This window comes from Phyllobacterium sp. 0TCS1.6A (genome assembly GCF_026420825.1).
In the GTDB taxonomy this organism is placed as follows: domain Bacteria; phylum Pseudomonadota; class Alphaproteobacteria; order Rhizobiales; family Rhizobiaceae; genus Phyllobacterium.
On the sequence record NZ_JAPMAB010000001.1, the window covers coordinates 113409 to 343471 of the forward strand.

A 230063-nucleotide genomic window follows, 5' to 3' on the forward strand; every position below is an offset into this window, starting at 1 on the left:
GGCGACAGGTTTTCGGTTTCCGGCGACTATGATCCGCGCATCAATGATAGCCATGGCACGGCAGCGGCTGGCGAGATGGTCGGGATTCGGGATGGCAAGGAGATGCACGGTATCGCGTTCGACGCCCATCTCTATTCAGTCAATACAGGCGGAACCGATTCTACTCTGACGGGGCCATCCGTAGATTACGAATATTTCAGGGAAGCCTATGCTGTAGCGTCGCGCAATGGTGCCCGCGCGGTCAATTCGAGCTGGGGGCAAACGCCTGATATAATACAGGATTACAGTAGCGTAGCCGAGCTGGTTGGCTCCTATTCCCATTTTCTGGGCAAGAAGACCTACGCTGATTCAGTCGCCGAGGCCTCCCAGCAATATGGAACAATTCAGGTTTGGGCGAATGGAAATGCCGGGCACAACAATCCCGGCACAGTAGTATCCTTGCCCTATTTTCGCCCGGAGATCGAAAAATACTGGGTCGGCGTCACTGGCGTCACAAAGACAGGTGAGTCGATATATGACCGCTGCGGCGTCGCCAAATATTGGTGCATTGGCGGACCCACCGCGGGCATTTACAGCACAACGGCAGGGCGGAACGGCGATGTTTATGATCGTGGGCACGGCACGCCCAATGACAAGATAGCGGCAACTTATTCCCCCAACTATGATGGCACCTCGGCAGCTGCACCGAACGTGACTGCTTCGCTTGCGCTCGTCATGCAGCGGTTTCCGTATTTGAATAATTCCCAGGCCCGGGATGTGATGTTCACAACAGCTGAGCATCTCACGGATGCCAGGCTGAAAAACGATAATGCCAATATACCCAATAAGGTCTTTGGCTGGGGCAGGCCGGACATGAAGAGCGCCATGCGCGGTCCGAAACAGTTTCTGGAGCGGGTCGTCGTGAACCTTTCAAAAGATGACGCCGTTCCGGGGCACGCCAATGGCACCGATGTCTGGTCCAACGATATTTCCGATACGGCACTTGTTCGGCGCAAACAGGAAGAGCAGGCCGAGGCGACTTCCTGGACAAACAGGAAGCCGGAATTGCAAGGCAAACTGCAAGCTGTTCCCGGTATTGTGAAACCATCAACGCCGCTCATTGCCGGCATTGATACAGGCAAAAATCTCCTTAAGGCGGCGATCGAATCTTTCCTGGAGCAAGGATATCGCTCGGCCAGAGCGCGCACTGCATTGTCCGCTCTGGACGCCGACCCGTTCGGGAAGATTCTGGCCGATCTCTATGCAAAAGAGAGACCGTATTGGCGCGGGCAATATAGTCAGTCGACTGATTTCGATGATTTCATTGCTGGCCGGAGCAGTGAAGTTATCGCTGGCCTAATTGCGAATGCTCCCCGCGACGCAATTATAGGCGCTAACCTGCTCGTTGAAGCTGAAATCAAGTTCAATGATAGCAGCCGTATACCGTATCTCACTGCCAAGCTTGCAGATGCTTCCTCCTATGATGCCGGCCTGACCAAGATCGGCTCCGGCCAGCTGACATTGGCGGGCCACAACACCTATTCCGGTGATACGATCGTCGATGGCGGCGAATTGGTGATCGACAGGAAGGGCTCCATCACCTCACGATCAATCGTCAATGCCACGGCACTGTTTACGGTTGAAGGTATTGCAGCCGACACGACAGTCAACAAGGGCGGGCGTTTGTACGTCGCCGTTGACGGCACAATTGGCGATGCGTCGATCGATGGTGGATGGGCAGCGATCAACGGCAGCAGCGGATCTACCATCGTCAGCGAAGCTGGCGTTGTTTCCGGAACCGGCATTGTCGGCAGTCTCCTGGCGAAGAGCGGCAGTAAGGTCTCGCCGGGCAATTCGGTCGGCACGCTCAATGTCGGCAAGGACGCAACCTTCGAAAAAGGCAGTGTTCTTGATGTCGAGATCGCGGCCGATCATGGCGCGGCAGACAGTCTTTCTGTCGGAGGCAAGGCAAGTTTGCTTGGCGGCGTCGTGGATGTGCGGCTTGAAGGCAAGGCGGCTTTGTTGAACAATGCCGAGATAGAACAGCTTTTCGACCGGCACTATGACATCCTCACGGCTAGCAAGGTCGAAGGCAGGTTCGATGCCGTCAATGGCGCCGGCAGTTTCAACTACATTGCGACGCAGCTCGATTACAGCGACACAAGCAAGGTGATGCTTGGGTTTGACAGGAAGGATGTGCCGTGGACCGTTGGTGTCGACACCGATAATCAACGCGCCGCATCGGGTGCCGTCCAAGGCTTGAAGCAGGGCAATGCGCTCTATAACACCGTGCTCTTTTCCACCATCGGCAACCTGCTCGATTTCGATGCGCTGTCGGGCGAGGTACATGCGACGGTCTTCGGTGTTCTGGCGGACGACAGCCACTTCATCTCCGATGCGGCGACTGCGCGGCTGCGCAATGCCTTTGACGGTGTGGCAGGCAAGGCGCAGGCCGTCAGCACGCCGCCCTTGGCCTATGGTCCCGGGAAGGCACAGCAGAGTGAAGTCTTTGCCGCTATCGAGCCGGCCGCTGCAACAACGGCATTTTGGGGTGAGGCCTATGGTTCATGGGCGCATGCGGATGGTGACGGCAATGCTGGCGGCTACAGTCGCAACCTGGGTGGGCTTGTCACCGGTATGGACGGTGTGATTGCCGATAGCTGGCGCTTCGGTCTGCTTGCCGGTTATGGCAACACCTCGATAAGCGGCGGCCGGGGCAAGGCATCGGTCGACAATTACCAGCTCGGAATCTATGGCGGCACAAAGCTGGATGCACTCGGTTTGCGGCTCGGCGTCAATCTCGGTCACCACGAGATCGAAACCAAGCGGTCCGTGCACTTCGGTTCGCTGTCAGGCGAGCATGAGGCTGCGTATGATGCGACCTCCGTGCAGGTCTTTGGCGAACTCGGCTATGAGATCGATACGGCCTATGCCGCACTCGAACCCTTTGCGGCAGCACGGCATGTACATGTCAAAACCGGCGGCTTTGACGAAGACGGCGCTGTGAGCAATCTGAACGGCGCAGGCTCCAGCACAGACCTGACCGTGACAACGCTTGGCTTGCGTGCTTCGCATCAGTTCAGCTTGAGCGCGGATATCTCGCTGACGGCGCGCGGCATGCTGGGTTGGAACCACGCTTTCGGCGATGTGACGCCGCAAGTCGGTCTTGCCTTCAGCGGCGGTCAGACTTTCTCGGTCGAGGGTACTCCCGTGGCAGGGGATGCCGCGATCATCGAAGCCGGGTTTGATGCGGGCATCGGCAGGAGAACGACCCTTGGTCTCAGCTATACCGGCCAATATTCCTCCGAGGCCCGCCATAATTCCATCAAGGCCGACCTCAGTGTCAGGTTTTGAGGGCGGCTCCGAACTTCCCGGCCGCGACATTTTGCATAGCTATTATGCAATTATGCGGGTAGCAAAAAAAATGGGCGATGCTATCTTATCGGTGTTGGGTTCTTTTCCTCCCAGATAATCCCAACGTCGAATGTACTGCACCTCCTCCCGCGGTACATTTACAATCAGGACCGCTGCACCTCCTCCCGCAGCGGTCCTTTTTTGTTTGGTCGCTCGTTGGGGGGATGCTCCCCAAAATCCTTATGTCTATGCAGGCCGGCCTCGACCACTCCCTTTATCGTTCTTTCGATGGAGCGACGCAGCCCCGTGTGCCCTGTAGAATCGACGACGGAACCTGGCGGCGGGTTGCCGCGTTGATGGTTAACAAAATATGGAGGCTGATATGAAGGAACATGGCTGGTCTACTATAATAGGCATCTTGGCAGGTCTATCGATCGGCGCCGGCATCGGCGAAACGGTCATGGGCAATATGACGCTCGGGCTGTTGATCGGCTCGGCGATGGGCGCCTTCATCGGCTCCAATACCCATATTCATCGCAATTACTGACTGTCGTGCGCCTGTCAGCTATGCAGCGCACGCAGCCGCGTCGTGTTCAACAGGCCCTGTTCCTCGAGGACAGGATAGGCCATGGACGCCAGCAGCGAATTGATCTGCTTCAGGTCGCGGATCGTATCCAGATGGATGGAGCTGGTTTCCAGGCTCCGGACGGTGCCGCTGCGCAGCCGTGAAAAGTGCCGCTGGCTGCTTTGCTTCTCCAGATCCCTCAGATGATCCTTTTCCAGCACCAGCTGGTGGGCCGTTTCGCGGTCCCTTGAGACGAGAACGTTGAACGCCATGCGGGCATTGACCAGCACCTTGGCGTGGAAATTGCTCAATTCGAGCCAGCCTTCCTCGGTGAATTCCAGCTTCCGGTCCAATTTCTTCTGCACCAGCGCCAGCATGTTCCTGACAATGATGTCGCCGACCTGTTCGAGCTTCACGCAGGCGCCGAGCAGTTCCTGGGCGCGCGCGACTTCGAACTCGCTCAGGTCCTTCGTCGTCAACTTGGCAAGATAGAGTTTTATCGCGGCATGCTTGCGATCGACCTTGTCGTCAAGCGCCGAAAGCTCGTCGATGCGGCTCTGTTCGGGCTGCTCGTAGAGCCCGATGATATCGCGCAGCATGATCTCTATCGTTTCGCAGACGCGCACGGTTTCGCGGGTGGCATTGGCAAGCGCCAGGCTCGGCGTGCCGAGGACGCTCTCGTCGAGCGCACTGAGTTCGGCATGGTCGAGCGGCGCGGCTGGCTGCGCCGGCGTGTTGAGCGCGACGACCGCCTTCGTTATCCGCAGCACGAGGCTCGAGAGCGGCACGCCGGCCAGGAGAATGATGATATTGAACAGGATATGCCCGTTGATGATCTGATCGGCCGCGGCGGAGCCCAGGAAGCCGATGGATGGCTGGAACGAGAGGAAGAGGATCAGGATGATGATCGATCCGGCCCCGCGCATGAGGAGGTTGCCCATCGGCACGATGCGGGCCTTCGGTGCGGCGGCGCGGGTCAGCAGCGGCGCGATGAAGGAGGAGCCGAGATTGACGCCGAAGATCATGACGATGCCGAGTTCCGGCGAGATCAGGCCGCGGCTGGCAAAGGTCACGAGCAGCAGCACCGCCGCTATGCTCGAATGGAAAAGCCAGGTCATGATGGCGGCAAGGAGGAAGGCCGTCACGGGATCGGTATCGAGATAGCCGACGATCTGCGGCAGGAGTTCGCTGTTGCGCAACGGTTCCGTCGCCTGGCCGGTCATTTCGAGCGAAAGGATCAGCAATCCGACCCCGACCAGTATCCTGCCGATCTGCCGCCAATTGCTGCGTTCGGTGGACATGAATATGGCCGTTCCGGCAACGAGGCAGAGCGGCACCAGCAGCGTGAGGTCGAAGCTGAGTATCTTGACGACAAGAGCCGAGCCGACTTCCGCGCCGCGCACGGCCATCAGTCCGGCGACGCCGCTGACGACGCCCGAACCGACGAAGGAACCGGCGAGCAGGCTGACCGCTGTCGAACTCTGCAACGCGATCGAGAGCATCAGCCCCCACAGCACAGCCAGGACCGGATTATGCAGCACGCCGCGCAGGCTCTGACGCATCCTTTCGCCATAGGCGCGCTCCACGCCGGTCCGCACCATGCGCGTCGCCCAAAGAAGAAGGGCAACCGCACCGGCCAGATGCAACAATACCGCAGAACCGCTCACTTTCGTCCGTTTCAACCTCTCGTGAATATCGCCGCCGTCAAATTGAACACGTGTTCACTTTCACGATAGCATATGCACAGGAAATGCGAGAATAATATGTTCCGGCTAAGAAAAATTCTGTCGTTTTTGATAAACCGTACCTGCAGTTACGCAAGCTGGCGCGCAGCAACTGTCTTTGCCGGCTTTAGCTGCGGACGCGCCGGATCCGTCCCGTTCGGGCCAGCATATGAACAGGGGACGAGTGAATTGACAGGCTTTCCCCCAAACTCCATTTGATGCAATATGTTCCCGGTTGAGCGCAGCCGGCCCCCGCGCTGCGACAACACCAATGAAATCAAGAATGCCAGGCCCATGCGATTTCCACCGTCCTTTCTCGATGAGATCAGGGAGCGCGTACCGATCTCCAGTCTGATCGGCACGCGGGTATCGTTCGATCGCAAGAAGACCAACGCCCAGAAGGGCGATTTCTGGGCCTGTTGCCCGTTTCATGGCGAAAAATCCCCCAGCTTCCACTGCGAGGACAGGAAGGGCCGCTATCACTGCTTCGGCTGCGGCGTGACCGGCGATCATTTCCGCTTCCTGACGGAGCTCGAAGGCCTCAGCTTTCCCGAGGCCGTCCAGCGGGTGGCGGACATGGCGGGGGTTCCGATGCCGGCGCGCGATGCCGAGGCGGAGCTGCGCGAAGCAAAGCGCTCGACGCTTTACGATGTCATGGAAATGGCGGCGAAGTTCTTCCAGGATCAGCTGCAGGCCGCGGGCGGAGCCAAGGCGCGGGCCTATCTGCGCGATCGGGGGTTGAGCGCCTCGACGCAGCAGGCGTTCCGCATCGGCTATGCCCCGGAGAGCCGCAATGCGCTGAAGGAGCATCTGGCGGGCAAGGGCGCGACGAAGGAGCAGATCGAAGCCTGCGGACTGGTGGTTCACGGCGATGACAAACCGGTTTCGTTCGACCGGTTCCGGGATCGGATCATGTTTCCGATCGAAGATCTGCGTGGCCGCATCATAGCCTTTGGCGGACGTGCCCTCGCGCCCAATGCCATCGCCAAATATCTGAATTCCAACGAGACCGAGCTCTTCCACAAGGGCAGGATCCTCTTCAATGCGCTGCGGGCACGAAAAGCCGCACAGCCGCAGGCCGGCCAATCCGCGAAGGCGATCATTGCCGTCGAAGGCTATATGGACGTCATAGCGCTGGCGCAGGCCGGGTTCGCGCAGGCCGTGGCGCCGCTCGGTACCGCGCTGACCGAAGACCAGCTTGATCTCCTATGGCGCATGTCGCCGGAGCCGGTGCTGTGTTTCGACGGCGACAAGGCTGGGATCAAGGCGGCGCATCGGGCGATCGATCTCGCTCTGCCGCTCCTGAAGCCGGGGTTTTCCCTGCGCTTTGCGGTCTTGCCGGAGGGGCAGGACCCGGACGATCTGGTGAAGCTGTCCGGCCCACAGGCATTCCAGGCGGTGCTCGATGAATCGCGGCCGCTGGCGGACATGCTCTGGTCGCGAGAGACCGCAAGCGGCGTCTTCGATACGCCGGAGCGCCGCGCGGAGCTGGAATCGAGGCTGAAGCAGATGATCGCCACCATCCGCGACGAGGATGTGCGGCGGCATTATGGGCAGGATGTCCGCGACCGGGTGAACCAGTTCTTCGCGCCGCGCACCCAGGACAGGGGACCGGCAGGGCGCGGCGGCCCGCAGGGATATGGCGCGCGCAACCGCGGCCAGGCGAATGGCGGCCGTCTTGCCGTATCCGACAGCCTGGCGCGTTCCGTGCTGGTACGTGCGAGTTCGACGATGCCGCCGCTGCGCGAAACGGCGATCCTGATGACATTGTTCAATCATCCGCGGTTGATAGAGGATGATTTCGAGACGATCGTCCGGCTTGAATTCACCCATCCCGACCTGAGGCGTTTCCACAATGCGCTGCTCGACGCGATGGCGGAGCATCACGTGGCGACAGGCGCCGAAATGCGGCGGATCATGACCGAGGGCAATCTCGGCGCGCTGATAGAGGCGCTGGAGGCGCTGGTGCGGCGCGCACGGATATGGACGGCCACGGCGCAAGCCGCCGAGGAGGACGCTCTCGAGGCGCTCAGGCAGGCCGTACACTTGCATCAACGCGCCAGCACACTACATAAGGAACTGAAAGTAGCCGAGAGCGCCCTGGCGAATGAAGCTACTGACGAAAACCTCAGCCGTTTGCTCGATATCCAGAATGACATCCGCAACGCCCAGGCGACTGAAGCACTGATCGATGGCTTCGGAATACCTTCGGGACGCTCGGCAAAGGGCTTTTGACCGAATTGATTCGCTTTTTTGACCCGAATCAGTTGAGTCGGGGTTGACGTGGGTGAATAATGACGGAATCAGATTGCGCGGAATTGTAGATATTGCATTGAGGTTCGTGGATTTGGTGAAAAACGGGGCAAATCCACAGAATGCAAGGCATGTGCGCCAGCGCTGTGACAGGGTTAATCCGCGGTTAACAGGATTTCGGCTAGTCGATCAATTACTACCTTGATGATGCAGGGGAACCGGTGCGCTGTCGCACTCGTTGTTTCGATGCATGAACAAAGCGACGATCGCTTGGAGATATAGAATATGGCAACGAAGGCAAAGGAAAATGAAGAAGTAGAAGTCGAGCGCGAAGGTGCGCCGGACGGTCCGCTTCTCGACCTTTCCGATGACGCTGTCAAGAAGATGATCAAGCTCGCGAAGAAGCGCGGCTACGTTACGATGGACGAGCTGAATGCCGTCTTGCCATCCGAAGAGGTCACTTCCGAACAGATCGAAGATACGATGGCGATGCTCAGCGACATGGGCATCAATGTCGTGGAAGATGACGAGCAGGACGCCGACGCGGAGGATACCGATAGCGCCGACGACGAAAACGATGCTCGTGAACTCGCCGACGCCACCGGCACCGCAGTGGCTCCGACGACGACGAAGAAGGAACCGACCGATCGTACGGACGATCCGGTCCGCATGTATCTGCGCGAGATGGGAACTGTCGAGCTCCTGTCGCGCGAGGGCGAAATTGCGATCGCCAAGCGCATAGAGGCAGGACGCGAGACGATGATCTCGGGCCTCTGCGAAAGCCCGCTGACCTTCCAGGCGATCATCATCTGGCGCGAGGATCTGAACGATTCGAAGATTCTCCTGCGCGAAATCATCGATCTCGAAACCACCTATGCCGGTCCCGAGGCCAAGCAGGCGCCCGTCATCGAGCGGGTCGAAGAAGAAAAGCCCGCTGCCAATGACCGGTCGCGGCGGTCGCGCGACGATGACGACATTACCAATGTCGGCGGCGAGACGCCGGTGGAGGAAGAAGACGACGAGGATGATGAGGCCAATCTTTCGCTTGCGGCCATGGAAGCAGAGCTTCGCCCGCAGGTCATGGAGACGCTCGACGTCATCGCCGACACCTATAAGAAGCTGCGTAAACTGCAGGACCAGCAGGTGGAAAACCGCCTCGCTGCTTCCGGTTCTCTGTCGCCAAGCCAGGAGCGCCGCTACAAGGAACTGAAGGATCAGCTGATCAAGGCGGTCAAGTCGCTTTCGCTCAATCAGAACCGCATCGAGGCTCTGGTCGCGCAGCTCTATGACATCAACAAGCGCCTGGTGCAGAACGAAGGGCGCCTGTTGCGCCTTGCCGAATCCTATGGCGTGCGCCGCGAGGATTTCCTCAAGGAATACCAGGGCAATGAGCTCGACCCGAACTGGCTGAAGGCCGTTTCCAATCTTTCTACCCGAGGCTGGAAAGAGTTCACGAAGAACGAGAAGGAAACGATCAAGGGCCTGCGGACCGAAATCCAGAACATGGCGCAGGAAACCGCCATTTCGATCTCGGAATTCCGTCGCATCGTCAATCAGGTGCAGAAGGGCGAGCGCGAAGCGGCCCTGGCGAAGAAGGAAATGGTGGAGGCCAATCTGCGCCTCGTCATCTCCATCGCCAAGAAATATACCAATCGCGGCCTGCAATTCCTCGATCTGATCCAGGAAGGCAATATCGGCCTGATGAAGGCGGTCGACAAGTTCGAGTATCGCCGTGGCTACAAGTTCTCGACCTATGCGACCTGGTGGATACGCCAGGCCATCACCCGGTCGATTGCCGATCAGGCGCGCACGATCCGTATTCCGGTTCACATGATCGAAACGATCAACAAGATCGTTCGCACGTCGCGCCAGATGCTGCACGAGATCGGCCGCGAGCCGACGCCGGAGGAACTGGCGGAAAAGCTCGCCATGCCGCTCGAAAAGGTGCGCAAGGTGCTCAAGATCGCCAAGGAGCCGATCTCGCTCGAAACCCCGGTGGGCGACGAGGAAGATTCGCATCTCGGCGATTTTATCGAGGACAAGAATGCGCTTCTGCCGATCGATGCGGCGATCCAGGCCAATCTTCGCGATACGACGACCCGCGTCCTTGCCTCGCTGACGCCGCGCGAAGAGCGCGTCCTGCGCATGCGCTTCGGCATCGGCATGAACACCGACCATACGCTGGAAGAAGTCGGGCAGCAGTTCTCGGTCACGCGCGAGCGTATCCGCCAGATCGAAGCCAAGGCCCTGCGCAAGCTCAAGCATCCAAGCCGGTCGCGCAAGCTTCGCTCGTTCCTCGACAGTTAGGCCTCGCAGTAGCGATCTTCATGAAAAAGGATGGGCAGTGCCCATCCTTTTTTGTCTGGTGCCGTGTCGATGGCGGACATGTATTCTGATGTTCAGAGCGACGGCTCGCCGGATTTCTTTCCCTTGTCCTTGACCATGAGCTTGTCGATATAGGCGAGGAAGAGGGCGGAGAAGACGAACGCCAGGTGGATGATGGTGAACCACGTCAACTGGCCCGTATTGTACTGGACGAGGTTCAGGAACACCTGCAGCAGATGGATCGAGGAGATGGCGACGATTGTCGATGCCACCTTGATCTTGAGCGAACCGGCGTCGATCGTGCCGAGCCAATGGACCTGATCCGCCTCGTCGAACTGGCTGACGAAGTTTTCATAGCCCGAGATGATCACCATCACCACAAGGCTGGCGACAAGCGCGGCGTCGATCAGGCTCAGCATCTTGAGGATCGTGTCGGTCTCGTTCATCACCATGATCTTCGTGACGAAATCGACGAGCTTCCCGGCAAAGGAAAAAGCATAGATCGCAAGCGCTATGGCAAGGCCGAGGTAAAACACGACGAGCAGCCAACGCGACGCGAGGATGATGGATTCGATCAGGATTTCAATGCGTTTCATGAATAATGGTCCGCTGGAACTTGGATTTGGGATGTTCCACACACATAACGCGGCTGGGCGGGAACTCAAGCGCGAACCGAAAAAACCCGGGCCGAAGCCCGGGTTTTCATCGCGATAACTCTAATTATTGCTCGCCATCGGCGCCACCAGCGGCGTGATACGGCGGATTGCAACACGCCGGTTCTGCTGTTCGGGCTCCTGCGTGCTGATCTTCAGGTACTGCTCGCCATAGCCCTGCGTCGTCATGTTCTCCGGCGGGATGTCGAAGACATTGGTCAGCGCCTGGGCCACGGCTTCGGCACGCTTGTCCGAAAGCACGAGATTGGCCTGGTCCGATCCCACCGCATCCGTATGACCTTCGATCAGGAAGGTCTCGGCCGGGTTTTTCTCGAGTGTCTGGGCAATTGCCTTGGCGACGCTTTCGAGCCGCCCGATCTGGTCTTCGCTGATCTCGGCGGAGCCGAACTGGAAGGTGATCGTGTCGAGATCGACGCGGCGCACCTTGTCCCTGATCCGTGCCGACCGGCGCACTTCATCGATGGAATAAAGCCGCTCGACCCGCTCCACCGGAGGCTGGGCGAAGAAGTCGTAGACTTCCTCCTCGGGCACGTCCTCGGCGTCGAGGATATATTCGCGCACCGGTATGGCCAGGCGCAGCGGCGGCAGGTCGTCACCGGGATCGCGCCAGTCCATTCGCTCGGCACGATCATATTCGGGCGCATAGCTCAGCACGACTTCGCGTCCGTCCGGCATCAGGCGCGAGCGCTGGATGACGTCGCCATAGCGATTGCGGATCGTGATGATCTCGACGCCATTGTCGCGAACGATCGTTTCGCGGGTGCGATCACGCGGCAGATCCTCGTAATAGACGTCGCGGGCCTTGCGCGTCATCCTCGGCCGGTCGGAGCTCTCGACGAAGACATTATTGTTGACCTCGACGATGGTGCGATTGTCGAACTGCTTGACGACCTGCGCATCGTCCGGGCGCTCCCAGCGGCGGGGCTCCTTGGTGCGCTTGCCCTCCTGGCTGCGGATGGACTCGATCTTGACCGGCGAAAGTTCCTGCTGCACCTCGGCATCGGATTTCGGCGGTGCTGCGGGCGCAGCTGCCGCCGGCTGTTCGGGCCGGGCCTCCTGCTGGGCAGCCGGTGCAGTGGCGGGTGCGCCGGCATCTGGCGTCGCGCCGGCATTGCCGGTCCCGGGCGTTGCGCCTGCATCGGGCCGAGCGGCCTTCTTCTCGCTGTCGAGGACAGGCGCGGCATTCTCGGGAAGCGGCGAGGCCTCCTTGCCCGGCTCTTGTCCCGTTGCACCCGGGGCGGGTTGCGCTGGCTGCGCAGCTTGGTCGGGTTGCGCAGGCTGGGCCGGTTGCGCTTCATTGGTGGGAGCGGCGGGCTGTTCGCCGGTTGGCGCCGGGGCGGTGCCCGTCGCGTCGGCGGGCTTTTCCTGTGCGGCCTTGTCCGCGGCTCGCTTTGCTTGCTCGGCGGCCTTGTCGGCATCCTTCTCGGCTGCCTTCTGGCCCCGATCCGCCTTCTTGCGCGCGTCTTCCTCGGCCGCCTTCTGCTGTTCGGCGGCTTTGTCGGTCTCGGTCTGTGCCTCGCGCTTGGCCTTTTCGGCCTCCTTGGCGGTCTGATCCTTGAGTTCTTCCGTCTGTTTCAGTTCTTCGGCGGCCTTCTGCTTGGCCTCGGCCTCGTTGGCCTTCTGCTGCTCGGCGGCCTTGTCGGCTTCCGCCTGGGCTTCGCGCTTGGCCCTTTCCGCCGCCTTGTTCGTCTCCTGCTGCTTGGCCTGCGCGTCTTCCGCCTCCTGGGCGGCCTTCTGCTTGGCTTCGCGCTCTACGGCCTTTTGCTGTTGCGCCGCTTTCTCCGCGTCTGCCTCGGCGGCGCGCCTGGCCTTCTCGGCCTGGCGATTTCCCTCAGCCTCGGCCTCCTGCGCGGCCTGGTCGGCCTGCTTTCTGGCGCTTTCCTCGGCCTGCCTCTGCTTCTTTTCAGCGGCGGCGGATTCCTCGGCGGCACGCTGCTGCGCTTCCTCGGCGCGCTGCTGCGTCTCGTCGGGCTGGTCAGCCTGCTGCCGCGATTTGCGCTTTCTTTCCTGCCCGCCACCATCTGCTTCAGGCGCGGCTTCTTCGGCGGGAGGCGCTGCCTCCTCCGCCTGAGCCATCAAGACCGGTGCCGGATCATTGCTGTTCGAAGAAATATATGGGCGGTTCAATGCAGGTTGGTCTGCCATTGCCGTGGGCGACGAAAAGAGGATCGCCGTCGAAGCAAAGAAAAGAGCTGTCCGTTTCATGTCCATCCCTGTCTCGCATTCTCGTAGTGGAATACGTCAAATGTTTTGATCGCAAGCCTGTTCCCAATTTATGGCAACCGATTGGCGATTACTGATCTGCGATGCGCCGTGGAATTGGCGCGGACCGTTGGAAAGGATGGCAAAGGGCGTCTGTACTCATTGTGAAGGCGCCGTTCATCCTGCATTCATGCGGCTGGCCGCTGGACTGGCCCCAGGAGGCCTGGCGGTCCGGACGGACTGGACTGGCCGGGCGTCCCGGTGTATTTCAGCGCATGCTGCAAGAACCCTTCTGGAAGAGAAAAACGCTCGACGAGCTGAACCGCTCGGAGTGGGAGAGCCTGTGCGATGGCTGCGGCCGCTGCTGCCTGCACAAGCTTGAAGACGAGGACACGCAGGAAATCTACTTCACCACCGTAGCCTGTACCCTGCTCGACGCCGGCACCTGCCAGTGTTCCGATTATCCGGACCGGAAGAAGAAGGTGCCCGACTGCGTGTTTCTCACGCCTGAAATCGTGCGCAGCGTCGATTGGCTGCCGGAAACCTGCGGCTACCGCCTCGTCGACGAGGGAAGGGACCTCTATTGGTGGCATCCTTTGGTCTCGGGGTCTTCCGAGACGGTGCACGAGGCGCAGATCTCCGTGCGCGGCAAGGTTACGGCTCATGATCATGATCTGCATTCCGACGAGGAATATTTCGATCACATGATGCAGGCGCCGGAAGAATGATGCGGCGCTGAGCGGAAAAACGCCCGCTGGACGAAAAATGCCCGCGCTGAATGAAAAATGCCCGCGCTGAATGAAAAATGAATGCGCCGTTTGGCAATCGTTCACCGGTGTCATGGAACAAAGAGCGGCATCCGGCCTTCTTCATCACTGCGGTGATGATCTGCCGGCAACGAACAGGAGAACGCTCAATGACCCAGATTTCATTCAAGGCAATGGTGGTAGCAACGGCGATCGGCATGGGTTCGCTCTTGGCAGGCGGCGCTTCCGCAGCGCCTTTGGCCGCCGCGCCGGCAGTCGCCGAAGCGGGACACGCTTCGCAGATACTCAATGTCGATCATCGTCGTGGCCACTTCCGGCCCGGTTTCGGACGGGCATGCACGGCTTCCCATGCCGCGACCAAGGCCCGACGCATGGGCCTGCGCAACCCTCGCGTGGTCGTGCGCCGCAATGTGATGCGGGTGACGGGCTGGATGCGCGGCCACAGGACCGCGATCGTTTTCGCGCGCTCGCCGGGTTGCCCGGTTATCCGCTAGAACAAAAAAAGGGCGCCCCGGGCGCCCTTTTTTCATCTGGCTTGACCTCAGTTCTTCAATTCGAACGTGACGTTGACCGTGACGTTGTAGCTGTTCTCGCCCGTCGCGACCGGCACCGAATCCGCCGATGCGCTGAATGCCTTGGCCTGGGCCATCGGCATGGGGCGCGGTTGGAACGATTGCTCGCTGATTTCGGTGACCTTGCCGAGTTCCACGCCGGCGGCTGCCGACAGCGTCTTGGCCTTGGCGATGGCGTTGGCCACGGCCTTCTTGCGCGCCTCTTCCAGAATCGCTTCCGGCTTGTCGTTGGTAAAGGACAGGTTTCCGCCCTGATTGACGCCCAGCGTTACCGACTGGTCCAGTATATTGCCGATCTTGGTCAGGTCGCGCACGCGGACAGTCAGCGAGTTGGAGACCGCATAGCCGACGATCTTCGGCGCCTCGGGCTGCTGGCCCTTGTCCTTGTTTTCCGGATAGACGTAGCGCGGCTCGATGTTGAAGCCGGATGTCTGCAGGTCGCGCTCGGCGATACCTGCCTTCTTCATCCCGTCCAGGACCTTGCCCATGGCCTCATTATTGGCGGTCAGCGCCTCGCGCGCCGTCGGCTTTTCTTCCATGACGACGAGGGAAACGATCGCGGTGTCAGGCGCCACGGAGGCCTGGCCTTCACCCGTCACGACGATGCGGGGGCGCGGCGTCTCGTCGGCGGAGGCTGCAAGCGGCGCGGCCATGATCGCCGTGGTTGCTACGGCCAGAGTCAATAGTTTCGATGTCATGGATAACTCCCGATGCTGTGGAAATGCTCACCTCGCAGTTCATTATGGGTGGATTAGGGCAGAAAGGTAAAATTTCCATGTCGCCGCCCTGCATCGAATCCCGCCGTTTCGCGTTTCAATTTCAAGAGCTGCGAAGGAGGCCGACGATGAACCAGAATACGCGGAAGAATAGTCCGGAACGTGTCGAAGTGGCGGATAAACCCTCCAGAACCCCCATCGAAACCCAGGATTGGGACGAGATCGGCGCCGGAGAGGTGCAGGCCGAGGAAGTCCAGGCGGACGACGAACTGGCCATTACCGGCGGTCGCCAGGTGCCGTCGGCGGATGCGGACGGCATCTCCGAGGATGATGACGACAATGCCTATCAGGAAAGCGATGCCGCCCTTCCTGATGACGAGGAAGAGGCAGAGATCACGGCCGATCCGGAACGTGAAGGCCACCGCTTCAACGATTAGGCCATCGCCAATACAGGTTCGGGGCCCCGAGGGTGGGCAAAAGGGCGCGTCTCGGGATGCGCCCTTTGCTTGTATGGCCGGCGCTTTCGCGTTCAAGCTGTGATGATGCACATAGGTGTTGACTAAGATACAAATGTTCAATATTCGATTAGCATCGGAAATGCGGCAATGGACGCATTCGGCATGGGCGGCGGCTCTGTTCTGAACTGCCGCCGCGACGATCATGCGGCGAGGGAGAGGTGCTGAAATGGCTTCCGCCAGAAGTTCGAATATCAAGCTCAAGGATGATGGCAGCAATCTTCCATTCGCGTTCCGGCACTACAGCCCGGAGCAGTTGAAGGAAGCGCTGCGCAAGATGTATCTCATCAGGCGTTTCGAAGAGGGCGCGGAAGAATCCTACACGCGCGGCCTCATCCATGGGACGATGCACCTGTCGATCGGCCAGGAAGCCAGCGCCGTCGGCATTTCGATGCCGCTTGCCGAGAGCGACATGATCACCTCGACCCATCGCGGCCATGGCCACTGCATTGCCAAGGGCGCGGATGTCTCCCGGATGTTCGCGGAATTTTTCGGCAAGGAGACCGGGTATTGCAAGGGGCGCGGCGGCTCCATGCATATCGCGGATGTCTCCAAGGGCAATCTCGGCGCCAATGGCATCGTCGGCGGCGGCATACCCATCGCCGTCGGCGCGGCGCTTTCGGCCAAGAAGCAAAAGAACGGCAAGGTCGTCATCTCCTATTTCGGCGATGGCGCCAACAATGAGGGCGCTTTCCACGAGGCGCTGAACATGGCTTCGATCTGGAAGCTGCCGGTCGTGTTCGTCTGCGAGAACAATGGCTATGGCATGTCCACCTCGACGGCGCGTTCCACCGCCGTCGCCAATGTCGCCGATCGGGCCAGCGCCTATCACATGCCCGGTGTCGTCGTCGACGGCAACAATCTTTCCGAAGTGGCGGAGGCTTCGCACGAGGCCATAGAGCGGGCGCGCCGGGGCGAGGGCCCGACGCTGATCGAGTGCAAGACCTATCGCCACCGGGGACATTCGAAGAGCGACCGCAACCGCTATCGCACGAAGGAAGAAATCGAGGATTGGGTCAATAATCGCGACCCGATCCAGCTTTTCGAGGCCCAGCTGAAGGAATTCGGCTTTCTCGACGCCGCCGAGGCCGAGAAAATTCGCGATGACGTGGAGGCGGAGATCGCCTCGGCCATCGAATTTGCCAAGAACAGCCCATCGCCGGATCTCAACAATCTGACGCGCGACGTCTATACGGATTAGAATTTCATGAACGAGTTGGTCCGCGAGCTTAGCTATTCACAGGCGATCCAGGAAGCCATGGCCATTGCCATGGAGAAGGACGACCGCGTTTTCCTCATGGGTGAGGATATCGGCGTCTATGGCGGCGCCTTTCAGGTCACAGGCGACCTCGTCCATCGATTTGGCGAAGACCGGGTGATGGACACGCCTATCTCGGAACTTGGCGGCGCCGGCGTCGCCGTCGGTGCTGCCCTGACCGGCATGCGGCCGATCTTCGAGTTCCAGTTTTCGGATTTCGCGGCCCTCGCAATGGAACAGATCGTCAACCAGGCTGCCAAGATACGCTACATGCTCGGCGGGGCGGTATCGGTTCCGCTCGTCATGCGCTTTCCAGCCGGTTCCGGCACCGGCGCCGCCGCGCAGCACAGCCAGAGCCTCGAAGCCTGGCTCGGCCATGTGCCGGGGCTGAAGGTCATCCAGCCATCGACGCCCCATGATGCCAAGGGCATGCTGCTGGCCGCGGTCGAGGACCCGGACCCGGTGATGATCTTCGAGCATAAATTGCTCTACAAGATGAAGGGCAATGTGCCGGAAGGCTATTATACTGTGCCGATCGGCAAGGCGGCCGTCGTTCGCGAGGGCAGGGACCTGACGATCGTCGCCTCGGCCATCATGGTGCACAAGGCGCTGGAGGCTGCCGAGCAATTGTCGAGGGAAGGCATCGACGTGGAGGTGGTGGACCTTCGGACCGTGCGGCCGATGGACAAGGAAACCATCATAGCCAGCGTCAAGAAGACGTCGAAGCTGATCTGCGTCTATGAAGGCGTGAAGACGCTTGGCGTCGGCGCCGAGGTCAGCGCCATGATCGCCGAGAGCGAGGCTTTCGATTATCTCGATGCTCCGATCATACGGCTTGGCGGGGCGGAGACGCCCATCCCCTATAATCCGGATCTGGAAAAGGCCACCGTGCCGCAGGTGCCCGGCATCGTGCAGGCCGCGCGCGATCTCGCCAAAGGGGTGCGCTAGGCCATGCCAGTCGAAGTCATCCTGCCCAAGGTCGATATGGATATGGAGAGCGGCCAGATATCGCGCTGGTTCGCCAAGGAGGGCGACAGCATCGCCAAGGGCCAGTTGCTGTTCGAGATCGAGACCGACAAGGCTGCGATGGAAGTGGATGCGCCTTCCTCGGGCATTCTGCGCGGCGTCACCGCGGCCGAGGGCGAAACCGTTCCCGTCGGCCAGGCCGTCGCCTGGATCTATGGCGAGGATGAAGCCTATTCGCCCGCTGCAAATCCGGTGGCTCCGGTGGCTCCGGTGGAGCCGGCTGAAAAGGCGCAACCGGCCGCGATACTGGACATACGGCCAAATCCCGAACCGCAGCCTGCTGCCGACGAGGGCGCAAAATCTGACGAGGACCGCATTCGCGCAACGCCGCTGGCACGGCGCATCGCCCGTGAAGCGGGTATCGATCTTGCCGGCGTGACGGGCAGCGGACCGAAGGGGCGCATCCAGAAGAAGGATGTCGAGCAGGGCGCGACCAGGGCACGGCCGGCGCCGATGGTCCAGCGCAAGCCGACAGAGCGGGACGGGGTCCCCGCGACACTCAATACGGTCTGGCTGCGCGAAGGCAAGGATGCCTCATTGCCGGCAATCGTTCTCGTCCATGGCTTCGGTGCCGATTTGAACAGCTGGCGCCCCATGCTGGCGGGCGGCAATCTCGACAATCCGGTTCTCGGTGTCGATCTGCCGGGCCATGGCGGCTCGCCGCGCACGATACCGGAGGATATCGAAGCCTTCGCCGAGCTGGTCGAAGCGGCGATCGATGCCCACACTCCCGGCCGCATCGTGCTCGCAGGGCACTCCTTTGGCGGCGCAATTGCGGCGCGCGTCGCGGACAGGGGCAATGTCGATGTCGGCGCGCTGGCGCTGATAGCGCCCGCCGGGCTCGGGCCGGAAATCAATGGCGCGTTCCTTTCGGGCTTCGTCCGGGCGCGCTCGGAGGCTAGTCTGGTGCCATGGATGCGGCAGCTCGTCCAGAACCAGGACCTGTTGAGCAAGCCGTTCATCAACGCCACGCTGGCGCAATCGCGTGACGAGGAACTGCGCGGCGCGCAGCAGGAGATCGTCGACCGCTTCTTCGCCGATGGCACCCAGACCTTCAGCATAAGGGATAGCCTCGCGCGGCTGGCCATCCCGGCCCGCGTCATTTTCGGGGCCGCGGACCGGGTCATTCCTTCCGTTCACACGGTGGGACTGCCGGGCGAAATCGCCGTGCATCTGTTCGGCGCGACCGGCCACATGCCGCAGATCGAGCAAAGGGAAAAGGTCCTGCGTATCCTCGGCGAACTCAGCCGAGCGATTTGACCGGCTTGGAGGCGAGCATTGCCCTTCGTATCGCGCTCCGGGCGGAGGCGAGGTTGGGCATCATCCAGTTGGGTTCGCTTCCAAGGAACTTGTCGAGGAACGCGATGGCGAAATCCGGCGTCTCGGATGCGTTTTCGCGGTAGGACCACCAGGTGCGCAGATCGTCGGCGCAGCGATCGATCGCCGGGCGCGAACCGAATTCCTGCTCCATGATCGCGGCAATCGCTCCAACGCAGTAATTCGTGTAGAGAAAACCTTCCGGCCAGAAGGCGACGATCTCGGCGGTACCCTTGGCCGGATCCTCCAGCGGCTTGCGCACGACCCGGGCAGGGGCCTCCGCAATGAGTTCCTTCAGGGCCATGCCGGCGGCGAAGATGATGAAATCCTTGCGGTCCAGCGCCGCATAGGGCTTTTCCTGCTCCACCCGCTCGACCCAATTGAGAAAGGCGCGCGTGAGCCGGGTTTCATCGATGGCGAAGTGATAGCCGAAATGCTCCGCGATCAGCACGGCATTCTTGCGAAACGCCATCCTGAACCACCGCAGCTGCCGCAGGCGGTGGCGGAGATCCGGCGTGCGGATCAGTTCGTCGCGAAAAAGAAAATCCATACCAACTTGCCTCGCAAACCGCTATTAGTCTTAGCCTTCCGCACATTTTGCGCAAGCCAGTAAGATAGCCCTAAATCATACATATTGACACTGGAGAAAACAAATGTTCTATATTTTTACGTCCGATCCAGCCATAGGTGGCGATCGGGCATGGGAGGCGATCGCATGGTGATGTGGCAGTGGGCATTGCTGGCTCTCGGTGTCTTGTGGGCCTTGCAATCCCTGGGCGTCTGGTACCAGATGCGCCATTACGGCGATGTGATGAAAGGCATCACTTCCAGGTACAAGGATGGCTATGTCGGAGCAGGAAATGTCCGCGGCCGCTTTGGAAAGGGAATGATCGTGCTCATCGTGGCGACGCCGGAGCTTGTCGTGGAACGATTTCTCGTCATGAGCGGGCGTTCCGTCTTCGCCAAGTTCCAGCGGCGCGAGGAACTGGAGAATATTCCGCTCGATCGTCTTCGGTCCGGCTCGCTGATCGAAAACGATCCGGCGCTGGCCAAGGCAGTGGAAGTGGCGATTGCCCAGATTGACCGGGCGAGGGCGGAGCCGAAGCAGCCCGGGCTTGCAGGCATAAAGACCGTACAGGCATGAAGACCGGGCAGGCATGAGGACCGGGCAAGCATGAGGACCGGGAGGCATGAGGACCGGGCAGGCATGAGGACGATGAACGCATAGGCGGCAACCAAGGGGACGGCCGCAAGGAGGAGGGAAAATGTCAATTCTAACGATGCTGGCGCAACATGCCGACGTTGCGTCCCACCATATATCGATCGCGGGATCGATGGTTTCGGACGCCGCGCTGCATGGCAGGCACGCAATCAGCCAGGCGGGCAACGACCTTGTCGTCCTGGCGCAATCGACCGGAGATATTTCGGTCGAGGAGTTCAAGGAGAGGCTGCAGAACGTCCAGCAGGAGGAGCAGCTGGGCTGGCTTACCAGCATAGGCAAACATTTCATCGGCATCTTCCAGCGGGGCGGCGAGGTCTTTGCCAGTTTCGTCACCGGCATCATCCCGACGCTGGTCGTGCTGATGACCGCATTCTACGCCCTGACGGAGCTCGTCGGCGAGGAGCGCGTGCACGGGATAGCGCGCGGCGCCGGGCGCATCGCACTGACGCGCTATACGGTCCTGCCCCTGCTATCCGTCTTCTTCCTCACCAATCCGATGGCCTATACTTTCGGCTCATTCCTCGAGGAGAAGCACAAGCCTGCATTCTACGACGCGGCAGTATCCTATGTGCATCCGCCGCTCGGCCTGTTTCCGCATATCAATCCGGGCGAGTATTTCGTCTGGGGCGGCGTTCTCGTCGCGCTGCTGGAACTGGAGAAGAAGGGGGCGGTTCCTGCCGGTTATCACATCAATGTCGCCATTTGGTACGCCATCGTGGGGCTCGTCGTCATTCTGCTCAAGGGCATCCTGACCGAACGCATCACCGCGATCATGGCGCGCCGTCAGGGCATCGAGCTCTAAACTCCGGGGGGAACCAGAATGGCCAAGACTTACAAGCCGGTAAAAATATCGAAGGGCTCCAACGGCTGGGGCGGTCCGCTGGTCATCCAGCTGACGCCGGAGCGCAACAAGGTCGTGTCCGTGACGGGCGGCGGCATTCATCCGGTCGCTCGCCGCATCGCCGAACTCAGCGGCGGCGAGGCCGTCGATGGCTTCAAGGCGCCGCCGGTCGAAGGCGAAATGGGAGTCGTGGTGGTCGATTGCGGCGGAACGGCCCGTTGCGGCGTCTATCCGCGCAAGCGCATTCCGACCGTCAACCTCACGCCGGTGGGGCAGGCCGGACCGCTGGCGCAGTTCATCACCGAGGACATCTATGTTTCCGGCGTCAAGGAAGCCAATATCCAGCTTGCGGACGGTTCCGAGCCGGCAGCGGCAGCCGGTGCAGCCGCAACGTCCGCGGCGCCGCCGACGCCCGCCGAACTTGCAGCGTCCATGCGCACGTCGGACGCATCGGATTCCGGCGAAGGCGGCATCATCGGCCTGATCAGTTCCATCGGCCGCATCATGGGCCGCGTGGTCGGCATCTTCTTCAATGCCGGGCGCCGCACGATCGATCAGGTTATCCGCAACGTCCTGCCGTTCATGGCATTCGTGACCATGCTCATCGGCTTCATCCTCTATACGGGGATCGGCGATGTGCTGGCACAGCCGATGGGGCCTCTGGCGAACAATATCGTCGGCCTGCTGATCCTGTCGGTCATCTGCGGCCTGCCGTTCCTCTCGCCCATTCTCGGGCCGGGAGCGGTTATCGCGCAGGTTATCGGCGTTGCCATCATAGGCCCGCAAATTGCCAATGGGACGATTTCCCCGGCCATGGCCCTGCCGGCGCTGTTTGCCTATAACACGCAGGTAGGCTGCGACTTCGTCCCCGTCGGTCTCGCACTTGGTGAAGCCAAGCCGAAGACCATCGAGATCGGTGTTCCGGCGGTTCTGATCAGTCGCCAGATCATGGGCCCGGTATCCGTGCTGATTGCATGGATCGTCAGCCTGATCGTATTCTAAGTCAAACAGAAAAGAGGTTCGCCAATGTCAGTCCATCTCAAAACACGGATAACCGCCGTTGGGCCTGAAGTGGCGGACCTTGCCGAAGGCGGCGTGGTCATTCTCTTTGCCGATGGCGCGCCGCCGGAACTGGCGGAAGTATCCGTGCTGCACAGCCTGGACGGCGAGCTTTCCAGCGAGACGCCTTCGGTGGGCACCCCGATCCGGATCGGCGATATTTCCGCGCAGATCACCGGAATGGGCGACCATGCCTGGCAGAAGGTCAAGGATATCGGTCATGTGGTGATCACATTCAACGGATCGGCAACGGTTGAACGCCCCGGCGAGATCTGCGCCTCGCAGGTGGCCGCGTCGGAACTCGTAGCCGCCCTCAAAGTCGGAACGATCATCACCATCGGGTGATCGTCGCCGGTTGATACCAGAGAGAGAAACAAATGGAACGCTCGACAAACGTGCGAGTGCATGACGGATTGCATGCACGGCCCGCCACCCGGTTCGTGAACCTGGCCAAGAGCTTCGAGTCGGATATCGAGCTGATAAAAGCGGACAAGACAGTCAACGCCAAGAGTTCGGTGAAACTGATGCTGCTTGGCGTCAAGGAGAATGACGAAATCACCGTTCGCGCCACCGGTGCGGATGCGATCGAGGCAATCGAGGCGCTGATCGGCTATCTGGAGAACCCGAATTCCGGCTTGTCCCCGGATGATGGCGGCGCGCCATCCGCCCAGCCGGACGCTGCGCCGGCGCAATCCGGTTCGGCGCCCGCAGCGGCCAGGGCGGCACTGCCGGCAGGCAGCCATCGCGGCGTCGCGGCGAGCGAAGGCGTGGCGATGGGGCCATGTTTCGGCTTCTTCCCGCCGGAGATCGCGCGGGAGAACCGAATTCTGCCCGCAGATGCCATATCCGCGGAGCTTGAGCGTCTGAACCTGGCATTTTCGACGGTACAGGACCGCATGCGGCAAGCGCTTGAAGCCACGGACCTCGCCGAAAGCGATCGCGGCATCGTCGCGGCGCTGAAGGACATCGCCAATGATGACGAACTGACGGCTGCCGCCGCGAAGATCGTGCGCGATGGCGTCGACGCCGTGTCGGCGGTGATCGGCGCGACCAGCACCATCGCCTCAGACTTCGCCAGGCTCGACGATCCCTATCTCAATGCGCGCGCCGATGATGTCCACGCGGTCGGCAGGCAGATATGCCTGGCGCTGCTCGGCGAGAATGACGTCAACCTCGACGATATTGCCGAAGGCTCCATTCTCGTCGCCGACGACATCGGCGCCTGGGATCTGGCGCGCGCGCCGCTGAAGCGCATTGCCGGCATCGTCTGCGGCCATGGCGGCGCCACCTCCCATGTGGCCATCATCGCCCGCGCCCATGGCATCCCGGCGGTTCTCGGCCTCGGCTCGGTCAAGGATCTCGAACATGCCGGCATGATCGCGCTCGACGGTTCGACGGGCGACGTCATCGCCGATCCGGACACAGGGACAGCGGAAAAGTTTCGGCAGAAGCTTGAGAGCGCGCGGGCGGAGAAGCTTTCGCTCGAGGTCTACAAGGACATCGTTCCCCGGCGCGCCGACGGGAAGATCATCGAGATCGCCGCCAATCTCGGCTCGCTCGAGGAGATCGAAGCGGCGCAGCAGGCCGGCGCGATGGGCGTTGGCCTGTTTCGCACCGAGCTCCTGTTCATGCGCCACATCCACCTGCCGTCCGAAGACCTGCAGGCCGAAACCTATGCGACGCTCGCCAAGGCCTTCGCACCCTATCCGGTCATCGTGCGCACGCTCGACATCGGCGGCGACAAGCCCATTTCCGGCATCGATTTTCCTGACGAGGAAAACCCGTTCCTCGGCTGGCGCGGCATCCGGATGTGTCTTGATCGCGTCGATATCTTCAAGCCGCAGCTGCGGGCATTGCTGCGCGCCGCCGTCCACGGCAACGTGAAAGTCATGCTGCCTATGGTCGCCGATATCGGCGAGCTCCGCGCGGCGCGGCAGCTCATCGAGGAATGCCGGACGGAGCTTGCGACCGAAGGCGTGGCGCATGGCTCCTTCGATCTCGGCGTGATGATCGAGACGCCCGCTGCCGTCCTAATCGCGCCGATGCTTGCGCGGGAATCCGCCTTCTTCTCCATCGGCACCAATGACCTGACCCAATATGTCATGGCGGCCGACCGGCTCAATCCGACCGTCGCCAAGCTCAATGACGTGACGCATCCGGCGGTGATGGCCGCCATCGAGATGACCGCCAGGGCTGCGGTCGAAGCGGGGATCATGGTGGGCATGTGCGGCGAAGCTGCCGGCCGGCCCGATCTCATCCCGGCCTTCATCGACATGGGGCTGACCGAGCTCTCCATGAGCCCGGCCTCGATCCAGCGGGCGAAGAAATGCGTTTCGGGCCTGCCGGCGATCAGGGCAGATGCGGGATGAGGCTGGCGAAAAGCGTGCCGAGCGCCAGCGCCGGGTCCTTGGCGCGATAGGCCTCCGACAACCGTTCCGGCCGTGCCCGCAAGGCGAGCAGCGCGCTTTCGACCGGCATCTCCACCACTGACTGCCGCCCGGCGAAAGTTGCGATGCCGACGCCGAGCGCGATAGAAACATTGCACAAAAGGCGCAGGTCGGCCTGCTGCCTGCCGAGGGCCGTCACGCCGGAATCCTCCTGCAATTGCAGCGCCAGATGACCGCAGGCCCTGCCGATGGCCGCAGCGTCGCCGCCGACCGCGCGTTGCATGAGGGCGGCATGCCTGCGCACCATGTTCGAATGGATGTCGCCGAAATGCTGCTCGTGCACCAGCGCATTCGGGACGCCGAGCGCACGCATCGTGGTCTTCGTCAGGTAATACATGTCGCGCTGGAAGCGTGCCCGTCCGGCAGCGGCGAATGGCGGGAAATAATCCTGGATCGATGCCGGGCTGACCGTGCCCGCATGGGCGGAAGGATCGCGCGAAACGAGCGAAATCGACACGTTTTCGGCGGCCGTAAAGGCCTTGTCCATGATGCGGGCCACGGTTCCGACCACCATTTCCGGCAGTTCGCCCACGGAATTCGCTTCCTCCTTCCGGCTGGCCCTGATGATATGGCGCATGTCGCGCAGGCGGTCCTTCAGCCCGACAACAACATCGCCTGGAATATCGCGTAACATGGGTTTGGCTCCGCGCACGAAAGTGGATAATGGTTTTTATCGCTTTTTCCGCGCTTGCTAAACAATATTCTGCTGGAGTGTACTAATTGACCTGCGCAAAGCGAGTCGTATGATCCGCGCGTGGGAAAAGGGGGGCGATTGACTGATCGACGCAAGCGGCAGAACGGAGCAGCAGGCGCTGGCAAGAAGGCCGCGCTGGATGTGGGCCAGCCAGACACAAAGATCAGCCGGATGCGCATGCGCGCCGCCTGGATGTATTATATCGAGCAGATGACGCAGAACGAGATCGCCGAGGTGCTCGGCGTCGGACGCGTGACCATCGTGCGCATGCTGGCGGAGGCGCGCGCGCGCAACGAGGTCAGGATCAGCATACAGGGCTATCTTTCCGATCTCGTCGCGCTGGAGCGGGAAGTCGAGCAGCAGTTCGATCTCGAGCGCGTCATCATCGCGCCGCTGTCGCAGGCCGACAATGATCCCATTCCGTCGATCAGCGCCGCGACCGGCGAATATCTCTCCGGCATCGTCGGCAATGGCATGCGCGTCGGTGTCGGCTGGGGGCGGACGCTGCTCAGCACGCTCGCCTATATGGAGCCGAAGGCGCTCGACGATTTCACCGTGATCTCGCTTCTCGGCGGCATCAGCCAGCCGCGCAGGTTCAACCCCGCCGAATTCGCGTGGCAGTTCGCCCAGCTTTTCCAGGGCGACGGCTATCTCATACCGGCTCCGGCGATGGTGGACAGCGTCGAGACGCGCACGGCGCTCATCGAGCGCTGCGGTCTCAAGAGCGTGTTCGAGATGGCCGAGGACCTCGACATGGTGCTCCTCAGCGTCGGTGCGATCGAGACGGCGACGAGCACGCCCTACCGCGTCGGCTTCCTCAACGAGGAGCACCAGTCCTCGCTTGCCGAGCGTGGCGCCGTCGGCGATCTCCTGTTCCATTTCTTCGACAGGAACGGCCGGCTGGTCGATCACCCGATCCACGATCTCGTCATGTCGGTGGGCATCGAAACCGTACAGCGCGTGCCGGTGCGCGTGCTCACTTCCGGTGGCAGGGAGAAGATCAATTCGCTCTATGGCGCGATGAAACTCATCCGGCCGACGGTGTTCATCACCGATGAGGAAAGCGCGCGGCGGCTCATCGCCATGGGCCAGGACGAGGCCGGGCGGATTTAGCCAAAAAACAGTCCTGATCGGCCGCTGGGGGATTGCAATCGCGGCATTTCCCGTTATTGATCCCGGTGCAAAATATGCGAAGCCTGCTTCGCAACAGGTGGGGCCTGTAGCTCAATTGGTTAGAGCCGGCGGCTCATAACCGCTTGGTTGGGGGTTCGAGTCCCTCCGGGCCCACCAAATTCTTGTAAATGATTGATAATATAGAGCTTTTGCCGTCTGTTTTCGCAGCGTGGACGTAATTCGTCGCCAAGACAACGTGGTTGGGAAAAATGTTGAGCGGCATCCAATTGCAAGCATTGCACAGTCTGCATGACATATTTTTTCAGGATCTACGCAAATAATTCCTGTTGGATTGGCAAGACAGGCAGGCAAGGCAAACATCAATGTTTGTATTGGTCAGTAAGATCGATCTGAATTCTTCGGAATGAAGGATTTTACATCAAGCTGTTGGTTTGCCAATTCTGGACGAGACTTTCATCCGTGGCTTTCAAAGCCAAATTCTGTGCCACCTGCACTTTCCATTGACGTCTTGTCCATCGCGGTGGCCGTGCCCCCGTCCTGCCACACATGTTAACGCTAATTCGTAATGGTTAAATATTTTGGATTACCTGAGCGGATTCTTGCGCTAGTCTGCCTTGCCAGAGCATCAATAGTGTATCGACTGGCGGGGGCTCGTTGCTTATGCGTAGGATCGGTTGGGTTATACTTGCTGCGGCGAGCATTTTGGTCGCCTGGCAGCTTCCGGCCCATGCCGAGCCTGCGGTTTGCAAGCAGCTGAGGCAACAGCTCTCCGGCAAGGCGGGCGGCTCCGGATCAAGGGAAATACAACAGGCTTCGCGGCAATTGGCGCAACTCCGGGGGCGCTCCAAGGCTCAAGGTTGCAGCGTTCTTTTCCCCAGGGATGCCGCCCAGTGCAGCCGCATCAAGCGCGAGATCGGTGCGCTGTCCGACAGGCTTTCCTTGTTGCGGCGCGGCGAGGGCGCCGGTTCGGCAGGGTCGCGCCGGCGGGTTCTGGCGGCGATGGACGCCAATGGCTGCGGCGGCAGCGCATCCCGCGGCCAGCGGACGGAACGGCAGCAGCGCTCGTTTCTCGACGTGCTGTTCGGGCGCCGCGAAAACCGCGAAGCGACCCCGGTCCGCCAGCCGCCGCGCGCCGCGGTGAACAGCGGGCCAGAGCAGGTGAGCACGACCAATGAAGGCACGGACCCGACCGTGAATGCGCTGGTGAAGAAGGGCTATCGCACGGTTTGCGTGCGCATGTGCGACGGCTATTATTTCCCCATCTCGTTTTCCAGCAAGCCGGGCGAATTCGGCAGGGACCAGAAGGTCTGCAGCGCCATGTGCCCGGGTGCGGAGGCCAGGCTCTACTTCCACACGGTGCCGGATGAAGAGTCGGATGTGATGATCTCGGTCGCCGACAACAAGCCCTATGCGGCGCTGCCCAATGCCTTCAACTACCGCACGGCCGGTGCGACTGCCGTGCCCGGATGCGGCTGCCGGCAGGCCCTGACCTATCGCCGCAGCCCGGCGGAGCCACTGTTGAAAGTCGAGGAAGAGCAGGGCGATGCGGCCGGTGAAGTGCCGGCCGAACCTGTGGCGGAGCTGACGGTTGCGCCGGGCCCATTGCCGCCGGACGAGCGCGAAGTCCGCATCGTCGGCCCGACGTTCCTGGCTGAAGGCGGATCGATCGACCTTCGAAAACCCACCCCGGATATTGCCGAGCCCGAGAGCCCGCGCGGCATCATCACGCCCGAGAATATCGTCAATGTGATCGTCACGGATATCAGGAGGCGGCTGCAATAGGGTTCAGCCGCTCGGAGCCTTACCCGGCTTCGCCCTCAGTCGCGCGATGCCAGGCAGGGGTCGAGCACCAGATGCGTCTCGTCAAGGATGCGCATGCCGCCGCGGATGAGAATATTGTCGCCGGGCTTCATGCCATTGTCCGAATAGGTGACGCACATGACGCGGATGCCGGGCTCGGAACAGATGGCGAGATACCACAGCGCATCGTCCGTATGCACGAGGGTCAGCGGCCCGGACACCCATAGATCGATGCGCTGCCCCTCCGGTACGTCGAGTCCGGCGACGATCTCGCGCAGATCCTCGCATCGCGCAGTCTCGGTGGGCATTTCTTCCGGCCCGGCGATGCCACGGCGATTGGCGATGCCGCGGAGATCGGCCTCCCGCGCCGTCGCCTCGCCGCTGCCGGCGCCGATGAAAACGAGACATGCCAGCAGCGCAGCGCCAAGCCGCGGTCTCGCGGCTGCCGCTCGGGGTCGTCCATATCGGCAGTCCGTCATCGATCGCGCTCTTCCAAAGGTGTTCAACTGGCGCCAAGGATGACGAGGTGGACCGGGCATCGCAAACGATGAATTCGAGGGTGAGGCATGAGAAGAATTTGGGCATGGCGACAGGTGGCCAGGAACGTGGCCCGAAACGTGGCCCGGAATCTGGCCCGAAACCTGGTTTGACCCGAAGGTGGCTTGGCACAATGCCATTTTCATCAAAAGGGGTGCACGCGCCAAGCCAGTTGGGACGACCCCAACGTGATACCAACCGGAATTGCAGTAAAATGTTCCTGCGCGAAGTAAATTACAGGCGTTTATTCCTAGCCGTGCGGCAAGCGGAAGACCAGAACGAAGTGGATATCGCGTGGCGGCCAGTACCGGCGCTACCATGATTATCGTATAAGCGCGAAGGGCTGGGGATGGGCTGGCCATCTATTGCAGCGGGGGGTGCCGATGATTGCCGATTATATCGACGAACTTATCATGTTCGCGGCCGGACTATGGATGACGGCGGTGGGCTTCGGCTATATGAGCCTGCCGGCGGGGCAGGCGCATCTGCTGAAGTTCATGAAGTGGGGCGGCCCGTTACTGCTGGCGATTGCCATTGTTCTTGCAATCGCGAAATAAACCCGTCGCCGTGTCAGATTTCGCCTGAAACCAGCCGGCGCTGGCGGTCGAGTTCCTCGCTATAGCGCTTCAACGTGTGGCTTTCGGTCAGGAGGCCGACGACCCGGCGGCTGATCAGGTCGTTGACGACGGCAAGCGCCTCGCTCTCGGACTTGTCGAAGATGCGGGCTGCCTGGCGGGCGTTCATCTCCGGCTGCAGGAAATCCGACTTGTATTTCAGCAAGGCGTCGATCGACATGTTTTCGTCGGCGGTCTCGGTCAGGCCCGCATGGGCCTCGGCGACGATCACCATGCCGACATATTTATTGTCCTCGCCGACGATGATGACGCGCTGGGTCGAGCCGAGCGGAAAGTCCTTGCGGAACTGCGCCAGCGAGCTGCCTTCGCTGGCGGTGCGCACATCCGTCCGCATCAGCTTGCCGACGGTGAGGTTGCGGATCCAGCCGACATCATGGGCGCTGCGGATGCTCTCGCCGCGCAGGTGGAAGCGCCAGGTGGCGAAGGAATAGCCGAATGTATTGCGCACCGTGATCGAGGCGGCGATCACTGCCGCGAGGACGAGGACGGTGATCGGAAAATCGCCGGTGATCTCCAGGGCGAGAAAGGTCATCGTCAGCGGGCCGCCGATGACGGACACCGCCAGCGCGCTCATGCCGACGACGGCATAGGTGACGGGGGTGAGCGTCGCATGGGCGAAAATATAGGGCGCCGAATAGGCGAAGAGCTTTCCGAGTAGCGCGCCCATGAACAGCGAGCCGAAGAAAAGGCCGCCGCGAAAGCCGGAACCGATGGAAATGGCCGATGCCAGCGCCTTCAGGAACAGGATCGCCACGATCGAGACGACAGGCGCGGCGCTGTCGAGATTGAGGTGCAGGGCGCCATGCCCGCCCGACATGACCTGCGGAGATATCAGGCCGAGCCCGCCCACCAGGACGCCGCCCAGCATCGGCCGCAGCCAGTGCGGCACGAAGCTGCGCCGGGCCAGGCCTTCGACGAAGGTCACGCATTGCATCAATGCTATGCCGGCGGCGGCGCAGAGCAGGCCGAGCAGCAGCGCCGGCACGTAATCGGCGGGGACGACGCTGCCGAAGCTGCCGACGTCGATCAGGAAACTGTCGCCGGCAAGGGCGCGGGCGACGAGATTGGCGATCAGCGCCGATGCGGTGACGGGCGCAAGGCTGAGGATCGAATAGGTGCCGATGATGAGCTCGAAGGCATAGAATGCGCCGGTGAGCGGGGCGTTGAAGGCGGCGGCGATGCCGCCAGCCGCGCCGCAACCGACCAGAATGCGCATGTCCGAGCGGCGCAGCTGCAATGACAGGCCGATCTTCGAGGCCATGCCCGAGGCAAGCTGGGTATAGCCGGCCTCGAGGCCGACGGAAGCGCCGAAACCGTTGGAAATCAGGTTCTGCCCGGCGACGATGAGGCTGTCGTTCAGCGAAAGCCTGCCGCCATGCAGCGCATTGGCCTCGATCGGGTCGACGATGGGCTTCTTGCGGTACCGCGCCAGGACGAGAAGCAGCAGCCCGAGTATGGCGCCGCCGACGATCGGCGCGACGAACAGTACCGTCCTGTCCACTGACGTACTGGCGGAAAGCCGTTCGCCGGCGTCGAGGCCGAACACATATTGGTGCAGCATCTGCGCGATGAAGCTCATGGCGCTGACGACGAGGCCGGAGACGAGGCCGATCACCGAAGCCGCGAGCAGCAGGCCGAATTCATTGCTGCGGGCGAAGGCGCGCAGGCGGCTTGGCGCCAGGAAGATCGAAAAGACGCCGAGCTGGCGCAGCAGGAGTTTGCGAGGCATGTGGGGCACGTCCTTGGGCTGGAACGAGCAATACAGGCTGGCCGCGCCGGCGTCAAAGCAGGGAGCGACGTCGCCGGTCGCAACTGGACCCGATGGCCGCGCGCGCCTCAGCGGACGGTCTGGTTTCCGTCGCTCTTGTGTTCATGGCAGAACCAGGTCTGCTGGCCGAACTTGTTGGCAAAGCCGAAGCTTCCCCACTTCCCGCAGCCCGGATGCATGCAATAATGCTCGAAAAGCCCGCTCTGCGGCTTCTCCATATGTTCCGGATATTCGGGTTTTGGCGGTGTTTCAGACATCGTCCGGGCTTTCGTGATGGAACTCGCGCCCGATGATCATCATCGGTATGGCGGCGATCCGAATCGTTTCTGCGGGCTCCATATGGGTGAATTTACACGCTCGATGGCCGCCGTTCCACAGCGCTGTAAAAGCGATTGCAGCAACGTTGTTGCGTGCTTCGTGCTTCGACAGGCTCAGCATGAGGGAGGTGGTGAGTGGCAGGGGGATAAATCTGCGAGGTTTCAGATATTGGCTCCCGACTTTTCTGCAATCAAATCAATCATCCTCATCCTGAGCCTGTCGAAGCACGCACTTCGTTTATGCAACACACGGCCCTCCGTGGGGGATAAGTGGAAACTTATCCCACCACTTTGAAACCGGGTTATTCTGTGCAGGTCCTTTCCAGTGGGGGAGCAGCTTCCGGTGCTGTTTCGATTGCTGGGGAAGGATGGCGTTGCCGGATGGTCGGAAGTGACAACCCCGACCGGCCGGCAAACTGCAGAAGGAAACGAGGGTGGCGCTTCGTTTTCCGGGTTGTTGCGTCTGACAAGCGCAGCAATGGCAGGCAAAGACGTCGCGGGCGGTCTTCGGACCTCGACCCTGATACCATACTGACGCGCTGAAGACCGCCCGTCTCCCCCCATTTCAATGACCAGACGCGATTTCGCGGGCGTGGTGCGGATTTTCCGTATTAAATCCACCCCCCATGCAAATCACCAGCCTCCCTCATGCTCAGCAAGAGGGAAGTGGATTGATTGCAGGGAGATGTCGGCGGGTGTTGTGCGCTTCTTTATTGACCATTGGCAAATTAGGGAGCAGTTGTGGTTGTACAAAGTTGATAGGAGCTAAAATTGAAGAATCTGATTTCGTTTTGTGCGGCAGGACTTCTTGCACTCTTCCTGGGGCTGACGTCCCTGAGTTCGTCTTTTGCGGCTCCCGTCGCAAACCCGAACGTGCCGGCGGCGACCAATGTCGTCCAGGTGCAGCATCGTGACAAGCGGCGCTACGAGCATCGCCGCGACCGGCGCGATCGCTGGGATCGTCATGACCGCAGGCATCGCTATGACAATCGCCGCGATCGTCGTGGCTATTGGCGGGGCCATCGCGGCCATCGCGAATATCGTCGCGGCTATCGCCGCCACCGTGATGGCTACTGGTATCCGCTCGCGATCTTCCGTCTCGGATAATCTTCCCGACGGGGGCAGAACCATGGAAAGGCGGTCCGCAAGGGCCGCCTTTTTCAGTCGAAGCGATCTTTGGCGACGCGATCGTCGGCGATGCGATGGAAAGCGAGTGCATCACCGAGCGCCGCGACTTCCGGGCCAAGCGGCCGGTCCTCGCCGAGCGCCGCGCTCACCGAGCGGACGAATTCATGGACGCGCCGCGTACCCTTGCCGCAATGGTGATCCGGCTGCAGATCCACCGCCTGCGCCGCCGCCAGCATCTCGCAGGCGATGAGCTGCCGCCACAGGACCAGCATTTCCGCACATTTTGAAACCGCCAAAGGCGTTTGCGTGGCGTGGTCCTCCACGCCTTCGGAAACGGCGAGGAAATCCAGCATCACCGGGTTTGCCTTGTGGCGGATGGCGCCTGTCAGGGCGGTGACGGTCTTCTGCAGGGGCACGAAACCGGCAGAGGCGCCACCGACCGGGGAGAGATATTTCGGCAGGCCGTTGCGCGCCCGACCCGTCAGCTGGATGAAGCGGGCAGCGCCGGCAAGCGCCGCCTGGGCGATGGCGAGCCCCAGCGTTTCGAAGGCCAGCGCCATGGCCGGCGTGTGGAAATTGCCGGTGGAAAGCACGCGTTCCTCCTCGACCAGCACCAGGGGATTGTCGCCGGCGGCGTTCAATTCGGTCTCGACGGCGGCAATGGCCGTTGCCAGCGCTGCGCTCAGGGCGCCATGGATGGACGGGATGCAGCGCAGGCTGAGCGGATCCTGCAGCGCCGGGCGGCGGCCATGGAGCGCCGAACCGTCGATCATGCCGCGCAGCAGTTCGGCTTCCTCGACCTGTCCGGCGGCGGGCCGGGCCTGCTGGATCGCCGGCGTCAAGATGGCGGGATTGCCGCCCATCGCCTCGAAGCTCAAGGCCGCCGCCGCGCGCTGGTGCGCCAGCAGCGCCCGCGCATCGGCGAGGACCAGCGCGCCATGCCCGGCCGACAAGGCGGAGGCGTTGATGAGCGACAGCCCGTCCTTCGGGCCGAGAACGATCGGCTCCAGCCCGGCCAGCTGCATCGCCTGCCGGGAAGGGTAGACCGTGCCGTTCCATTCGGCGCGGCCGTCGCCGATCAGGCAGGTGGCGAGGGCGGCCAATATCACGAGATCGCCCGCACCGATCGAGCCGATCGACGGCAGGAGCGGGTTCAGGCCGCTATTGAGGACCCGCAGCAGGTCGCCGAACAGATGGGGCGAGATGCCGGAGCCACCGGCGGCGAAGCATGGAAAGCCGTGCCGCGAGGACCGCGCGGGCGATATCCGGCGCCAGCGGTGCGCCCACGCCCATGTCGCGGCCGCGGACGAGCTGTTGCTGGAAGCCCGCGGCGCCATCGCTGACGCTGGTGCCGATATTGGCGCCGAGGCCGGTGTTCAGGCCGTAGATCGGCTGCCCGCCGGCCGCCGCCGCGTCGAGGATGGCGCGGGCCCGAACCAGACGCTCCGCCACCTCAGGGGCCGCCGCCACCGGCGCATGCTCCCTGGCCATGGCCGCGATATCGGCGATGGAGACGGGCGAGCCGCCAAGCACGATCCCGCTCATGCGAAACGCAGCCGCTGGCCGATCCCCAGCGTCTTCGCCTTTTCGAGCATGGCATGACCGAGGGCGATGTCGCTCAAGGACAGGCCCCGGTGCCAGAACAGGATGGTTTCGCCGGCCTGTTCGCGGCCGGGCTTGAGGCCGGCGACGATCTGGCCGAGTTCCGCATGCAAGGTGGCTTCGGAGAGCTTGCCCGCCTCGACATGGGCGCGCAGCGAGCCGAACTTGCCGCCCTTGCACTGGCCCCAGTCGTCGACGACCAGCTTGTCCATGATATCGGTCAGGGAGAGTTCCACCGCGCTCATCGTGCCATAGGGAACCACGAATGCGCCGGGCTTGATCCATTCGGTCATCAGCATGGGCTTCGGCTCGGGCAGGCGCGACGCCTCGACGACGATATCCGCGCCATCGACGCAGTCGCGCCAGTTGTCGGTCACGATCACCGCCTTGCCGAGGTCGTCCGACAGCTTCTTCGCGAAGGCCTCCCGGCTTTCCGGACGGCGGGAATGGACGCGGATCTCGTCGAAATCGAAGAGATGGTCGAGCAGCCGGACGTTCCAATAGGCCGTGCCGCGCGCGCCTATATGGCCGAGGATCTTCGAATCCTTGCGCGCCAGATGCTTCGCGCCGATGGCCGTGACGGCGCCGGTGCGCATGTCGGTTATCACCGTCGCGTCCAGTATGGCGCGCGGCACGCCGGTGCGCGGATCGAACAGGTTCAAGACGCCGAATTCCGACGGATAGCCATGTTTGTAATTGTCGACGAAATCACCGACGATCTTGACGCCGGCGAGATCCAGCGGTGCAACATAGCCGCGCAACACGTTGAAATGCCCGTGAAAACCCGGGTCCGGCTCCAGGTGGACGCGCGGCTCGATGACGGTCCTGCCTTGTCCCTGCGCGCCAAGCGATGTCTCGATGGCCGCGAGTATCTCGGCTTCGTTCAACGCCAATGCCTCGATGTCGAAGGCATTCAGATAGTCGATATAGATCGGATTCATGATTCTTCCCGCGGTGTGAAGGGCGCTTTCAGCCCCAGGTTTTCGCGCAGCGTCGCGCCCTCATATTCGTCGCGGAACAGGCCGCGGCGCCGCAATTCCGGAACCACAAGCCCGGTGAAATCGGTCAGGCCATCCGGGAAATGCGCTGCCATGACATTGAAACCGTCAGCCGCGCCGCCCCTGAACCGCGCTTCGAGTTCATCGGCGATCTGCGCCGGCGTCCCCACCAGCTGCCAATGGCCGCGCGCACCGGCGAAGTGGCGGGCCAATTGCCGGATGGAGAGGTTTTCCCGCCGGCCGAGATCGACGATCAATTGCTGGCGGCTCTGGATGCCGTCCGTCGGCGGCATTTCGGGCAGGGGCCCGTCGAGCGGATATCGCGACAGGTCCTTGATGCTGAGATAGCTCGCGAGAAGGCCGACGCCGACCTCGTCGGGGATGAGCTCCTGCAGCGCTTCATATTTGGCGCGGGCCTCGCTTTCGCTGGATGCAACGATCGGCGAAACCCCGGGCAGGATCTTGATATCGGCCGGCTGGCGGCCGAAGCGCGCCATGCGGCCCTTGAGGTCGGCATAATAATCCTGCGCTTCCTGCATGGTCTGCGCGGCGGTGAAAACGACGTCGGCCGTGCGGGCTGCGAGATTCTTGCCGGCATCGGATGCGCCGGCCTGGACCATGATGGGCCGGCCCTGCGCCGACCGCCGGCTTTCGAGAATGCCATCGACGCTGAAATGAACGCCCTGATGCGCGACCGGCATCAGCGCCGCCGCATCGGCGAAGGTGTCGCCGTCGAGCACATGGGCATGGTCGCCGACGCTGTCCCACAGGGCGAGCGCGGCGGCTGCGAACTCCTCGGCCCGTTCATAGCGTTGCGCATGCGGCCGCAGCCCGCTCGAAACGAAATTCGCGGCTTCGAGCTCGCTGGCGGAGGTGACGAGGTTCCAGCCGGCCCGGCCGCCGCTGAGGCCGTCGATCGCCGCGAACTGGCGCGCCAGCCCATAGGGGTCGTTATAGGTGGTGGATGCGGTGGCGACGAGGCCGATACGGGCCGTGTTCACGGCGAGCGCGGCGAGGAGGCTGAGCGGCTCGAACATCGTGGAGCGCGCCGCCTGGCTGGCAAGGTTGGGGTCCTTCTCGCGGATCGCGGCGGCGTCCTCGACGAAGATCATGTCGAATTTCGCCGCCTCGGCGATCCGCGCAAGGGCGATGAAATGGTCGATATCGGTTCCCGCATCGGCCACGGCCGCAGGGTGGCGCCATGCGGCGATGTGGTGTCCGCCGGCCATGAGGAATGCGCCGAGTTTCATCTGTTCGCCCATCATCGTGTTCCGCCTGGCAGTATTGCGGGCGCGGCAAGGCCGAGATGCCCGCGCAGCGTATCGGCCTCGTATCCATCCCGGAACAGCCCGCGTCGCCGCAGCGCCGGGACGAGCCCGTCCATGACAAGCTGCACGCCATCCGGCGCCAGCGGAGGATGGATGAGGAAGCCATCGAAATTTCCCTGCCAGCCGGCGATGCTGTCGGCGATGGTCTCCGGCGTTCCGACAAGTTCAGGCAGTTCCATCGGGAATTCGCGCCGAAGCACCTCCGCTTCGTCCATCGACGCGGCGATATGAGGGGCGATGCTGGCGAATATCCTCGGCTCCGGCCCGTTCCGGGACGATCGCAGGCGGTCGGCGATCACGACCATTTCATCCATGGTGGCAGCCTCGACAAGGATCAGTTCGGCCTTGCCGGCGACAGGCGATTGCGCCGCGCCGGTAATGGTGGCGGCGATCACGGGCGCGCCCTGCGGCGACGGATTGACGTTGAGCGGGCCGCGCACGGTGAAAGATTCGCCCTTGTGATCCAGCACGTGCATCTTGGCCGGATCGAAGAAGCGGCCGCCCTGCTTGTCGTAGAGGAAGGCGTCGGCATCCCAGCTTTGCCATAGCGCCTGCACCAGCTGCACATATTCGCCCGCCCGGTCCGAATTGTCGCCGGGGGCAAGGTTCCAGCCCGTGCGGCCATGGCTGACGAGATCGAGCGAGGCGAAGCGGCGCGCCAGATTATAGGGCTCGTGCTGCGTCGTGAGTGCGGTTCCGACCAGCCCGATCTTGCGGGTGACGGTCGCCAGCGCCGAGATCAGCAGCGTCGGTTCGAAGGGTGTCGCCTCGGGATGAAGCGCGCGCTGCGGGCGCTTGCCGGCGAGATCGGGCAGGAAGACGAAATCCAGCGCGGCCTGCTCGGCCAGCTTCACCTGCGCGGCGAGCGCTTGGAAGCCGAGCGCGCCCGTGCCCCTGTGCCGGCGCCAGGCCGAAGGATGATGCCCGAATGGCGAAAGTGACAATCCGATATACATTGCTGTTCCAAGTCTTGCCGTCAGACCGCGAAAATCGCCTCGCGCGTCAGTTTGCCCTGCACCCTGCCATCGCCATCGGTGACGCCGAGCACGTCGCTATTGGCCGCCACCATCAGCGCCAGCGCATCGCGCAGGTTGCTGTCGATCCCGACCGTCGCGGCATCGGCGCCGGGCTGGCCTTCGCTCATGGCCTCGCCCACCTTGAACAGCGAAAGCCGCTTGATGGCGCGGTCGATGCCGACGAAATTCTCGACGAACGGCGTTGCCGGGCGCGAGAGGATGGTGTCGGGCGTATCATACTGAACGATCTTGCCTTCCTTCATGATGGCGATGCGATCGCCGAGCCGGATCGCCTCGTCGAGATCGTGGGTCACGAATACCACGGTCTTGCGCACCCGCTGCAATATCTGCTTGAACTCGTCCTGCAGCCGGGTCCGGGCGATGGGGTCGATGGCGCCGAAGGGCTCATCCATCAGCAGCACCGGCGGATCGGCGGCGAGGGCGCGCGCCACGCCTATTCTCTGGCGCTGCCCGCCGGACAATTGGCGCGGATAGCGCTTGAGCATTTCCCGCGCATCGAGGCCGACCAGCGCCAGCAATTCCTCGGTTCGCCGCTTGATCCGGGCATCGTCCCAGCCGAGGAGCTTCGGAACGGCGGCGATGTTCTGCGCGATCGTCATGTGCGGAAACAGGCCGACCTGCTGGATAACATAGCCGATATGGCGGCGCAGGCCGACAGGATCGACCCGCGTAACATCCTCGCCATTGACGATTATCTTGCCTTCGGTCGGCTCGATCAGCCGGTTGATCATGCGCATCGTCGTGGTCTTGCCGCAGCCGGACGGGCCGATCAGCGCGGTCGTGCTGCCTTCCGGCACGATGAGCGAGAGATCGTCGACAGCCGCCAGCCCGCTCTCGGCATAGCGCTTGGTAACATGTTCCATCGTGATCATGCGGTGGCTCTTTCTGAGAAAAATATCCGCTCGGCGAGGCCAAGGATGAATTCGGTGGCGAGCGCCAGCAGCGCAATCGGCACGGCACCGACGAGAAGGCGCGACATGTCCATCATGCTGATGCCGACGGCAATGAAATCGCCGAGCCCGCCGCCGCCGATGAAGGGCGCCAGCGTCGCGCCGGCCAGCACCTGCACAGCCGCCGTGCGGGCGCCGGCGAACATCGCGGGGGCAGCCAGCGGGATGCGGATCTTGCGCAGCACCTGGCCGCGGCTCATGCCCATGCCGACGGCGGCTTCCACCGCGTCGGGATCGACATCGCGCAGCCCGACAAAGGCGTTGAGCAGGATCGGCGGCAGGGCGAGGATGGTGAGCGCGACGATGGAGGGCCATAGGCCGATGCCCAGCAGCGGCATCATGATCGCAAGGATGGCGAGGCTCGGGACCGTGCGCAGCGCATTGACCGAATTGATGATGACGAGCGCGAAATTGCTGCGATTGACGATGAAGACGGCCAGCGGCAGGCCTATGGCAAGCGCGATCGCCAGCGATACGCCCGACATGACGAGATGCTGGCCCAGCGCCTGGTAGAACTCCGGCTGGTGCTCGACGATCCAGGTGAAAGCGGTGGCAAGCATGGTCAGCGCCCCCGCATCATGCGCTTTTCGGCCTGGCTCAGCAGCAGGTCGAAGAATGTCGCCATCAGCGCCGTCAATATGCCGCCGACGAGGATCTTCTCGGGATATTCCTGGTCGATGCCCATCAGGATGATGGTGCCGAGGCCGCCGCCATCGATGAAGGCCGCGACGGTGGCGATGCCGATCACGGTCACCAGCGCGATGCGGATGCCGGAAACGATGAGGGGCAGGGCAAGCGGCAGTTCGATGTGCAGCAGCCTTTGCCGGGCGCTATAGCCCATCCCGTCGGCGGCATCGAGCACCTCGGCAGGCACGCCGCGCAGGCCGGTCACGACGTTGCGCAACAGGATCAGCAGGCAATAGGACGACAGGCCGACGAGCGCCGGCTTCATGCCGAGGCCGAGCCAGGGAATGAGCAGGGCGAAGAGCGCGAGGCTCGGTATGACGAAGATGATGCCGGTGATCGTCAGCACGAAGGCATAGAGCTTCTGGTTGCGCGCGCACAGGATGCCGAGAATGAGCGCGATGACGAGCCCGATCGCCACCGAGGACACGGACAGCACGAGGTGCTGCCAGGTGGCGGCGAGGATTTCGGGGATGTTGTTGGGAGCCCAGTTCAAGCAAGTCTTCCTGCATTTCTTCATGTGGCGGCGGCGGAGATGCGTTCATCTCCGCCGCTGCAATTCTCTTCGGTCAGCCGCCGTCAGGCAGTCTGACAGAGGCCCGTCAGGCAGTCAGGCCCGCTCAGGCAGGCCCGCTCAGACGCCCTTTTCCTTCAGGAACTCCGCCGCGACGTCCTTGGGTTCCTTCTTGTCGCGCTCCACGGCCGCATTGAGATCGCGCATGATCTCGTTGGTCAGCAGCGGGCTCACCTTGTCGAGCACTTCGGCGATCTTCGGGTTCTTCGCCAGCGTATCCTGCCTCACCACCGGAACGAGGTAATAGGGCGGGAAAAGATGCTTGTCGTCATCGAGGACGACGAGCTTGCTGTCGGCGATCTGCCAGTCGGTGCTGAAGCCGTAGGAAACGTCGATATTGCCGCTCGTCAGCGCGCTGTAGCGGATGCCGAGCTTGGCGAAGATGCGGAAATCCTTGAACTCGATGCCATAGGTCTGCTTGAGGCCAGGCAGGCCGTCCTTGCGCTCGCCAAAGCCGCCTTCGGCGCCGAACGACAGTTCCTTCGAGGGGCCGCCGAGATCGGACAATGTCTTCAGATTGTATTTCTGCGCCGTCTCCGGCAGCGTGATTATGGCATAGCCATTGTTGATCGCCGTCGGCTGCAGCAGCGTCAGCTGCAGGTTCTTCTCGTAGTAATCCTTGACGTCCTTGTAGATCTTGTCGGCCGAGCCGGAAAGGTCACCCTTCACCACGGCCGCAAGCGCCGTGCCCGTATATTCGGGGTAGAGATCGATATCGCCGCTGGTGAGGGCGGAATGTGCAATCAGGGTTGCACCCAGGTTGAGGCGGCGCTCGACGGTGATGCCCGCCTTCTCCAGCGCCTGGGCGTAGATTTCCGCAACGACGAACTGTTCGGTGAAGTTCTTGCTGCCGATTTTGACCGTCTGGGCAAGGCCTGCCGTTGCCGCTGTCGCCGCCGCGAGAACGGCAATGCCGACGGTGGCGATGGTTTTCAAGATCATGATTTGTCCCGCAAGCTTATGTGAAACAGAAGTTCTATCTCACTGGTTTCATTGTCCATTTCGCATGCTAGCAACCTTGGTGGCTTCGTCTTGGAACGTTTTGCCAATATATCCACCGGAAGTAGAAATTATTTATCGGTCGATTGCAACCGCAGATCCGCCGCGCCGATCCAACGATTGCGTGAGGCCGCGATCAGGCTACCCCTCAGGGCAACGCACCCTTCTATATTCTGCCGTTATGCGTTACGTAGTATGAACGATAGGGCAACCGGTGGCACCATGGCTAGAATTGTTACGCATCCCGGCGAAATGCTGAAACATGAGTTCATGATCCCGATGAACCTCAGTGCGCGTAAGCTTGCCGAGGCGATGGACGTGCCCGCCAACCGGATTACGCAACTGATACTCGGTGAACGAGGCATGACCGGCGACACGGCTGCAAGGCTCGAAAGGGTGCTCGGGGTCAGCGCTGAATTCTGGATGAACTTGCAGGCTGCTCACGACCTGTCGAAGGCAAAGGCCACGCATGATTACTCAAGTATCAGGCCGCTTGAGGATGCCTGATTGTTCCTGACCTAAACCAGGCGGCTGAAAGCTCGCAGCTAGAGCACGTCATAGACGCGGATGATCCAGACGATCTCATAGATGAGGCCGATGACGAGAAACACCGCCTGGTAGGTCTTGCTGGCGACGAATATGGCGATGATGGCGCAGAGCGCATAGATGGCCTGCTTTATCCAGTATTCATCGCCGAGCGCCTGGATGTAGGCCGGGCCCTTCATCATCGTATCCAGCGGATCGATGATGAAGGTAACGGCGAGGATGGCGTAGAACCACTGGCGCCGGTCCTGGAAATACTGGGCATGCGTGCCATATTCCCTGATGTTTTCGGGAAAGAGCAGCGTCGAAAGAAAGACGAAGAGCATGGCGTAGCCGATCAGGAACACATATTTCTGGAACGTCCAGACCTGGATTCCGGACAGCGCAAATTCGAACCACCAGAAATGTATGATGGAGACCAGCAGGTAGACGACCCAGCCGATATGCAGCAGATCGACCTTGTAGATGTGGGGATGCTGCACGAATTGGGTGAGGCCGCTGACGAGGCGCGTCAGGCTCAGTCCCAGCACGATGCCGACAATGACGCGCAGATGCACGAAAAGGTCATGGGCAAAGGCCGGATTGACCAGATTTGTCTCCATTTTCTCACCTCAATCCGCTCTGCGCCATCGAATCAATATTTCGCCATTTTGCGCCGGCCGGGAGCGTGGGAAAACCCCTCAGGCCACGGCTTCGAGACGGAAAACCGCCGATCGCACCGTCTCGGCGTTCAAAAGGCCGAAATCGGTGACGTCATATTCCGCCAGTTTGCGCAGCCGGTGCAAGGGCAGGAACGCCCGCCCCGGATCGCCGATGAGCACATCGAGCCCGGCGTCGAGGCAACGGTCGAGATAGGCCAGCACCCGTTTCGCGACGTCCGGATCGTAGAACAGGTCGCCCGCCATGATGATGTCGGCCACCGGGGGCGCCGCATCCGTGACGTCGCCGGGCGTGACCGAAATCGAGACATTGTTGGCAGCCGCGTTCAAGCCGATGGCGGCGACGCCGCGCGGATCGATTTCGGAAGCCTGGCTTTGCCGCGCTCCGGCCTTTGCCGCCGCGATGGCGACGAGGCCGGAACCGGAACCGAGGTCGAAGACCGATTTGTCGCGCACGCTGTCCGGCTGTTCGAGAACGTATCGCGCCAGTGCTGCGCCGCCGGCCCAGACATAGGCCCAGTAGGGCGGCTGGCTTTCTTCATCAAGTGAATCAAGAAGCCTGCCCAATCCGCTGGCCGGGCTTGCCCTGTGCAGGGCGAGCGGAGGAAGCGAGGCCAGCTCGGCCAGAGGCAGCCTGTCGCGGATAAAGGCGTGGAAATCCGTCATCGTCAGCTCAGCCTGGGTTGGAGTGCGCGTCAGCAGAAATGTCTACGACTAAGGACTGAGATACACGAGGGAAAAAATTGTTTAAACTGCATGAAGAATAACAAGAAAGACGGGCAACGGCATGGCACCAAACGAGGGGGAATCCATAGCGGTTCTGGAACATATGATCGGCGAGCTGGCAGCGTTGCGCGAACTGATGCGCGAGGCCGGCTGGGACGACATGCTGCAGACCATATCGGCCGCGCTGGGCAAGGCCGAACAGCGAAAGTCGGTGCTGGAGCGCAGCCGGTAGGATTTATTCCGTCTGATCGTTTATTCCGTCTGATCCAATGCGTGCGGCGAAGGCTGGGTCTGGTTGTCCTGGTTGCCGGCGCTGCGGGTATAGAAAAAGGCAGCCGCGCCGGCTATCACCAGCACGACGATGATGGCGATGATGGTCTCTCGTCCCTGCATGTCGATCTCCCTGTTCAGGTCAAGAACATGGCGCGCGGCATATTTGTTCCGTCCGGACGCACCCGAAAGGGCATGTGCGAGGGTTAAAACGCGTGCGCGACGACTTGGGGCGCTTGCGCGCAGGGCTTGAAGCGCTTGCGCGCGGTGAACAGGACGCGCGGGCTTGCGGAGCCACGCATGAGGTTTGATGCGCGTGTGCAGAGCATGAAACGCATGCGCGCGGTGAACAGGACGTGCGGGGCTTGCGGAGCCGTGCGCGAGTACTACGCAGCCATGCACAACGGGGCTACGCGGCTGTGCGCACGGCCACAGAGCCGCGCAGGAGGCTTGAAGCGCTTGCGCGCGGGGCTTGAAGCGCATGCACGCGGCGAACAAGTAGCGCGCGGGCTTGCGGAGTGCACGGCTTGCGCGCGCAGCTTGATGCCCACGCCCGGACTACGCAGTCGTGCACGGGGCGGCGGCCCGGTTCGATCCCGACTGCCTGTTCGATCCCGACTGTCTGACGTCCTCAGACGGCGAAGACCACGGCTGCTACCGCAACCGCGCCGAAGAGGATCATCGAGCAGGTCATCCAATTGGAAATATCGCCGTTCTGTTTGGTGTGTCGCATCATTGACGCCTCCTGAGCGTGACTGGTGAACCAGTGCGTTCTCATTACGTAAATGCTCTGACTTGCCGCCAGCTGTGCTTTTTGAGATCGGGATTTTTCATCCGGCGCCGCGCGCACAAGTACCCGCATTCACCGTTTGGACGAGATTATAGCGATTTCGGTCTATGGCTTCAATTTATGCCGGGGCCGCGCCCATCACATTTTACTGTAGAGTGAAACGAAGCGAGCCCGGGGGTGAAATCAGGCGGCAGCCGTCTCGATGAGCCTTGGAAAGACGACGCGAACGAGCGCGCCGCGTCCGCCGTGGAAGTCCTGCGGCGCGTCGTGCATTTCGAGCTGGCCGCCATGGTCCTCGATGATTTTCTTGACGATGGCGAGGCCGAGACCGGTGCCTTTCTCGCGCGTGGTGACATAGGGTTCCAGCAGCTTGTGGCGATCCTGCTGCGGCAGTCCCTTGCCATTGTCGAGGACCTCGACGACGATCGAGGTGCCGACGCCCTTGGCCCGGACGAGGACGTGGCCCTGGTCGATGGCGCCGGATTCCAGTGCTGCCTCGATCGATTCAGAGGCATTCTTGATGATGTTGCCGAAGGCCTGTCCGAGCAGGCGGCCATCGACATTGCCCATCAGCGGCTCATCGGCGAATTCATGTTCGATCTTGATCGCGCCCTTGCTGATCTCGATCAGGAAGGAAGCGTCGCGCAGGATGTCCACTATGTTGGCGGCGGTCAGCTCGGGCTTCGGCATGCGGGCGAATGCCGAGAATTCGTCGACCATGCGGCCGATATCGCCCACCTGCCTTATGATCGTATCCGTGCACTGCTCGAACACCGCGCGGTCCTCGACGATGACCTTTCCGTAGCGGCGGCGGATGCGTTCGGCCGAGAGCTGGATCGGCGTCAGCGGGTTCTTGATCTCATGGGCGATACGGCGGGCGACATCGGCCCAGGCGGACGAGCGGTGCGCCGCCACCAGATCGGTTATGTCGTCGACGGTGACGACGTAGGAGGTGTGCCTGGTCTCCGCCTCTTCGCGGGTGATCTGCACGTTGAACGAGCGCACCACGCCATTATGGGTGATGCCGATCTGCTTGCGGGTCGAGTGGCGGTCGTTTTCGGCGGCGAGAGCGAAAACCTCGCCGATCTCGGGCATGACGTCGATGAGCGTCCTGCCCGTCGCTTCCTCGGTGGTAACGCCGAACATCGCCTCGGCCGGCCGGTTCAGCCCGGCGATGTTCCCATCGGCGTTCACGCTGATGACGCCGGCAGTGACGCCGGAGAGCACGGCCTCGGTAAATCTGCGCCGCTCGTCGATCTCGTCCTTGGCCGAGATGAGGGCGCTGTGCTGTGTCTTCAGCTGTTCGACCATCTTGTTGAACGTCTGCGACAGCGCGCCGATATCGCCGTCGGAGCCCTTTACCGGCACCGATACGTCGAAATTGCCGGTCGCGACATCCTCGGCCGCTCCGATCAGCAGGCGGATCGGCTGGACCACGCGGTTGGCGACGGCGATGCCCGTCCACACCGCCGTCAGCAGCAGCAGCAGCGTCAGCTCGACATAGAGCAGGGCGTAGGTGATCTGCGTGTTGGTGCGGTTGCTGGCCAGCGCCTGATATTCCAGGTTGTTGTCGGTCATGACCCGCATATTGCCGAGCGCCGAAGGATCGACGGCGCGGATCGTATAGAGATAGAGACCCGGCAGGCTCTGCGTCTTCATCACGGCGCCGACGAGATTGGTCGCGCCCGGCGGGATGAGCACCGGCTTGCCGCCCGCCGCGCCGGCCAGCGCCTCCAGCGGCACCGGCGGCAGGGTCAGGTCGTTGAAGAGGCGGGCAGTCACGACGGCCTCGCCATCGGAGCGGACGAGCGAGGCGCCGAGCAGATTGTTCCTGTCGGCATCATAGGTCAGCCAGTCGGAAAAGGCGCTGCGGTCGAGACTGTAGAGCATGCGGCGCTCGTCGAGCTCGATGACCATCGACAATGTGGTAACGAGCAGGCTCTGGGCATTGTCCTCCGTATAGGACTGCGCCGCCTTGATCGACATGTCGATGATCTGGTTGTTTTCCGGATTGATCCAGGAATTCAGGCGGTTGTCGAGGACGATCAGCGAAAAGCACGCGACGATGATCGAAGGGATCGACGCGATGAGCGCGAAGATTATCGTGATGCTCGTGTGCAGGTCGCGGTGCTTCTCCTTGCTCTTGAAGAGGATCAGCTTGCGCAGCGTCGCATAGGAAAGATAGATGAGGATCAGGATCGATACGGCATTGGCCGCGATGATGATCTGCGTCGTCTGCTTCGTCGGCGATATCCCGGTGACGCCCATCATGATGACGAAGGAGATGATCGTCGAAGCCAGCACCAGCAGCGTCATGCCCAGCGCGCCCCGGGGCAGTACCTGCGGTTTTTCTATGTTCTTGGTCGCGGACATCCGACAGCCTTGTTGGCCGCACATGATGGTGCGGTTGTCATCCTAGCGGGAATATCGCCCGCCGCCTGCCTTGTAAAGCATCGCGGCGCCATGCGAGGCTGGCGGCAGGTTGCGGCGGCGGCGTTTTCCCGCTCGGAAACAGCGGCGCCCGCCGGTTCCGCTTGACAAGTTTGATGCGCATATGAAACTTTTGCACAGGTTTGCAAAAATGGACCTGCGGCAGGGAGGCGCCGCCAATCAGGGAGGAGAATCATGCGTACGATAGTGGCATTTGGCGCTGCGCTGGCGGTCGGAATCCAATTGATGCCGACGGAGGTACGGGCGGCGGGCAATCTCAATCTCATCTGCTCGGCGGATGTCGTCATCTGCGAATTGATGAAGACCAACTTCGAGAAGGAAAAGGGCATAAAGGTGAACATGGTCCGCCTTTCTTCCGGCGAGACCTATGCGAAGGTCAGGGCGGAGGCGCGCAATCCGAAAACGGACATCTGGTGGGCCGGGACCGGCGATCCGCATCTTCAGGCCGCCGCCGAGGGATTGACGCAGGAATACAAGTCGCCGCTCCTCGACCAGTTGCAGGATTGGGCGAAGAAGCAGGCCGAGAGTTCGGGCTACAAGACGGTCGGCGTCTATGCCGGCGCGCTCGGCTGGGGCTATAATACGGATATCGTCAAGCAGAAGGGGCTCAAGGAGGCCAAATGCTGGTCGGACCTTACCGATCCGTCCTTCAAGGGCGAGATCCAGATGGCCAACCCGAATTCCTCCGGCACCGCCTATACCGCGCTCGCTTCGCTGGTGCAGATCATGGGCGAGGACAAGGCGTTCGACTATCTGAAGCAGCTCAACGGCAATATCTCGCAATATACCAAGTCGGGCTCGGCTCCGGTCAAGGCGGCGGCGCGCGGTGAAACGGCGCTCGGCATCGTCTTCATGCATGATGCGGTGTCGCAGATCGCCGAAGGCTTCCCGGTCAAGGCCGTGGCGCCCTGCGAGGGCACCGGCTACGAGATCGGCTCGATGTCGATCATCAAGGGCGCGCGCAATCTCGACGAAGCCAGGCAATGGTACGACTGGGCGCTTTCCGCCGAGGCCCAATCGCACATGAAGGAGGCGAAATCCTTCCAGCTGCCATCCAACAAATCCGCGACCGTGCCGCCGGAAGCACCGAAGTTCGAGGATATCAAGCTGATCGATTACGACTTCAAGACCTTTGGCGATCCGGCCAAGCGCAAGCAATTGCTGGAGCGCTGGGACCGGGAGATCGGCGCGAGCGCCAATTAGCGCCTGCACCCTGGACCGTGCCCGGCGATGACCGCCGGGCATGTGGCAATTCGAGCCGATCGGCGGATTGAATGGAACGAAGCGACCGAAGATTGAACATAGCGCTCGGCATCGGGCTTGCCGGGCTCGTGGCCTTGCCATGGTACCGCATCGAAAGCGGCTTCTTCGGCCTTGACTGGCTCGGCGGTTTTCCCGGCGGCGCGGGCGAGGCCCCGGCCATCGTCCAGATCCTTGCCCACCATCGCTGGACCCTCGCGGTCATTGCCGCGATCTTCGCCATCGGCGCCTGTGCAAGGTTTCTGGCGGTTTCCCCGGCGCGCTCGCGGCTGCTTGTCGGCGCGGGCGTCGCCGGCGTGTTGTTCCTCGTCCTGCAGGGGCTCGCGGTCGGTTTCACCGGCTGGAGCTGGACCATCAGCGAAACGCTGTTCGGCCCGCTTGCCGACGGCCAGCCATCCATGGGGGCGGGCGCGGCGCTGACGGCCATCAGTTTCACGCTGATGCTGTCCTTCGGCCTCGCCGAGCGCGGCGTGTTGCGCGGCGACGCCTTCGTCATCGCCTCGATCGCGCTGCTGGTCTTCCTCGTCTCGATCTTCGTGTTCTACCCGGTCGGAAGCATGCTTGTCGGCGCGTTCCAGACTTTCGACGGCTCGTTCGATCCTTCCGGCTTCACCCGCAATATCCAGGATCCGTCGATCTGGAGCCTCGACTGCCTTGCCGGCGGCAATCGCTGCGGCGTGGCCTGGCGCACGCTTTTCCTCGCGGTGGTCACCGCGTCAGGCTCGACATTCCTCGGCCTCTGCTTCGCGCTGATCGCCACGCGGACGCGCTTTCCGTTCAAGAAGGCGCTGCGGCTCCTGACCATCCTGCCGATCATCACGCCGCCTTTCGTCATCGGCCTTGCCCTCATTCTCCTCTTCGGACGGGCGGGGGTGGTGACACAGGAGCTTTCCAGCCTGTTCGGCATCGAGCCCGGTCGCTGGCTCTACGGCCTGACGGGCATCTGGATCGCCCAGGTGCTGTCCTTCACCCCGATCTCGTTCCTCGTCCTCATCGGCGTGGTCGAAGGCGTCAGCCCATCGATGGAGGAGGCGTCGCAGACATTGCGGGCCGATCGCTGGCGCACCTTCTGGCGGGTATCGCTGCCGCTGATGGAGCCCGGCCTTGCCAATGCGTTTCTCATCGGCTTCATCGAAAGCATGGCCGACTTCGGCAATCCGCTGGTGCTGGGCGGCAGCCATGGCGTGCTTTCGACCGAGATATTCTTCGCGGTGGTCGGCTCGCAGACCGATCCTTCGCGGGCGGCGGTCCTCGCCATCATCCTGCTCGTCTTTACCCTTTCGGCCTTCCTGGCCCAGCGGTTCTGGCTCGCCGGAAAGAGCTTTGCGACGGTGACGGGCAAGGGCGATTCCGGCGCCCACATCGCGCTGCCGCGCGCCCTGTCCATTGCGATCCATGCGATCGTGCTGCCATGGATCGGCTTCACGCTGGTCATCTATGGCATGATATTCTTCGGCGGGTTCGTCAAAACCTGGGGCCTCGACAACAGCCTGACATTCGAACACTACCGGCGCGCATTCTCCTTCTCCTTCGCCGACGGGGCCATTGCCTGGACCGGCGTCGCCTGGAATTCCTTCTGGACGACGATGGAAATCGCCCTCATCAGCGCACCGCTTACGGCGATAGTCGGGCTGCTGACCGCCTATCTCATCGTCCGCCAGCGTTTTGTCGGGCGCAATGTCTTCGAATTCGCGCTGATGATGAGCTTTGCCATCCCGGGAACCGTCATCGGCATCAGCTATGTGATGGCATTCAATCTGCCGCCGCTGGAAATGACCGGCACGGCGCTCATCCTCATCGCATGTTTCGTCTTCCGCAACATGCCGGTGGGCGTCAGGGGAGGCGTGGCGGCCATGAGCCAGCTCGACAAGAGCCTGGACGAGGCGTCGCTGACGCTGCGGGCGACGAGCTTCCGCACGATCCGCAAGGTGATCCTGCCGCTGCTGCGCCCGGCCATCGTCGCCGCGCTGGTCTATTCCTTCGTGCGGGCGATCACGTCGATCAGCGCCGTGATCTTCCTCGTCAGCGCGGAGTACAACATGGCGACCGCCTATATTGTCGGCCTCGTCGAAAACGGGCAATACGGCGTCGCGGTCGCCTATTCCTCCACCCTGATCATCGTGATGATCATCATCATCGGCGGTTTCCAGTTGCTGGTCGGCGAAAGACGGCTGCGGCGGGAGAACCGCATAGCGCAGCAGTTCGCACCGGCCGTCGCGTCGGCAGAAAAGGCAAGGGAATGACGGCAAATCTTCAAGGTTCGGTGGTTTTCTCCAATGTGCGCAAAGAGTTCGGCAGCTTCACCGCGATACATGATCTGACGCTGTCGATCGAGCCCGGGACATTGGTGACGCTGCTCGGTCCATCGGGCTGCGGCAAGACGACGACGCTGCGCATGCTCGCCGGGCTGGAGCATCCGACATCAGGCCGGATCTCGATCGGCGGCAGGGATGTCACCATGCTTCCCGCCAATGAGCGCGACGTTTCGATGGTGTTCCAGTCCTATGCGCTGTTTCCGCATATGAGCGTGCTGGAGAATGTCGCCTATGGCCTCGATTCATCCAATATGGGCAAGAAACAGGCGCGGGAGCGCGCCGAGGAAGGGCTGAACCAGGTCGGTCTCGCCGGCTTCGGCTCACGCCTGCCGGCAGAGCTTTCCGGCGGCCAGCAGCAGCGGGTGGCGGTGGCGCGCGCGCTGGTGCTGGAGCCACAGGTCCTGCTTCTGGACGAGCCGCTGTCCAATCTCGATGCACGCCTGCGCCGCCGCGTGCGCACCGAGATCCGCGAGCTCCAGCAGCGGCTCGGCTTCACCGCCGTCTATGTCACCCATGACCAGGAGGAAGCGCTTGCGGTTTCCGACCGGATCGTCGTCATGCAGGAAGGGCGCATTGCCCAGCAGGGATCGCCGCGCGAACTCTACGACATGCCAGCTTCGTCCTTCATCGCGGATTTCATCGGCGAGGCCAATGTGATGGCGTGCGAAGTCGTGCGGAGCGAGGCAGGCCGCGCCATCATCCGCGTCGGCGGGCTCGAACATTCCGTGCCGGGCAGGGGCGTGGCGCCCGGGCCGGCGCAGATCGCGGTCCGCCCGAACGCGATCACGCTTGATCCGTCGCTGAACGGCGCGCTGCGCGGAACGATCAAATATGCCGCCTATCTTGGCGACCATGTGGAATATGAGGTCGAGACGGAAGCGGGCACGCTGTTCGTCGTCGATCCCGCCGCCGACAGCAACCTCGCGCCCACGACGGAAGTCAGTATCGGCTTCCTCGATCGCGGCATCGCACTCATCACAAACTGAAGTTCATCGAAGGAACACCCATGACATCGCATGCCGCCCAGTTACAGGATCGTTTTGCTCTGGCGCAGGAAATGGCCAGGGAGGCAGGTGCGGCCGCGCTTTCCTATTTCGAGGCGAGGGAACAACTCGTCGTCGAGATGAAGGCCGATCCGCAGGATGTGGTGTCGATCGCCGATCGCGAGGTGGAGGAACTCATCCGCAAGCGCATAGCGGCTGCGTTTCCCGACGATGCGGTCCTTGGCGAGGAATATGGCGCCAGTGCCGGGACGTCCGAATTCACCTGGGTGGTCGACCCCATCGACGGCACCAGCCCCTTCGTCAATGGAATGCCAAGCTGGTGCATATCGATCGCCGCGCTGCGTGGCGACGAGATCGTCATAGGCGTCATCCATGCACCCTGCAATGACGAGCTTTACGCCGCCGCCGACGGCATGGGCGCAACGCTCAACGGCAAAGCGCTCAAGCTCGACGATAGCCGCACGATCCGCAATGCGGTTACCGGCATCGGCGCGAACCATCACGTCACCCCGGCGGCGGTGGCGGCGATCGTCGAGAAACTGCTCGGCGCCGGCGGCAATTTCATCCGCAACGGCTCCGGCGCGCTGATGCTGGCCTATGTGGCGGCGGGGCGTCTCGTCGGCTATTACGAGCCTTATATGCACGCCTGGGACTGCATGGCCGGCTATTGCCTGGTGAAGGAGGCCGGCGGTTGGCATCATCCTTTCCCCGTCGCCGCCGGACTGACCAAGGGAGCGCCGGTGCTCGCCGCCGCCCATGGTGCGGTGGGCGACCTGCGCGCCATCGCCGGGCTTTGACGGCGACCGCCCTGCAATCAAACCCCCGCCCCGTCCGAAGCCCCGTCGCCCGGCATGAGGGGGATGTGAGCGCATTTATTTCCATGACCGAAAAAATATCGTTTGCGACCGTCCAGCGTCCGTCTCGATCATTGACTTATCACGGCAAATAACATCGACTAAAGTACGGTGTGTGGGTCACCGAGATCTGAAAAAACTGGGTCATGATGAAGTTCGTGCGAGATTTGGTCTGGGCGCCGACGATAGGATTGTCCTGGTTGTGGGGGCTGGGCTTCTTTTATTCGTTCCATGTGACGTTGACCTATGGCTGGCTGGGCTTCTTCGGCTTCGCCATCGCCAATGTCGCCGGGCTGTGGCTGTTCGGCTATATTCTCGGCAGGAGCGCGCGTTCGCCCGACCAGATCATGAAAACGATCGAGGGGCCCTATGCGGGCGTCTTCCTGCTGTTCCAGATGGCGGCGCTCATCGTCACGATCTTCGGCTTCGTCGCCTATCTGTGGCAACCGATCGTCGGCGAGGGCGCCGGGCTTGGCGTCGCGCTTCTCCTGCTCTTCGCCTGCGCGGTCGGCCACGCCCTGTCGCTCGGCCAGCTCAAGCTGCTCCACATCGCCTATACGATCATCGGGGTCGCGGCGGCCATCGTCCTGCTTGCCGGCCTGAGTGCAACCTCGGACTACCCGGGCGTGCCGCTGCAGAGCTTCGATGCGCGCTTCTACGGGCTGATCATGCCGACGCTGATCGGCTTCCTGCTCGGGCCATGGCTCGATATCCAGCACTGGCAGAGGGCGGCGCAGATCAAGCGGGAAGGCGGCAATGTCGGCGTCGCCTACGGCGCCGGCGCGCTGATCTTCTTCGGCTTCCTCCTGCTCAACGCGCTGACGGCCTCGGCGATCGGGCCCATCGGCAGCGTGCTTTCGATCGACGGCCTGCCAAGCGCCCAGGGCGCCGTATCGGCGGCGGCCGTCCTTGCGGCCGAGAATGGCCAATCCCGGCTGGTGGTCGCCTTCGTCATCTGGACGGTCATCGCGCTCGCCTCGACGGTAGACAGTTTCTATTGCGCCACCGCCTGGTTCCTCAAGGGCAAGAACATGCGCAGCAACAGCCCGTTGCTGGCGCTCATCCCCGACAACATCGCTTCCTCGCCGCTCTGGCTGCTTATCGGCGCCACCTGGGTGGCCTTTGTCGCGGTGCCGGCGAATTTCTCGCTGATGTATTTCATGATGCCCTTCGCGACGCTGTTCGTCAGCGCGTCGGCCAACCTCGTTTGCGAATCCCTCGGGGCCAAGCCGAAATTCGATCCGGTGCTGAGCTTCATGATCGGCTGCGGCTCGTCGCTGATTTTCGTGCTCGGCTATGTGCAGCCGGTGCCGGGCTTCCTGTTCATTTCGCCATTCATCGGCCTTATCGGCGCGCTGCCGGTGATCATCGAGCTGATCGGCCCGAAACCCAGGGCGGTCCCGGTGGAAATCGTCGATCAGCCGGTGCGGATGATGACGCCGTCGCCGATCGCCGCCGCCGACGGCCTGGAGGAAATCTCGCCCTCGCACGGTTTCGACGGCGAGTGGTTCGTGATGCAGCTCATCCCGACCTATGACGATACGAATTCGGTCGGCAATGTCTATTTCGCCAATTATGTGCGCTGGGTCGGCAAGGCGCGCGAACTGTTCTTCAATGTGTGCATGCCGGATTTCGACCTGGCCACCACGCGTTTCTACATTCTCACGCGCTCCTTCACCCATGATTATCGCCGGGAATCGAAGGAATTCGAGCAGGTCAGCGTGCGCATCAAGATTGCCCGCCATAACCGCAAATTCGTCACGCTCGCCCATGAGATCCACAGCGCCTCGCAGGGGCTTCTCGGCCATGGCGAGCAGTCGCTGATGTTCGTCGACAGGGACAGCTATGCGCCGCTCGATATTCCGGGCGAGGTGATCAAGGGCTTCCTTGCCTATTGGCCCAAGGATTCGCGGCTGTCGCCAAGCTACCGCCCGCAGAACCTGGAACAGGCGAAGCGCCAGATCTGATCAGCTGGCGACCTGGTAGCGCTCCCGGTCGAAGGACAGAAGATCGAAGGTCTTCTCCATCGGTTCGGCGGGGCTGAAAAGGAAGCCCTGCACCTGGTCGCAGCCCTCCTTCTGGAGGCAGGCCAGCTGCTCGCGCGTCTCGACGCCCTCGGCGGTGATGGTCATGCCCATGCTCGCGCCGAGACCCATGACGGCGCGGATGATCGCCAGGCTGCCGCGATTGTGCGGCAGGTCGCGGACGAAGGACTGATCGATCTTGATCTTGTCGAACGGCATCTTGCGCAGATAGCTCAAGCTCGAATAGCCGGTGCCGAAATCGTCGAGCGCGATGCTGACGCCCATGGCGCGGAACTGCCGCAGCAGCGATATTGCGGCGACATTGGCCTCGAGGAACACCGATTCGGTGATTTCCAGTTCGAGCCGGCTCGGCTTCAGATCGTTCTTGTTCAGGGCGTCGCGGACGATCGACGCGAGATCCGAATGGCGGAACTGGATGGCGGAGATGTTGATCGCCACATGGACATCCTGCGGCCAGGAGGCGGCGATGCGGCAGGCTTCCTGGATGATCCATTCGCCGAGAGGCATGATATTGCCGGTTTCCTCGGCAATCGGGATGAAGATCGTCGGCGAGATGAAGCCATGCACCGGATGCTTCCAGCGCAGCAGGGTCTCGAAACTCACGGTCTTGAGCGTCTGCGCCGATACGATGGGCTGGAAATGCAGGATGAATTCGTTACGGGCGAGGGCGCCGCGCAGGTCCATTGCCAGCGCGCGCTTGGCCTCGATGCGCGCATCCATCTCCACCTCGTAGAAGCGGAAGCTGTTCCGCCCCTCGTTCTTCGTGCGGTAGAGCGCAAGATCGGCGCAGCGCATGATGTCGTTGACACTGTCGGTCGGAGCGATCGCTATGCCGATGCTGAGCTGGATATTGATCTGGATACCGTCGATCCAGAACGGCTGCGAGATGTTCTGGACCAGTTGCTGGGCGAGTTCGGTTGCCGCGGCGTGATCGGCGCCGCGGGCGAGAATGGCGAATTCGTCGCCGGACAGGCGGGCGACGGTGTAGCTGGCGGGCGAGGAGTTGCGCAGCCGTTCGGCCGCCTGCCGCAGCAGCTGGTCGCCAATGCCATGGCCGAAACTGTCGTTCACGGTCTTGAATTCGTCGAGGTCGATGCAGAATACGGCGAAGGAGGAGAGGCCGGCGTCGAGGTCCCTGGTCGCCTGCTGCAGCTGGTCGCTGAACAATGTGCGGTTGGGCAGGTCGGTCAGCACGTCATAGCGCGCGAGATAGGAAAGCTGGTCCTCGGACTGCTTGGCGGCGGTGACATCGGAGCCGACGCCGCGATAGCCGATGAACATGCTGGCATTGTCGAAGATCGGCTTGCCGGTCAGCGACCACCAGCGCGTCTCGCCCTTGATGTTGATGGGCAGGATATGATTGCGGAACGTCAGGCGATTTTCGATCGCCTGCCACATGGAACCGACCTTGACGGCCGCTTCCGGATGCGCCTGGTCGATCTTGAAGAGCTGTGCGAAAGGCATGCCCTGCAATTCGCGCGTGGTCTTGGCGGCGATCTGCGCCAGGCGGGGCGAGGTGTGCTGCAGCCGCAGATCCGCATCGGTTTCCCAGATCCAGTCGCTGGCATTCTCCTCGAAATCATAAAGAAGCAGGCTGATGACCTCCTTCTGCTGCTCGACCTTGATCTGGTCGAGCGTGCGCATGACGATGAGATTGCTCATGTGCACGATGGTGAAGAGGATGAAGAGCGCGTAGAAGGCCAGAAGGACGGCGATGAAAAGAAAAAAGTCCTCGCCCGTCGCCGCCAGCGCGAAGAACGAGCCGGTGATGATGGTGCCGGAATAGGCGATCGCCGCCAGCGGCACCACGGCGATACCGATGCCGGTAGCCATCAGGCCGGCGGCGGTACAGGCGATGAGCAGCCGGTGGTAGGCGTCGGCATCGAGAAACAGCATCAGCGGTATGCTGGCGAGACAAATGCCGTAGAGCGCCGACATGATGATCAGGTAGCGGATGGCGTCGAAGCCGAGTTCCTTGACCTTGGGCAGTTCGTACCATTGCCAGCAGGCGAAAAGCGAAACCGCCGTCAACAGGGCCGCAGTGATGGCGACGCCGCCGAGATAGAGCTTCGGGCCGAAATCCCAGAATACGTAAGTGACCACGAACACGACGCACATGGCGACCAGAACCGTGAACGGCGCAAGCCGCAGCGCGACATCCATCTGCTCGGCGTAGACGCGACGCTTCACAGTGGGGTTTATGGTTCCCCGCATTCCGAACAGGGATCGGATGGCGTCAACGCTGATGAATTTGGACAATCGCACGCGCGGGCCTCAGGCAGTGTGTGTACTTGTATTCATGCTAGAGTGATTTTGTTCGGCATTGGTTAAAATACTTATCATTTTTCCTGATAGTTACCAATGTCCTTGCCCCCGAAGGGGAGGCACTTCAACGATATCGGACGAGCTCGCATGAATTGGTGCGGCAGATATCTTCAACAGATAAAAATATAATTATCTCATCAACTTCCGGGTAACCATTATCAATATGAATCCGGAAGTATTGGGGGCCGGAAGCGTGTCATCGGCCGCCAGTACAACTCTACTTGTACATTGTCAGCGCGTCACCTCTGTCTCGGGTGCTTTCAGCACGATCGAGAGCAGGCCGGGGAACACATTCTCCAGGTCCTGCCGGCGCAGTTCGTTCATGTGCGACGTGCCCGAATTGCGGGTCTTGATGATGCCGGCTTCGCGCAGGATGCGGAAGTGATGCGACATGCTCGACTTCGGCCGGCCACCGTCCAGCGCGGCGCAGGTGGCTTCGCCTTCCCGGGCCAATTGCCGGACGATCGACAGGCGCATGGGATCGCTCAGCGCATAGAGGACGGATTCCAGCTGGATCTCGCTTGGGGCGGGGTGGCGAAACTGTCTCATGGCCTTGATTCTAGCACAAATGATCGTGTATTGCTATTGTTCGAAAATTATCGAACTATCAAATAAATGATTGACAATGCCAAGGAGACGAAACTGATGGCGGCACTTTTCGAGCCATTCACCCTGAAGAATGTGACGCTGCGGAACAGGATCGCGGCATCGCCCATGTGCCAATATTCCGCCGAAGACGGGCTGGTGAACAATTGGCATCTCGTGCATCTCGGCGGCCTTGCCCGTGGCGGCGCGGAATTGGTCGTGGTCGAGGCCACGGCGGTATCGCCCGAGGGGCGGATCACGCCCGCCTGCCTTGGCCTGTGGAAGGACGAGCAGATCCCGGGCCTGCGCTCGGCGGTGGAGCTGATCGAGGATGCGGGCGCGGTGGCGGGCATCCAGATCGGCCATGCCGGGCGCAAGGCCAGCGCCAACCGGCCCTGGGAAGGCGACGACCACATTGCCGAAGGCGATCCGCGCGGATGGGCGACGATAGCACCATCGGCGATTGCCCACGGCGGCGGTCTTTCCAAGGTGCCCGCGGCGATGACCAGGGCCGACATCGACCGGGTAAAGCAGGCATTCGTGGACAGCGCGCGCCGGGCCCTGGCTGCGGGTTTCAAATGGCTGGAACTGCATTTTGCCCATGGCTATCTCGCCCAGAGCTTCCTTTCCCGGCACGCCAACCAGCGCACCGACGAATATGGCGGCAGTGTCGAGAATCGCCGCCGTTTCCTGCTCGAGACGTTCCGTGCGGTTCGCGCCGTCTGGCCGCAGGAGCTGCCGCTGGCCATGCGGCTCGGCGTGATCGAATTCGACGGGCATGACGAGGAAACGCTGGCCGAGGCCGTAGAACTGGTGCGCATCCTCAAGCAGGAGGGGCTCGACTTCATCGATGTCAGCATGGGATTCTCGACCGATGCCGCGAATATCCCCTGGGGTCCCGCGTTCCTCGGTCCAGTCGCCGGGCGGGTGCGGCAGGAAGCGGGATTGCCGGCCTCCACCTCCTGGTATGTCAGCACGCCGCAAGAGGCTGAGAAGCTGGTGGCCGATGGCATGGTCGATCTCGTGATGCTGGCGCGGCCGCTGCTCAACGACCCGCACTGGCCCTACCGCGCGGCGCGGGAACTCGGCGTCGATCGCCCGTCATGGGTGCTGCCCGCGCCCTATGCGCATTGGCTGGATCGCTACCGCGCGGCATAGCGTCTGCAAAGATGCAGTTTTTGCAACCTGTTAGTACGGTTCTTTTAGAATAAGATTCCGGCATATGACCACAATATGAAACCGGCTGCTTGTTGGGCCGCAGGGCGCTCATCTATGTTGGTGGCAGGATTTCCCGCCACCAATCACCGAGCCTAAATGTTCAACACTTTTACCAAAGCCTATCGCAAATCGTCGATCGCCTATATAGACGGTCGAAAATTGGCAATAGGGCGGCCGGGTGCGTGCCGCAGATGAATATGATGGCGATAAAGACGAAGGCGCAGGCGGTTGCCCGGGACCCGCAGCGGGATGCCGCGCCCATGGTGGAATTCCGCCAGGTTTCGAAGCGGTTTTCAGCCGGCAGGACGAGTGCGGAAGTGGTGGCGCTGGACGGGATCGATCTCACCGTTCCCCGCGGCTCGGTAACGGGCATCATCGGCCGCTCCGGCGCCGGCAAGTCGACGCTGATCCGGCTGGTCAACGGCCTCGAGAAGCCGAGCAGCGGGCAGGTCCATGTGGACGGAACCGACATTTCGGCCATGGACGAGAAGAGCCTGCGCTCCGTCCGCCGCGAGATCGGCATGATCTTCCAGCATTTCAACCTGCTCTCGTCGCGTACCGCATTCGACAATATAGCGCTGCCGCTCGAGATTGCCGGGCTCGACCGTCGTGCGATCGAAAGCCGCGTCTCGCCGCTGCTCGAACTCGTCGGGCTCTCGGACAAGCGCGACCGCTATCCGTCCGAACTTTCCGGCGGCCAGAAGCAGCGGGTCGGCATTGCGCGGGCGCTCGCCACCGAGCCGAAGCTGCTGCTGTCCGACGAGGCGACCTCGGCGCTCGACCCCGAGACCACGCGGTCGATCCTGGCGCTGCTGCACCAGATCAACAGGGAACTCGGGCTTACCGTCCTCCTCATCACCCACGAGATGGAAGTCATCAAGACGATCGCGCACCATGTCGCCGTCATCGATGGCGGGCGCATCGTCGAGCAGGGCTCGACATTCGACGTGTTCACGGCGCATGAACATCCGACGACACGCGCGCTTCTGAGCGGGCTTTCGGGGATGCATCTACCGGAGTTCCTGACCAGCCGCATGAGCGAAGAGGCGGCGCCGGGCGCGCGCGCCATCATCCGCGTCATCTTCAAGGGCGAGAATGCGACCGAGCCGATGCTGGCGCGCCTCGGCAGCGAGCTTGGCATAGAAGTCAACATCATGGCCGGCGCCGTGGACGAGATCGCGGGGCGCCCGTTCGGCCTGCTCGTCGTGTCGCTGCTGGCCGACGCAGAAAAACTGCGGGAAGCGCGCGCCTTCCTGCTGGAGCATGGTCTCGCATCGGAGGTGCTCGGTTATGTCCGCTGACATCATCTATCTCATCATCAGGGCGACCGGCCAGACGCTGTACATGGTCGCGGTCGCCGGCCTCGTCGGCTCGCTGTTCGGCATTCCGCTCGGCGTCTTCCTCGCGACCAGCGAGAAGGGCGAGCTGTTTCCGGCGCCGCGCACCAACAGGGTGCTCGGCCTCATCGTCAACGCCACGCGCTCGACGCCCTTCATCATCCTCGTCGTCGCGATAATCCCGTTCACGCGGCTGATCGCCGGAACGTCCATCGGCACCAATGCCGCCATCGTTCCACTGACGCTCGCCACCGTTCCCTTCATCGCGCGCCTTGTCGAGACGTCCATTCGCGAGGTCGATTCCGGCCTTTCGGAGGCGGCGCGGGCGATGGGCGCGAGCCCCATGCAGATCGTCTTCAAGGTGCTGCTGGCCGAGGCCCGCCCGGGTATCGCCGCGGCGCTGACACTGACGATCGTCAGCCTCATCGGCTATTCGGCCATGGTCGGCGCGGTCGGCGGCGGCGGGCTCGGCGATCTCGGCATCCGCTACGGCTACCAGCGCTTCATGCCGGATGTGATGGCTGTCGTCGTCGTCGTCCTCATCGTGCTCGTTCAGCTTGTCCAGAGCGCCGGCGACCGTCTCGCCCGGCAGTTCGACAAGCGAAACCGTCCCAGATAATCAAGAAACACAACAGGAGTATGAGATGTTGAAGACAATTCTCGGTGTGGCCGCACTGGCAGCGGTCCTGGGCGCGACCGGCGCACTGGCCGAAACGATCAAGATCGGCGCGACGCCGGGCGAACATGCCCAGATCCTGGAGAAGGTGAAGGAAGTGGCCAAGCCGAAGGGCCTGGACATCGAAATCCTCGAATTCTCCGACTATGTGGTTCCGAACCAGGCGCTGAACGATGGCGAGCTCGACGCCAACTCGTTCCAGCACAAGCCCTATCTCGACAACCAGATCGCCGACCGCAAGTTCGATATCGTCGATGTCGCCTATACGGTGAACTTCCCGATGGGCGTCTACTCGAAGAAGGTGAAGAGCTTCGACGAACTGGCCGATGGCGCGACGATTTCCATCCCCAACGATCCGACCAATGGCGGACGGGCGCTGCTCATCCTCGCCGATAAGGGCGCGATCAAGCTGAAGGAAGGCGCGGGCCTCAAGGTAACGGTCAATGACGTCACCGAGAACCCGAAGAACTTCAAGTTCGTGGAACTGGACGCCGCGCAGCTGCCCCGTTCGATCGACGATGTCGATGCAGCCGCGATCAACACCAACTATGCGCTCGAAGCCGGTCTCGACCCGATGAACGGCACCATCCTCAAGGAAGGCGAGAAGGCTCCCTACATCAATCTGATCGCCGTTCGCACCGCCGACAAGGACAAGCCCTGGGTGAAGACGCTGATCGAGGCCTATCACTCCGATCCGGTGAAGCAGTTCATCCTCGACAAGTACAAGGGTGCCGCGGTACCGAGCTGGTAAGCATCACGAAAAAGGCCGGGTTCGTCCCGGCCTTTTTTATGCCTGTCCAGAAATGGTTCTTCCGGCTCAATCGTTCAGGCGCTTGCCGTCCTTGCCGAAAAGATGGAGCTTTTCCCGGGGTATGATTACCCGCAGGCTGTCGCCGGTCTGCGACGCCGAACGGCCCGCCACGCGCACGACCACCCTTTCGCCGCCGACAATTCCATAGACATAGCTTTCCGCGCCGACAGGCTCGACGCCGAGAATGCCCAGCTCCAGCACGAGCCCGCCGGCATGCGACTTCTCGTCGGCGGCAACCTCGAGATCTTCGGGCCGGAACCCGATCACCGCGCCCTCGCCGGGCACGGCAAGCCCGGTCGCGCCGATCTTGGTTCCATCATTGAGAATGAGGCCGTTGCCGTCGCTGGTCACATGAACGAGGTTCATGGGCGGCGCGCCGATGAAACTTGCGACGAAGGTGCTCGCGGGCTTCTCGTAGATGTCGAGCGGCGCCCCGATCTGCTCGACGGCACCGGCATTCATCACCACCAGGATATCGGCGAGCGTCATGGCTTCGAGCTGGTCATGCGTAACATAGACGCTGGTCACCCCGAGCTGGCGCTGGAGGTTCTTGATCTCCACCCGCATCTGGCCGCGCAGCTTGGCGTCGAGGTTCGACAGGGGCTCGTCGAAGAGGAACACTTTCGGGTTGCGGACGATGGCGCGGCCCATGGCGACGCGCTGGCGCTGGCCGCCGGAAAGTTCGCGCGGGCGGCGATCGAGGAGATGCGTCAGCTCCAGCGTCTGGGCGGCCTCGCGCACCCGCTTGTCGATCTGGTCCTTCGGCATGCCGCGATTGCGCAGGCCATAGGCCATGTTGTCATAGACCTTCATATGCGGATAGAGCGCATAATTCTGGAACACCATGGCGATATCGCGCTCGGCGGGTCCAAGGTCGTTGACCGTCCTGTCGTCGATCCGGACGGTGCCGCCGGTGATCGATTCCAGCCCGGCGATCATGCGCAGCAAGGTTGATTTACCGCAGCCGGAGGGGCCGACCAGCACGCAGAGCGCGCCATCCTCGATGGCGATGTTCACGCCCTTGACCGCTTCTACCGAGCTGCCATAGACCTTGCGGACATCGGTCAATTCTACGCTTGCCATAAATCACTTCTCCGTTTCGACCAAGCCGCGCACGAACCAGCGTTGCATCAGGACGACAACGAGAATGGGCGGGACAATGGCAAGAATGCTGGTGACCATCACCAGATGCCATTCGGTATCGGCATCGGCGAAGGAGATCATTTTCCGCAGGCCGATCACGATCGTGGCCATGTCGTTGCGGTTCGTCATGAGCAGCGGCCAGAGATATTGCGTCCAGCCATAGATGAAGAGGATGACGAAGAGCGCGGCGATGTTGGTCTTCGACAAGGGAAGCAGGATGTCCTTGAAGAAGCGCCAGGGCCCGGCGCCATCGACGCGCGCCGCTTCCACCAGTTCGCCGGGGATCGTCATGAAGAATTGCCGGAACAGTAGGGTCGCCGTGGCCGAAGCCATGAGCGGGAGGATCAGCCCGGTATAGGTATCGATGAGGCCGAGATCGACCATGATCTTGTAGGTCGGCAGGATGCGCACCTCGACGGGGAGCATCAATGTGATGAAAATCAGCCAGAAGAACACCATGCGCCCGGGGAAGCGGAAGAACACGATCGCATAGGCCGAGAGGATGGAAATGACGATCTTGCCGATCGCTATGCCAAGCGCCATCACCAGCGTATTGAACAGCAGCCGGTCGACGCCGACGCCGCCGATGCGCCCGACGCCGCCGAACAGCGCCGCCTTGTAGTTCTCCCAGAAATGGGCGCCGGGCAGGAGCGACAGCGGCGGACGCATCACCTCCTGCAGGGTCTGCGTCGAAGCGACGAAGGTGTAGTAGATCGGAAAGGCGACGATCACTATGCCCAGGATCAGGATGAAATGGGCGATGAAGCGGCCTATGGGATTGTTCTCGATCATGTCCGCATCCTAGCCGTAATGGACTTTCCGCTCGACATAGCGGAACTGAATGGCCGTCAGGGCAATGACGATGACCATGAGGATCACCGATTGCGCCGCCGAGTCGCCGAGAATGAGATTGACGAAACCGTCATTGTAGACCTTGTAGACCAGTGTTTCCGTCGCCTTGCCGGGGCCGCCTCCGGTGACGGCATGGATGATGCCGAACGTGTCGAAGAAGGCGTAGACGGTATTGACGACGAGCAGGAAGAAGGTCGTCGGCGCCAGCAGCGGAAAGATGATCGTCCAGAACCGCTTGTTTTCGCCCGCGCCATCGATGGCGGCGGCTTCGATGAGCGATTTCGGGATGCTTTGGAGGCCGGCGACGAAGAACAGGAAATTGTAGCTGATCTGCTTCCACGCCGCCGCGGCGACGACCAGCACCATGGCCTGGCCGCTGTCCAGCAGCGGATCCCAATTATAGCCGGTAGAGCGGATCAGATAGGCGAGGGTGCCCATCGAGGGGTTGAACAGGAAGAGCCACAGCATGCCGGCGATTGCCGGCGCCACCGCGTAGGGCCAGATGAGCAATGTGCGGTAGATGCCCTTGCCGCGCACGACCTTGTCGGCCATGACGGCGAGCAAAAGCGCGAGCGCCATCGCTATCAGCGCCGTAGCCACCGAAAAGACCACGGTCACCTGCAGGGAATTCAGGTAGTTCGGATCGTTGAGGACGCGCTTGAAATTGCCGAGGCCGACGAATTGCGTCGCCAGGCCGAACGGGTCCTCGCGCAGCACCGATTGCTGGATGGCCTGCGAGGCAGGCCAATAGAAGAAGATGATGGTGATCGCGAGCTGCGGGGCAAGGAGAAGATAGGGCAATAATTTATTCGGAAACGTCACGCGGGTGGACGATGCCATGAATAATCTCGCTTTATCAAAGAGGGATCCGTCCGCGCTGGAATTCCGCGGACGGATTGCGTTGTAACGATGCTTACTGGCCGATGGCCTGCTTTATGGCGGCATTGCCGCGCTCTACAGCATTGTCGAGCGCCTGCTGGGCGGTCTGCTTGCCGGCCAGCATGTTCTCGAACTCCTCGTTCTCGATATCGCGGACCTGCGGAAGATTGACGAGGCGAACGCCCTTGGAGTTCTCGGTCGGTGCCTTGCCCATCATCTGCTTGATCGGGATCTCGCGCGCCGGGTTCTTGTCGTAGAAGCCGGATTTCTTCGTCTCTTCATAGGCTGCGAGCGTAACCGGGAGGTAGCCCGAGACCTGATGCAGGCGCGCCTGGATTTCGGTCTTCGACAGGAAGGCGAAGAAGGCGGCGACGCCCTTGTACTGCTCGTCGGACTTTCCGGCGAAGACCCAGAGGCTCGCGCCGCCGGGCGTGGTGTTCTGCGGTGCGCCCTGGGCTTCCGGCTCATAGGGCAGCTGCCCGGTGCCGTAATTGATGCCCGACTTGACGACATCGCCCAGACCGCCGGAGGATTCGGTGAAGATGCCGCATTCACCGGAGGTGAAGAGCTGCTTGGCTTCCGAGGTGCGTCCGCCGTAACGGAAGGTGCCGTCCTTGGCGAGATCGGCCAGTTCCTGGAAATGCTTGACGAAGATCGGGGCGTTGATCTTCAGTTCGACGTCGGTTCCGGCAATGCCGTTCTCGTTGCTGCCGAAGGAGACGTTGTTCCAGGCGGCAAAATTCTCGGTATGGATCCATGTGAGCCAGGTCGAGGTATAGCCGCAATTGGCCGCGCCGCTGGTCTTGATCTTCTTCGCCGCTTCCCAGACTTCCGGCCAGGTCTTCGGCGGGTTGTTCTCGTCGAGACCTGCCTTCTTGAAGATGTCCTTGTTGTAATAAAGGATCGGCGAGGAGCTGTTGTAGGGGAAGGACAGCATGGTGCCGTCCGGCTTCGAATAATAGGCGACGATGCCCGGCAGATAGAGGCTCTTGTCGAACTTCGAATCGCCCATCGACAGGATGTCGGCGACCGGCTTGATGGCGCCCTCGGCGCCCATCATGACGCCCGTGCCCGCATCGAAGACCTGGATGATGTCGGGTGCCTGCTTGGCGCGGAAGGCCGCAATGCCGGCATTCAGCGTTTCGGGATAGGTGCCCTTGAATACGGGCGTTACCTTGTATTCGCTCTGGCTTTCGTTGAATTCCTTGGCCAGCGTGTTCACCACCTCGTTGTTGGCGCCGGACATGGCGTGCCACCAGGAGACTTCGGTGACGGCAAAGGATGAAGTGGACGAGGCGAGGATAAAGCCTAGTGCAAGGCTGATCTTGCGGCTGTCAATCTGCATTTGTTTCTCCCATTCGTGAGGCGTCATCTTCAGTGCGCTTGCGGTCAGTATCCTTATTATGTGACAGACAAACAACAGTTTTCTGTCCGCCGGCTTTTTTCGGACGGCCGGCCTGTGGAAAAATGCGCAGCTGTTCACTTATTGGGCTTCAGATCAGGGTGACGCCCGCCTTCAGCATGCGATCGGTCATGATCTTCATGGAGCCGGCAAGGTCGATGCCGCGGCAGGCATCCATCAGCACCTCGGCGGTGAAACCCTGGCTGACGGCGTCGAGCGCCGAATAGGCCACGCAGAAATCCGTGGCGAGGCCGACAAAGGTGACATGGGTAATGCCCCGTTCGCGCAGATAGCCCGCAAGCCCCGTCGGCGTCCGGCGATCGTTCTCGAAAAAGGCCGAATAGCTGTCGATGTGCGGGCGGAAACCCTTGCGGATGACAAGCTGCGCCTTGGTCCAGTGCAGATCCGGATGGAACTCGGCGCCGACCGAGCCCTGGACGCAGTGGTCGGGCCATAATGTCTGCTCGCCATAGGGCATGGCGATCGTGTCGAAGGGCGCTCTTCCGGGATGCGAGGACGCAAAGCTCGAATGCTGCGCCGGGTGCCAGTCCTGGGTGAGGATGACACGGTCGAAACGAAGGATGAGCTTGTTGACGATCGGCAGGATTTCATCGCCGGCGTCGACGGCGAGCGCGCCACCGGGGCAGAAATCATTCTGCACGTCGATGACGATCAGGGCGTCCTTGGTCATTGTCGGGTTCTCTCGGTGAGCGGCAAGACTACGGCCAAGCGGCGGCCCGCGTCAACGCGCGTAGTGCGTATCGCCGCCGACCCAGACATGGTTCACATCGAGATCGTCGCCGAGATGGACGATGTCGGCGGCATAGCCGGCGGCGATCCTGCCGCGATGATGATCGATGCGGATGCTCTGCGCCGGGTAGAGCGACGCCATGCGCAGCGCCTCTTCCAGCGGCAGGCCGAGCTCGCGGTGGACGAAGCGCACCGCCGATATCATGTCGAGATCGGCGCCGGCCAGCGTGCCGTCGGCCAGGGTCAGCCGTCCGCCGGCGCGGGTGATCGTGCGGCCATTGAGCGTGAGCGTGGTGATGTCGGTGCCGATGGTGGACATCGCATCGGTCACCAGGAATATGCGGCCGGGTCCCTGCTTGGCGCGCAGGGCGATCGACATCGCCGCCTTGTCGACATGGAAGCCGTCGGCGATCAATCCGGCCGAGAGCGCGCCGGACTGCAGGGCGGCGCCGACGAGGCCGGGGCTGCGGTGGCCGAGCTGGCTCATGGCGTTGAACAGATGCGTGACCATGCTGGCGCCGGCGTCGCATGCGGCCATCGCCACCTCGAAGCTGGCGCCGCTATGGCCGAGGCTGACGATGATGCCGGCATCGGCCATGGCGGTGATCTTTTCCGCCGGCACCGTTTCGGGCGCAAGCGTCGTCAGCAGCACGGGTATCTCCTGCGCCGCCTCTATGATGGCGACGAGATCGGCATCGTCCATCGGCCGGATCAGCTGCGGATCGTGCGTTCCCTTGTGGCTGACGGAGAGATGCGGGCCTTCGAGGTGGAGGCCGGCAAAGCCCGGCACCCGGTCGCGCGCCGCAGCCTTGGCGGCGGCAATGGCGGCGGCGGTGATTGCGGGCGTGTCGGTGATCAGCGTCGGCAGGAGCGCCGTGGTGCCGAAGGCGAAATGCGCGCTGCAGATGCGGGCGATGATTTCGGCGCTGGGGCCGTCATTCAGCAAGACGCCGCCGCCGCCATTCACCTGGACGTCGATGAAGCCGGGAACGAGCCTGCCGCCCGGGAGCGCGACGCGCCGCGTTTCGGCCGGAAGCGAGCCGGCGGCAACGATGCCGGCAATGGTGCTGCCATCGACGACGAGCGCGCAATCGGAGTGCCATTCATCGCCGTCGAATATCTCGGCCCCGACAAGGGCAAATTCCGTGCTCATAGAGTTTCGGTCACTTTTCGCAAATGGGGCGGCTGGTCGGGATTATGGCCCCGGCTGCGCGCGAATGCTTCGACGAAGGCATAGAAGGATACAAGGGCGGCGAGGGGATCGGTCAAGGGATGCGCGGTCGTCACGAAAGGCAGCGTCCTTGCCGACGCGGCCTTGTCCGAAGTGATGAACACGGCCGCGCCCTGTTCGGCCAGGCGGTCCGCAGCCTCGGCGATCGAGGCTTCGGCGGCATCGCGCGAGGCGAGGACGAGGATGGGGAAATCCTTGCCGACGATGGCCTTCGGCCCGTGCATCACCTCCGCGGCACTGTAGGATTCGGCGTGGACGCCGCTGGTTTCCTTGAATTTGAGCGCGATCTCGTTGGAAATCGCCAGCGATGGACCGCGACCAAGGACGAAAAGCGAGGCCTCGTCCTTCAAGGCGGCGGCAAAGGGCGACCAATCGCAGGCGAGCGCCTTGGCGAGGGCGGCCGGAAGCGCATCGATGGCGGCCAGCAGATCGTCGTTCTCCGTCCAGTGGGCGATCAGCGCGAGGCCGGCGATGGCGGAACTGACGAAGGATTTGGTCGCCGCGACGCTGCGCTCCGGCCCCGCCAATATGTCGATCGGATATTCGCTGGTGCGGGCAAGGTCGGAATCGATCGCATTGGTGATGGCGATGGTCAGGGCGCCGCTCTGCCGCGCCGCCCGCGTCATGCTGACGATGTCGGGGCTCTTGCCGGATTGCGAGATCGACAGGGTGGCGGCCTGGCCGAGCTTCAGGCTGACGCCATAGATCGAGGCGACCGAAGGGCCGAGCGATGCCACCGGCACGCCCGCCGTCAATTCGCTGGCATATTTGAGAAAGGCGGCGGCGTGGTCCGAGGAACCCCGGGCGATGGAGGCCATGAATGGCGCGTTCTTCCTGCGCAGTTCGGCTCCGACCGAGGCCAGCATGCCGCGCGACTGGTCGAGAAACCGGGTCGCGACATCCGGGATCGATAGAATTTCTTCGCGCATGAGGGTGGTCAAAGCACTGCTCCTGATATTTCGGACGAGCTGCCGAGTTTCAGTTCGGCAACGAATTCATAGGCGTCGGCACGGTAGATCGACCGCGTGAACTCGATCACCCTGCCGGATTCCAGATAGGATATGCGCTCGATGTTGAGACTGGCAGAACCCGCCGGCACCTGCAGCAGCTTCGCGTCGCTCTCCCGCAGGATTGCCGCGGAAATGCGCTGGATCGCGCGCGCCGGCCGATTGCCGCTCTCCGCCAGCACCGCATAGAGCGACAGCGTGACCAGTTCGGGATTTGGCAGCACCTGCACCGAAAGCGCGGCCCGCTCGATTGCCATGGGTGTGTCGTTGGCGACGCGCAGGCGGCTGATGCGGGCGACCTTTTCCCCCGAACTCAGCCCGAGCGTCACCATTTCTTCCGGCGAGGGCGCATAGACGCCGCGATCGAGCCATGTGGAGCGCACGATCATGCCCCGCCGCGCCATGTCCTCGGTGAAGGAGGTGAGGTGCGTCAGCGACTGCTCGACACGGGCCGAACGGGGCGCGACGAAGGTGCCGGAACCGTGGCGCTGGACCAGCAGCCCCTCCTGCACCAGTCCCTGCACGGCCTTGCGCACCGTGACGCGCGAAATATCCGCCATGGCCGCGAGTTCCCGCTCCGGCGGCAAGGCATCGCCGGGATTGAGCAAGCCGTCGCGGACGGCATTTTCGATCAGCCGCTGCAGTTTCACGTAGAGCGGCCCGCCCATGGTGGAGCCGTCATTCAGCGACGGCAGTATCGAGACCAGTCCGTCAGCCATGGATACGCTCCAATGCAAATTGCTTCACCGCCAGCTGCACGGCCCCCGTCAGGGCGTCGTTCAACGGCTTGTGCAGCCGCGCGCGATAGGCGGGCGAAAGCCGCGGTTCGTAGAGCGGTCCCAGCCCGCCAAGCAGCGCCAGGCGGTGCGCGCCCGGCTGCATGACCGTCGCGAGGCCTTCTTCGATCTGGCGAACCGCCGCATCGAGCAGCCCCGCCGCGACCGCATCGCCATTATCCGCGTGGTCGAAGATCATCGGCGCCAATGCGCCGAAATCGCTCGGCGTCGCCGCATGGGCGAATTGCACGATCGCGTGGGGATCGCCGCCAAACCGCGCCATGACCTTTGCCGTCAGGTCGGACGAGGGGTGGAACCCGTCATGGGCGAGCAGCGTCTCTTCAAGCAGCGCCCGGCCGAGCCGTGCCCCGCCGCCAAGATCGCCGACCTTGAAGCCCCAGCCGCCGGCAAAGCGCACTTCGCCGCCGGCCCGGGTAATGAAGGCCGAGCCTGTGCCAAGGATGACGACCGTGCCGTCATGATCGCCGATGGCGCCCTGAAGGGCGATGAAACCGTCGGAATGGACGCTGGCATTGCGGAAGGGCAGCACCGCGCGCAAGTCGGCGGCATTGCTGCCGACATTGGCCCCGGCAAGGCCGAGAACCGCGTCGAGCGAGGAGATTTCAGCGGCATCCAGTCCCGCATCCCGCAGCGCGAATGTCGTGGCCTCGATGATATTGGTGCGGGCGACGTTCATATCGGTCATGATATTGGCCGAGCCGCTGCGGCCCGTGCCGAGAATGCGGCCTTCCATATCCGCCACGGCCGCCCTGCAGCCAGTGCCTCCGCCATCAATTCCCAGGAGATAAGTCACGCGATTGCCCTCCATCACCTAGAATACCAATAAAGTACCAATAGCCAAGTGTTAATTTCGGTAAATGATCGTTTTTGCCAAATTAGCTGATTTTATTGGGTAAATTACAGCACGCCTGCGCCATGGTCAGAAAATTTTAAGATTTGCTGGACAAGTGGTATTTTTTTGGCATTAATTACACCAACGAGGAGAAATCAGTGGCGCTTACCCGCACAGAGCAACGCAACGACAAGGCCGTCGGGCTGGACGAGAAGTCGCCCGCCGAGGTTCTTGGCCTGCTGCTCGATGCCCAGATCGCTGCGGCCGAAGCGGTGCGCCCGGCGCTTCCTTCCATTGCCCGTGCGGCTCAACTGGCTGCCCGGACGCTCGCCGATGGCGGGCGTCTCGTCTATGCGGCCGCGGGCAGTTCCGGCCTGATGGCGCTGGCCGATGCACTCGAAATTCCAGGCACATACGGTATCGCGGCCGACAGGATCGTGCTTCTGCTGGCGGGCGGTCTCGCCAGCCTGGAGCGTCTCGCCGGCGGCTACGAGGACGATGTCGAGCAGGCCTCGCGCGATATTGCCGGCGCGAATATAGGCCCGAAGGATTGCCTCATCGCCATTTCCGCCAGCGGCACGACCCCCTATGCGCTCGGCGCGATGGGGCAGGCGCGGCAGCGCGGCGCGAGGATCATCGGCATCGCCAACAACAGCAATGTCCCTTTGCTCGACGCCGCCGATGTTGCGATCGTGCTCGAAACGCCGGCGGAGATCGTGGCGGGATCGACGCGGATGGGGGCGGGCACGGCGCAGAAACTGGCGCTGAACCTCATGTCCACGCTGATGGCCGTCGAGCTCGGCCATGTGCATGACGGCTATATGGTCAATCTCATTGCCGACAATATCAAATTGCGCGATCGCGCCGCGCGGATCGTCGCGGCGATCAGCGGCTGCGATCTCGATGCGGCGCGCCGCCATCTCGATTCCAGCGGCGGCTCGGTCAAGGCGGCGGTGCTTCTGGCGGCCGGCGCGGAAAATGGCAATGCGGCATTAGGAATTCTCGAAAGCAATCAACAGAGGCTTCGCCCGGCGCTTTCGGAACTGAAAGGGAGCATGGCTCTCGTCAACGGCACTGCTGAGGGTGCAACAGGAGACTAAAATGGGAAGCAAGACATTGAAGACATTGCTGATGGCCAGCAGCATTCTGGCAGGCGCCGGAATGGCGAATGCCCAGGAGACCACCCTGACCATCGAAAGCTGGCGCACGGACGACCTTGCGATCTGGCAGGAAAAGCTCATCCCGGCCTTCGAGGCCAAGAACCCCGGCATCAAGGTCAAGTTCGCGCCGACGCCGCCGACGGAATATGACGCCGCTCTCGGCGCGCGCTTCGATGCGGGCAGCGCCGGCGACATCATCACCTGCCGGCCGTTCGACAAGTCGCTGGAGCAGTTCAAGCGCGGCAATCTGACCAGCCTGAACGACCTTGCCGGCATGAAGAACTTCTCCGACGTCGCCAAGGCGGCCTGGACGACGGACGATGGCAAGGACACGTTCTGCGTGCCGATGGCCTCGGTCATCCATGGATTCATCTATAACCAGGAAGCCTTTGAAAAGCTGGGCATAAAGGTTCCGGCCACGGAAGAGGAATTCTTCGCCGCGCTGGAAAAGATCAAGGCCGACGGCACCTACATCCCGATGGCCATGGGAACGAAGGACCTGTGGGAAGCCGCCACCATGGGCTACCAGAATATCGGGCCTACCTACTGGAAGGGCGAAGAGGGCCGCGCCAAGCTGATCAAGGGCGAAGCCAAGCTCACCGATCCGGAATGGGTCGAGCCCTACAAGGTGCTTCTGAAGTGGAAGGACTATCTCGGCGACGGCTTCGAGGCGCAGACCTACCCGGACAGCCAGAACCTGTTCACGCTCGGCCGCGCGGCGATCTATCCCGCCGGTTCGTGGGAGATCGGCCTGTTCAACACGCAGGTGCAGTTCAAGATGGGCGCATTCCCGCCGCCGGTGAAGAAGGCGGGCGATGAATGCTACATCTCCGACCACAATGATATCGGCGCCGGCCTCAACGCCAAGAGCAAGCATCCCGAGGAAGCGAAGAAGTTCCTCGACTGGGTTGCCTCGCCCGAATTCGCCGAGATCTACGCCAATGCGCTGCCGGGCTTCTTCAGCCTGAACTCGACGCCGGTGAAGATGCAGGACCCGCTGGCCCAGGAATTCGTCTCCTGGCGCGAGAAGTGCAAGCCGACGATCCGGTCCACCTACCAGATCCTGTCGCGCGGCACGCCGAACCTCGAAAACGAAACCTGGGTCGAATCCGCCAATGTGATCAACGGCACCGATACGCCGGAGGCGGCTGCGAAGAAGCTGCAGGACGGACTCGACAGCTGGTACAAGCCCGCCAAGTAAGCCGATGGCGCGTGGCTCGCCACGCGCCGCCAATCGTGAGGGTGCGGCCTTGCCCACCCTCGTTTGCCAGATATCGGGCGCCTGACATCGGGCACCTGACATCGGGCAGATGCCGGGAAATCGCGGCCTGGAACAAAACTGGGATTTGGGGTTCATGAGCACTATCGAGCAATCATCGGCCATTGCCGGCGGCGACAGGCGTCCGCGGCGCTGGCACATATTGGTGTTCCTCGCGCCTGCGCTCCTCATCTACACGGCCGTGATGATCCTGCCGCTGATCGAGACGCTGCGGCTGTCGCTGTTCAATGTCAGGGACGGGCAGAGCGTTTTCGTCGGCTTGGGCAATTTCGGCGTTCTCTTCGGCGATCCGCGCTGGGCCGCGAGCTTCTGGAATGCGCTGAAGAACAATTTCGTGTTCTTCGCCATCCACATGCTGGTGCAGAACCCGATCGGCGTGGCGCTTGCGGCGCTGCTCTCGGTGCCGAAGCTGCGCTTCGCCGCCTTCTACCGCACGGCGCTTTTCCTGCCGACGCTGCTGTCATTCGTCATCGTCGGCTTCATCTGGAAGCTGATCCTGTCGCCGATCTGGGGCGTCTCGCCCTTCCTCCTCGACCTTATCGGCCTCAAATCGCTGTTCTCGCCATGGCTCGGCAAGCCCGGCAGCGCGCTGATCGCCGTCTCGCTGATCTCGGTCTGGCAATATGTCGGCATACCGATGATGCTCATCTACGCCGCCATGCTGAACATCCCCGACGAGGTGCTGGAAGCGGCGGAATGCGACGGAATCACCGGCTGGAGCCAGTTCTGGAAGATCAAGCTGCCGCTGATCCTTCCTTCCATCGGCATCATCTCGATCCTGACCTTCGTCGGCAATTTCAACGCCTTCGACCTCGTCTATACGGTGCAGGGCGCGCTTGCCGGTCCGGATGGTTCGACGGACATTCTCGGAACGCTGCTCTACCGCGTGTTCTTCGGTTTCCAGCTGCAGATCGGCGACAAGTCGATGGGCGCGACCATTGCGACGGTGATGTTCCTCATCATCCTGTCCGGCGTCTGCCTCTACCTGTTTGCAATCCAGCGGCGCATGCGCCGGTATCAGTTCTGAGGGCGAGGGGACCATCATGGCAAGACCGACCGCATCTCCGTTCCGCATGGGCCTCGTGCATCTCGCGCTCATCATCTATACGCTGATCGCGCTGTTCCCGGTGTTCCTCACGGTCATCAATTCGTTCAAGGACCGGTCGGCGATCTTCCGCGATCCCCTCGGCCTGCCGATGCCGAAATCCTTCAGCCTCGTCGGCTATGAGACGGTGCTCAAGCAGGGCGATTTCGCCCTCTATTTCCAGAACAGCTTCATCGTCACCGCGGTTTCGATCTTCTTCGTGCTGCTGTTCGGCGCCATGGCGGCCTTTGCGCTGTCCGAATACCGCTTTCGCGGCAATACGCTGATGGGGCTCTACCTCGCCCTCGGCATCATGATCCCCATCCGCCTCGGCACCGTGGCGATCCTGCAGGGCATGGTGGCGACCGGCCTCGTCAATACGCTGACCGCGCTCATCCTGGTCTATACGGCGCAGGGGCTGCCGCTCGCCGTCTTCATCCTCAACGAGTTCATGCGCACGGTCTCGGACGATCTGAAGAATGCCGGGCGCATCGACGGCCTGTCGGAATATTCGATCTTCTTCCGCCTGGTGCTGCCACTGGTGCGGCCCGCCATGGCGACGGTCGCGGTCTTCACCATGATCCCGATCTGGAACGATCTGTGGTTTCCGCTGATCCTCGCGCCGAGCGACGCCACCAAGACCATCACGCTGGGCTCGCAGGTGTTCATCGGCCAGTTCGTGACCAATTGGAACGCGGTTCTGGCGGCGCTGACGCTGGCGATCGTGCCGGTGCTGGTACTCTACATGCTTTTCTCGCGGCAGTTGATCCGCGGCATCACCGCAGGAGCAGTGAAATGACGGACAGGCCGATAAGGGTGCTCGTGGCCGGGCTCGGCAATATGGGGCGGAGCCATGCGCTGGCCTATCATGAGAATCCCGGCTTCGAGATCGTCGGGCTGGTCAACCGCTCGGTGGTCGAGCTGCCGCCGCAGCTTGCATCCTATACGATCCATCCGTCCTACGAACAGGCGCTGGCCGAGCTGAAGCCCGATCTCGTCTCGATCAATACCTATTCCGACAGCCATGCGGACTATGCAATTGCCGCCATGGAGGCCGGCGCGGACGTGTTCGTGGAGAAGCCGCTGGCGACCAGTGTCGCCGATGCGGAGCGCGTGGTGGCGGCGGCGGTGAAACATGGCCGCAAGCTGGTGATCGGCTATATCCTGCGCCATCACCCGTCATGGATGCGGCTGATCGAGGAGGCGCGCAAGCTCGGCGGTCCCTACGTCTTCCGGATGAACCTCAACCAGCAATCGAGCGGCCCGACATGGGAGACGCACAAATCGCTGATGAAGACCACCTCGCCGATCGTCGATTGCGGCGTGCATTATCTCGACGTGATGCTGCAGATCACCGATGCGAAGCCGGTGCAGGTGAGGGGGATGGGCGTGCGGCTCTCCGGCGAGATCGCCGACGACATGTATAATTACGGCCATCTGCAGGTGCTGTTCGACGATGATTCCGTCGGCTGGTACGAGGCGGGCTGGGGCCCGATGATCTCGGAAACCGCCTTCTTCGTGAAAGACGTCATCTCGCCGGCCGGCTGCGTCTCCATCGTCATGGACCAGAACGCCAAATCCGACGATATCGACTCGCATACGAAGACATCGACGATAAAGCTGCATTCGGCCGAGACCGGCCCGGATGGCCGCTTCGCGAGGGCCGACACGCTGCTCGACATGGCGGGCGAGCCCGGCCACCAGGAGCTTTGCGACCGTGAACAGGCCTTCGTGCTGAAGGCGATCCGCGAGGGCATGGATCTGGGCCGCCACATGCGCGATGCGGTGCGCTCGCTCAGCGTCTGCCTGGCGGCGGATGAGAGCGTGCGCACGGGCCGGCCGGTCGATCTGACGATTTGATTCAAGAGACAGGAACAAGACATTGGGTTCTTTGAAGATTCAAGACATTCGCAAGTCCTTCGGCCACGTGGACGTTCTCAAGGGGATCGATCTGGAGGTCGAGGATGGGGAGTTCGTGATCTTCGTCGGCCCTTCCGGTTGCGGCAAGTCCACCCTGCTGCGGGTCATTGCGGGTCTCGAGGATGCGACGTCCGGCGATATCCTCATCGATGGCAAGCGCGTCAACAACACGCCACCGGCCAAGCGCGGCATTGCCATGGTGTTCCAGACCTATGCGCTCTATCCGCATCTGACGGTGCGGGACAATATGGGCCTCGGGCTGAAACAGGCCGGAAAGCCCGCCGCCGAGATCAAGGAACGCACCGCCATCGCCTCGGCCATGCTTTCGCTCGACGATTATCTGGAGCGCCGCCCGTCCGAGCTTTCCGGCGGCCAGCGCCAGCGTGTCGCCATCGGGCGGGCCATCGTGCGCGAGCCCGAGCTGTTCCTCTTCGACGAACCGCTGTCCAATCTCGATGCGGCGCTGCGCGTCAATACGAGGCTTGAGATCGCCCGGCTGCATCGCCAGCTCAAGGCGACGATGATCTACGTTACCCATGACCAGGTCGAAGCCATGACGCTGGCCGACAAGATCGTCGTGCTCAACAAGGGCAGGATCGAGCAGGTCGGCACGCCGATGGAGCTCTACAACAATCCCCAGACGGTGTTCGTCGCCGGTTTCATCGGCTCGCCGCAGATGAACCTCATCGACGGCGGCAAGCTTGGCGATACGGCTAAGACGGTCGGCATCCGGCCCGAGCACATCCAGGTAAGCGCCAAGGAAGGCACCTGGAAAGGCTCGGTCATCCATGTCGAACATCTCGGCGCCGACACGATCCTCTATCTGCAGACGGAATTCGGCCCGCTGACGGTGCGCCTGTTCGGCGAGCACGATTACGAGGTGGACGGCGTGCTCTACGCCACGCCGGACAAGGGCCGGACCTATCGCTTCGACGCCGAAGGCAAGATCGTCCGCAGCTAGTGTGATGACATAATTGACATCAGCGATAAATGATGACATGGCACGGTGATCATTGCCACCGCGACGGCAGCGAGTTCCCTTATCATTTTACGTCTCCACAGGCCCTGTTGAGTGATTTCAAGGCAGACGTCGACAAACGGAGAAAGCAAAAATGAGACAAGCTCTTATCCAGGTGCGGCCGGACAGCCAGGCGGTATTCGACGACAATATCGCCAGAGCGACAAAGGCAATGGAAAGCGGAGTTTCCGCAGATCCGGTGGCGGTTTTCACATTCTCGTCACCTGCCCAGATGTTCACCGTCATATCGCCCAAAAGATGGGAATTGATTGAACATCTACAGGGTATCGGCCCTTCGACCGTGCGAGGGCTGGCGCGATCGCTGGGCCGCGATATCAGGCGGGTGCATGATGATATAACCGTTCTGGTCGAATGGGGCATCATTGAACGCAACGATGACGGTAAGATATGTGTCCCCTATGATCTCATTCATGCCGATTTTAATCTGAGGGCGGTAGCATAGGGCGAAGGGCTTTCCTTCCCTTGCATAAGCCAGGCACCATAGGAAAGTGGAGCTGGATGCCACCACCATCGCGGGCATGACATTGCGCCTTGTTTCGTCCATAGTCGCCGCGCGCGGGGAGTCGCCTGCGTGCTGCATGTGACATGAAGATCGAGGACTGGTGAAGATGGTTTGGACTGCTGACGCGAAGCGCTACGACACGATGAAATATAATCGCTGCGGACGCAGCGGCCTGAAGCTCCCGGCGATATCCCTCGGCCTCTGGCATAATTTCGGCAATGATACGCCACACGGCCTGAAGCAGTCGATCTGCCGGCAGGCCTTCGATCTCGGCATCACCCATTTCGACCTCGCCAATAATTACGGCCCGCCGCCCGGTTCCGCCGAGACCGCCTTCGGCGAGATACTGCGCACGGATTTCAAGCCCTACCGCGACGAATTGATCATTTCGTCCAAGGCCGGCTATGGCATGTGGCCCGGCCCCTATGGCGAGTGGGGCAGCCGCAAATACCTCATTGCCAGCTGCGACCAGAGCCTGAAGCGGCTCGGCCTCGACTATGTCGACATATTCTATTCGCACCGCTTCGATCCCGATACGCCGCTCGAAGAGACCATGATGGCGCTCGATCACATCGTGCGTTCGGGCCGGGCGCAATATGTCGGGATTTCCTCCTATAATGCGCGCCGCACGCGCGAGGCGGCCGCCATTCTCGAACAGCTCGGCACGCCGTGCCTCATTCACCAGCCGAGCTATTCGATGATCAATCGCTGGATCGAGGAAGACGGGCTGGTCGATGCGCTGGATGAACTCGGCATCGGTTCCATCGTGTTCTCGCCGCTGGCGCAGGGCATGCTGACCGACAAATATCTGAAGGGCGTGCCGGAGGAGAGCCGCGCGGCGCAGGGAAAATCGCTCAATCCGGAATTCCTGAGCGAGAAGAACATCGCCAATATCCGCGGCCTGAACGAGATTGCATTGAAGCGCGGCCAGACCCTGGCGCAGATGGCCCTGGCCTGGGTGCTGCGCGGCGGCCGCATCACCACGGCGCTCATCGGGGCCAGCAAGCCGCAGCAGGTCGTCGATTGCGTCAAGGCGCTCGACAATATCGAGTTCACCGATGCGGAACTGGCGGAGATCGACGTTTTCGCCAATGATGCCAACATCAATCTCTGGGCTGCCTCCGCCGAGCGCAAGGGGCCGGCACGCAAGCCGGTCAAGGTGGACTGACGGAGACGATCTACCAGATTCCGGGTCACCAGATGCAGGGTGATTGGCAGCGCGCGTGCAATGTGCGAAATCATTGCCGCGCAGATTTGCAGATTGGAAGTATTCGATGAAGATTGCGATGATTGGGACCGGATATGTCGGTCTGGTGTCGGGCGTTTGCTTTGCGGAATTCGGTTTTCAGGTCACTTGCGTCGACAAGAACCCGGCCATCATCGAGCGGCTGCGGGCCGGCGAGGTGACGATCTTCGAGCCCGGGCTCGACGAATTGCTGATGCGCAATGTCCGCGACGGCCGGCTGACCTTCACCACGGAACTCGCCGCCACCGTCGCCGATGCCGATGTGGTGTTCGTCGCCGTCGGCACGCCTTCACGCCGCGGCGATGGCGAGGCGGACCTGCAATATATCCACGCCGCCGCCGACGAGATCGCCGCGGCGATGAAGCCCGGAGCCGTCATCGTCATCAAGTCGACCGTCGTCGTCGGCACCAATGCGGCGGTGCGCGAGCGTATCGCGCAGGCACGTCCCGGCGTTCCGTTCTCGATGGTGTCGAACCCGGAATTCCTGCGCGAGGGATCGGCGGTGGAGGATTTCATGCGCCCCGACCGCGTCGTCGTCGGCGTGCATGACGAGACCGGCGCGGCTGCCATGCGCCGTGTCTACAAGCCGCTTTACCTGCGCGAGACGCCGATGATCGTGACCACGCTCGAAAATGCCGAGCTGATCAAATATGCGGCCAATGCCTTCCTCGCCATGAAGGTGACCTTCATCAACGAGGTCGCCGACCTCTGCGAAAAGGCGGGCGGCAACGTCCAGGACGTGGCGCGGGCGATCGGCATGGACAATCGCATCGGCTCGAAATTCCTGCATGCCGGGCCGGGCTTCGGCGGTTCGTGCTTTCCCAAGGATACGCGCGCCTATGCCGCGACCGGGCGCAAGCTGGAGGCGCCGCAGACGCTGATCGAGCAAGTGGTCGCCATCAATGAAAACCGCAAGCGTTCGCTGGCGCAACGCGTGGTGGAAGCGGCGGCAAGGACCGGCGCGAGAACGGTCGCCGTGCTCGGCATCGCCTTCAAGCCGAACACCGACGACATTCGCGAGTCGCCCTCGCTCGACATCATACCGGCGCTGCAGGCGGCGGGCCTGACGGTGCGGGCGCATGATCCGGAGGCGCGGCAGGCCGCCGAGGCGGTGCTCCCCGGCGTCGTATGGTGTTCTTCGTCCTACGAGGCGGTCCGGGGGGCGGGCATCACCGTCCTGATGACGGAATGGAATGCCTATCGCGCGCTGGATCTCGGGAAGGTCGCCGAACTGATGGACGGCAAGGTCTTCTTCGACATGCGCAATGTGTTCAATTCACAGGATCTCGAAGGTTCGGGACTGGAATATCACTCCGTCGGCCGGCCATTGATCCGTTAGACTGGAGCGCGACGCGAATCAGGTGTCCTGCGTCAGCGACTTCTTCTCGTTGGCGATGAGCCAGAGATTGCGGATATAGACGAAGAGGCCGAGGCCCTGGCCGGCAATGAAGACGGGGTCCTTGCGCACCACGGCATAGACGAACAGCAGCGTGCCGCCGATCAGCGAAAAGAACCAGAAGGCGACGGGCACGACGCTGCGCTTCGCCTTTTCGGAAGCCAGCCATTGCACGACGAAGCGCATGGTGAAACAGCCCTGGGCGAAAAAGCCGAGCACGATCCAGGCGTCGAACTGGGCGACGAAGACCGAGTGCAGCCAGTTTGAAAATGCGTCAGCCATGGCCGATCTCCGTAATCTTTGGAACCGTCTTTCGACGTCTTCTCAGCCACCATACCCCGTAGAGGTCGAGGATGCCGCGCAGGCCGCGGTCGAGGATACCGTAATTGGATTTGCCGTGCCGCCGCTCGCGGTCGACGACGTCGACATGAACCGTGCCGTAGCCCTCGCGCAGGACGAGGGCGGGCAGATAGCGGTGCCAGCCGTCGAAGAACGGCAATTCGCGAAACAGCTGCGCGTGGACCGCCTTGAGGCCGCAGCCGCTGTCGCGGGTATTGTCCTTGAGGATCGACTGGCGCAGCCCATTGGCAAAGCGCGACGATATCTGCTTCAGCTTGCTGTCCGTCCGCTTCAGCCGCTGGCCGGCGGCAATGCCGATGGCGGGGCCGGCGGCGATCAGTGCATCGGCGAGAACCGGGAGATAGGCCGGATCGTTCTGCCCGTCGCCATCCATGGTGACGATCACCTCGCCGCGCGCCGCGAAGACGCCGGAGCGCACCGCGGCGCTCTGCCCGGCGGACTTGTCATGGTGGATGTGGCGCAGCTGCGGCGCAGTCTTCATCCGCTCCTGGAGCGCGGTGCCGGTCGCATCGGTGGAGCCGTCATCCACGACGATGACTTCATAGTCGCGCCCCTTCATCGCCTCGTCGACTTCATCGAGCAGAAAGGCAAGATTGGCCGCTTCATTGCGGCAGGGGATGACAATGGTGATCGCGGGATTGCGCAAAGATGGAAGCTCTCGTCATTATTTCTGGCGCGCTCATACCATCGAATTGTGCGCTCTACCAACCAGTTTATTTGCCAAGGCGTATGTCCGTCAGCGTCCGCGCCGGGGTGATCGCCTCCGGATCGAGCCGTATTTCGATGATCGCCGGCTTGCCGCTGGCGAGCGAGCGCTGCCATGCGCCTTCGAACTCGCCGGTGGTCTCGACCGTCTCGCCATGGCCGCCGAATGCCCGGGCCAGCAGCGCGAAATCCGGGTTGGTCAGGTCCGTCGCCGAGACGCGGCCGGGATATTCCCGCTCCTGATGCATGCGGATCGTGCCGTAGATGGAATTGTTGACGACGATCGCGATGATCGGCAGCCGGTATTTCACCGCCGTGGCAAAATCCTGCCCGTTCATGAGAAAACAGCCATCGCCGGCGAAGCAGACCACGGTTCGCTGCGGATATAATTGCTTGGCGGCGACGGCAGCGGGCAGGCCATAGCCCATGGAGCCGGATGTCGGCGCGGCCTGGGTGCCGAAGCGGCGAAAGCGATGGAAGCGGTGCAGCCATGTGGCGTAATTGCCGGCGCCATTGGTCATGATGGCATCCTCCGGCAGCACCGTCTCCAGGTAGGACATGATCGGTCCCATGGCGACAGCGCCGGGGCCGGTCTGCGGCGGTGTCGACCAGGCAAGATAGGCCTCATGCGCCGCGGCGGCCGCATCTGCCCATGCGACATGGGATGGCGGCGCCAGATGTTCCACCGCCTCGGCAAAGGCGTCCGGGGCGCTGTTGATCGCCTGGTGGGGCCTGTAGACGCGGCCGAGCTCTTCCGCGTCGGGGTGGACATGGATGAGCGTCTGGCGCGGATAGGGGCTCTCGACCAGCGAATAGCCGGAGGAGGGCATTTCGCCGAGCCGCCCGCCGACGAGGAGAAGCACGTCCGCCTCCCGGATGCGCTTCGCCAAAGCCGGGTTGATGCCAATGCCGACATCGCCGGCATAATTCGGGTGGAGATGGTCGAACAGCATCTGGCGCCGGAAGGAGCAGCCCACCGGCAGGTGCCATTTTTCGGCGAAGCGGGTGATGGAGTGCACCGCCTTCTCGCTCCAGCGCGAGCCGCCAAGGATCATGAAGGGGCGCTCGGCGCCCTGCAATCGATCCGCCAGCTTCTCGATCGCCGCGGGCGAGGGCGCGGTCTCCACCGGCTCGTAGCCCTGCGCGGCGACGGCTTCCACGCGGTCGGTCAGCATGTCTTCCGGCAGCGCCAGCACGACCGGTCCCGGTCGGCCCGAGGTCGCGACCGCGAAGGCGCGCGTGACGAATTCCGGAATGCGCCGTGCATCGTCGATTTCCGCCACCCATTTCGCCGTATCGGCGAAGAAGCGGCGATATTCGATCTCCTGGAATGCCTCGCGCTCGCGGGCATCCCGCTGCACCTGGCCGATGAAGAGGATCAGCGGCGTCGAATCCTGCCGCGCGATATGGATGCCCGGCGAGGCATTGGTGGCGCCGGGGCCGCGGGTGACGAAGCAGATGCCCGGCTTTCCCGTCAGCTTGCCCCAGGCTTCGGCCATCATCGCCGCGCCGCCCTCGGCCCGGCACACCGTCACGCCGATCGGGGCGTCGTGCAGGGCGTCGAGCACGGCGAGATAGCTTTCGCCGGGCACGCAGAACAGCCGCTCGGCGCCGTTTGCAATCAGGGAATCAACGATCAGTTCACCGCCGGTCTTCATCCTTCGCCTTTCCGATTTCCTCGAGAATTTCCGAACTGTGCTCGCCGAGGCGCGGCGAGGGCCGATCATAGGTCAATGGCGTCTTCGACAGCACGATGGGGCTCCGCACCGAGGGAATGGCATTGCCATGGCCGTCGTCGAGATCGAGCCGCAGCCCCCTTGCCACGATCTGCGGATCGGCGAACATCTCGCCGATCTCGTTGATCGGCCCGGCGGGAACCGCATTGCGCGAACATTCGAGCAGGAGGTCGGCGCGGGTGCGCAGGGCGGTCTCGGCGGAGATGAGCCGCGTCAGCTCGGCGCGGTTTTCGAGGCGGGCGCGATTGGTGAGGAAGCGCGGGTCGCTCGCCCATTCATTGCGCCCGACGATCGCGCAGAAGCGGGCGAACTGGCCGTCATTGCCGACGGCGAGGATCATGTGGCCGTCGGCGGTCGGTATGACCTCGTAGGGCGAGATATTGGGATGGGCATTGCCCATGCGCGTCGGGCTGCGGCCGGTGGCCAGATAGTTCATGGCCTGGTTGGCGAGGACGGCGGATTGCACGTCGAACAGCGCCATGTCCACCAATTGTCCTTCGCCCGTCCTTGCCGCATGGGCAAGTGCCGCCTGGATGGCGATGACGGCATAAAGCCCGGTGAAAATATCGGCGACGGCGAGCCCGACCTTCTGCGGCTGGCCCGCCGGGTCGCCGGTCACCGACATCAGGCCGGACATGCCCTGGATGATGAAATCGTAGCCGGCCTGCGCGGCATAGGGGCCGGTCTGGCCGAAGCCGGTGATCGAACAATAGACGAGGCGCGGATTTTCCGCGCGCAGGCTTTCATAGTCGAGGCCGTATTTTGCCAGGCCGCCGACCTTGAAGTTCTCCAGCACCACGTCGGCGCCGCGGCACAGGGCCTTGACGGTATCGCGGCCCTCTTCGGTGGTGAAATCGGCGGTGATCGAGCGCTTGCCGCGGTTGCAGGCGTGGAAATAGGCGGCGGAAAGGTTCTCGCCCTCGCGGCTGTTGATGAATGGCGGGCCCCAGCCGCGCGTCTCGTCGCCGCCGGCGGGGTTCTCCACCTTGATGACATCGGCGCCGAGATCGGCGAGCACCTGTCCGGCCCATGGCCCGGCAAGGACCCGTGCAAGCTCGACGACGCGAATTCCCTTCAACGGGGCATTTGACAGCGGCGCTTCGGACATCATCTGCCGTCCCTGTCGAAACTCGCGAGCGCCCAGGCGGCGAAATCCCGCATGATCATGTCTCGATTGATGTCGTTCAGCCCCTCATGGCGCGTATCGGGATAGATGGTGGCATTCACATTGCCAAAGCCGAGATTTCGCATTCTTCGTTCAAGTTCCTCCACCGCCTTGCCGCCTTCCGTTGCCGGATCGGCCGCGCCTCCCACCAGATTGATCGGCATGCCGCGGGCGAGCCGTGACAGCAGCCTATCGTCGGCGCCGTCGAATACAAAGCTGAATATATCGCGCCACATGCCGACGCTCGGCGGCCAGCCGCAAAGCGGGTCGGCAATATAGGCATCGACTTCGGCGGGATCGCGCGACAACCAGTCGGCGTCGGTGCGTCCCTCGCCGGTGCGCCTGTTCCAGTCCCGGAAGGTCAGCTTCGGCAGGATCATGCTCGGCACGTCCGAGCCAAGCAGCATCCGTTCCGCCGCGAGAATGGCGATCGCCGCCCTGCCTGCCATGCCGGCGGAGAAACTGGCGTTCCAGATCGCCGCCGCATCGACGCGGCCGGGAAAGCGCATCGCATAGGCGAGGGCGATCAGCCCGCCCATCGAATGGCCGAAGATCAGCACCGGCAGGCCGGGATGGCGCTGGCGCATCTGCCGGTTGACGGCATCGACATCGCCCAGCACGAGTTCGGCCCCGTTTCGCGCGGCGAAGCGGCCGGCGCCCCCTGCGGCCAGGCCCGGCACGCGGCTGAAGCCATGGCCGCGATGGTCATGCGCATAGACGTGAAATCCGTGGCCCGCGAGATGGGCGGCGAAGCGGGCATAGCGCCGCGAATGTTCGCTCAGTCCGTGGTTGACGTGCACCAGCGCCCGGGGCTGGCCCGCCGCCGGCCAATGCCGCAGCGCGAGCATGGCTCCGGTCGGGCTCGCCAGGATTTCGGGCTCGTCGAAGTTCATTGCGAATCTGCGCGAATCTGCCATTTCAAGGCAGTTGACGGCCTGCCGTTTAATTAGTCAACGCGCAAAACTCGCATTAAAATGCCGGCAATTTTGCAATATTATGCCTAATTGATAGGCACACACTTGGCGTTGCAATTTTATTTTGCAAACCCCCTTGCAATGCTGTTTAACATGCCTCAAAACTTCCTTCCACGAGCTTTTTGGGCGGTCTGAACCTCGGTTCCAAAGCACTCGCGCAGCTCGAGCAGTTACATGGCCGTTCAGGGGAGAAGAGGACGCTTTCCGAATGCGGCACCAGAGGGGAAACCGGGTGACGGAAATATCCGCGCCCGGTTTCGCTCGTTGTGGCCCTCCCTTTTTGCAATCAATCCAATTCCCTCATCCTGAGCTTGTCGAAGGGTGCAGCAACATTTGTGCAATCCTTCGTTGGAGCGCTGCAAAAGCATCGTGCGTGCTTCGACAGGCTCAGCATGAGGGAGATGCTGGATACGGAAAATCCTCACCACGCCCGCAAAATCGCGTCTGGTCATTGAAATGGGGGGAGACGGGCGGTCTTCAGCGCGTCAGTAGGTATCAGGGTCGAGGTCCGAAGACCGCCCGCGACGTCTTTGCCTGCTGTTCCTGCGTTTGTCAGACGCAACAACCCGGAAAACGAAGCGCCACCTCCGTTTCCATCTGCAGTTTGCTGGATAGTCGGGGTTGTCACTTCCGACCATCCGGCAACGCCATCCTTTCCCAGCAATCGAAACAGCACCGGAAGCTGCTCCCCCACTGGAAAGGACCTGCACAGAATAACCCGGTTTCTGAGAGGTGGGATAAGTTTCCATTTATCCCACCAAGAGAGCCGTGTGTTGCATAAACGAAGTGCGTGCTTCGTGCTTCGACGGGCTCAGCATGAGGGAGGTGGGGCTCAGCATCAAGCGGATGGGCTCACCAGCCCGGCGTCAGGGAGAGTGATCCGATTGCAGGCAATGCCGGGACAAATCGGCCCGCGGTCCATTGCCACAACTGGCCCTTTCGCCTACATACGGCGCAAATTCATTACCCGAAAAAGCGGAGTGACGCGCGGTATGGCACGCCAATTCATCTATCACATGGCCGGCTTGAACAAGGCCTATGGCGCCAAGAAGGTGCTCGAGAACATTCATCTGTCGTTCTATCCGGATGCGAAGATCGGCATTCTCGGGCCGAACGGCGCCGGCAAGTCGACGATTCTCAAGATCATGGCCGGCATGGACAAGGAATTCACCGGCGAGGCCTGGCTGGCGGACGGCGCCACCGTCGGCTATCTGGCGCAGGAGCCGGTGCTGGACCCGGACAAGGACGTCATGGCCAATGTGATGGAAGGTGTCGCCGCCAAGAAGGCGATCATCGATCGCTACAATGAATTGATGATGAATTATTCCGACGAGACCGCAGACGAGGGCGCGCGGCTGCAGGACATCATCGACAGCCAGAACCTCTGGGATCTGGAATCGCAGGTCGAGATGGCCATGGAAGCGCTGCGCTGCCCGCCCGGCGATGCGGATGTGACCAAGCTTTCCGGCGGCGAGCGTCGCCGCGTCGCGCTGTGCAGGCTGCTCTTGTCGCAGCCGGACCTGCTGCTGCTCGACGAGCCGACCAACCATCTGGACGCGGAGACCACCGCATGGCTCGAGAAGCACCTGCGCGAATATCCGGGCGCGGTGCTGCTCATCACCCATGATCGCTACTTCCTCGACAATGTCACGGGCTGGATCCTCGAACTCGACCGCGGCCGCGGCATTCCCTATGAGGGCAATTATTCGGCCTATCTCGAAGCCAAGGCCAAGCGCATGCAGCAGGAGGGCCGCGAAGAGGCCTCGCGCCAGAAGGCGCTGGAGCGCGAGCGGGAGTGGATTGCCGCCAGCCCCAAGGCGCGGCAGGCGAAATCCAAGGCGCGCATCCGTGCCTATGACGAACTCGTCGATGCCGCCAACGACCAGCGGCCGGGCGATGCGCAGATCATCATTCCCGCCGGCGAGCGTCTCGGCCAGGTGGTGATCGAGGCGGAGAACCTGACGAAATCCTTTGGCGACCGGGTGCTGATCGAGAACCTGACCTTCAAGCTGCCTCCGGGCGGCATCGTCGGCGTCATCGGGCCGAACGGCGCCGGCAAGACCACGCTGTTCAAGATGATCACCGGGCAGGAAAAGCCCGATTCCGGCGCGATCCGCATCGGCGACACGGTGCATCTCGGCTATGTCGACCAGAGCCGCGACCACCTGAAGGGCGACAAGAACGTCTGGGAGGAAATCTCGGGCGGCAACGACATCATCAAGCTCGGCAAGCACGAGATGAACTCGCGCGCCTATGTCTCCGCCTTCAATTTCAAGGGTGGCGACCAGCAGCAGAAGGTCGGCAACCTGTCCGGCGGCCAGCGCAACCGCGTCCATCTGGCGAAGATGCTGCAATCGGGCGGCAATGTGCTGCTGCTCGACGAGCCGACCAACGATCTCGACACGGAAACATTGTCGGCGCTGGAAGATGCGCTGGAAAAATATGCCGGCTGCGCCGTCATCATCAGCCATGATCGCATGTTCCTCGACCGCCTGGCGACGCATATCCTCGCTTTCGAGGGCGACAGCCATGTGGAATGGTTCGAAGGCAATTTCGAGGAATATGAGAACGACAAGATCCGTCGCCTCGGGCCCGACAGCGTCAATCCGAAGCGCCCGACCTACAAGCGCCTGACACGTTAGGATCAGCGGCGCGGAGAACGGTGGGTGCAACATGACAGACCTGTTCCACAATGCGGATGAAATCGTTCCCGCGCGCAAGATCAGCGGGCGGGTCGAGGCCCTGTTCGAAGCGCGGGGCGGGGATTTCGTCACGACGCCGGCGGCGGCGCTGCATTTCACCTTCGACGGTATCGTCGGCGATTTTCACGCCGGGCCGACCCGCCGCTCGGGCGGGCGCGAGCCCTGGTATCCGCGCGGGACGGAAATGCGCAATGAGCGCCATGTCTCGATCCTCGGTGCCGACGAGATGAGCCAGATCGCCGCCGGCATGGGTCTGGCGGAGCTGAAGAGCGAGTGGATCGGCGGCAATATGCTGCTTTCGGGCGTGCCATCGCTTTCCATGCTGCCGCCGCGCAGCCTGATGTTCTTCGAAGGCGGCGTGACCTTGAAGGTCGATGGCCAGAATGCGCCATGCAAGGTGGCGGGCCGCTCCATCGCCGCGCATGCCGGCAGCGACGACGAACTGGCCACGGCGCTGGATTTCGTCCGCGTCTCCAAGCGCCTGCGCGGCATTGTCGCCTGGGTGGAGAAGCCCGGCACCATCCATGGCGGCGAAAAGGTCGATATCCGCCTGCCGGAACAATGGATCTACCGTGCGTAGCGGGACAAGCCGCCGATGAGCGAGGCAAGCGGCCCGGTACCGGCGGTCAGGTTTACCCCGGAAGAGCGCGACGCCGTCTACAAGGCCATCTTCAACCGCCGCGACGTGCGCGACCAGTTCCTGCCGCAGCCCATCGAGGAAGCCGTGCTGCTGCGGCTGCTGGAGGCGGCCCATCACGCGCCTTCGGTCGGTTTCATGCAGCCATGGAACTTCATCATCATCCGCAGCGACGAGACGAAGGCGGCCGTGCACGCGGCGTTCACGCGCGCCAATGAGGAGGCGAAGGCGCTGTTTCCGGACGAGCGGCAGGCGCTCTATGCCTCGCTGAAGCTCGAAGGCATCCGCAAGGCGCCGATCAACCTGTGCATCACCTGCGACCGGACCCGCGGCGGCGAGGTGGTGCTGGGGCGCACGCATAACAGGCAGATGGACCTCTACAGCACCGTCTGCGCGGTGCAGAACCTCTGGCTCGCCGCCCGCGCCGAGGGGATCGGCGTCGGCTGGGTGAGCATCTACAGCGATGCGGACATGCGCCGCATCCTCGCCATCCCCGACCATGTCGAGATCATCGCCTATCTCTGCATCGGCCATGTGGACGAGCTCTATAGCGGACCCGAACTCGAAAAGCGCGGCTGGCGCGAGCGCCTGCCTCTCGGCGATCTCATCTTCGAGGAAAGCTGGCAGGGTTGAGGCAGGGCGCTCATTTGTCGATTCACACTGTGCCCGCAAGCGTTTGTTTCGGCCGGTATTTTTATGAAGGGCGCTCTAGGAGGCGTCGTCCTCGTCGGGATCGAGCAGGCGCGTCGCCCGCCACTCCGTCAGCTTGCGGTTGATGGCGTCGAGCACGAAGAACCGCGCCGAATCGCGGTCATAGCCCTCGTCGCGCAAACTGTCGTAGTCCGTGTGCTGATGGCGTATATGCGCGACGGCGGCGAGCCATACGGCGATGCCGGGCGGCAGCGCCTTCATGTGCGGCGCATTGGCCGCGGCGCGGATAGGCTCCGAATCCGAATAGGGCACCGCAGGCAGCAGCAGTGTCAGGGACTTGTTCAAGGCCCGCTGCCGGTTCGTTCCTGCGCTCATGCGTCATCTCCATTGCATCTGCGCCACCATTTCAGTCGCGTCACATTTTGTCGTCAATAGCAAAAACAGCTTGCCAGCAATCCCTTTCTCACATAAACATATCTTTATGTCTTTTGAGGATGAGCCGATGAGCCGTGGAAATCTCGATCTCGACCTGATGGTGGATACGCTGAAGGCGGCGGCCGAGCCGAGCCGCCTGCGCATTCTTGCGCTGCTTTCGCGTGGCGACCTGACCGTTTCCGACCTGACATCGATACTTGGACAGTCGCAGCCGCGCGTGTCGCGCCATCTGAAGCTCCTGTTCGAGGCCAGCCTGATCAACCGTTACCAGGAAGGGTCCTGGGCCTATTTCCGCCTCGCCGAATCGCCGATCGTCGGCGACATCGCCCGTTCGCTGCTCGAAAGGCTGGATTGCACCGATGCGCTCATCGAGCGCGACCTGGAGCGCCTTTCGGCGGTCAAGCTGCAGCGGCGGGAGCGGGCGGCCGCCTATTTCAGCGCCAATGCCTCGAGCTGGGATGCGATCCGCTCGCTGCATGTGCCGGATGGCGCGGTGGAGGAGGCGCTGCTGCGCATCGTCGGCGACAAGCCGTTTCAATCCATGCTGGACATCGGAACCGGGACGGGCCGCCTGCTCGAACTCTTCGCCCCGCTCTATCTGCGCGGTGTCGGCGTCGATATCAATCGCGACATGCTGGCGATCGCCCGTTCCAATCTCGAAAAGGCGAGCATCGGCAATGCGCTGGTGCGCCAGGGCGATGTCTACTCCCTGCCGGTGGACCGCGAATCCTTCGATCTGGTGACGATCCACCAGGTCCTGCACTTCCTCGACAATCCTTCGGAAGCCATTCGCGAGGCGGCGCGGGCGCTGCGGCCTGCCGGCCGGCTGCTGATCGTCGATTTCGCGCCGCACGAGCTCGAATTCCTGCGCGACAAGCATGCGCATCTGCGGCTGGGCTTCCATGACGACCAGATGCGCGACTGGCTGTCCGATGCCGGCCTGTCGCTGGAGAAGAGCACCGAGCTCGAATCCAGGGGCAAGGACAAGCTGACCGTCAAATTATGGCTGGCGCGCGACCCGCGCCTGTTGATCGCCGATCCCGTTTCAACCTCCCGCCTCACGGAGAGTGTCTAATGAGTTTCTTCCGCCAGTCCCGCCGCCCCGATATCGGCGACAATATCCAGGTTTCCTTCGAGTTCTTTCCGCCGAAGACCGAGGCCATGGAAGAACGGCTTTGGGAAACGGTGACGCGCCTCGCGCCGCTCAAGCCGGAATTCGTCTCCGTCACCTATGGCGCCGGCGGTTCCACCCGCGAGCGCACGGCGCGCACCATCAAGCGCATCCTGACCGAGACGGATGTGAACGCCGCGGCGCACCTGACCTGCGTGGATGCGACGCGCGAGGAAGTGGACGCGGTCGTGCGCGAATTCGCGGCCATCGGCGTCAAGCGCTTCGTCGCGCTGCGCGGCGATCCTGCCGGCGGCGTCGGCACGCGCTACAGGCCGACGCCCGGCGGCTATGAGAATGGCGCCGATCTCGTCGCGGGGCTCAAGGCCTTCGCCGATTTCGACATTTCCGTTTCGGCCTATCCGGAGAAACATCCGGAGAGCCCGGATTTCGCCACCGATATCGACATGCTGAAGCGCAAGGTCGACAATGGAGCCACGCGCGCCATCACCCAGTTCTTCTTCGAGAACGACCAGTATGAGCGCTATGTGGAAAAGGTTCGCCGGGCCGGCATCTACATTCCGATCCTGCCGGGCATATTGCCGATCCATAATTTCAAGCAGGTGACGAATTTCTGCTCCAAGGCCGGCACGCATATCCCTGCCTGGCTGGCGGAACGCTTCGACGGGCTGGAAAATGACGAGCAGACGCATGCGCTGGTCGCATCGGCCGTCGCTGCCGAACAGGTGCTCGATCTGGTCGAGCGCGGCGTGCAGGATTTCCACTTCTATACGATGAACCGCGCCGATCTCGCATTCGCCATCTGCCATCTGATCGGCATCCGCCCCGAAACCAGCCCGGTCGGCGCCGCATTGGCAGGGGCTGCCGCCTGAACGGAATTTTCAGGACGCTGAAGCCCTGAAATGGAAAACGGCCCGGTCTTGCCACCGGGCCGTTTCACTTTGTCTTCGCTTAACGGTCAGAGACCATCTCCATAGCGCTCTGGTTCATTTCACGGTATCAGTCCTACGACCATTGCACCAATAAATGCGAACGCTGCGCAGATCATAAGGACGTTCATCGATCGAGTTAGTCCCATCATATGTCTCCTGCGGTTAACCCCTATAACATAGCGCAAATTTGCCACAGAAAAAGCCCAAATATTACCGTTGTGTGACATGGCGTGAGAAATAATTTTCTACGAGGCATATAAGTTGATGATATTCAATGCATTTAGGTGGTGCGATTCCAGCGAAAAATCGCAGAAATATTCCTGAATCGAGGAATTTTTTGCGCTGCGGTATAAATCCGTGTGCGCTGCGAAACTGCCGTTTTCAGCCACATTTTTGCCGGAATGAGGATACTCGCCGGCGAGCTAACCCATGGGATTTATTGCAAAGTTCATGGTTCAACTCCGGCGCATGAGCGCTTCGATGCGTCCATCGATGACGAGCAGCCCGATCGCGATCAGCCCCATGCCGATGAAGTCCTGCAGGGCCAGGCGCTCGCCGAGGAAAATGGTTCCAAGCAGGATGGCGCTGACCGGCACGATCAGCGTGACCAAGGAGGCGTTGGTGGCGCCGCCGGACCGGACGATGGAGAAGAAGAGGATATAGGCAAAGGCGGTCGACAGCAGGCCGAGCGCGAGGATCGCCGACCAGACGCCGGGCGACACGCCGGAGAAATCCGCCACGCCATCATTCATGAGGACGAGCGGGATCATGATCAGCGTCGAGGCCGTCAGCTGGCCCGTGGCCGTGACTGTCGGGGGCACCGCCTTGAACCGCTTGGCGAGGATGCTGGCCAGCGCATAGGAAAGCGTCGCGCCGATGACGGCGAGCTGCGCCCAGAGCGGCGCGCCGAAGCTGGTGCCAATGCTCGGGCCCATCATGACGATGATGCCGGCAATGCCGAGCCCGATGCCCGCCAGCTTGCGCGGCGTGGCTTTCTCGTCCGCCGTCAGCACCGTCGCCAGAAGCACGGTCCAGATCGGCGTCGTCGCGTTGAAGATCGATGCGAGCCCGGCGCCGAGCGCGGTCTGTCCGATGAAGAGCAGCGAGAAGGGGATGGCATTGTTGAGGATGCCGAGCCCGGCAAAACCGAGCACATGGCTGCGATAATCGAGAAAGCGGATGCCGCGCGCCAGCAGGAAGACCTGCAGGGCAAGAGCGGCGACGGCGACGCGGATCAGCACCAGGGTGAACGGCGGCACGAACTGCACGGCGATGCGGGCAAAGAAGAACGAGCCGCCCCAGATCGCGCCGAGAAGCAGCAGTTGCAGCCAGACATAGCCGCTCATCGTCAGCGGATTCTTCGCTCGCGTGCCGGCTGTGGACATTGATTCTCTCCCAGCGAAACTGCGGCGATCCTACGAGCCTGGCCAGTGGCGCACCATCCGAATCTTGCACGAGGGGTGACTTTCGCCTGCCACGATCCCTTGCTAAGGATTGGCGATGGAACAGTCAGCGCCAATGCAACGATTCGCCACCGCCCGCGATGCCGCGCTCCAACTGCGGCCCGACGAGCCCGTCTATTGCTTCCGGCCCAATGTCCTTGTCGAGGAAGCGCATAATTTCATGGCGATGTTTCCGGGTGAAACCGCCTATGCGGTGAAGACCAATGGCGAGAACATCGTGCTGGAGACGCTGGCCCGCAACGGCGTCCATACGTTCGATGTTGCCTCGCCGGGCGAATTCGCCGCCGTGCGCCGCGTCGCGCCCGATGCGCAGATGCTCTACATGCACCCGATCAAGGCGCAATCCGACATAAGGCTGGCGCTGGAGACCTATGGCATCAGGGTTCTCGCGGCCGATCATGAGGATGAGATTGCCAAGATTACCCGCATCGTTCGCGCGCTCGACATCGATCCCGGCAGCATCACCCTCTACATCCGGTTGCAGACCAAGGGCCATGCAGCCTACGAATTGTCGAAGAAGTTCGGTGCCGCGCCCGCCCATGCGGTGGAACTGCTGCAGCGCGCCGACAGGATCGGCTACCGCGTCGGCATCTGCTTCCATGTCGGCAGCCAGATCGAGGATCCGGATACCTATGAACGTGCGCTTCGCGCTGCCGACTGGGTGCGCAACCGCGCCGGCGTCACGTTGGCTGGCCTCGATGTGGGCGGCGGCTTTCCGGCCGAATATCGGCCCGATCCGAAGCGCAAGGGCACCGAAATGCCGGGGCTCGGGCAACTCATGTCGCGGCTGCGCAACGATATCGATGAATATGGCTTCGGCGATCTGCCGCTCGTGGCCGAGCCGGGCAGGGTAATCGTTGCCAAGGCGTTCTCGCTGATCGTGCGGGTGCTGCTGCGCAAGGGCAAGCGCCTTTATATCAATGATGGCATCTGGGCGTCGCTGTCGGATTCCTGGACCGGCAAGATCACGCTGCCGGCGCGGTTCATTCCCGATCCGGCCAAGAAGATCCGCCACGGCAATGCCGACAATGTGGTGCCGTTCCGCGTCTGCGGCGCCACCTGCGATTCGGTCGACATCCTGTCGCGGCCGTTCTGGCTGCCGGAGACGGTCGACACCGGCGACTGGATCGAGATCGGCAATATCGGCGCTTACTCGCTCTCCCTGCGCACGCGCTTCAACGGCTTCTACCCCGACACTTTCGTCGAGGTGGAGACGACATTCGAAGCGGGCGAGACGCCGGAAGGGCTGGCCTCGCTGGAAACGATGTCGCCGGGCGAATAGCGGCCGGGATCAGAGCTTGCCGAGCAATTCGGGCGTCGGCCAGGAATCCGCCGGCAGGCCGAGGCGCAGCTGCTCGTCGCGCACCGCGTCGCGCGTCAATATGCCGAACACGCCATCGATCTTCGGACCCATATCATGGCCGCGGGCGGCGAGCTTGTTCTGCAACTCTTTCATCTGTTCCGGATCGAGGCCGGTTTCCGGCGTCGTCGGCGTCAGTGCCGGTGCGCCGGCGAGGCGAGTGGCGAAATAGGCGGCCGTCGTCGCATAGATGATGGATTTGTTCCATTCGACGAAGATGTCGAAATTCGGATAGGACAGGAAGGCCGGCCCCTTGCGGCCCATGGGCAGGAGCAGCGAGGCATTGCCATTGTCCGGGCCGAGCGGGCCGTCGCGGCCGGTCACGCCCCATTCCGCCCATTTCGAATGCGGAAGGCGGTTGCTGCGGATGGCGTTCTCCCAGGGCAGGTCCCTGGTCAGCTTCACCTCTTCCAGCCATGGCTCGCCGCGCTTCCAGCCGAGGTCGCGCAGCACGCGCGCCGCCGTCATGATGGCGTCTGGCGCGCTGTTCTTCAGGTCGACCTTGCCGTCGCCATCGCCATCGACGCCGCGCTCCAGATAGTCGGTCGGCAGCATCTGCATCTGGCCGATTTCGCCGGCCCATGCGCCGGTCGTCTTGGCATCGACGACGCCGCGGTCGAACAGCTTGAGAAGGGCGATCAGCTGCGGCCGGAAGAGTTCGGGCCTGCGGCAGTCGAAGGAGAGGGTGAGAAGGGCGTTCAGCGTGTCGAAATCGCCCTGCACGGCGCCAAAATCGGTCTCCAGCCCCCAGAAGGAGGAGATGACCGCGCCCGGCACGCCGTATTCCGCCTCGGCCTTGGCGAAAGCATCGGCATATTTCTTCAGATTGGCGGCGCCCTGCTTCAGGCGGTAATCCGAAACCATGCGCGACGAGAAGGTAAGGAAGGTCTGGTTGAAGACGCCCTGCGCCCGATCCCGCTGCAGGACCCGGTCGTCCATGGATGCCTTCAGCAATTCGCCAAGGCCCTTGTCGGTGACGCCCGCTGCCCGGGCTTCGGCGATAAGCCCGTTGAACCATGGCTCAAGATCGCCGCCGCAGGCGGGCTTCACCGCCGGCGCTGGCGCGACCTGGTCGAGGGCGTGGGCGCCGGTAACGGCAAAGAGGGTTGCGGCGAGGGCAAGCGAAAGTCGGTTCATCTGGAGGTTCTCTGTGAGGCGCGGGCGCGCGCTTGGACGCCTAATGCCCCATTATCGCATCGAGGTGAAGTCACAGAATTGCGATGCAAGTGCCGCTTGCCGCTTTATCGCACCTTGTTGCGCACCAGCCACTGTTTCCAGGCCTCATGGCCGCCGGCGAAGACGTTGATGTCGGCGTCGCCGCGGATGCCGGGAATGGCGCCGGTGCCGGTATATTGCCAGAACGTCCATGGATGCGGGCCGTATTTCTCGTCCGGATGGCCGGCGACCGAGCGCAGCCAGAAGGGATAGCTCGCCAATTGCCGCAGGTCGTTGTCGTCGAAGAAATCGACGGTCGTATAGATGATCGGCCGCTTGCCGTAATGGCGTTCCACCATGTCGAGGAAGGTCTGCATCTCGCGCCGGACGGTGGCTGCCTTTGGACGCAGCTTGCATGTGGGCGAGGCGGAGTTCCATTCCATGTCGAGGACCGGCGGCAGCGCGCCCGGGTCCTTCGGCACATGGCGGATGAACCAGCGCGCCTGATCCTCGGCGGAGCGGCAGAAATAATAGAAATGATAGGCGCCGCGGGCGATGCCGACATCGCGGGCTGCAGCCCAGTTCTCGGTGAAACGATCGTCGACCCGGTCGCCGCCCTCGGTGGCCTTGATGAAGATGAAGGAAATATTGCTCGCCCGCACTCTCTGCCAGTCGATCGTCGACTGGTATTTCGACACGTCGGTGCCGTGGACCGGGTAGTGCCAGGGCGTCTTGCCGGTCCATTCATGCGGGTCGCGGTCGCCGAAGCGCGGCGCCTTCACATTGCCCGAAGGTGCCGCGATGCGCGCCGTCGGCGAGGGTTTCGCGGCTTCCGAAAAATTATAGTCAACCGTGGTGCAGCCGCCGAGGACAAGTGTGATCAGTGCTGCTGCTATGCGTCTCATGAAAAATCGTCCGTGGCCAATCGAGGAATGCGTAGGGATTGTGCCATACAGATGCTTGATTATGTTTAATAGATCGTGAGCGCAGCTTCGACATCGGCAAGTTCTTTATTGCTTGTCCTGTTGTTGCAGGCGGCGCAACACCGCGATCCAGGCAAAGCCGCGATAGAGACGCTGCTCGCCGAGCGTGCAGCCGTGCTTCGATGCGACGGACCGGGCGACCTCGAAGAGATCGTTGCGCGGGCTGACATGGTACCAACCGAGCCAGGTATAGAGCGCTTGCCTGGCAATGGTCGGAAGGTCGCGCAGATCGCCGAAATCGACGATGTGCAGCGAGCCGGAAGGGCTGAGATGGCTCACCGCCTCCTCGACCACGTCGCGCCATTGCGGAATCATCGAAACCGCATAGGAGATGAAGATGCGGTCGAATTTCTCGACGTCGAACAATTCAGCGGGCGCGAACCGCGCCGCATCGGCATAGGCGAGGGTCGCTCGCTGTTCCAGCCCGGCCTGTGCGATCTTTCGCCGTGCGGTCGCCAGCATCTCGCTCGAGATGTCGACGCCGTAGAGCCGGGTCTGCGGATAGGCGCGGCCGGCAAGCACCAGATTGCGGCCGGTGCCGCAGCCGATCTCCAGGATCGTCGCGCCGGGAGGAGGCGCGAGCCCGGCGATCATCGGATCGCGGCCGAGAAGGTAATATTTGCGCGTGGCATCGTAGAAATGGCGCTGGTGCCGGTAGACCCGGTCCATCAGCCTGCCATGGTCCAATTGCGCGAACATCATCGATCCCGCAGCGTATAGAGGTGGAAACCGCCATAGATCGACGAGCGGTCCCTGGCATGAAGCGCGAGCGACCGCTCGGCGTGATAGTGCCAGCGCGCGAGGATGTCTTCCGGCACGCGGCCCGGCAGCAGCGAAGGTTCGGCCGCCGTGCGGAAAATGACGCGCGCGCCCTTGGCGGCCGTGCGGCTTATCTCGGTCCATAATTGCTCGAGCTGAAGGTCGCTCATCCAGTCCTGCGCATCGAGCAGGATGAAGCGGTCCACCGACGCATCGGGCTTTTCCGCCAGGAACTCGGTCAGCGATGCGTTGACGACGCTCATCCGTTCCGCCCGCTCGCGGACGATGCTGAAATTGTCGCGCGAAAGATAGGGCGGCAGCGGCCCGGTCTCGGCATCCGAACTGTAGCCACGGCCGAATGCCTGCCAGGCGAAGTAATTTTCCGACAATGGGAAGCCGCAGGCGAGCTTTTCGAGGCGCCCGCGCAGGACCTGCGCCATGTCGCCATTTCCGGCGGTCGCCAGTGCATCATATTGCTGCGGCGGAATGCCGAGCCCGAAAAGCGAGGATTTGCGCTTCGTCGCCCAGCGCACCATGCGCTTGTCGAAGAGGGGCGACAGCGCCGTGTCGAAATAGGCGCGCTGCTCCTCCATCGTGCGGGCCTTGAGCATATCGCGCGGGTCGATGCCGTAGAGCCGGGCAACCCGGTGCCCCATGCCGATGAAGAGGCCGAGCAGGCCATGGCGGTAGAGGTCGCGGGAAAAGATCGTGATGCGGCGCCGGCCGGACCACATGCGCTTCTCCCAGTAACTCCGGCTCGCCGTATCGAGCTCCGGCTGGATGAAACGTTCATAGGCTGCAAGATTGGCCCTGTCGTCGGCCTTGCCATAGAAGCGGTAGAAGGCATCGTAATTCGGCAGGTTCTTCACGGCTGCAAGCTTGAGCCGGTTGAAGGCGACATGCGCGGTGTTCAGATCGACAGCCTCCACGGCGGCCGGATCGGCAGTGAGATAGGACATGGCGTTGCAACCGCCGGATGCGATGGTCACGATCCTCGCGCCCGGAAAGATTTCCAGCGCCTCCATGTCCACCTCGGGGTCTTCCCATATCTGCGGGTAGACGAGGCCCTTGAAGACATGGGCGAAAAGCCGCTCGGAGATGCCGGCCCGGGAAAAGAGCCCGTTCTGCCGGACCGCGTCGTTCAGCTTGCTGCTTCCCGGAGCGGGGATATCTGTCATTGGTCGGGCGCGGGCCATGGTGTCGAATCTCCCAGATTGGAAATTCCTGCCCGCCTAGCATTGCGATGTAACAGGCCAGTGACGGCCCGGGATGAACTCGATTAGAAGTTGATTCAAATTTTAACGATACAGCCTTGAATTGCTTCAGTCGCCGTCCGGCACGGCGGGGTCGCCGGCCATGTCGGCGACGGCCGCATCTTGTGCTTTACCGGTGATCGTTCGGAACCTGATTCATCCGGGCGCATCAAGCCACTGATTTCGATGGTTATTCCGGTTCTGTCCTGACGACGACGGACATGCCGGGTGCAAGTGCGCGCGCCAGCTCCTGGCCTTCATCGATGGCGATGCGGACCGAGATGCGTTGCGCGACCTTGGTGAAATTGCCCGTGGCGTTATCCGGCTTGAGCACGCTGAATTCCGAGCCTGCCGCCGGTGCGAAGCGTTCCACGCGTCCCGTCAGGCGCTTGCGCTGCAACGCATCGACGCTGAAGGAGACACGCTGGCCGACTGCGATATTGCTGAGCTGCGTCTCCTTGAAATTGGCGATGACCCATACGTCTTCGGGCACGACGGCCATCAGCTGCGTTCCGGCCGCCACATATTGGCCGAGCTTCACGCCGACCTCGCCGAGCCGGCCGTCGCGCGGGGCGACGATCTTCGTATTTGCAAGGTCGATCTCGGCCAGCTTCACCGCCGCTTCCGCGCCAGCGACCGAAGCTTCCAGCGAGCCGCGGCTGACCTTGATCGTCTCGAGATCCTGGCGCGAGACTTCAAGGGCGGCCTTGGCCTGGGTCACGGAGGACTGCGCCTGTTCAAGTGCGGTCTCGCTTTGCTCGGCATCGCTTTTCGTCATAACGCCCTGGCGCGCCAGCGGTTCTATGCGCGCCCAGTTGGCCTGCGCACGGCGCAGTACCGCCGAAGCGCTGTCGAGTTCCGCCTGGCTGGAGCCGATCCTTGCTTCGGCCGCGCGCTGCTGCTGGGTGGAATTGGCAAGGGCGGCCTTCTGGCTGGCGAGCGTCGCCTTGGCCTGGTCGAGCTTCTGGGCAAAGATGCGGTCGTCGATGCGCGCCAGCAATTGACCAGCCTTGACGCTGGCATAGTCCTGGACCGGGACATCGACGATATAACCGCTTAGCTGCGGGCTGATCAGGGTGACATAGCCTTTGACATAGGCGTTCTCGGTGGTCTCCACATCCGAGGTGAAGGGCGGCAGGCGCCATGAATAGAGGACGAGGACGAGACCGGTAATGCCGATGAGTACGGCGATGATGCTGGCGGCGTGGCGTTTGAATCGAGACATTTGCGTTTTCCGTTATGCGTGCAGTGGCCTGGGCGAGCCACTGACGATGCGGCGCAACGTGACGTGGCCGACAAGCGTGATCAGGGCGCCAAGCGAGATGATGGCGATGAGGAGGAAGGCGTCGTTATAGGCGAGGATATTGGCTTCCCGCGTGACCTGCTGCGACAGGAGGGCGACGCCTTCCGCATTCAGCAATGCCTTGTCGGTGAGGACGCGGCCATAGGCGCCGGTCAGCTGGCCGATCCGCTGGACGACGAGCGGGTCGGACATGAGGATGCCTTCGGTGAGGATATTGGAGTGGAACTTCTCCCGGATCGTGATGAACGTGCCGAACACGGCCTGGCCGAACAGGCCGCCGAGGCTCTGGGTCGCCAGGAACACGATGATGAAACTCAGGAGATAGTTCGGCCCGCGCTTGAGCGCCGAGGTCAGCCCGACCGACATGGCCGGCGGCAGGAAAAGCGCCGTCGCCGCGGCGATGCAGGCCTGGCTGAAATACATCTGTTCCGGGCGCGTCAGGCTCGTCGACTGGCTGTCGAGCAGCGAGCCGATGATGAGAAAGCACAGCGCGACCGCATGGATGGCCGGCACGCGCTCCGGCGTCATGACGGCGGCGCAGCAAAGCGCCGCGACGATCATCGCGGCCATCATGACGAGATAGAGCGTCGCGATCTGGTCGTTCAGAAGGCCGAGGTTCTGGAAGAAATTGTTGGCGACACTCGATTGTTCGGACACGGCCAGCCGGAACAGGAAGATCGTCCCGGCGAAATGCACCACCTCGCGGCTGGCGATCCAGCGGATGTCGAGGAGGGGGCTTTCCCGGTTGAGTTCGATGACGACCGCGATCGTCACCGTGATCACCGCAATGGCGAGCAGCACGCCGAGCCAGGGCGCTTCGAGCCACCAGTAGAACCGGCCGGTGGCGAGAGCGACGGCTGTGCAGCCGAACCCGACCGCAATGAGCAGATAGCTCACTATGTCGAGCTTTTCGATCACCTTGGCGCGCGGAACCGGCGTGAGCGGCAAGAGGTAGATGACACCGAAGGCGATCAGCGCCAGCGATATCTCGAACATGTAGAGGCCGGGCCACTGGCCGATGTCGAGCAGGGTGGGCGAAAGCAGCCGCGCCAGAGGCGGGGCGAGCGATATGTTGGTCAATGCGAGGCAGATGCCGATCGTCATCTTGCGGGCCGGAGAGAAGGCCTGCAGCATGTACAGGAAGGCCAGGCCGGAGAGCGGCGATGCCGCTATTCCCGCGACGAAGCGAATTATGATTGCCGATTGCAGGTCGGTGACGACAAGGTGCAGCAGCGAAGCGAACACGAATATCGCAAGGCTCAGCTGGGCGAAATTACGCAGGCCATATTGATTGCGGATCTTGATGAGCGCGACCGACAGGCTGACATTGGGCGCCATATAGGCGGCGATAAGCCATGTCGTTTCCGTCGTCGTCGCGCCGAGATAGCCTTGTATCTGCGGTATGTTGGTGGCGATGAGGTTCATTCCGAGCCCCTGCGTCAGGGCGAGCAGGGTCGAAGCGCCGACATAGGCGGCGGCCCGCAGCGGATGTAGGGGTGGGGGCTCGGCAGCGGCGGGTCCAGCTGGGGCGGGCGCCGGCTGCCGTGCCGCCACGGGGTCATATCCAACGAATTCGGCCTGGGGCAGCGTCATCGTTATGTCCTTCCGGAAAGCCGGTCCATATTGCCGTTGACAATGGACAGAACGGCCGTTGCCCGCTCAAGTTCGCTTCCGTCGATGCCCGACAGCAATTCGGCGCGGAGTTTCATGGCGAGGTCGTCCACCTGCTTGACGAGTTCGTCGCCCGCCTCGGTGATATGGATTTCCTTGGCACGGCGGTCGCCCGATGCCGCGCGGCGTTCGATGAAGCCCTGGCTTTCCAGCCCGTCCAGCAGGCGAACCATGGTCGGCGTCTCGATTTCCAGTTCCTCTGCCAGTTCCTTCTGGTTCCTGACTTCCTCGCGGTCGAGCAGCATGAGGGCCCGGGCACGCGCATGCGTCAGGCCCAGTTCCTTCACCCGGGCATCGAAAAGCGTGCGCAGCTTGCGGCTCGCTTTCGCCAGATGATCGACGAACAGGAAATGCGCTTGACTGGTCATAAGAGTAGCCACGTAATGGGTAGGTTGCTAATTATATAGCCAATATAGTTGCAGCCCTGCCATCTGACAAGTTCCAATGGTGTAAAAGACGCAGTTTATTGGAAATCGAGGCGCAGCAATTCGTCGGTATAGGAGCGGCCGCCCTCGCGCAGCGCGTCTTTCTCGACCCCGAAAACGACGAAGCCGAGGGCAAGATAGAGGTTGCGGGCCGTCACGTTCTCGGCCATCACGGTGGCATGAAGCGTATCGACATGCTGGCGGGCATGTTCGATCACGGCGAGCGTCAATTTCCTGCCAAGCCCCTGGCCGCGCCATTGCCGGTCCACATGCACGCCCCAGAGCAGGCCCTTGTGCTTCTGCTTGAGCCGGGGATTGCGGGCAAAGCCGGCAATGCCGACGAGCTGCCCTTCGGCAAAAGCGCCGAACACCGCATTGGGCCGGGCGCCGAGCCTTTGCGCCACTTCACCGAGCGGCTCATCCTTTTCCTCGTCATAGCTCGAGCCGAAGGCCTCCGGCCGGTCGAGCAGGGCGCAGAGGCGGAACGCCTGGAACGCCGCCGCGTCCACGGGTTCGAGCATGCGGATGGTGATGGTTTCGCTCATGATCTCAATCCCCGCTGCCGTAGCCGCCCGGCGTCGGCGTGGTGACGATCACCGCTTCGCCCGCCTCGAGCACGGTCTGGTCGCAGGCTTTCAGACGTTCGACCGTGCCGTTCCGGCGGCGGACCTCGGTCTTGCCGGCCTCGCCGTTTCCACCGCCGTCCAGCCCCTCGGGCGGGCGGCCTCGATGCGACGAGAGTATGGCGCAGTCCATCCGTTCGAGGAAACGCAAAGTGCGGCTGGTGCCGTCGCCACCGGGAAACGTTCCGCGTCCGCCGGAGCCCTGGCGGATATGGAAATCTTCGAGCAGTACCGGGAAGCGCATTTCCAGGATTTCAGGATCGGTCAGCCGCGAATTCGTCATATGGGTATGGACGCCGGCCGTGCCGGCAAAACCGGCGCCATTATTGTGGCGGCCGGCAGGCGAGCCCGAGCAGATCGTCTCGTAATATTGGTAGCGGTCATTGCCGAAGGTCAGATTGTTCATCGTCCCCTGCGAATTGGCCATGGCGCCGAGTGCGCCGAAGAGTGCGTTGGTGACGTGTTGCGATGTCTCGACATTGCCGGCGACCACGGCGGCGGGATAGGCCGGCTTGAGCATCGAGCCATCGGGTATGATGATGTCGATCGGGCGCAGGCAGCCGGCATTCATCGGTATCGCTCCTTCCACCATGACGCGGAAGGCATAGAGCACCGCGGCGCGGGCGACGGGTTCGGGAGCATTGAAATTGTTCTTCATCACCGGCGAGGTGCCAGTGAAATCGACGATTGCGCGCCGCTCCTGCCTGTCGACGCTGATCTTGACGCGGATCGTCTGGCCCGTATCGGTGTCGTAGGAATATTGCGACTGTTCCGGCAGCCGGTCGAGAACCGCCCTGACGCTTTCGGCGGCATTGTCCTGGACGTGTCCCATATAGGCTTCGACCACGTCGAGGCCGAACAGGCCGATCATTTTCCTGAGTTCGGCAACGCCCTTCTCATTGGCGGCGATCTGGGCCTTCAGATCGGCGATGTTCTGGTGGACATTGCGCACCGGCCAGCGATGGTTGGTCAAAAGTTCCGTCAGTTCGGCCTCGCGGAAGCGGCCCTGCTCGACGAGGCGGAAATTGTCGATAAGCACGCCCTCTTCATCGACGGTGGTGGCAAGCGGTGTCATCGAGCCCGGCGCCGAGCCGCCGACATCGGCGTGATGGCCGCGCGAGGCGGAATAGAACAGGATGTTCTCCCCCGCATCGTCGAAGACCGGGGTGACGACCGTGATGTCCGGCAGGTGGGTGCCGCCATTATAAGGTGCATTGAGGGCGAAGACGTCGCCCGGGCGAATATTGCCGGCATTGAGCTTGATGATCGTCTCGACGGAACGGTCCATCGAGCCGAGATGCACGGGCATGTGCGGCGCATTGGCCACCAGCGCGCCATTGCGGTCGAACACGGCGCAGGAAAAATCCAGCCGCTCCTTTATATTGACGGAATAGGCGGTGTTCTGCAGCGTCACGCCCATCTGCTCGGCGATCGACATGAAAAGATTGTTGAAGACTTCGAGCATGATCGGATCGGCCTCCGTGCCGAGCGCCGCATGCCGCCGCTTCTTCTCGATCCTGCGCATCAATATGTGGTTGAGCGCCGTGATCTCCGCCTGCCAGCCCGGCTCGACGACGATGGTCTGGTGCGCCTCGATGATCAGCGCCGGACCCTTGATCCTGTGGCCGGGCCTCAGACCGTCGCGCAGGAATGCCGCGGCGTCATGATACTGGCCGCCCGAATAAAAACGGACCTCTGTTCCACTATTCGGAACACCATCTTCGGTTGCAGACTTTGTCTCTATGCGCGCGCGCTCGCGGTTGTCGCTGCCTTCGACCGAAACCGCCTCCACCACGATCGGCTTGTTGTCGTAGACGAACCCGAATTGCGCCTTGTGCGCCGCTTCGAAGCCGGCCAGCGCCTGCTCCAGCGAGAAATGGGAGAATTCCACGGCGATGGTGGTATCGGTTCCCTCATAGCGCAAATGCAGGACCGGGCGATGCGCAATATCGCCAGCCGGTACGCCCTGTGCGGTGATCTCGCCGATGACATCGCGGGTGAGCGTGTCGCTGAGCTGGCGGATTTCCGCGAGCGCCGCTTCGGCGAACGGCTTGACCAAGGCCTGCTGGCGCGTGGCGAAGATCGAGGAAAGGCCAATGCCATAGGCGGACAGCAGGCCCGAAAAGGGATGGATCAGCACTGCTTCCATGCCGAGCGCGTCCGCCACGAGGCAGGCATGCTGGCCGCCGGCGCCGCCAAAGCAATTGAGAAGATAGCGCGTCACGTCATAGCCGCGCTGGACCGATATCTTCTTGATGGCATTGGCCATGTTTTCGACGGCGATGGTCACGAAGCCTTCCGCGACTTCCTCCGCGCTCTTGCCGCCGGTCTCGACCGCGAGGGCGGCGAACTGGTCCGCCACTGCCGCCGCATCCAGCGCCTGGTCCTGATCGGGACCGAAGATGGCGGGAAAGAATTCCGGCCGCAGCTTCCCCAGCATCACATTCGCATCGGTGACGGCGAGCGGGCCGCCGCGGCGATAGCATGCGGGTCCGGGATTTGCTCCGGCGGAATCCGGTCCGGCCTGGAAGCGGCCCGCCCGGTAATGGAGTATCGAGCCACCGCCGGCGGCGACCGTATGGATGCGCATCATTGGCGCGCGGATGCGGACGCCGGCAACTTCGGTATCGAAGGCCCGTTCGTAATCGCCATCGAAATGGGCGACATCGGTCGACGTTCCGCCCATGTCGAAGCCGATCACCTTGTCGAAACCGGCCAGCCTTGCCGTCTCCACCATGCCGACCACACCACCGGCGGGGCCCGACAGAATGGCGTCCTTGCCCTGGAACAGGTTTGCGGCGGTGAGCCCGCCGGACGACATCATGAACGACAGTCGCGGCGTGTCGCCAGTATTATCATCGCCAATGCCGAGCTCGCCAATGCCGAGCTCTTTGGCGACGCGGTCGACATAGCGGCGCAGGATGGGCGACAGATAGGCATCGACGACCGTCGTATCGCCGCGCCCGACCAGCTTCACCAGCGGCGAGACCTCGTGGCTGACCGATATCTGGCCAAAGCCGATGCTGCGGGCAATGTCCGCGGCCAGTCGCTCATGCTGCGGATATTTCCACGCGTGCATGAAAACGATGGCGATGGCATCGAAGCCGTCGCGCCTGATCTGCGCAAGCTGGTCCTGAAGCGTTGCAGCGTCGGGCTCCAGCTCCACGGTCCCGTCCGCCCGGACACGTTCGCCGATCTCGACGACGCGTTCATAGAGCTGTTCCGGGAGGATGATCTCCTTGGCAAAGATGTGGGGCCGCGCCTGATAGGCGATCTTCAGAGCGTCGCGAAAACCCGCCGTGATGATGAGGGCAGTGCGATCGCCCTTGCGCTCGAGCAGCGCATTGGTCGCCACCGTCGTGCCCATCTTCACCTCGCCGATGCGCCGGGACGGAATGGGATCATCCGCGCCGACGCCCAGAAGCTGCCTTATCCCGTGCAGCGCTGCATCGGGGTAGGATTCGGGATTTTCGGACAGCAGCTTTCGCGCATGAAGACCATGTGTCGGATCCCGTCCGATAATGTCGGTAAACGTGCCGCCGCGATCGATCCAGAAGTCCCATTTTCCGTTCATGACATTGTCCATTCGCGAGAATCAGTTAGTTGTTACTTGAAAGAGGCGGGGCGTGCTCGACAATAAGCGGGGGCTTATGCCGAGGGCAATCCATCACAGGGGGCAACTCCGACTTTCCGCAATCTTTGCGAATCACGTCACTCATGACCCAAGTCCCGCATGTTGATCGAGCCGGGACACTTGCCTAGGAGAGGAAAAGATGAAGAACAAATTGACGGTTGCCGTAGCAGCCCTGTCGCTGTTGGCCTTGGCCGGTTGCGGCGAAAGCGAACAGAAATCCGAACAGGCACCTGCCACGACAACGGAAACGCCGGCGGCACCTGCCACCACGACGGAAGCGCCAGCGCCTGCGACCACGACGGAAGCACCGGCGCCTGCTGCACCAGCGGGGACAGAAAAGCCGATGACCGTTGAAGATGCGATGAAGACGCTCAAGGAACAGGCGGCGACGATGACCGCCGAGCAGAAGCAGGCCGCGATCCAGACCGCGCGCAAGGCCGCCGAAGATGCCGCCAAGGCTGCCGGCCAGACCGCCGAGCAGATCAGCGCTGCAGCCGACGCCGCCGAAAAGGCGATCAAGGAAGCGCTGGGCGTTCAGTAAAATTCAACCTGCCGGCACGGCCAGGCCTCGTTTGGCCGTGCCGGCAGACGCAACCGGTCTTCAAGATTGAACAATTTTGATGCGCCAATATCTCGCTCGCAATCGCGAAAGATATTGAATAAAACAGAACAATGTCGATTTGGCGCCGCATAAGCGATTTCATAACCACCACTGCCGCTGATGCTTTTTCCAGCATCATCGAGGCCGTGCGCACGGCGTTTGAAGGCGACCCCGAGACCCGGCGGCGCGTGGCTTTCTCCATCGCCATGATCGCCCTGTCCGCCAAGATGGCCAAGGCCGATGGCATCGTCTCGCAGGCCGAGATCAACGCGTTTCATCAGATATTCCACGTTCCGGCCCAGTATCGCCAGCAGGTCGAGCGGCTTTACAATCTCGCCAAGCAGGACGTGGCCGGATATGAGGCCTATGCCGCGCAGCTGGCATCGCTCTGCGGCTCGGGGCAACCCAACTGCCAGATGCTGGAAGACGTGCTCGACGGCCTCTTCTATATCGCCAAGGCCGATGGCGCGCTGCACGACCAGGAACTGATCTTCCTCGGCACGGTAGCGGAGATATTCCAGCTGGACGAGGCCAAGTTCGATAGCGTTCTTGCCCGCCATGTCGGCAGCGGCCGCGCCGATCCCTTCCTCGTCCTCGGGCTGCCGCGCAATGTCACTTTCGATGAAGCGCGCAAGCGGTACAGGTCGCTCGTGAGAGACAATCACCCGGACGTTCTCGTCGCACGCGGCGTGCCGGAAGAATTCATCGCCATCGCCAATCAGAGACTGGCAGCAATCAACGCCGCCTGGGAGCAGGTCGAAAAAGATCTCAAGGCGTATGAGCGCGTTTGAATCCGATCATTTTGGCGCGCACGTCCATGCTTCTCCCAATTTCGGCCCGCGCCGGGATGGCAAGCGCGTTACCGTCCTCGTCTTGCACTATACGGGCATGGAGACCGGGGAGGCGGCCGAAAGCTGGCTGGCCAATCCCGGCAGCGAAGTCTCGGCGCATTACCTCGTTCATGAGGACGGTCGCGTCGTGCAGATGGTGCCCGAGAGCGAGCGTGCCTGGCATGCCGGGCAGAGCTCGTGGAAGGGCGAGACCGATATCAATTCCTCTTCCATCGGCATCGAGATCGCCAATCCGGGGCCGTTTGCGGGGTTTCCCGATTATAACGAGGCGCAGATCGAGGCCGTGATCGACCTCTGCAAGGGCATCATTTCGCGCCACCGCATAGCGCCGGAACGCGTGCTGGCCCATTCCGATATCGCGCCCGCGCGGAAGATCGATCCGGGCGAGAAATTTCCGTGGTCGGTGCTTTACGATTCCGGCGTGGGGCACTGGGTTCCGCCGTCGCCGATCCGGGGCGGACGCTTCTTTTCACGCGGCGACAATGGCCAGCCGGTGGAGGCCTTGCAGTCGATGCTGGCCCTTTACGGCTATGATGTCCCCATCGACGGGACGTTCGGAAATGCGACGGAATTGGGAATTCTCGCGTTTCAACGCCACTTTCGGCCCGCCAAGGTTGATGGAGTCGCGGACATGTCAACCATCGAAACGCTGCATCGACTGCTTTCTGCACTTCCGTCCATAAGCGTTTAACTTATTGAGAAAAAAGCGTTTTATTGCGGTGCTTTTTGCACTGCAGCATATATATTTCAATGAGTTACATATTGTTATTTGGCGGATCAATATTCGGCTGCATTGGGCCTGCAAATCCTTGGCCAGTTGTTCCGGCACGAGCCTTCTGGGGGTTGGCCGCTGAACTTTCCCGGCCCGCTTGAGTTTGCGGGCCCCATATTAGACGGAAAATGATGACAAAAAAATTTGGTGTGATTTTCGCCCTTCTGGGGGCGGTGGCTTTGTTTGGTTCAAATCCGGCGTTCAGCGAGCCGGCCCAGCCCACGAACCTGAGGGATCTGTTCAAAGCGAAGCGTGCGGAGGCCGAAAAGGCCAAGGCGCAGAAAGCAAAAGCCGAGAAGGCAAAACCGGCCAAACCGGCCAAGGCAGCAAAGGCAAAGCGTGCGAAAGCGCAGGGGCAGAAGGTAGCTGCAAAAGCTGATCTGAAGAAGAAGGCCGAGCTGAAGAAGCCGGCGGTCAAGCGGCATGCCGGCAAGAAGGCATCCGGCAAGGCAGCGGCCAAGGCGCGGACGCGGATCAAGACGGTCGTTTCGCGCAATATCGATACGATGACGACGGGCAGCGTCGGTACGGCCGGTGGCGCGACGAAATATTCGTCGATCATCGCATCCTATGCGAGCTCCTATGGCGTTCCGGTCGATCTCGCCCATGCCGTGGTGCGTGTCGAAAGCAATTTCCGTCCGGAGACGACTGGTCTTGCCGGTGAGATCGGCCTGATGCAGATCAAGCTCTCGACGGCGAGGGGGCTCGGCTATACGGGCAGCCGGGCTGCGCTCTACAATCCGGATACGAATATCCGCTGGGGCATGAAATATCTTGCAGGGGCACACAAGCTCGGCAATGGCACCACCTGCGGCACGATCCTGCGCTACAATGCCGGCCATGGCGCGACGCGCATGAATCCGGTCTCCGCCAATTATTGTGCGAAGGTCAAATCGCAGCTCGCCTCGAACTAAAGGCGGCGATTTACGCAAAGGGCCGGATTTTCCGGCCTTTTTTGTTGCAATTTGCCGGAACAATGCGTTTATACGCAACGCCAGCTGGCCGGGCAGCCGCGCATGTCAAAAGCCGAAAGGCGGCATGTGAGGAAAGTCCGGGCTCCAGGGAAACACGGTGCCGGATAACGTCCGGCGGGGGCGACCCCAGGGAAAGTGCCACAGAAAGGAAACCGCCCCGCCTGCAAATCGGCTGCTCGCAAGGCAGAAGAGCCGATTTATTGGCGGGGTAAGGGTGAAAGGGTGGGGTAAGAGCCCACCGCGCAACTGGTAACAGGGGCGGCATGGTAAACCCCACCGGGAGCAAAACCGAATAGGGACGGCGTGCCGGGCGCAAGCCTGGCGATCAGTTTCCGGGTTAGTCGTCCGGGTGGGTTGCAGGAGGCGGATGGCAACATCCGTCCCAGATGAATGGCTGCCGCGCCGGGCTCGCGCCCGGCCATACAGAACCCGGCTTACAGGCCAGCTGGCATTTCTCTCCATAGCCGATATGGCGTGCTGTCTCCGCTGCGACAGGTCGCGGCGGCGGCTTTGCAGCATGCAACTACATCCAACGCAAAACCGAACCGATTCAACGGGCTCTAACCCTTCATTAAGCTTAATGAGCCATAAATTAAGAATCGCCGGAAGTGCGTCCGAATTCGGGCTCATTGCCAAGTTGTGTACCCTGATCCCATTGACGCCCATAGTGCCCCATGATAACGATTGGTTTCATCAGTAGCGTTCAGTCGACACGGTGTTTCCCGACATTGGCTCTTGCTTTGCAAGGCCGGCATCCCGCTCGCGGGGCCGGTTTGCCGACGGTCGCTGACTGGCAGTCGCGGCCCGCTGATGCGGCGGGCGTCGCGGTGAAAACGGGAGCCCCTGCGGGCAAGAGGGTGGCAGGCATTGGACCGGTTTCTCGGGCACATCACGAACAGGATCGACGCGAAGGGTCGCGTTTCCGTGCCGGCTCCGTTCCGCTCGATCATTCTGGCATCCGGACATACGGAACTCTACGCGCTGCGCTCGCTGCACCTTCCGGCACTGGAGACGGGCGGCCCCGAACTGCTGACGCGCTTCGACAAGAGCCTCGAGGGCGCCGATCCCTTCACGCAAGGGGCGGACGACATGTCGTTCTACCTTCATGCGGACGGGACCTTCCTGAAGCTGGACGCGGATGGGCGCATCACGATGACCGATTTCATCCGGGAACATACGGGCATTACGAGCGAAGTTACCTTTGCGGGTGCCAATACGCATTTTCAGATCTGGCAGCCCGAACAGTTCGAGGCGCACCGGGCAAGGGTGCGGCAGCGGCTGGCCGAGAGGCGCTTGAACATGGAACGCGAGGCATGAACGAAGCAGCCGACGACAGGCACATTCCGGTTCTCATCGACGAAGTCATCGCAGCGTTGCGTCCCGGCAAGGGCACGCGCATCATCGACGGCACATTTGGCGCCGGCGGCTACACGAAGCGCATCCTCGAAACGGGTGCGGAAGTCATCGCGATCGACAGGGACCCTTCGGCCATCGCGGCCGGACGGCAGCTGGAAAAGGATCATGCCGGGCGCCTGACGCTGGTGCAGGGGACATTCTCGACATTGGACCAGGTGGCCCTTCTCGGCGCGCCGGATGGCATCGTCCTCGATATCGGCGTGTCGTCGATGCAGCTCGACGAGGCCGAGCGCGGCTTCTCCTTCCAGAAGGATGGTCCCCTCGACATGCGCATGTCGAGCGCCGGCGCCAGCGCTGCCGATGTCGTCAACCGTTTCAAGACCGGCGATCTTGCCCGCATCTTCAATTTCCTTGGCGAGGAACGTCAGGCCGGCCGTATCGCGCGGATGATCGAGAAACGCCGCGCGAGCGAGCCTTTCGAGCGGACGCGCGACCTTGCCAATGCCATCGAGGCGCTGGTCGGTCGCAACCCCAAGGTGCCGATTCATCCCGCCACACGCGTGTTCCAGGCATTGCGGATCTTCGTCAATGACGAACTGGGTGAACTCGTCCGGGCGCTGCATGCTGCCGAGCGGGTGCTGAAGCCGGGCGGAAGGCTCGTCGTCGTAACCTTTCATTCGCTCGAAGACCGCATCGTCAAGCGGTTCTTCGCCGATCGGGCAGGGGCGGCGACCGGATCGCGTCATCTGCCGCAGGTGGAGCAGCGGCTGGCGAGCTTCACGCCCATCGGCAAGGGCATCGTGACACCGGGCGAGACGGAACTGGCGCGCAATCCACGATCGCGGTCGGCCAAGCTCCGGGCCGGCGAACGCACGGACAATCCGCCGCTTGCCGAAGATCACTCGATCTATGGCTTGCCGCAACTTCCGCAAATCCATGAAACCGCGAGGAACTGAACGTGCTGCGCACCTTTGACATCATCCTCATCGGCCTCATGATCACGGCAGCTTCCGTGACCTACAAGATCAAGCATGACGCCGAAAAGCAGATGACGCAGGTCAGCAAGCTCGAACGCATGATCGCCGACGAGCGCGACACCATCGATCTGCTGAAGGCCGACTGGAGTCTGCTGACCCAGCCCAACCGGCTGCAGAAGCTCGTCGAGACCTATCACGACCAGCTCCAGCTCCAGTTCGTCGAGGCCCAGCAGATCGTCGGGCTGAACGAACTGCCGCAGCCGAAGCCGGCAGTGGAGAATTTCAAGTCCATTGCAGACATCATAACCGAGGCCGATGCCGGGGCCCTCGGAACCGACGACACGCTGACCGGCAGCGTGGCCAAGCCGAAGGGAGCGACGCACTGATGGCTGGGGCGTGGATCAAGCGGAAGAAACCCGTCGTGCAGGATGCCGGAACGCCGGCCTTCGCGCTCGATGCGCGCAAGAAGAAGACCGGCAGCCGCGCTCGCAATCGCGTCGTCATGGCCATTGCCTGCTTCGTCGGCATTTACGGCGTCATCGGCGGCCGCCTCGTCTATTACGGCATGCAGGAGGATGCGACCGGCTATAACGGCCCGACAGGCAGCACCCTCGCGGCGCGGCCGGACATTCTCGACCGCAATGGCGAAGTGCTTGCGACGGATATCAAGACCAATTCGCTGTTCGCCGAGCCGCGCAAGATCATCGATCCGGACGAGGCCATCGAACTGCTCTCGACCGTCCTGCCGGACCTGAATTTCGAGCAGACCTATAATCGCCTGAAGAGCGGCAGCGGCTTTGCCTGGCTGAAGCGCGGACTGACGCCGCAGCAGAAGAGCCAGATCATGGCGCTCGGCATTCCGGGCATCGGCTTCAGGACCGAGAAGGCACGGTTCTATCCGGGCGGGCCGACCGCGTCGCATATTCTCGGTCTGGTGAATATCGACAATCAGGGCATTGCCGGCATGGAGAAATATATCGACGCGCAGGGGCTCTCCGACCTGCGCGACGTCGGGCTTGCCGACAGCCGTTCGCTCGAGCCGGTCCGCCTGTCGATCGATCTTCGCGTCCAGCACGTGGTTCGCGACGTGGTGGTGCAGGCGATGCAGAAATACAGCGCCATTGCCGCTGGCGCGGTCGTCCTGAACGTCAATACCGGCGAAGTTCTCGCCATGGCTTCGGCGCCGGATTTCGATCCCAACAATCCCGTCGATGTCGGTGACAAGGACCGCCTCAACCGCATGTCGGCGGGCGCCTATGAGATGGGATCGACGATCAAGAGCTTCACCACGGCGATGGCGCTCGATTCGGGCAAGGTCAATCTGCAGAGCACGTTCGACGCGCGCCGGCCCATCACCATCGGGCGCCAGACGATCCGGGATTTCCACGGCAAGGGTCGTGTCCTGACGCTGCCGGAAGTCTTTATCTACTCCTCCAATATCGGCTCGGCCAGGGAGGCCGACGTGGTCGGCATCGAGGGACATCGTGAATTCCTGCATCGCCTCGGCCTGCTCGACCGCATGCAGACCGAACTGCCGGAAGTGGCGCGGCCGATGGAGCCGAAAGTCTGGAAGAAGGTCCATTCCATCACGATCTCCTTCGGCCATGGAATGGCCACAACACCCCTGCAAACAGCGGTCGGGGCAGCTGCCCTGATGAATGGGGGCAAGCTCATCCCGCCGACATTCCTGCCGCGCACGCCGGAGCAGGCGGCGGAGGTGGGCAAGCGGGTGATCAGCGAGAAGACGAGTGAAGACATGCGCTACCTTTACCGCCTGAATGCCGAGCCCGGTTCCGGAGGTTCCGGTTCGCGCGCGACGGTCAAGGGCTACCGGGTCGGCGGCAAGACCGGAACGGCGGAAAAGGTGGTCAATGGCCGCTATTCGAAGGATGTGCGCTTCAATGCCTTCGTCGCAGCCTTTCCGATCGACAAGCCGGAATATGTGGTGCTGACGATCGTCGACGAACCGAAGCCGGAATCCGGCAAGGTCGGTGCCACGGCCGGTTTCAATGCCGCGCCGATGGTTCAGGAGATCATACGACGTTCCGCCTCGTTCCTCGGCGTCAAGCCAGACTTCGAGGAAGAACAACAATCCGCTCCATTGATGGTGAATTTTAATCAGTAGCGCCGCGAATCGAAGCAAAGCCATGCGTTTCTTCCGGCAAAGCATCAGGTAGAAGACAGGTCCGGTCCGGCCATGAAACTAGAACAACTGAACGGTATCCCCGCCCTGGCCAAGTCGGAACTTGGCAGAACGACCATTACCGGCCTGACATCGGATTCACGCCAGGTGGAACCGGGATATCTGTTTGCCGCGCTCAAGGGCTCGAAGGCCGACGGCACAGTCTACGCAGCGGATGCGGCGGCGCGCGGAGCCGCCGTCATCATCGCCTCGAAGGATGCCAAGCTCGGCGGCATCAAGGCTCCGATCGTCTATGTCGATGATCCGCGCCGCGCATTGGCGCTGGCGGCGGCAAGCTTCTACGGCCGCCAGCCCGACGTCATGGTCGCGATCACCGGCACCAGCGGCAAGACTTCGGTGGCCTCGTTCACGCGCCAGATCTGGGCGCATGCGGGTTTCGCCTCCGCAAGCATCGGTACGACGGGCGTCGTATCGCCCCGCCGCGAGGATTATGGCTCGTTGACTACGCCCGATCCCGTCGAACTGCACCGACTGCTCCGCGAACTCGCGGATGAGGGCGTCACCCATGCGGCGATGGAGGCCTCGTCCCATGGTCTCGACCAGCGCCGGCTCGACGGCGTGGTGCTTTCCGCCGGCGCATTCACCAATCTCGGCCGCGATCACATGGATTATCATGCGACGGTCGAAGAATATCACGCCGCAAAGCTGCGCCTTTTCACCGAATTGCTGCCGAAGGGCGGCCCGGCGGTCATCTTCGCCGACGATCCGTTTTCGAAGGCGACCATCGCGGCGGCGACGGCAGTGGGCTGCAAGGTTCTTACCGTTGGCCGCAAGGGCGAATTCATCTCGCTCAAGCGCGTCGAACACGAGCGCTTCCGGCAGCATGTGGAGGTTCATATCGCCGGTGACATCTACGAGATAACGCTGCCGCTCGCCGGTGATTTCCAGGTTGCCAACGGGCTGGTGGCCGCAGGGCTGGCAATAGCCACGGGCGTGCCCGCCGCCGCCGCCATGCGCGGCCTCGAAAGACTGAAAGGCGCTCCCGGCCGTCTCGATCTCGTCGGCGCCACCGAAGATGGTGCGCCCGCCTATGTCGATTATGCCCATAAGCCGGACGCGCTGGAAAATGTGCTGACCTCGGTGCGGCCCTTCACCACCGGACGCGTCATCATCGTCTTCGGCTGCGGTGGAGACCGCGACCGGGGCAAGCGGCCGATGATGGGCGAAATCGCCACCCGCCTTGCCGATGTCGTCATCGTCACCGACGACAATCCGCGCTCGGAGGTTCCTGCGGCCATCCGCGCCGAGATATTGGCCGCCGCTCCCGGCGCCGTGGAGATCGGCGATCGCCGCGAGGCGATTCGCGAGGCGGTGGGCATGATGCGGCTGGGCGACACCTTGATCGTCGCCGGCAAGGGACATGAGGAAGGGCAGACCGTCGGCGACGTGGTGCTGCCATTCTCCGACCATGTCGAAGTGGCGCAGGCGCTGAAGGACCGCGCCCTGGCGGGAAGCGGCTCATGAGTCTGCTCTGGACATCCGACGCCATGCTGGAGGCGATGAACGGGCGGCCGGTCGGCACCCTGCCCGAAGGCATTACCGGCATTTCCATCGACACGCGCACGCTGAAGGAGGGCGAGGCCTTCTTTGCCATCAAGGGCGATGCGCTCGACGGACATGATTACGCTACGGCGGCAGTGGCGGCGGGCGCCGCGCTGCTGGTCGTCGCCGAGGCGAAACTGCCGGCGCTCGGCAAGCTCAAGGCGCCATTGATCGTCGTCGACGACGTGCTGGCCGCGCTGACGCGGCTCGGCATTGCCTCGCGGGAACGGTCCCATGCCCAGATCATCGCGGTGACCGGTTCGGTCGGCAAGACGACCACCAAGGAAGCCCTTCGCCACGTGCTCGCCGATTGCGGCAAGGTGCACGCCTCCGTGGCCTCCTTCAACAATCATTGGGGCGTGCCACTGACGCTCGCAAGGATGCCGGGCGATACGGATTTCGGCGTGTTCGAGATCGGCATGAACCATCCCGACGAGATCAGGCCGCTTGTGAAGATGGTAAGGCCGCATGTCGCGTTGATCACGCTTATCGCTGCCGCCCATCTCGGCCAGTTCAAGAACCTGCAGGAGATCGCTGCAGCGAAGGCCGAGATATTCGAAGGGCTCGTGCCAGGCGGATACGCCTTGCTCAATCGTGATGATAAATACTTCAAATCGCTTGAGAAAATGGCATTCGCGGCCGGCGTCGAGCATATCAAGTCCTTCGGCGAAAGCCGGCTTGCCGACTACCGCCTGATGAAGTTGAAGCTGCATGACGAATGTTCCTGCATGACGGCGCGCCTGGACGGCGAGGAGGTCGTGGCGAAGGTCGGAGCGCCCGGCCGCCATATAGTGCAGAACGTGCTTGCGGTGCTCGGCGCCGCGCATCTGACGGGGGCGGACATGGCCAAGGCCGTGCTTGCCCTGGCGTCGCTGCGGGCCGAGGGCGGGCGCGGGGAGCGCCATGTGCTCGAAATCGGGCGGGGCACGTTCACGCTCATCGACGAGAGCTACAATGCCAACCCCGCCTCGATGCGCGCGGCTGTCGAACTCCTGGCCGCGGCGAAACCGGCCGGCAATGGCCGCCGCATCGCGGTGCTTGGCGACATGCTGGAACTCGGAAAGCACTCCGCCAGGCTGCATGCCGAGCTTTCAGCGGTGATCAGCGACAACAAGATCGACATGGTGTTTTTGGGCGGACCTGAAATGCAGGCCCTCAAAACGGCAATGCCGGTTGATATTCACGCCGAATACAGGCAGAGCGTCGAGGAATTGCAACCGCAACTGCTCAAGACGATCCGGGCTGGTGACGTGATCATGGTCAAGTCATCCAAGGGGACCGGGTTTTCCCGGATCGTCAAGACGCTCTTGCAGAAATACAACGCTGCCGCGCCGCTCGCTCCAGCCGAGTGAACCCGCGGGGAATGGGGAAAGGCATTAGTCGATGCTTTATTATCTTGCCGGCCTGGCGGAACATGTCCAGTTCCTGAACGTGTTCCGCTACATCACGTTCAGGACCGGCGGCGCGCTGATCACCTCGGCGCTGATCGTTTTTCTTTTCGGGCCGCGTATCATCGACTCCCTCCGCATCCGCCAGGGCCGCGGCCAGCCTATCCGTGCCGACGGGCCGCAGACGCATTTCAAGAAGGCCGGAACGCCGACAATGGGCGGCCTCATGATCATGACGGGCATTCTCCTGTCGTCGCTACTCTGGGCCAACTGGTCCAACATCTACGTCTGGGTAGTCCTGCTCGTCGCCGTCAGCTTCGGTGCGATCGGCTTCTATGATGATTACCTCAAGGTCAGCAAACAATCGTTCCGCGGCTTCTCGGCAAGGGCGCGCCTCGGCATCGAATTCCTGATCGCCGCCGTGGCCGGGCTTGCCATCATGTGGGCCGGGCAGGAGCCGTTCTCGTCATCATTGACCTTCCCCTTCGCCAAGCAACTGATCCTCAATCTCGGTATCTTCTTCATTCCCTTTGCCGCCTTCGTCATGGTGGGCGCGGGCAATGCCGTGAATTTCACCGATGGTCTCGATGGACTCGCCACCGTGCCCGTGATGATTGCCGCCGCGTCCTTCGGCGTCATCGCCTATCTGTCCGGCAATGCGATCTTCGCCGATTACCTGCAGATCCATTTCACGCCGGGCACCGGCGAACTCGCCGTCGTCCTCGGCTCGGTGATCGGGGCCGGCCTCGGCTTCCTCTGGTTCAATGCGCCGCCGGCGGCAATCTTCATGGGCGACACGGGTTCGCTGGCGCTTGGCGGCCTGATCGGCGCCGTGGCCGTGGCGACGAAGCATGAAATCGTTCTCGCCATCATCGGCGGCGTGTTCGTGATGGAGGCGATGTCGGTCATCATCCAGGTCGCGTCCTTCAAGCTCACCGGCAAGCGCGTATTCCTGATGGCGCCCATCCATCATCACTTCGAAAAGAAGGGCTGGACGGAAAGCCAGGTGGTCATCCGGTTCTGGATCATCGCCGTCATCCTGGCGCTGATCGGCCTTTCGACCCTGAAACTGCGGTGAGTTGCCGATGATCGCCGCCCACTCCATGAAAGGCAAGATCGTCGCGCTGTTCGGCCTTGGTGGTTCGGGCATTGCGACGGCGAGGGCTATTCTTGCCGGTGGAGCGGAGGTCGTCGCCTGGGACGACAATCCGGAGAGCGTCCTGCGCGCCAGGTCGGCCGGCGTCCCGACGCTGGACCTGCGGCAGGCCGACTGGAAGCAATTCTCCTCGTTCGTGCTGTCGCCGGGCGTGCCGCTGACGCATCCGCGCCCGCACTGGACCGTCGATCTTGCCCGTGCCGCCGGTGTCGAGATCATCGGCGATATCGAGCTTTTCGTGCGCGAGCGTAACCTCGCCGCCAAGGCCGATGCGTTCATCGCCATAACCGGCACCAATGGCAAATCCACCACGACCGCGCTGATCGCCCATATCATCAGGAACGCCGGCAGGGACATGCAACTCGGCGGCAATATCGGCACTGCGGTCATGACACTCGAGCCGCCGGCAGACGGCCGGCTCTATGTGGTCGAATGTTCGTCCTACCAGATCGATCTCGCGCCGTCGCTCAACCCCACGGCGGGTATCCTTCTCAATCTGACGCCGGATCATCTCGACCGGCACGGAACCATGCAGCATTATGCCGAGATCAAGGAGCGGCTGGTCGCCGGCAGCGACACCGCGATCATCGGCGTCGATGACAGCTATTGCGCGGCAATCGCCGACCGGCTGGAGCGGGCAGGCAAGCGGGTGGAGAGAATATCCAAGCGCATGCCGGTCCGGAACGGATTTTTCGCCGATGGCGCCGACCTGTTCGAGGCGCGGGACGGCAAGGCGCGGCTGATCGCGTCGCTCACCGGCATCGGCTCGCTGCGCGGCGAGCACAATGCGCAGAATGCACTCGCCGCCATTGCCGCCTGCCGCACGGCAGGTCTTTCCGAGGAAGAGATCAGCCAGGGCCTTGCCACTTTCCCGGGGCTTGCGCACCGCATGGAGCAGGTCGGGCGTATCGGCCCGACGCTCTTCGTCAACGATTCCAAGGCAACCAATGCCGAAGCCGCTGCGCCTGCGCTCTCGTCCTTTTCGCGCATCTACTGGATCGCCGGCGGATTGCCGAAGGAGGGCGGGATAAGCTCGCTATCCGGCTTCTTCCCGCGGATCGTCAAGGCCTATCTCGTCGGCGAGGCCGCACCGCAATTCGCTGCCGCATTGGGCGATGCGGTGCCGTTCGAGATTTCGGGCACCGTTGCATCGGCCGTCGTCCACGCCGCCGCCGACGCGGCAAGGGACGGTTCGCAGGAGCCCGTCGTCCTGCTGTCGCCCGCCTGCGCCAGCTTCGACCAGTTCCAGAATTTCGAGAAACGCGGCGAGGCATTCCGCGCTGCAGTCCTGGCGCTCGAGGGCGCATCACCGATTGGGGGTTCTGATGGTAAGTCGCATTGACCGTGGTCCCGTCGCCGAATGGTGGTGGACGATTGATCGCTTTCTTCTCGCCGCCTGCCTCAGCCTGATGGGGCTCGGCATATTGCTTTCCTTCGCTGCCAGCCCCGCCGTGGCGGAGCGCATCGGCCTCGAAAGCTTCTACTTCGTCAAGCACCAGTCGATGTTCATGGTGCCCGCCGTCGTCGTCATGTTCGCGGTGTCGTTCATGGCGCCGCGCACGATCCGCCGCTTCGCCATCATACTCCTCGCCGGTTCGCTCGTGGCGATGGTGGGAGCACTCTTCTTCGGCATCGAAGTCAAGGGCGCGCGGCGCTGGGTGTCGCTCGCCGGTATTTCCGTGCAGCCGTCCGAATTCATGAAGCCGGCCTTCGTCATCGTCTGTGCCTGGCTTTTCGCGGAAAACGAACGCCGCAAGGACATTCCGGGCAATTTCTTCTCCATGGTGCTGTTCTGCATCGTCGCGGCGCTGCTCGTCGCGCAGCCCGATCTCGGCCAGACGATCCTGACGGCCGGCACCTGGGGCGCGATGTTCTTCATGGCGGGCGTGCCCTGGATCTGGATCATCGGGCTTGGCGTCCTTGGCGCGGCGGGCTTCTTCAGCGCCTATACGGTATTTCCCCACGTCGCCGGCCGTATCGACCGCTTCCTGACGGGGGAAGGCGACACGTTCCAGGTGGACGCCGGCCGTGAGGCGATCATTCGCGGTGGCTGGCTCGGGCAGGGCCCGGGCGAAGGCACGATCAAGCGCATCATCCCCGACAGCCACACGGATTTCATCTTCTCCGTCACGGCCGAGGAATATGGCATTGCGCTCTGCCTGCTGCTGGTACTCATCTTCGCCTTCATCGTCATCCGCGGCCTGTCGATCGCGCTCAAGGAACGCGATGATTTCACACGCCTGGCCATTTCCGGCCTGGTCATTCTCTTCGGCTTCCAATCGATCATCAACATGTCGGTCAATCTGCACCTGATGCCCGCCAAGGGCATGACCCTGCCGTTCATTTCCTATGGCGGTTCGTCACTGATCTCGGTGGCTATCTCCACGGGCCTCCTGCTCGCGCTGACGCGCCGCCGTCCCGAGGCTCGCCGCTCCGCAACACTGGAAAGCAGCATGGCCTCCATGGCGCGCGCGGGTTAGCCAATGTCGAAGGGTGTTATCTTCCTGGCCGCCGGTGGTACTGGCGGCCACCTCTTTCCGGCCGAAGCCCTGGCGCACGAACTCATCGAGCGCGGATGGGATATCCAGCTGGCGACCGACGATCGCGCCGAGCGGTTCACATCGGGATTTCCGGCCAGCAAGATCCATGTCGTGCGCTCCGCCACCATAGCGGGGCGCAACCCTCTGGCGCTGGCGAGAACGTTCTGGACGCTCTGGCTGGGCAATCTCGATTCGCGCCGGCTGTTTCGTTCGGTGAAGCCGAAGCTCGTCGCCGGCTTTGGCGGCTACCCGACATTGCCGCCGCTCTATGCGGCGACCGCCATGCGCATACCGACCCTCGTCCACGAGCAGAACGCCGTCATGGGACGCGCCAACAAGGCGCTGGCGGCGCGCGTCGATGCTATTGCCGGAGGCTTCCTCGCGGATGCGCCGGGGCCCTATGCTGCAAAAACGGTGATCACCGGAAATCCGGTCCGGCCGGCCGTGCTCGCCGAAGTCGGCAGGCCCTACAAGGCGTCGCAGGCGCATCAGCCGTTTCACTTCCTCGTCTTCGGCGGCAGCCAGGGCGCGCAATATTTCTCGTCCGCAGTCCCGGAAGCCATCAAGCTTCTGGCGCCCGAAATACGGTCGCGGCTCGTCATCACCCAGCAGGCCCGCCCCGAGGATGAGGGGCAGGTGCGCGGCACCTACCAGGCGCTGGGCGTGAAGGCCGATGTCGCGGCGTTCTTCAAGGACATGCCGCAGCGGATCGCCGCCGCGCATTTCGTCCTGTCCCGTTCCGGAGCGTCCACCGTTTCCGAAATTGCCGCCATTGGACGCCCGGCGATCCTGGTGCCGTTCCCCCATGCGCTCGATCATGACCAGGCCGCCAATGCCGCGGCCCTGCAGGCAGCGGGCGGCGCGGATGTGATCAAGCAATCGGAGCTGTCGCCCGAGCGCATTGCAACCCTGCTTGCGCAGGCCATGGATGAGCCCACGCGCCTGGCGCGCATTGCGGAAAATGCGAGAAGCACGGGCAAGCCGCATGCTGCGAGGTTGCTCGCAGACCTCGCAGAGGCTATTGCAACCGGCCAAAGCGTCGAAAAGTTCAAGAAGGAAGGAGTGCGTCCATGAAGATGCCGCTCAATATAGGTCTCGTCCATTTCATCGGTATCGGTGGTATCGGGATGAGCGGCATTGCGGAAGTGCTCCACAATCTCGGCTACAGGGTGCAGGGCTCTGACCAGTCCGATGGCGCCAATGTCCAGCGTCTGCGCGACAAGGGCATCGAGGTCTTCGTCGGCCACGCGGCGGCCAATCTTGGCGATGCCGAAGTCGTGGTCGTCTCGACGGCCATCAAGAAGTCCAATCCCGAACTCGCGGCCGCGCGCGAAAAGCTGCTTCCGATCGTGCGCCGCGCCGAGATGCTGGCGGAGCTGATGCGCTTTCGCCAGGCTGTCGCCATCGGCGGTACCCATGGCAAGACCACGACCACGTCGATGGTCGCGACCCTGCTCGACGCCGGGCGGCTCGATCCGACCGTCATCAATGGCGGCATCATCAATGCCTATGGCACGAATGCGCGCATGGGCGGCGGTGACTGGATGGTGGTGGAGGCGGACGAGAGCGACGGCACGTTCCTCAAGCTGCCGGCCGATATCGCCGTCATCACCAATATCGACCCCGAACACCTCGACCATTACGGCACGTTCGACCGCGTCCGCGAGGCCTTCCGGCAATTCGTCGAGAACGTGCCGTTCTATGGTTTCGGCGTGATGTGCCTCGACCATCCGGAAGTGCAATCGCTCGTCTCGCGGATCGAAGACCGCCGGGTCATCACCTATGGCGAAAACCCGCAGGCGGATGTGCGCTTCGTCAATCTCGTGGTTGACGGTGCGACCTCGCGCTTCGACGTGCAAATCGCCCGGCGCAAGACGGGCGAGATCACGGAGATCACCGGCCTGACCCTGCCCATGCCGGGCCGGCACAATGTTTCGAATGCCACCGCGGCCATCGCCGTCGCGAGCGAACTCGGCATATCGGCGGAAGACATCAAGAAGGGGCTTTCTTCCTTCGGCGGCGTGAAGCGCCGCTTTACCCATACGGGCAGTTGGAACGGTGTCGAGATATTCGACGATTACGGCCACCATCCCGTCGAGATAAAGGCGGTGCTCAAGGCCGCGCGCGATTCAGCCAGGGGACGCGTCATCGCCATTGTGCAGCCGCATCGGTTCACGCGCCTCGCAAGCCTGTTCGACGAGTTCGCCGCCTGCTTCAACGATGCCGATACGGTCGTCGTCGCTCCCGTCTATACGGCGGGCGAAGAGCCGATCGACGGCGTGACGTCCGAGGCGCTGGTGGCGAAGATCAAGACCGCCGCGCACCGCGATGCGCGCTATGTTGCCGGACCGGAGCAGATCGCCCCGCTGATCGCCGGAATAGCCAAGCCCGACGACTATGTGGTCTTCCTCGGTGCAGGCAATATCACGCAATGGGCCTACGCCTTGCCAAAAGAGCTGGCGGCGCTCTAAATCGCTCCTAGCCGAGCGCCTGGAAGGATAGAATGTCTTCAAAGATCGATGGTGAAGCGCTGCTCAAGAAGCTGGGAGACCGCTTCGCGAATTTGCGCGGGCGCCTGACGCCCGATATGAGCATGGAAAAAGTGACCTGGTTCCGCGCCGGCGGTCCGGCCGAAGTGCTGTTCCAGCCGGCCGACGAAGAGGATCTGGCCGCGTTCCTGCAGGCGCTGCCCGAAGAATATCCCGTGCTGACAGTCGGGATCGGCTCCAATCTTCTCGTTCGGGATGGCGGCATTCCCGGCTTCGTCGTTCGCCTGTCCGCCAAGGGCTTCGGCGAGGTCGAGCGCGTCGGCGAAACGCAATTGCGGGCCGGCACGGCAACGCCGGACAAGCGCGTCGCGGCCATGGCATTTGAAGCGGGGATTGCGGGCTTCCACTTCTATCACGGCATTCCAGGCGGGATCGGCGGTGCGCTGCGCATGAATGCGGGCGCCAATGGCGTCGAGACGCGCGAGCGCGTCGTCGAGGTGCGGGCGCTCGACCGCAAGGGCGAGCTTCACATTCTTTCAAACGCCGATATGGGCTATGCCTATCGCCACTCGGGGGCGGCGCCGGACCTCATTTTCACGTCCGCACTGTTCGAGGGTACGCCCGGCGACAAGGCCGACATATTGGCGGCGATGAATGCCGTCCAGCATCACCGCGAAACGGTCCAGCCCATCCGCGAGAAAACCGGGGGCTCCACATTCAAGAATCCCGAAGGCTCCTCCGCATGGAAGGAGATCGACAAGGCCGGCGGCCGTGGCCTGATGATCGGTGGCGCGCAGATGTCGCCGATGCACTGCAACTTCATGATCAATACCGGCACTGCGACCGGCCATGATCTCGAAACGCTGGGCGAGACGATCCGGGCGAGGGTGCTGCAGAATTCCGGAATCCACCTGCATTGGGAGATCAAGCGCCTCGGCAATTTCCGTCAAGGCCAGGAAGTCCAGGAGTTCATGGGGCAGTTGCTCTAGCCCGCATCGACCGCATTCGCCGAGATGTCCCGTCTGTCGCGTCCATTGCGCCATTGCGCTGTCATTTACCAAACCGGAACGATCTTTCCGGCGCTCCTGACATAAAATATTGCACCTTTCATCATTGTTGAATCATTGGGGCTTGTCAGAGAATCAACTCTCTGATTCTTTAGGGACAAGCGTTAACTGATTTGAGTCGGCTGGTTTTCACCAGCCTTGGGTGTCTGCGGTCCTGCCGCCGGATGTGTGCCGACTCATGCCTGTTGTTCGCGGCGAATGGGGAAGTGAGGGGTTTATCTTTATGGTCAAGAAGCATGTTGCAGTGCTGATGGGTGGTTTTTCATCGGAGCGCCCGGTGAGCCTCTCATCCGGTAATGCCTGCGCCGATGCTCTCGAGGTCGAAGGTTTCTCCGTTACCCGGGTCGATGTCGACCGCAATATCGCCGAGCGCCTGCAGCAATTGCGGCCGGATGTCGTTTTCAACGCGCTTCATGGTCCGTTCGGCGAGGACGGAACGATCCAGGGCATCCTCGAATATCTTGAAATCCCCTATACCCATTCCGGCGTGCTGGCCTCGGCTCTCGCCATGAACAAGGAGCAGGCGAAGATCATCGCGAGGTCTGTAGGCATTCCGGTCGCCGATGCCGTGGTCATGAATCGCATGCAATTCACCTCGGAACATCCGATGAAGCCGCCTTACGTGGTCAAGCCGGTCAATGAGGGCTCGAGTTTCGGCGTCGTCATCGTCAAGGAAGACCAGTCGCATCCGCCGCAGATCATTACCTCCGCCGAGTGGAGATATGGCGATGTCGTCATGGTCGAGCGCTATATCCACGGACGCGAACTTACCTGCGCCGTGATGGGCGAGAAGGTCCTTGGCGTCTGCGAGATCATACCGGTCGGTCACCAGTTCTACGACTACGACTCGAAATATGTTGCCGGCGGATCAAATCATGTGATTCCAGCGAAAATTTCACCGAAAATTTACCAAAAAATAGAAACACTGGCGCTCAAGGCACATCAGGCAATCGGATGTAAAGGTGTCAGCCGGTCGGACTTCCGTTTTGACGATCGTTTCTCCGAAGAAGGCGAGCTCATCTGGCTGGAAGTCAATGCCCAGCCGGGCATGACGCCGACGTCTCTCGTGCCTGAGATAGCCGCGGCCGCTGGATATTCCTTCGGTCAATTGTTGAGTTGGATGGTGGAGGACGCATCGTGTTTGCGTTGAAAGGCAAAAATCCGCACCGCCGTGGTGCCTTGCCGATGTCTTCGGACAGGTCGGTGGGTTTTGGCCGCTTTCGCGTGGTGCTGCCCCGATTCCTGCGCAAGCCCGTGCGTGTGCTGACCCGTCTCGTCGATGGCGACCTGATCATACCGAACCATGTCGGCACCGTTGGTGCGGTTGCATTCCTCGCGCTCACCGGCGCCTATGGCGCGATCATCGGTGGCCATGCGCCGGAAGTGGTGAAGGTCACCACCTCCACATTCGGCTTTGCCATTGAGGACGTGAAGATCGTCGGCAATACCGAGACTTCCGAAATCGACGTGCTCGGCGCGCTGGGCCTCGATGGCGAAACCTCGCTGGTCGGCCTGAGCGCCAGGGACGCGCAGCAGGCGGTGGCACAGCTTCCCTGGGTTGAATCCGTCGATGTGTTCAAGGTCTATCCGAACACGATCCAGATCTCGATCAAGGAGCGCAAGGCGCTGGCCGTCTGGCAGAATGGCAGCGAGCTATCGGTGATCGATGCCGATGGCCGTGTGATCGTGCCCTATACCGGCGGCAGCAGTTCGGCTCTTCCCCTCATCATCGGCGATGGCGCTGACAAGCAGGCGAAGCTGCTCTTTGCGCAGATCGCCGCCTACCCCAAGATCGCGTCGCAGGTTCTCGCCTATGCGCGGCTCGGCAATCGCCGCTGGGACCTCATCCTTAAAAACCGCATCAAGCTGATGTTGCCGGAGCACGACATTAACGAGGCGCTCGCCCATGTCATGGAAATGGATGCGAAGTCCGGTCTTCTCGGCCGCGATATCGCATCGGTGGACATGCGGCTTGCCGACCGGGCGGTGATCCGGCTGACGCCGGAGGCGATGGTGCAACGAGTTGAGTATTTGAAGGCGCGCGAAAAGGCGTCCAAGCGTTCGGAGAAGCGTGTATGAGTATTCTCGGCGGAAAAAGCGTCTCTTCCGGAACGACGTCCGCAAAAAGGACGCGTTCCTTGACGGTTCTGGATATTGGTTCGAGCAAGGTCTGCTGCATCATTGCGCGCTTGCGCCCGCGGGAGGAGAGCTCGCTGCTTCCGGGCCGCACGCACCGCATCGAGGTGCTGGGCATCGGCCATCAGAAGTCCCGCGGCATCAAATCCGGCGTGATCGTCAATCTCGATGCGGCCGAGCAGGCAATCAGGCTGGCGGTCGATGCTGCCGAGCGGATGGCAGGGCTGACGGTCGATTCCATGATCGTCAATATCTCCGCCGGACGCCTCAAGAGCGAAAGCTTTTCGGCCAGCATCAATCTTGGTGGCCATGAGGTGGATCAGGCCGATATCCGCCGCGTCCTCTCTGCGGGCGCCAAGCAGGCGCTGGCGACGGAGCGTCATCTGGTTCATTCGCTGCCCATCGCCTACGGGCTCGACGGCGAGCGCGGCATCCGCGATCCGCTCGGCATGATCGGCGATTCCCTCGGTGTCGAGATGCATGTGCTCACGGCCGATGCCGCGCCGCTGCGCAATCTCGAACTCTGCGTCAATCGCTGCCACCTTTCGGTCGAGGCGATGATCGCGACGCCCTATGCGAGCGGCCTGTCGGCGCTGGTGGACGACGAGGCTGAAATGGGCGCTGCCTGCATCGATATGGGCGGCGGCACCACGACGATTTCGGTGTTTTCCGAGGGCAAGTTCATCCATGCGGATGCGATCGCCATCGGCGGCAATCATGTCACCATGGACGTGGCGCGCGGCCTGTCGGCCCATATGGACGATGCGGAGCGGCTCAAGGTCATGCATGGCTCGGCCCTGCCCAGTGCGGCGGACGACCGCGACCTGATCAGCGTATTGCCACTTGGCAATGATGCGCGGGACGTTCCGAACCAATATCCCCGCGCGGTGCTGACGCGCATCATTCGCGCGCGTGTCGAAGAGACGCTGGAGCTGGTGCGCGATCGTCTCAATCAATCGGGCTATGGCCAGATCGTCGGCAAGCGCGTGGTGCTGACCGGCGGTGCAAGCCAGTTGGCCGGCCTGCCCGAAGTGGCGCGCCGGATCCTTGCCCGCAATGTGCGTATAGGCCGTCCCCTTGGCGTCACCGGCTTGCCGGAAGCTGCCAAGGGACCGGCTTTTGCCGCCGCGGTGGGTCTTCTGATCTATCCGCAAGTGGCGGGCATCGAGGAGCGTTCTGTGAAGGCTGGTTCATCATCGCTGATGACAGGTACGGGTGGGCGTTTTCAGCGTATCGGCCAATGGCTGAAGGAAAGTTTTTGATCAATCGGGGAAACCCAAAAAGGGATTACCGCAGCGGCGACGCGGTATAGACAAAAAGGAACGGACATATGAGCATCAATCTGCAAAAGCCGGACATTACCGAGCTTAAGCCCCGCATCACCGTCTTCGGTGTTGGCGGCGGCGGTGGCAACGCGGTCAATAACATGATCAATGCCGGTTTGCGCGGTGTTGAATTCGTTGTTGCCAATACGGACGCCCAGGCGCTGACGCAATCGAAAGCCGAGCGGCTGGTACAGCTTGGCGCTTCGGTTACCGAAGGTCTCGGTGCGGGTTCGCAGCCCGAGGTCGGCCGCGCGGCCGCCGAGGAATGTATCGACGAGATCAATGATCACCTGCAGGGAACGCATATGTGCTTCGTCACCGCCGGCATGGGCGGTGGTACCGGCACCGGCGCTGCCCCGGTCGTTGCCCGCGCGGCGCGGGAAAAGGGCATCCTGACCGTCGGCGTGGTCACCAAGCCCTTCCATTTCGAAGGCCAGCGCCGCATGCGCACCGCCGACCTCGGCATCGAGGACCTGCAGAAGAATGTCGATACGCTCATCGTCATTCCGAACCAGAACCTGTTCCGCATCGCCAATGACAAGACGACGTTTGCCGATGCCTTCGCCATGGCCGACCAGGTGCTCTATTCCGGTGTTGCCTGCATCACCGACCTGATGGTCAAGGAAGGCCTCATCAATCTCGACTTCGCCGATGTTCGCTCCGTCATGCGCGAGATGGGCAAGGCGATGATGGGAACCGGCGAAGCCTCTGGCGATGGCCGGGCAATGGCTGCGGCCGAAGCCGCGATCGCCAATCCGCTCCTGGACGAGACATCGATGCGCGGCGCCAAGGGCCTGCTCATCTCGATCACGGGCGGCCGCGACATGACCCTCTTCGAGGTCGACGAAGCCGCAACGCGTATTCGCGAGGAAGTCGATCAGGATGCCAACATCATTCTCGGTGCGACGTTCGACGAGAGCCTCGAGGGCATCATCCGCGTATCGGTTGTAGCGACCGGCATCGACAAGCAGGTTGGCGACGCCGCGCCGGCGCCGATCGAATTCCGTCAGCCGCTGAAGCCGATGCCGAAGCCGGCCGCACAGCCCGCCGCCCGCATCGAGCCGGTGCGCCCGGCAGTGCAGCAGCCTGCCGCCCGCGCACCGGAAGCAGCCCCGGCTGCCGTCCATGCGACGGAGCACGAGGAGGTTCAGCGCGCGCCACAGGCCAGCGAACCGGAATTCCGCCCGCAGAGCCGTATTTTCCAGGCTCCCGCACCGGAAGTGTTCGACGCGCCCGTGGCCGCCGCACCGCAGCAGCCGGCGATGCAGCCCGCACCGCAGCCGATGCCTGAGGTCATGGCTGCGCCGGCACCGGTTCCGGCCGCACCGCGCATGCCGAACATTGCCGACTTCCCGCCGGTGGTTCAGGCCGAACTCAGCGCCCGCGACCATAATCGCGAGCAGGCGGCCTATGAGGCACAGGAGGACCGCGGTCCGATGGGGCTGTTGAAGCGCCTGACCGCCGGCCTTACCCGCCGCGAGGACGAGACTGCCCGCCTGGAGCCGGCCCAGCCGCGCGAACCGGCGATGCGTCCGGCCGAACCGCGCCGTCCGCTCTCGCAGGATGCTTCGATCTACGCACCGCGTCGCGGCCAGCTGGACGATCAGGGCCGTGTGCAGCCGCAGGCACGCCAGTCTTCGGACGAAGACCAGCTCGAGATCCCGGCCTTCCTGCGCCGCCAGGCCAACTAAACAGCGCCTCGACACCGAGGTCTTCAAATTCCGCCATCTCCGGATGGCGGAATTTTCTGTTTGCAATCATTGAAAATCGGGCAAATCTCGCTAGCTGTAGGTACATAGAGCGAAGAACGCGATATGGGTTCGATCCCCGGCACCCATGTGGCAGGCGAGGGGAAGCATGCCGGTCATGCGTCGTGTCATAGCAGTGCCAGAGGTTTCCATTGCGGATTTTCCAGACGACCATAGCGGGCGAAATCACCTTGAGCGGCGTTGGCGTTCACAGCGGCGCGCCGTCGCGCATCACTTTCCGTCCGGCGGACCCCGGCCACGGCATCGTCTTCCGCACCATCGATGGGGACGGCCGCCGCCATCCGGTGGAAGCCCTTGTCTCCCGTGTCGCTCCAAGCGATCTTTCCACGACGTTGACGGGGCAGAACGGTCAGACCATCAGCACCGTCGAACATGCCATGGCCGCCATTGCGGGATCTGCGATCGACAATCTCGAGATCGATATCGACGGGCCGGAAGTGCCGATCATGGATGGCACGTCGCTCGCCTTCATCGATGCTTTCGAACAGGCCGGCATCGTCCAGCAGGCGGCGAAGCGCAGATATATCCGCATTCTGCGCCCCGTCCGCATCGAGAGCGGCAATTCCTGGGCCGAGTTCGGGCCCCATGATTCCGGCTCGCGCTACGAGGTGGAGATCGATTTCGACACGCCGGTCATCGGACGACAGAAATATGCCGGCGACATGCAGCCGGCGGCATTCCGCGGCGATATATCGAATGCCCGCACATTCGGTTTCATGCGCGATGTCGAGCGCCTGTGGGCGGCTGGACTGGCACTCGGATCGTCCCTCGACAATTCGCTCGTCATCGGGGACGACAATACGATCATAAATCCCGGCGGCCTCCGCCATCCCGACGAGTTCGTCCGGCACAAGACGCTGGACGCAATCGGCGATCTCGCGCTGGCAGGGGCGCCTTTCATTGGCTGTTTCCGATCCTATCGCGGCGGGCACCGGTTGAACGCCGCCGCGCTGCGGGCGCTGTTCGAAGCGGACAATGCCTATGAGATGGTGGAACTCGAGGAGGCGCCGGGCGGCACTTCCCATGTGCCGGTCACGCCGCCGGTGCCAGCGCCGGGCGCCGCCTGACCCGCTCGCCGCGTGGAATGACGTTCGATACGGCCTCGCGCAGAATATCGGCGAGGCGCTCCGTCGCCGGCGTGCCATGCGCGTCGGCCCTGTGCAGGACAAGACCAAGCTCCGGAAGCTCGGGCAGGCCGGTTTCGGCCGGCGACAGCGGCACGAGCCCTGCCGGCAGGCCGATTGGCGTGCGTACTGCAAGGCCGAGCCCCGCCGCCGTTGCCGCCCACAGCCCGGCAAGGCTGGGGCTGACAAAGGCAAGCCGCCATGCCAGCCCGGCCTGGTCCAGCGCATCGATGGCTGCCGTTCGAAGGATACATGGCGCCTCGAGCGAGGCGAGGGGCAGCGGCTCTCCGCCTTGCTCCCGGCGGTGTTGGCCGCCGGCAGCGCCAACCCAGCACATGGGAACCGTGCCGATCTGCTGGTGATGCGGTGTTTCGGCTGTGCCGAGGCTCCATGCCAGCGCCAGGTCCAGGCGCCCCGATGCGACGCGCTCGAGAAGTTCGGAGTTCCTGCCGATACGCGCTTCGATGCGCACCTTCGGATGGGCGCGGGCGAACTGGCCGAGTATCTGCGGCAGGACGGTTTCGCCGAAATCCTCCTGCAGGCCAAGCCGTACCCAGCCTTCAAGATCGCTGCCGCGCACTGCCACCGCCGCTTCGTCATTGAGTTCGAGCAATCGCCTTGCATAGGCGAGCATGGTTTCGCCTGCCTCGGTAAGGGCGAGGCCACGTCCTGCCTTCTCGAAGATGGCGGTTCCGGCCTGCTGCTCCAGCTTCTTCAACTGGGCGCTGACGGCCGAAGTGGAGCGGCCGAGACGGTCCGCCGCCCTGGCGAAACTTCCAAGCTCGACCCCGGTCAGGAAGGTGCGCAGCACATCGAGATCAAAATTGACTTTCCGCATCTCAATCGTCCGGTTTTTCAGGATTATCTGTTCCTAAAAATCTGATTTTCAGGACGATATTGCGGCCTTATCCTTGCATCGTCAAGTGAAAGGAAGGAAGCCATCATGCCCTTTACCCGCATCTCCCTACTGGAAGGTAGGTCGCCCGATTATCTGAAAGCCATATCGGACAGTTTTCATCAGGCAATGGTCGACAGTTTCAATGTGCCGCCGACGGACAGGTTCCAGGCCTTCCATCAGCACCGCGCCAACGAACTGATCGTCGACCCGACCTATTTCAGCAAGGGCCGATCCGCCGACTGCGTGATCTTCACCATCACGATCGGCAAGCCGCGCGATACGGCGACGAAACAGGCCTTCTACCGGCGCGTCGTGGAACTGCTCGGCAAGTCGCCCGGCATCCGCCCGGAAGACATCATGATCGTCATCAGCACTTCGACGCGCGAAGATTGGTCGTTCAGCAATGGCGATATCCAGATGCTCGAGCCGGCCTGAGCATTGGAATCATGACGGAATATCGCCCTGATCCGATACAGGAACCGTAAAATCAGCCACTTGCAGCCTGCAAATCGACGGCGGCGCTGCTTCCGCCACAAATTTGGACGATTGCGCGGCAATAAGATTGCTGATTCCTGCCGCTTGTGGTTTATGAACGCCCAAACCCAAGGCAGGTACTGCCTAGAGCGTGTCGCGAAAACGTGGTAACGGGTTCGCGACAATCGCTCTTTTAATGACAAGCGGGGCCGGAGACAGCATGGCGTATAGCAGAATGTCGATGAATGCAGGGTTTGGGGGCAAGGCTCGCTTGGCTCTTCTTCTTTTTCCCATTGCAGGCGCCGTTGCCCTGTCGGGATGTGCTTCCAAGGATGAGGATCTCGACCTTGCGGCCTATGTCGACACGATCGAACCCGCCGATGTTCTCTACAATCAGGCGCTCGCCAATCTGAATGCCGGCCGGCTCGACGAGGCCGCCAAGAAGTTCGATGCCGTCGATCGCCAGCATCCCTATTCCGAATTCGCACGCAAATCGCTGGTGATGGGCGCTTTTGCCAACTACCGCGCAGGCAAGTATGACGAGGCCGTCGCGATGACGAAGCGCTATGTGTCGCTTTATCCGACGCAGCCGGAAGCGGCCTATGCCTATTACATCACCGGCCTGAGCTATTACCGGCAGATTCCGGACGTGACGCGCGAGCAGACGATGACGCGCCGGTCCATTGCCGCCTTCAACGAGGTGGTGGAGCGCTACCCCGATTCCGAATATGTCGAAGATTCCAAGGCGAAGATCCGCTTCGGCCGCGACCAGCTCGCCGGCAAGGAAATGCAGATCGGCCGCTATTATCTGGAGCGCAAGGAATATATCGCGGCGATCAAGCGGTTCCGCGGCGTCGTCGAGCAATATTCCAACACGCGGCATGTGGAAGAAGCACTCGCCCGCCTGACCGAAGCCTATTACGCGCTCGGCCTGACCAGCGAGGCGCAGACCGCAGCCGCAGTGCTCGGGCAGAACTACCCGGACAGCCAGTGGTACAAGGATAGCTACAAGTTGTTGCAGGGCGGCGGTCTCGAGCCCCGTGAGAATTCGGGCTCTTGGCTCTCCAAGGCTGCTTCTGCTATTACAGGCGGTAAAGACGGCGCCTGATTCACAACTTACCCGAGCGATCCATGCTTTCGCATTTGTCGATCCGCGACATTGTTCTGATTGAACGGCTCGACATCGAGTTTCATGAAGGCTTGTCGGTGCTGACCGGCGAAACCGGCGCGGGAAAATCCATTCTTCTCGACGCATTGTCGCTGGCGCTTGGCGCACGGGGCGATGCGTCTCTCGTTCGGCATGGCGCGGAGCAGGGGCAGGTGACGGCCTCCTTCAATGTCGCGCTGGGGCATCCGGCACGGCAATTGCTGCGTGACAATGATATCGACGATGATGGCGACATCATCCTCAGGCGCATGCAGAGCTCCGACGGCCGCAGCCGCGTTTTCATCAATGACCAGGCCGCAAGCGTCGGCCTCCTGCGTGAACTTGGCCGCAAGCTCGTCGAGATACATGGCCAGCATGACGACCGTGCGCTGGTCGATACCGGCATCCACAGGACCCTGCTTGACGCGTTCGGAGCGCTCGATGGAGCGGCCGCCCATGTGCGGGCGCTCCACAAGAGCTGGAAGGACACGGAGCAGGCGCTTGCTCGCCACCGCGCCCGGGTCGAGGCGGCGATGCGCGAGGCCGATTATCTTCGTGCATCGGTGGAAGAACTTTCGAAGCTCGATCCGGAGCCGCAGGAAGAGGAACTGCTGGCGAACAAGCGCTCCGACATGATGCGGTCCGAAAAGATCGCAAGCGACGTCAACGACGCCAATGACGTGCTTTCCGGCAATGCGTCTCCCGTTCCTTCGCTTGCCAGTCTCGTGCGGCGCCTGGAGCGCAAGGTGCCCGAAGCCCCGCACTTGCTGGAACCGGTGGTAAAATCCATCGACGAGGCGCTGAACGCGCTTGCCGAGGCGCAAAGCGGCATCGAGCAGGCGATCAGGGCGATCGATTTCGATCCGCGCGTGCTGGAGCAGACCGAGGAGCGGCTTTTTGCGCTGCGCGGCGCGGCGCGGAAATATTCCGTCACGGTGGACGATCTTCCGGCGCTGAGGGACCGCATGGATGCCGATCTGGCCGATCTCGATGCCGGCGCCGAACGGCTCGCGAAGCTCGAGGCGGACGCGGCTGCGGCGCGCGACAGCTATGACGAAGCCGCGCGGAAACTGTCGGAACAGCGGCGCGAGACGGCGGATCATTTGAAACAGGCAGTCATGGCCGAATTGCCCGCCTTGAAGCTGGAACGGGCGGAATTCATCGTCGAAATGACGACAGACGGCGACAACCGCATGCCGGAAGGCATCGATACGGTCGAATATTGGGTGCGCACCAATCCGGGCACGCGCGCCGGACCCATGATGAAAGTGGCCTCGGGCGGCGAGCTCTCGCGCTTTCTCCTGGCATTGAAGGTGGCGCTGGCGGACCGTGGTTCGGCGCCGACGCTGGTCTTCGACGAGATCGATACGGGCGTTGGCGGCGCCGTCGCCGATGCCATCGGGCAGAGATTGCGCCGCCTGGCGAGCACCGTGCAGGTCCTTTCGGTGACCCACGCGCCGCAGGTGGCCGCGCGGGCCCAGACGCATTTCCTTATCGCCAAGGCGGCAGCGGGGAATGACCGGGTGGCCACCTCGATCCGCGCCATGGCGATCGACGACCGCCAGGAAGAAATCGCCCGCATGCTGGCCGGGGCGAGCGTGACGGAAGAGGCGAGAGCGGCGGCCGTGCGCCTGTTGCGGGAAAATGCAGCCATTGTCAGTTGATCAGGGCGATGGTTCTCTGGCAAGAACGTGCGAGTTTCCCGCCGAAGCAGAATGGGCACAATCATGGCAGACATCCCGGTCGACAAATTAAGCGAAGCTGAAGCCGCTGAGGAGCTTGGCCGTCTCGCCGCCGAGATCGCCCAACATGATTACCGCTACAATACGGAAGATGCCCCGATCATCTCCGATGCGGAATATGACGCGCTGCGCCGGCGCAATCTGGCGATCGAGCAGCGATTTCCGCATCTGAAGCGCGAGGATTCGCCGTCGAACAAGGTTGGCGCCAGCGTTTCGGAGAAGTTCGGCAAGGTGACGCATACCGTGCCGATGCTGTCGCTGGACAATGCGTTTTCGGATAGCGACGTCGAAGATTTCGTCGGCCGCATCCGCAGGTTTCTCAAGCTCGCAGCCGACGCGCCGGTCGCCATCACTGCGGAACCGAAGATCGACGGCCTTTCGCTTTCCCTGCGCTACGAGCTCGGCCGGCTCGTCACCGCCGCGACCCGCGGCGACGGTACGACGGGCGAGAATGTGACGCTCAACGCACGGACAGTCGCCTCGATACCCAATGTTCTTGCCGGCGATCCGCCGGAAGTGCTGGAGGTGCGCGGCGAGGTCTATATGAGCCATGCGGATTTTGCCGCGCTCAATGAGCGCCAGGCGAAGGAGGGCAGGCAGGTATTCGCCAATCCGCGCAATGCCGCTGCTGGGTCGCTGCGCCAGCTCGATGCTTCGATCACGGCATCGCGCCCGCTGCAATTCTTCGCCTATGCCTGGGGCGAGGTGAGCGAGATGCCGGCCCAGACGCAGATGGGCATGGTGGAAGCGTTCCGCTCCTACGGTTTCCGGGTCAATCCGCTCATGCGGCGGTTTGACAGCGTCGAGGGGCTTGTCGAGCACTATCATGATATCGAGGAGCAGAGGGCGCTGCTCGGCTACGACATCGATGGCGTCGTCTACAAGGTGGACGATCTTGCCCTGCAGCAGCGGCTCGGTTTCGTCTCGCGCAGCCCGCGCTGGGCCATTGCGCATAAATTCCCGGCCGAGCGGGCGATGACCATCCTGCGCGGCATCGACATACAGGTGGGCCGGACCGGGGCGCTGACGCCCGTGGCGCGGCTTGAACCGGTCACCGTCGGCGGCGTCGTCGTCACCAATGTCACCCTGCACAATGAGGATTATATCAGGGGCATAGGGCAGAATGGCCAGCCTATCCGCGAGGGGCGCGACCTGCGCATCGGCGACACGGTGGTGGTGCAACGTGCCGGCGATGTCATCCCGCAGATCGTCGACATCGTCGCCGACAAGCCGCGCGGTGCTGCCGCCTATGTGTTTCCCGACACCTGCCCGGCATGCGGCTCCCATGCGGTGCGCGAGGAGGGCGAGGCGGTGCGGCGCTGCACGGGCGGTCTCATCTGCCCGGCGCAGGCTGTCGAGCGAATCCGGCATTTCGTTTCGCGCAATGCTTTCGATATCGAAGGGCTGGGCGAAAAACAGGTCGAATTCTTCTTCCGATCGGAAGATCCGGCGCTGCATATCGGCACGCCTGCCGATATTTTCACCCTTCGGCAAAGGCAGGCGAATTCGCTGGCCAAACTCGAGAACATTGACGGTTTCGGCGCCACATCCGTGCGCAAGCTCTATGACGCGATCGATGACAGGCGGCAGGTCCCGCTCGGCCGGTTCCTCTATGGCCTCGGCATCCGCCACATCGGTGAAGTCAATGCGAAGCGGCTGGCGAGGGCTTTCCGCTCATACGAGGCGCTTGCCGGGACCGCCAGGGCGGCGCAGCCGCCCAGCGACGAGGCACCGAAGGGGAACGATGCCTGGCGCGACCTCAACGAGATCGAAGGCATCGGCAGCATCGTTGCGGAGGCGCTCGTCGATTTCTATGCGGAGCAGCACAACGTGGAAGCGCTGGATGCCCTGTTGCGCGAGGTTACGCCGCTCGACGAGGAACTGAATACCGTCGGCAACTCTCCTGTCGCCGGCAAGACGATCGTGTTCACCGGTTCGCTCGAGCGCATGTCGCGCGACGAAGCAAAGGCGATGGCGGAGCGTTTCGGCGCCAAGACTGCGGGTTCCGTGTCCAAGAAGACCGATCTCGTCGTGGCGGGGCCGGGTGCCGGCTCGAAGCTGGCGCAGGCGCAGGCGCTCGGCATCGAAGTCATTGACGAGGATGCCTGGTTCACATTGGTGGGAGCATGACCGACAATCGCTTCAGAGGATTTGGCGAAAAGGCGCTGCCGTTCCTGAAGGCGCTGGATTTTCACCAGAATCGCGAGTGGTTTCTCGAAAACAAGGATATTTTCGAGGCGCATCTCCACGAGCCGCTAGGCGATCTGGTGGAAGATCTGATCCAGCGTTTCGAGAAGGCGGGCCTGCCGTTCAAGGGCGACCGGACCAAATCGCAGTTCCGGATAAAGCGCGACACCCGGTTTTCCAAGGACAAGGCACCCTATAACAGGCATTTGTCCGCACTTCTGTCTCCCGACGGCAGCAAATGGACCGAAACGGGCTGTTTCTACGTCTGTATCGGGCTCGCCGAATATCGCGGCTGCTTTGCCTCCGTCGCCTGGTGGCAGCAAAAGCCTGAACTCCTGCTGGGCATGCGCAAGGCCATCGTCGAGAAGCCCAAGGCCTACCGGTCGATGCTGGCCGCGCTCGGCAAGAATGGATTGCAGCTCGGCGATGGCGACAGCCTCAAGCGCACGCCGCGCGGCTTCGAATCCGTGACCGACGCCGACCTGATCGAAGCCGTCCGCCGCAGGAATTTCAACGTGCGCCATCCCATCGATCCCGAGCGGATAACCGCGCCGGAACTCGTTGACGACCTGTTCGATTTTGCCGAGCGCGCCCGGCCATTGATCGATTGGGGCAGGGCCATCCAGGGCACTCTCGTCAACGAGCCGTGACATTGCCGCAACAGCTGCCGGTGGCCGGCGGAATCACGGCGATTTGAGGGCGCGGTAATGTTGACTTTTACAGTTAAGTATTAGTACTGAACATTTGTTAGCGTGCTTGAACACGCTTCATTTCTGCTCAGCAAGCCACCACCTCGCGCCTCCGTGCCGCGGGTCAGCCAGCCAGGCAAACTTCTCTGTGGGGATTGATATGGCTTTGACTCGAAGAATGTTCGGGCCACTGATGTGTGGCAGTGCGGGCATGATATTGGCGGCGATGGGGGCATCGCCAGCGTTTGCGCAGAGCGCCGATACGGGCGCAAGCGTGCAATTGGCGCCGATCGTATTGAAGGGCAAGGGGAGCGCCGGCTCGGGTGAAGCCACGCCGCTGACCACCGTCACCGATCGCGAGACCATCCAGAAGCGCATGGTCGATGATTTCAAGGATCTCGGCCGCCGTGTGGATGCGGGCGTCAACGTCAATTCCTCCAGCAAGAGCATCAATCTGCGCGGGCTTGACCGCGATCGCGTGCTGACCACGCTCGATGGCATCCGCGTTCCGTGGCTGTCGGATCCGCGCAGCACCCAGGGTGGCCTCGATTCGTTCGATTTCGACGGTCTGGGCAGTGTCGAGATCACCAAGGGCACCGATTCCAGCCGCTATGGCTCGGGTGCGCTTGGCGGCGTCATCATGCTGCGCACGCTCGATCCATCCGATGTGATCGGCGAGGGGCGCAATTGGGGCGCGATCACCAAGGGCACCTATGACAGTTCCGACGAGAGCTGGCGTACCAATGCCGCCGTTGCCGCCCGTTCGGGTGGCACCGAAATCCTCGTTCAGGGGGGCTATCGCGAAGGGCACGAGGTCGACACTTTCGGCGAGATCGGCGGTTATGGCGCGACGCGCTCGGAAGCCAATCCGGGCGACTACGATCAACGCAATCTCCTGGTCAAGCTGTACCAGAATGTCGAGGGCGGCCACCGCTTCGGCCTGACCGGCGAGATCACCAGGCGCAATGAGGATGTCGATAATTTCAGCGGCACGACTTCCTCCTACGTGCGCAATTCACTTCGCTCCGGCGAAGATTCCGAGCGCAAGCGGATCTCCGGCAGCTATGATTATGTCGCTCCGGACGGTTCCGGCTGGGTGGACGAGGCGCATGCCGTTGCCTATTGGGTGCAGCAGACGCTCAACAATACGACGGACGGCATTCGCTTGCCCGACGCTCGCGCCCGCATCATCCCCGGCGATCCTTTTCGCTACGGCTATCCGTCTGGCGTCTATCAGCGCGACAATGAGCTGAAGCAGGATTCCTATGGCTTCACCGGCCATGTGAAAAAGTCGGTCGAAATCGGCGATATCAAGCACACGTTCCGCCTCGGCGCCGAGCTCTATCGCTATGATCTGACGCAATATTCGGCCGGCGTCGACAATTGTCCGGATGTCGACTGGTCGCGGCTGCCGCAGCCATTCGGCCCGCAGTCCTGCCGCATGCTGCATTCCAACAGTTCCGACATGCCCGATGTCAAGACGACCGGGTTCGGCATCTATCTCGAGGACGACATCGAGCTCTTCGGCGGTCGCCTGACCTTGACGCCCGGCGGGCGCTTCGACTGGTACGAACACAGCCCCGAATCCACTGCGGCCTATGTGGGCGGACCGAACTATAGTGGCTCGCTTCCGGACAGCAACAGCGATTCCCGCTTCACGCCGAAGCTGCGGGCAACGTGGCACGCAACGCCGGACCTCGATTTCTATGCGCAATGGGCGCAGGGCTACCGCATGCCATCGGCAATGGAGCTTTACCAGAATTACGGCGCTCCCGGCTCCTATGCCCGCCTTGGCAATGCCGATCTGAAGCCCGAGACCAGCAATGGTTTCGAAATCGGCACCAAGTATGATGACGGCACCTATGCACTCTCGGCGAGCGTGTTCAACAATTACTACCGGAATTTCATCTACGACGGCGTCGTGATCGCGCCGCCGGGCGGCGAATATCCGGTCGGCGGCATCACCGGCTATGCCAATCTGAACAAGGTCCATATCTACGGTGCCGAGATCAGCGGCCAGATCAACTTCGCCAATAATTGGTATAGCTGGGCTTCCGTCGCCTGGACCGTCGGCAAGGACACCGAGGCGGATGCCTATCTGAACTCCATCCCGCCGTTACGCGGCATCCTCGGCGTCGGCTATAATGGCGATGGCTGGGGGGCGGACGTGTCATTGACCATGGCCGCCAGGCGCGACAAGGTCAGCGGCAACGGGTTCGTGGCGCCGGGTTACGGCATTGTCGATGCGACGGCCTATTGGGAGCCGAAATTCGCCAAGGGCATGAAGCTGCAACTGGGCGTGTTCAACATCTTCGACAAGAAGTACTGGAACGCGACGGATGTTGCCGACAGTCGCGGTCAGCCGATCGACTATTACACCGAGGCAGGACGCAGCGTTCGCGTCTCCCTGACGCAGAAGTTCTGACGGTTCTCACCGCAAAATGGCCGCCTCGTCATGGCGCGGCGGCCATTCATTCACTCATTCCAGCCATTCGGTCACGATCTTGGGGCTGGCGTGAATATTGATCGTTTCCAGTGCATCCGGGCCGAGATTGACGAATTTATGCGGGGTGTTGGCGGGAGAAACGACGATCTGGCCCTCGCTCGCATCGATCACTTCGCCATCCACAGTGAAGCGGGCATTGCCCTTGCGGACGACATAGGTCTCCGTATAGGGATGCCGGTGCAGACGAGGTCCGGCGCCGACACGGTCCTGATGGTTGAAGATGATCGAAATCTCCGATCCAAACGCGCCGCCGTTCAATTCGCCCCGCCACAATTCCGGATGCTGGGCCCAGTCGCTGCGATTGATTATTGTAGCCATTCCGATCCTCCCATGGGCGTTGCGTCATCGAGTTTCTGACGTATTGATGATTCCATCAATAAAACTTGCGTGACACGGGCAGCAAGCCTGTCATAAGGGACCCGCATGGATCAGCAGACACATCAGCACCTGCAAGGGGGTGTCGTGAGCACGAGCGCGCAGTTCTGGGAAGGTTTCGCCAGGGGCGTGCCGATCATGATCGCTTCGGCGCCCTTCGGCCTGCTCTTTGGCGCGCTTGCGATCGATAATGGCTTCACGCTGTCGGAAACGGTGCTGATGAGCGCCGCGGTCTATGGAGGCGCCAGCCAGATGGTCGGGATCGAATTGTTCGGCCAGAATATTCCCGCCTGGCTGATCATATTCTCGATCTTCGCGGTCAATTTCCGCCATGTGCTCTATTCGGCCGCAGTAGGGCGACGTATCGGCCATTTCCGGCCACTGCAGAGCCTTTTGAGCTTTTTCGTGCTGACGGATCCGCAATTTGCCGAGACGGAGCGCCGCGCCGAGGCGGGCCGGCAGATCACGTTCGCCTGGTATATCGGCGTCGCGGCACCGATCTATGTCATGTGGGTGGTCGAAGCCTGGATCGGTGCGCTTTTCGGCAATCTCATCAGCGATCCGCATGCCCTGGGCATAGACATGCTGCTGCCGATCTATTTCCTCGGACTCGTCATGGGCTTTCGCAAGCGCAACCACTGGGCGCCGGTCGTTGCCGCCAGCGCCATCGTTTCCATAGCAGCCTATACGTTCATCGGTTCGCCCTGGCATGTCGGCATCGGCGCCCTGGCCGGCATATTGACCGCCGTCATACTGGCGAAGCCCGATGATCGGCCGGAGGTCGAATAATGTCGGACACGTTCTGGATCATCGTCGCCGGCGCCGTGCTGACATTCCTGACCCGGATCGGCGGCCATCTCGTCCTGTCGCGGTTCGAGCGCGTCCACCCGCGTGTCGAGGTGGCGCTGAACGCAGTTCCGGCGGCCGTGCTGACGACGCTGGTTGCCCCCGCCGCCGCTAATGCCGACTGGCGCGGCCTGCTGGCATTGGCCATCGCCGGCCTCGTTTCGCTGCGCTTCAATGCCCTGACGATGTTCGTTGCCGGCGCAGCGGTGATCATCGTGCTGCGCCAGATTTCCTGATCCCGTTCAGCCTTCGTGGCCGAAAGGCTCCGTGGCCTCGATCAGCCATTGGCGGTTTTCCTCGTCCGCATGCGGCATCAGCGCCTCGCGCACGCGGGCATGATAGGCGTCGAGCCAGACGAGTTCCTCGCGCACCAGCAGGGACGTGTCGATCAGGCGCTTGTCGATCGGGCAGAGCGTGATCGTCTCGAAACCCATCATCGGCAGGTCGCCGCCTTCCGGAACCTGCGGCTCGGTCACGATCAACAGGTTCTCGGTGCGAATGCCGTAGCCACCGGGCTTGTAGTAGCCCGGTTCGTTGGAAAGGATCATCCCCGGAAGCAGTTCCTGCATGCCGCGCCTGGAAATGCTTTGCGGCCCCTCATGCACCGAAAGGAAGGCGCCGACGCCATGGCCGGTGCCATGTCCATAGTCATATCCCTGTTTCCAGAGTGCGATGCGGGCCAGAACATCGATATCCATGCCTCGCGTCCCCTTCGGAAAGCGCGCCGTGGATATGGCGATCATTCCCTTGAGAACGAGGGTGAACTTGCGCTTCATGTCGTCCGTCGGCGTGCCGATCGGCAGGGTGCGGGTAATGTCCGTCGTCCCATCGCGATACTGGCCGCCGCTGTCGATCAGATAGAGTTCGCCATCACCCAATATCCGGTTGGACTGCGTATTGACGCGGTAATGGGCGAAGGCGGCATTCGGCCCGGCGCCCGAGATACTGTCGAAGGAAAGGTTTTCCAGCGGCATCTGGAAGCTCTCGGCATTCCTGGTGCGGATTTCCTCGAGCTTCGTCGCCGCTCCGATTTCGTCGATCGTTCCGGGAGCCTGCGCGTCGATCCATGAGAGGAAGGAAACCATGGCCACGCCGTCGCGCAGATGCGCCTTGCGCGCGCCTTCGAGTTCCGCGCCGTTCTTCGTGGCACGCGGAAGGCGGGCAGGGTCGCTGCCCTCGATGACCATTCCGCCGGCCCTTTCGATGATCAGGCGGAAGTTTTCAGCGGCAAGGGACGGATCGAGGAGGATCGTCCTGCCTCCAGCCGCATAATCGGCAATGTCGCCTTCGAGTGCCGATGGCGCCCGCAGGGCGGTCAATTGCGTCAGATAGGCTTCCGGTTCGATCGGGAGCTTGCGCTTGTCGATGAAGAGCACCGGCTCGCCCTCGGCCGGGATCAGGGCGAATGCCAGGGGAAGCGGCGTATTGCTTACATCATTGCCGCGAATATTGAACGTCCAGGCAATGGATGAAGGATCGGTGATGATCGCCGCGTCTGCCCTGGCTCCCGCTATGATGGCGGCCATGTCGCGCAGCTTCTGGCTGGCCAGCCTGCCGGCATATTTCTCCGGCTGGATGGATACCTGTTCCAGCGGCGGCGCGGGCTGGTCGTCCCACACGAGATCGACGAGATTGTCCTTCACCGGCACCAGCGTGCCGCCATTGGCTTCGAGCGACTCGCGCAATGCCCGGGCCTCGCTGATCGTATGCAGCCATGGGTCGAAACCGATCCTGAGCTTGGTCCCCGACTTGCGGAACCAGCTTGCCGGCGGTGTATCGACGAGGCTTTCAATGGTGAAAACCGTGGGATCCGTCTGTTCGGCGGCCTGCAGCGTGTAGCGGCCATCGACGAAGAGATAGGCCTGTTTCCTCATGATCAGCGCGACGCCGGCGGAGCCCGTGAACCCGGTCAGCCAGGCAAGCCGCATGGCGCGGGGCGGGACATATTCCCCCTGATGCTCATCGGCGCGCGGAACGAGAAAACCATCAAGGCCGAGCGCTTCCAGTTCCGCCCGCAACAGGGCAACACGCGGCGCGCCGGTAGCAGGATTGCTTACGACCTCAAACGACTGGAACATGATGGCGGGACCTCTTTGTTGGTGGCCGACCCTAGCTTCCCGCCCCGGCCGACGCAACGGATGAGTGTTGCCGGCAACAGGTTTTTGCCGCCGAAAGGCCGGAAAACCGTGGGGCGAGGGCCGGTTTATATGCAGCTTCGTCATGACTGCCATGCCGCAACGGCAATAGTGGCGCTGCGGCGTGCGGCGTATGATGCTCGCGGGAGGATCGACAGGCCGATATTCGTGGAGATGAAATATGGCGCTCGTGATCCGATACGTTAAGACCGCACTGCAGAACCTCATCGCCTATCGCATGGCTGAAATGGAGCGGCATGCCGTCATTTACGCCGATGGCCGCCGCAAGCAGCAGATCAGCTATTATATCTGACGCCTGACGAGCCCGAGGGCCGCTCAGGCCGCGCTCGCCTTCAGATGCAGCGTGACCCAGCCCTCGCGGTGCAATGTCCGGTGGTGATAGAGGCCTTGCGCCCTGTAGGCGGCGAGGACCTTGTCCCTTTGCGAATCGAGAATGCCGGAGAGTATGAGCGAGCCGCCCCAGGCAAGGTGCCGGCGCATCTGGGGTGCAAGCTGCATCAGGGGCCGGGCCAATATATTGGCGACGATAAGCTCGAAAGGCGCATTGGCGCGGAACGAGGGATGGTGGAAGCCCGTTGCGGTCACCGCCTTCACTCTAGATGCAACGCCATTATTGGCGATGTTTTCCTGCGCCACCACTATGGCGACCGGATCGATATCGGTGGCGAGAACCGGGATCGGCGTCAGCCTGGCTATGCCTATGGCAAGCACGGCGCTGCCGGTGCCGAGGTCCAGCGCGTTGCGGGGATGTTCGCGCCGCACGACATGGCCGATCATTTCGAGGCAGCCGGACGTGGTGCCATGATGGCCCGTGCCGAAGGCCTGGCCGGCGTCGATCTCGATCGCAAGATCGTTGACGCGGCGGCGGTGGCGATCATGCGAGCCATGCACGAAAAAGCGCCCGGCGCGGACGGGCCTGAGGCCTTCCAGCGAATGGGCGACCCAATCGATATCGGGTAATTGTTCGCGCTGCAGGCCATGCTGGCCCGGCGTGTCGCCCAATATTTCCCGCATGCGCTGTTCTATTTCGTCCGGGTCGAACGAATAGACCGAAACCTCGTATATTTCCCGTTCTTCATCGATTTCGGATGACGAAATCGGCAGGCCTTCATCGTCGAAAGCACTTTCGAGGAGCGAAAAGATGCGCTCCGCTTCCTGCTTTTCCGCAGTGATGTAAACACGGGTCTGGGTTGTCATGATATGTGTCTTCCGGCCGAATTCAGTTCGAGGCTAGCCGTAACAGGATTTTCGCCATAGGCAATGCTTGATGAATCGGCGCATGAATTGCATGGGGGTGACGATGAGCGAAAACGAGGATTTACGCTTTCTGGACGAGCAGCCGCGGATCCATTCGACAGCGCAGTTGAAGGGGGTGAAGCTTGGCAAATATGCCGAAATCGGCGAGCGCGTCATCCTCCGCGACGTGAAGATCGGCGATTTCTCCTATATCGAGCGTCAGAGCGAGGGCATTTACACGGATATCGGCAAGTTCTGCTCCATCGCCTCGCAAGTCCGCCTCAATGCCCTCGAACACCCCATGGAGAGGCTGACGACGCACAAGATCAGCTACAGGCCGAATGAATATTTCCGCTATCAGGGCGTGGACGGCGCCTTTCGCGACATGCGCAGCGGCAAGCGCGTGACCATCGGCCATGATGTGTGGGTGGGCCATGGCGCCGTCGTCATGCCGGGCGTCGAGATCGGCCATGGCGCTGTGATCGGTGCGAATGCCGTCGTCACCAGGGATGTTGCGGCCTATTCGATCGTCGCCGGCAGCCCGGCGAAGTTCATCCGCAACAGGTTTCCGCGGCCGGTGGTAGAACGCCTGTTGCGATTGTGCTGGTGGGACTGGCCGCGCGAGATGATCTTCGATGCGATCGGCGATATGCAATCGCTGGAAATAGAGGCGTTTCTCGACAAGTGGGAGCGCACAGGCTGATATTCAGCTTGCAATGCGTGCGCGCAGTATCCACTTGGTTCAAGCATGTCGACAATCGGAGGTTACGGATGAAAAACTGTCTTCTTGCCGCAATGGTTCTGCTCGGCGCGGCCTCGCTGCCGGCGCAGGCGGAAGAGGTGGGGAAGGTCGGGGTCGATTGGCTCGGCAATGATATCGTCATCGATGCGGTCAGCGATCCCAAGGTTCAGGGCGTGACCTGCCATCTGGCGTCCTTCTCGCGCGGCGTCATCGACCGGCTGCAGAAGGGCAATTGGTTCGAGGACCCCTCCAACGCGTCCATCGCCTGCCAGCAGACGGGGCCGATCACGGTCGGCGACATCGATCTCGATGAGAACGGTGAACGGGTGTTCTCGGAGCGCACCAGCCTGATCTGGAAGAAGCTCATCATCACCCGCATCTACGACAAGGCCAATGACACGCTGATCTACCTCGCCCATGCCAGCCAGATTCAGGACGGTTCGGCCAAGACGTCCATCTCGACGATTCCGCTTTTCTCCGGCAACGTCACATGGTCCAAGGGCAAGCCCCAATAGGCAATTAACGGTGCCGCTCCCGAAGCGGCATTTTTGCTATTGCCTTATAGGATTATTTTCTTATTATACGCATGAGTTTTGAGATAAGAGGATTTTAATCATGGCATATTCCGTTTCCGATCATTGCCTCCTTTCCAGGTCCAAACCCGTCCCTTTCATGTCTTCGCCGAATTCCGGCGGGAGGCTTCGACCCCGGTTTCTCGTTATCCACTATACCGCGAGCGGTCCGAGGAGCGACGTGGCGTCATATTTCAGGCAGGAGGCGGCGAAGGTGTCGGCACATCTGGTCATCCGCCGCGACGGCACGGTGACGCAATGCGTGCCCTTCGACAAGATCGCCTGGCATGCGGGCCGGAGCCAGTGGCGCGGCAAGAACGGCAGGCGGTATGACGGATTGAATCAGTTTTCTATCGGCCTGGAACTGGAAAACTGGGGCGCGCTGACGCGAACCCGACAGGGATGGACGTCATGGTCCGGGGCGGCGGTCGACAGTGGATCGGTGATCGAGGCACGCCATAAATTCGGAGCACAGGATTGCGGATGGGAAACATTCCCGTCGCTACAGATGGACACCGCCATTGCCGCGGCAAAGGCGATCTGCCTCGCCTATGGCATCGAAGAGATCGTCGGCCATGACGATATTGCGCCCGACCGGAAAATCGATCCCGGTCCGGCCTGGGATATGGAACTGTTCAAGGCAGGCGTGGGGATGGGGACTGAACTCAGACTGGCTTGACGAAGCTGTCCAGCACGCGCTTCTGCCCGGCCTTGTCGAAATCGATCGTCAGCTTGTTGCCTTCGATCGCGGAGACATTGCCATTGCCGAACTTGATGTGGAACACGCGGTCGCCGACATCGAAGGGGGAGGGCGCATCGCTTACCGACTTGGCAACGAGCTCTCCATCGATGGTCTTGGCCTTTACCGAGCCGCGGCCGGCGCCGTGGCCGGAATCGGTCTCGCCATAGCCGATGCGTTCGACGCGGGCACCGGAGCGCGAGCCCCAGTTGTTGCGGGTTGCATCGGAGCGATTCTGCTGCGCCCTTTGCCAGCCGGGCGTGGAATAGGTGTTTTCGAACGGGTCCGCCCGGTCGAAGCGGGATTGCCCGTAGCTGCCCCGTCCGCCATAGCCGCCATAGGTATCGCCGCTGGCAACCACTTCCACATGCGCTTCCGGCAATTCCTCAAGGAAGCGGGAAGGTATGGTCGATTGCCACAATCCATGAATGCGGCGGTTGGAGACAAACCAGATATGGAGGTTTTTCTTGGCGCGGGTCACGCCGACATAGGCGAGCCGACGTTCCTCTTCGAGACCTGAGCGCCCGCCTTCGTCCAGGGACCGCTGGTGCGGAAACAGGCCTTCTTCCCAGCCAGGGAGGAAGACGGTTTCGAATTCGAGCCCCTTGGCGGAATGCAGGGTCATGATGTTGACCGCATCGAGGTTCTCGTTCTGCTCGGCATCCATGACCAGCGCCACATGTTCGAGGAACGAGCGCAGCGACTCGTATTCTTCCATCGAACGGACGAGTTCCTTCAAATTCTCGAGCCGCCCCGGCGCTTCCGCCGATCGATCGGCCTGCCACATGGCGGTATAGCCGGATTCGTCCAGTATTCTTTCGGCCAGTTCCGTATGCGGCGTCGAATCGATCAGCGATTGCCAGCGGCGGAAATTCTCAACCACTTCGCGCAGCGCCGAGCGTGGCTTGGGCTTCAGTTCCTCGGTCTGGACAAGATCGGCGGCGGCGTCGAGCATGCTGATGTCGCGCGCGCGGGCATAATCGTGCACCTGCCGGATCGCAGCCTCGCCAAGCCCGCGCTTGGGCGTGTTGATGATGCGTTCGAGCGCCAGATCGTCCGATCCCTGGGCGACCACGCGCAGATAGGCGAGGGCGTCCCTTATCTCCAGGCGTTCATAGAATCGCGGGCCGCCGACCACGCGGTAATTCAGCCCGAGCGTGACGAACCGATCTTCGAATTCGCGCATCTGGAACGATGCCCGCACGAGGATGGCCATGTTGTTGAGCAAGTGACCCTTGCGCTGCGCCTGCTCGATCTCCTCGCCGACGGCGCGGGCTTCCTCCTCGGAATCCCAGGCGGCATGGACGAACACCTTGGCATCGTCGGGATCCGGCGCATCTGTGAAGAGCGTCTTGCCGAGGCGTCCCTCATTATGCGAAATCAGGAAGGACGCCGCGCCGAGAATATGGGCGGTCGAACGGTAGTTTCGTTCGAGCCTGATGACCACCGCGCCCGGAAAGTCCTTCTCGAACCGCAGGATATTGTCGACCTCGGCGCCGCGCCAGCCATAGATGGACTGGTCGTCGTCGCCGACGCAGCAGACATTCTTCGATCCCTGCGCAATCAGACGCAGCCACATATATTGCGCGGTATTGGTGTCCTGGTACTCATCGACGAGGATGTAGCGGAACTTGTTGTGATATTCCTTGAGAATATCGGGATAGGCACGGAACATGCGGATGGGGTGGCACAGAAGATCGCCGAAATCGCAGGCATTGAGCGTTTTCAGCCGGTTCTGGTAGGCAGCATACAATTCGCGGCCCTTGCCGTTGGCGAAGGCGCGTGCATCGCCTTCCGGTATTTCGGACGGTCCAAGACCCTTGTTCTTCCACCCGTCGATCATCAGGGCGAATTGCTTGGCGGGCCAGCGCTTGTCGTCGAGGCCCTCGGCCTGGATCAACTGCTTGATCAGCCGCACGACGTCGTCCGTGTCGAGAATGGTGAAATCGGAGCGCAGGCCGACCAGTTCCGCATGCCGGCGCAGCAGCTTCACGCCGATCGAGTGAAAGGTGCCGAGCCATGGCATGCCCTCGACTGCGCCGCCGACAAGAACGCCGATGCGCTCCTTCATCTCGCGCGCGGCCTTGTTGGTGAACGTCACCGCCAGGATCTGGCTTGGCCATGCCTTGCCGAGAGACAGGATATGGGCAATTCGCGACGTCAGCACCCGCGTCTTTCCCGTGCCCGCGCCAGCGAGGACCAGCACCGGACCTTCGGTTGTTTCCACCGCCAGGCGCTGCTCAGGGTTGAGCCCGTTCAGATAGGGCGGGGCGCCCCGCGCCTGCATTGCACGCGCGGCGATACCCGAAGGCCGGCTGGGCACATCAGGTTCATCAAAGAACGGCATATCGTCGGCTAATCCGGACATTTGGTCCCAATGTAGTGATTCGGGACCGAAAAACCAGATAAAAACGGATACAAAAAGAGAACGCGGCAGATTGAAGCTATAGGGTGTGCAAAACCCCCAGTTGAATCAAGGGAACCGTGTTGCGTCACGGCGATTATGGGCCTACTCCTTTCGATTAATGGGATATTCGTCCGGCAATTCAGCTGGATACTTCGCTGCCGTCGACCTTGGTTGAGCTTGAAAAAGGACTCTGCTCCATGGCTGTAAATCTCACCGCTCTCCTGCTCCTCATCATTGCTGCGGCCCTCGGCGCCGGCGGTGTCTGGCTCGCCGTCCTCGGCGGCAGCTGGTATTACGTCATTGCCGCGATCGCCTTTCTATTGACGGCCATACTGCTTTTCCGCAGGCGCTCGTCGGCGCTGCTGGTCTACGCCCTGCTGGTGATAGGAACGCTGGCCTGGGCGATATGGGAAATCGGGCTCGACTGGTGGCAACTGGCGCCGAGAGGCGGGGTCATCATGCTCATCGGCCTCTGGCTGCTGACGCCGTGGGTGAGGCGCGGGCTGGTGTCCACGGACGGAAGCGTCCGCTCGTCATGGGGCGGCGCGGTGCCGCTCCTGCTCAGCGTCGTCGCGGCGCTCGCCATCGCCGGCTATTCGATGACGCGGGACCCGCTTGCCATTGCCGGGAAGCTGAGCGAAGAAGTGGTGTCCGATTCTGCCGATCTCGGTGGAAATGTTCCGCCCGAGGACTGGCACCAATATGGCCGCACCCCCTATGGCCAGCGCTATTCGCCGCTCAACCAGATCACGGCCGAGAATGTCGGCCAGTTGAAGGTTGCCTGGACCTACCAGACCGGGGACGTGAAGCTGCCGGAGGATGTGGGCGAAACCACCTACCAGGTGACGCCGCTCAAGATTCGCGACACGCTTTTCATCTGCACGCCGCACAATTGGGCGATCGCGCTGGATGCGAAAACGGGCAAGCAGAAGTGGAAATTCGATCCCAATGCCGGGCTCAATCCCGACCGCCAGCATCAGACCTGCCGTGGCGTTTCCTATTATGCGGATCCGGCGATCCAGCCGGGACAGCCCTGCGCGGAGCGGGTCTACCTGCCGACATCCGATGCGCGCCTGATCGCGCTGGACGCAGCCAATGGCCAGATCTGCACCAGCTTCGCCGATGGCGGCACCCTGCATCTGGAACAGGGCATGCCCTACAATCCGGCCGGCTACTATTATTCGACGTCGCCGCCAGTGGTCGCGGCCGGGAAGATCATCGTCGGCGGCGCGGTCAACGACAATTATTCGACGCAGGAGCAGTCCGGCGTCATCCGCGCTTTCGACATCAATACGGGCGCCCTCGTCTGGAACTGGGACTCGGGCAATCCGGATGTGACGACGCCATTGCCGGAGGGGCAGAAATACACGCATAATTCGCCGAACAGCTGGTCCGTCTCCAGCGCCGACGAGAAGCTCGGCCTGCTCTATGTGCCGCTCGGCAACCAGACTCCGGACCAGCTGGGCGCCGGGCGCACCGAGCATGTGGAGAAATATTCGTCGTCCATCGTCGCCCTCGATCTCAATACGGGACAGGTCCGCTGGGTACGCCAGACGGTCCACCACGACCTCTGGGACATGGACGTTCCCTCGCAGCCGACGCTGGTCGACATCAACACGGCGAGCGGCACCGTGCCGGGGCTGGTCGGGCCCACCAAGCAGGGCGACATCTATGTGCTCGACCGGCGGACGGGCGAGCCGATCCTGCCCGTCAAGGAAGTGCCTGCGCCCACCGGCGCCATCGAGGGCGATTTCACCGCTCCGACACAGCCGGTATCGGACCTGACTTTCATGCCGCCGCCGCTGACCGGCAAGGACATGTGGGGCGTCTCCATGTTCGACCAGATGGTCTGCCGCATCCAGTTCCTGCAATTGCGCTATGAGGGCCGGTACACGCCGCCATCGCTGCAGGGCACGCTGGTCTATCCGGGCAATTTCGGCGTCTTCAACTGGGGCGGCATCGCGGTCGATCCGGTGCGCCAGGTCATGTTCGGCATGCCGACCTATCTGGCATTCACGTCGAAGCTCGTTCCCCGCGCCGACGTTCCGCCGCCGGGCCAGGGCACGAAAGGCAGCGAGCAGGGCCTGAACCGCAACGAGGGCGCTCCCTACGCAGTCATCATGGGGCCGTTCGTGTCGCCGCTCGGCCTTCCGTGCCAGGCGCCGCCATGGGGCTATGTTGCGGGCGCCGACCTCAGGACAGGCAAGATCGCCTGGAAACACCGCAATGGCACGGTGCGCGATTCCTCGCCTCTGCCCCTGCCGTTCAAGGTGGGCGTGCCCGGCATCGGCGGCCCCATCATCACGGCGGGCGGCGTCGCGTTCCTCGGGGCGGCCGTGGATAATTTCTTCCGCGCCTATGATGTGACCGACGGACGCCAGCTTTGGGAAGCACGCCTGCCGGCGGGCGGGCAATCCACGCCGATGACCTATTCGCTCGACGACAAGCAATATGTGGTCATCGTGGCGGGCGGCCATGGATCGGTGGGCACCAAGCCGGGCGATTACGTCATCGCCTATACCTTGCCGGACTGATCCACGACGCCAACGGTTCCTCGGCCTTGCGGGCGGCTGCAACAGCCAGCCGTCCGCGCCGCAACCAATCGCTTGCCGGATCGTTTTCGGGACACTACTTGTGGGCTGAAACACAGGATTTATCCCGAATGCGAATTTTGTTCCTGGCCTTTTTCCTGCTGGTGGCCGCAGTCAATCCTCTCATTGCCCAGGAAGCGCGCTTTCCCGAAGGAGCCAGCGTCGGCCTGGTGCCGCCGGCGGGACTGGTCCCTTCGGCTCGGTTCAGCGGTTTCGAGGATGCGGCAAAGGGCACCTCGGTCGTCGTCACCGAACTGCCGGTCGAGGCCTATGCGAGCATTGCGGCCAAGTTCAACAAGGAAGGGCTTGAGGCTACCGGCATCGCGATCACCAGCGGGCCGGAGGACTGGCCGGTAGAGGGGGCCGTCGTTTCCAGGATCGTTCGCGGCAGCCAGGTCGCTGCCGGAGTCCGCTACCGGAAATGGGTGGTGCTCATCGGAGCGGAGAAGCTGACCGCGATGGTGACCGTCCAGATACCGGAAGGCGTGCAGGGCGGACTGTCCGACGAGGATGTCGACAAGACGTTGCGCAGCATCCGATTGCGCGCGCCGGTCACCCTGAACGATCAGATCGCGACGCTGCCCTTCAAGGTCGCCGACCAGGCGGGTTTCCGTCCTGTCCGCGTCATTGCGGGAGCGACGCTGCTTCTCACCGAAGGTCCGAACGATGTCGCGGCCAATTCGCTGCAGCCGGTGATCATCATCGCGTCCAGTCTCAGCAGCGCACCTGCCGCCGCGACGCGAATGGAATTTGCGAAACAGGCTTTCCTTTCGCTCACCGGCATTAAGGACGTGCAATCCGACAATGAAACGAGTTCCCAGGCTGGCGAGGCCGAGTGGATCGAGATCGATGGCAAGGCGACCGATACGGTGAACGGCGACGCTCTCTACGTCGCGCAGGTCGCCCGTTTCGAAGCTGAACGCTATGTGCGGGCGATCCTGATCGTGAGGGAAAGCGAGAAGGACAAATATGCCTCCCGTTTCCGGACGCTAGCCAAGTCCATGACGATCAACTAAAATTGGCCATGGAGAAAAGTTACCGACTCACCAAGTCCGAAATTCGGCCATTGATCCGGAACTATGGCGGCTGCATCGCCACCGACACGATCACGATCGACGGCTACCCGGTACGGTTCATGTACCGCGAATATCCGGACAATGAGCAGGATAGCGGCTGGCGCTTTCTTTCCGGATTCGAGAGCGACGACTATATGGAAGACCCTGCCAATAGCGGGATATTCGACGTCAATACCATCGCCAACTACGATCCCAGCATCATACCCCTGCTGGATTCGCCCTTCGGCAGCGTCTTCGAGAAGACGGGCGAACAGGAGCGCTTCGTCGCGGTCACGGACTGGCATCCGGACGAAGATGAGGATGACGACGCCTGAGGCCGGCTCACACTGAGTTACAACTGGACAAGTTGTGTGCATTCCTCGAAAATGCGCCCCTGTAAAAACATATCTCGTTGAATTCGGAGACCGGAATGGCATTGGCAGACGCAGGTGCATTGCTGCGCAACGAAAACGGCATCGCGACCGTTGTTTCGATACTGAAAAAACGCTTTGGAGACAGTGCGCAAGGCGGCCAGGCAATTCGTCAGCAGCACGCCCATACGACCAGCTATGTGCCCAATCAGGCGCCAGACCTCGTGGTTTTCGCGCAATCGGCCGAGGATGTGCAGGAAGTCGTCCGGCTTTGTGGCGAATGGCAGGTTCCGGTCATCGCCTTCGGAACCGGCACCTCGCTCGAGGGGCAGGTCAATGCACCAGCCGGCGGCATCTGCATCGACATGTCCCGCATGAACCGGATTCTCAAGGTGCATGCCGAGGATCTGAACGTGGTCGTCGAGCCCGGCGTTACCCGCAAGGAACTCAATGAATATCTGCGCGATACGGGGCTCTTCTTCCCGATCGACCCCGGTGCCAATGCGAGCCTTGGCGGCATGGCGGCGACGCGCGCCTCCGGCACCAATGCGGTTCGCTACGGCACCATGCGCGAGAACGTGCTGGCGCTGAAGGCGGTCATGCCCGACGGGCGGCTGATCACCACGTCGAAACGCGTGAAGAAGACCTCGGCGGGCTATGATCTGACCCGCTTGCTCGTCGGCTCCGAGGGGACACTGGGCATCATTACCGAGCTCACCTTGAAGCTCTATGGCATTCCCCAGGCGATTTCCGGCGGGATATGCCCGTTCCCGAACCTTGAAAGCGCGTGCAACACCGTTATCGAGACCATCCAGATGGGTATTCCGGTAGCGCGCATCGAACTCGTCAACGAACTCGAAATGAAGGCGATGATCGCCTATTCGAAGCTGGACTACGCGCCGGCGCCCTATCTCTTCCTCGAATTCCATGGCAGCGAAACCAGCGTCGCCGAACAGGCGGAGATGTTCGGCGAGATCGCGGCTGCCAATGGCGGCGGCGAGTTCCGGTGGACGGCGAATGCCGAGGAGCGCGAGAAACTCTGGTCTGCGCGGCACAATTCCTATTTTGCCTGCATGACGCTTGCCCCGGGCAAGCAATCGCTGTCGACGGATGTCTGCGTGCCGATTTCGCGCCTTGCCGAATGTATCGTGGAGACGGAAAAGGACATCGAGAGCAGCGGCCTGATCGCGCCGATCGTCGGGCATGCGGGGGATGGAAACTTCCATGTCCTGGTGCTTTTCGACGAGAACAACCCGCGGGAGATCGAGAATGTCGAGGCCTTCGTCGAGCGGCTCAACCTGCGGGCCATCGCGATGGACGGCACCTGCACGGGCGAGCACGGCATCGGACAGGGCAAGATCAAGTTCCTGCGCGCCGAGCTTGGCGGGGCGGTGGATGTGATGGAAACGATCAAGCGGGCGATCGATCCGGGCAATATCATGAATCCGGGCAAGATCTTACGGCTTTAGGTTCAGAATTTGAATCGGCTTGCTGATGCAAATTGTTGCCACCTGCTCATGCGAGCATTGTGGCTGCATGATCAGGCTGGAATAATCGGAGTGAGACACTGGCGCGTCTGTTTGTATTCATCGGTGGGCTACTGGTAGTTCTGCTGACGGCGGCGTTGGTGGTGCCCTATTTCGTCGATTGGGCGGGCTATCGCTCTGCCTTCGAGCGCGAAGCGTCGGCGCTGCTGGGGCGGCCTGTCACGGTGGCCGGCACGGCCAATGCGCGGCTTTTGCCGTTCCCGTCGGTGACATTTTCGGATGTGCGGGTAGGGGAGCCGGGAAGCGAGCCGCTGATGACCATAGAGAAGTTCTCGATGGATGCGGAACTCGCGCCCTTCCTGCGCGGCGAAGTGCTGATCTTCGACATGCGGGTCGAAAAGCCCTCGGCGGTGGTGCGCATCGACGAAGAGGGTCGATTCGACTGGACGATCCGGCCGAGCAGCCCATTCGGCTCCGCGCAGGTCAAGCTGGAAAACATGCGCATCACCGACGGCGCCGTCATCATCCGCGACCAGTCGACATCGACCACGCGCACGATCAGCAATGTCGATGCGACACTGTCGGCTGCCGATCTTTCCGGGCCATGGAAGTTCGGCGGAACGCTGTTCTTCAACGGCCGAAAACTGTCCATGACCGCCTCGACCGGGCAGGCGAAGCCCGATGGAAGCATGCAGTTGCGCACGCGCGTGGTCCCCGACGACATTCCGGTTACGGTCGAGACCGACGGGCAATTGGTGCTGGAGAACCAGGGCCTGAAATATGGGGGGACGATCAATCTCCGTTCGGCGGATGCCGCGCCGACGCCCGCTGCCGCGCCGGCGCCCGCTGCCGTAACGAGCCGCACGCCGGCAGAGCCGCCGCTGCTCGCCAGCGTGCGCGTCAATGGCCGGTTCGAAGCCGATCATGCGAAGATCAGCATACCGGAATTCCAGATGGAGCAGGGGAAGGCGGATGATCCCTACCGGATCACCGGCAACGCCTTGTTCGACTATGGCCGGGATCCCCGTTTCGAAATCAAGGCCGACGGTCAACAGGTGACGTTCGGCAATGGCACGGAAGAGAACACGACGCCTCGCCCGCAAGTATTGAGCGAAAGGCTCAGTGTTTTCCGGCGTCTCATGGACCAGCTGCCCGTTCCGACCGTGCCCGGAAAGATCGATCTCAATCTGCCGGCCATCGTTGCGGGCGATACCACCATCCGGTCCGTCACGGTCGACGCTGCGCCCTCCGGCGGCAATTGGCTGATCAACCAGCTTCGGGCCGAACTGCCGGGAAGAACGCAGTTCGAGGCGAAGGGAACGCTGCAGGTCGGACAGAATTTCGGCTTTGACGGCGATCTTCTGATCGCGTCGCGGCAGCCTTCCGGCCTTGCGGCGTGGCTGACCGATTCGGTGGACGAGGCCATAAGGCGGCTTGCGGGGGCCGGTCTTTCCGGCAAGGTCAGCCTGCATGAGGACCTGCAAAAGGTCGACAATCTGGAAGTGGCGCTCGGCGGGGCCTCGCTCAAGGGTTCGCTCGTTCGCAGCGCCAAGGGCGCATCCATGCCGCTTACCCAGCTCAAGCTGGAGGGTGGCGCGCTTGATGCGGATGCACTGCGTGCGTTTTCATCATTGTTTGGCAGCGGCGACCGGCCGCAACTTCAGGGCCAGGATCTGGACGTCTCGCTCAAGATCGGACCGGTCGCGGCTGAAGGGCTCAAGGCGGAAAGTCTGGATACGGCGTTCAGGGTGCGTGAGGGCGCATTCGACATCGATCGCCTGACGATCAGCAATGTCGCCGGAGCGACGATCACGGCGACGGGCAGGGTGGAGCCTTTCAAGGCTGAGCCATCCGGTTCGATCGACGCCACGATACTTTCGGATGATCTTGCTCCGCTGCTATCGACGCTTGGCCAGCGGTTTCCATCCTTTCCATTCCTGCAGACGCTGAACCGGCATTCGGCCCGGTTTCCGGGGCTGTTCAGCGATACGCAACTCAGCCTGCTCGCCAATACGCTGAAAGGCGACAGCGGCAGGGAAGAGTTTTCCTTCAGCGCCGCCGGAAACTCCGGCGGAATGACGCTCAATTTCTCAGGCACGGCTGCAACGGCCGCCAATCAGCCGCGCACGCTCGAACTGACGATGAACGGACGGTCGGGCCAGGCTGAAAACCTGATGGCGCTGCTCGGCCTGCCGGCGCTTCCACTTGGACTTGCGGGAGAGCTCGAGGCCGATCTTGCGCTGAAAGGCGATGAGAAAAGCGGGCTGCAGACGCAGGTCTCGTTGAAAGGGCCGGGTGGCCGCGCGCTGGTCGATGGCAGTTTCAGGCAGACGGGAGACGCCATGAGCGGCGAGGGGCGCGCATCGGTCAAGGTCGACGACATCGATCCGTATCTCGCGACCACGGGCTACTCACTGCCGGGATTCGGCAATGGCACGCCTGTCGATCTTGCCAGCAGCTTCCAGCTCGCCAATGGCAAGCTGACGCTTCCGGATCTGAGCGGCCAGGTCAATGACGGAAAGGTGACGGCGCGGCTCTCCGCGTCGATAGACCAGGGCGTCCCCAATATCGAAGGCAGCGCCAAGCTGGCGACGCTGGATCTTGATTCCATGGCGCAATTCATCCTCGGCATCGGCACGACAGCCGGTGGCAGCGAAGAGGAATGGCCGCGCCAGGCATTTGCTGCCGGGGCGCTCTTTCCCGCCAATCTCAATGTTGCGCTGGCCATTGACGAGGCGGATGCGGGCGCATTGGGGCCGATCAGGAATTTCGCGGCGACCGCGTTCATCAAGGATGGATCGCTGCGTTTCGAAAATACCAATGGCGAATTGTTCGGCGGCAAGCTGACCGGGATGTTCGAACTGCGCAACACGAGCGGCACAGGGCTCGCGACGGCGCAGTTCACGCTCGATCAGGCGGCGCTCGATCATCTCTATCGACGCAATAACCCGCCGGTGAAGGGCCAGGCGCGGCTTTCGGCCTCGATAAATGCTACCGGCCAGACGCTTGCCGAGCTCATGGGCTCGGTTGCCGGGTCGGGCGCGGTGACAATCAACGATCTTACGATCAACGCGATCAATCCGGCCGCTTTGCAACCGATCCTTGCCGATATTGACGGCATCGAGGGGCCGGTGACGCCGGATGCGGTCGAAGCGACGATCAACAAGCATCTGCATGCAGGCGTACTCACGGTTCCCCAGACGGAGATAGCCTATACGATCGCCGGCGGCATCGCCCGGACCTCGAGCTTTCAGCTGAAGGGCGATGGCGCCAGCCTGACCGGCGATCTGCGGGTCAATCTCGACGACATGTCGGTGGCTTCGAAGGGCAAGATCAGTTTCGATCCCGGCAAGTCCGTCGTGGTGGGTGCCGATCCCGAAGTGGAATTTGCGCTGCTCGGGCCCTGGGGCGATGCGGCGGCAAACCTGAACCGCCAGCCGCTCGAGCAATTCCTGACGCAGCGGGCGCTTGAGCGCGAACAACAGCGGGTAGAGACGCTCCAGGCTTCGCTGATGGAGAAGCAGCGCCTGCGGCGGGAAGTGCAATTGTTCCAGTTCCGCGCCGACGAACGGGTGCGGCTGGCAGAGGAGGCTCGCCTGAAAGCCGAGCGCGAAGCGGCCGAGCGGAAGGAAGCGGAGCGGAAAGCGGCCGAAGAAGCCGCTCGCCGGGCGCAGCAGCAGTCAAATCCGGCGGCGCCAGCGCAAGGCGAGCGCTCCACCGGCGGGGCCATCGACCAGCGCTCGGTGGAGGAGTTCCTGAAGTCGCTCGAGCCGGCGCCCTGATCGATCAGCGACCCGCATAGGCGGCTTCGAGCTTGGCCAGGTCCAGCTTTCTCATATCCATCACGGCATCCATCACGCGCTCCACCTTCTCCTGATCGGCATCCCGCAGCATATCCATCAGCCCGGATGGGACGATCTGCCATGAAAGCCCGTATTTGTCCTTGAGCCAGCCGCAAGGGCCGACCTCACCGCCATCTGCGGTCAGTTTCTGCGTCAGTTCATCGACCTCCTGCTGGTCCTTGCAATCGATCGTCAACGAGATCGCCTCGGTGAAGCGGAATTCCGAACCGCCATTGAGGGCGATGAATTCCTGCCCCGCCATCCGGAACTTGGCTGTCAGGAGCGACAGTTCCGGTGCATTGGCGCCGCGCTTCCAATAGGTGCTGCTGATGATCTCGCCGTCCTTGAAGACGGAAAATAGAACGCCATGGCTTCGTCGGCGTTTCCGCTGAACCAGAGGCAGGGCGTAATCTTCTGATTGGCTGGCATGCTCGCTTCCTTTCGATATGAATGGCGATATCGATTGAAAGACGAAGCGTCGGGTGCCGCTCCTACACCGGTGCCGAACTATTTTTCGGCGCGCGGCCCGTTCATCACCCATTCGAGCGCGTGGATGCGCAGGGCCGAGGAGAGATTGGACGAAGGGCTGCGTTCCGCATCGACCTCGGCAATGATCTGCGCAAGTGTTGCCTGTCGCTGACGGGCAATGGCAATGATGATGTCGTAGAAGGGGTCTTCAAGGGAAAAGCTGGTGCGGTGGCCGTTGATCGTCACCGACCGCTTGCGGACGTCACTCACGCATCGTCCTTGCCGGCGTCCCTGCCGGCATCGGGCCGCTCGCGGCGGCTGTCGTCGAGAAACTTCTCGTCCTTTTGCGCCAAGGTCGCCCGCAGGCGCTTCTCCGCCTTGGTCTGGCCGAAGACGACGCGGTTTTCCGCTGCCGCCTGCTCCCTGGCCGCCTTCTCGCGGCGCTTCCTGGCCTGCCGGAGATTGACGATCTCAGCCATGCGCCAGCCTATTTTTTCTTGCGGAACGAGTCGAGCGAGACCACGGAAGCCGATGATTTCGATTCACTTTCTTCGCCCGGCTCCTGCTTTTCGGTAGCCTTTGCGGGCTTCTTGCCAGTTTTGGCGGCCGGCTTCGGCTTGGCGCTCGCGGAGGGCAGCTTTGTCCCCTCCGGCGTCTCTACCGGTCCAATGCTCGTGATACCCTGGTCATTGTCGCCCACGGTCTCCTGAATCTCGACGTCGAATTCGAGCTCGAAATTGACGGAGGGATCGTAGAAGCCGCGAATCGCCGAAAACGGCACGACCAGCCGTTCCGGTACGTCGCCGAAGGACAGACCGACCTCGAACTGCGTCTCCGTGACCTGCATGTCCCAGAACTGGTGCTGAAGCACGATCGTCATCTGCTCGGGATATTTCTCATGCAGGCGCGAGGAGATGCGCACGCCCGGCGCGCTGGTGAGGAACGTGACAAAGAAATGATGATTGCCCGGCAATCCCGCCTTGGCGACTTCGCCGAGCACCTTGCGGATCACGCCCCGCAGTGCTTCCTGGGCAAGTATATCGTATCGGATCAAATCTTGTGGCATGCGCTCTTATCCCATGGATTCACCCCCGCATGTCAAGCGGGCGGGCAACCGTATTTCGCTATTATGGCGCATGGCTAACGCAATTGCGACCGATTGTCAGCCACTGGTCCCATTTTTGCCGGACCGTTTGCTGCCGAAAACCGGAAAATGCTGCGACTTCAAGCCACTGGGCGGGTTTTCAGGCCGGCTCCCGCACGGCGGTTTCCTGGGGGGAGCGGACGGATGAATAGGCTTTGAGGAAGGTACGGGCGGCATTGCGCGCGGCCGTGGCGAGTTCCTCCTCCGTCGGCTTGCCGCCAAAGAGCGTCGCCATTTGCAGGTCGGCATTGACCAGAGCGAGGAATTGCCGGGCCGCCAGGTCGAAATCGTCGATCTCCAGCAGGCCCTGGCGCGTGAGCCGGGCGAATATCATGCCGAGCGCCGTCGCGATCTTGGCCGGTCCCTGTCTCCGCCACGCCTCGAAGAGATGCGGATAGTGCTCGCCCTCCGACAGGACAAGCTTGCGGAGAAACTTGCCATCCTGATTGCACAAACAATTTGCGCTCAACCTTACCGCGAAGTCCGCCAGTTCGTCCTCGAGCCGGTCGGGCTTGTCGGGGAAACTCGACAGGGTCGAGAACAGCATGGCATTGGCACGGTCCATCACATCTTCGACGACGGCCGTGAACAATATTTCCTTTTCGCGGTAGTGGTTGTATATAGTCTGCCGAGACACGCAGGCTTCCATGGCAATCTCGTCGATACTCGCTCCCGCGAAGCCCTTTCGGCAAAAAACGGCGGCGGCGGCATCCAGAATCGATAAACGTTTCGCACAGTGACCACGCTGCGTGTGGGTGATCGTTCTCGGTGGCGATACTGAATTATCTGTCATGAGAGCAGGATATGATGTCTTGACGTCTTAGACAATAGTGTCTAGTTTTACATCACTGTCCAAGTTAATGGACAGGCCTCTTTCGCTGTCGGCACCGTCCTCCCAAGCTTTCGCCGGCAGCCCAAACTTAAAATTCGGCAGTTCTGAACTTCGAGATTCGTGAAAGAGCATCGCTATGAGTCCGTCCTTTCTGCGCTATGCGATAATTCTCGGATTGCTGTCGGCGATCGGACCTTTCGCGATCGACATGTATCTCCCGGCATTGCCGTTCATTGGTCAGGACCTGATGGCGGACGAGGGAGCGGTGCAGATGAGCCTGCTCGCCTTCTTCCTGTCCTTCGCGCTGTTCCAGATCGTCTATGGACCGCTTTCGGATATGTGGGGGCGCAAGCTTCCGCTCTATCTCGGCATCGGATTGTTCACCGTGGCCAGCATCGGTTGCGCCCTTGCCACCAGTGTCGAGATGCTGATCGCCTTCCGGTTCCTGCAAGGCATTGGCGGTGCTGCGGGCATGGTCATTCCGCGCGCCGTCGTCCGCGACATGCACACCGGCGTGCAGGCTGCCCGCCTGATGTCGCTGCTGATGCTGGTTTTCAGCATCTCGCCGATTCTCGCGCCCCTGACCGGCAGCGGCGTCATTCATTTCTTCGGCTGGCGCGGCGTGTTCTGGGCGGTGATGATCGCAGCCCTGATCGGACTGGTCCTGCTTGCGACCCAGCTTGAGGAAACCCGCCCGAAACAGGCGCGGACCGAAAGCAGCCTCGGCAGCGCCCTGTCGGCATATGCACTCCTGCTGCGCGACCGGAACTTCCTCACGCTCACCTTTATCGGCGGGTTCGGAATTTCGAGCTTCCTCGTCTATCTCGCCAATTCCCCCTTCGTCCTCATCGACCATTACGGCCTGACCCCGACGCAATATAGTTTCGCCTTTTCCATCAATGCCGTCTCGTTCTTTGCCGTATCGCAAATGACCGGATGGCTCGGCAGCCGCTACGGCCTGCTGCGCGTGATGCGGATGGCGGTTGCCGGCTTTGGCCTGTCCATGGCCGCCATGGTGCTGGTGATGAGCACGGGCTTCCCGCAGCTATGGGTCATGGCGGCGTTCCTTTTCGTCGGTTACGGCTGCCTCGGCCTGGTCATTCCGACGACAGGCGTCCTGGCGCTCGAGGATCATGGCGAGATTGCCGGATCGGCCTCCGCCCTGATGGGAACGCTGCAATTCGTCGTTTCCATCGTGGCGATGGTCATTGCATCGCTGTTTTTTAACGGTACGCCGCTACCAATGATCATGGGCATAGCCCTGTGTGCGGTCATTGCGTTCGCGATCACCCATCTGGCGGTTGGCCGCCACGGCGAGGCAGCAGTGAGTGCGCCCGCTGAATAGAGAAATCTGATCCTCCAGTCAGATGAAGGCGGAAGGCCCGGAGCTTGCTCCGGGTCTTCTGTTTCAAGCGCCTTGTTTCAGGATGAAGTCCGCGCGCTCTTCCACCGGCAGCCGCGGCACCTCGACCAGATCATAGCCGCAATCGCGGTAGGCGCGCAGCATTGCCTCATAGGTGCGTTCCGCTTCGGCAAAATCCTGTTTGCGCTCCGTATCCTGGCCGAATATCTCCTTCCACGGCGGAAGAATGAACACGGTCCGGTGATACCGATAGAGTTCCGCCGCCCGTCTCACATGAGCGGGGACCGCGATTCCGACAAGGCCGAGATAGCCGATGACATCGGGAACGCCGCGGTCGAAGTAGATGCGCTGCGGACTTTCCGGCGCAGTGGCATGCGAGCGCAACTCCCATGCGAGCATCAGTTCGGCAAACAGCAGCGGATCGTTCCAGGGCAGGGCGGGGCCGCCTATGGCCTGGTGGTACTGGATGATGGCGCGGCCGGCTTCGCTGCTTGTCGCATGGCCCTTGTGCGCAAGCTCGCCGAGCAATGTCGTTTTGCCCGATCCCGGGCCGCCGGTGAGAATGGTGAAACGTTGATGATTCTGCACGGATGTCTCCTCATGGAAGGCCGAGCCACAGCCTTGCGGCACGGCCCGAATGTCGGCGCAGCGCCGACAGACCGATCGATGAAAATCTGGAGATGGGAAAAGCAAAGGGGAAAAGTGAAGGCTTCTGTTGCCAGGTGCCTCCGAACCCCGCCTAGAAGTGCGAACCACTAGGACTTGATTTGAAGCTATCGCACCGCATTAAGCGGCGAGACGTGCTTCCGCATAGTTGTCGTTTGCAACTACTGAGTTAGCCCGATAACGGTGGTACAATGCCGGGCAAAAGTTCGATCTTTACACCCTTGTCGATCCTATTTCGCCCCCGCCAAAACGCAGCTCCGAGTGCTGGATTTTGGTGGAGGCGCCGGGTACCGCCCCCGGGTCCAATGGGCTTATTGCATCGTCCGTTTATCGCCATAGCCGACCGAAGCCGGCACGACCTATATAGGGACTATCGCGCTGAATTAAAAGAGTGCATTGACTTGGACATGCGGCTGAGGAATGTTTCACTCTGTATCAGCGGTGTCGAACGGAGCTTGTGAGCTTTGGACGGCGTCCGCATTGTCAGGGAGGCGGCAACCTCTAGTTGCGCCTAACAATCAGGGGATTATTCCATGAGTGACTATCTTACCGATGTTCGCCGCTATGATGCCGCGGCCGATGAAGCAACGGTCGAAAAAATCGTCAAGCATCTCGGTATCGCGCTGCGCAACCGTGATTCGTCGCTTGTATCCTGTTCGGATCCTGACGAGCTTAAGCGCGTGCGTACAAACTGGGTGGAAAAGAAGCTCGGATTGACCGATGAGGCCAAGGCGGATGCAGCAATCCAGTCCGTATGCGAAACGCTGAAGGATGATCGCAGCAAGAGCCGCGTGACGTTCTATTACCTGACGGCGAAGGCGCTCGGCGCGCTTGGCAGCATCTAAGGCCGATTCGGTAATGGTGCTTTGCGGGCCCCGGTCTCAACCGGGGCTTTCGTTTGTCCGGGTTTGATCGGTGAGGATCTGCCGTTCCGCGATGGTGCAGACGATTTCTGTGGCCTAGACTGTGCTGGAGATTCGTTTGACTTGTGCCCAGCGCGCCCGGCGGTCTAACACCGCCTTGTCAGTGCGTCAGCGCCAACTCCAGTGAGAGCCGAACCATGTATCATGCCGAATCGCAATATCTGGATCTCATGTCCTTCATCCTCGAAAAGGGGGACAAGCGCATGGACCGCACGGGCGTCGGCACGCTTTCCACATTCGGCGCGCTGATGCGGTTCGACCTTTCGGATGGCAGCGCACCGATCCTCACCACCAAGAAGGTTTACTGGAAGCTGGCGGTGAAGGAGATGCTCTGGTTCCTCACGGGCGGCACCAATATCCAGGCTCTGCTGAAGGAGAATGTCCGCATCTGGAGCGACTGGCCGCTGGCCGCCTATCGAAAGGCCACCAATAGCGACATTTCCCAGGCGGAATTCGAGAAGCGCATTGTCGAAGACGACCAGTTCGCCGCTGAATGGGGCGAGCTCGGGCCGGTCTACGGCAAGCAATGGCGGCGCTGGCGCGGTGCCGACGGCAAGGATTACGACCAGATCGCAACCCTGATCGAGACGCTTCGCAACAATCCGTCCAGCCGAAGGATGTTGTTCCACGCCTGGAACGTGCCTGAACTTTCGGATATGGCGCTGCCGCCCTGCCACATGGTCTACCAGTTCCACGTTTCGCATGGCGATCGCCTCAATCTCCTGATGTTCCAGCGCAGCTGCGACCTTCTGCTGGGCGCGCCGTTCAACCTCGCCGGCGCCGCTGCCCTGCAGCACATGATAGCGCAGCAGGCGGGGCTGAACCTTGGCGAGCTGGTCTGGGTGGGCGGCGACGTTCACCTTTATCTCAATCATATCGATCAGGCGCGCGAGCAGCTGTCGCGCACGCCGCGGCCATTTCCGAAGATGCGCCTCAAGCGCCAGGCAGCGTCGATCGACGATTACAGGATCGATGATTTTGAAGTCGTCGACTACGATCCGCACCCCGCCATCGCCGCCGAGGTTGCAGTCTAGGCGCGGTCAGGCTTCGACATCCACCTCTATCCAGACCGGAGCGTGGTCGCTGGTCTTGGGCCAGCCGCGCACGTGCCGATCGACATTTCCCGCCCGCAGGGATCTGGCGAGCGTCGGATTGAGCAGGAAGTGGTCCAGCCGCAGCCCGGCATTGCGTCCCCACGCGTTGCGGAAATAGTCCCAGAAGGTAAATATCTGCTCCTGCGGATGCAGCGTGCGTATGGCGTCGGTCCAGCCGCTGTCGACAAGCGCCTTGAACAGGGATCGCACTTCCGGCCGGAACAGGGCGTCGCCTTCCCAGCGTTCGGGCTTGTAGACGTCGAGCGCCGTGGGCATGACATTATAATCGCCGACCAGCGCGACGGGAGCCTCTATGGAAGAGAGCTCGCCGGCATGGGCAAGCAACCGGTTGAACCAGGCCAGCTTGTAATCGAATTTCGGACCCGGAGCCGGATTGCCGTTCGGCAGATAGATATTGCCGATCAGCACACCGCCGACCGCAGCTTCGATATAGCGGCTTTGCACGTCTTCCGGATCGCCGGGCAGGCCGCGCCGCGTTTCGACCGGCTCGGCGTCACGGGCGAGAATTGCAACGCCGTTCCAGCTCTTCTGGCCATGCCAGATTGCGCCATACCCAGCATTTTCAATGGCTTGCAAGGGAAAGTTGTCTTGCTGTGCCTTGAGTTCCTGCAGGCACACGACGTCGGGCGCTGCTTCCTCAAGCCATTTCAGCAGGACAGGGAGGCGTCCATTGATGCCATTGATGTTGAAAGTGGCAATTTTCATCATGCGCCGCCCGGCTTCGTCATCGGCGCGAGGCGGCGCATGTTTCGCATTCCGCTAGCGCCGGATCATTCGGCCTGCCGCGATGAGGATACAGGCGCCGATAAAACCGGCGACGAGATAGCCGAGCCAGCCCGAGAGCGCCACGCCGACGAAGGACAAGAGGGCATTGGCTATGATCGCGCCGACTATGCCGAGGATGATGTTCATGATGATGCCCATATTGCTCTTCATGAACATTTCCGCGAGCCATCCCGCGATGCCGCCGATGATGATTGCCGCGAACCAGCCGACTTGTGCATCTTCCATTTGAATTCTCCTGCGCTGAAAAGATTGAGCGCGAGCGCGCCCCGCTGTCTGAACGCAGAACTGCCGTTCTGGTTCATTCGCCAGTATTGGGCAAGGCCCCGTTTTTCGCAAGGACGGAACCAATACCGTCCCGGAGCCTTTCTGTTCCAGCGCGGTTTTAGCCTGGAGGATAGGATGGACACCGGAAATCTGCAGATGCAGGGCCTTTGCCTCGCCCTGGCATCGCTCAATGAACTTCTCGTCGAAAAAGGTCTCGTGAGCCAGTCGGAAGTGGATCTGGCCCTCGCCAGGGCGGAGGCGGGCGCGACCGGCGACGATCGCTTCGCCGAGCTTCTCGCGCCGCAGCAGCGTGATGCGGTGTGCTTCCCCATACGATTTCTGCGCCTCGCCAATGAAGGCGGCGCCGACCTGGAATTGTCGTTCAGCGGATTGGCGAAGCGCGTCGGCATGACCAAGGCGCAGTATAATGACCAGCGATAGTTGAACGGCGACGGAACATATCCGGCCTGCGTGCAGTTTAGGTCCGTAATGTTCAGCGACGAGGTTTGCCATGAAAATCGTGAAGGTGGAGGTCATACGGGGCGGCTTGCCCGCCTATGTGGACACGGTCGAGTTCCTCGGAGAGGATGGCACGCGCATCCAGGTGAAACTGAAGCGCGCCGACGAAGCCGAGCCAAACCATGACGAACTCGTGCGCCGGGCCGTGGGCCTCATCCGTGAAGTGTCGGATGAATCGCTCAGCCAGGTCACCCAGCTTTCCCGCCGCACCGCCGGCCGTTCGGAAGATGCCGAAACGCTGGAGGAGCAGTTGCAGGAAGGACTGGAAGACACGTTCCCCGGGAGCGATCCCGTATCGGTGGCATCGACTGCAATTCCTGGCCAGCCCAAGGAATGAATTTCGGGCGGCGGCGGAGAAGTCGCTCGATCGCCCTGCGATGGCGGCCTGATCCTATAAGTACGGACGGCTGGATGACGCGCCTTGGGGCGCGTTATTTTTTTGTCCTTCCGCGCTTGTTGGCAGGTTTCATATTGCCTACAACTCCGCCTCCGAGATCAATCGAACCAGGCAGGCAGAAATGATCAGTTTCGTAGTTGCGATCGCGCAGAACGGCGTTATTGGACGAGAGAACGATCTGCCCTGGCGCCTCTCCACGGACCTGAAGCGCTTCAAGGCCACGACGATGGGCAAGCCCATCATCATGGGGCGGAAAACGTGGGAATCGCTGGGGCGGCCCTTGCCGGGACGAACCAATATCGTCGTGACGCGCGATACCGGCTTCGCGGTCGAGGGCGTTATCGCGGTGCGGTCGATCGACGAGGCGTTGCTGGTCGCCGGCAGCCATGCCGCGGCAGACAGGGTCGACGAGATCTGCATCATCGGCGGCGGGGAAATCTTCAGGCAGGCCCTGAACAGGGCCGATCGGCTGCATGTGACCTGGGTTCTCGCCGATATTGAAGGCGACGTGCATTTCCCGCCCATCGATCCGGCCGTCTGGGAAGAAAAATCGAGCGAGGAGTTCCCCTCGGGCGAGAAGGACAGCCATCCTACGCGCCACGTGGTCTATGACCGGCGTCGGTAAGGGATCGCGCACCGTCGACATTGATATGATAATATCGTGATAGAGCCTGATAATCGTTTGTTTTTTCAGTAAAACCTTTCGAAATGCCAAGGCGCGCGTTGAAAGCGCGTCCTGCGATCCCTATAAACGGGTGATCGGACCAGCGAGGGGAGGCCACGGGGTGGCGCTTTTCGTTCAAATTAAGAGGTAGGAATGCCCTGGAGTAATCAGAACGGTGGCGGCGGCCCATGGGGTGGCGGCGGAAACAATAATGGTGGAGGCGGTGGCCCGTGGGGCCAGAAACCCCAGGGCGGCGGCGGAGGCAAGACGCCTCCCGATCTCGAAGATATTTTCAGGCGCGGCCAGGACCGTCTGCGCCAGGCCATTCCCGGCGGCACCGGCGGAAGCCCGGCAATATGGATCGTCGGCGTCCTCGCGCTCGTCGCCTTCTGGATATTCCAGTCCGTCTATACCGTGCAGCCGGACGAGCGCGCGGTGGAGCTTCGCTTCGGCAAGCCGAAGCCTGATATCGCCGAGCCCGGATTGCATTTCCATCTTTGGCCCATCGAGACCTATGAAAAGGTCGAAATCGTCGAGAAGCAGAAGAATATCGGCGGCCAGGGAACAAGGGGCGCGAAAGAGGGCCTGATGCTGTCGGGCGACCAGAACATCGTCGACGTGCAGTTCTCGGTGCTTTATCGCATTTCCGATCCCGTTTCCTATCTATTCCACGTGGAAAATCCGGAAAACCTCGTCCAGCAGGTATCCGAAAGCGCCATGCGCGAGATCGTCGGACGCAGCCCGGCACAGGATATTTTCCGCGACAACCGTGCCGGCATAGCCAATGACGTGCGGGCGATCATCCAGCGCACGCTGGACGAGTATCGCTCAGGCGTCGCGATCAACGCAGTTTCCATCGAGGATGCCGCGCCGCCGCGCGAAGTGGCGGATGCCTTCGACGAAGTCCAGCGTGCCGAGCAGGACGAAGACAGGTTTGTCGAAGAATCGAACCAGTATTCGAACCAGAAGCTGGGTGAAGCTCGCGGGCAGGGCGCGCAGATTCGCGAAGATGCTGCCGCCTACAAGAACCGTATCGTCCAGGAGGCGGCTGGTGAGGCCCAGCGCTTCACCTCGGTCTACGATGAATATGTCAAGGCACCGGACGTCACGCGCCAGCGCCTTTACCTTGAGACCATGGAGCGTGTGCTGAAGGATTCCACCAAGGTGATCGTCGATCAGAACGGGCAGGGTGTCGTTCCCTATCTGCCATTGCCCGAGCTGAGCAGGCAACAGAACTCCGCAAAGGGAGCACAGTGATGAACCAGAACCGTCTCCCTTTCATTGCAGGCATCGTCGTTCTCCTCGGCCTGCTCGTCTACGCCTCCGTTTTCGTGGTCAAGGCCGGCCAGCAGGCCATCGTCCTGCGTTTCGGTGAAATCGTCGATGTGAAAACCGACCCCGGCATCTATTTCAAACTGCCGTTCAGCTTCCTTGAAGCGGACAATGTCCAGTGGATCGAGGATCGCCTGCTCAGCTTCGAGCTCGACAATATCCGTGTCCAGGTTTCGGGCGGCAAGTTCTACGAGGTCGATGCCTTCCTCGTCTATCGCATCACCGATCCGCGCAAGTTCCGCCAGACCGTCTCCGGCGACATCACCCTTGCCGAGGCGCGGCTGCGCACACGCCTGGACGCATCGTTGCGCGGTGTATACGGCTTGCGCGGCTTCGAGGCGGCATTGTCGGACGAGCGCGCCGGCATGATGCGCGAAGTACGCGAACAACTGCGTCCGGATTCGGAATCGCTCGGCCTTCAGATCACCGACGTTCGTATCCGGCGCACCGATCTGACGCAGGAAGTGTCGCAGCAGACCTTCGAGCGCATGAAGGCGGAGCGCCTGGCGGAAGCCGAGCGCCTCCGGGCGCGCGGACGTGAAGCGGCCCAGCGCATCAAGGCAATCGCCGACCGCCAGGTCGTCGAGATCGTGGCCGAGGCGCGCAAGGAATCCGAGATCATCCGCGGTCAGGGTGAAGGCGAGCGCAACCGCATCTTCGCCGAAGTCTTCTCGAAGGACCCCGACTTCTTCACGTTCTACCGTTCCATGTCGGCCTATAGCGCCGCCCTGGAGAACTCCGGTACGACGATGGTATTGTCGCCGAACTCGGAATTCTTCCGCTACTTCCAGGGCGCGGCCGGGGCCGTTCCGCCGGCTGCCGGTGCCGCACCGGCGCGTCCCGCCGCTCCTGCTCCTGCTCAGTAAGGGGCGGGAGACATGACGGATTTTCTGGACGCCGTAGGGCTGTTCCTCGTTTTCGAGGGACTGCTCTACGGATGCTTCCCCATCATGGCGAAGCGGGTGGCGAGAGATGTCAGCGAGCAACCCGACACGTTCCTGCGGATGGCGGGCGTGGCCTCGATCGCGATCGGCGTCGCGGTCGTCTGGTTTGCCAGGGGCTAGCCCGCCGACAGGTCCCGTTCGGTCGCGGGCCGATCAAATCACCGTGGGGAGATAGCCACGCGGCCATATTTTCGACTATTCTTGCCGGTCTGTTGTGACCGGTCATCCCTATCTGAAAAGGCCCGAGGCATGGTTTCCGATAAAGTCGTCCGCTCTCTCTCTGCTTCCGTGGCGCTTCTCGTGCTGGTGACTGCCGCGGGCAGTCCCTTCACCGTGACGCAGGCGATGGCCCAGAACGAGGCCCCGGCAGTTCCGAACAGCGCGCAGCCGCGCGCCCAGGGGCCGGCCTCGGTCGCTGACCTCGCCGATGGGCTACTCGGCGCCGTGGTCAATATATCGACATCGCAGCGGGTCAAGGGTCCCGACGGCGAATCCGGGCCCATTCCGATGCCGAAAGTGCCCGACGGATCGCCATTCCAGGAGTTTTTCGACGAATATTTCGGCAAGCAGCGGCCCGGCCAGAACAATCCTTCGCGCGAGGTGCAGTCGCTGGGCTCCGGTTTCGTGATCGACGCGGCGCAGGGGATCATCGTCACCAATAATCACGTCATCGCCGATGCAGACGAGATCGAAGTGAATTTCAGCGATGGCATGAAGCTCCCGGCCGAGCTCGTCGGCAAGGACACCAAGACCGATCTTGCGGTTCTGAAGGTCGATCCATCCAAGCGGAAGCTGGTCGCGGTCCAGTTCGGCGATTCGTCGAAGACCCGCATCGGCGACTGGGTCATGGCGATCGGCAATCCGTTCGGCTTCGGCGGCACGGTGACGGTGGGCATCGTTTCCGCGCGCAACCGCGACATCAATTCCGGGCCCTACGACAATTTCATCCAGACGGATGCCGCGATCAATCGCGGCAATTCCGGCGGGCCCCTGTTCGACATGTACGGCCAGGTCATCGGCATCAATACGGCGATCATCTCCCCGACCGGCGGGTCCATCGGCATCGGCTTCGCCATCCCGGCGGAACTCGCTTCCGGCGTCATCGCGCAATTGCGTGAATTCGGAGAGACCCGCCGAGGCTGGCTCGGCGTTCGCATTCAACCCGTCACCGACGATATTGCCGAAAGCCTCGGCATGACCTCGAGCAAGGGCGCGCTCGTTGCCGGTGTCATCGAAGGCGGCCCGATTGCAGGCGGCGAGATACAGGCCGGCGATATCATCATCCGTTTCGACGGCAAGGAAGTGGGCACCGTGAAGGACCTGCCGCGCGTCGTCGCCGAGAGCCCCGTCGGCAAGGAAGTGGACGTCGTCATCGTCCGCAAGGGCAAGGAGCAGACGGTGAAGGTCAAGCTCGGCCGGCTGGAGGACAGCGAGCAACAGGCGGCCAAGCAGGATCAGACCGACGAGGGCGAGGACAGCACGCTTCAGGGCGTCGATGTACTCGGCATGACGCTCGGAGCGCTGGACGACGAGACGCGCAAGAAGTTCGGCATCGCCAAGGAAGTCCAGGGCGTGGTGATCACCGAAGTGCAGAACGATTCGGTCGCGGGCAACAAGCGCGTCCAGGCCGGCGATGTCATCGTCGACATTGCACAGGAAGCGGTTTCGACGCCGGAAGACGTGGCGGCGCGCATCGAGAAACTCAGGGATGAGGGCCGCAAGAACGCCTTGCTCATGCTCGCGTCCAAGAGCGGAGAACTGCGCTTCGTCACCCTGCAGATCGATTGATCTTCAGCAGCGTCCGGGTGCGTCAGACGACGAAATCGGTCTTTCTATAGCCTTGCAGGTAGAGAAGGGCGGTCAGATCGCCATGGTCGATGCGGATTTTCGCCTGCGCGGCGACGATCGGCTTCGCATGCAGGGCGACGCCTGTGCCAGCAAGCTGGATCATGCCGAGATCGTTGGCGCCGTCGCCGACTGCCAGCGCATCGTGGGTGGAGAGGCTGAAACGCTCGCAGATGGAGCGCAGGGCGGCCACTTTCGCATCGCGCCCGAGGATCGGTTCGGCGACCTCGCCGCTCAGCGTCTCGCCATTGTCGACAAGGACATTGGCGCTGTTCTCGTGAAAGCCGATCATTTCGCCGATCCGCCGCGTGAAGACGGTAAAGCCGCCCGAGACGAGCGCGGTATAGGCGCCGTGCTTCTTCATGGTGCGCACCAGTTCCGGCGCGCCCGGCATCAATGTGATGCGGCTGGCGATAACCTTGTCGATGACCGAATAGGGCAGCCCCTTCAGCAGCGCGACGCGTTCCCGCAAGGCCGGTTCGAAATCGATCTCCCCGTTCATCGCGCGGGCGGTGATCGCCGCGACCCGGTCGAAGACGCCGGCCTCCTGCGCAAGCTCGTCGATACATTCCTGCTGGATCACGGTCGAATCCATGTCCGCGATCAGCACCTTCTTGCGCCGCGCATCCTGTTCCTGCACGACGATATCCACCGGCTCGCCATCGATGGCGTTCGCAAGCTCGGCGCGCACCGCGGCAAGATCCGCGCCCTCCCTGATGGTCAGATCGCAGGCCACGCCGTCCGCCAGCCAGTAAAGACCGGTTGCATTGATGGCGGCAGAAGCTTTAATCCCGAGGGAAGTCGTAAGGACGGGCCTTGCGGGATTGGCTATGAGAGTGGCCATGAATGGCATGAGCGATTTCCAGTCGGGTGATGGTGTGGGTAGACAACGAGTAGTGCTGATAGCCGGACCGACCGCAAGCGGCAAGTCGGCACTTGCGCTGGAGATCGCGAAGGAGCGGCAGGCGGTCATCGTCAATGCCGATTCGATGCAGGTCTATGACGTTCTCGACGTCCTCACCGCGCGGCCGGATGCCAGCGAACAGGCGGTCGTCCCGCATTATCTCTATGGCCATGTCGACCCGTCGGTCGCCTATTCCACCGGCCTTTGGCTGGACGATGTGAAGAGGCTGCTGCAGCAACCGCCGCTCCGCGAGCGTCCGCTGGTGTTCGTCGGCGGTACCGGCCTCTATTTCCGCGCCCTTCTCGGCGGCCTTTCGGACATGCCGGAGATTCCCGCCGATATACGCGCCTATTGGCGACAGCAGCAGGTCGAACAGGGGGCCGAGGCGCTGCATGCGGTGCTCGCCGCCAGGGACCCGCTGGCCGCCGCAACGTTGCGCCCCACCGACAGTCAGCGCGTCGTGCGGGCGCTTGAAGTATTCGAGGCATCGAATCGCTCCATCCTCGAGTGGCAGGAGCAGAAGGGCGAAGCGCTGATCGAGGGCGAGTTCGCGGAGAAGATGGTCATCGAGCCCGACCGGCAATGGCTGAACGACCGCATAGCGCAGCGCTTCGCCAGGATGATCGATCTCGGGGCCCTCGACGAGGTTCGCGCGCTGTTGTCGATGCGGCTCGCGGGCGACCTCCCGGCCATGCGGGCGATCGGCGTCCGTGAACTTGCGGAAGTGCTGGCGGGGACAATGGAAATCGATCGGGCGATCGAACGCGCGATCATCGCGACACGGCAATATGCCAAGCGCCAGATGACGTGGTTTCGCAACCAGCTCGATAGTAGCTGGCAGCGCATTGCGCGCCCCTGACCGGATCGATTCAATCGATCCTTTTGCAAATGAGGTCATTTTTGCCGTTGACGGACGGAAAAGGCTTAATTATCGTTCGCCACCATGAAAACTATTCTTATCGTCGTGGGATCGCGCATGGGCAGGGTGTTGTAAACACCCGGCGAAAGCTCCCATGCGCGAAACACAGGCTCCTTCGGGGGCCTTTTTTATTTCCATCATCTCAGCTAAACGAAAGCACCTTCTGAAAGGCCGCGCGCCACAGAATAGACGGGAAGAGACCAATGACCGCAGATAGACAGGACAACAGCCAGCCATCGCAACGACGCGAAATGACCGGGGCCGAAATGGTGGTCCAGGCGCTGATCGACCAGGGCGTAACAGATATTTTCGGCTATCCCGGCGGTGCTGTGCTTCCGATCTATGACGAACTCTTCCAGCAGGACAAGATCCAGCACGTGCTGGTGCGGCACGAACAGGGCGCCGGACACGCCGCCGAAGGCTATGCCCGCTCCACGGGCAAGGTCGGCGTCATGCTCGTCACCTCCGGTCCCGGCGCCACCAATGCCGTGACGCCATTGCAGGACGCATTGATGGATTCCATTCCGCTCGTCTGCATCAGCGGCCAGGTGCCGACGACGCTGATCGGCTCCGACGCCTTCCAGGAATGCGATACGATCGGCATCACCCGGCCCTGCACCAAGCACAACTGGCTCGTCAAGGACGTGAACGATCTCGCCCGCGTCCTGCATGAAGCGTTCCATATCGCCCGTACCGGGCGCCCGGGACCGGTCCTCGTCGATATTCCGAAGGATGTCCAGTTCGCGACCGGCACCTATACGCCGCCCGAGACCAGCCCGCGCACCAGCTACCGGCCGAAAATGCAGGGCGACCTCGAAGCGATCAAGCAGGCCGTGGCGCTGATGCTCTCGGCCAAGCGTCCGGTCATCTATTCCGGCGGCGGTGTCGTCAATTCCGGCAACGAGGCCAGCAAGTTGCTGCGCGAACTCGTCCAGCTGACCAATTTCCCGATCACCTCCACCTTGATGGGGCTCGGCGCCTATCCGGCTTCCGGCAAGAACTGGCTCGGCATGCTGGGAATGCACGGCACCTACGAGGCCAACATGACCATGCATGATTGCGACGTCATGGTGAATATCGGCGCCCGTTTCGATGACCGTATCACCGGGCGGCTGAGCGGCTTCTCGCCGAACTCGAAGAAGATCCACATCGATATCGACCCGTCCTCGATCAACAAGGCGGTTCGCGTCGATATCCCGGTCATCGGTGATGTCGCTCTCGTGCTGGAGGACATGATCCGCCTGTTGCGTGCCTCGTCGCAGAAGCGCGACGAAAAGGCGATCGATGCCTGGTGGACGCAGATCGACAAATGGCGGGGCCGGCGTTCGCTGTCCTATACGCGCAACAAGGACGTCATCATGCCGCAATATGCGCTTGAGCGGCTCTATGCGCTGACCAGGGACCGCGACACCTATATCACCACCGAAGTCGGGCAGCACCAGATGTGGGCGGCGCAGTTCTACGGGTTCGAGAAACCGAACCGCTGGATGACGTCGGGCGGCCTTGGAACGATGGGCTATGGCCTGCCGGCGGCGCTCGGCGTGCAGATCGCCCATCCGGAATCGCTGGTCATCGACATTGCCGGCGACGCTTCCGTCCAGATGACGATGCAGGAGATGAGCGCAGCCGTTCAGTATGAAGCGCCGATCAAGATCTTCATCCTGAACAATCAATATATGGGCATGGTGAGGCAGTGGCAGCAATTGCTGCACGGCAACCGCCTGTCGCACTCCTACACCGAGGCGCTGCCGGATTTCGTCAAGCTGGCGGAAGCCTATGGCGGGCACGGCATCCGTTGCGAAAAGCCGGACCAGCTCGACGACGCCATCCAGGAAATGATCGACGTGAAGAAGCCGGTGCTCTTCGACTGCCGCGTCGCCAATCTCGCCAATTGCTTCCCGATGATTCCCTCGGGCAAGGCACATAACGAGATGTTGCTGCCGGACGAGGCGACCGATGAAGCGGTTGCCAATGCAATCGATGCCAAGGGCAGACAGCTCGTTTAAGCCGGAGAGAAATCATGAACGCACAGAACCTAGCCTCCGGCTCCGCCTATTTCATCGCCAAGGAAACGGAACTACCCGTCACCACCGTCCTGTCGGTGCTGGTGGACAATGAACCCGGCGTGCTCGCACGCGTGATCGGCCTCTTTTCCGGGCGAGGCTACAATATCGAGAGCCTGACGGTTTCGGAGACGGAGCACGAGCAGCATCTGTCGCGGATCACGATCGTGACGCGCGGCACGCCGCATATACTCGACCAGATCCGCCACCAGCTGGAACGCATCGTTCCGGTCCACCGCGTGGTGGACCTGTCGATGCGGGCGGACGAACTCGGGCATGAACGGCCGATCCAGCGCGAGCTGGCGCTGGTCAAGGTCGCGGGGCGGGGAGAGCATCGCAACGAAGCCTTGCGGCTGGCCGACGCATTCCATGCCAAGGTCGCCGACGCGACGACGGAGCACTTCATTTTCGAGATTACCGGCAAGAGCTCCAAGATCGACCAGTTCATCGCGATCATGAAACCGCTGGGACTGGTGGAAATCTGCCGGACCGGCGTCGCGGCGATGAATCGCGGCCCTGTCGGCATGTAAAGACAGATGCAATCTTGTCAGGGATTTCGATTGCATCCCTGACAAGTCGCCTGTTGAACGGCCATGGCGCCGGTTCTAGGCTATCGTCCAACCCTGAGCGTTACCAACGCGGTTCAAGATGTCTCTCGATATATTCATCACCCTGGTCGTCTACGCCTTCGTGGCGTCGATAACGCCGGGTCCCAACAATTTCATGCTGCTCACATCCGGCGCCAATTTCGGCTTCCGCAGAACGATCCCGCATATGCTCGGCATCGGCTCGGGCTTCTGCTTCCTCCTGCTCGGGGTCGGCTTCGGCCTTGGAGCCCTGCTGGAAACGGTGCCGCTGCTCTATACGGTGCTGAAATTCGCCGGCGGCGCCTATCTCGTCTATCTCGCCTGGCGGATTGCGACGTCCAGGTCTATGGACAATGTCGACGGGCGTTCGCAGCCGATCTCCTTCCTCGAGGCGGCGGCGTTCCAGTGGGTCAATCCCAAGGCATGGGTGATGGCAGTGACGGCGATGGCGACCTATACGTCGCCGCAATCCTATATCGCCACGGTTCTCATCGTCTGCCTCGTCTTCACGATCGTCAATGTGCCTTCCGTATCGAGCTGGGCAGCCTTCGGGCAGGTCATGCGCGGCTGGCTGGCCGATCCGGTGCGCCTCAGATGGTTCAACATCACCATGGGCGTTGCCCTCGTCGCTAGTCTCTGGCCGATGCTGAGGTAAGGCTTGCGACTTTGCCGAGAGCCTCATAGGATTTGGCCATGGCCCATCATCATGATCATGACCACGACAACGAACTCGACCCGATGACGGCGCGCGTGCGCGCGCTGGAGACGATCCTGACGGAGAAGGGGCTCGTCGATCCCGCCGCCATCGATGCTATTGTCGACACCTACGAACACAAGGTCGGCCCGCGCAATGGTGCCCGCGTGGTCGCCAGGGCCTGGAGCGACCGGCAATATGCCGACTGGCTGAAGCAGGATGCGACGGCTGCGATCGCTTCCCTCGGCTTCACCGGACGGCAGGGCGAGCATATGCAGGCGGTGTTCAACACGCCCGAGACGCATAATCTCGTCGTCTGCACCCTGTGCTCCTGCTATCCGTGGTCGGTGCTGGGCCTGCCGCCCGTCTGGTACAAGTCGCCGCCCTATCGTTCGCGGGCGGTGATCGATCCGCGCGGCGTGCTGGCGGAGTTCAATGTCGTGCTGCCGCAATCCACCCGTATCCGCGTCTGGGATTCGACAGCGGAACTGCGCTATCTCGTCATACCGATGCGTCCCGCCAATACGGGGGGATTGAGCGAGGAGGCGCTGGCCGATCTCGTGACGCGTGATTCCATGATCGGGGCGGGGCTGGCGCTGGCTCCGGGCGCAGCATGAACGGAGCACAGGACCTTGGCGGTGAAATGGGCTTCGGGCCCGTGGCACCGGAGAAGGACGAGCCGCTGTTCCATGCGGAATGGGAGAAGCGCGCGCTCGGGCTGACATTGGCCGCCGGGGCCATGGGACACTGGAATATCGATGAAAGCCGCCACGCGCGCGAAAGCCTGCATCCGGGGGATTATTACGCCTCCAGCTATTATGAAATCTGGATCAAGGCGCTGGAGATCCTGCTGAAACGCCATGGTTTCGTCTCCGATGAAGAATTGCGGTCCGGACGGGCGCTCTCCGCCGGTGCGCAGGCAAAGTCGAAGCTCCTGGCCGAAAATGTCCCGGCGGCTCTTGCCCGGGGCGGGCCGTGCGACCGGCCTGTCGATGGCCAGCCCCGTTTCAAGCCGGGCGACAGGGTCCGCACCATCAATTTCAATCCGCCTACCCACACACGCCTGCCGCGTTATGCGAGCGGCAGGGAAGGCGTGATCGAATCCGTGCATGCCGGCTATGTCTATCCGGACAGCAATGCCCATGGCCATGGCGAGAATCCGCAATTCGTCTACACGGTGGCGTTCGCAGGCAGCGAGCTATGGGGACGCTCGGCGGATGCGAATTCGGTGGTCAGCATCGACGCGTGGGAGAGCTATCTTGAGCCTGCCTGACTTCGATCCCCGGGGGCAAGGGGCGATCGACCCGCCCACGTTCCAGGAGCCGTGGCAGGCGCAGGCCTTCGCGATGGTCGTCGCGCTGCACGAGCGTGGACTGTTCAGCTGGGCCGATTGGGCCGAGGCGCTGTCGACGCGGCTGGCCCAGCCGGATTTCCGCCATGATGCCGGCAATTATTACGAATGCTGGCTGGACGCGCTGGAAACCCTGATGACGCGGAAAGGGATTGCGGACCCGGACCATATCGGGACATTGGCGGCGGCGTGGCAGCGCGCGGCGAAGGCAACGCCGCACGGAAAGCCGATCTTGCTCGAAAACGACCCTGACAGGAATTGATATGAGGCTTATCTCGATGGAACGGATCGGTGCAATCCTGGTCCTGTCGCTGACCCTGCTGGCGGCGCCGACGCAGGCAGAGGAGACCTGGCCGACGCCGCCCCTGGAAGAGTTGCGCAAGCTGGTCACCGGCGCGACGCTCACCGGCGAAATCAAGGCGCAGCCGCCCTATAATTTCAGCGAGTACCTGGCCGAGGACGGCACGTCGCGCGGCAGGATGATCGAATGCTGCAAGCCCGATCAACTCCTGACCAAGGGCATTTCCTATTCGGGCGAATGGGCGCTGTCGGAGGAAGGGCTCTGCCTGACCTATGAGGGCGAGGAAAAGAAGATCTGCTGGACGCTGCAGGTCAAGGACGATCGCTTCCGCATGGTCGACAAGCATTTCGGCCCGATCGGCGAGGGCACCATCCGCGCCGGAAATCCCGATAATCTCTAGGAAATGAGCGCCGGCGCGCATTCTTCTTGCCCTTTGGGCACGAATCCTGTCAGTCAGACCCATGCAATTATCACCTCAACAGGATGAGGCGCTCAAAGCCGTCTCCAAATGGCTGAAAGATGGCCGGAGCCCGATCTTCCGGCTGTTTGGCTATGCGGGAACGGGGAAAACAACCTTGGCGCGCTATTTCGCCGAGCACATCGACGGTGACGTGCAATTTGCCGCCTTCACCGGCAAGGCGGCGCAGGTTCTGCGCTCCAAGGGCGCCAGAAACGCCCGAACCCTGCATTCGCTGATCTATCGGCCGCGCGGCGAGGAAGCCGTGGAGGACGAAACCACGGGCAAGACCAGCATCGCGCCGACATTCTCGCTCAATCGCCAAAGCCCCGTGGCAAAGGCAAAGCTGATCGTCGTCGATGAATGTTCGATGGTCGATGAACAGCTTGGCCGCGACCTGATGACTTTCGGCACGCCGATCCTCGTGCTCGGCGATCCCGGTCAGTTGCCGCCCATCTCCGGCGGCGGGTTCTTCACCGAGCATGATCCGGATTTCCTCCTGAGCGAGATACATCGGCAGGCGAGGGACAATCCGATCCTGCGCCTCGCTCTCGATGCGCGCGAGGGCCGCGACTTCGGATATGGGGATTTCGGCAAGGCCAAGGTCATTTCGAAGGCGGAGGTGACGCAGGAACTGGTGCTGGGCGCCGATCAGGTCCTCGTCGGCACCAACCGCACGCGCCGACGCTACAATCAACGTTTGCGGGAACTCAAGGGCTTCAGCGCATCGTTTCCGCAGGCCGGCGACAAGCTGGTCTGCCTGCGCAACGACCCGGCGAAGGGACTTTTGAACGGGTCGCTGTGGAAGGTCATGACGTCGTCGCGCGAGACCGTAAAGCCGGGAATAAACCTGCTCGTCTCGCCCGAAGACGAGGAACCGGGCAGGGGCGTGGCAAAGATAAAGCTGCTCAAGGCACAGTTCGACGATCCGGATACCGAGATTCCATGGCAGACCAAGAAGCGCTATGATGATTTCGACTATGGCTATGCACTGACGACCCACAAGGCGCAGGGTTCGCAATGGAACGAAGTCGTGCTCTTCGACGAGAGCTATGCGTTCCGCGACACGCGCGAGCGCTGGCTCTATACGGCGATCACCCGGGCGGCCGAGCGGCTGACCGTGGTGCGCTAGGTGCCGGTGCGGCGCCGGAATTGACAGGGTGACGATATAGCTGTTTCCAATGCGGCTTCGCACTGTATTAACTGACGCCATCCTATTCGCGCGGGTTCTTTTCGATGACAGCTTCTCTTTCAGTCAATCTCAACGCCATCGCCATGCTGCGCAACCGCCGCGACCTGCCATGGCCAAGCGTCACCGGTCTCGGGCGCATCGCGCTGGCCGCCGGCGCTTCCGGCCTCACGGTTCACCCCCGGCCGGACGAGCGGCATATCCGCTTCTCCGACCTGCCGGAAATACGGGCGCTGATCGATGATGAATTTCCGGCGGCGGAATTCAATATAGAAGGCTATCCGACCCCGGAATTCCTCGATCTCGTCGCGAGGAACGAGCCCGAGCAGGTGACGCTGGTTCCCGACGATCCGGCGCAAGCGACCTCTGATCATGGCTGGGATCTGGAGCGGCAGGCGCAGTTTCTGCAGCCCATCATCCAGGAATTGAAGCGCGACGGCCGCCGCGTGTCCCTGTTCATCGATGCCGATCCCGCCCTGCCGGCGCTCGCGGCGGAACTCGGCGCACAGCGCGTCGAACTCTATACCGGCCCCTATGGCGGTGCCGTGGAAGACAGGCAGCGCGAGGCGAGCGAACTGGAGAAGCTCGGCGCGACGGCACTGGCGGCGGAAAAATCCGGCGTGGAAGTGAATGCCGGCCATGACCTGACGGTCGGAAACCTGCCGCCGCTGGTCAAAAAGGTGCCGAATCTCGTGGAAGTGTCTATTGGACACGGCCTCACAGCCGATGCGCTGGTCCATGGAATGGCGCGATCTGTGGAAAGATTTCTTGCCGCTTTGCGCGGCTAGTGCTTTGAAACGGCTGCATTTACAATTTTCCCATGCATTTTTGCATAGCAGTTGTTAACAGCTATGTTAAAATGATGATTGATATTGCGATGCAACACGACTAACTCGTCCGCCCACGCCGTCAGAGCGAGGGAAAGCCATATGAGTGACCAACTGTCGGACGACGATAGCTGCGAAAACGGCAATGTCGTTCATGAGTCGGACCCGCACCACAAGGAAGCTTTTCCGGTCCTGGTGCTCGGCGCTCTCGGCGTCGTCTATGGCGACATCGGTACCAGCCCCATCTACGCCTTTCGCGAGGCGCTCCACGCCGCATCGCTGGACGGAAGCCTGAGCCGCACGGACGTGCTCGGCGTCGTATCGATGATCTTCTGGGCGCTGGCGCTCATCGTCACCGTCAAATACGTGCTTTTCGTGCTGCGCGCCGACAATGACGGCGAAGGCGGCATTCTTTCCTTGATGGCATTGGCGCGGGCGAGCTTCAAGTCTCGCCCGCAGCTCATTCTGGGCCTCGGGATCATCGGCGCTTCCCTGTTCTATGGCGATGCGGTCATCACGCCGGCAATTTCCGTGCTCTCGGCCGTGGAGGGACTGGAAATCGTCACGCCGGACCTTGAACCGTTCATCGTCCCCATCACCCTCGTCATCCTTATCACGCTGTTCTCCATACAGCGTTTCGGCACTGCGAGGGTCGCCATCATTTTCGGTCCGATAACGCTGTTGTGGTTCCTGGCGATCGGCGCCTTCGGCCTGTGGCATCTCACGGACGACCTCACGGTGTTCGCGGCCGTCAATCCGGTCTATGCCTTCGAATATATCATCAACAATCCCGCCACGGCCTTTCCGACCATCGGCACGGTGTTTCTCGCGGTCACCGGCGCCGAGGCGCTCTATGCCGACCTCGGGCATTTCGGCCGCAAGCCCATTGCGACGGCGTGGATGTGGATCGTGTTCCCCTGCCTGCTGCTCAATTATTTCGGCCAGGGCGCCTTCATTCTCGCCCATGCCTCTTCCGCCAAGAACCCGTTTTTCGAGATGTTCCCCGGCTGGGCCCTGCTGCCGATGGTCGGTCTTGCGACCATGGCGACCGTCATCGCCAGCCAGGCGGTCATTTCCGGCGCCTACTCCCTGTCGCGCCAGGCCGTCCAGCTCAATCTTCTGCCGCGCCTGAACATCGAGCATACGTCGGAGAAGCAGTCCGGCCAGGTCTACCTGCCGAAAGTGAACGTGCTGCTCGGCATCGTCGTCATCCTGCTCGTGCTCGGTTTCGAACGCTCGACCAATCTCGCCTCGGCCTATGGCATTGCCGTCACCGGCAACATGCTGGTCACGACGATCCTGCTGTTCATCGTCATGACGCGGATCTGGAACTGGAGATTGTGGATCGCCATTGCGCTGACCACCGGCTTCCTGATCATCGACCTCACCTTCGTCAGCGCCAATCTCATCAAGGTCGTCGATGGCGGCTGGGCGTCGCTGGTGGTGGCCGTGCTCGTCGTCCTCGTCATGTTCACCTGGGTGCGCGGCAGCCGCCAGCTGTTCGAGAAGACGCGCAAGGGCGAGGTTCCGCTCGATATCATATCGCGGAAGATGGCGGAGAATCCGCCCGCGCTCGTTCCGGGTACCGCGGTTTTCCTCACCGGCGATCCGAAGAGCACGCCGACGGCGCTCATGCACAGCCTCAAGCACTACAAGGTGCTGCACCAGAGCAATGTCATCCTGACGGTGATCACGGCTTCGACGCCGCTGGTGCGCAAGAGCGAGCGGGTGCGCATCGAGCCCATCAACGATCTCTTCATGCGCGTCACGCTGACCTTCGGCTATATGGAGCGCCCCAACATTCCGCGCACGCTTGCCATCTGCCGCAAGCAGGGCTGGAAGTTCGACATCATGACGACCTCGTTCTTCCTTTCGCGCCGTTCTCTCAAGGCCTCGGCCCGCTCGGAGATGCCGCGCTGGCAGGATCGGCTGTTCATCGCCCTGGCTCGAAGCGCCAGCGACGCGACCGAATATTTCCAGATACCCACCGGCCGCGTAGTCGAGATCGGTACACAGGTCAATATCTAGAGCATTCGACGCGCATCATGGCATGCCTCGGTCCAGGGAAGCCTGCAGTGCAAGGTGAGGATCGATGAAGAAACTGGACGTCGCGATCGTGGGGGCGGGGCCGGCGGGACTGGCCGCCGCTCTCTATCTGAACCGCAGCGATCACCGCGTCACCCTGTTCGAGCGGTTCTCCTCGCCGTCTCCGGTCGGTTCCGGCCTGATCCTGCAGCCGACGGGCCTGACCATCCTTGACGATCTCGGCCTGTTCGATGCCATCCGGGCGCTGGGCAATCGTATCGACCGGCTCCATGGCACCGATGCCGTGACCGGGCGCACGGTTCTGGATGTCAAATATTCCGCGCGGCCGGGCGGAAGATTTGGGCTGGCGGTGCACCGTGCAGCGCTGTTCGACGTGCTTTATCGGGCGGTCCTCGACGCCGGGATAGCTATTGAGACCGATGTCGATGTAGTGTCGCTGGAAAGCGGCGCCGACAAGACCACGCTTCTGACGGAGGCCGGACGCCGGTTCGGCCCGTTCGACCTCGTTGTCGATGCGAGCGGCGCCAGATCGAAGCTCATCCGGCACTGCCTTGCCCCGTCTTCTCCCAGACCGCTGGCCTATGGAGCCTATTGGGCATCGCTCAAATGGCATCCGCAAGGTTTTGACAACCGTTCGCTGGTGCAGCGCTATCAGAGGGCGAGCACGATGATCGGCGTGCTGCCCATCGGCCGGACGCCGGCGGGCGATCACGAGATGGCTGCCTTCTTCTGGAGCACCAAGCCCGAAGGGGAGGCGGCGCTGCGGCAGGGCGGACTTCAGCGCTGGAAGGACAGCGTGCTTGCGCTCTGGCCCGAATGCTCGGCCTATCTCGACCAGATCGGCAGCTTCGACGAAATGACATTGGCCCGCTACGGACATCACACGCTGGCCAGGCCGATCGGGCCGCGGCTTGCGATCATCGGCGACGCCGCCCATTCGACGAGCCCACAGCTCGGCCAGGGCGCCAATATGGCCATGCTGGATGCGCGGGCCCTGGCGCATGCCCTGGCCATATCGGGCGATCTCGCATCGGCCCTGTCGTTCTATGCGCGGTCGCGCAGGAACCACATACGCGGCTTCCAGATGTTCTCGCGCGTGTTCACGCCCTTCTACCAGTCGGACTCGCGCATATTGCCGCTGATCCGCGACCGCGTCGTCTCCAATCTCGCCCGTATTCCGCCGGTGCCGCAGCAACTGGCTTCCCTAGTCGCCGGCACCTTCATCGACCCGTTCAGGCCGATCGGCCTTCGCGAGAAGAACTGGCTCTGATTTTGCGGCTGTCCCGCCTTGTCAAAGGCCGGAAGCTGTATTAGAACACGCCGTAACGTACGGTACGGTACGGCCGGAGGATGAATTGGCTTCAGAACTGGAGATAGGCGAGACCACATTGACGGAGCGTCAGAAAGACGTCCTCGATGCTGCCTTGGCGCTTCTGGTCGAGGCCGGCGACAAGCTGACGATGACCAGCGTGGCGCGCCGCGCCAGTTGCTCCAAGGAAAGCCTCTACAAATGGTTCGGCGACCGTGACGGCCTTCTGACGGCCACCGTGCAATGGCAGGCCTCGAAGGTGAGGGGCGTGCCGGTCCGGCGCGACGATTTCGATCTGAGGGCATTGAAGATCGGCCTTGAGCGGTTCGCCGCCGACTGGCTGCGCGTCATATCCGGCAAGATCTCCGTTGCGCTGAACCGCGTGGCGATCAGCCATGCGGGCATCGACCGGCATGGCCTTGGCCGCGACCTTGGCGGGATCGTGCTGGAAAACGGCCCGTTCGCGATGGCGCGCCGGCTGCAGCCGCTGCTCCTCACCGGGCGCGAGGCCGGCTATCTGCGCTTTGACGACGAGCGCGAGGCGTTCCGCACCTTTTTCGGCCTGGTGGTGCGTGATGTGCAGATCCGCCTGCTGCTCGGCGACCATTTCGAACTGAGCGACGCGGCGATCGAACGCGACGCGCATCGGGCAACGGAACAATTTCTTCGCCTTTACCAAACACAGGAAAACGGCCCCGATGGGCCGCAACATTCATAGGAAGGATAAATCACATGCGCGTTTATTATGACCGGGATGCGGACATCAATCTCATCAAGTCGAAGAAGGTCGCCATCATCGGCTACGGCTCGCAGGGCCGTGCCCATGCGCTGAACCTCAAGGATTCGGGCGCCAAGGATGTGCGCATCGCCCTGCGCGCCGGCTCGGAAACGGCCAAGAAGGCCGAAGCCGACGGCTTTCAGGTCGTCAGCGTCGCCGATGCGGCGAAATGGGCGGACCTGATGATGATGGCGACGCCGGACGAGCTTCAGGCCGACATCTACCGCGACCACATTGCCGCCAACATCCGCGATGGCGCGGCAATCGCTTTCGCGCATGGCCTGAACGTCCATTTCGGACTGATCGAGCCGAAGAAGACGGTCGACGTCGTCATGATCGCGCCGAAGGGCCCGGGCCACACCGTGCGCGGCGAATACCAGAAGGGCGGCGGCGTTCCCTGCCTCATCGCCATCCACCAGGATGCTTCCGGCAATGCGCATGACCTCGCGCTTTCCTATGCCTGCGGCGTTGGCGGCGGACGTTCGGGCGTCATCGAAACCAATTTCCGTGAAGAGTGCGAAACCGATCTTTTCGGCGAGCAGGTGGTCCTGTGCGGCGGTCTGGTCGAGCTCATCCGTGCCGGCTTCGAGACGCTGGTTGAAGCCGGGTACGCGCCGGAAATGGCCTATTTCGAGTGCTTGCACGAAGTGAAGCTCATCGTCGACCTGATCTACGAGGGCGGCATCGCCAACATGAACTACTCGATCTCGAACACCGCCGAATGGGGCGAATATGTTTCCGGTCCCCGTATCATCACTGCCGAGACGAAGGCGGAGATGAAGCGCGTGCTCAAGGACATCCAGACGGGCAAGTTCACCTCCGACTGGATGCAGGAATACAAGGCCGGCGCTTCCCGCTTCAAGGGCATCCGCCGCATGAACGACAGCCACCAGATCGAGGAAGTCGGCGAGAAGCTGCGTGGCATGATGCCATGGATCGGCAAGAACAAGCTCGTCGACAAGGCCAAGAACTGATCTTCGGACGAACCGATGAAAGGGCCGGTGGAGCAATCCGCCGGCCCTTTTTTCTATGCTAGAGGTCGCAGCGGCGGCGGGGCCCGACATGGGGCTGGTAGGTATTGTCGAAGCCGCGATAGGATTGATACGCGGCCTTGCAGCGCTCCGCCTGGCTCGGGCCGGAAGGGCCGACAGGCTTGTGCCGGCGGAAATTGTAGCAGCCGCTGCCCGAACCCCGGCAATCGGGCTCGCGATATTTGTAGCCCGCGCTGTTGCGGTGGATGATCTGCGTCCGCGGCGTAACGTCGAGGCCGCGGGGAGCCGGGCGGTAGGTCTGAATTTCCTGCGCGAACGAAGCCGTCGCCGCCGGTATCGCGCCGATCAGCGCCGCGCCCAGGGTCATGAGGATCAAACGTTTCACTTTCCGTCTCCCATATTCGTCTTCCCCGCATATAGGTGTCGCGGCAGTGCAAAGCTACTGGCCGAAGCGTCACAATGTGGTTAGTTTCGGCCGGAGCAGCCATCCCCCTTGAGCCTCAGGACGTGCATGTCAGTTCGAATTGCCACCTTCAACGTCGAAAACCTCATGAACCGGTTCGATTTTTCGGGGTTCAGGAACAATCTCAACCAGGACAGGACGCTGCAGCTGTTCCAGATAAAGGACGAGAATCAGTATCGCCAGCTGGAACAGGCACGCGCCATCGCGCATACGGACGATACCAGGCAGCTCACGGCTCTGGCGATCGCCGCCACCCATGCGGACATCATCTGCCTTCAGGAGGTGGACAATATCGGTGCGCTCAATGCCTTCGAATTCGGCTATCTCTTCAAGATGGTGGGCGAGGGCTACCGCCACAAATACATGGTCGAGGGCAATGACAGCCGCGGCATCGATGTCGCGGTGCTGGTGCGCGACCAGACCCGCGACGGGGAGGCGATCGAATTCGTCGAGATGACGAGCCATGCCCATGTCACCTACCAGGAGTTCGGGCTGCATACGCCGGAACTGGCGCTGCTCGGCCTTGAACCGCATGAGCGCATTTTCAAGCGCGATTGCCTGTGCATCGATCTGCGCGTCGGCGGCAGGCCGCTTTCGCTCTTCGTCAGCCATTTCAAATCCATGGGCTCGCCGCGAAACGGGATGGACGGGCGTACGGCATCGATGCCGGTTCGCATGGCGGAGGCCAAGGCGGTGCGGCGCATCATCGAGGAGAAGTTCGGCGGCGTTGCCGGCGCCATGGCGCGGGATTGGCTCATTTGCGGCGATTTCAACGATTATCGCGAGCGCGTCATCATCAGCGGCGACAGCCTGTCCGGCTACGGGTTCGAGCCGGTCGAGGAAGCCCTGAGCTGCGTCAATGTGCTGACGGAAGGCGGCTTCTGCGAGAATCTCGTGGAGCGGCGCCCCGCGATCGATCGCTGGACGCTCTACCATACCCGCGGGCCGCAGGAGCGTCATCTTTGCCAGCTGGACTATGTTCTCGCCTCCGCGGCGCTGGCGGGCAAGAATGCCGGTGCGGTTCCCGATATCATCCGGCAGGGCCAGCCATATCGCACCATATTCCCGCCGGATCAGGCGGTCGAACGTTTTCCGAGGGTGGGCTGGGACCGTCCCAAGGCCAGCGATCACTGCCCCGTCGCGGTAACATTGGACATGGCCTAGGCATGCTGAATATTCCCGAAGAGACAGTCGTACCGCTTGCTGCAGCGAAGCTGCAGATCGACGACGGCCCGCTGGACTACGAGGTGCGGAACCGCCAGCAGATCGACGCCAACTGGCTGAGCGACGTGACGGACAATCCCGCGCTGTTCAACGGCCCGTTCTTCATGGCCGAAGCGGCGGACGTGGACAATGGCGTTTTCGCTGCCCGCTATCGGCGCACCCGTTTCGCTACCATGCTGCACTGGAAGAAGAATGCCGATCTGGCGAAGCCCTGGCATGTGTTCGCCGTCGGTGTCATCGTCTCGGCCGACAACCGGTTGATCGCCGGGCGGATGGCGGCTTCGACTTCGGCGGCGGGCCGCGTCTATTTTCCGGCCGGTTCGTTCGACGAGGGGGATGTCGTCGGCGGTACGATCGATATCGAAGGCAACATGCACCGCGAGGTGGCCGAGGAAACGGGCATCGACCTGTCGGCGGCGGCGGATCGCGACAGCGCGACCTATCTCGTAACGTCGAGACGCAGCATCGCCCTGTTCCGGCGGTACTACCTGGCGCTGGAAGCCCGGGAATTGCTGGCGCGCATCAGCGCGCATATTGCATCCGAACAGGTGCCGGAACTCGACGGCGTGACGGCGATTTCGGCGGCCGGAGAGATGGGGGAGGCCACGCCGGCGCCGTTCCGCATCTTTGGCGACTGGCATTTCAGCGAGGAGCAGCGACGACGGAGGCCGCGTCGGCCCCATAGGCCAATGCCACCATGACAAGGCCAATGTTACCATAACAAGGTTTGACTTGATCCGGCGAAAGCGTGTTCTATTTTCCGGCGAACGGGAGCGAAACCATGTCGGGTCGTCAATACGAGATTTATGATGTCTTCACCGATTCGGCATTGAGCGGCAACCCGCTGGCCATCGTCCACGAGGCCGAGGGGCTTGACGACGCGGCCATGCAGCGGGTCGCAAGGGAATTCAATCTGTCCGAGACGGTTTTCGTGCTGCCGGCGCAGAACCCCGCGCATACGGCATCGATACGAATATTCACGCCGGATTATGAACTGCCTTTTGCCGGGCATCCGACCGTCGGCACCGCCATATCGCTCGCCCACCGCCGCTTCGGCGCCGAGACGAGCGGTCAGGATGCACTGATCATTCTCGAGGAGCAGGTGGGGGCGGTGCGCTGCGGCGTGACGCTGGGCCAATCCGGCGCCTTCGCCGAATTCGACCTGCCGAGGCTGCCGCAGCGGGTCGCCTATAATTACGACAGGATGGCGATAGCCGCCGCGCTTCGGCTGGAGCCGGGCGACATAGGCTTCGAGAACCACGTGCCGAGCATCTGGGAGGCGGGCGTGCCCTACCTTCTTATTCCGCTCCACGGCATCGACGCGGCCGGGCGCATCCGGATAGATCAGGCGGCGATGAAGAAGGTGGCGCCCCGCATCGGCGCGCGGCAATTGCCCGTCTACGCCTATTGCCGCGAGACGGTGCGGCATGACAGCCATTTTCACGCCCGCATGTTCGTCAGCGATGACGGCACCTATGAGGACCCCGCGACCGGTTCGGCGACGGCGGCGTTCGCCGGTGCCGTTCACGCCTTCGACCAGCCGCTCGACGGCGTGCTGCACCTTTCGCTGGAACAGGGCTTCGAGATGGGACGGCCATCGAAGCTGCGGCTGGAGCTCGACATCGCGGACAGCCGGCTCGTCGGCGCCCGCATAGGCGGTGGAGCGGTGAAGGTCGCGGAGGGCCGGATTTTTGTCTGAGCTGCGCCAAAGCGCAGTTGTTGCACGGCGAAACAATAAAGTTGTCGCGAGGGGCTGGACAGGCAAGATTTGCCCCGTTATAGAGCGCTCACTTACTGCCGTTCAGGCGGCCGGAGGGCACATAGCTCAGTTGGTAGAGCAGCTGACTCTTAATCAGCGGGTCGTAGGTTCGATCCCTACTGTGCCCACCATATCTTCGAAAATAAGGGCCTTACGGCCCTTTTTTCTTGTGCCCCGGCGGGCATTGGCCTGCCATATTCTTACGAGGAGACATCCATGAGCGTTCGTCGAATTGAAGCTGGCCCCCGCATGAGCCAGGCTGTCATCCATGGCAATACCGTATATCTCGCCGGCCAGGTCGGTGGTCCGGGCAAGAGCGTCACGGAACAGACGAAGGATGTACTCGCCTCCGTCGACCGCCTTCTCAAGGAAGCAGGCACGGACAAGTCCAAGCTGCTGCAGGCGATTATCTGGCTCGACGACATGAAGGACTTTGGCGAAATGAACGCCGTCTGGGATGCCTGGGTCGATCCGGCGAACGCGCCCGCTCGCGCTACCGGCGAAGCCAAGCTCGCCACGCCCGAATACAAGGTCGAGATCATCATCACCGCCGCGCTTTAGGCGACCGACATGCCTCATGCTGTGCCAGTTCACCTGGCTCAGCACGAGGGTGGTGGATTGAATACGGAAGATCCGCACCACGCCCGCGAAATCGCGTCTGGTCATTGAAAATGGGGGGAGACGGGCGGTCTTCAGCGCGTCAGTAGGTATCAGGGTCGAGGTCCGAAGACCGCCCGCGACGTCTTTGCCTGCTGTTGTTGCGTTTGTCAGACGCAACAACCCGGAAACAAGAGCGCCACCTCCGTTTCCTTCTGCAGTTTGCTGGCCAATCGGGGTTGTCACTTCCGACTATTCAGCAACGCCATCCTCTCCCAGCAATCGAAACAGCACCGGAAGCTGCTCCCCCACTGGAAAGGACCGAATCAGAATAACCCGGTTCCAAAGTGGTGGGATAAGTTTTTTGCGTGCCGGAAGGAAGAATGAGCGAAATCAGCAGCTTACAGGGCAAAATTTTTTTTGAGGCCGAAAATCTATCCCACCACGTGGGCCAGTTGTGCCCCCGTTCACGGCCCACCTCCCTCATGCTGAGCCCTCATGGTTGTTCAGTGCCGCACACCCATCGCCCGGTGCCAATCCATGCAATTAATTGCGTGTAATGCGAACAATTGAGCTGCGGCACTGGATTTTCAGGCGCGAACTGAATAGAGTTCGCGCTTCTCAAGCTGCTCCAAGGCGATATACCGCGCCACGCAGACAAAATGGTGAGGATTAGGATTGCAAGTTCTCGTTCGCGACAACAATGTTGAACAGGCCCTGAGGGTCCTGAAAAAGAAGATGCAACGCGAAGGGCTGTTTCGCGAAATGAAGGCTCGACAGGCTTTTGAAAAGCCCTCCGAGCGCCGGGTGCGTGAAAAGGCCGAGGCTGTCAGCCGTGCCCGCAAGGCGGCGCGCAAGCAGGCTCAGCGGGAAGGGCTTCTGCCCGGCCCGAAGAAAAAGGAACGCGGCGCCCCTGCCGGCAACGATCATCGTTGAACGTCGCGCCTGATTGAATAAAAAGCCCGCGCGGTCATCCGTCGCGGGCTTATTCACATGGTTTCCCGAAAGTGCCTTCTTGCAAGCCTAGGCTCGTCGTCCCTATGCAAGGGCTGTCGTGAATCATGGAGAGACCAATGGCGCTCAAGTTGAATATCATCATTGCAAGTACACGTCCCGGCCGGGGTGGTCCGCCGGTGGCGGAATGGTTTCATGAATTCGTCAGGCAGGATGGCACGTTCGAGCCTGTTCTTGTCGATCTCGCGGATATCAACCTTCCGCTGCTCGACGAACCCAGCCATCCGCGGATGAAGAAATACGAGCACGAACATACGAAGAGGTGGAGCGCGGTGGTCGATGCGGCCGACGCCTATGTCTTCGTCATGCCGGAATATGATTACAATGCGCCGCCGTCGCTGATCAACGCCTTGATCTATCTCTGGAACGAATGGAACTACAAGCCCGCGAGCTTTGTCAGCTATGGCGGGATTTCCGGCGGCATGCGCGCGGTGGAATCGGTAAAGGGGCTCATGTCTGCCCTGCGGCTCGTGCCGCTCTCGGAGTCGGTGCCGGTGCCGCTCTACCAGAACTTCATCAATGACGAGGGCGTGTTCCAGCCCAATGAGGCGATCACCAACGGCGCCAAGACGATGCTTGCCGAGCTGGCCAAATGGGCCGGCGCGTTGAAGCCGCTGCGCGACGCCTGACACTTGACAGAGCGGCGCTAAGCCGCTCTTCTAACGCTATTCACCAGGGGGGTCCCGACAAGGGGCTGAGATACTGCTGGCTTTTGCAGCGCAGTGACCCGTTGAACCTGATCCAGTTCATACTGGCGTAGGGACGGTGCAAAGCTGCGACCAGCTCTGGCAAAAAGTCTGATTCCAGGCTCGCGCAGTTCTTCATCCTTCCGGCACAGAACTGGGTTTCCTTGACGCAAACAATGGAACCTGACGATGACCGACACACTGAAAGTATCCACGGGGCCGCTGCCGGCCTCAGAGAAAATCTACAAACCGGGCAAGCTTCACCCTTCGATTCGCGTCCCCTTGCGGCAGATTGCCGTTCATCCGACCGCGGGCGAGCCCGATCTTCCCGTCTATGATTCCTCCGGACCGTTCACGGACTCAAATGTGGCGATCGACATCGCCAAGGGTATCGCCCGGGCGAGAGAACAATGGTCGATCGCCCATGCGGATACCGAGCAATATGAGGGCAGGCATGTCCAACCGGCCGATAACGGCTTCGCATCCGGCGAGCGGCTGACGCCTGCGTTCCCGGTAATCAACAGGCCGCGCAAGGCGAAGAATGGCAAGGCGGTTACGCAACTCGCCTATGCCAAGGCCGGCATCATCACGCCCGAGATGGAATATGTGGCGATCCGCGAAAATCTCGGACGCGACGCCGCGCGCAGCATCCTGCGCGACGGAGAATCCTTCGGCGCCGCCATTCCCGACCACGTCACGCCGGAATTCGTCCGCGACGAGATCGCGCGGGGCAGGGCCATCATCCCCGCCAACATCAATCACCCGGAACTTGAGCCGATGATCATCGGGCGCAATTTCCTCGTCAAGATCAACGCCAATATCGGAAATTCGGCCGTGACCTCTTCCATGGAAGAGGAAGTCGAAAAGATGGTCTGGGCCATCCGCTGGGGCGCCGATACGGTCATGGACCTCTCCACCGGACGCAACATCCACAATATCCGGGATTGGATCATCCGCAATTCGCCCGTTCCGATCGGGACCGTTCCGCTCTACCAGGCGCTGGAGAAGGTCGGCGGCATTGCCGAGGACCTCAATTGGGAAATCTATCGCGATACGCTGATCGAGCAGGCGGAGCAGGGCGTCGACTATTTCACGATCCATGCCGGCGTCCGGCTGCATTACATCCCGCTGACGGTGAACCGGGTGACGGGCATCGTCTCGCGCGGCGGCTCGATCATGGCCAAATGGTGCCTGCACCATCACCGGGAAAGCTTCCTCTATGAACATTTCGAGGAGATCTGCGATATCTGCCGCGCCTATGACGTCAGCTTCTCGCTGGGCGACGGGTTGAGACCCGGCTCCATCGCCGACGCCAATGACGCGGCGCAATTCGCCGAGCTCGAGACGCTCGGGGAACTGACGCGGATTGCCTGGGAGAAGGATTGCCAGGTGATGATCGAAGGCCCGGGCCACGTGCCGATGCACAAGATCAAGGAGAACATGGACAAGCAATTGGCCATATGCGGAGAGGCGCCGTTCTATACGCTTGGACCGCTGACCACCGATATCGCGCCGGGCTATGACCATATCACTTCGGGCATCGGCGCGGCGATGATCGGCTGGTACGGCACGGCAATGCTCTGCTATGTGACGCCGAAAGAGCATCTTGGCCTGCCCAACCGCGACGACGTCAAGGTCGGGGTGATCACATACAAGATCGCCGCACATGCGGCCGACCTTGCCAAGGGGCATCCCGCCGCCAAGCTGCGCGACGATGCGCTGTCGCGGGCGCGGTTCGAGTTCCGCTGGGAAGACCAGTTCAACCTGTCGCTCGATCCGGAAACCGCGCGCCTCTTCCACGACGAGACCCTGCCGAAGGATGCGCATAAGGTCGCGCATTTCTGTTCCATGTGCGGGCCGAAATTCTGCTCGATGCGGATCTCGCACGATATCCGTGCCGAGGCGCAAAAGGAGGGAATGGCTGCCATGGCGGAGAAATTCCGTGTCGGCGGCGAACTCTACATGCCGTTGGAAGGCGGCGGGGCTGGCTGAGCATGCCGATACTGGTGAAAGGGGCCGGGGTTGCCGGCCTCACGGTGGCGCATGAGCTTTGGAGCAGGGGACATGACGTCGCCCTATTCGATCCTGTAGGGGGCCATCGCCATGCCGCCTCCTGGTATGCGGGCGGCATGCTCGCACCCTATTGCGAGCGTGAAAGCGCCGAACAGGCGGTCGTCGATCTCGGCGCCGGCGCGGCGGATTGGTGGGATGCCGCCTTGCCGGGGCTGGTGCGGCGCAATGGAACGCTGGTGGTTGCGCCGGCGCGGGATACCGGCGAACTGCGCCGCTTCGCCGGCCGCACGACCGGATTCGAGCCGGTCGATCACGCGAAGATAGCTGCGCTCGAACCCGATCTTGCGGAGAATTTCCGCAGCGGGCTCTTCTTCGGGCAGGAGGCGCATCTCGACCCACGCAACGCGCTGATGCAGTTGCGCACCAAGCTCGCGGCAGCGGGTGTGGAATTTCACGCGGCAGCGCCGGACGTCGCCGCATATGACCGGACGGTGGATTGCAGCGGGATGGCGGCCCGGCTATCCGGCCTGCGCGGCGTTCGCGGCGAGATGCTGCTGCTTCGGACGGCCGAACTGTCATTGGCCCGGCCGGTTCGCCTCATCCATCCGCGTTTTCCGCTCTACATCGTGCCGCGCGACGATAATATGTTCATGGTCGGCGCAACCATGATCGAAAGCGATCAGTCCGGCCCGATAAGAGCGCGGTCGCTGATGGAACTGCTCAATGCGGCTTATGCGCTGCATCCGGCATTCGGCGAGGCGGAGCTGGTGGAAACCGGCGTCGGCATCCGGCCCGCCTATGCCGACAATTTGCCGCGCGTGAGCCGCGATGGCGCGACGATCCATATCAATGGCCTTTATCGCCACGGCTTTCTGCTCGCGCCGGCGATGGCTGTCCGGGCGGCGGGCCTGATCGAAAACGAGGAAAAACCATGAGACTGATCATCAATGGCGAGCCGCGCGAGGTGAGCGCCCAGGGCCTCGGCGAGGTGCTTGCCGAACTGGAATTCACCGGCGACTGGCTTGCAACGGCGGTCAACAGCCAGCTCGTCCCCGCGGCTGAACGCGCTGGTTTCGTCCTGAGCGACGGCGACCGGGTCGAGATACTGACCCCGAAGCAGGGAGGCTGACATGCTTGATCTCTATGGCGAGCAAATCGCCTCGCGCCTGCTGCTCGGCACGGCGCAATATCCGTCGCCGGCGGTGCTGGCGGAGGCCGTCAAGGCTTCCGGAACAGGCATCGTGACCGTCTCGCTTCGGCGCGAGACGGCGGGCGGCAAGTCGGGAGACGGCTTCTGGTCCCTGATCCAGTCGCTGGGCGTGAGGGTGCTTCCCAATACTGCAGGCTGCCATACGGTGAAGGAAGCCGTGCTGACCGCGCATATGGCGAGGGACCTCTTTCGGACGGACTGGATCAAGCTCGAAGTGATCGGCAATCACGACAGCCTGCAGCCCGATGTCTTCGCGCTGGTGGAAGCGGCGCGCATCCTGACGCAGGACGGCTTCAAGGTGTTTCCCTATACGACGGACGATCTCGTGGTCGCCGAGCGGCTGCTCGAGGCCGGCTGCGAGGTCCTGATGCCATGGTGCGCGCCTATCGGTTCCGCCATGGGGCCGGTCAATCCCTATGCGCTGCGCTCGCTGCGAGGGCATTTTCCCGCTGTGCCGCTGATCGTCGATGCGGGGATCGGGCGTCCGTCGCATGCTTGCAGCGTCATGGAGCTCGGATTTGATGCCGTGCTGCTGAATACCGCGGTCGCAAAGGCTGGCGATCCCGTCGAAATGGCGGCGGCATTTGCGGAGGCGGTGAATGCCGGCCATCGCGGCTATCGGGCGCAGATGCTGGAACCGCGCGACTTCGCGGTCCCGTCAACGCCCGTCATCGGCAAGGCGGTGTTCAGCTAAGGCAATCAGCCTTCAAGGACGGCAGCGATGGGGCTTGCCTTGCCATAGGCGAGGCAGTCGGCGATCGTCGTGCCATCGAGCACGCCACGGGTGACATTCGCGACCCTGTGGAAGACATGGCGAATCTCGCATGTCTCCTCGCTCTCGCAGTCCTCACAGCGCCGATAGGCGATCTTGCTCAGGCAGGGAAGGGAAGCGATCGGCCCGTCTATCAGGCGCAAGACTTCGCCGAATGTGATCTCGTCGGCCGGCTTGAGCAGGAGATAGCCGCCCATCTTGCCACGACGGCTCATGACGATGCCTTCGCGTTTCAGATCAAGAAGGATCTGTTCGAGGAACTTCTTCGGAATATTCTGCTCATCCGCAATATCGGATATGAAGAGCGCCTTCTGCGCGTCTGCTCGGGCAAGAACAACAAGGGCTCGCAGAGCGTATTTTGCTTTTTGCGAAATCATTTTCTCTGTCTGACTGCGGTTTCGGGCGCGGCCGTCCCTTGTCGCGCGCTCGTTTCTAACCGAAATTGGTTAAAAAAACGATGGGGAGCGAATTTTTTACGTGAGCTTTATTGCCGCGCCTAAATCGCTGAAAATTAAGGCTTCATTAAGGATGCGGCCGGCACGCGGATCGCCGAACGCGCCATCGATACACGATTAATTCAGTCGTGATTGTTGACAAATGATTTCCTGCCGTCATCATTCGGCAATGGCAGCCGTGATGGAAGCCCACTCGCCACCTGATTTCAGGGAGATTGCAATGCACAGTGAAGCTAGCAGTATTTTCACCAAGGCGGAGCGTTTTTGGCGTGATGCCTTTTTTGCACGCCAGGACGACAGCGACGAACAGGGCGACAGGGTGAGTGCAGCCGAAGCCGCTGCACGGCGCAGAAGGAACTGGACCGAGGAAGATTTTCTCTGGTGCTGGCAGCACCGCGGCTTCTGGTAAGAACCGGTCCTATACCGCCGATTTTCGGCCGTTGTGACAATGGGCGGCGGCGCTCAGCGCCGCTTGCTCGGTTTTTGCCGATCCTTAGCACGAACGTCCTGATTTCCACCGTCCAATAGTATATTTTACCTTCCTAATCGCCTGCCGCCCCGGCAATGTCGAAAAAAATATCCGCGAAAAATCGCGTGTCGGCACCGCCGGCATTACCGGGCATGGAGAGTGTGATGAAGAGGATGATCGCCTACGCTGTTCTGGCGCTGGGACTGGGTGTTGTGCCCGTGAAGGCCGAGCCGACGGAAATATTGAATGTGTCCTATGATATCGGACGCGAGCTTTACGAGCAGATCGATAAAGCCTTCACCGCCAGCTACAAGGCATCGTCGGGCAAGGATATCACCGTCAACCAGTCGCATGCCGGTTCGTCCAAGCAGGCGCGGTCCATCCTCGAAGGGCTGGAAGCCGATGTGGTGACCTTCAACCAGGTGCCGGACGTTCAGGTCCTGCATGACAAGGGCAACCTCATACCCGCCGACTGGCAATCGCGGCTGCCGAACAATTCCTCGCCCTATTATTCCCTTCCGGCATTCCTCGTAAGGGCCGGCAATCCGAAGGGCATCAAGAACTGGGACGACCTCGTGCGGGATGACGTCAAGGTGGTTTTCCCCAATCCGAAGACGTCCGGCAATGCGCGCTATACCTATCTCGCCGCCTATGCCTATGCGCTGGAGGCGAACAACAAGGATGAGGCCAAGGCGCAGGAGTTCGTCAAGAAGCTGCTCGCCAACGTGCCGGTGTTCGATACCGGTGGCCGCGCGTCCACGACGACCTTTGCCGAGCGCGGCATTGGCGACGTTCTCATCACCTTCGAAGCGGAGGTGCTTGGAACCCGCAAGCAGCTCGGCGAGGACAAGTACGAGGCGGTCGTGCCGCCGGTCAGCCTGCTGGCCGAATTTCCCGTCACCGTCGTCGACAAGGTTGCCGACAAGCGTGGCTCGCGCGCCATAGCCGAGGACTATCTGAAGTTCCTCTATACTGCCGAGGGGCAGGACATCCTGGCCCAGAACTATAACCGCGTTCACGACGAAACGGTAAAGGCCAAATACGCCTCGCAATTCCCCGAGACGCGCCTTCTCACAGTCGAAGACGTGTTCGGCGGCTGGAACAAGGCAACCAGGCAGCATTTCGCCGAGGGCGGGATATTGGACAAGGTGTTCACCAGGCGCTGAGTCCGGCGTTCTGTCGGCCGGAATGATGTTTACACCGCGTCCTTCCGGCTACAGATGCCTTGCTTTGGCTCGGTGATCGATTAAGAAGCGCTATGTCGTTCTTCAGGGGTCCCAGCAATCGCGGAATACTTCCAGGCTTTGGCCTGACGCTCGGCGTGACGTTGCTGTACTTCACGCTGATCGTCGCGTTGCCATTGCTGGCGATGCTCTACAAGATCTACGGCCTCGGCTGGGTCGATTTCTGGACCATCATATCGTCCGAGCGGGCCATAGCCACCTATCGCACGACCCTCGGGGCTGCTGCGCTGGCGACCATCGGCAATGCCGTCTTCGGAATGCTGCTGGCCTGGGTTCTGGTGCGCTACGAATTTCCCGGCAAGCGCATCCTCGACGCCGTGGTGGATCTGCCCTTCGCCCTGCCGACGGCAGTCGCCGGCCTCGCTTTGGTCACCATGTTTTCCGGCAATGGCTGGTTCGGGCAGTTCCTGGAGCCGCTCGGCATCAAGGTCGCCTATGCGCCGCTCGGCATAGCCATCGCGATGATGTTCACGAGCATCCCCTTTGTCATACGCACCGTGCAGCCGGTGCTGGAGGATGTGGCAAGCGATGTGGAGGAGGCGGCCCGCTCCCTCGGCGCCAACAAGTGGCAGGTGTTCGCGCGGGTGATATGGCCGGCCATTCTGCCTGCATTCATCGCCGGCTGCAGCCTGTCCTTCGCCCGCAGCCTCGGCGAATTCGGCGCGATCATCTTCATTTCCGGCAATCTGCCGTTCGAAACCGAGGTGGTGTCGCTGCTGATCTTCATACGCCTCGACGAATATGACTATCCGGCTGCGGCCGCGCTGGCGACAGTGATGCTGTCGATCGCATTCGTCATGCTCTTCGTCACCAATTCCATCCAGGCCTGGCAGCTCCGCTATGCAGAACGCAACTGATATGGCTCTTCCCGCATTGGGCCCGGGGCGGCCACACGGTCGCGGCAAGCGCCCGGGCACTGCCGGGCAGTGGTGGCTGGTCGCGGCAGCCGGGATATTGTCGATCGTCCTGATCGGCGTGCCGCTGGTCATCATCTTCGCCTATGCCTTCAGGGAAGGTTTCGGCGTCTATTTCGCCGAGATCAGCGAACCGGCGACATTGCATTCGATCTGGTTGACCGTGCTCACCGCGATCGTCGTCGTGCCGATCAACATGGTTTTCGGCGTGTGCGTCGCCTGGCTCGTGACACGCTTCCGCTTTCCCGGGCGGCGGCTGCTCATTACCTTTATCGAGATACCGTTTTCGATTTCGCCGATCGTTGCGGGCGTGACCTATCTTTTTCTCTACGGCAATCAGGGCCTGCTCGGCCCATTCCTCGAGAGCCACGACATCCGCATCATGTTCACGGTCCCGGCGATCTTCCTGGTCAGCCTTTTCGTCACCAGTCCCTTTGTCGCGCGTGAGCTCATACCGCTCATGCAGGCGCAGGGCAGCGAAGACGAAGAAGCGGCCATCACCCTCGGCGCTTCGGGCATCCAGACGTTCTTTTATGTCACGCTGCCGAATATCCGCTGGGCCTTGCTCTACGGCGCGGTGCTTTGCAACGCCCGCGTCATGGGTGAATTTGGTGCGGTGTCAGTGGTTTCCGGCGCGATCCGCGGCCAGACCAACACCTTGCCGCTGCAGATCGAGCTGCTGTTCAACGACTACAATGTCACCGGCGCATTCGCCGCGGCATCGACGCTGGCGCTGATCGCCGTCCTGACGCTGGTATTGAAGTATCTGCTGGAGCGCAAGCAACTGGCCTAGATGCCGGTCAGGCGGCAGCCCGCTCGCCGGAATGCTGCGGCCGGACCAGCGATCCGGCAAGGATATGGCCCTCCGGCCAGACGCCATGGCCGCTGTCGATATTGATGTGGCCGGCATTGCCGAGATCGACAAATCCCGCTCCCCATACTTCCGACAGCGCCTTTGCCTTGTTGAACGACATGTAGGGATCATCGCGGCTTGCAACGACGATGGCGGGAAAGCTCAGCTTCTGGCGCGGCAGCGGCGCAAAGCTCTCAAATGTCCTGTCTGCCGCGGCCATGCGCTCGACATCCGCCGGCGCGACGATAAGGGCGCCGGCGACATGCGCTGCCGATGGACGCCCGGCGAGATGGGCAACCAGTATCGATCCGAGGCTGTGCGCCACCAGCACTGCCCCCGGCGTTTCCGCAAGCCGGGCTTCGAGAACATGCAGCCATTGCGAAAGCGTCGGCGCGTTCCAGTCATCCTGTTCGACGAGGTGTGCGTTGGGATCGTCGCGCAACCATTGGCGCTGCCAGTGCCCGTTTTCGGAGCCACGATAGCCGGGGATCAACAGTGTCGTCATATGCAATCGCTCCTTCGCTGGGGCTGGCAAATATCACCGTGGAAAGGATAGGCTGCGATCAGCGATTTTCGAAGGAACCGGGGACTAAATTGCGGTCGGAATAGAAAAATATTCTCCTGGCATAGTCCGCTGGCTGGAAAGTTTCTTGGCGTTTCGGTTTGGGCGCAGGGCCTAGCTGTCCTCGTCTTTCCTGTACCAGCGCAGCAGCAATTGCGATCTTTCGAAGAACAGGACGACGATGAGCGAAAGCGCGAAGGGAATAAGCAGATAGAACAGACGGAATATGATGAGCGCCGCAAGCACGTCCGCCTTGTTCATGTCGGGCAGGCCGGTCAGGAACACCAGTTCGAGGACACCGAGGCCGCCCGGCGCATGCGATATGAGTGCCGCGGAAAACGATACGAGAAAAATGCCGAGGATGATGAGAAAGCCGGGATTTCCCGCAGCGGGGAGGGTGAAATAGATGATGGCCGCCGCCCCTATCAATTCGAGCGGCCCGACGACGAGCTGCTGCATCACCACCGAAAGCCGTGGATATTCGAGCGTGAACTGCCGGATGCGCAGGGGCTTGAATTTCAGCCAGCTGCCGAAGACATAGAGCAGAACGAAGGCCGACGCGCCGCCGCCAATGGCATAGCTGAACCATAGCGGCCATTCATCATTGAAACGCTGCGGCAATTCCGGCTCGATCAGCAGCACGAAGGCTGCGAGCGTGATGACGCCGAGCATGAAGGTGAAGGAGCAGAAGGCGATCAGCAGGGCGATTTCGGGGCCGCTCATGCCTTGCGAGGAATAGGCCCTGTAGCGCACGACAGCCCCTGAAAGGACCGACGCACCGATATTGTGCGAAAGCGCATAGGTGGTGAACGAACATAGCGCGATGAACAGCCATGAAATATGGCGGCGCAGATGGAGAAGGGCGATCCGGTCATAGCCCGCGAGTGCGGCATAGGCGACAAGCGACGCCAGCGCGGCCAGGATCCAGCGATGGGCATCGATGGCATTGATACTGTCGATTACGTCGTCCAGGGATATGCTGCGGAGCTCCTTATAGAGGAGCCAAACCGAGATTCCCACGGCTGCCAGGCCAATGGCCGGCCAGGCATAATCTTTTAGTTTCATAGTCTTCCTGCCCGAATTTCCCACTCATGTCGTTCTTGTTTTGCTTCAGTTTTCGGTGAGCGGCCCTTCCGGCTTCGGCTGATCGAGGCCCATTATATGCGAGACGATGCCGCGGGCGATCTCCCTTTCGCCCATTATCACGGCATCGGCTCCCAAATCCTGCAAATGCTGGACCTCGGCGTCGGAATGCGCCCGTGCAAGGATATTTATCACCGGGTTCGCGGCTCTTGCCTTGACCACGATCTGGCCTGCCTCGAAGGCATTGGGTATTGCAAGGATGAGCTGACGTGCTTCGGCGACATTGGCCGCCGTGAGCACATCGCCATTGACGGCATTTCCGACGATCGTCTCGACGCCCTCGTCGCGAAGCTTGGCTACCGTCTTGTCGGCATCCTCGATGACGAGGAACGGCTTGCCGACCTCCTTCAACGCATCGCCGACGAGACTTCCGACCCTGCCATAGCCGATGAGAACCGTATGTTCGGCGAGCGAGGTCGGACGAAGCTCCTCCGTCTCGGCTTCCTCCGCATCCGTTGGAGTGGCAACCTCGCTTACCGGTTCGGAGCCGCCGGATATGCGCCGCTCGAGCCAGGGCTTCATATAGGCGATACCGGCGAAGACGAGGGGATTGAGCAGGATGGAGAGGATTGCGCCACCAAGGATCAGGTCCCGCCCTTCCTCCGGCAGCATGCCGAGACTGACGCCAAGCTCCGCCAGGATGAACGAGAATTCGCCGATCTGGGCGAGGCTGGCGGAAATCACCAGCGCCGTGCCGGTGGGATAGCCGAATGCGAGCACGATGAAGAACGCGGCCAGCGACTTTCCTATGACGATGATCCCCAGTGTCGCGAGCAGTGGCAGCGGATCGTTGACGATGGTCATCGGATCGAAGAGCATGCCGACCGATACGAAGAACAGCACTGCGAAAGCGTCGCGAAGGGGCAGGGACTCTTCCGCCGCCCTGTGGCTGAGCTCGGATTCGCTCATGATCATCCCGGCGAAGAATGCGCCGAGCGCCAGCGATACGCCGAATAGCTTGGCCGCACCGAAAGCCACGCCGAGGGCGATTGCGAGGACGGCGAGGCGGAAAAGCTCGCGGGAGCCGGTATGGGCGATGGCATGGAGCGTCCACGGTATCACGCGGCGGCCGACGATGAGCATGATCGCAACAAAGGCCGCAACCTTGCCGAATGTCAGCGCGATCACCCCGCCGACGCCGAGATTGAAATAGGACGCTATGGGATCGCTTGCGAGATGCAGCGAGCTTTCCGGCGTCGCGCCGCCATTCATGGCGCCGGCGATGGCTGGCAGCAGAACCAGCGCCAGAACCATGGCGAGATCTTCGACGATCAGCCAGCCGACCGCGATCCGGCCGCGCTCGGTCTCGATCAGGCGTCGTTCCTGCATGGCGCGCAGGAGCACGACGGTACTTGCGACGGACAACGCCAGGCCGAAGACCAGGCCCGCTTGCAGGCCCCAGCCGAGAATCCAGGCGAGGCCGGCGCCAAGCAGCGTCGCCGCGAGAATCTGGACGATCGCCCCGGGGATGGCTATGGCGCGAACCGACAGCAGGTCCTTGAGCGAGAAGTGCAGCCCGACGCCGAACATGAGGAGGATGACGCCGATTTCGGCGAGTTCCGCCGCCAGCTCCTGATCGGCTACGAATCCTGGCGTGTGCGACCCTGCGAGCACGCCGGCAACGAGATAGCCGACCAGTGGAGGAATACGCAGCCGATTGGCAATCGCACCGAAAATAAAGGCCAGTACAAGGCCGATGACGATTGTCGCAATAAGCGGCGTTTCATGAGGCATATGGCGGCGTCTCCCTCGAGGATTCGTGATGTGGTGCGATGTTGAATGAGCGTTCGGGGCAGTATTGCCCACCCGGCTCGGCTTGCAAACCTTTTTCCTGCTTTTGCGGCACTTGAAGCCGAATTTTTTTCAAGTGCCGCAAATAGTTAGCGGTGGATGTTGAGTTCCGGGCGAAATCGCCGTCAGCTGGCCTGGGTTTCCCCCGACCCGATCCGGTGTGCGTGGTTCTTTTCCCACCACGTGCCGAGCAGCAAGAGGATCGGCGCGGCGATGAACAGCGAGGAGCTCGTGGCGACGATCACGCCGAACAGCATCGGAAGGGCGAAGTTCTCGACCGCCTTGCCACCCCAGATTGCCATGGGCAGCATCGCAAGGAACACCGTCAACGACGTATAGATACAGCGGGCCAGCGTCTGGTTGATACTCAGATCGATGATCTGGCGCAGCGGCATCTTCTTGTGAATGCGCAGGTTCTCGCGCATGCGGTCGTAAACCACCACCTTGTCGTTCACCGAATAGCCGATGATCGTCAGGAGCGCCGCGATCGCCGTCAGGTTGAAGTCGAGCCCAAGCAGCGCGAAGAAGCCCACCGTCTTGGTCGTATCCAGTATGAGCGTTGCGATCGCGCCGAGCGCGAAGTGCCATTCGAAGCGCCACCAGATGTAAAGCAGCATGGCCAGGCTTGCCAGAACGACAGCGAGGACGCCGGAACGTGCGAGTTCCTGGCTGACCTTCGGTCCCACCACCTCGGAACGTTCGATCTTCACGCCCGCATCGAGCTTTTCCACGGCCTCCTTCACCTTGGTGACGGCGGCTGTCTGCGCTTCCTCGCCGCCTTCCTGGCGCTGAACGCGGATGAGCACCTGGCTATCGCCGCCCGCCTGCTGCAGGGCGACTTCGCCGAGACCGAGGCCTTCCAGCGTTTCGCGCATCGAGGCGAGATCGGCAGGCTTCGACGTGGTGACCTCCACCTGGATGCCGCCCTTGAAATCGATGCCGTAGTTCAATCCGGGATGGATGAACAGGATAATGGAGGCGATGGACAGGAATATGGAAACGCCGATACCGAAGAAACGGGCGTTCATGAACGAGATATTGGTGTTTTCCGGCACGAGCTTGAACAAGTGCTCGATGCGGATCGTCTTCATCTTCCGGCGGCGGACGATCGCCGTCATGATGATGCGGACGACGGTGACTGCCGTGAACATCGAAACGAGCGCGCCGATGATCATGGTGATGGCGAAGCCACGCACCGGGCCCGTTCCGAAAAGGAACAGCAGCAATGTGGCGATAAGGTGCGTGGCATTGGCGTCGATGATCGTCGAATAGGCCAGTTTGAAGCCACGATCCACGGCCGCCATTGCGCCGATGCCTTTGCGCGCCTCCTCGCGGATACGCTCATTGATAAGAATATTGGCATCGACCGCGAAGCCTATGCCGAGGATGATGGCGGCGATGCCGGGAAGGGTCAGCGTCGCGCCGATGAGGCTCAGAACGCCGAAGGTGAGAATGACGTTCAAGGCAAGCGCCAGATTGGCGATCAGGCCCCAGCCGCTATAGAGGATCATGATGAAGACGACGACGAGGGCGAAGCCGATAATGCCTGTCAGCAGGCCCATGCGGATGACGTCGCCGCCGAGGTCCGGTCCGACGGTGCGCTCTTCGATCACGGTCAGCGGCGCGGGGAGGGCGCCGGCCCGCAGCAGCGCGGCGGTCGTCACAGTATCCTGAACGGTGAAATTGCCGGTGATCTGGCCCGATCCGCCGGTGATCGGAACCTGGATGACCGGTGCCGTCAATACCTTGCCGTCAAGCACGATGGCGAATGGGCGACCGACGTTCTGGCTCGTGATGTCGGCGAACTGCCGCGCGCCGATATTGTCGAAACGGAACGAGATGATCGGCTGGTTGGTCTGCTGGTCGAATGCGGCGCGCGCATCGCTTAGACGCTCGCCGCTAATGGCGACGCGGTCTTCGACCGGATAGGTGACGCCGGATTCCTTGGCGTCGGGCAGGATCGAAACGCCGGGCGGCGGCGTTGCGCCGGTCGCGCTGTCGGCAACCATGTGGAAGGTCATCTTGGCGGTACTGCCCAGCAGCGCCCGCAGCTGGCTCGGATCCTGCAGGCCGGGCAGCTGCACGACGATGCGGTCCGATCCGACGCGCTGGATCGATGGTTCGGCGACGCCGACCTGGTCGACGCGCCGGCGCACGATCTCCAGGCTCTGCTGAAGGGCATTGTCGAGCTTGTCCTTCATGCCAGCTTCGGTCAGCGTCAGCCGCACCTGATTGTCATTGGTGGAAATATCGATATCGCTGACCGGAGCGGCAAAGCCGACCTGGCCGACCTGCGTCGTCAGTTCCCTCAGCGCCGTGGTGGCGGCATCGCGCTGCGACGGGTCGGCGAGCGTCACGACGACCGAGTCGCCCGCGACCCGCACCGACTGCGGCTGAATGCGCGCCGTCCTCAGCCGGCCACGCGCATCATCCAGAATCGAGCGCACCCGGTCGCGTTTCAGCGCCACCGCATCGACTTCCAGCACCAGATAGGAGCCGCCGCGCAAGTCGAGACCGAGGGCGACCTGCTTCTTCGGGAACCAGCCCGGAAGCGATTCAAGTTGAGCCTTGGTGAACATGTTCGGGAGGGCAAGGATGATACCTGCCACGATTACAAACATATAGGTCCAAAAGAGCCATCTGGGCGTGCGCATAGTCTGAAGTTCCGTCTATAAGGCGAGGTGATGGCCGCGTTCGTAGGCGGCTGCCCGCTGAAAATGATCGAATTCTGCCGGTATGAAGCTGCTAGGCCTGGTTCGGCGGCCCGCGCGGATGAAAACCGGCTTCACGCTTCAGGCGAAGATCGGCCGAGACCGACGAGGCGTTTGCCTGCCGGCCTTCTTGAAACAGAAGCGACGGCGACGCCGGCAGGATTGCATCCTGCGGGCCCGTATCGAGCTTCAGTCCGCTCTTGATTTTCAGATGCAATGTTTCGAGCGCAGCTACACGGGTGGTGCGTTGCGGAGCGTTCGACGAATTGTCGCCTTCGCGCGACACACGGGCATGGGCGCTGTCTGCTGCCTCGGTAGCGGCCATGTTCGAGGGACGCTCGGCGAGGTAGCCGGCGCTGATGGCAGCGCCGAACGTCGACACCAACCAGAAAATAGAAAGCAGGACGGAAGCAATATTCTGCTTTCCTGATTTGCTATTTCTCCTCAAGCTCATGCTCATCCCGAATTTGAAGCGTTCCTGTGCGTCATGACGCATTGATACGCTCTTTATGAAGTCTGGTCCCGCGAGTCACCTAAAATCGTCGTGTATGGCCCGATTGGCGGCATTTTCACGCGAAGCAGGAAACGGGTGGCCCGTCAGGCGTCGGATTGTACTCTGGTTTGCGACAATACTGAAGGAGCCGGGATATGACAGACGCATTGAAAGCGATTGACTGGGGCGCCGTCGAGGCGGAACTGGACCAGTTCGGTTGCGCAGTCCTGAAGAACGTTCTGGACGGGCCCCAATGCAGCAGGATCGCGGCGGGCTATGGCGACGACAGCCAGTTCCGCAAGCGGATCGTCATGGCGCGGCACGGTTTCGGCAGTGGCGAATACAAATATTACGACTATCCGCTGCCTTCCTTTCTGGCCGGGCTGCGCGAGACGCTCTATGCGCCGCTGGCCGAAATCGCAAATGTGTGGAACGAGCGAATGGGCATCGCGACGCGCTATCCGCAGCGACACCAGGATTTCATGGAGACTTGCCGGGCTGCAGGACAGAATCGCCCCACGCCGCTGCTGCTTGAGTATAGGGAAGGCGACTACAACTGCCTTCACCAGGATATATATGGCGAGCATGTGTTCCCGTTGCAGGTCGCATTCCTGCTATCACGTCCGGTCGACGATTTCAGCGGCGGCGAGTTCGTCATGACGGAGCAGCGGCCGCGCATGCAGTCGCGGGCGGAGGTCGTTCCGCTTCGGCTGGGCGATGCGGTGGTGTTTCCGGTCAGTCATCGCCCAGTGAAAGGCGCGCGCGGTTATTACCGGGTCAACATGAAACACGGCGTAAGCCGCCTGCGGGCCGGCACGAGGCACACGCTGGGCATTATCTTTCATGATTCGAAGTAGTTGCATCGTTCCGCGAACCGCAGCATTGTAGGCTGATCACCACGCGGGGACTTGATGGATTATCTGATTTTCTGGGATTGGCTGGCCTTCGCGGCCCGCTGGCTGCATGTCGTGACGGCGATCGCCTGGATCGGCTCCTCCTTTTACTTCATCGCCCTGGATCTCGGCCTGCGCCGTCATGCGCAGTTGCCGGCGGGCGTCAATGGCGAGGAGTGGCAGGTGCATGGCGGAGGCTTCTACCACATCCAGAAATATATGGTGGCCCCGCCGAACATGCCGGAACACCTGATCTGGTTCAAATGGGAATCCTATGCCACCTGGCTATCGGGTTTTGCTCTTCTCTGCATCGTCTATTATGCGGGTGCCGATCTCTATCTGATCGATCCGAACGTCCTTGACGTTTCTCCCGCAGTCGCAATCCTGATTTCGCTGGTCTCCTTGTCGGTCGGCTGGCTGATCTACGATCTTCTGTGCAAATCGCCCCTGGCGAGCAACGACACGCTGCTGATGTTGATCCTCTATGGCGTGATTGTCTTCATGGCATGGGGATATACGAACCTTTTCACCGGCCGGGCGGCGTTTCTTCATCTTGGAGCTTTTACCGCCACGATAATGTCGGCCAATGTCTTCCTGCTGATCATACCCAATCAGAAGAAGGTGGTGGCCGATCTCATAGCGGGCCGCACTCCGGACCCGAAGCTGGGCAAACAGGCAAAGCAGCGATCGACGCATAATAATTACCTGACGCTTCCAGTGCTGTTTCTGATGCTGTCCAACCATTATCCGCTGGCACATTCGACGCAATTCAACTGGGTGATAGCGGCGCTTGTCTTCATTCTGGGCGTCCTCATCCGCCACTATTTCAATTCACGCCACGCGGGGACGGGCAATCCGCACTGGACCTGGCTGGCGAGCGCGATAATCTTCATTGTCATCATCTGGCTTTCCACAGTGCCGAAATTGCTTGGAGGTCAGGAGAAAATCAGTGCGTCGGCGCAGGCGCTGATCGAAGCGCCGGAATTCCAGCAGGCGCGGGACGTTGTCCTTGGCCGCTGCTCCATGTGCCATGCCGCCGAACCGGCGTGGGACGGCATTCTGTTGCCGCCCAAGGGCGTGCGGCTGGATACTGATGGCGGGATCGCGACCCATGCGCGTGAAATCTATTTGCAGGCGGGCGTCAGCCATGCCATGCCGCCCGGGAACCGAACCGGCATGACCGAAGAGGAGAGGGCGCAGATTGTCGGCTGGTACCGGAATGCGACGGCAGGAAAATTGATCCAATGAATGATGTCATATTGCGTGGGCGCCTCCTGACGTTTCACGACGAGCCGTTCGGCAATGAAGACGACCAGCATTGCTTTACCTATCTCGAAGACGGCGCCCTGCTCATACGGGAGGGGAAGATAGCCGCGGTCGACGAATTCGCCGCCATTCAGGCAGGAGGCGGCGAGGACATCGATGTCATCGACCATCGCCCGCATCTCATCCTGCCCGGTTTTATCGACTGTCACATCCACTTCCCCCAGATACAGGTGGTCGCGTCCTATGCCGGGGCATTGATGGAATGGCTGAACCGCTACACATTCGTAGAGGAACAGAAATTCGGCAATCAGGGCCATCCCGAGATGATCGCCTCGGCGTTTTTCGACGAACTGATCCGCCATGGCACCACGACGGCCGCTGCCTATTGTTCGGTTCACAAATCTTCCGCGCAGGCGTTCTTTGCCGAAGCGCATGCGCGGAACATGCGGATGATCGCCGGCAAGGTGATGATGGATCGCAATGCGCCAGACGGCCTGCTCGATACAGCTCAATCGGGCTATGACGACAGCCAGGCGCTCATCGCGCAATGGCACGGGAAGGGCCGCCAGTTATACGCGATAACACCTCGTTTTGCGCCGACCTCCTCGCCGGAGCAACTGGAAATGACCGGGGCGCTGGTGCGTGAGCATCCCGATCTTCACGTTCAGACGCATCTTTGTGAAAATGCGGGCGAAATTGCCTTTGTAGCCGAGCTGTTTCCCTGGAGCCGTGACTATACGGATGTCTACGAACATTATGGCCTGTTGGGTCGCCGGACACTTCTCGGCCACTGCATCCATATGACCGACCGCGAAATCGGCGCCCTGGCCGAAAGCGGGGCGGTCGCAGTCTTCTGCCCCACCTCGAACCTGTTCATCGGCAGCGGTTTGTTCGATCTGGATCGCCTGCGGCAGGGCAATGTCCGCAATGCCATTGCCACCGATATCGGCGGCGGTACCTCATACTCCATGCTTCGTACGCTCGACGAGGGCTACAAGGTGCTGAATATCCAGGGCCAGCGCTACCATCCGCTGCGATCCTTCTACCAGGCGACGCTCGGCAATGCGCGGGCCCTCGCACTGGATGGCGTGATCGGAACGTTCGCGCCGGGCGCAGAAGCCGATTGCGTGGTGCTCAATGCCAATGCCACTGCCGCGATGCGCGTGCGCATGGCGACGGTGGAGACGCTGGTCGAAGAGCTCTTCCTGCTCCAGACAATGGGCGACGATCGCGCCGTGGAAGAGGTTTATATCGCGGGCAAGGGCTCCAAAGGCGCATTGAAGCAGCGCGTTTGAGAGTTTGACTCAGCCAACCCGGTAGCCGACTTCTTCGGCGGCATGACCCAAAATGGTCCAGAACGAGCGTGCGAAGGTTCTGAATATGTAGAGATCGAAGGCGTCTTGATCGACCCGCTGGATGAGAGCGTGGATATCATGATGAAGCGTCGCGCGGCCATGGCCAACAGCGAAGGCGTGCTCGGAGAAATCCAGCGCGAAAAGCTTGGAAAGCACCCACTCGGATGCCGGGCCAGCAATGCGGATCACGCAGCGGCCATGTGTCAAGGGAACGATAGTGCCGAGATCGGCGGAAATGGCTGAACGAAGCCTCGTCTCAAGATCCGCCGACGCGGCTGTGACAAGGAAGCGTCCGGGGGCAAAGCCGAACACGGATTTTTCGCCAGCGACGCGACCGAGGCCCGGCTTGTTGTCGATGATGAGCCCGGTGGCGCTGCCGATCGCGGTGAGGGCGGTAGGGATGGTGTTCGGCCAGGCCGTGACCTGGATGATCGAAAGGTTCCTGCGTTCGGCAAGCGAGACACCTATACCCGCCGCGACATTGCCATGCTCGCCGGCAATATAGTTCGAACCGAGAGGAGAATTGATTTCAGCCATGCATGCGGCTCCCTTCGCGGTCGAACATGTGGTGGCTGACGATCTCGACAGGACCATGCTTGTCGCGCAACAGGTCGGACGCATAGGCGCGCCGGCCGATCATCGAGCTGCCGTGCTTGACGAGGGCGAGCGCAACATATTTGCCGAGGGCGGGGGAATAGCAGGCCGCCGTGACATGGCCGAAACTGTCGGCCGGTTCGCGCGGAGTCGCATCCGCCACGATATGACTGCCGCCGTTGATCGGCTGGTTGTCGAGGGAAATCAGCCCGACGAGCGAAAGCCGGTTATTGTCCTGCAGGCCTTCACGCCTGAGCATGGCGGAGCCGATGAACGGCTTCTTCTTCGACAGCATCCAGTCCAGATGCAGATCGTGCGCCGTGGTTCTTCCATCGATCTCCGCGCCCGTCACATGGCCCTTCTCGATGCGCAGGGTCCCAAGCGCCTCAAGACCATAGGGAACGATGCCAAAGGGCGTACCCGCCGAGATGAGGGCTTCCCACATGGCAGTTCCGAAACCGGCGCCGCAATAGACCTCGTAGGCAAGCTCGCCGGAGAAGGAGAGGCGGCAGATCATCACGGGAATATCGCCGATCCTGGCATGAACGATGCCCATGAACGGCAAGGTCGCATCATCGACCTTGCTTGCCGTGACGCAGCTTTCCAGCACGGCGCGCGATTTCGGTCCCGCGATCGCGGCTCCGGCCCAAACATCGGTGACCGATGTCAGATGCACGCGCAGGTCCGGCCAGATGCAATCGAGGTAATATTCCAGATGCTGCATGACGGGGCCGGCATTTGCCGTCGTCGTCGTCATGAGAAACTGATCCTGGCCGAGCCGCCAGGTGGTGCCATCGTCAAAGACGATGCCGTCTTCGCGGAGCATCAAGCCGTAGCGTGCCTTGCCGATGGGCAGGGTCGAGAACATGTTGGTGTAGACGCGATCGAGAAATTCCGCCGCATCCGGTCCCTGGATGTCGATCTTGCCAAGCGTCGACACGTCGACGATGCCGACGCTGTCACGTACGGTGCGGGCCTCGCGGATATAGGCCTGTTCGATTGTTTCGCCGGGACTGCCATAGATCATCGGGCGGTGCCATAGGCCGGCATCATACATGGTCGCTCCAGCCGAGAGGTGCCAGTCATGCATGGGCGTCAGCCGGTGCGGCCGCAAATCGCCGTAACGCTCGCCCGCAAGTGCGCCGAGCGAAACCGGCGTGAAGGGGGGGCGAAAACGCGTTGTTCCGGCGGCGGTGATCGGGATCTGCCTCGCATCCGCCATGATCGCCAGGCCGGGAACGTTCGACGTCTTGCCCTGGTCGGTCGCCATGCCGAGCGTGGTGTAGCGCTTCAGGTGCTCGACGGAATGGAAACCTTCGCGATAGGCGAGGCGGATATCGTCGGCCGTCACGTCATGCTGCAGATCGACGAAAGCCTTTTGGGTCTTTCCGTCCGGTTCTATCTGGAATACCGGGGCGGGCGATGCATCGAACATGGGCGCATCGACCGTGGGCAAAGCGGCGCGGTGTTTTGCCGAACCCTTGGTGGCGGCGTCCGACAATACGCTGATCGTATCCATATAGCCGGCCGCGCTGCCGGCAACGACCCAGTTCTGGTGAGCTTCCGGCGCGAGGAATGCCTGCAGGTCCTCGTCCCATTCAGGTTTCCCGCCGGCCTGGCTGGCAAGATGGATTGCCGGAGACCAACCGCCGGAAACGCCGAGACAATCGGTCTTTATCTCGCGTGGCGCACCGGAGACCCGGCCCGTCTGCGCATTGAAGTGCTGGACCGTGATGGAACTGAGCGTCTTGCCTGCGTGAGTGGCCGTGACGGCATGGCCGAGCAGCAGTTCGGCACCCGCAACATCGGCTATGTCGCGGCATGTGCCGGAGACGTCGGTGCGGACATCGATGATGGTGCCGATGCCGACCCCCGCCTGCGAAAGCGTCCGCGCGACATCGTAAGCGCTGTCATTGTTGGTGAAGAGCGCGATGTTGCTGCCCGCGGCCACGCCATATTCCATGGCGAAACGGCGAACCGCGTCCGCCAGCATGACGCCGGGCCTGTCATTGCCCGGAAACACGATCGGCCGTTCGAATGCGCCCGTCGCCAGTATGGTCTTGCCGGTACGGATTACCCAATGACGCTGCCGCGGCTGGCCCTCCGTGCGGTTGGGCTTGAAATCGGCAACATGTTCGATTGCCGCAAGGACGTTGCCGTCATAATGCCCCCAGACCGTGGTCCTCGTCAGAAAGCGGACATTCGGCAGGCCCGCCAGCAACTCCGCCTTCTCGCGCGCCCATACTGCGGGGTTGCGGCCATCGATCAACTCGCCGGACGAAAGCAGCGAGCCGCCCGCAACGGGTCGTTCCTCGGCAATGATGACGCGCGCGCCGGTCGCGGCCGCCGTCTCGGCGGCAATCAGGCCCGCGGGGCCCGTGCCCACGACCAGCACGTCGCAATACGCGTTCATTCTCTCATAGCGATCAGGATCGGCAGCCATGCCGGCCCTGCCGAGTCCGGCAGCCCGGCGGATGAACTTTTCGCAGAACATCCAGAAGCGGGTGCCGCGCAACGGCCCGATGGCCGGGCCCATGAACGTCTTGTAGTAGAAACCCGCCGAGAACAGGGGCCCCGCCAGCTGGTTCACCGCCATCAGATCATGTTCGAGCGACGGGAACCGGTTCTGGCTCTCGGCCACGAGTCCATCATGAATTTCGGCTTCCGTCGCCCGCACGTTCGGCTCGCGCACCTCGCTGTCGATGAGCGTGACCAGGGCATTCGGTTCCTCGCTGCCGGCGGCAAACACACCTCGCGGCCGGTGATACTTGAACGAGCGACCGAAGAGCGTCACGCCATTTGCAAGGAGCGCGGATGCGAGCGTGTCACCCGGATGACCCGTATAGGCCTTGCCGTCGAAGATGAAGCGGATGGTTCGGGACCTCTCGATACGTCCGCCGGTGTTCAATCTGGAACTCGTCATCGCCTGTCCCCGGAAGACGTATTTTCCCGCGCGAAGCTAACGGAGGAGATCGCGTGGGAGCTCATGTCCCGAACGACAAGCAGATGCTGTCGGCATCCGCCGCTGTGAAGCCAGTATTCGCGATGCGACCCCGAGGGGTTGGCGCGGTCATAGACGTATCGATTCCATTCCGCCTGGTCGGCCGAGGCCGGTTCGGGGCGCGTGCGTGAGGCATCGCCCTGATAAACGAATTCTATCACGTCGCGCGGTCCGCAGTAGGGGCACTTTATGATCATTGTTTCATTGTCCGGCAGGCGAATCGGTGCGTGCAGGCATTATGATGCGGCCTTCCTCTTCACACAAATGGAACGCGAGAATAGACGTGCGGATGCGGAGATAAACGAACATTCCTTACTATGCTATTGTCACCGCGCAATGATCATCAGTATAGCGGCGGTGAGTATCAACCAGCCGACTTCAAATTCGCCGCGCCTTGATTGTGCCGAGATAGACGGGCAAACGCCATGAAAGCTTCCAAGAACGGATATGAAACAGTGATTTTCAACATTCGGCAGATGATTCGGCGCCTTGTCGGCATCATGATCCTCCTTGGCCTGTGCTGCGTTGCGCCCGCCTCTTTCGCGCAGCCGGCCGAGCAGCCGCAGGTCTCATCGACCATCGTCGCCGAGCAGCGGCCCGTGATCGACGCGCTGAAGCAGCAGATAGAAGGCTACCAGCAGAAATTTCAGGACAAGGCGGATGCGGATGCTGCCTTGGCCGACCTTCGGCTGGAACTGGAGGAAACGGCGAAGAAACTGCTCGAAGTGGGCGTATCCTTTCGGCCGCGCATAACGGAGATCAATTCGCGGCTCGAACAATTGGGATCGCCGCCGGCCCAGGGACAGCCGCCCGAGGCGCAGATCGTTACCGAAGAGCGCGGAAGGCTGACGACGGAAAAGGCCGAGATCAATGCCGTCCTCGGCGAGACGGAGGATCAATTGATCGCCGTCAACAAGATGATCGAGGCGATCGGCGATGCGCGGCGGGAGCTGTTTGCCAACACGCTCTCGCAGAGGGTCGATATCAATTACTCCCTCGGAAGCGAGATTGCCGAAGCTTACGGCCAGGAACTGCGCACGATGAACCAGCTCGTGTCGTCCTGGTGGCGTTTCGTGATATCGTTCAAGTGGCAATCCCTGCTTGCCGCTGCCTTAATGGCGGCAATAGCTGCGCTGGTGCTGCTCCTGGGTGGGCAGAGGCTGTTTGGCCATCTTTACAGGCGCGACGCCACGATTGAATCTCCTTCCAATCTCAGCCGGGTGGCGGTCGCCTTCTGGTCGACCCTGATCCGTTCCCTGACAGTGGTGGTCTTCCTCGCCACGACCTACTTTTTCCTCGGCTACTTCAATGTGTTGCGGCCGGACATAGCGTCTCTCTTCTATACGCTGTTCAGCGTGGTGGGGATCGTCTATTTCGTCCACGCGCTGGCGCAGGCCGTCATCTGCCCCGGTGCGCCGAACTGGCGCCTCGTGCGTGTCGCTCCCCGGCCGGGACGCATTCTGATGGTTCTGATCACGGCAACCGCCACCATCACCGGCCTCGACTACCTTGCCGGTACGGTCAACCAGATCGCCACGTCGCCCCTGTCGCTGACGGTAGCGAAAAGTCTTTTCGCGACGGTGCTGGTCGGGGCCCTTATCATTGCCATTGCCTCGCTACGGCCGCTGGAGGATCCGGAGACCGGGGAGATCAGGCCCTGGCCGAAGACGATACGGATACTGCTCTACATAGCAGGGCTTCTGCCGGTGATCGCCGCCTTGCTCGGTTATATCGGTCTGTCCCGGTTCGTTTCGCAGCAGATCGTCATCAATGGCGCGGTTCTTGCCACCATGTATCTCGGCTTCCTCACCGCGCGCGCCGTGTCGGAAGAAAATGCGCTCTCCGGCACGGTTCTCGGTCGAGCCGTGCAAAACCGCTTCGGAATGGATGAGACGACGCTGGATCAGCTCGGGCTCGTCGCCAGCATCGTCATCTACATCTTTGTCATCATGCTGGGCATTCCGGTCATCCTGCTGCTCTGGGGCTTCCAATGGAGCGAGATGACAGCCTGGTTCCTCAACGTCGCGACAGGCTTCCAGATTGGTTCCGTCAATATCTCGCTTGTCGCAATCGCCATCGGCCTGCTGCTATTTGCGCTGTTCTATGCGTTCACCCGCTGGTTCCAGGGCTGGCTCGATACGAAGGTCATGGCGCGCGGCAAGCTCGATTCCGGCGTTCGAAACTCGATCCGCACCGCTGTCGGCTATCTCGGGCTTGGCGTCGCCGGCGTCATCGGCATATCGGCTGCAGGCATAAACCTTTCGAGCCTCGCGCTCGTCGCCGGCGGCCTCTCCCTCGGCATCGGTTTCGGCATGCAGGCGATCGTATCGAATTTCGTTTCCGGCCTGATCCTCCTGGCCGAACGTCCGTTCAAGGTCGGCGACTGGATCGAAACGGCCGGCGTCGGCGGTATCGTCAAGAAGATCAGTGTTCGAGCGACAGAGGTCGAGACGTTCCAGCGCCAGTCCATCATCATTCCCAATTCGTCCTTCATCAATGGCAATGTCGGCAACTGGACCCATCGCAACAAGCTTGGCCGCGTCGATATCCCGATCGGAGTGTCTTACAAGGTCGATCCGCGCCGGGTTTACGCCATCCTGATGGATATTGCGCGCGAGCACCCGCTGGTGCTGAAGAACCCGGAACCGTTCGTGGCCTTCAAGGCATTGATGGATTCGACCATGGAATTCGAGATGCGCCTTCATCTGGCGGACCTGTCCAATTCGGGCACGGTACAGAATGAAATCCGCTTCGCGCTGATCGACCGCTTTGCGGAAGAGGGCATAGAGATCCCGTACCCGCAGCGGGATGTGAACCTTCATCTGGAAGATGCGGAAGCTATCGTCCAGGTTCTGACGAAGCGGGTGAAGGACGAGTTGCAGAAGGAGCCGACGAAGCCAAAACCCTGAACGTGGCTTCGATGGCCAAATCATGGCGAAATGTCGGAGCGTTCAGTTGCCGTTCAGACTGATCCCGCTATAAGTTAAGCCGAAAGGTCTAACGACCGACGGTTAACAGAGGCGGTGGTGACACCGGACAATTATGTACAGAGTTGTTGTAGCTATTGTCTTTTGCGGTTTCTCTATTGGTCAGGCGTTCGCCGCGAGCGTTACGAACGCCGATACGAGCGTGCAGACCATCGTCGTGACAGAGGGATCGAGAAAGACCGAATTGCAGGTCGGCGCAGGAGAAACGCTCGAGTTCTGCAGCAGTGGCTGCTTCGTGACGTTCCCCAATGGCGACCGTGAGGCGCTCAAGGGCGACGAGACCGTCGAGATCAAGGGCGACAAGGCCTCGGTAAAGTAATCCCCGCCAGCCCACTACTGATTTAACGCCAGTTTGACATAGTTCAAACTGGCGTTTTAATACAGAGTTTACTTTGGGAAGTGGATTTCAGCTTCGACCTCGGCTGGTTCACTAATCATTTTTACTTTTTCTCTAATCCCGCATATTGATACAGCGCCGTGCGAGCGAGCGCGCTCGTCGGTGTCAGGGATTCTGTGGTGGACTCTTCTTCAAAAAACAATATCGCCGACCTTATCGTTGATCTCGATGGCACTTTGATTGCCACTGATCTTCTTTGGGAAAGTATGTTTCAGCTTCTCAAGCAAAATGTGCTTTATCTATTTGTTCTGCCATTCTGGGCGATAAAGGGAAAAGGCTATCTGAAGCATAGAATATCCCTGCTGGTGAATATTGATCCGACCATTTTGCCGTATCGGACCGATTTCATCGATTTCCTGCGGTCGGAGCGTGCCCGCGGCCGGCGGCTCATTCTTGCCACCGGTGCAGCGAAGCGTTTCGCCGATGCCATCGCGGAATATCTCGGCATCTTCGACTTCGTCCATGCGACCGACGCCAAACGCAATCTCACCTCCACCAACAAGACGAACTTTTTGCTCGAGACATATGGCGATGTGAAATTCGCCTATGCGGGAAACAGTCGTGCCGATATCCCGGTGTTCAATGCTGCCTCCGAGGTGATTGTCGTCGCGCCGGATCGTGCAGCGGCCCGATGGCAGCGGAAACATGCATCGCGCCTGTTCCAATCGCCAAAACTCCATTGGAAATCCATCCTGAAAATGCTGCGCGTGCATCAGTGGATGAAGAACACGCTCATTTTCGTTCCGGCCATACTCGATCACGAGATCATGAACTGGCAGGTCCTTTTCAGCGCGCTCATCGCCTTTTGCGCCTTTTCCAGCGCTGCATCGGCGATCTATATCATCAATGACCTCCTCGATCTTCCGCTCGACAGAAAGCATGCGCGGAAAAAGCACCGGGTATTTGCAAGCGGCGTCTTTTCGATCCCTTTCGGCATCGTGGTGTCCGGCGGCCTGCTTGGCATTGCGGTGCTGCTCTCGTTGCAATTGCCCTGGGCGTTCAGCGCCGTGCTGGCGCTTTATGTCGTCGCCACCAGCGCCTACTCGCTATCGCTGAAGCGGATGCTGCTGATCGACGTCTTCACGCTCGCCGGCCTCTATACGCTGCGCATCCTCGCTGGTTCGGCCGCCAATGAGATCGAAGGCTCGTTCTGGCTCCTTGCCTTTTCATCGTTCTTCTTCATCTCGCTGGCGCTGGTGAAACGATATGTGGAATTGCAGTCCGTGGCACATTCGGCCAATGACAGGATCGCCGGGAGGGGCTATCGCCCGGCGGACAAGGAGATAATCGCGCAATGCGGTGTCGCCGCGGCCTTCGCCGCAGCGCTGGTTCTGGCGCTCTATGTCGATAGCGACGCCGTAGTCAGCCTTTATGCCTACCCATGGCTGATCTGGCCGCTATGCCCGATCGTGCTCTATCTCAACATCCGCATCTGGATACTGGCCTATCGCGGCGAGATGCATGACGATCCGGTGGTTTTCCTGATTTCCGACTGGCGCAGCCTGATAATGATCGGTGTCGGGGCGGTACTGCTACTATATGGCGGCATGCGCCTATGAGCGGACCTTGCTTTGACAGTTTCGGCCGCATTCGGCGTCAGCTACGAAAATCCGTAAGCCTGGACAAGGCGCGCGAGATTTTCCTGGAACGTGGCGCCGGCAGTGCCAGCTATCTCGCCTATGGCAATGGCAGGTCCTATGGCGACAGCTGCCACAATGATGCCGGGAGCCTTGTGGATATGCGCGATGCCGACGCGTTGATCCACTTCGATGCGAATACGGGTCTTCTTACGGCTCAGGCGGGCATGCTGCTGTCGCAGATCATCGCGATTGCCGCGCCGCACGGCTATTTCCTGCCGGTCACGCCGGGGACGCGTTTCGTCACACTCGGCGGCGCCATCGCCAATGACGTCCATGGCAAGAATCATCATCGCCAGGGGACGTTCGGCCGCCATGTCGAGAACCTGGAATTGCTTCGGTCCGACGGCACGGTCAGCACGTGCTCCGAAACCAGCCATGCGGAGCTCTTCGCAGCGACGATCGGTGGGCTCGGCCTGACCGGGATAATCTTGTCGGCGACCGTGAAGCTGATGCGGGTGGGCTCGCTGGACATCCTCGAACGGATCACTCCATTCAACAGTCTCGAAGACTATTTCGCCATGGCGTCCGAAGCCGATCTCGACAACGAATATGCGGTCGCCTGGGTGGATCAACTCGCCTCCGGTGCAACATCCGGCCGCGGCGTCCTCATAACCGGCAATCACGCGGAAAAGGGCGGGCACCGCACGCCGGAATCGCCGGGAAATCTCGGCGTGCCTTTCGAAACGCCAGTCTCGGTGCTCAATTATCCGAGCCTGAAGCTGTTCAATATGGCCTATTTCTGGATGAAGAGCCGCAAGACCGAACCTCATATGGTCGGATACGGCTCCTTCTTCTATCCGCTGGATCAATTGCGGAACTGGAACAGGCTCTACGGAACGGCGGGGCTGTTTCAGCACCAGAGCGTCATTCCGGAGCAGGCGGCACTGGCAACGATACCGGAGATGCTCAAGGCGACACGCGATGCCGGTCAAAGCTCGTTTCTCACCGTCCTCAAGCGATTTGGCGACGTCGCTTCGCCCGGATTACTTTCGTTTCCGCAGCCGGGATATACGCTGACGGTGGATTTTCCCAATCGCGGTCAACGCACGCTGGCGCTGTTGAAGCGCCTGGACGACATGACGATCGATGCCGGCGGACGCATCAACCCGTACAAGGATCAGCGCATGAGTTCCCACAGCTTCAAGCGCGGATTTCCGATGTGGGATCAACTGGAAACATGGCGCGATCCGGCAATCATGTCGAACTTCTGGGCAAGGACGGCGCTGGCGTCATAGCGGCAATATCAAATTTTACACAAGAGCTTGGTGGCTTTTCAACTTATGGTTGTTATTGGATCGAGCAAGGGGCGGGCATAATGACAAAATACATCCCATTCATACTCTTCACCGTCATGACGAATGCGGCGGCGCAGGTCTTGCTCAAATATGGCATGATCACGCTTGGTCCGATCAGTTTCAGCATGGATACGCTGATCCAGCGTGTCTTTCAGATCGTGTTCAACCCGTGGGTGTTCGCCGGTCTGGTCATGTTCGTCATATCCATGGCGTCCCACCTTTATGTGCTCTCGAAGGTCGATCTCTCCTTCGCCTACCCCTTCTTGAGCCTTGCCTATGTCGCAGTGGCTCTCTTTGCCTGGCTGGTCTTCAAGGAAGATCTCGGCATCTACAAAATCGCCGGCATTGCGTTGATCATGGCCGGCACAATCCTCATTGCGCAAAGCGGGCGCTCGGTTCCGGAGAATACCGGTCTCGGAGAACCCCCGGCGTCCACGATCTCTTCCTGAGCGAGCATCCCATGAAACACATCATTTTCGGTGGCGACGGATTTGTCGGCCGCCATCTTGCACCAAAACTGGCCGCGGAAGGCCAGGAGGTTGTCGTCGCGGACATCGTCAAGAGCGACTTGGCCCATTATGGGCAGGTACGTTTCGTCCATTGCGACGTTACCGATCCCAACTCCGTCCAGGCCGTGGGCATGACGGCAGGGGATATGGTCTATAACCTTTCCGCGAAGATGCTTTCGCCTTTGCAGGTCAGGGCCAAGCGGCATGATTTCTTCTTTCCGGTCAATTATTACGGCACGGAGAACATCATCAAGGAGATGGACCGGGCAGGGGCCAGCAATCTCGTCCACTACACCACCGATATGATTTACGGCCATACCTATGTCTGGCCGCAGACAGAGGAGCACCCGGCTGCGCCTCTGGGCGAATACGGCCTGTCGAAACTCAAGACGGAAGAGCTTGCTGCAGAGTGGCGCCAGCGCGGAATGAACATTTCGCTGTTCCGTCCGCGTCTCATCATCGGACCTGGCCGGCTCGGAATATTGGAGAAGCTGTTCCGCCTGGTGGATCTCAATCTGCCGGTGCCGATGATCGGATCGGGCAAGAACCCGTATCAATTCATCTCGGTATTCGATTGTGCCGAAGCCGCAAGGGCAGCTTGGAAGGCAGGGGTTCCGAACGAGGCCTACAATCTCGGTTCGCTCAATCCGCCGCCAGTACGGAAACTCCTCGGGGATCTCGTCAAATTCGCCGGTTCCAGGTCGATCCTGCTGCCGACGCCCGCCTGGGCGGTAAAGAGGACGCTCGACCTGTTCGACTGGATGAACATGCCGATCATGGATCCCGAGCAATATCTCATCGCCGACGAGATGTGCGTGCTCGACGTGTCGAAAGCCGAAAGGCAACTGGGCTGGATTCCGCAATATCGCGATGAGGACATGCTGATCGCAGCCTATAAGGAATATCGCAACACGAAAGAGGGTGGGGCGCAACAGCCGGCTTCATCTGCCGCTATACAATAAAGGATAGGGTGATGAACGACATGCACACGCCGTCGATGGACAAGCGTCCAGCCGTGACGAAGCCGAACCTCCTGACCGTCGAGGATGCCAAGGCGATGCCCCTGGCCCAGATGGCGGATATTTTCACGAAGCACATCAATCCCGGACAGCTCCATTTCATGAAGCTTCTCGGCTTCCACAAGATCAAGATCGAGCGTGCCGAGGGCATGTATTATTACGATCAGACCGGCCGTGCCATTCTGGACTTCTTCGGTGGCTTCGGCTCTCTGGCCTTCGGTCACAACCATCCCCGCATCATCGAAGCACGACGAAAGTTCCAGGAGGAGAAGCGGCAGGAGATCGCCATCGCCTTCATGTCGCAATATGCAAGCACTCTCGCTTATAATCTGGCTGCCTGCTCGCCCGGCGATCTCGATATGGTATTTCTAGGCTCGTCCGGCTCCGAAGCCATGGAAGCGGCGATGAAGGTGGCCGAACGCGCCGCCGGTCCGTCGCGGTCGAAGATCGTCTATGCAGAGAACTCCTTTCATGGCAAGACCAAGGGCGTCCTCGCAATAACCGACGGCCAGCTCTACAGGGGTGAGTTCAAGCTCACCGGCAATACGGTCAAGGTGCCGTTCGCCGATATCGAAGCGGTAGAGGCTGCCTTTAAGGCCGATCCGGAGATTGGCGTCATCGTGCTCGAGACGATCCAGGGCGGCGGTGGCATCTTGCAGGCGCCGGTGGAATATTGGCAGAAGCTGCGCGCCCTTTGCGACCAGTACCGCGTACTTTGGGTTGCCGATGAGGTGCAGTGCGGTTTCGGCCGTTCGGGCAAGTTCTACGCCTTCGAGCATGCCGGGGTGGTCCCGGATGTCACCGCATTGGCCAAATCCCTGGGTGGCGGCAAGGCCGCTGTCGGGGCGATGATCGCGCGGCGGGACGTCTATATGAAAGCCTATGGCACGCCGAAGACGGCGATGATCCATGCCATGGCGACCTTTGGCGGCATCGGGGAAGCCTGCGTCACCGCCATCGAGGGCATGAACATTCTCTATGACGAGCACCTGATCGATAATTCGGCCGATATGGGCGACTACCTGCTGTCCAGGCTGCAGGAGTTGAAGCACCGTTATCCGACGATGATCAAGGATGTTCGCGGCAAGGGCCTGATGATCGGCATCGAGTTCCACGACTTCTCGAAGACGGTGCCGGTCGTGTTGAGGCCGGTGCTGGCCATGCTTGACGACAAGCTGAAGGGGTCATTGCCGGGCTTCATCGGCAGCCATCTGCTGCGCGACCACGGTGTTTTGGTGGCCTTCACCGAATATAACCGCAACGTCGTTCGCCTGGAGCCGCCATTGATCTGCGAGAAGCAGCATGTGGACGCATTCATCGCTGCGCTGGAAGAGGTTCTTTCCCGCGGGATCGTGCGTATCGTCAAAGACTTCGTGAAGGCGCAGGTGAAATGATCGCAGCTGCCGGGATCATGGCCCGGCAGTGATATCCGAACGAAGCAGCAATTCCCAGCACTCATTGAGCTTGACGACGCGGCGCCCGGCAAGGGCGCTTTCATAGGTCTCGGCCAGGCGCATGCGGGAATGGGTGATCGGGCATAGCGGCCGCAATATCCCGTCGGTTGCGCGAACCGATGCCTCTTCGCTTGCCGAAAGGCCGGCAACCGTGCGGAAAGGATCGGCCCCGATCTGGATGTTGCGCGTGGCATCCCGGTCCAGAATCCAGGGAAACGGGTTAACGAAATCGAGATTCATCAGGCTCTCCAGCCGGATATTGTTGCTGGTCTCGAACTGCTTGATCGCCTTGACCGCACCATCGGCGGAAATCAGCCAGAACATCTGATAGTCAAGTTCGGAATAGAGCTGCCAGCTTGGCAATTGTCCGTTCAATGCGAGGTCGCGATAGGAAGCGGCAGCGCGGCTGTAATGGCCTTCCAGAAACAGCGCTCGCTCCATTATGTCCTTGCGCGTCGATACAAGGCCCATCGTCTTCAATTCGGTAACCGGAGCGGCGATGTAGGTCGGTGCTACGGCGATGAAGCGGAGCGTGCCATGAACGACTTTCGCCACGGTGGGAACGGCAACAAAAGCGACGAGACAGCCGATGATCAACCGATCCCGGCTTGGCGAAATCCGGATGCTGCGCAGGATCGCATAGAGGACCGGCCACAGGAAAATGAACTCCTGGCTGCCCGTGTTCTGGGTTTCCAGGAAGGTGCCGGCGACCAGGACGACGAGAACCCACAGCCAATCATGGTCGATCATGGATGTTTTGCTGGCGGTTTTTGGCCCCGAGCGCACATGTTCCGCCCAGAACAGGTAGAGAGCGAGCAGGCCGGCTGCCATGATCACATCGAGCTTGGCGGAGAATACCGTGAGAAACCGGGAGAGCAGCGAGTCCTGGTTGAGAGCAATCAAAATCGCTATCTCGCTGAGATAGGACGAGACAAGTCCGGTAGAAGTCTCCAGTGTACCGATCGTGGCGAGGAACACCGCCGCTGCCATCAGCGTCTGCCGCAGGGTAATGCGGCCTGCGGCAATGGCGTAAAGACCGATGAGGCCGCCGGCGAGAAATCCGGTGATCTTGGTCATGAAGAGCGTCGCCATGGCAAGCGCCGCAACCATCGTAAGACGCAGTCCGTTCGGGAGGAAGACGAGCGCGCTCACCAGCACATACAGCAGCAGCGAGGTATGCCTGTTATAGATGCCGAAGCCGTTCACGCCGGGATAGGAGTGGAAGCTCAACGAATTCGTCGGGCAGACGGCGAATATCAGGAACGGCAAGACCAGCGCATAGGCCGTCCACCGGTCCCGCCTGTCGATTGCGGCGGCGACGACCGCCATCAGAGGTGCGGCGCTTATGAGGACCGACCATTGTGCCAGCAGCGTCGGCTGTCCGCCTGGGAACAGCGATTGAAGCCAGTAGAACTGATAATATTCGAGCGCGCCCGCCGGCGTATGGAAATCTATGGCCTGTATCTGGCCTAGTTTCAGTCGCTGGGCGGCATCGAGATAGATATAGGTGTCCCAGTACATCGGCCCTATGGGAACGACTAAAGGCAGGGAAAGCAGGACGCACAGAAAGGCGAGTACGAGGCCCATCGGGACGAGTGGAGAGAAGCACCAGTCTGGCATCGTGCTGGTGATGGTTTTCGGAGGCGCCATAGGCTTTCGATCCACATTGCCGAGGAATGGTTCACCCTAAGCGGGCAATTATCGATATTGGGTTAAACCAAGGCGCAACTTGTGTAGATTGGCTCCATTAAAGCGCCGATTCAGGCTGCGTCGCGCGGTGTTTTAGCCATGTCGCAAACAGGCCGGAAGAAGCAATGGACGTCACTGCATAGTGCGAAAAATGGGCGCAAGCCATGCCAACCATCGATCGGTACTACCAAAGGATAAAATGAAATGAAGACTGAGGCGCGTGTTGTCGTTATCGGCGGTGGCGTGGTGGGTGTTTCGACGCTTTACCATCTGGCCAAGAAGGGCTGGAGCGACGTTGTACTGATTGAACGCAAGGAGCTCACATCCGGCTCGACCTGGCATGCCGCGGGCCTGCTGCCACTGTTCAACATGAGCTACTCGGTTGGCCAGATCCACAAATATTCCGTCAAGTTCTATCAGGAGCTGCAGGAGGAAACCGGCATGAATGTCGGCTTCTCCAATTGCACCAATATTCGCCTGGCGCGCACAAAAGACCGTTGGGACGAGTATATGTATTATGCCGGCGTTGCCGAAACGATCGGCGTACCGGTGAAAATGTTGACGCCGGAACAGGTCAAGGAAGTCTGGCCGTTGGCCGAAACGGATGGAATTCTCGGCGCGATCCAGCATCCGGACGATGGCTACATCCAGCCTGCCGACCTTACCCAGGCACTCGCCAAAGGGGCACGCGACCGCGGCGCCACCATCTATCGCTATACGACAGTCACCGGCATCGAGCAGATGCCCGACGGGAAATGGCTGGTAAAGACCGACAAGGGCGACATAACAGCCGAACATGTGGTGTCCGCCACCGGCAATTTCGCCCGCAAGACGGGCCAGATGGTCGGGCTCGACGTCCCGGTCATTCCGGTCGAGCACCAATACATCGTCACCGAACCGCATCCGGCCATTGTCGAGCGCAAGGCGAAAGGCCTGCCGGAAATGGGCGTTCTCCGCGAGAGCGACTCCTCCTGGTACATGCGCGAGGAGAATGGCGGCCTTCTGCTTGGACCATACGAGCATGGCGCTCCGGTCTGCTATGTGGATGGCCCGTCGGATGGCAGCGAATACGAACTGTTCCAGGAGGATCTCGAGCGCCTCGAGCCCTATATCGAAACGGCCATAGCGCGCGTTCCCGCCTTTGGCGAAGTCGGGATCAAGAAGGTCTATAATGGCGCGATCGCCTATACGCCAGATGGTTCGCCGATCATCGGGCCTGCGCCACGGTTGAAGAATTTCTGGCTCAATGAAGGCCACTCCTTCGGCGTAACGGCCGCCGGTGGTGCCGGCTGGCAGCTGGCAGAATGGATCGTGGAAGGAGAACCCTCGATCGACATGATGGGCGTCGATCCGCGGCGCTTCGGACCCTACGCGACCGAAGGCTATCTCAAGGAGAAGAACGAAGAAGCCTATGCGGATGTGTTCACCGTCCACTACCCGGACGAAGAGCGCGTTGCGGCGCGGCCGTTGAAGCGGTCGCCCAGCTATGACCGCCAGAAGGAACTCGGAGCCGTATTCGGCAGCGTCTATGGCTGGGAGCGGGCCAACTGGTTTGCGCCAAAGGGCTATGAACTCGACGTCGGCAAGCTGGAGAAACCGGACGTTCTCCTGAACCGGAACCATCCGATGCCCGACGCCAACGGCAAGATCAAGGAATTGTGGTCGTTCAGGCGGTCGAATTATTTCGAGCATGTCGGCAATGAAGTACGCAACGTGACGACCAATGTCGGTCTCCTCGACATGTCGGCATTCGCCAAGATGGAAGTATCCGGACCCGGAGCGCGTGCATGGCTGGATTCCATCCTGGCCAATCGCATCCCAAAGAAGCAGGGCCGGATTGCGCTGTGCCACCTCCTGACACATCAGGGTGGGGTGCGTTCGGAGTTCACGGTCTATGAATGGTCGCCGGGCCGGTTCTATCTCGTCTCGGCCGGTGCCTACGAGAACCATGACCATGATTATCTCTACAAGTTGCTGCCAAATGACGGCTCGGTATCGCTGCGGCCTCTGACGGCAACCTTTGGCGTTCTTGTTCTTGCCGGACCACGCAGCCGCGACGTTCTGCAGAAGTTGACCCGTGCGGACCTCTCCAACGAGGCGTTCCCCTGGCTGTCAGGCAAGCAGATCAATGTGGGACCCGCCACCGCTCACGCGTTGCGCGTGAATTTCGTTGGTGAACTGGGCTGGGAGTTGCATCATCCGATCGAGCAACAGGCAACGATCTACGACATGTTGCTTGAGGCGGGCGCCGAATTCGGCATCAAGCCATTCGGCATTCGTGCAATGACGGCAATGGCGGTGGAGAAGTCCTACCGGCTCATACCGCGCGAGCTTTCGATCGAATACAACGCGTTTGAAAGCGGACTTGACCGTTTTGTCCATCCCAACAAGGGTGATTTCATCGGTCGCGACGCGGTGGTCAAGGCTCGCGAAGAAGGGATTCGATGGAACTTCGTCACGCTGGAGGTGCACGTCCCCGGTGTTTCGGACGTGGACGCCCGCGGCAGTGAGCCGATCTATGCCAAGGGCGAACTGATAGGCCGCGCCACCCATGGCGGTTATGGCTGGCGCCTTGGCAAGAGCCTCGCATTGGCGATGGTAAAGCCTGCTCATTCGGCGCTCGGCACCGTGCTGGAGATCAAGATACTGGGCAAGAATCACAAGGCCACCGTGATCGCCGAGTCGCCGTTCGATCCCGAAAATGAACGTCTGAAGGCCTAATCCCGGGTTCCAGACAAGTGGGCGCGCGAATGGCGCGCCCATTCCTTGCCCGTTCAACAGAGCGTGAACGGCGGCAAAGCTGCTTTGTCCTTGGGAAAACTGCGCTACACTTCCCGGCATGTTCATGCGGAAGAAGGCGATCTTCGGTTTTCTTGTGCTGGCGACAATGGCTGCCAGCCCCTCCGTGCGAGCCCAATCAAACGAAATCGACGTCGATGTGGAACTTGTGCTGGCAGTCGATGCTTCGCGCTCCATGGAAAGTTTTGAACAGAAGATCCAGCGCGAAGGCTATATCGCAGCGCTGAGGCAGAAGGAGGTCATCGACGCTATCCGGGAGGGCGTTCATGGCCGAGTAGCAGTGACCTATGTCGAATGGGCCGGGGCCACCATGCAGCGAGTGATCGTGCCTTGGACAATTATCGACAGTGCGGAAACGGCGGAAAGCTTTGCGACCGCCTTGATGCGCCCGATACCTTCGACGCAGAGTCGCACCTCGATCTCGGGTGCGCTCGAATATAGCGGCCGGCTCTTCGATGACAATGGGTTCAAGGGAATTCGAAGGGTGATCGACGTGTCCGGCGATGGCGCCAACAATAACGGCATGCCCGTTGCGCCGGTACGAGATGACGTCCTCGCCAAAGGCATCACCATCAATGGCTTGCCATTGATGACGCAGGGCAATTTTTATTCTGACTGGGCGGTACGCGACCTCGATGTCTATTACACCAATTGTGTCATCGGCGGGCCGGGGTCCTTCATGATCCCCGTGAACTCGTGGGACCAGTTTCCCGAGGCCGTCCGCCGAAAGCTCGTGCTCGAACTGGCCGGCAGAACGCCCGACGTGGTGAAGGCATCGAGCGATGTCGAAAAGCTACCTGTGATCCTGGCCCAGGCCAAGGCGCAATCCTATGATTGCATGTCCGGAGAGCGCATATGGCAACGCCGGATGCAGGATTGGGAATCCCGATGATCAGGCGGCCATGAGCTGTTTTCTGTCAGCGCGCTCCTGCTGCGGCGAACGCCCGTAAAGTTCGCGATAGCATTTGGAGAAGTGCGAGGCGGAAACGAAGCCGCAGGCGACCGCAACTTCGACAATGGGCATTGACGACTGAATCAGGAGATGACGCGCCCTGTCCAGCCGTATTTCGAGGTAGTAGCGCGCTGGGGACCGGCCCATTTCCTGGCGGAACAGTCTTTCGATCTGCCGCCGCGACAGGCCCACATGGTCTGCAATCTCGATCAGCGACAAGGGCTCGGACAGGCGCGCCTCCATCAATTCGATAATGGTCAACACCTTGGAATTCTGGACGCCGAGACGCGCACGCAGGGGTAGTCGCTGCCGGTCATGCGGGCTGCGGACCCGGTCGGTCAGCGCCTGCTCGCAAACGCGATTGACGATATTGTCGCCGAAATCATCGCCGATGAGCTTCAACATCATATCCAACGCCGCTGTTCCGCCGGCGCAGGTATAAATGTTTCCGTCTACTTCAAAGAGGTCGGCATAGACGTCGGCCTTCGGGAATGCTTCGGCAAAACCCGGCAGGTTTTCCCAATGGATCGCGCATCGCTTGCCGGAAAGGAGGCCGGCCGCCGCCAATATGTGCGCGCCCGTGCATAGCCCGCCAACAGCGACGCCCCGATTGAATTCCTCGCGGAGCCAGGCGAATACGGACTTGTTCTGGAACTTCTCGACATGTACGCCGGCGCAGACGAAGACCATCGACGGACGTTCTTCGCCAGTCAGGAACCGCCGTTCATCTTCGAGCGAAGAATTGACCGCGCATTCGACACCGTTCGAAGCGGTGACCGGTCTCGCATCAACCGAGGCCAGACGCCAGCGATAGGCCTCGTAGCCCAACATCCGGTTCGCGATCCGCAGCGGCTCGATTGCCGTGGCAAAAGCGATCATCGAAAAATTGGGTACGAGAAAAAAGACGAACGACCGCTTGTTGAGACCGATTTGATCCATAATAGCCTATGTTCCCGTATCTGGCTTTGAACCATGTCGCAGTTGAAGCATATTTCGCGGCATTCAACCGAGGCTCACAAAGCTTTTTTTCAGATACAACCATAGAACTATTCTAATTGGAAGTGGCCATCCCTGTGTCGCAAACGCACAGCTTTCACTTATGCTGACCGGGGCAGATAGTTCGTTATCGGCCCCGGTCATGCCAGGCTATTGCTGCTGCTTTTCGCATTCGCTGACCTGGCGCTGGTAAAGGTCCGGCCAGCCTATATCGCAGCGGATGTTCTCGGGCAGCGCGTCGAGAGCGGCTTCTGTAACATGGCGGCGATGAATGCTTCGCACACGGTTTCCGACGCTTTTGATGAAGCGAACGGAGTAATCGGCTTGGGCAACAAGCGGGGCGGCGAGCCGCTCGATAAGCGGAGTGGCAGCCCGTTGCTGATGAAGTTCGATGCAAGTGCTCATTTCCTTCTCCTGCTATAAGTTGGTTGAACTCTTCAGGCTTGACTATCGGGCTAATCTAATGTTCAATCAAACGAAATTTGCGAACTATATGATTAAGAAAAATTGATGGAGTAGCGCCGTGTCAGCCCCTATGCATCACCCAATTCCGATCCTTGATCTGGATGTTTTGCGTACTTTCGCGATGATCGCCGAAACCGGAAGTTTTTCGAGCGCCGCCAATGCGGTGTTTCGCACTCCCTCGGCTGTCTCGATGCAGATCAAGAAGCTCGAGGATATTCTCGGTCATGTCCTGCTCGAGCGCGACGCACGGTCGGTGAAACTGACCCCGAATGGCGAGATTCTGCTTGGTTACGCCAAGCGTATGCTGGCACTCAACCGGGAAACCGTCGCCAAATTCATTGCGCCGACCGTTTCCGGCGTGGTGCGGCTCGGCGCGCCTGATGATGTCGGGGAGCGCGTTCTTCCCTTCGTGTTGAAGCGTTTCGCCGATTCCCATCCGGACGTGACGGTCGATGTCGTCATCGACCAAAGCAACAGCCTGCGAAAGCGGCTCGACGAACAGCGCCTGGACGTGACGCTCGTCAATGTGAACGAGACATTGGCGAAGCTGGACGAGATCGAGGTCCTGATGACCGAGGAGATCATCTGGGCCGGGGCCAAATGCGGCACCGCCCACGAGCGCAACCCGTTGCCGCTCTCGATGTGGGAGGAGGGCTGCATATGGCGCGCCAATGCAATTGAATCGCTGGAGAAGGCCGGTCGCGATTATCGCGTGGCCTATATGAGTGCCCACACGATGGGGCAGCGTGCCGCGATCATAGCTGATCTTGCAGTTGCGCCATTCTCCAAGTTTCTACTGGATGACAATATGGTGCAACTCGGACCGGAGCATGGATTGCCTCCGCTGGGGGAGTCGAAGCTGGGCATGCTGGTCGCCAAGGATGCCGGCGCCCATATCCGGGCTGTCGCGCAGCATTTGCGCGT

The 230063-nt window shown here is 61.7% G+C and carries 210 protein-coding genes, 2 tRNA genes, 2 other RNA genes, 1 pseudogene and 1 riboswitch (2 of these 216 cut by a window edge); of the genes and pseudogenes, 137 read left to right on the plus strand and 78 right to left on the minus strand.

Annotated features, from left to right (window positions below):
• Positions 1 to 3333, plus strand: the 3' portion of a protein-coding gene (locus OSJ75_RS00535) for an autotransporter domain-containing protein (RefSeq protein ID WP_267226123.1). 426 nt of this gene lie to the left of the window's left edge; 3333 of the gene's 3759 nt are visible here — the last part of the coding sequence; its start codon lies beyond the left edge, outside the window; the stop codon is at positions 3331 to 3333.
• Positions 3334 to 3715: 382 nt separating this feature from the next.
• Positions 3716 to 3880: a hypothetical protein gene (locus OSJ75_RS00540; protein ID WP_250019679.1), complete on the plus strand. Its 165-nt coding sequence runs from the start codon at positions 3716 to 3718 to the stop codon at positions 3878 to 3880.
• Positions 3881 to 3894: 14 nt separating this feature from the next.
• Here OSJ75_RS00540 and OSJ75_RS00545 read toward each other — a convergent pair whose 3' ends face one another.
• Positions 3895 to 5565, minus strand: a complete 1671-nt coding sequence (locus OSJ75_RS00545; protein WP_267226126.1) for a Na/Pi cotransporter family protein — start codon at positions 5563 to 5565, stop codon at positions 3895 to 3897.
• A gap of 351 nt (positions 5566 to 5916) precedes the next feature.
• Between OSJ75_RS00545 and dnaG the strand changes: the two genes are divergently transcribed.
• Positions 5917 to 7857, plus strand: coding sequence for a DNA primase (gene dnaG, locus OSJ75_RS00550; RefSeq protein ID WP_267226128.1), 1941 nt, complete (start codon positions 5917 to 5919; stop codon positions 7855 to 7857).
• Positions 7858 to 8160: 303 nt separating this feature from the next.
• Positions 8161 to 10182: an RNA polymerase sigma factor RpoD gene (gene rpoD / locus OSJ75_RS00555; RefSeq protein ID WP_250019682.1), complete on the plus strand. Its 2022-nt coding sequence runs from the start codon at positions 8161 to 8163 to the stop codon at positions 10180 to 10182.
• Positions 10183 to 10274: 92 nt separating this feature from the next.
• On the opposite strand, the gene OSJ75_RS00560 is transcribed toward rpoD, so the two are convergent.
• Both OSJ75_RS00560 and OSJ75_RS00565 read right to left on the minus strand, forming a co-directional pair.
• Positions 10275 to 10796, minus strand: coding sequence for a TIGR00645 family protein (locus OSJ75_RS00560; RefSeq protein WP_267226131.1), 522 nt, complete (start codon positions 10794 to 10796; stop codon positions 10275 to 10277).
• Between the two features lie 120 nt (positions 10797 to 10916).
• Positions 10917 to 13079: an OmpA family protein gene (locus tag OSJ75_RS00565; protein ID WP_267226133.1), complete on the minus strand. Its 2163-nt coding sequence runs from the start codon at positions 13077 to 13079 to the stop codon at positions 10917 to 10919.
• 272 nt (positions 13080 to 13351) lie between these two features.
• Between OSJ75_RS00565 and OSJ75_RS00570 the strand changes: the two genes are divergently transcribed.
• Entirely contained in the window at positions 13352 to 13804 is a 453-nt protein-coding gene (locus tag OSJ75_RS00570) for a YcgN family cysteine cluster protein (protein WP_250019685.1), read from the plus strand.
• 188 nt (positions 13805 to 13992) lie between these two features.
• Positions 13993 to 14337, plus strand: a complete 345-nt coding sequence (locus OSJ75_RS00575; RefSeq protein ID WP_250019686.1) for an antifreeze protein — start codon at positions 13993 to 13995, stop codon at positions 14335 to 14337.
• 47 nt (positions 14338 to 14384) lie between these two features.
• Here the strand turns inward: OSJ75_RS00575 and OSJ75_RS00580 are convergent, their stop codons facing one another.
• Positions 14385 to 15113: an SIMPL domain-containing protein gene (locus OSJ75_RS00580; protein ID WP_323748368.1), complete on the minus strand. Its 729-nt coding sequence runs from the start codon at positions 15111 to 15113 to the stop codon at positions 14385 to 14387.
• A gap of 146 nt (positions 15114 to 15259) precedes the next feature.
• Between OSJ75_RS00580 and OSJ75_RS00585 the strand changes: the two genes are divergently transcribed.
• The 4 genes from OSJ75_RS00585 to OSJ75_RS00600 all read left to right on the plus strand — a co-directional run bounded on the left by OSJ75_RS00585 (position 15260) and on the right by OSJ75_RS00600 (position 19190).
• On the plus strand, positions 15260 to 15568 hold the full coding sequence (locus OSJ75_RS00585; RefSeq protein WP_267226136.1) for a hypothetical protein: 309 nt from the start codon (positions 15260 to 15262) through the stop codon (positions 15566 to 15568).
• A 247-nt stretch (positions 15569 to 15815) separates the two neighbouring features.
• A complete protein-coding gene (pdhA, locus tag OSJ75_RS00590) occupies positions 15816 to 16847 on the plus strand; it encodes a pyruvate dehydrogenase (acetyl-transferring) E1 component subunit alpha (RefSeq protein WP_267226138.1) in 1032 nt (343 codons plus the stop codon).
• 6 nt (positions 16848 to 16853) lie between these two features.
• The gene (locus OSJ75_RS00595) at positions 16854 to 17852 is read left to right on the plus strand and encodes an alpha-ketoacid dehydrogenase subunit beta (protein ID WP_250019689.1); all 999 of its coding nucleotides are present in this window, start codon (positions 16854 to 16856) and stop codon (positions 17850 to 17852) included.
• A 3-nt stretch (positions 17853 to 17855) separates the two neighbouring features.
• Positions 17856 to 19190 (plus strand): acetoin dehydrogenase dihydrolipoyllysine-residue acetyltransferase subunit, encoded by a 1335-nt coding sequence (locus OSJ75_RS00600; protein ID WP_267226141.1) that lies wholly within the window; start codon positions 17856 to 17858, stop codon positions 19188 to 19190.
• On the opposite strand, the gene OSJ75_RS00605 is transcribed toward OSJ75_RS00600, so the two are convergent.
• Positions 19174 to 19797 (minus strand): hypothetical protein, encoded by a 624-nt coding sequence (locus tag OSJ75_RS00605; protein ID WP_250019691.1) that lies wholly within the window; start codon positions 19795 to 19797, stop codon positions 19174 to 19176. The genes OSJ75_RS00600 and OSJ75_RS00605 overlap by 17 nt on opposite strands.
• 165 nt (positions 19798 to 19962) lie before the next feature.
• On the opposite strand from OSJ75_RS00605, the gene OSJ75_RS00610 reads away from it, so the two are divergent.
• From OSJ75_RS00610 to ptsP, 5 genes are all read left to right on the plus strand, one after another.
• Entirely contained in the window at positions 19963 to 20391 is a 429-nt protein-coding gene (locus OSJ75_RS00610; RefSeq protein WP_267226143.1) for a transcriptional regulator GutM, read from the plus strand.
• A gap of 121 nt (positions 20392 to 20512) precedes the next feature.
• Entirely contained in the window at positions 20513 to 21271 is a 759-nt protein-coding gene (locus OSJ75_RS00615) for a PTS glucitol/sorbitol transporter subunit IIC (RefSeq protein ID WP_250019693.1), read from the plus strand.
• A gap of 18 nt (positions 21272 to 21289) precedes the next feature.
• Complete coding sequence (locus OSJ75_RS00620; RefSeq protein WP_250019694.1) at positions 21290 to 22312, plus strand: PTS glucitol/sorbitol transporter subunit IIB; 1023 nt, start codon at positions 21290 to 21292, stop codon at positions 22310 to 22312.
• 24 nt (positions 22313 to 22336) lie between these two features.
• Positions 22337 to 22714: a PTS glucitol/sorbitol transporter subunit IIA gene (locus OSJ75_RS00625; protein ID WP_250019695.1), complete on the plus strand. Its 378-nt coding sequence runs from the start codon at positions 22337 to 22339 to the stop codon at positions 22712 to 22714.
• Between the two features lie 32 nt (positions 22715 to 22746).
• Positions 22747 to 24738, plus strand: coding sequence for a phosphoenolpyruvate--protein phosphotransferase (gene ptsP / locus OSJ75_RS00630; protein ID WP_267226144.1), 1992 nt, complete (start codon positions 22747 to 22749; stop codon positions 24736 to 24738).
• Here the strand turns inward: ptsP and OSJ75_RS00635 are convergent.
• Positions 24719 to 25450, minus strand: coding sequence for a hypothetical protein (locus OSJ75_RS00635; RefSeq protein WP_267226145.1), 732 nt, complete (start codon positions 25448 to 25450; stop codon positions 24719 to 24721). The two genes, ptsP and OSJ75_RS00635, sit on opposite strands and share 20 nt — an antisense overlap.
• A gap of 138 nt (positions 25451 to 25588) precedes the next feature.
• Here OSJ75_RS00635 and OSJ75_RS00640 point away from each other — a divergent pair, with 138 nt between their 5' ends.
• The 3 genes from OSJ75_RS00640 to OSJ75_RS00650 all read left to right on the plus strand — a co-directional run bounded on the left by OSJ75_RS00640 (position 25589) and on the right by OSJ75_RS00650 (position 28426).
• The gene (locus OSJ75_RS00640; RefSeq protein WP_416362501.1) at positions 25589 to 26623 is read left to right on the plus strand and encodes a sugar-binding transcriptional regulator; all 1035 of its coding nucleotides are present in this window, start codon (positions 25589 to 25591) and stop codon (positions 26621 to 26623) included.
• 100 nt (positions 26624 to 26723) lie between these two features.
• Positions 26724 to 26800, plus strand: a tRNA-Ile gene (locus OSJ75_RS00645).
• A gap of 666 nt (positions 26801 to 27466) precedes the next feature.
• Positions 27467 to 28426, plus strand: coding sequence for a DUF2865 domain-containing protein (locus OSJ75_RS00650; RefSeq protein ID WP_267226146.1), 960 nt, complete (start codon positions 27467 to 27469; stop codon positions 28424 to 28426).
• Between the two features lie 35 nt (positions 28427 to 28461).
• Here OSJ75_RS00650 and OSJ75_RS00655 read toward each other — a convergent pair whose 3' ends face one another.
• Positions 28462 to 28923: a hypothetical protein gene (locus tag OSJ75_RS00655; RefSeq protein ID WP_267226147.1), complete on the minus strand. Its 462-nt coding sequence runs from the start codon at positions 28921 to 28923 to the stop codon at positions 28462 to 28464.
• 441 nt (positions 28924 to 29364) lie between these two features.
• Between OSJ75_RS00655 and OSJ75_RS00660 the strand changes: the two genes are divergently transcribed.
• Positions 29365 to 29538, plus strand: a complete 174-nt coding sequence (locus OSJ75_RS00660; protein ID WP_250019700.1) for a hypothetical protein — start codon at positions 29365 to 29367, stop codon at positions 29536 to 29538.
• 13 nt (positions 29539 to 29551) lie between these two features.
• On the opposite strand, the gene OSJ75_RS00665 is transcribed toward OSJ75_RS00660, so the two are convergent.
• The 3 genes from OSJ75_RS00665 to OSJ75_RS00675 all read right to left on the minus strand — a co-directional run bounded on the left by OSJ75_RS00665 (position 29552) and on the right by OSJ75_RS00675 (position 31822).
• Positions 29552 to 31345: a chloride channel protein gene (locus OSJ75_RS00665; protein ID WP_267226149.1), complete on the minus strand. Its 1794-nt coding sequence runs from the start codon at positions 31343 to 31345 to the stop codon at positions 29552 to 29554.
• Between the two features lie 107 nt (positions 31346 to 31452).
• Positions 31453 to 31641, minus strand: a complete 189-nt coding sequence (locus tag OSJ75_RS00670) for a hypothetical protein (RefSeq protein ID WP_267226151.1) — start codon at positions 31639 to 31641, stop codon at positions 31453 to 31455.
• Positions 31634 to 31822, minus strand: a complete 189-nt coding sequence (locus tag OSJ75_RS00675; protein ID WP_267226153.1) for a hypothetical protein — start codon at positions 31820 to 31822, stop codon at positions 31634 to 31636. The genes OSJ75_RS00670 and OSJ75_RS00675 overlap by 8 nt, the downstream gene beginning before the upstream one ends.
• 650 nt (positions 31823 to 32472) lie before the next feature.
• Here OSJ75_RS00675 and OSJ75_RS00680 point away from each other — a divergent pair.
• Positions 32473 to 32808: a hypothetical protein gene (locus tag OSJ75_RS00680; RefSeq protein WP_250013127.1), complete on the plus strand. Its 336-nt coding sequence runs from the start codon at positions 32473 to 32475 to the stop codon at positions 32806 to 32808.
• Positions 32809 to 32861: 53 nt separating this feature from the next.
• On the opposite strand, the gene OSJ75_RS00685 is transcribed toward OSJ75_RS00680, so the two are convergent.
• The 9 genes from OSJ75_RS00685 to OSJ75_RS00720 all read right to left on the minus strand — a co-directional run bounded on the left by OSJ75_RS00685 (position 32862) and on the right by OSJ75_RS00720 (position 40944).
• A complete protein-coding gene (locus tag OSJ75_RS00685) occupies positions 32862 to 34094 on the minus strand; it encodes an aromatic amino acid lyase (RefSeq protein WP_323748417.1) in 1233 nt (410 codons plus the stop codon).
• Positions 33991 to 34374 carry an aromatic amino acid lyase gene (locus OSJ75_RS22855; RefSeq protein ID WP_323748366.1) on the minus strand — a complete coding sequence of 128 codons (384 nt, stop codon included), beginning with the start codon at positions 34372 to 34374 and terminating at the stop codon, positions 33991 to 33993. Before OSJ75_RS22855 ends, OSJ75_RS00685 begins: the two co-directional genes overlap by 104 nt.
• Entirely contained in the window at positions 34371 to 35372 is a 1002-nt protein-coding gene (locus tag OSJ75_RS00690; protein WP_267226157.1) for an ornithine cyclodeaminase family protein, read from the minus strand. Before OSJ75_RS00690 ends, OSJ75_RS22855 begins: the two co-directional genes overlap by 4 nt.
• Entirely contained in the window at positions 35369 to 36691 is a 1323-nt protein-coding gene (locus OSJ75_RS00695; protein ID WP_416362510.1) for an LLM class flavin-dependent oxidoreductase, read from the minus strand. The genes OSJ75_RS00690 and OSJ75_RS00695 overlap by 4 nt, the downstream gene beginning before the upstream one ends.
• A complete protein-coding gene (locus OSJ75_RS00700; protein ID WP_267226164.1) occupies positions 36691 to 37713 on the minus strand; it encodes an LLM class flavin-dependent oxidoreductase in 1023 nt (340 codons plus the stop codon). The genes OSJ75_RS00695 and OSJ75_RS00700 overlap by 1 nt, the downstream gene beginning before the upstream one ends.
• A gap of 20 nt (positions 37714 to 37733) precedes the next feature.
• On the minus strand, positions 37734 to 38666 hold the full coding sequence (locus OSJ75_RS00705; protein WP_267226167.1) for an ABC transporter ATP-binding protein: 933 nt from the start codon (positions 38664 to 38666) through the stop codon (positions 37734 to 37736).
• Positions 38663 to 39304, minus strand: a complete 642-nt coding sequence (locus tag OSJ75_RS00710) for an ABC transporter permease (protein ID WP_267226169.1) — start codon at positions 39302 to 39304, stop codon at positions 38663 to 38665. Before OSJ75_RS00710 ends, OSJ75_RS00705 begins: the two co-directional genes overlap by 4 nt.
• A 2-nt stretch (positions 39305 to 39306) precedes the next feature.
• Positions 39307 to 39924: an ABC transporter permease gene (locus OSJ75_RS00715; protein ID WP_267226170.1), complete on the minus strand. Its 618-nt coding sequence runs from the start codon at positions 39922 to 39924 to the stop codon at positions 39307 to 39309.
• Between the two features lie 138 nt (positions 39925 to 40062).
• Entirely contained in the window at positions 40063 to 40944 is an 882-nt protein-coding gene (locus tag OSJ75_RS00720) for a glycine betaine ABC transporter substrate-binding protein (protein ID WP_250013139.1), read from the minus strand.
• A 279-nt stretch (positions 40945 to 41223) separates the two neighbouring features.
• Here OSJ75_RS00720 and OSJ75_RS00725 point away from each other — a divergent pair, with 279 nt between their 5' ends.
• A complete protein-coding gene (locus OSJ75_RS00725; RefSeq protein ID WP_267226173.1) occupies positions 41224 to 41508 on the plus strand; it encodes a HigA family addiction module antitoxin in 285 nt (94 codons plus the stop codon).
• A gap of 38 nt (positions 41509 to 41546) precedes the next feature.
• Here the strand turns inward: OSJ75_RS00725 and OSJ75_RS00730 are convergent, their stop codons facing one another.
• Both OSJ75_RS00730 and OSJ75_RS00735 read right to left on the minus strand, forming a co-directional pair.
• Positions 41547 to 42146, minus strand: a complete 600-nt coding sequence (locus OSJ75_RS00730) for a hypothetical protein (RefSeq protein ID WP_267226175.1) — start codon at positions 42144 to 42146, stop codon at positions 41547 to 41549.
• 78 nt (positions 42147 to 42224) lie between these two features.
• Positions 42225 to 42869 (minus strand): class I SAM-dependent methyltransferase, encoded by a 645-nt coding sequence (locus OSJ75_RS00735; RefSeq protein ID WP_267226177.1) that lies wholly within the window; start codon positions 42867 to 42869, stop codon positions 42225 to 42227.
• Positions 42870 to 42990: 121 nt separating this feature from the next.
• Between OSJ75_RS00735 and OSJ75_RS00740 the strand changes: the two genes are divergently transcribed.
• Entirely contained in the window at positions 42991 to 43161 is a 171-nt protein-coding gene (locus tag OSJ75_RS00740) for a hypothetical protein (RefSeq protein ID WP_250013147.1), read from the plus strand.
• Positions 43162 to 43181: 20 nt separating this feature from the next.
• Here OSJ75_RS00740 and OSJ75_RS00745 read toward each other — a convergent pair whose 3' ends face one another.
• A complete protein-coding gene (locus tag OSJ75_RS00745; RefSeq protein WP_250013149.1) occupies positions 43182 to 43322 on the minus strand; it encodes a hypothetical protein in 141 nt (46 codons plus the stop codon).
• A gap of 850 nt (positions 43323 to 44172) precedes the next feature.
• Positions 44173 to 46362 carry a sensor histidine kinase gene (locus tag OSJ75_RS00750; RefSeq protein WP_267226182.1) on the minus strand — a complete coding sequence of 730 codons (2190 nt, stop codon included), beginning with the start codon at positions 46360 to 46362 and terminating at the stop codon, positions 44173 to 44175.
• Positions 46363 to 46614: 252 nt separating this feature from the next.
• Between OSJ75_RS00750 and OSJ75_RS00755 the strand changes: the two genes are divergently transcribed.
• The 5 genes from OSJ75_RS00755 to OSJ75_RS00775 all read left to right on the plus strand — a co-directional run bounded on the left by OSJ75_RS00755 (position 46615) and on the right by OSJ75_RS00775 (position 53840).
• On the plus strand, positions 46615 to 47643 hold the full coding sequence (locus OSJ75_RS00755) for an ABC transporter substrate-binding protein (protein ID WP_267226185.1): 1029 nt from the start codon (positions 46615 to 46617) through the stop codon (positions 47641 to 47643).
• Positions 47644 to 47714: 71 nt separating this feature from the next.
• A complete protein-coding gene (locus OSJ75_RS00760; RefSeq protein WP_267226187.1) occupies positions 47715 to 49943 on the plus strand; it encodes an ABC transporter permease in 2229 nt (742 codons plus the stop codon).
• Complete coding sequence (locus tag OSJ75_RS00765) at positions 49940 to 51001, plus strand: ABC transporter ATP-binding protein (RefSeq protein ID WP_250013157.1); 1062 nt, start codon at positions 49940 to 49942, stop codon at positions 50999 to 51001. The genes OSJ75_RS00760 and OSJ75_RS00765 overlap by 4 nt, the downstream gene beginning before the upstream one ends.
• Positions 51002 to 51021: 20 nt before the next feature.
• Positions 51022 to 51816 (plus strand): inositol monophosphatase family protein, encoded by a 795-nt coding sequence (locus tag OSJ75_RS00770; RefSeq protein ID WP_250013158.1) that lies wholly within the window; start codon positions 51022 to 51024, stop codon positions 51814 to 51816.
• 206 nt (positions 51817 to 52022) lie between these two features.
• On the plus strand, positions 52023 to 53840 hold the full coding sequence (locus OSJ75_RS00775) for an acyl-CoA thioesterase (RefSeq protein ID WP_267227016.1): 1818 nt from the start codon (positions 52023 to 52025) through the stop codon (positions 53838 to 53840).
• Here OSJ75_RS00775 and OSJ75_RS00780 read toward each other — a convergent pair whose 3' ends face one another.
• Both OSJ75_RS00780 and OSJ75_RS00785 read right to left on the minus strand, forming a co-directional pair.
• Positions 53841 to 56183, minus strand: coding sequence for a putative bifunctional diguanylate cyclase/phosphodiesterase (locus OSJ75_RS00780; RefSeq protein ID WP_250013159.1), 2343 nt, complete (start codon positions 56181 to 56183; stop codon positions 53841 to 53843). It abuts the gene before it with no gap.
• 291 nt (positions 56184 to 56474) lie between these two features.
• The gene (locus OSJ75_RS00785) at positions 56475 to 56792 is read right to left on the minus strand and encodes an ArsR/SmtB family transcription factor (protein ID WP_267226190.1); all 318 of its coding nucleotides are present in this window, start codon (positions 56790 to 56792) and stop codon (positions 56475 to 56477) included.
• Positions 56793 to 56888: 96 nt separating this feature from the next.
• Between OSJ75_RS00785 and OSJ75_RS00790 the strand changes: the two genes are divergently transcribed.
• From OSJ75_RS00790 to OSJ75_RS00805, 4 genes are all read left to right on the plus strand, one after another.
• A complete protein-coding gene (locus OSJ75_RS00790; RefSeq protein WP_267226192.1) occupies positions 56889 to 57986 on the plus strand; it encodes an NADH:flavin oxidoreductase/NADH oxidase in 1098 nt (365 codons plus the stop codon).
• A gap of 260 nt (positions 57987 to 58246) precedes the next feature.
• On the plus strand, positions 58247 to 59347 hold the full coding sequence (locus OSJ75_RS00795) for a methionine ABC transporter ATP-binding protein (RefSeq protein ID WP_416362511.1): 1101 nt from the start codon (positions 58247 to 58249) through the stop codon (positions 59345 to 59347).
• Positions 59337 to 60002 carry a methionine ABC transporter permease gene (locus tag OSJ75_RS00800; RefSeq protein ID WP_250013162.1) on the plus strand — a complete coding sequence of 222 codons (666 nt, stop codon included), beginning with the start codon at positions 59337 to 59339 and terminating at the stop codon, positions 60000 to 60002. Before OSJ75_RS00795 ends, OSJ75_RS00800 begins: the two co-directional genes overlap by 11 nt.
• A 25-nt stretch (positions 60003 to 60027) precedes the next feature.
• On the plus strand, positions 60028 to 60810 hold the full coding sequence (locus OSJ75_RS00805; RefSeq protein WP_267226193.1) for a MetQ/NlpA family ABC transporter substrate-binding protein: 783 nt from the start codon (positions 60028 to 60030) through the stop codon (positions 60808 to 60810).
• Positions 60811 to 60876: 66 nt separating this feature from the next.
• Here OSJ75_RS00805 and ugpC read toward each other — a convergent pair whose 3' ends face one another.
• From ugpC to OSJ75_RS00850, 9 genes are all read right to left on the minus strand, one after another.
• On the minus strand, positions 60877 to 61953 hold the full coding sequence (gene ugpC, locus OSJ75_RS00810; protein WP_250013163.1) for a sn-glycerol-3-phosphate ABC transporter ATP-binding protein UgpC: 1077 nt from the start codon (positions 61951 to 61953) through the stop codon (positions 60877 to 60879).
• Positions 61954 to 61956: 3 nt separating this feature from the next.
• Complete coding sequence (gene ugpE / locus OSJ75_RS00815; protein ID WP_267226196.1) at positions 61957 to 62805, minus strand: sn-glycerol-3-phosphate ABC transporter permease UgpE; 849 nt, start codon at positions 62803 to 62805, stop codon at positions 61957 to 61959.
• Positions 62806 to 62814: 9 nt separating this feature from the next.
• Positions 62815 to 63705 (minus strand): sn-glycerol-3-phosphate ABC transporter permease UgpA, encoded by an 891-nt coding sequence (ugpA, locus tag OSJ75_RS00820; protein ID WP_250013165.1) that lies wholly within the window; start codon positions 63703 to 63705, stop codon positions 62815 to 62817.
• A 73-nt stretch (positions 63706 to 63778) separates the two neighbouring features.
• Positions 63779 to 65089 (minus strand): sn-glycerol-3-phosphate ABC transporter substrate-binding protein UgpB, encoded by a 1311-nt coding sequence (ugpB, locus tag OSJ75_RS00825; protein WP_250013166.1) that lies wholly within the window; start codon positions 65087 to 65089, stop codon positions 63779 to 63781.
• Between the two features lie 148 nt (positions 65090 to 65237).
• On the minus strand, positions 65238 to 65837 hold the full coding sequence (gene pncA / locus OSJ75_RS00830; RefSeq protein WP_250013167.1) for a bifunctional nicotinamidase/pyrazinamidase: 600 nt from the start codon (positions 65835 to 65837) through the stop codon (positions 65238 to 65240).
• Between the two features lie 51 nt (positions 65838 to 65888).
• Complete coding sequence (nagA, locus tag OSJ75_RS00835; protein ID WP_267226199.1) at positions 65889 to 67049, minus strand: N-acetylglucosamine-6-phosphate deacetylase; 1161 nt, start codon at positions 67047 to 67049, stop codon at positions 65889 to 65891.
• Complete coding sequence (locus OSJ75_RS00840; protein ID WP_267227018.1) at positions 67046 to 68056, minus strand: SIS domain-containing protein; 1011 nt, start codon at positions 68054 to 68056, stop codon at positions 67046 to 67048. The genes nagA and OSJ75_RS00840 overlap by 4 nt, the downstream gene beginning before the upstream one ends.
• Before the next feature lie 8 nt (positions 68057 to 68064).
• Positions 68065 to 68853 carry a GntR family transcriptional regulator gene (locus tag OSJ75_RS00845; RefSeq protein WP_250013169.1) on the minus strand — a complete coding sequence of 263 codons (789 nt, stop codon included), beginning with the start codon at positions 68851 to 68853 and terminating at the stop codon, positions 68065 to 68067.
• A complete protein-coding gene (locus OSJ75_RS00850; RefSeq protein WP_267226201.1) occupies positions 68846 to 69724 on the minus strand; it encodes a BadF/BadG/BcrA/BcrD ATPase family protein in 879 nt (292 codons plus the stop codon). The genes OSJ75_RS00845 and OSJ75_RS00850 overlap by 8 nt, the downstream gene beginning before the upstream one ends.
• Before the next feature lie 197 nt (positions 69725 to 69921).
• Between OSJ75_RS00850 and OSJ75_RS00855 the strand changes: the two genes are divergently transcribed.
• From OSJ75_RS00855 to OSJ75_RS00895, 9 genes are all read left to right on the plus strand, one after another.
• Positions 69922 to 70863: an N-acetylmuramic acid 6-phosphate etherase gene (locus tag OSJ75_RS00855; RefSeq protein ID WP_267226204.1), complete on the plus strand. Its 942-nt coding sequence runs from the start codon at positions 69922 to 69924 to the stop codon at positions 70861 to 70863.
• A gap of 1 nt (position 70864) precedes the next feature.
• The gene (locus tag OSJ75_RS00860; RefSeq protein WP_250013175.1) at positions 70865 to 72124 is read left to right on the plus strand and encodes an ABC transporter substrate-binding protein; all 1260 of its coding nucleotides are present in this window, start codon (positions 70865 to 70867) and stop codon (positions 72122 to 72124) included.
• A 154-nt stretch (positions 72125 to 72278) separates the two neighbouring features.
• Entirely contained in the window at positions 72279 to 73229 is a 951-nt protein-coding gene (locus tag OSJ75_RS00865; protein WP_267226206.1) for a carbohydrate ABC transporter permease, read from the plus strand.
• A gap of 16 nt (positions 73230 to 73245) precedes the next feature.
• Positions 73246 to 74085 (plus strand): carbohydrate ABC transporter permease, encoded by an 840-nt coding sequence (locus tag OSJ75_RS00870; RefSeq protein ID WP_267226208.1) that lies wholly within the window; start codon positions 73246 to 73248, stop codon positions 74083 to 74085.
• Entirely contained in the window at positions 74082 to 75146 is a 1065-nt protein-coding gene (locus OSJ75_RS00875) for a Gfo/Idh/MocA family protein (RefSeq protein ID WP_267226210.1), read from the plus strand. Before OSJ75_RS00870 ends, OSJ75_RS00875 begins: the two co-directional genes overlap by 4 nt.
• A 22-nt stretch (positions 75147 to 75168) precedes the next feature.
• Entirely contained in the window at positions 75169 to 76167 is a 999-nt protein-coding gene (locus tag OSJ75_RS00880) for an ABC transporter ATP-binding protein (RefSeq protein ID WP_250013183.1), read from the plus strand.
• 151 nt (positions 76168 to 76318) lie between these two features.
• Positions 76319 to 76687, plus strand: a complete 369-nt coding sequence (locus OSJ75_RS00885) for a transcriptional regulator (RefSeq protein WP_267226212.1) — start codon at positions 76319 to 76321, stop codon at positions 76685 to 76687.
• Positions 76688 to 76853: 166 nt separating this feature from the next.
• Positions 76854 to 77915: an L-glyceraldehyde 3-phosphate reductase gene (mgrA, locus tag OSJ75_RS00890; protein ID WP_250013186.1), complete on the plus strand. Its 1062-nt coding sequence runs from the start codon at positions 76854 to 76856 to the stop codon at positions 77913 to 77915.
• Between the two features lie 106 nt (positions 77916 to 78021).
• Positions 78022 to 79332, plus strand: a complete 1311-nt coding sequence (locus OSJ75_RS00895) for a UDP-glucose dehydrogenase family protein (RefSeq protein ID WP_267226215.1) — start codon at positions 78022 to 78024, stop codon at positions 79330 to 79332.
• 18 nt (positions 79333 to 79350) lie between these two features.
• On the opposite strand, the gene OSJ75_RS00900 is transcribed toward OSJ75_RS00895, so the two are convergent.
• From OSJ75_RS00900 to OSJ75_RS00920, 5 genes are all read right to left on the minus strand, one after another.
• Positions 79351 to 79671: a lipid-A-disaccharide synthase N-terminal domain-containing protein gene (locus OSJ75_RS00900; RefSeq protein ID WP_250013190.1), complete on the minus strand. Its 321-nt coding sequence runs from the start codon at positions 79669 to 79671 to the stop codon at positions 79351 to 79353.
• A complete protein-coding gene (locus tag OSJ75_RS00905; RefSeq protein WP_267226219.1) occupies positions 79664 to 80395 on the minus strand; it encodes a glycosyltransferase family 2 protein in 732 nt (243 codons plus the stop codon). Before OSJ75_RS00905 ends, OSJ75_RS00900 begins: the two co-directional genes overlap by 8 nt.
• Positions 80396 to 80462: 67 nt before the next feature.
• On the minus strand, positions 80463 to 82112 hold the full coding sequence (locus OSJ75_RS00910) for a thiamine pyrophosphate-binding protein (RefSeq protein WP_267226221.1): 1650 nt from the start codon (positions 82110 to 82112) through the stop codon (positions 80463 to 80465).
• Entirely contained in the window at positions 82096 to 83298 is a 1203-nt protein-coding gene (locus OSJ75_RS00915) for a CaiB/BaiF CoA transferase family protein (RefSeq protein ID WP_250013193.1), read from the minus strand. The genes OSJ75_RS00910 and OSJ75_RS00915 overlap by 17 nt, the downstream gene beginning before the upstream one ends.
• The gene (locus tag OSJ75_RS00920) at positions 83298 to 84248 is read right to left on the minus strand and encodes an alpha/beta fold hydrolase (RefSeq protein WP_267226223.1); all 951 of its coding nucleotides are present in this window, start codon (positions 84246 to 84248) and stop codon (positions 83298 to 83300) included. The genes OSJ75_RS00915 and OSJ75_RS00920 overlap by 1 nt, the downstream gene beginning before the upstream one ends.
• A gap of 1073 nt (positions 84249 to 85321) precedes the next feature.
• Here OSJ75_RS00920 and ettA point away from each other — a divergent pair.
• The 3 genes from ettA to bluB are packed head-to-tail and all read left to right on the plus strand — an operon-like array spanning position 85322 to position 88301.
• Positions 85322 to 86971, plus strand: coding sequence for an energy-dependent translational throttle protein EttA (gene ettA / locus OSJ75_RS00925; protein WP_250013195.1), 1650 nt, complete (start codon positions 85322 to 85324; stop codon positions 86969 to 86971).
• Positions 86972 to 87002: 31 nt separating this feature from the next.
• Positions 87003 to 87611, plus strand: coding sequence for an MOSC domain-containing protein (locus OSJ75_RS00930; protein WP_267226226.1), 609 nt, complete (start codon positions 87003 to 87005; stop codon positions 87609 to 87611).
• A 15-nt stretch (positions 87612 to 87626) separates the two neighbouring features.
• Positions 87627 to 88301 carry a 5,6-dimethylbenzimidazole synthase gene (bluB, locus tag OSJ75_RS00935; RefSeq protein WP_250013198.1) on the plus strand — a complete coding sequence of 225 codons (675 nt, stop codon included), beginning with the start codon at positions 87627 to 87629 and terminating at the stop codon, positions 88299 to 88301.
• Positions 88302 to 88376: 75 nt separating this feature from the next.
• On the opposite strand, the gene OSJ75_RS00940 is transcribed toward bluB, so the two are convergent.
• Positions 88377 to 88694 (minus strand): DUF2293 domain-containing protein, encoded by a 318-nt coding sequence (locus tag OSJ75_RS00940; RefSeq protein WP_267226229.1) that lies wholly within the window; start codon positions 88692 to 88694, stop codon positions 88377 to 88379.
• A gap of 127 nt (positions 88695 to 88821) precedes the next feature.
• Here OSJ75_RS00940 and OSJ75_RS00945 point away from each other — a divergent pair, with 127 nt between their 5' ends.
• Both OSJ75_RS00945 and metF read left to right on the plus strand, forming a co-directional pair.
• On the plus strand, positions 88822 to 89829 hold the full coding sequence (locus tag OSJ75_RS00945) for an ArsR/SmtB family transcription factor (protein WP_250013202.1): 1008 nt from the start codon (positions 88822 to 88824) through the stop codon (positions 89827 to 89829).
• Complete coding sequence (gene metF, locus OSJ75_RS00950; RefSeq protein ID WP_250013204.1) at positions 89829 to 90755, plus strand: methylenetetrahydrofolate reductase [NAD(P)H]; 927 nt, start codon at positions 89829 to 89831, stop codon at positions 90753 to 90755. Before OSJ75_RS00945 ends, metF begins: the two co-directional genes overlap by 1 nt.
• Before the next feature lie 515 nt (positions 90756 to 91270).
• Here the strand turns inward: metF and OSJ75_RS00955 are convergent.
• Entirely contained in the window at positions 91271 to 92200 is a 930-nt protein-coding gene (locus tag OSJ75_RS00955) for a DMT family transporter (protein WP_267226232.1), read from the minus strand.
• 133 nt (positions 92201 to 92333) lie between these two features.
• On the opposite strand from OSJ75_RS00955, the gene OSJ75_RS00960 reads away from it, so the two are divergent.
• Positions 92334 to 93560 (plus strand): alanine racemase, encoded by a 1227-nt coding sequence (locus OSJ75_RS00960; protein WP_267226234.1) that lies wholly within the window; start codon positions 92334 to 92336, stop codon positions 93558 to 93560.
• Positions 93561 to 93569: 9 nt separating this feature from the next.
• Here the strand turns inward: OSJ75_RS00960 and OSJ75_RS00965 are convergent, their stop codons facing one another.
• The 9 genes from OSJ75_RS00965 to OSJ75_RS01005 all read right to left on the minus strand — a co-directional run bounded on the left by OSJ75_RS00965 (position 93570) and on the right by OSJ75_RS01005 (position 105384).
• Positions 93570 to 94775 (minus strand): lytic murein transglycosylase, encoded by a 1206-nt coding sequence (locus OSJ75_RS00965; RefSeq protein ID WP_267226237.1) that lies wholly within the window; start codon positions 94773 to 94775, stop codon positions 93570 to 93572.
• Positions 94776 to 94879: 104 nt separating this feature from the next.
• Positions 94880 to 95698 (minus strand): GH25 family lysozyme, encoded by an 819-nt coding sequence (locus tag OSJ75_RS00970; RefSeq protein ID WP_267226239.1) that lies wholly within the window; start codon positions 95696 to 95698, stop codon positions 94880 to 94882.
• Between the two features lie 105 nt (positions 95699 to 95803).
• Positions 95804 to 96475 carry a class I SAM-dependent methyltransferase gene (locus tag OSJ75_RS00975; protein ID WP_267226241.1) on the minus strand — a complete coding sequence of 224 codons (672 nt, stop codon included), beginning with the start codon at positions 96473 to 96475 and terminating at the stop codon, positions 95804 to 95806.
• Positions 96475 to 97731 (minus strand): DUF3419 family protein, encoded by a 1257-nt coding sequence (locus OSJ75_RS00980; protein ID WP_267226243.1) that lies wholly within the window; start codon positions 97729 to 97731, stop codon positions 96475 to 96477. Before OSJ75_RS00980 ends, OSJ75_RS00975 begins: the two co-directional genes overlap by 1 nt.
• 247 nt (positions 97732 to 97978) lie before the next feature.
• Complete coding sequence (locus OSJ75_RS00985; RefSeq protein WP_250013211.1) at positions 97979 to 99013, minus strand: HlyD family secretion protein; 1035 nt, start codon at positions 99011 to 99013, stop codon at positions 97979 to 97981.
• 12 nt (positions 99014 to 99025) lie between these two features.
• Complete coding sequence (locus OSJ75_RS00990) at positions 99026 to 100684, minus strand: MFS transporter (RefSeq protein ID WP_267226245.1); 1659 nt, start codon at positions 100682 to 100684, stop codon at positions 99026 to 99028.
• 2 nt (positions 100685 to 100686) lie between these two features.
• Positions 100687 to 101130, minus strand: coding sequence for a MarR family winged helix-turn-helix transcriptional regulator (locus OSJ75_RS00995; RefSeq protein ID WP_267226247.1), 444 nt, complete (start codon positions 101128 to 101130; stop codon positions 100687 to 100689).
• A gap of 95 nt (positions 101131 to 101225) precedes the next feature.
• Entirely contained in the window at positions 101226 to 101732 is a 507-nt protein-coding gene (locus tag OSJ75_RS01000; RefSeq protein WP_250013214.1) for a GNAT family N-acetyltransferase, read from the minus strand.
• A 4-nt stretch (positions 101733 to 101736) separates the two neighbouring features.
• Positions 101737 to 105384, minus strand: coding sequence for a hydantoinase B/oxoprolinase family protein (locus tag OSJ75_RS01005; protein WP_267226250.1), 3648 nt, complete (start codon positions 105382 to 105384; stop codon positions 101737 to 101739).
• Between the two features lie 199 nt (positions 105385 to 105583).
• On the opposite strand from OSJ75_RS01005, the gene OSJ75_RS01010 reads away from it, so the two are divergent.
• The 22 genes from OSJ75_RS01010 (at position 105584) to lpxC (ending at position 129657) form a co-directional block, all read left to right on the plus strand.
• Positions 105584 to 105985 (plus strand): hypothetical protein, encoded by a 402-nt coding sequence (locus OSJ75_RS01010; protein WP_267226251.1) that lies wholly within the window; start codon positions 105584 to 105586, stop codon positions 105983 to 105985.
• Positions 105986 to 106116: 131 nt separating this feature from the next.
• Positions 106117 to 106836, plus strand: coding sequence for a J domain-containing protein (locus OSJ75_RS01015; protein ID WP_250013221.1), 720 nt, complete (start codon positions 106117 to 106119; stop codon positions 106834 to 106836).
• Positions 106823 to 107587 (plus strand): N-acetylmuramoyl-L-alanine amidase, encoded by a 765-nt coding sequence (locus OSJ75_RS01020; protein ID WP_267226257.1) that lies wholly within the window; start codon positions 106823 to 106825, stop codon positions 107585 to 107587. The genes OSJ75_RS01015 and OSJ75_RS01020 overlap by 14 nt, the downstream gene beginning before the upstream one ends.
• A gap of 212 nt (positions 107588 to 107799) precedes the next feature.
• Positions 107800 to 108582 carry a lytic transglycosylase domain-containing protein gene (locus OSJ75_RS01025; RefSeq protein WP_267226259.1) on the plus strand — a complete coding sequence of 261 codons (783 nt, stop codon included), beginning with the start codon at positions 107800 to 107802 and terminating at the stop codon, positions 108580 to 108582.
• An 80-nt stretch (positions 108583 to 108662) separates the two neighbouring features.
• Positions 108663 to 109095, plus strand: an RNA gene (gene rnpB, locus OSJ75_RS01030) — RNase P RNA component class A.
• Between the two features lie 414 nt (positions 109096 to 109509).
• A complete protein-coding gene (gene mraZ / locus OSJ75_RS01035; protein WP_250013225.1) occupies positions 109510 to 109959 on the plus strand; it encodes a division/cell wall cluster transcriptional repressor MraZ in 450 nt (149 codons plus the stop codon).
• On the plus strand, positions 109956 to 110954 hold the full coding sequence (gene rsmH, locus OSJ75_RS01040; RefSeq protein WP_250013226.1) for a 16S rRNA (cytosine(1402)-N(4))-methyltransferase RsmH: 999 nt from the start codon (positions 109956 to 109958) through the stop codon (positions 110952 to 110954). Before mraZ ends, rsmH begins: the two co-directional genes overlap by 4 nt.
• A 2-nt stretch (positions 110955 to 110956) precedes the next feature.
• The gene (ftsL, locus tag OSJ75_RS01045; RefSeq protein WP_250013227.1) at positions 110957 to 111361 is read left to right on the plus strand and encodes a cell division protein FtsL; all 405 of its coding nucleotides are present in this window, start codon (positions 110957 to 110959) and stop codon (positions 111359 to 111361) included.
• Positions 111361 to 113100, plus strand: a complete 1740-nt coding sequence (locus OSJ75_RS01050) for a peptidoglycan D,D-transpeptidase FtsI family protein (protein WP_250013228.1) — start codon at positions 111361 to 111363, stop codon at positions 113098 to 113100. Before ftsL ends, OSJ75_RS01050 begins: the two co-directional genes overlap by 1 nt.
• A 72-nt stretch (positions 113101 to 113172) precedes the next feature.
• Complete coding sequence (locus OSJ75_RS01055; protein WP_250013229.1) at positions 113173 to 114642, plus strand: UDP-N-acetylmuramoyl-L-alanyl-D-glutamate--2,6-diaminopimelate ligase; 1470 nt, start codon at positions 113173 to 113175, stop codon at positions 114640 to 114642.
• Positions 114639 to 116072 carry a UDP-N-acetylmuramoylalanyl-D-glutamyl-2,6-diaminopimelate--D-alanyl-D-alanine ligase gene (locus OSJ75_RS01060; protein WP_267226264.1) on the plus strand — a complete coding sequence of 478 codons (1434 nt, stop codon included), beginning with the start codon at positions 114639 to 114641 and terminating at the stop codon, positions 116070 to 116072. Before OSJ75_RS01055 ends, OSJ75_RS01060 begins: the two co-directional genes overlap by 4 nt.
• A 31-nt stretch (positions 116073 to 116103) precedes the next feature.
• Positions 116104 to 117186: a phospho-N-acetylmuramoyl-pentapeptide-transferase gene (gene mraY / locus OSJ75_RS01065; protein ID WP_250013232.1), complete on the plus strand. Its 1083-nt coding sequence runs from the start codon at positions 116104 to 116106 to the stop codon at positions 117184 to 117186.
• A gap of 7 nt (positions 117187 to 117193) precedes the next feature.
• Complete coding sequence (gene murD, locus OSJ75_RS01070; RefSeq protein WP_267226265.1) at positions 117194 to 118606, plus strand: UDP-N-acetylmuramoyl-L-alanine--D-glutamate ligase; 1413 nt, start codon at positions 117194 to 117196, stop codon at positions 118604 to 118606.
• Entirely contained in the window at positions 118590 to 119744 is a 1155-nt protein-coding gene (gene ftsW / locus OSJ75_RS01075; RefSeq protein WP_250013236.1) for a putative lipid II flippase FtsW, read from the plus strand. Before murD ends, ftsW begins: the two co-directional genes overlap by 17 nt.
• A 3-nt stretch (positions 119745 to 119747) precedes the next feature.
• Positions 119748 to 120878: an undecaprenyldiphospho-muramoylpentapeptide beta-N-acetylglucosaminyltransferase gene (gene murG / locus OSJ75_RS01080; RefSeq protein ID WP_267226269.1), complete on the plus strand. Its 1131-nt coding sequence runs from the start codon at positions 119748 to 119750 to the stop codon at positions 120876 to 120878.
• Positions 120875 to 122275, plus strand: coding sequence for a UDP-N-acetylmuramate--L-alanine ligase (gene murC, locus OSJ75_RS01085; RefSeq protein WP_250013238.1), 1401 nt, complete (start codon positions 120875 to 120877; stop codon positions 122273 to 122275). Before murG ends, murC begins: the two co-directional genes overlap by 4 nt.
• 32 nt (positions 122276 to 122307) lie before the next feature.
• Entirely contained in the window at positions 122308 to 123282 is a 975-nt protein-coding gene (gene murB, locus OSJ75_RS01090; RefSeq protein WP_267226271.1) for a UDP-N-acetylmuramate dehydrogenase, read from the plus strand.
• A gap of 301 nt (positions 123283 to 123583) precedes the next feature.
• Positions 123584 to 124510, plus strand: a complete 927-nt coding sequence (locus OSJ75_RS01095; RefSeq protein WP_267226273.1) for a D-alanine--D-alanine ligase — start codon at positions 123584 to 123586, stop codon at positions 124508 to 124510.
• Positions 124498 to 125439: a cell division protein FtsQ/DivIB gene (locus OSJ75_RS01100; protein WP_371929475.1), complete on the plus strand. Its 942-nt coding sequence runs from the start codon at positions 124498 to 124500 to the stop codon at positions 125437 to 125439. Before OSJ75_RS01095 ends, OSJ75_RS01100 begins: the two co-directional genes overlap by 13 nt.
• Positions 125436 to 126758: a cell division protein FtsA gene (ftsA, locus tag OSJ75_RS01105; protein ID WP_250013242.1), complete on the plus strand. Its 1323-nt coding sequence runs from the start codon at positions 125436 to 125438 to the stop codon at positions 126756 to 126758. The genes OSJ75_RS01100 and ftsA overlap by 4 nt, the downstream gene beginning before the upstream one ends.
• A 68-nt stretch (positions 126759 to 126826) precedes the next feature.
• Entirely contained in the window at positions 126827 to 128512 is a 1686-nt protein-coding gene (ftsZ, locus tag OSJ75_RS01110) for a cell division protein FtsZ (RefSeq protein WP_267226276.1), read from the plus strand.
• 209 nt (positions 128513 to 128721) lie between these two features.
• A complete protein-coding gene (gene lpxC, locus OSJ75_RS01115; RefSeq protein WP_267226278.1) occupies positions 128722 to 129657 on the plus strand; it encodes a UDP-3-O-acyl-N-acetylglucosamine deacetylase in 936 nt (311 codons plus the stop codon).
• Here lpxC and OSJ75_RS01120 read toward each other — a convergent pair.
• Positions 129623 to 130552, minus strand: coding sequence for a LysR substrate-binding domain-containing protein (locus tag OSJ75_RS01120; RefSeq protein ID WP_267226281.1), 930 nt, complete (start codon positions 130550 to 130552; stop codon positions 129623 to 129625). The two genes, lpxC and OSJ75_RS01120, sit on opposite strands and share 35 nt — an antisense overlap.
• 105 nt (positions 130553 to 130657) lie before the next feature.
• On the opposite strand from OSJ75_RS01120, the gene OSJ75_RS01125 reads away from it, so the two are divergent.
• The 6 genes from OSJ75_RS01125 to OSJ75_RS01150 all read left to right on the plus strand — a co-directional run bounded on the left by OSJ75_RS01125 (position 130658) and on the right by OSJ75_RS01150 (position 139276).
• Entirely contained in the window at positions 130658 to 131047 is a 390-nt protein-coding gene (locus OSJ75_RS01125; protein ID WP_267226284.1) for a tautomerase family protein, read from the plus strand.
• A gap of 280 nt (positions 131048 to 131327) precedes the next feature.
• Entirely contained in the window at positions 131328 to 132194 is an 867-nt protein-coding gene (locus OSJ75_RS01130) for an outer membrane protein assembly factor BamD (protein WP_250014367.1), read from the plus strand.
• A gap of 23 nt (positions 132195 to 132217) precedes the next feature.
• Entirely contained in the window at positions 132218 to 133897 is a 1680-nt protein-coding gene (recN, locus tag OSJ75_RS01135) for a DNA repair protein RecN (protein WP_250013247.1), read from the plus strand.
• Positions 133898 to 133960: 63 nt separating this feature from the next.
• Entirely contained in the window at positions 133961 to 136105 is a 2145-nt protein-coding gene (gene ligA, locus OSJ75_RS01140) for an NAD-dependent DNA ligase LigA (RefSeq protein WP_267226287.1), read from the plus strand.
• Positions 136102 to 136812, plus strand: a complete 711-nt coding sequence (locus tag OSJ75_RS01145) for a DUF2461 domain-containing protein (RefSeq protein ID WP_267226290.1) — start codon at positions 136102 to 136104, stop codon at positions 136810 to 136812. Before ligA ends, OSJ75_RS01145 begins: the two co-directional genes overlap by 4 nt.
• A gap of 199 nt (positions 136813 to 137011) precedes the next feature.
• Positions 137012 to 139276, plus strand: a complete 2265-nt coding sequence (locus tag OSJ75_RS01150; RefSeq protein ID WP_267226291.1) for a TonB-dependent hemoglobin/transferrin/lactoferrin family receptor — start codon at positions 137012 to 137014, stop codon at positions 139274 to 139276.
• 54 nt (positions 139277 to 139330) lie between these two features.
• Here OSJ75_RS01150 and OSJ75_RS01155 read toward each other — a convergent pair whose 3' ends face one another.
• Positions 139331 to 139675 (minus strand): cupin domain-containing protein, encoded by a 345-nt coding sequence (locus OSJ75_RS01155; protein WP_250013253.1) that lies wholly within the window; start codon positions 139673 to 139675, stop codon positions 139331 to 139333.
• A gap of 105 nt (positions 139676 to 139780) precedes the next feature.
• Here OSJ75_RS01155 and OSJ75_RS01160 point away from each other — a divergent pair, with 105 nt between their 5' ends.
• Together OSJ75_RS01160 and OSJ75_RS01165 are read left to right on the plus strand one after the other, a co-directional pair.
• Positions 139781 to 140521 carry an AzlC family ABC transporter permease gene (locus OSJ75_RS01160; RefSeq protein ID WP_267226294.1) on the plus strand — a complete coding sequence of 247 codons (741 nt, stop codon included), beginning with the start codon at positions 139781 to 139783 and terminating at the stop codon, positions 140519 to 140521.
• Positions 140521 to 140814 carry an AzlD family protein gene (locus OSJ75_RS01165; RefSeq protein WP_250013255.1) on the plus strand — a complete coding sequence of 98 codons (294 nt, stop codon included), beginning with the start codon at positions 140521 to 140523 and terminating at the stop codon, positions 140812 to 140814. The genes OSJ75_RS01160 and OSJ75_RS01165 overlap by 1 nt, the downstream gene beginning before the upstream one ends.
• A gap of 6 nt (positions 140815 to 140820) precedes the next feature.
• Here OSJ75_RS01165 and OSJ75_RS01170 read toward each other — a convergent pair whose 3' ends face one another.
• Positions 140821 to 142659 carry an aminopeptidase P family protein gene (locus tag OSJ75_RS01170; RefSeq protein ID WP_267227019.1) on the minus strand — a complete coding sequence of 613 codons (1839 nt, stop codon included), beginning with the start codon at positions 142657 to 142659 and terminating at the stop codon, positions 140821 to 140823.
• A 235-nt stretch (positions 142660 to 142894) separates the two neighbouring features.
• On the opposite strand from OSJ75_RS01170, the gene OSJ75_RS01175 reads away from it, so the two are divergent.
• On the plus strand, positions 142895 to 143026 hold the full coding sequence (locus tag OSJ75_RS01175; protein ID WP_256473138.1) for a hypothetical protein: 132 nt from the start codon (positions 142895 to 142897) through the stop codon (positions 143024 to 143026).
• A 23-nt stretch (positions 143027 to 143049) separates the two neighbouring features.
• Here the strand turns inward: OSJ75_RS01175 and OSJ75_RS01180 are convergent, their stop codons facing one another.
• Positions 143050 to 143931: a 50S ribosomal protein L11 methyltransferase gene (locus tag OSJ75_RS01180; protein ID WP_267226300.1), complete on the minus strand. Its 882-nt coding sequence runs from the start codon at positions 143929 to 143931 to the stop codon at positions 143050 to 143052.
• A gap of 103 nt (positions 143932 to 144034) precedes the next feature.
• On the opposite strand from OSJ75_RS01180, the gene OSJ75_RS01185 reads away from it, so the two are divergent.
• The 3 genes from OSJ75_RS01185 (at position 144035) to OSJ75_RS01195 (ending at position 145963) form a co-directional block, all read left to right on the plus strand.
• Positions 144035 to 144673: a DapH/DapD/GlmU-related protein gene (locus OSJ75_RS01185; RefSeq protein WP_267226302.1), complete on the plus strand. Its 639-nt coding sequence runs from the start codon at positions 144035 to 144037 to the stop codon at positions 144671 to 144673.
• 68 nt (positions 144674 to 144741) lie between these two features.
• Positions 144742 to 145227: a CreA family protein gene (locus OSJ75_RS01190; protein WP_250013259.1), complete on the plus strand. Its 486-nt coding sequence runs from the start codon at positions 144742 to 144744 to the stop codon at positions 145225 to 145227.
• A 157-nt stretch (positions 145228 to 145384) separates the two neighbouring features.
• Positions 145385 to 145963 carry an N-acetylmuramoyl-L-alanine amidase gene (locus OSJ75_RS01195; protein WP_267227020.1) on the plus strand — a complete coding sequence of 193 codons (579 nt, stop codon included), beginning with the start codon at positions 145385 to 145387 and terminating at the stop codon, positions 145961 to 145963.
• Here the strand turns inward: OSJ75_RS01195 and OSJ75_RS01200 are convergent.
• Positions 145950 to 148391 carry an ATP-dependent helicase gene (locus tag OSJ75_RS01200; RefSeq protein WP_250013263.1) on the minus strand — a complete coding sequence of 814 codons (2442 nt, stop codon included), beginning with the start codon at positions 148389 to 148391 and terminating at the stop codon, positions 145950 to 145952. The two genes, OSJ75_RS01195 and OSJ75_RS01200, sit on opposite strands and share 14 nt — an antisense overlap.
• Positions 148392 to 148627: 236 nt before the next feature.
• Between OSJ75_RS01200 and OSJ75_RS01205 the strand changes: the two genes are divergently transcribed.
• The 5 genes from OSJ75_RS01205 (at position 148628) to OSJ75_RS01225 (ending at position 157716) form a co-directional block, all read left to right on the plus strand.
• Positions 148628 to 150964, plus strand: coding sequence for a glucose/quinate/shikimate family membrane-bound PQQ-dependent dehydrogenase (locus OSJ75_RS01205; protein WP_267226307.1), 2337 nt, complete (start codon positions 148628 to 148630; stop codon positions 150962 to 150964).
• A gap of 128 nt (positions 150965 to 151092) precedes the next feature.
• Positions 151093 to 152037, plus strand: coding sequence for a hypothetical protein (locus OSJ75_RS01210; protein WP_267226309.1), 945 nt, complete (start codon positions 151093 to 151095; stop codon positions 152035 to 152037).
• Positions 152038 to 152087: 50 nt separating this feature from the next.
• On the plus strand, positions 152088 to 152411 hold the full coding sequence (locus OSJ75_RS01215; RefSeq protein ID WP_267226311.1) for a DUF2185 domain-containing protein: 324 nt from the start codon (positions 152088 to 152090) through the stop codon (positions 152409 to 152411).
• A gap of 95 nt (positions 152412 to 152506) precedes the next feature.
• Positions 152507 to 153916 (plus strand): FAD-binding oxidoreductase, encoded by a 1410-nt coding sequence (locus OSJ75_RS01220; RefSeq protein WP_267226313.1) that lies wholly within the window; start codon positions 152507 to 152509, stop codon positions 153914 to 153916.
• Between the two features lie 119 nt (positions 153917 to 154035).
• Complete coding sequence (locus OSJ75_RS01225; RefSeq protein WP_267227021.1) at positions 154036 to 157716, plus strand: AsmA family protein; 3681 nt, start codon at positions 154036 to 154038, stop codon at positions 157714 to 157716.
• Between the two features lie 4 nt (positions 157717 to 157720).
• Here the strand turns inward: OSJ75_RS01225 and OSJ75_RS01230 are convergent, their stop codons facing one another.
• The 5 genes from OSJ75_RS01230 to OSJ75_RS01255 all read right to left on the minus strand — a co-directional run bounded on the left by OSJ75_RS01230 (position 157721) and on the right by OSJ75_RS01255 (position 160181).
• Positions 157721 to 158317 carry a VOC family protein gene (locus OSJ75_RS01230; protein WP_323748363.1) on the minus strand — a complete coding sequence of 199 codons (597 nt, stop codon included), beginning with the start codon at positions 158315 to 158317 and terminating at the stop codon, positions 157721 to 157723.
• Positions 158284 to 158514 carry a ribbon-helix-helix domain-containing protein gene (locus OSJ75_RS01240; RefSeq protein ID WP_250013278.1) on the minus strand — a complete coding sequence of 77 codons (231 nt, stop codon included), beginning with the start codon at positions 158512 to 158514 and terminating at the stop codon, positions 158284 to 158286. Before OSJ75_RS01240 ends, OSJ75_RS01230 begins: the two co-directional genes overlap by 34 nt.
• The gene (locus OSJ75_RS01245; protein WP_267226317.1) at positions 158511 to 158723 is read right to left on the minus strand and encodes a DUF4169 family protein; all 213 of its coding nucleotides are present in this window, start codon (positions 158721 to 158723) and stop codon (positions 158511 to 158513) included. The genes OSJ75_RS01240 and OSJ75_RS01245 overlap by 4 nt, the downstream gene beginning before the upstream one ends.
• Before the next feature lie 8 nt (positions 158724 to 158731).
• Complete coding sequence (locus tag OSJ75_RS01250; protein WP_250013284.1) at positions 158732 to 159310, minus strand: SspB family protein; 579 nt, start codon at positions 159308 to 159310, stop codon at positions 158732 to 158734.
• Positions 159311 to 159488: 178 nt separating this feature from the next.
• A complete protein-coding gene (locus OSJ75_RS01255) occupies positions 159489 to 160181 on the minus strand; it encodes a TetR/AcrR family transcriptional regulator (RefSeq protein WP_267226320.1) in 693 nt (230 codons plus the stop codon).
• Positions 160182 to 160356: 175 nt separating this feature from the next.
• Between OSJ75_RS01255 and OSJ75_RS01260 the strand changes: the two genes are divergently transcribed.
• The gene (locus tag OSJ75_RS01260) at positions 160357 to 161565 is read left to right on the plus strand and encodes a multidrug effflux MFS transporter (RefSeq protein WP_267226322.1); all 1209 of its coding nucleotides are present in this window, start codon (positions 160357 to 160359) and stop codon (positions 161563 to 161565) included.
• Between the two features lie 63 nt (positions 161566 to 161628).
• Here the strand turns inward: OSJ75_RS01260 and OSJ75_RS01265 are convergent, their stop codons facing one another.
• Together OSJ75_RS01265 and ssrA are read right to left on the minus strand one after the other, a co-directional pair.
• Positions 161629 to 162171, minus strand: coding sequence for an AAA family ATPase (locus OSJ75_RS01265; protein ID WP_267226346.1), 543 nt, complete (start codon positions 162169 to 162171; stop codon positions 161629 to 161631).
• 113 nt (positions 162172 to 162284) lie between these two features.
• Positions 162285 to 162642: a transfer-messenger RNA gene (gene ssrA / locus OSJ75_RS01270) on the minus strand.
• A gap of 140 nt (positions 162643 to 162782) precedes the next feature.
• Between ssrA and OSJ75_RS01275 the strand changes: the two genes are divergently transcribed.
• On the plus strand, positions 162783 to 163094 hold the full coding sequence (locus tag OSJ75_RS01275; protein WP_267226348.1) for a DUF2853 family protein: 312 nt from the start codon (positions 162783 to 162785) through the stop codon (positions 163092 to 163094).
• Between the two features lie 215 nt (positions 163095 to 163309).
• Entirely contained in the window at positions 163310 to 164206 is an 897-nt protein-coding gene (gene thyA, locus OSJ75_RS01280; protein ID WP_250013290.1) for a thymidylate synthase, read from the plus strand.
• A 6-nt stretch (positions 164207 to 164212) separates the two neighbouring features.
• Here thyA and xth read toward each other — a convergent pair whose 3' ends face one another.
• Together xth and OSJ75_RS01290 are read right to left on the minus strand one after the other, a co-directional pair.
• Positions 164213 to 164992, minus strand: a complete 780-nt coding sequence (gene xth / locus OSJ75_RS01285) for an exodeoxyribonuclease III (protein ID WP_267226350.1) — start codon at positions 164990 to 164992, stop codon at positions 164213 to 164215.
• A gap of 54 nt (positions 164993 to 165046) precedes the next feature.
• Positions 165047 to 165298 carry a GlsB/YeaQ/YmgE family stress response membrane protein gene (locus OSJ75_RS01290; RefSeq protein WP_250013293.1) on the minus strand — a complete coding sequence of 84 codons (252 nt, stop codon included), beginning with the start codon at positions 165296 to 165298 and terminating at the stop codon, positions 165047 to 165049.
• 174 nt (positions 165299 to 165472) lie between these two features.
• Between OSJ75_RS01290 and OSJ75_RS01295 the strand changes: the two genes are divergently transcribed.
• The 7 genes from OSJ75_RS01295 (at position 165473) to OSJ75_RS01325 (ending at position 170981) form a co-directional block, all read left to right on the plus strand.
• Entirely contained in the window at positions 165473 to 165778 is a 306-nt protein-coding gene (locus tag OSJ75_RS01295) for a hypothetical protein (RefSeq protein WP_267226352.1), read from the plus strand.
• Positions 165779 to 165848: 70 nt separating this feature from the next.
• A complete protein-coding gene (locus tag OSJ75_RS01300) occupies positions 165849 to 166193 on the plus strand; it encodes a hypothetical protein (protein ID WP_267226354.1) in 345 nt (114 codons plus the stop codon).
• A 181-nt stretch (positions 166194 to 166374) separates the two neighbouring features.
• Positions 166375 to 166878, plus strand: coding sequence for a dihydrofolate reductase (locus OSJ75_RS01305; protein ID WP_267226358.1), 504 nt, complete (start codon positions 166375 to 166377; stop codon positions 166876 to 166878).
• 192 nt (positions 166879 to 167070) lie between these two features.
• Complete coding sequence (gene hflK / locus OSJ75_RS01310) at positions 167071 to 168174, plus strand: FtsH protease activity modulator HflK (RefSeq protein ID WP_250013298.1); 1104 nt, start codon at positions 167071 to 167073, stop codon at positions 168172 to 168174.
• The gene (gene hflC, locus OSJ75_RS01315; RefSeq protein ID WP_250013299.1) at positions 168174 to 169115 is read left to right on the plus strand and encodes a protease modulator HflC; all 942 of its coding nucleotides are present in this window, start codon (positions 168174 to 168176) and stop codon (positions 169113 to 169115) included. Before hflK ends, hflC begins: the two co-directional genes overlap by 1 nt.
• A 12-nt stretch (positions 169116 to 169127) precedes the next feature.
• Positions 169128 to 169313, plus strand: a complete 186-nt coding sequence (locus tag OSJ75_RS01320) for a DUF2065 domain-containing protein (protein ID WP_250013300.1) — start codon at positions 169128 to 169130, stop codon at positions 169311 to 169313.
• 129 nt (positions 169314 to 169442) lie between these two features.
• Complete coding sequence (locus OSJ75_RS01325; RefSeq protein WP_371929476.1) at positions 169443 to 170981, plus strand: DegQ family serine endoprotease; 1539 nt, start codon at positions 169443 to 169445, stop codon at positions 170979 to 170981.
• 22 nt (positions 170982 to 171003) lie between these two features.
• Here OSJ75_RS01325 and serB read toward each other — a convergent pair whose 3' ends face one another.
• Positions 171004 to 171891: a phosphoserine phosphatase SerB gene (serB, locus tag OSJ75_RS01330; protein WP_267226362.1), complete on the minus strand. Its 888-nt coding sequence runs from the start codon at positions 171889 to 171891 to the stop codon at positions 171004 to 171006.
• Here serB and miaA point away from each other — a divergent pair.
• From miaA to ilvC, 14 genes are all read left to right on the plus strand, one after another.
• Positions 171881 to 172801: a tRNA (adenosine(37)-N6)-dimethylallyltransferase MiaA gene (gene miaA / locus OSJ75_RS01335; RefSeq protein WP_267226364.1), complete on the plus strand. Its 921-nt coding sequence runs from the start codon at positions 171881 to 171883 to the stop codon at positions 172799 to 172801. The genes serB and miaA overlap by 11 nt on opposite strands.
• A 263-nt stretch (positions 172802 to 173064) precedes the next feature.
• Complete coding sequence (locus tag OSJ75_RS01340) at positions 173065 to 174867, plus strand: acetolactate synthase 3 large subunit (protein ID WP_267226366.1); 1803 nt, start codon at positions 173065 to 173067, stop codon at positions 174865 to 174867.
• Positions 174868 to 174881: 14 nt separating this feature from the next.
• Positions 174882 to 175454 (plus strand): acetolactate synthase small subunit, encoded by a 573-nt coding sequence (gene ilvN / locus OSJ75_RS01345; protein ID WP_250013305.1) that lies wholly within the window; start codon positions 174882 to 174884, stop codon positions 175452 to 175454.
• Positions 175455 to 175572: 118 nt separating this feature from the next.
• Positions 175573 to 176166, plus strand: a complete 594-nt coding sequence (locus tag OSJ75_RS01350; RefSeq protein WP_250013307.1) for a LysE family translocator — start codon at positions 175573 to 175575, stop codon at positions 176164 to 176166.
• A 38-nt stretch (positions 176167 to 176204) separates the two neighbouring features.
• The gene (gene nthA, locus OSJ75_RS01355; RefSeq protein ID WP_267226370.1) at positions 176205 to 176822 is read left to right on the plus strand and encodes a nitrile hydratase subunit alpha; all 618 of its coding nucleotides are present in this window, start codon (positions 176205 to 176207) and stop codon (positions 176820 to 176822) included.
• Positions 176819 to 177478, plus strand: a complete 660-nt coding sequence (nthB, locus tag OSJ75_RS01360) for a nitrile hydratase subunit beta (protein ID WP_267226372.1) — start codon at positions 176819 to 176821, stop codon at positions 177476 to 177478. Before nthA ends, nthB begins: the two co-directional genes overlap by 4 nt.
• Positions 177465 to 177818 (plus strand): nitrile hydratase accessory protein, encoded by a 354-nt coding sequence (locus tag OSJ75_RS01365; RefSeq protein ID WP_256473140.1) that lies wholly within the window; start codon positions 177465 to 177467, stop codon positions 177816 to 177818. The genes nthB and OSJ75_RS01365 overlap by 14 nt, the downstream gene beginning before the upstream one ends.
• A gap of 1 nt (position 177819) precedes the next feature.
• Complete coding sequence (locus tag OSJ75_RS01370; protein ID WP_267226375.1) at positions 177820 to 178257, plus strand: hypothetical protein; 438 nt, start codon at positions 177820 to 177822, stop codon at positions 178255 to 178257.
• 61 nt (positions 178258 to 178318) lie between these two features.
• Entirely contained in the window at positions 178319 to 179446 is a 1128-nt protein-coding gene (locus tag OSJ75_RS01375) for an ATP-dependent DNA helicase (RefSeq protein ID WP_250013317.1), read from the plus strand.
• A gap of 104 nt (positions 179447 to 179550) precedes the next feature.
• The gene (locus OSJ75_RS01380; protein ID WP_250013319.1) at positions 179551 to 180291 is read left to right on the plus strand and encodes a pyridoxine 5'-phosphate synthase; all 741 of its coding nucleotides are present in this window, start codon (positions 179551 to 179553) and stop codon (positions 180289 to 180291) included.
• Between the two features lie 141 nt (positions 180292 to 180432).
• A complete protein-coding gene (locus tag OSJ75_RS01385; RefSeq protein ID WP_267226379.1) occupies positions 180433 to 182358 on the plus strand; it encodes a potassium transporter Kup in 1926 nt (641 codons plus the stop codon).
• Between the two features lie 64 nt (positions 182359 to 182422).
• Complete coding sequence (locus tag OSJ75_RS01390; protein WP_267226381.1) at positions 182423 to 183646, plus strand: FAD-dependent oxidoreductase; 1224 nt, start codon at positions 182423 to 182425, stop codon at positions 183644 to 183646.
• Positions 183647 to 183731: 85 nt separating this feature from the next.
• Positions 183732 to 184403 carry a TetR/AcrR family transcriptional regulator gene (locus OSJ75_RS01395; RefSeq protein ID WP_250013326.1) on the plus strand — a complete coding sequence of 224 codons (672 nt, stop codon included), beginning with the start codon at positions 183732 to 183734 and terminating at the stop codon, positions 184401 to 184403.
• Positions 184404 to 184417: 14 nt separating this feature from the next.
• Positions 184418 to 185437 carry a ketol-acid reductoisomerase gene (gene ilvC, locus OSJ75_RS01400; RefSeq protein WP_250013327.1) on the plus strand — a complete coding sequence of 340 codons (1020 nt, stop codon included), beginning with the start codon at positions 184418 to 184420 and terminating at the stop codon, positions 185435 to 185437.
• Positions 185438 to 185495: 58 nt separating this feature from the next.
• Here the strand turns inward: ilvC and OSJ75_RS01405 are convergent.
• Positions 185496 to 185591, minus strand: a pseudogene (locus OSJ75_RS01405) (BA14K family protein); the annotation flags it as partial.
• A gap of 375 nt (positions 185592 to 185966) precedes the next feature.
• On the opposite strand from OSJ75_RS01405, the gene OSJ75_RS01410 reads away from it, so the two are divergent.
• The 11 genes from OSJ75_RS01410 (at position 185967) to OSJ75_RS01460 (ending at position 195115) form a co-directional block, all read left to right on the plus strand.
• Complete coding sequence (locus OSJ75_RS01410; RefSeq protein WP_267226384.1) at positions 185967 to 187082, plus strand: endonuclease/exonuclease/phosphatase family protein; 1116 nt, start codon at positions 185967 to 185969, stop codon at positions 187080 to 187082.
• Positions 187083 to 187084: 2 nt separating this feature from the next.
• On the plus strand, positions 187085 to 187843 hold the full coding sequence (locus OSJ75_RS01415; RefSeq protein ID WP_267226386.1) for an NUDIX hydrolase: 759 nt from the start codon (positions 187085 to 187087) through the stop codon (positions 187841 to 187843).
• Positions 187844 to 187923: 80 nt separating this feature from the next.
• Entirely contained in the window at positions 187924 to 188841 is a 918-nt protein-coding gene (locus OSJ75_RS01420) for a PhzF family phenazine biosynthesis protein (protein ID WP_250013331.1), read from the plus strand.
• A gap of 115 nt (positions 188842 to 188956) precedes the next feature.
• Positions 188957 to 189032, plus strand: a tRNA-Lys gene (locus OSJ75_RS01425).
• An 85-nt stretch (positions 189033 to 189117) separates the two neighbouring features.
• Entirely contained in the window at positions 189118 to 189462 is a 345-nt protein-coding gene (locus tag OSJ75_RS01430) for a RidA family protein (protein ID WP_250013332.1), read from the plus strand.
• Positions 189463 to 190176: 714 nt separating this feature from the next.
• A complete protein-coding gene (rpsU, locus tag OSJ75_RS01435; RefSeq protein WP_250013334.1) occupies positions 190177 to 190434 on the plus strand; it encodes a 30S ribosomal protein S21 in 258 nt (85 codons plus the stop codon).
• Between the two features lie 137 nt (positions 190435 to 190571).
• The gene (locus OSJ75_RS01440; protein WP_250013336.1) at positions 190572 to 191141 is read left to right on the plus strand and encodes an NADPH-dependent FMN reductase; all 570 of its coding nucleotides are present in this window, start codon (positions 190572 to 190574) and stop codon (positions 191139 to 191141) included.
• Between the two features lie 35 nt (positions 191142 to 191176).
• A riboswitch (TPP riboswitch) is annotated at positions 191177 to 191293 on the plus strand.
• 94 nt (positions 191294 to 191387) lie between these two features.
• Positions 191388 to 193190: a phosphomethylpyrimidine synthase ThiC gene (thiC, locus tag OSJ75_RS01445; RefSeq protein WP_267226391.1), complete on the plus strand. Its 1803-nt coding sequence runs from the start codon at positions 191388 to 191390 to the stop codon at positions 193188 to 193190.
• Positions 193191 to 193192: 2 nt separating this feature from the next.
• Positions 193193 to 194146, plus strand: coding sequence for a glycine oxidase ThiO (gene thiO / locus OSJ75_RS01450; RefSeq protein ID WP_267226395.1), 954 nt, complete (start codon positions 193193 to 193195; stop codon positions 194144 to 194146).
• Entirely contained in the window at positions 194143 to 194340 is a 198-nt protein-coding gene (gene thiS, locus OSJ75_RS01455) for a sulfur carrier protein ThiS (RefSeq protein ID WP_267226398.1), read from the plus strand. The genes thiO and thiS overlap by 4 nt, the downstream gene beginning before the upstream one ends.
• Before the next feature lies 1 nt (position 194341).
• On the plus strand, positions 194342 to 195115 hold the full coding sequence (locus tag OSJ75_RS01460) for a thiazole synthase (RefSeq protein WP_250013345.1): 774 nt from the start codon (positions 194342 to 194344) through the stop codon (positions 195113 to 195115).
• Between the two features lie 5 nt (positions 195116 to 195120).
• On the opposite strand, the gene OSJ75_RS01465 is transcribed toward OSJ75_RS01460, so the two are convergent.
• A complete protein-coding gene (locus OSJ75_RS01465; RefSeq protein ID WP_250013348.1) occupies positions 195121 to 195570 on the minus strand; it encodes an RrF2 family transcriptional regulator in 450 nt (149 codons plus the stop codon).
• A gap of 298 nt (positions 195571 to 195868) precedes the next feature.
• Between OSJ75_RS01465 and OSJ75_RS01470 the strand changes: the two genes are divergently transcribed.
• The 4 genes from OSJ75_RS01470 (at position 195869) to cysW (ending at position 199068) form a co-directional block, all read left to right on the plus strand.
• Positions 195869 to 196057, plus strand: a complete 189-nt coding sequence (locus OSJ75_RS01470; protein ID WP_267226402.1) for a hypothetical protein — start codon at positions 195869 to 195871, stop codon at positions 196055 to 196057.
• Positions 196058 to 196281: 224 nt separating this feature from the next.
• Positions 196282 to 197283 carry a sulfate ABC transporter substrate-binding protein gene (locus tag OSJ75_RS01475; protein WP_267226404.1) on the plus strand — a complete coding sequence of 334 codons (1002 nt, stop codon included), beginning with the start codon at positions 196282 to 196284 and terminating at the stop codon, positions 197281 to 197283.
• A gap of 92 nt (positions 197284 to 197375) precedes the next feature.
• Positions 197376 to 198218, plus strand: a complete 843-nt coding sequence (gene cysT, locus OSJ75_RS01480; protein WP_267226407.1) for a sulfate ABC transporter permease subunit CysT — start codon at positions 197376 to 197378, stop codon at positions 198216 to 198218.
• Positions 198202 to 199068: a sulfate ABC transporter permease subunit CysW gene (cysW, locus tag OSJ75_RS01485; protein ID WP_250013356.1), complete on the plus strand. Its 867-nt coding sequence runs from the start codon at positions 198202 to 198204 to the stop codon at positions 199066 to 199068. Before cysT ends, cysW begins: the two co-directional genes overlap by 17 nt.
• Before the next feature lie 7 nt (positions 199069 to 199075).
• On the opposite strand, the gene OSJ75_RS01490 is transcribed toward cysW, so the two are convergent.
• From OSJ75_RS01490 to OSJ75_RS01510, 5 genes are all read right to left on the minus strand, one after another.
• Positions 199076 to 199633, minus strand: coding sequence for an alpha/beta hydrolase (locus OSJ75_RS01490; protein ID WP_267226410.1), 558 nt, complete (start codon positions 199631 to 199633; stop codon positions 199076 to 199078).
• Between the two features lie 171 nt (positions 199634 to 199804).
• On the minus strand, positions 199805 to 200755 hold the full coding sequence (locus OSJ75_RS01495; protein WP_250013361.1) for a lysylphosphatidylglycerol synthase domain-containing protein: 951 nt from the start codon (positions 200753 to 200755) through the stop codon (positions 199805 to 199807).
• Positions 200756 to 200800: 45 nt separating this feature from the next.
• The gene (ybaL, locus tag OSJ75_RS01500; RefSeq protein WP_267226414.1) at positions 200801 to 202567 is read right to left on the minus strand and encodes a YbaL family putative K(+) efflux transporter; all 1767 of its coding nucleotides are present in this window, start codon (positions 202565 to 202567) and stop codon (positions 200801 to 200803) included.
• 182 nt (positions 202568 to 202749) lie between these two features.
• Positions 202750 to 205278, minus strand: a complete 2529-nt coding sequence (gene secD / locus OSJ75_RS01505; RefSeq protein ID WP_250013363.1) for a protein translocase subunit SecD — start codon at positions 205276 to 205278, stop codon at positions 202750 to 202752.
• Between the two features lie 91 nt (positions 205279 to 205369).
• Positions 205370 to 205789: a hypothetical protein gene (locus OSJ75_RS01510; RefSeq protein WP_267226416.1), complete on the minus strand. Its 420-nt coding sequence runs from the start codon at positions 205787 to 205789 to the stop codon at positions 205370 to 205372.
• Between the two features lie 194 nt (positions 205790 to 205983).
• On the opposite strand from OSJ75_RS01510, the gene OSJ75_RS01515 reads away from it, so the two are divergent.
• From OSJ75_RS01515 to guaD, 3 genes are read left to right on the plus strand one after another with little or no spacing between them, the layout of a single operon-like run.
• Positions 205984 to 206685 carry a 2OG-Fe(II) oxygenase gene (locus OSJ75_RS01515; RefSeq protein WP_267226419.1) on the plus strand — a complete coding sequence of 234 codons (702 nt, stop codon included), beginning with the start codon at positions 205984 to 205986 and terminating at the stop codon, positions 206683 to 206685.
• A 51-nt stretch (positions 206686 to 206736) separates the two neighbouring features.
• Complete coding sequence (locus OSJ75_RS01520; RefSeq protein ID WP_267226421.1) at positions 206737 to 207969, plus strand: urate hydroxylase PuuD; 1233 nt, start codon at positions 206737 to 206739, stop codon at positions 207967 to 207969.
• The gene (gene guaD / locus OSJ75_RS01525; protein WP_267226423.1) at positions 207966 to 209282 is read left to right on the plus strand and encodes a guanine deaminase; all 1317 of its coding nucleotides are present in this window, start codon (positions 207966 to 207968) and stop codon (positions 209280 to 209282) included. The genes OSJ75_RS01520 and guaD overlap by 4 nt, the downstream gene beginning before the upstream one ends.
• 9 nt (positions 209283 to 209291) lie before the next feature.
• On the opposite strand, the gene OSJ75_RS01530 is transcribed toward guaD, so the two are convergent.
• From OSJ75_RS01530 to OSJ75_RS01540, 3 genes are read right to left on the minus strand one after another with little or no spacing between them, the layout of a single operon-like run.
• Positions 209292 to 209879: a sarcosine oxidase subunit gamma gene (locus OSJ75_RS01530; RefSeq protein ID WP_267226425.1), complete on the minus strand. Its 588-nt coding sequence runs from the start codon at positions 209877 to 209879 to the stop codon at positions 209292 to 209294.
• Positions 209872 to 212859: a sarcosine oxidase subunit alpha family protein gene (locus tag OSJ75_RS01535; RefSeq protein ID WP_267226428.1), complete on the minus strand. Its 2988-nt coding sequence runs from the start codon at positions 212857 to 212859 to the stop codon at positions 209872 to 209874. The genes OSJ75_RS01530 and OSJ75_RS01535 overlap by 8 nt, the downstream gene beginning before the upstream one ends.
• Positions 212856 to 213134, minus strand: a complete 279-nt coding sequence (locus tag OSJ75_RS01540; protein WP_267226430.1) for a sarcosine oxidase subunit delta — start codon at positions 213132 to 213134, stop codon at positions 212856 to 212858. The genes OSJ75_RS01535 and OSJ75_RS01540 overlap by 4 nt, the downstream gene beginning before the upstream one ends.
• Positions 213135 to 213392: 258 nt before the next feature.
• Here OSJ75_RS01540 and OSJ75_RS01545 point away from each other — a divergent pair, with 258 nt between their 5' ends.
• From OSJ75_RS01545 to OSJ75_RS01575, 7 genes are all read left to right on the plus strand, one after another.
• Entirely contained in the window at positions 213393 to 215846 is a 2454-nt protein-coding gene (locus tag OSJ75_RS01545; RefSeq protein ID WP_267226432.1) for a mechanosensitive ion channel family protein, read from the plus strand.
• A gap of 133 nt (positions 215847 to 215979) precedes the next feature.
• Positions 215980 to 216243 (plus strand): hypothetical protein, encoded by a 264-nt coding sequence (locus OSJ75_RS01550; protein ID WP_250013378.1) that lies wholly within the window; start codon positions 215980 to 215982, stop codon positions 216241 to 216243.
• A 197-nt stretch (positions 216244 to 216440) separates the two neighbouring features.
• Entirely contained in the window at positions 216441 to 217880 is a 1440-nt protein-coding gene (locus tag OSJ75_RS01555) for a UbiA family prenyltransferase (RefSeq protein WP_250013380.1), read from the plus strand.
• The gene (locus OSJ75_RS01560) at positions 217877 to 219196 is read left to right on the plus strand and encodes an FAD-binding oxidoreductase (protein WP_267226436.1); all 1320 of its coding nucleotides are present in this window, start codon (positions 217877 to 217879) and stop codon (positions 219194 to 219196) included. Before OSJ75_RS01555 ends, OSJ75_RS01560 begins: the two co-directional genes overlap by 4 nt.
• 80 nt (positions 219197 to 219276) lie before the next feature.
• Positions 219277 to 219705: an EamA family transporter gene (locus tag OSJ75_RS01565; RefSeq protein WP_267226438.1), complete on the plus strand. Its 429-nt coding sequence runs from the start codon at positions 219277 to 219279 to the stop codon at positions 219703 to 219705.
• 11 nt (positions 219706 to 219716) lie between these two features.
• Complete coding sequence (locus OSJ75_RS01570; protein ID WP_267226441.1) at positions 219717 to 220727, plus strand: NAD-dependent epimerase/dehydratase family protein; 1011 nt, start codon at positions 219717 to 219719, stop codon at positions 220725 to 220727.
• 11 nt (positions 220728 to 220738) lie between these two features.
• Positions 220739 to 222178, plus strand: coding sequence for an aspartate aminotransferase family protein (locus tag OSJ75_RS01575; RefSeq protein WP_267226444.1), 1440 nt, complete (start codon positions 220739 to 220741; stop codon positions 222176 to 222178).
• Between the two features lie 15 nt (positions 222179 to 222193).
• Here the strand turns inward: OSJ75_RS01575 and OSJ75_RS01580 are convergent, their stop codons facing one another.
• Positions 222194 to 223888 (minus strand): hypothetical protein, encoded by a 1695-nt coding sequence (locus tag OSJ75_RS01580; protein WP_416362502.1) that lies wholly within the window; start codon positions 223886 to 223888, stop codon positions 222194 to 222196.
• 243 nt (positions 223889 to 224131) lie between these two features.
• On the opposite strand from OSJ75_RS01580, the gene OSJ75_RS01585 reads away from it, so the two are divergent.
• Positions 224132 to 226648: a GcvT family protein gene (locus OSJ75_RS01585; RefSeq protein ID WP_267226446.1), complete on the plus strand. Its 2517-nt coding sequence runs from the start codon at positions 224132 to 224134 to the stop codon at positions 226646 to 226648.
• A 118-nt stretch (positions 226649 to 226766) separates the two neighbouring features.
• Complete coding sequence (locus tag OSJ75_RS01590) at positions 226767 to 227618, plus strand: DUF1194 domain-containing protein (RefSeq protein WP_267226449.1); 852 nt, start codon at positions 226767 to 226769, stop codon at positions 227616 to 227618.
• Here OSJ75_RS01590 and OSJ75_RS01595 read toward each other — a convergent pair whose 3' ends face one another.
• Together OSJ75_RS01595 and OSJ75_RS01600 are read right to left on the minus strand one after the other, a co-directional pair.
• Positions 227619 to 228617 carry a GlxA family transcriptional regulator gene (locus tag OSJ75_RS01595; protein WP_250013396.1) on the minus strand — a complete coding sequence of 333 codons (999 nt, stop codon included), beginning with the start codon at positions 228615 to 228617 and terminating at the stop codon, positions 227619 to 227621. It lies immediately after the preceding gene.
• 207 nt (positions 228618 to 228824) lie between these two features.
• Complete coding sequence (locus tag OSJ75_RS01600; protein ID WP_250013398.1) at positions 228825 to 229079, minus strand: hypothetical protein; 255 nt, start codon at positions 229077 to 229079, stop codon at positions 228825 to 228827.
• A gap of 118 nt (positions 229080 to 229197) precedes the next feature.
• On the opposite strand from OSJ75_RS01600, the gene OSJ75_RS01605 reads away from it, so the two are divergent.
• A protein-coding gene (locus tag OSJ75_RS01605) for a LysR family transcriptional regulator (RefSeq protein ID WP_250013399.1) crosses the window boundary here: on the plus strand, positions 229198 to 230063 show its 5' portion. It continues 43 nt past the right edge of the window; the window shows 866 of its 909 coding nt (coding positions 1–866); it begins with the start codon at positions 229198 to 229200; its stop codon lies off the right edge, out of view.

Bases quoted from the DNA above. Each gene is read 5' to 3' on its own strand.
- OSJ75_RS00860 (WP_250013175.1), top strand. From the start codon at position 70,865: ATGGGAAGCAAGACATTGAAGACATTGCTGATGGCCAGCAGCATTCTG.
- dnaG (WP_267226128.1), top strand. From the start codon at position 5,917: ATGCGATTTCCACCGTCCTTTCTCGATGAGATCAGGGAGCGCGTACCG.
- mraY (WP_250013232.1), top strand. From the start codon at position 116,104: ATGCTTTATTATCTTGCCGGCCTGGCGGAACATGTCCAGTTCCTGAAC.
- OSJ75_RS00945 (WP_250013202.1), top strand. From the start codon at position 88,822: ATGAGCCGTGGAAATCTCGATCTCGACCTGATGGTGGATACGCTGAAG.
- OSJ75_RS00995 (WP_267226247.1), bottom strand. From the start codon at position 101,130: ATGACCAGTCAAGCGCATTTCCTGTTCGTCGATCATCTGGCGAAAGCG.
- OSJ75_RS01600 (WP_250013398.1), bottom strand. From the start codon at position 229,079: ATGAGCACTTGCATCGAACTTCATCAGCAACGGGCTGCCACTCCGCTT.
- OSJ75_RS00690 (WP_267226157.1), bottom strand. From the start codon at position 35,372: ATGAATCCGATCTATATCGACTATCTGAATGCCTTCGACATCGAGGCA.
- OSJ75_RS01320 (WP_250013300.1), top strand. From the start codon at position 169,128: ATGACGGATTTTCTGGACGCCGTAGGGCTGTTCCTCGTTTTCGAGGGA.
- OSJ75_RS01420 (WP_250013331.1), top strand. From the start codon at position 187,924: ATGTCGGGTCGTCAATACGAGATTTATGATGTCTTCACCGATTCGGCA.
- OSJ75_RS00660 (WP_250019700.1), top strand. From the start codon at position 29,365: ATGATTGCCGATTATATCGACGAACTTATCATGTTCGCGGCCGGACTA.
- ugpA (WP_250013165.1), bottom strand. From the start codon at position 63,705: ATGGCATCGTCCACCCGCGTGACGTTTCCGAATAAATTATTGCCCTAT.
- OSJ75_RS00805 (WP_267226193.1), top strand. From the start codon at position 60,028: ATGTTGAAGACAATTCTCGGTGTGGCCGCACTGGCAGCGGTCCTGGGC.
- OSJ75_RS01305 (WP_267226358.1), top strand. From the start codon at position 166,375: ATGATCAGTTTCGTAGTTGCGATCGCGCAGAACGGCGTTATTGGACGA.
- OSJ75_RS01350 (WP_250013307.1), top strand. From the start codon at position 175,573: ATGTCTCTCGATATATTCATCACCCTGGTCGTCTACGCCTTCGTGGCG.
- OSJ75_RS01430 (WP_250013332.1), top strand. From the start codon at position 189,118: ATGAGCGTTCGTCGAATTGAAGCTGGCCCCCGCATGAGCCAGGCTGTC.
- recN (WP_250013247.1), top strand. From the start codon at position 132,218: ATGCTTTCGCATTTGTCGATCCGCGACATTGTTCTGATTGAACGGCTC.
- rpoD (WP_250019682.1), top strand. From the start codon at position 8,161: ATGGCAACGAAGGCAAAGGAAAATGAAGAAGTAGAAGTCGAGCGCGAA.
- OSJ75_RS22855 (WP_323748366.1), bottom strand. From the start codon at position 34,374: ATGAGCGGGATCGTGCTTGGCGGCTCGCCCGTCTCCATCGCCGATATC.
- OSJ75_RS01465 (WP_250013348.1), bottom strand. From the start codon at position 195,570: ATGATTTCGCAAAAAGCAAAATACGCTCTGCGAGCCCTTGTTGTTCTT.
- OSJ75_RS01290 (WP_250013293.1), bottom strand. From the start codon at position 165,298: ATGGAAGATGCACAAGTCGGCTGGTTCGCGGCAATCATCATCGGCGGC.
- OSJ75_RS01380 (WP_250013319.1), top strand. From the start codon at position 179,551: ATGACAGCTTCTCTTTCAGTCAATCTCAACGCCATCGCCATGCTGCGC.
- ugpE (WP_267226196.1), bottom strand. From the start codon at position 62,805: ATGATCGAGAACAATCCCATAGGCCGCTTCATCGCCCATTTCATCCTG.
- OSJ75_RS00775 (WP_267227016.1), top strand. From the start codon at position 52,023: ATGAAGTTCGTGCGAGATTTGGTCTGGGCGCCGACGATAGGATTGTCC.
- OSJ75_RS01230 (WP_323748363.1), bottom strand. From the start codon at position 158,317: ATGGGTGATGAACGGGCCGCGCGCCGAAAAATAGTTCGGCACCGGTGT.
- rsmH (WP_250013226.1), top strand. From the start codon at position 109,956: ATGAACGAAGCAGCCGACGACAGGCACATTCCGGTTCTCATCGACGAA.
- OSJ75_RS00795 (WP_416362511.1), top strand. From the start codon at position 58,247: ATGGCGATAAAGACGAAGGCGCAGGCGGTTGCCCGGGACCCGCAGCGG.
- OSJ75_RS01195 (WP_267227020.1), top strand. From the start codon at position 145,385: ATGTCTTCGCCGAATTCCGGCGGGAGGCTTCGACCCCGGTTTCTCGTT.
- OSJ75_RS01010 (WP_267226251.1), top strand. From the start codon at position 105,584: ATGAAGAACAAATTGACGGTTGCCGTAGCAGCCCTGTCGCTGTTGGCC.
- OSJ75_RS00700 (WP_267226164.1), bottom strand. From the start codon at position 37,713: ATGTATATCGGATTGTCACTTTCGCCATTCGGGCATCATCCTTCGGCC.
- OSJ75_RS00920 (WP_267226223.1), bottom strand. From the start codon at position 84,248: ATGAACTTCGACGAGCCCGAAATCCTGGCGAGCCCGACCGGAGCCATG.
- thiO (WP_267226395.1), top strand. From the start codon at position 193,193: ATGCCGATACTGGTGAAAGGGGCCGGGGTTGCCGGCCTCACGGTGGCG.
- OSJ75_RS00940 (WP_267226229.1), bottom strand. From the start codon at position 88,694: ATGAGCGCAGGAACGAACCGGCAGCGGGCCTTGAACAAGTCCCTGACA.
- OSJ75_RS01510 (WP_267226416.1), bottom strand. From the start codon at position 205,789: ATGAGCTTGAGGAGAAATAGCAAATCAGGAAAGCAGAATATTGCTTCC.
- xth (WP_267226350.1), bottom strand. From the start codon at position 164,992: ATGAAAATTGCCACTTTCAACATCAATGGCATCAATGGACGCCTCCCT.
- thyA (WP_250013290.1), top strand. From the start codon at position 163,310: ATGTATCATGCCGAATCGCAATATCTGGATCTCATGTCCTTCATCCTC.
- OSJ75_RS01155 (WP_250013253.1), bottom strand. From the start codon at position 139,675: ATGGCTACAATAATCAATCGCAGCGACTGGGCCCAGCATCCGGAATTG.
- OSJ75_RS00635 (WP_267226145.1), bottom strand. From the start codon at position 25,450: ATGTTACGCGATATTCCAGGCGATGTTGTTGTCGGGCTGAAGGACCGC.
- hflK (WP_250013298.1), top strand. From the start codon at position 167,071: ATGCCCTGGAGTAATCAGAACGGTGGCGGCGGCCCATGGGGTGGCGGC.
- mgrA (WP_250013186.1), top strand. From the start codon at position 76,854: ATGGTTTGGACTGCTGACGCGAAGCGCTACGACACGATGAAATATAAT.
- OSJ75_RS00985 (WP_250013211.1), bottom strand. From the start codon at position 99,013: ATGTCTCGATTCAAACGCCACGCCGCCAGCATCATCGCCGTACTCATC.
- OSJ75_RS01370 (WP_267226375.1), top strand. From the start codon at position 177,820: ATGAGGCTTATCTCGATGGAACGGATCGGTGCAATCCTGGTCCTGTCG.
- OSJ75_RS01095 (WP_267226273.1), top strand. From the start codon at position 123,584: ATGGTCAAGAAGCATGTTGCAGTGCTGATGGGTGGTTTTTCATCGGAG.
- OSJ75_RS01375 (WP_250013317.1), top strand. From the start codon at position 178,319: ATGCAATTATCACCTCAACAGGATGAGGCGCTCAAAGCCGTCTCCAAA.
- OSJ75_RS01220 (WP_267226313.1), top strand. From the start codon at position 152,507: ATGGCATTGGCAGACGCAGGTGCATTGCTGCGCAACGAAAACGGCATC.
- OSJ75_RS01200 (WP_250013263.1), bottom strand. From the start codon at position 148,391: ATGTCCGGATTAGCCGACGATATGCCGTTCTTTGATGAACCTGATGTG.
- miaA (WP_267226364.1), top strand. From the start codon at position 171,881: ATGAATGGCATGAGCGATTTCCAGTCGGGTGATGGTGTGGGTAGACAA.
- OSJ75_RS00740 (WP_250013147.1), top strand. From the start codon at position 42,991: ATGGCACCAAACGAGGGGGAATCCATAGCGGTTCTGGAACATATGATC.
- OSJ75_RS00710 (WP_267226169.1), bottom strand. From the start codon at position 39,304: ATGCTTGCCACCGCTTTCACCTGGATCGTCGAGCACCAGCCGGAGTTC.
- OSJ75_RS00585 (WP_267226136.1), top strand. From the start codon at position 15,260: ATGAACCAGAATACGCGGAAGAATAGTCCGGAACGTGTCGAAGTGGCG.
- OSJ75_RS01570 (WP_267226441.1), top strand. From the start codon at position 219,717: ATGAAACACATCATTTTCGGTGGCGACGGATTTGTCGGCCGCCATCTT.
- OSJ75_RS01490 (WP_267226410.1), bottom strand. From the start codon at position 199,633: ATGACGACACTGTTGATCCCCGGCTATCGTGGCTCCGAAAACGGGCAC.
- OSJ75_RS00675 (WP_267226153.1), bottom strand. From the start codon at position 31,822: ATGCTGAGCCTGTCGAAGCACGAAGCACGCAACAACGTTGCTGCAATC.
- OSJ75_RS00625 (WP_250019695.1), top strand. From the start codon at position 22,337: ATGTCAGTCCATCTCAAAACACGGATAACCGCCGTTGGGCCTGAAGTG.
- OSJ75_RS00615 (WP_250019693.1), top strand. From the start codon at position 20,513: ATGTCAATTCTAACGATGCTGGCGCAACATGCCGACGTTGCGTCCCAC.
- OSJ75_RS00695 (WP_416362510.1), bottom strand. From the start codon at position 36,691: ATGGGCGAACAGATGAAACTCGGCGCATTCCTCATGGCCGGCGGACAC.
- OSJ75_RS00750 (WP_267226182.1), bottom strand. From the start codon at position 46,362: ATGTCCGCGACCAAGAACATAGAAAAACCGCAGGTACTGCCCCGGGGC.
- OSJ75_RS00540 (WP_250019679.1), top strand. From the start codon at position 3,716: ATGAAGGAACATGGCTGGTCTACTATAATAGGCATCTTGGCAGGTCTA.
- OSJ75_RS01475 (WP_267226404.1), top strand. From the start codon at position 196,282: ATGAAGAGGATGATCGCCTACGCTGTTCTGGCGCTGGGACTGGGTGTT.
- OSJ75_RS01470 (WP_267226402.1), top strand. From the start codon at position 195,869: ATGCACAGTGAAGCTAGCAGTATTTTCACCAAGGCGGAGCGTTTTTGG.
- ilvC (WP_250013327.1), top strand. From the start codon at position 184,418: ATGCGCGTTTATTATGACCGGGATGCGGACATCAATCTCATCAAGTCG.
- OSJ75_RS01060 (WP_267226264.1), top strand. From the start codon at position 114,639: ATGAGTCTGCTCTGGACATCCGACGCCATGCTGGAGGCGATGAACGGG.
- OSJ75_RS00770 (WP_250013158.1), top strand. From the start codon at position 51,022: ATGACATCGCATGCCGCCCAGTTACAGGATCGTTTTGCTCTGGCGCAG.
- OSJ75_RS01180 (WP_267226300.1), bottom strand. From the start codon at position 143,931: ATGACAACCCAGACCCGTGTTTACATCACTGCGGAAAAGCAGGAAGCG.
- nthA (WP_267226370.1), top strand. From the start codon at position 176,205: ATGGCCCATCATCATGATCATGACCACGACAACGAACTCGACCCGATG.
- OSJ75_RS01205 (WP_267226307.1), top strand. From the start codon at position 148,628: ATGGCTGTAAATCTCACCGCTCTCCTGCTCCTCATCATTGCTGCGGCC.
- OSJ75_RS00975 (WP_267226241.1), bottom strand. From the start codon at position 96,475: ATGTTCGCGCAATTGGACCATGGCAGGCTGATGGACCGGGTCTACCGG.
- ptsP (WP_267226144.1), top strand. From the start codon at position 22,747: ATGGAACGCTCGACAAACGTGCGAGTGCATGACGGATTGCATGCACGG.
- OSJ75_RS01125 (WP_267226284.1), top strand. From the start codon at position 130,658: ATGCCCTTTACCCGCATCTCCCTACTGGAAGGTAGGTCGCCCGATTAT.
- nthB (WP_267226372.1), top strand. From the start codon at position 176,819: ATGAACGGAGCACAGGACCTTGGCGGTGAAATGGGCTTCGGGCCCGTG.
- bluB (WP_250013198.1), top strand. From the start codon at position 87,627: ATGAGCGAGGCAAGCGGCCCGGTACCGGCGGTCAGGTTTACCCCGGAA.
- OSJ75_RS01150 (WP_267226291.1), top strand. From the start codon at position 137,012: ATGGCTTTGACTCGAAGAATGTTCGGGCCACTGATGTGTGGCAGTGCG.
- OSJ75_RS00840 (WP_267227018.1), bottom strand. From the start codon at position 68,056: ATGCGCGAAGAAATTCTATCGATCCCGGATGTCGCGACCCGGTTTCTC.
- OSJ75_RS01575 (WP_267226444.1), top strand. From the start codon at position 220,739: ATGAACGACATGCACACGCCGTCGATGGACAAGCGTCCAGCCGTGACG.
- OSJ75_RS01025 (WP_267226259.1), top strand. From the start codon at position 107,800: ATGACAAAAAAATTTGGTGTGATTTTCGCCCTTCTGGGGGCGGTGGCT.
- OSJ75_RS00980 (WP_267226243.1), bottom strand. From the start codon at position 97,731: ATGGCCCGCGCCCGACCAATGACAGATATCCCCGCTCCGGGAAGCAGC.
- OSJ75_RS01275 (WP_267226348.1), top strand. From the start codon at position 162,783: ATGAGTGACTATCTTACCGATGTTCGCCGCTATGATGCCGCGGCCGAT.
- OSJ75_RS01440 (WP_250013336.1), top strand. From the start codon at position 190,572: ATGGCGCTCAAGTTGAATATCATCATTGCAAGTACACGTCCCGGCCGG.
- ftsA (WP_250013242.1), top strand. From the start codon at position 125,436: ATGAGTATTCTCGGCGGAAAAAGCGTCTCTTCCGGAACGACGTCCGCA.
- OSJ75_RS00910 (WP_267226221.1), bottom strand. From the start codon at position 82,112: ATGAAGACCGGCGGTGAACTGATCGTTGATTCCCTGATTGCAAACGGC.
- OSJ75_RS00845 (WP_250013169.1), bottom strand. From the start codon at position 68,853: ATGGCTGACGGACTGGTCTCGATACTGCCGTCGCTGAATGACGGCTCC.
- OSJ75_RS01415 (WP_267226386.1), top strand. From the start codon at position 187,085: ATGCTGAATATTCCCGAAGAGACAGTCGTACCGCTTGCTGCAGCGAAG.
- OSJ75_RS00565 (WP_267226133.1), bottom strand. From the start codon at position 13,079: ATGAAACGGACAGCTCTTTTCTTTGCTTCGACGGCGATCCTCTTTTCG.
- OSJ75_RS01585 (WP_267226446.1), top strand. From the start codon at position 224,132: ATGAAGACTGAGGCGCGTGTTGTCGTTATCGGCGGTGGCGTGGTGGGT.
- OSJ75_RS01005 (WP_267226250.1), bottom strand. From the start codon at position 105,384: ATGAACGGAAAATGGGACTTCTGGATCGATCGCGGCGGCACGTTTACC.
- ftsZ (WP_267226276.1), top strand. From the start codon at position 126,827: ATGAGCATCAATCTGCAAAAGCCGGACATTACCGAGCTTAAGCCCCGC.
- OSJ75_RS00655 (WP_267226147.1), bottom strand. From the start codon at position 28,923: ATGACGGACTGCCGATATGGACGACCCCGAGCGGCAGCCGCGAGACCG.
- OSJ75_RS00600 (WP_267226141.1), top strand. From the start codon at position 17,856: ATGCCAGTCGAAGTCATCCTGCCCAAGGTCGATATGGATATGGAGAGC.
- OSJ75_RS00960 (WP_267226234.1), top strand. From the start codon at position 92,334: ATGCAACGATTCGCCACCGCCCGCGATGCCGCGCTCCAACTGCGGCCC.
- ugpC (WP_250013163.1), bottom strand. From the start codon at position 61,953: ATGGCAAGCGTAGAATTGACCGATGTCCGCAAGGTCTATGGCAGCTCG.
- OSJ75_RS01015 (WP_250013221.1), top strand. From the start codon at position 106,117: ATGTCGATTTGGCGCCGCATAAGCGATTTCATAACCACCACTGCCGCT.
- serB (WP_267226362.1), bottom strand. From the start codon at position 171,891: ATGCCATTCATGGCCACTCTCATAGCCAATCCCGCAAGGCCCGTCCTT.
- nagA (WP_267226199.1), bottom strand. From the start codon at position 67,049: ATGAGCACGGAATTTGCCCTTGTCGGGGCCGAGATATTCGACGGCGAT.
- OSJ75_RS00730 (WP_267226175.1), bottom strand. From the start codon at position 42,146: ATGGAGACAAATCTGGTCAATCCGGCCTTTGCCCATGACCTTTTCGTG.
- OSJ75_RS01300 (WP_267226354.1), top strand. From the start codon at position 165,849: ATGAAAATCGTGAAGGTGGAGGTCATACGGGGCGGCTTGCCCGCCTAT.
- OSJ75_RS00610 (WP_267226143.1), top strand. From the start codon at position 19,963: ATGGTGATGTGGCAGTGGGCATTGCTGGCTCTCGGTGTCTTGTGGGCC.
- OSJ75_RS00785 (WP_267226190.1), bottom strand. From the start codon at position 56,792: ATGAGACAGTTTCGCCACCCCGCCCCAAGCGAGATCCAGCTGGAATCC.
- OSJ75_RS00570 (WP_250019685.1), top strand. From the start codon at position 13,352: ATGCTGCAAGAACCCTTCTGGAAGAGAAAAACGCTCGACGAGCTGAAC.
- murD (WP_267226265.1), top strand. From the start codon at position 117,194: ATGATCGCCGCCCACTCCATGAAAGGCAAGATCGTCGCGCTGTTCGGC.
- OSJ75_RS01535 (WP_267226428.1), bottom strand. From the start codon at position 212,859: ATGACGAGTTCCAGATTGAACACCGGCGGACGTATCGAGAGGTCCCGA.
- OSJ75_RS00900 (WP_250013190.1), bottom strand. From the start codon at position 79,671: ATGGCTGACGCATTTTCAAACTGGCTGCACTCGGTCTTCGTCGCCCAG.
- OSJ75_RS01385 (WP_267226379.1), top strand. From the start codon at position 180,433: ATGAGTGACCAACTGTCGGACGACGATAGCTGCGAAAACGGCAATGTC.
- OSJ75_RS01560 (WP_267226436.1), top strand. From the start codon at position 217,877: ATGAGCGGACCTTGCTTTGACAGTTTCGGCCGCATTCGGCGTCAGCTA.
- OSJ75_RS01160 (WP_267226294.1), top strand. From the start codon at position 139,781: ATGGATCAGCAGACACATCAGCACCTGCAAGGGGGTGTCGTGAGCACG.
- murC (WP_250013238.1), top strand. From the start codon at position 120,875: ATGAAGATGCCGCTCAATATAGGTCTCGTCCATTTCATCGGTATCGGT.
- OSJ75_RS00895 (WP_267226215.1), top strand. From the start codon at position 78,022: ATGAAGATTGCGATGATTGGGACCGGATATGTCGGTCTGGTGTCGGGC.
- OSJ75_RS01120 (WP_267226281.1), bottom strand. From the start codon at position 130,552: ATGCGGAAAGTCAATTTTGATCTCGATGTGCTGCGCACCTTCCTGACC.
- OSJ75_RS01245 (WP_267226317.1), bottom strand. From the start codon at position 158,723: ATGGCTGAGATCGTCAATCTCCGGCAGGCCAGGAAGCGCCGCGAGAAG.
- secD (WP_250013363.1), bottom strand. From the start codon at position 205,278: ATGCGCACGCCCAGATGGCTCTTTTGGACCTATATGTTTGTAATCGTG.
- guaD (WP_267226423.1), top strand. From the start codon at position 207,966: ATGAATGATGTCATATTGCGTGGGCGCCTCCTGACGTTTCACGACGAG.
- OSJ75_RS01190 (WP_250013259.1), top strand. From the start codon at position 144,742: ATGAAAAACTGTCTTCTTGCCGCAATGGTTCTGCTCGGCGCGGCCTCG.
- OSJ75_RS00605 (WP_250019691.1), bottom strand. From the start codon at position 19,797: ATGGATTTTCTTTTTCGCGACGAACTGATCCGCACGCCGGATCTCCGC.
- cysT (WP_267226407.1), top strand. From the start codon at position 197,376: ATGTCGTTCTTCAGGGGTCCCAGCAATCGCGGAATACTTCCAGGCTTT.
- OSJ75_RS01250 (WP_250013284.1), bottom strand. From the start codon at position 159,310: ATGCCACAAGATTTGATCCGATACGATATACTTGCCCAGGAAGCACTG.
- OSJ75_RS01390 (WP_267226381.1), top strand. From the start codon at position 182,423: ATGAAGAAACTGGACGTCGCGATCGTGGGGGCGGGGCCGGCGGGACTG.
- OSJ75_RS00930 (WP_267226226.1), top strand. From the start codon at position 87,003: ATGACAGACCTGTTCCACAATGCGGATGAAATCGTTCCCGCGCGCAAG.
- OSJ75_RS01000 (WP_250013214.1), bottom strand. From the start codon at position 101,732: ATGAGCGAAACCATCACCATCCGCATGCTCGAACCCGTGGACGCGGCG.
- OSJ75_RS00580 (WP_323748368.1), bottom strand. From the start codon at position 15,113: ATGACATCGAAACTATTGACTCTGGCCGTAGCAACCACGGCGATCATG.
- OSJ75_RS01185 (WP_267226302.1), top strand. From the start codon at position 144,035: ATGAGCGAAAACGAGGATTTACGCTTTCTGGACGAGCAGCCGCGGATC.
- OSJ75_RS01050 (WP_250013228.1), top strand. From the start codon at position 111,361: ATGGCTGGGGCGTGGATCAAGCGGAAGAAACCCGTCGTGCAGGATGCC.
- OSJ75_RS00885 (WP_267226212.1), top strand. From the start codon at position 76,319: ATGAGACAAGCTCTTATCCAGGTGCGGCCGGACAGCCAGGCGGTATTC.
- thiS (WP_267226398.1), top strand. From the start codon at position 194,143: ATGAGACTGATCATCAATGGCGAGCCGCGCGAGGTGAGCGCCCAGGGC.
- OSJ75_RS01590 (WP_267226449.1), top strand. From the start codon at position 226,767: ATGTTCATGCGGAAGAAGGCGATCTTCGGTTTTCTTGTGCTGGCGACA.
- OSJ75_RS00965 (WP_267226237.1), bottom strand. From the start codon at position 94,775: ATGAACCGACTTTCGCTTGCCCTCGCCGCAACCCTCTTTGCCGTTACC.
- hflC (WP_250013299.1), top strand. From the start codon at position 168,174: ATGAACCAGAACCGTCTCCCTTTCATTGCAGGCATCGTCGTTCTCCTC.
- OSJ75_RS00665 (WP_267226149.1), bottom strand. From the start codon at position 31,345: ATGCCTCGCAAACTCCTGCTGCGCCAGCTCGGCGTCTTTTCGATCTTC.
- pncA (WP_250013167.1), bottom strand. From the start codon at position 65,837: ATGACCAAGGACGCCCTGATCGTCATCGACGTGCAGAATGATTTCTGC.
- OSJ75_RS00915 (WP_250013193.1), bottom strand. From the start codon at position 83,298: ATGTCCGAAGCGCCGCTGTCAAATGCCCCGTTGAAGGGAATTCGCGTC.
- OSJ75_RS00765 (WP_250013157.1), top strand. From the start codon at position 49,940: ATGACGGCAAATCTTCAAGGTTCGGTGGTTTTCTCCAATGTGCGCAAA.
- OSJ75_RS01460 (WP_250013345.1), top strand. From the start codon at position 194,342: ATGCTTGATCTCTATGGCGAGCAAATCGCCTCGCGCCTGCTGCTCGGC.
- thiC (WP_267226391.1), top strand. From the start codon at position 191,388: ATGACCGACACACTGAAAGTATCCACGGGGCCGCTGCCGGCCTCAGAG.
- OSJ75_RS01565 (WP_267226438.1), top strand. From the start codon at position 219,277: ATGACAAAATACATCCCATTCATACTCTTCACCGTCATGACGAATGCG.
- ybaL (WP_267226414.1), bottom strand. From the start codon at position 202,567: ATGCCTCATGAAACGCCGCTTATTGCGACAATCGTCATCGGCCTTGTA.
- OSJ75_RS01295 (WP_267226352.1), top strand. From the start codon at position 165,473: ATGGACACCGGAAATCTGCAGATGCAGGGCCTTTGCCTCGCCCTGGCA.
- metF (WP_250013204.1), top strand. From the start codon at position 89,829: ATGAGTTTCTTCCGCCAGTCCCGCCGCCCCGATATCGGCGACAATATC.
- ettA (WP_250013195.1), top strand. From the start codon at position 85,322: ATGGCACGCCAATTCATCTATCACATGGCCGGCTTGAACAAGGCCTAT.
- OSJ75_RS00760 (WP_267226187.1), top strand. From the start codon at position 47,715: ATGGAACGAAGCGACCGAAGATTGAACATAGCGCTCGGCATCGGGCTT.
- OSJ75_RS00990 (WP_267226245.1), bottom strand. From the start codon at position 100,684: ATGACGCTGCCCCAGGCCGAATTCGTTGGATATGACCCCGTGGCGGCA.
- ftsW (WP_250013236.1), top strand. From the start codon at position 118,590: ATGGTAAGTCGCATTGACCGTGGTCCCGTCGCCGAATGGTGGTGGACG.
- pdhA (WP_267226138.1), top strand. From the start codon at position 15,816: ATGGCTTCCGCCAGAAGTTCGAATATCAAGCTCAAGGATGATGGCAGC.
- OSJ75_RS01210 (WP_267226309.1), top strand. From the start codon at position 151,093: ATGCGAATTTTGTTCCTGGCCTTTTTCCTGCTGGTGGCCGCAGTCAAT.
- OSJ75_RS01165 (WP_250013255.1), top strand. From the start codon at position 140,521: ATGTCGGACACGTTCTGGATCATCGTCGCCGGCGCCGTGCTGACATTC.
- OSJ75_RS01580 (WP_416362502.1), bottom strand. From the start codon at position 223,888: ATGGCGCCTCCGAAAACCATCACCAGCACGATGCCAGACTGGTGCTTC.
- OSJ75_RS00745 (WP_250013149.1), bottom strand. From the start codon at position 43,322: ATGCAGGGACGAGAGACCATCATCGCCATCATCGTCGTGCTGGTGATA.
- OSJ75_RS00595 (WP_250019689.1), top strand. From the start codon at position 16,854: ATGAACGAGTTGGTCCGCGAGCTTAGCTATTCACAGGCGATCCAGGAA.
- OSJ75_RS01540 (WP_267226430.1), bottom strand. From the start codon at position 213,134: ATGATCATAAAGTGCCCCTACTGCGGACCGCGCGACGTGATAGAATTC.
- OSJ75_RS01530 (WP_267226425.1), bottom strand. From the start codon at position 209,879: ATGGCTGAAATCAATTCTCCTCTCGGTTCGAACTATATTGCCGGCGAG.
- OSJ75_RS01130 (WP_250014367.1), top strand. From the start codon at position 131,328: ATGAATGCAGGGTTTGGGGGCAAGGCTCGCTTGGCTCTTCTTCTTTTT.
- cysW (WP_250013356.1), top strand. From the start codon at position 198,202: ATGCAGAACGCAACTGATATGGCTCTTCCCGCATTGGGCCCGGGGCGG.
- OSJ75_RS01255 (WP_267226320.1), bottom strand. From the start codon at position 160,181: ATGACAGATAATTCAGTATCGCCACCGAGAACGATCACCCACACGCAG.
- ilvN (WP_250013305.1), top strand. From the start codon at position 174,882: ATGAACGCACAGAACCTAGCCTCCGGCTCCGCCTATTTCATCGCCAAG.
- OSJ75_RS00755 (WP_267226185.1), top strand. From the start codon at position 46,615: ATGCGTACGATAGTGGCATTTGGCGCTGCGCTGGCGGTCGGAATCCAA.
- OSJ75_RS00575 (WP_250019686.1), top strand. From the start codon at position 13,993: ATGACCCAGATTTCATTCAAGGCAATGGTGGTAGCAACGGCGATCGGC.
- OSJ75_RS01020 (WP_267226257.1), top strand. From the start codon at position 106,823: ATGAGCGCGTTTGAATCCGATCATTTTGGCGCGCACGTCCATGCTTCT.
- OSJ75_RS00725 (WP_267226173.1), top strand. From the start codon at position 41,224: ATGGCTAGAATTGTTACGCATCCCGGCGAAATGCTGAAACATGAGTTC.
- murB (WP_267226271.1), top strand. From the start codon at position 122,308: ATGTCTTCAAAGATCGATGGTGAAGCGCTGCTCAAGAAGCTGGGAGAC.
- murG (WP_267226269.1), top strand. From the start codon at position 119,748: ATGTCGAAGGGTGTTATCTTCCTGGCCGCCGGTGGTACTGGCGGCCAC.
- OSJ75_RS00720 (WP_250013139.1), bottom strand. From the start codon at position 40,944: ATGATCTTGAAAACCATCGCCACCGTCGGCATTGCCGTTCTCGCGGCG.
- OSJ75_RS00865 (WP_267226206.1), top strand. From the start codon at position 72,279: ATGAGCACTATCGAGCAATCATCGGCCATTGCCGGCGGCGACAGGCGT.
- OSJ75_RS01055 (WP_250013229.1), top strand. From the start codon at position 113,173: ATGAAACTAGAACAACTGAACGGTATCCCCGCCCTGGCCAAGTCGGAA.
- OSJ75_RS00875 (WP_267226210.1), top strand. From the start codon at position 74,082: ATGACGGACAGGCCGATAAGGGTGCTCGTGGCCGGGCTCGGCAATATG.
- OSJ75_RS00620 (WP_250019694.1), top strand. From the start codon at position 21,290: ATGGCCAAGACTTACAAGCCGGTAAAAATATCGAAGGGCTCCAACGGC.
- OSJ75_RS01550 (WP_250013378.1), top strand. From the start codon at position 215,980: ATGTACAGAGTTGTTGTAGCTATTGTCTTTTGCGGTTTCTCTATTGGT.
- OSJ75_RS01145 (WP_267226290.1), top strand. From the start codon at position 136,102: ATGACCGACAATCGCTTCAGAGGATTTGGCGAAAAGGCGCTGCCGTTC.
- OSJ75_RS00970 (WP_267226239.1), bottom strand. From the start codon at position 95,698: ATGAGACGCATAGCAGCAGCACTGATCACACTTGTCCTCGGCGGCTGC.
- ugpB (WP_250013166.1), bottom strand. From the start codon at position 65,089: ATGCAGATTGACAGCCGCAAGATCAGCCTTGCACTAGGCTTTATCCTC.
- OSJ75_RS00560 (WP_267226131.1), bottom strand. From the start codon at position 10,796: ATGAAACGCATTGAAATCCTGATCGAATCCATCATCCTCGCGTCGCGT.
- OSJ75_RS01410 (WP_267226384.1), top strand. From the start codon at position 185,967: ATGTCAGTTCGAATTGCCACCTTCAACGTCGAAAACCTCATGAACCGG.
- OSJ75_RS01175 (WP_256473138.1), top strand. From the start codon at position 142,895: ATGGCGCTCGTGATCCGATACGTTAAGACCGCACTGCAGAACCTCATC.
- OSJ75_RS00870 (WP_267226208.1), top strand. From the start codon at position 73,246: ATGGCAAGACCGACCGCATCTCCGTTCCGCATGGGCCTCGTGCATCTC.
- OSJ75_RS01340 (WP_267226366.1), top strand. From the start codon at position 173,065: ATGACCGCAGATAGACAGGACAACAGCCAGCCATCGCAACGACGCGAA.
- OSJ75_RS00800 (WP_250013162.1), top strand. From the start codon at position 59,337: ATGTCCGCTGACATCATCTATCTCATCATCAGGGCGACCGGCCAGACG.
- OSJ75_RS01260 (WP_267226322.1), top strand. From the start codon at position 160,357: ATGAGTCCGTCCTTTCTGCGCTATGCGATAATTCTCGGATTGCTGTCG.
- OSJ75_RS01515 (WP_267226419.1), top strand. From the start codon at position 205,984: ATGACAGACGCATTGAAAGCGATTGACTGGGGCGCCGTCGAGGCGGAA.
- OSJ75_RS01325 (WP_371929476.1), top strand. From the start codon at position 169,443: ATGGTTTCCGATAAAGTCGTCCGCTCTCTCTCTGCTTCCGTGGCGCTT.
- OSJ75_RS01595 (WP_250013396.1), bottom strand. From the start codon at position 228,617: ATGGATCAAATCGGTCTCAACAAGCGGTCGTTCGTCTTTTTTCTCGTA.
- OSJ75_RS00955 (WP_267226232.1), bottom strand. From the start codon at position 92,200: ATGTCCACAGCCGGCACGCGAGCGAAGAATCCGCTGACGATGAGCGGC.
- OSJ75_RS00735 (WP_267226177.1), bottom strand. From the start codon at position 42,869: ATGACGGATTTCCACGCCTTTATCCGCGACAGGCTGCCTCTGGCCGAG.
- OSJ75_RS00670 (WP_267226151.1), bottom strand. From the start codon at position 31,641: ATGTCTGAAACACCGCCAAAACCCGAATATCCGGAACATATGGAGAAG.
- OSJ75_RS01495 (WP_250013361.1), bottom strand. From the start codon at position 200,755: ATGAAACTAAAAGATTATGCCTGGCCGGCCATTGGCCTGGCAGCCGTG.
- OSJ75_RS00790 (WP_267226192.1), top strand. From the start codon at position 56,889: ATGGCGGCACTTTTCGAGCCATTCACCCTGAAGAATGTGACGCTGCGG.
- ligA (WP_267226287.1), top strand. From the start codon at position 133,961: ATGGCAGACATCCCGGTCGACAAATTAAGCGAAGCTGAAGCCGCTGAG.
- OSJ75_RS00705 (WP_267226167.1), bottom strand. From the start codon at position 38,666: ATGATCACGATGGAACATGTTACCAAGCGCTATGCCGAGAGCGGGCTG.